A 225,092-nucleotide genomic window follows, 5' to 3' on the forward strand; every position below is an offset into this window, starting at 1 on the left:
CATCAACCTGCAGCAGTACTACGTCGAAGGCTATCTGGCCGAGCGCGCGTTCGAACTGCCGAACCTGGAGATTCGCTGGAAGCACAAGGTGACGGGCGTCGCGCAGTCGGCGGAGCACGCGGCGCTGACCGTCGAGACGCCGGAAGGCATCGAGACGCTGCACGCGCGGTACGTGATCGCGGCCGACGGCTCGCGCAGCCCGATGCGCGCGGCGATGGGCCTCGAGAGCCGCGGCCGCACGTTCAAGGACCGCTTCCTGATCGCCGACGTGAAGATGAAGGCGGAATTCCCGACCGAGCGCTGGTTCTGGTTCGACCCGCCGTTTCATCGCAACCAGTCGGTGCTGCTGCACCGCCAGCCGGACAACGTGTGGCGCATCGACTTCCAGCTCGGCTGGGACGCCGATCCGGTCGCCGAGAAGCAGCCGGAGCGCGTGATTCCGCGCGTGCGTGCGCTGCTCGGGGCCGACGTCGAGTTCGAGCTCGAATGGGTGAGCGTCTATACGTTCCGCTGCCAGCGGATGGATACGTTCCGGCACGGCCGCGTGCTGTTCGCGGGCGATTCCGCGCACGGCGTGTCGCCGTTCGGCGCGCGCGGCGCGAACAGCGGCGTGCAGGACGCGGACAACCTCGCGTGGAAGCTGAAGCTCGTGCTCGACGGCCGCGCGGACGATCGCCTGCTCGACACCTATGCGAGCGAGCGCGAGTTCGCGGCCGACGAGAACATCCGCAATTCGACGCGCTCGACCGACTTCATCACGCCGAAGAGCGCGGTGTCGCGCGTGTTCCGCGACGCGACGCTGAAGCTCGCACGCGACTGCGAATTCGCGCGCAAGCTCGTCAACAGCGGCCGCCTGTCGGTGCCGGCCGTGCTGGCCGATTCGCCGCTGAACACGCCGGACCGCAACGGCGACGCGTTCGCGTGCGCGCTGCGCCCGGGTGCCGCTGCGGCCGATGCGCCGGTGCGCGCGCAGGGGGCGTCGGGCTGGCTGCTGCAGCACCTGGGCGACGGCTTCGCGGGCGTGCTGTTCGGCCTGCCGGCCGACGCAGCCGCGCTCGTGCAGGCGCTCGACGGCCTCGCCCTGCCGGTGCGGCCGGTGCTCATCGTGCCGGCCGGGCATGCGCAACCAGTGGCCGGCGTGGACGTCGTGGAGGACGTCGACGGCTTCGCCGCGCAACGCTACGACGCGCAGCCCGGCACGTTCTACCTGCTGCGTCCCGACCAGCACGTCTGCGCGCGGATGCGCACGCTGGAGCGCCAGGCGATCGCCGACGCCCTGGCGCGCGCGACTTGCGCCCGCTGAACCTCGTATCGACACGACAACGACACCGACACCGGAGACACCCGTCATGCCCCGACTCGACACCCGCCCGCGCCTGGCCGATCCGGACGCGTTCTACGAAGCGCTGATCGACATGCACCGCGACCTGTCGGACGCCGACAGCCAGCTCGTCAACGCGAAGCTGATCCTGCTGCTCGCGAACCATATCGGCGACGCCGACGTGCTGCGCGAAGCGATGGCGCTCGCGCGCCAGGGCGTGACGCCCGCCGTGCATCCGACCGCCGAGGTCGCGCGATGAGCGCGGCGCCGGCCGACGTGCGCGTGCTCGAAGTCGAGCGCGTGATCGACGAGACCCATCGCCCGGGCTTTCACTGGATGCTGCTCGCGCTGTGCGGGCTGTGCCTCGTGATCGACGGCTTCGATGCGCAGGCGATGGGGTATGTCGCGCCCAGCGTGATCGCCGAATGGGGCGTGCCGAAGCAGGCGCTCGGTCCGGTGTTCAGCGCGAGCCTGTTCGGGATGCTGCTCGGCGCGCTCGGGCTGTCGGTGCTCTCCGACCGGATCGGGCGGCGCCCGGTGCTGATCGGCTCGACGCTGTTCTTCGCGGTGACGATGCTCGCGACGCCGTTCGCGGGCTCGATCCCGGTGCTGATGGCGCTGCGCTTCGTCACGGGCCTCGGCCTCGGCTGCATCATGCCGAACGCGATGGCGCTGGTCGGCGAGTTCAGCCCGGCCGCGCATCGCGTGAAGCGGATGATGATCGTGTCGTGCGGCTTCACGCTCGGCGCCGCGATCGGCGGCTTCATCAGCGCCGCGCTGATTCCGGCGCTCGGCTGGCGCTCGGTGTTCTTCGTCGGCGGCGCGGTGCCGCTGGTGCTGACGATCGCGATGCTCACGCGGCTGCCCGAGTCGCTGCAGTTCCTGGTGCTGAAAGGGCGCGACGCGCAGGCACGCGACTGGCTCGCGCGCTTCGCGCCGCAGGCCGGCATCGACGCGCACACGCGTCTGGTCGTGCGCGAGCGCGCGGCGAGCGGCGCGCCGGTCGCCGAGCTGTTCCGTCATGGCCGCCTGCCGGTCACGCTGCTGCTGTGGGCCATAAGCTTCATGAACCTGATCGACCTGTACTTCCTGTCGAACTGGCTGCCGACCGTCATGCGCGACGCGGGCTATTCGCCGGGCACGGCGGTGATCGTCGGCACGGTGCTGCAGACGGGCGGCGTGATCGGCACGCTGTCGCTCGGCTGGTTCATCGAACGCCACGGCTTCGTGCGCGTGCTGTTCGCGTGCTTCGCGTGCGCGGCCGTGTCGGTCGGCCTGATCGGCTCGGTCGCGCATGCGTTGCCGTGGCTGCTGATCGTCGTGTTCGCGGGCGGCTTCTGCGTGGTCGGCGGGCAGCCGGCCGTCAACGCGCTCGCGGGCCAGTATTACCCGACGTCGCTGCGCTCGACCGGCATCGGCTGGAGCCTCGGCATCGGCCGGATCGGCTCGGTGCTCGGGCCGCTCGTCGGCGGACAACTGATTGCGCTCAACTGGACGCACGGCGCGCTGTTCCACGCGGCCGCGGTGCCCGTGCTGTGCTCGGCGCTGTTCGTGCTGGGACTGGCCGGCGTAACGCGGCGCGGCGGTGCGCAGGCGCCGAACGCCGCCATGAATTGATGGAGAAAGGAAACGATGACGCTTGACCTGTCGACACCGGCAACCGCCGGCTACCTGAGCGGATTCGCGAACGAATTCGCGACCGAGGCGCTGCCCGGCGCGCTGCCGCACGGCCGCAATTCGCCGCAGCGCGCGCCTTACGGCTTGTATGCGGAGCAGCTGTCGGGCACCGCGTTTACCGCGCCGCGCGGCCACAACCGACGCTCGTGGCTGTACCGGATCCGGCCGGCGGCCGTGCACCGGCCGTTCGAGCCGTTCACGGGCCCGCAGCGGCTCGTGTCGGAATTCGGCGATTCGGCCGACGTGCCGCCGACGCCCCCGAACCAGCTGCGCTGGGATCCGCTGCCGATGCCGGTCGAGCCGACCGATTTCGTCGAAGGGCTCGTGACGATGGCCGGCAACGGCTCGGCGGCCGCGATGAACGGCTGCGCGATCCACCTGTATGTGGCGAACCGTTCGATGCAGGACCGTTTCTTCTACAGCGCCGACGGCGAACTGCTGATCGTGCCGCAGCAGGGGCGGCTCTTCATCGCGACCGAATTCGGCCGGCTCGACGTCGAGCCGTTCGAGATCGCGGTGATCCCGCGCGGCGTGCGTTTTTCCGTCGCGCTGCCGGATGGCGACGCGCGCGGCTACATCTGCGAGAACTTCGGCGCGCTGCTGCGCCTGCCGGATCTCGGCCCGATCGGCTCGAACGGGCTCGCGAACCCGCGCGATTTCCTGACGCCGCAGGCCGCATACGAGGATCGCGAAGGCGCGTTCGAGCTGGTCGCGAAGCTGAACGGGCGCCTCTGGCGCGCGGACATCGGCCATTCGCCGTTCGACGTCGTCGCGTGGCACGGCAACTACGCGCCGTACAAATACGACCTGCGCCTGTTCAACACGATCGGCTCGATCAGCTTCGACCACCCGGATCCGTCGATCTTCCTCGTGCTGCAATCGCAGAGCGACACGCCGGGCGTCGACGCGATCGACTTCGTGATCTTCCCGCCGCGCTGGCTCGCGGCCGAGGATACGTTCCGCCCGCCGTGGTTCCATCGCAATGTCGCGAGCGAGTTCATGGGGCTCGTGCACGGCGCGTACGACGCGAAGGCCGAGGGCTTCGTGCCGGGCGGCGCGAGCCTGCACAACTGCATGTCGGGTCACGGGCCCGACGCGGACACGTTCGAGAAGGCGTCGGCGAGCGACACGACGAAGCCGCACAAGGTCGACGCGACGATGGCGTTCATGTTCGAAACCCGCACGCTGATCCGTCCGACGCGCTACGCGCTCGACACCGCGCAGCTGCAGGCCGACTACTTCGAATGCTGGCAAGGCATCAGGAAACATTTCAATCCGGAGCAACAATGAGCGAACCCCAAGACTGGCGCGCGACACTCGATCCGGCTCGCAAGAGCTGGGTCGAGACGGCGAACGATCCCGCCTGCGATTTTCCGATCCAGAACCTGCCGTTCGGGATCTTCAGCGATGCGAAGCAGGCGGCGCGCCGCACGGGCGTCGCGCTCGGCGACCAGATCGTCGACCTCGCCGCACTCGCGCGTGCGGGCCTCGTGACGCTGCCGGCCGGCGCCGACGTGTTCGCGGCATCGACGCTCAACCCGTTCATCGCGCTCGGCCGCGATGCATGGCGCAGCGTACGCGTGCAGCTGTCGCAACTGTTCTCGCGCGACGACGCGCGGCTGCGCGATGACGCCGCGCTGCGCGCGCAGGTGCTCGTCGCGCAGCGCGACGCGACGCTGCATCTGCCGGTCGACATTCCCGGCTACACCGATTTCTATTCGTCGAAGGAGCATGCGACCAATGTCGGCTCGATGTTCCGTGATCCGAAGAATGCGCTGATGCCGAACTGGTCGGAGATGCCGATCGGTTACAACGGCCGGGCGTCGTCGGTGGTCGTGAGCGGCACGCCGGTGCGGCGCCCGAGCGGGCAACTGAAGCTGCCCGACGCGGAGCGTCCTGTGTTCGGCGCGTGCCGCAAGCTCGACCTGGAACTCGAGACGGGCTTCATCGTCGGCCGCGGCAACGCGCTCGGCGAACCGATCGCGTGCGAGGACGCCGAAGCGCACATCTTCGGGATGGTGCTGCTCAACGACTGGAGCGCGCGCGACATCCAGCAGTGGGAATACGTGCCGCTCGGCCCGTTCAATTCGAAAGGCTTCGCGACGACGATCTCGCCGTGGATCGTCACGCTCGACGCGCTCGAACCGTTCCGCGTCGCGCAGCCCGAGCAGTCGCCGCAGCCGCTCGCGTATCTGCGCCACGCGGGCAAGCATGCGTTCGACATCGCGCTCGAAGTGACGCTGCGCGCGCAAGGGGCGGCCGAAGCGACGTCGATCTGCCGCACCAACTTCAAGTACATGTACTGGACGATGGCGCAGCAGCTCGCGCATCACACGGTCGCGGGCTGCAACACGCGCGTCGGCGACCTGATGGGTTCGGGGACGATCAGCGGGCCGACGAAGGATTCGTTCGGCAGCCTGCTCGAACTGACGTGGAACGGCAAGGAGCCGCTCGCGCTGAACGGCGGCGGCAGCCGCACGTTCATTGAGGACGGCGACGAGCTCACGCTCGCGGGCTGGTGCCAGGGCGACGGTTATCGCGTCGGGTTCGGCGTGTGTGCGGGCAAGATTCTGCCCGCGCGGAGCGCGTGACACGTTCCGTGTGATCGGCAAGGACAGGGCGGCCCGCATCGCGCGGGCCGTTTTCGTTGGGGCGGCGGCGGGCGGTGCGGATGCGCTCGCACGTACCGGTGTGGACGCTGCGCGACAGCGACAGCATCCGTATCGGCGTCAGACCGCGCGAGGTAATGCCGCGCGTCGCTCCCACAGCGCGGCCGCGACGAACGCGGCGACGCACGCAACGAGCACGCCGACCAGCGCGTTGCTGCCCAGTTGCTCCATCAATGCGCCCGCAACCAACGGGCCGCCGAAGCTCGCGGCGCTCCACGACGCCGACACGAGCGAGCTCGCGGTGACGAGCGCCGCGCCGCGGAAGCGTTCGCCGCACGCGACGAGCGACAGCGTGTAGATGCTGCCGGCTGCCGCGCCGAGCACGAACAGCAGCGGCCAGCACAGCCACGGATTCGCGATCACGAACGGCAGCAGCGGCAGGCCCGCGAGCACGATCCAGCCGGCGCCGAGGTGCACGCGTTCGCGGCCGAGCTTGTCCGCGAGCCAGCCGATCGGGAATTGCATCGCGGTGTCGCCGAACAGCATGATCGACGCGAGCAGCACGGCGGTCGCGCTCGCGACGCCGTGATCCATCGCGTAGAGCGGCAGCAGCGACAGCGCGAGCGTATCGAACAGCGCGAAGAAGCCGGTGCCGATGATCAGTGCGGGCATGCGCGGCAGCACGGCGAGCCAGCTGTCGTGCGCTGCGTGATGCGCATCGTCGCCGGCGAGCGGCGCGCGCCGGATCGTCGCGAGCGTCGGCAGCGCGAGCAGGAACAGCGCGCCGCACAGCGCGAAGCGGATGCTGGTCGCGCCGGCGATCTGGCTGACGAGCACGGGGCCCGCCATCTGGAACAGCGTGAAGTTGGTCGCGTAGATCGCGACCACGCGGCCGCGCGTCGAATCATCGGCGAGCTGGTTGACCCACGCTTCGCCGATCGTGAACAGCAGCATCAGCGCCGCGCCGCACAGCACGCGCAGCACGCCCCACAGGATCAGGTTCGACGTGAACTGCATCAGCACGGTGGCCGCGGCGAGCAGCACGACCGACACGACGATGGCGCGGCGCGCGCCGATGCGCCGCGCGAGCGCGGTGACGAACGGGACGATCGCGAGGCCGCCGAGCGCCTGCGCGGCGGTCAGCATGCCGACGACGTTGGTGCCGTGTCCGGCTTCGGTGAGCGCGAGTGCGGTGAGCGGCAGCGTGGCGCCGGTGCCGAGACCGACCACCGCGACGCTCAGGATCAGCGCGAGGAAATCACGATTGAGAATGGCTTTCATCGGGCGCGATGCTACACCGCGGCCCTTGAAAGGTCCATGAAGGCCATCAGGATCGGGTGGGGTTGCGTGCGCAACGAACGGCGCGGCGCGAGGCCGGGCTGCCGCGCGTCATGCGTGTTCGGCCGGATTCGGCCGGATTCGGCGGCGGGTTCGATCGCAGCGCCGTGGCTGGCTATCGGGGCGGCGCGACACGGTGTCGCGGCCCGTTTACGCGTCGTGCGTTCGGTCAGCGGCCGGGCGGCGTCGCGGCGGGTGTCGAGTCGGAGAGGCCGTCCGCTGCGGAAACGCCGGGCGACGGCGACGATCCGGCGCTTGCCGCACGATCGGCGACCTGCGTGGCCGGCGCGTCCCAGCCGTTTTCGAACAGGCACGCGTCGATCGGCATCCGCGCGGCCCAGCGCTCCTCCTCGAGCATCGGCTTCGCATAGAACGCATCGACATGCCCGATGCACAGCACGGCGATCGGCTTCGCGCCAGCTGGCATGCCGAGCAGCGTGCGCAGCGCGCCGACGTCGAACAGCGACACCCAGCCCATCCCGAGCCCTTCGGCGCGCGCGGCGAGCCACATGTTCTGGATCGCGCACGCGGCGGACGCGAGGTCCATCTCCGGCAGCGTGCGGCGGCCGAACACGTGGCGCTCGCGATCGTCGGTCAGCGCGACGACCAGCAATTCGCCGCATTCGCGCACGCCTTCGACTTTCAGCCGCATGAATTCGTCCTGCCGCTCGCCGAGCGCGTCGGCGGTCGCGCGGCGCTCGGCCTCGACCAGCGAATGGATCTCGGTGCGCAATGCGGCGTCGGTGATGCGGATGAAGCGCCACGGCTGCATGAAGCCGACGCTCGGCGCGTGGTGCGCGGCGCGCAGCAATCGCGCGAGCGTGGCCGGATCGACGGGCGCCGGCGTGAAGTGGCGCATGTCGCGCCGTTCGAAGATCGCGCGGTAGACCGCGGCAATGGCGGAGTCGTCGAAACGCATGGGCGGCAGAAAGCAGGGGAGGTCGGCGCAACGATAGCAGACGCGGCGCGTGCGGCGTTACATCAGTCGAAACAAAATGGCGAATCGTTGACGATCGCGCGCGCCGAACGCGCGATGCCGTGGGTCAGCGCCCGGCCGTGACGACGTTGGTCGGCGTGCCGGCGTGCCATGCCTCGATGTTCAGCAGCGTCGTGTGCGCGATCTCGGCGAGCGCCTCGCGCGTGAAGAACGCCTGGTGCGACGTGACGATCACGTTCGGGAACGTCAGCAGGCGCGCGAGCACGTCGTCCTGCAGCGGCAGGTCGGAATGATCCTCGAAGAAGAGGCCGCTTTCCTCCTCGTACACGTCGAGCCCGAGATGGCCGAGCTGACCGCTCTTGAGCGCGTCGACCAGCGCCTGCGCGTCGACGAGGCCGCCGCGGCCCGTATTGATCAGCATCGCGCCGTGCTTCATCCGCGCGAGCGTCTGGGCGTTGATCAGATGGTGCGTCGACGGCAGCAGCGGGCAGTGCAGGCTGACGATGTCGGCGTGGTGCAGTAGCTCGTCGAGCTCGACGTAGCGCGCGCCGAACGCGATCAGCTCGTCGTCGTACGGCGGCATCGAGTGCGCGAGCACGTGCATCCCGAAACCCATCATGATCTTCGCGAACACGCTGCCGATCAGGCCGGTGCCGATCACGCCGACGGTCTTGCCGTGCAGGTCGAAGCCGAGCAGGCCGTTCAGCGAGAAGTCGCCTTCACGCGTGCGCGCGACCGCGCGCGGCAGCCGGCGGTTGAGCGCGAGGATCAGCGCGACCGCGTGTTCGGCCACCGCATGCGGCGAATAGGCCGGCACGCGCACGACCGCGATGCCGAGCCGCTCGGCGGCGGCCAGGTCGACGTGGTTGAAGCCGGCCGAGCGCAGTGCGATCAGGCGCGTGCCGCCGTCGGCGAGCCGTTCGAGCACGGCTGCGTCGACGGTGTCGTTGACGAACGGACACACGACTTCATAGCCGTGCGCGAGGATCGCGGTTTCCGCGTCGAGATGGGACGGCTGGAAGTGCAGCCGATAGCCGAACTGCCGGTTGGCGGCGGTAAACGATTCGTCGTCGTACTGCCGGCTGCTGAACAGGATCACGCGCACGCTGCACCTCCAAGGGCTGACGCGTGCAGTTTACTGCAGGCCCGTCTGCCGGCCCGTGACGAGATCGACGCGATCGGGCGTGCGCAGGAAGCTGTAGCCGCTTGGCTCGCGGGCCGCCTGCACGCCGAAATGCTCGAGCGCGTGCTCGATGAAGCTGCGCGTGCGGGCCGGCACGTACTGCCGGTTCGGGTAGACGAGCGACAGCTGCGCGTCCGGGTCGTCGATCTGGTAGGCGGGCAACAGCCGCACGAGCGTGCCGGTGGCGAGCGCGTCGGCGACGCACGGCTCGGGCAGCACCACGATGCCGGACCCGGCGACGGCCGCCGCGTGCACGAGCGCCAGCTGGTTGACCGTGCAGGTCGGGCGTACCGTGATCGAATGCGTTGCGCCGTCGTGGCCGACCAGCCGCCACGCGGGCGCATGCTGGTGCGGCGCGAGTGCGACCCAGTCGTGGCCGGGCAGGTCGTCGGGCGCGCGCGGCTCGCCGCGCCGTTCGAGATACGCGGGCGCCGCACAGGCGACGAACGGGGCCGACGGGAGTGCGTGGCCGATCAGCGTCGGGTTGCCGTCGAGCCGGTTGCCGGTCACGATGCCGACGTCGTAGCCCGAATCGAGCACGTCGAGCGGCCCTTCGGCGACGGTGAGCTGCACGCGCAGCTCGGGGTAGCGGTGCCGGAAGCTGCTGACGAGCGGCGTCAGTGCGAGCGGCGACAGCAGGCCCGACGCGACGACCCGCAGCGTGCCGGCCGGCTCGCGCACCGCATGCGCGACGGATGCCTCGAGATGATCGAATTCCTCGAGCAGCGCGCGGCAGCCGTCGAGGTAGCGCAGCCCGGCCTCGGTCAGCGACAGGTTGCGGGTGGTGCGGTGGATCAACCGCGTGTTCAAGTGAGACTCGAGCATCGCTATCGAGCGCGTGACGAGCGCATTGGACACGCCTAGATGGTGCGCCGCGCGGCGGAAGCTCTGCTGCTCGGCGACGCAGACGAACACACGCATGGTCTGAATCTGGTTCATGGCTCGCGAATTTCTGGCCCGGTTGATTGATATCGATTGTGATTTTTCGTTGCACGACCTGGAAAACCGTCGCGCGACACCCGGTTCTCCTTCGTATCGAAAAATCGGTTTTCCATTCTGCAGACGATTGTTCATTATGGAAGCGTTATCCGTCAACCTGCGAGAAAGGTCGGCTTGCGTAAAATCGAAATCACGGGTATCGCTTTAACGAATCGGGGTCGCGGGGGTGCGGCCGGGATAGCCTGTGGCGTATTGAATCGGGGCGCCTCTGATTTGAAATGTTTGTCATTTAAATCAGGGTGTTATGCGTGAACCGTGGTGGCTTGATCCGGTAATAGGTGAAATCGCTCACCAATAGATGCCACGATAATGGATGTTTTTGCGCAGATCGCAGTTTTCGTGGGTCGATTCCACCTGCGCGATTTTTGGCGTGATGACCGGTATTCCGGCCGATACATGCACCATGCTGAAGCCGGGAATCCGGCACTCGTCTCGATATTGCCGGGAAAATCGCGGCGATCGAACCCCAGATGGAACCGTTTCGCATGCGCACGGCAATGCCGCGGCAATATGGAATCCGGTCGTCCAAAGGGTCCGCAGCCGGTGGCCCGGTCCGTCCACCGGGCCACCGGCACGCTGTCCGGCCGCCGGTGCCTCTTGCGCGCGGCCGCGGAACGCGGAATGATCGATCAGTTCGCCATGCCGCGCGGCGGGCGACCTCCGTGCGTTTTCCCTCCTCCACTTTTGCCTGCCATGTCCATCGATTACTCGCCGATTCCCTGTCCCGTCGTCGTGCCGCTCGACGCGATCCTGCCCGAAGAACCGCTGCTGATGATGGGGGCCGGCCCGGTCCCGATCCCGGCCGCCGTCGCGAAGGCGAACACGATCGTGATCAACCACCTCGGCGCGACGATGGCGAAGATCATCGAGCAGGTGAAGGAGATGGCGCGCTACGTGTTCCAGACCCGCACGAAATGGGTGCTTGGCGTCGCCGGCCCCGGCTCGGCCGCGATGGAAATGGCGATCTCGAACCTCGCGTGGCGCGGCACGCGCGTGCTGTCGATCCGCAACGGCTTCTTCAGCGCGCGGATGGCCGAGATGGCGACGCGCGTCGGCGCCGACGTCGCGACGCTCGAAGTGGCCGACCGCGCGGTCGCGAGCCTCGACGAGATCGCGGACGCCATCGCGCGTGAGCGGCCCGAGATCGTCACGATCGTGCAGGGCGAGACGTCGAACACCGTATGGAATCGCGAACTGCGCGAGATCGCGGCACTCGCGAAGGCGGCCGGCGCGCTGGTCGTGGTCGATGCGGTGTGCACGCTGTCGACGATGCCGCTCGAAATGGACGCGTGGGGCATCGACGCGGTGATCACCGGCGGCCAGAAAGGGCTGTCGTCGATCCCCGGCGTGTCGCTGATCGCATTCTCCGACGCCGCGTGGAACCGGATGAAGCAGCGTCCGGAGCCGAACGCGCACTGGTGCCTCGACATGGCGCTCGCGGAGAACTTCTGGCACAACGCGGGCTATCACTACACGGCGCCGGTGTCGGGCGTGCTCGCGCTGCACGAGGCGCTGCGCCTCGTCTGCGCGGAGACGCTCGAAAGCCGCTTCGCGCGCCACCTGCGCTGCTCGCTCGCGCTGCAGGCGGGCGTCGAGGCGATGGGGCTCACGCTCTACGCGCCGAAAGAGTGCCGGCTCAATTCGGTGGTCGGGATCGAGACGCCCGAGGGGCTTACGCCCGGGATGGTGTGCGGCCATATCTCGAAGCAGTACCAGGTCGAGATCTCGGGCTCGTTCGGGCTGCCGATCGTGCGGATCGGGCAGATGGGCGAACAGTGCCGCGAACACAACCTGTTCCGCACGCTGCATGCGTTCGGCCGCACGATGGACGATCTGAAGGTGCCGGTCGACCTGCCGGCCGGCGTGGCCGCGCTCGAGCAGGAACTGTCGCGGCGGGGCGGGTAAGCGGGGGGCGAGGGCGCCCGATGCGCGCGGCGGCGCCGGCCGTCGAAAGGCGCGCGGGCCTCAGCCGCCCTGCATCGCGCGCCGGTACGCGTTCGGCGTCGTGCCGTGCGCGTCGCGAAAGCGATGGCTGAAGTGGCCGGCGTTCGCGTAGCCGCATTCGGCCGCGACCTGCGCGAGCGGCAGCGCCGTCGTGCGCAGCAGCAGGCGCGCCCGCGCGAGCCGCTGCTCGGCCACCCACGCGTGCGGCGCACGGCCGAACGACAGCCGGAACATCCGCGAGAAGTGGTATTCGGACAGCGCGGCGACGTTCGCCAGTTCGCCGAGCGTCAGCGGCTGCGACAGATAGCTGTCGATATAGTCGCGCACGCGGCGGCGCACGGCCGGCGCGAGCCCGCCGCGGAACGGCACGTCGGTGCGCGTCGTGCTCTGGCCGCGCAGCAGCAGGCTCAGCACGTCGTGCGCGGCCTCGTTCGCGCGCAGCCGGCCATCGGCATCGTCCCAGCGCTCCAGCGCGAGCGAACGGAACTGGGCCGCCACGCGCGCATCCTCGAAATAGGTGCGGTCGGCGAGCTTCAGCTCGCGCGGCTCGCGATCGAGTTCGCGGATCGCGCGCTGCGTGAAGTGCTCGGGCAGGAAGTACAGGTGGATGAAGTGCATCTCGCCGCGCACCCACCAGCGCGATTCATGGTCGCCCGGCAGCGCGCACAGCAGGCTCGGCGCGCCGTAGCGCGGCACGCGTTCGCGCTCGGTCCGGTAACCGCCGTCGAGATAGCACGACAACGTGTGGTGGCCGGGCTGTTCGTAGATCGTCTCGCTTTCGTCGGTGATGCGCGTCCATTCGGCGATCGCGAGATGGTCGCCGAGCCACGTGAAGCGCTCGAGCGTCGCGTTCGCCTCGGCCAGCGTGCGGCACACCGACTGCAGGCCGAACGGCATCGCGCCGCCGGCAAGGGCGGTCGAATGGTCGACGGGTGGGGCGTAGAGGGGTGAACTCATGATGCGACGAGTATAAGCGGGCGCGACGCGCGCCGTGCGGCGCCGCCCAAAAGACCGCAATTCCGGACAATCCGCGCGGGCGGGGCGGCGGCATAGTCGGAGCCCGTTCTCTCGTTTCGCGTCGTTGCCGCCATGAATCTGTCGCTTTATTTCGTCACCGTGCTGATCTGGGGCACCACCTGGATCGCGATCAAGTGGCAGCTCGGCGCCGTGCCGCCGCCCGTGTCGATCGCGTGGCGCTTCTGGCTCGCCGCCGCCGTGCTGTTCGCGCTGCTGCGCGTGATGCGCCGGCCGGTGCGTCCGCCGCGCGAAGCGTGGCGCTACCTCGTCGCTCAGGGCTTCGCGCTGTTCTGCGTCAATTTCCTGTGCTTCTACTATTCGGAGCAGGTCGTGCCGAGCGGCCTCGTCGCCGTGATCTTCTCGACCGCGCCGCTGCTGAATTCGATCAACGGCCGGCTGTTCATGGGCCGCCCGCTGCGGCCGTCCGCGATCGCCGGCGCGCTGCTCGGGCTGACCGGCATCGCGTGCCTGTTCTGGCAGCAGATGGCCGGCCACCTCGACGATCACGCGACCTGGACGGGCCTCGCGATCGCATTCGCCGGCACGATGTGCTTCTCGGCCGGCAACCTGCTGTCGAGCCGGATGCAGTCGATGGGCCTGCACCCGCTCGCGACCAACGGCTGGGCGATGCTGATCGGCGCGGCGATCCTCACGGTCGGCAGCGCGGCGGCCGGGCTGCCGTTCACGATCGACCCGAGCCCGCGCTACCTCGGCGCGCTCGTCTATCTGGCCGTGCCCGGCTCGGTGATCGGGTTCACCGCGTACCTGACGCTGGTCGGGCGGATCGGGCCGGAGCGGGCCGCATACTGCACGGTGCTGTTCCCGATCGTCGCGCTGGCCGTGTCGACGGTCTTCGAGGGCTATCAATGGTCGCCGCTCGCGGTGATCGGGCTGCTGCTCGTGCTGGCCGGCAATCTGGTCGCGTTCGATTTGGCGCGGCGATTGTTTCCGAGGACGGCGCGAGCCTGAGCGCATGGCCGCGGGCCGGCTGATCGGGTTGGCGCGGTAGGCTCTGATTTCGCTTCAGGGCTGCGCTGGATCCGCCGGTTGGGTCAGGAGGGGATGAAGGGCACGCAGGCGCATGCGGGGGAAGGCGCTGCTGCGATTCTCGATGTCGAAACGGCCGGTGGCGCAGTGCCGTCGGCGCGGCGACCATGCCTGACCCCGATCGCGCGGAGCCGAACCGCTCGGTGAGGGGCGCCGCCGCGTGCCGGCGTCACCCCAAGCTACCCGCGTATGGCGGGACTTCAATCTATTGCTGCGTTGAACGGCGTGGCCGGTGGCGCGACACGGCTCACGCCGCCGCGCCGCTCCCCGCGACGCGCGCCTGCCGCTGATACAGCACCATCGACAGCGCGACACCCGCCGCCGCGGCCACGGCCGCGAACAGGAACACCTGCGGATAGCCGAACGCGCCCGCGATATAGCCGGCGAGCGGGCCGGTAATGCCGAGCGACAGGTCGAGGAACACCGAGTACGCGGACAGCGCCGCGCCGCGGCTCGCGGGCGGCACGAGCGCGACGGCCTCGACGCCGAGCGCCGGGAAGATCAGCGCGAAGCCGAAGCCGGTCAGCGCGGCGCCGGCGAGCGCGACGTGCGGCACGGGCGCGAGCCACAGCAGCAGGAGACCCGAGCATTCGAACGCGAACGACACGATCGCGACGCGGAAGCCGCCGTAGGTCTTGATCGTGTTCGCGAACAGCAGGCGCGCGCCGATGAACAGCGTGCCGAACACCGTCAGCGACAGCGCGGCGTTGGGCCAGTGGCGCGCCGCGTAGTACAGCGTGACGAAGGTCGCGATCGAGCCGAAACCGGCCGAGCCGAGCGCGAGGCCGAGGCCGTGCGGCAGCACGCGGGTGAATACGCTCGCATACGACATCCGCTCGCCATGCACGAGCGGCACGGCATCGATCAGGCGTGCGAGGTAGAAGCCGATCGCGGCGAGCGCGATCACGAGCACGCCGATCAGCGCCGGGTTCAGCGTATGCGCGATCGCCACGCCGACCGGCGCGCCGAGCGCGAGCGCGCCGTAGGTCGCGATGCCGTTCCACGAGATCACCTTTGCGTTGTGCGCGACGCCGACCCGGCCGATGCCCCACAGGATCGCCCCCGTGCCGCACAGGCTTTCACCGACACCCAGCACGAGCCGGCTCGCGACCAGCAGCACGAGGCTCGCGACCGGCCAGTGGGCCAGCAGCAGCGCGACGAGCAGCAGCACGCCCGACACGCCGCAGCCGATCAGCCCGCGCAGCACCGTTTGCTTCGGCCCGAGCGTATCGGCGAAGCGCCCCGCGAGCGGGCGCGATGCGAGCGTCGCGAAATACTGGACGCTGATCGCACCGCCCGCGACGATCGCGGAAAAGCCGAGATCGTCGTGGACGAAGCCCGGCAGCACGGCGAGCGGCAGGCCGATGGTCAGGTAGCAGATGAACGTGAAGCTGACGACGGACACGATTTGCAGCGTGACGGCGAACCCGCTGCGCGGCGGTGTGGCGGAATCGGTTGACATGGGGTCGGAACGAATGAGCGAAGCGGAGCGGAAGTTGGCGTAAAACGGAATCGGGATTTTCCCATGGAACCGGTTTTCACGCAGGTACCGCTTAGTTAAGCGCAACCCGTTTCGTCGCCGACGGAGGGCCGGCGGACGAGCGCGAGCCGACCCGGAACGCACGCGGGGCAACGCGCGAGCGGGGCCGCCGGGCGGCTTTGTCGCTCATATCGCGGCAGTTATATGGGCCGCATGCGTGATGGGCTATGGGTTGGGAAATTTGATGGTGATAGCGTGCAAACTGTCAGAGAAACGTTGGTCGAGCGCTCCGCGCAGGCCGCCTTGCCCCCCTTGAAGAACGACAGAGACATGAGTGAGCCGATCCGCTTCTACCATCGTCACGCGGTCCGCGAAGTCAGCGGCGCGGACGTCACCCGCACCGTGCTGCAGTACCTGCGCGAGGATGCACACTGCACCGGCACCAAGGAAGGCTGCGCGGAAGGCGATTGCGGCGCGTGCACGGTCGTCGTCGGCGAGCTGACCGACGCGGGTACGGTCGCGTACAAGGCCGTCAACGCGTGCATCCAGTTCCTGCCGACGCTCGACGGCCGCGCGCTGCTGACGGTTGAAGACCTGCGCCAGCCGGACGGTTCGCTGCACCCGGTGCAGCAGGCGATGGTCGATTGCCACGGGTCGCAATGCGGGTTCTGCACGCCCGGTTTCGTGATGTCGATGTGGGCGCTGTACGAGAAGCACGGCCACGAAGGTTGCGGCAGCGCCTGCGCGAAGGCGAAGGACGTGCCGACGCGCACCGAGATCGCCGATGCGTTGACGGGCAACCTGTGCCGCTGCACCGGCTATCGCCCGATCGTCGACGCGGCCGTGCGGATGTTCGACGCGGCCGGCGAAGGTGCGACCGGCGAAGGTGCGGCCGGCGAAGGTGCGACCAGCGAAGGCGCGTCGCAGCCGGTGGCCCCGGTCGACACGGCCGCGCTTGCCCGCACGCTCGCGTCGCTCAAGCGTGACGACACGTTCGACTACACGACGAGCGACGGCGCGCGCTTCGCGGCGCCGCGCACGCTCGACGCGCTGGCCGCGCTGAAGATCGAGCGGCCCGACGCGCGCATTCTCGCCGGCAGCACCGACATCGGCCTGTGGGTCACCAAACAGATGCGCCGGCTCGACGACCTGATCTACGTCGGCCAGATCGCCGAACTGCAGCGCGTCGCGCACGGTGACGACTGGATCGAGATCGGCGCGGGCGTGACGCTCGAGAACGCGTACGCGGCACTCGCCGGCACGTATCCGGAGCTGACCGAGATGTGGAAGCGCTTCGCATCGCTGCCGATCCGCAACGCGGGCACGATGGGCGGCAACGTCGCGAACGGCTCGCCGATCGGCGACTCGATGCCGGGCCTGATCGCGCTCGGTGCGCGCGTCGTACTGCGCGGCGGCGACACGGTGCGCGAGCTGCCGCTCGAGGCGCTCTACACCGGCTATCAGCAGAAGGACATGGCGCCGCACGAATTCGTCGTCAGCCTGAAGGTGCCGACCCGCACCGGCGCGCGCACGAAGCTGCAGTTCCGCACCTACAAGGTGTCGAAGCGGTTCGACTCCGACATCTCGGCCGTGTGCGCGGCGTTCGCGTTCATCGCGGACGGCGACACGATCCGCGAGCCGCGCGTCGCGTTCGGCGGGATGGCCGCGACGCCGAAGCGCGCGACGCACACGGAAGCCGTGCTCGACGGCGCGCAGTGGCACGAAGCCACCGCGCAGGCCGCGATGCAGGCGCTCGAGCGCGACTACCAGCCGCTCTCCGACATGCGCGCGACGAGCACGTATCGCCTCGATACCGCGAAGAACCTGGCGTATCGATTCTGGCTGGAGACGCGCCCGCACGACCCGCTGCCGCCGCAAGCCGTGAGTGTGCGTGAAGTGGCCGCCGAAGCCGGCGCCGACGCCGACGCGCGCGTCTGAAGACGGAGAACACCGAACATGAACCAGCAAGCAGAGCCGTTCCTGAACACCCTCGACCAGCAAGCCGACGCCGCGCAGGTGCACATCTCGCGTCCGCACGAATCCGCCCATCTGCACGTGAGCGGGCGCGCGACCTACACCGACGACATCCCGATCGTCGCCGGCACGCTGCACGCGGCGCTCGGGTTGTCGGCCAAGCCGCACGCGAAGATCGTGTCGATGAACTTCGACGCGGTGCGCGCGACGCCGGGCGTGGTCGCCGTGTTCACGGCCGACGACATCCCGGGCGTCAACGACTGCGGCCCGATCATCCACGACGACCCGGTGCTCGCGAAAGGCATCGTGCAGTTCGTCGGCCAGCCGATGTTCATCGTCGTCGCGACGTCGCATGACATCGCGCGGCTCGCCGCGCGCCGCGCGCAGGTCGACTACGAGGAGCTGCCCGCGATCCTGACCGCGCAGGAGGCGCGCCAGGCCGAAACCTACGTGATCCCGCCGCTGAAGCTCGCGCGCGGTGACGCGGCCGCGCGCCTGGCCGCCGCGCCGCATCGCGAGTCGGGCGAGATGCTGCTCGGCGGCCAGGAGCAGTTCTACCTGGAAGGGCAGATCGCCTACGCGGTGCCGAAGGACGACGACGGGATGCACGTGTACTGTTCGACGCAGCACCCGAGCGAAATGCAGCACCTCGTCGCGCACGTGCTCGGCGTCGCGTCGCACAACGTGCTGGTCGAATGTCGCCGGATGGGCGGCGGCTTCGGCGGCAAGGAATCGCAGTCGGGCCTGTTCGCATGCTGCGCGGCGCTCGCCGCATGGAAGCTGCTGTGCCCGGTGAAGCTGCGCCCTGACCGCGACGACGACATGATGATCACCGGCAAGCGGCACGACTTCCATTACCGCTTCGACGTCGGCTACGACGACGACGGCCGCCTCGACGGCGTCGCGCTCGAGATGACGTCGCGCTGCGGCTTCTCGGCCGACCTGTCGGGCCCGGTGATGACGCGCGCGGTGTGCCACTTCGACAACGCGTACTGGCTCGGCGACGTCGACATCGCCGGCTACTGCGGCAAGACCAACACGCAGTCGAACACCGCGTTCCGCGGCTTCGGCGGCCCGCAGGGCGCGTTCGCGATCGAGTACATCCTCGACGACATCGCGCGCGCGCTCGGCCGCGATCCGCTCGACGTGCGCTACGCGAACCTGTACGGCAAGACCGAACGCAACGTGACGCCTTACGGGCAGACGGTCGAGGACAACGTGCTGCAGGAACTGCTCGGCGAACTCGAGACGACGAGCGACTACCGCGCGCGGCGCGCGGGCGTGCGCGACTTCAACGCCCGCAACACGGTGCTGAAGAAGGGCATCGCGCTCACGCCGGTGAAGTTCGGCATCGCGTTCAACGTCACGCACTTCAACCAGGCCGGCGCGCTCGTGCACATCTATACCGACGGCTCGGTGCTCGTGAACCACGGCGGCACGGAGATGGGGCAGGGGCTCAATACGAAGGTCGCGCAGGTCGTCGCGCACGAGCTCGGCATCCGCTTCGGCCGGATTCGCGTGACGGCGACCGACACGAGCAAGGTCGCGAACACGTCCGCGACGGCCGCGTCGACCGGCTCCGACCTGAACGGCAAGGCCGCGCAGGATGCGGCGCGCCAGCTGCGCGAGCGGCTTGCGGTGTTCGCGGCGAAGCAGTTCGGCGACGGCAAGGTCGATGCGGCCGACGTGAAGTTCGGCAACGACTTCGTGTGGGTCGGCGGCGCGAGCGTGCCGTTCGGCGAGGTGATCGCGAAGGCCTATCTCGCGCGCGTGCAGCTGTGGTCCGACGGCTTCTATGCGACGCCGAAGCTGTACTGGGATCAGTCGAAGCTGCAGGGCCGGCCGTTCTACTACTACTCGTACGGCGCGGCCGTGTCGGAAGTCGTGATCGATACGCTGACGGGCGAGATGCGCACGCTGCGCGTCGATGCACTGCACGACGTCGGCGCGTCGCTGAACCCGGCGCTCGACATCGGCCAGGTCGAAGGCGCGTTCATCCAGGGAATGGGCTGGCTCACGACCGAGGAACTGTGGTGGAACGCGGGCGGCAAGCTGATGACGCACGCGCCGTCCACGTACAAGATCCCGACCGTCAACGACACGCCGCCCGAGTTCAACGTGCGGCTGTTCCAGAACCGCAACGTGGAGGACAGCATCCATCGTTCGAAGGCCGTCGGCGAGCCGCCGCTGCTGCTGCCGTTCTCGGTGTTCTTCGCGGTGCGCGACGCGATTGCCGCGGTCGGCGACTACCGGGTGAATCCGCCGCTCGACGCGCCGGCCACCGGCGAGTCGATCCTGCGTGCGGTGAACGCGGTGCGAGCGGCGAGCGCCGCGCGGGCAGGCTGAGATGGAACGACGCCCATGCCCACTTCGTTCGCTGCTTCCCGAGGAGGCGGTCAGCCTCCTTGGGGCGGCCCGGCGGAGGCTGACATGAACGGACCTGCTCCCTCGCCGCATGCCGCGTCGCATGCATCCGTCGCCGGGTGCGACGGCGCGTGCGGCGCATCACCCGCGCAGACGTTCCCTCAGGGCAGCGGCCGGCGCAACCGCGCGAGCGCCGCGCCGCCGCCGATGCACATCGTGCTGTTCGGCGCGGGGCACGTCGGCCACGCGCTCGTCACGCTGCTCGGCGCGTTGCCGTGCGTCGTCCAGTGGGTCGACACGCGCGACGAGCTGTTCCCGGACGAATGTCCGCCGAACGTGCAGCCGGAGCCGACCGACACGCCGGAGGCCGTCGTCGACGCGGCGCCGCCCGGCACGTACTTCCTGGTGATGACGCACAATCACGCGCTCGACTTCTCGCTCGCCGCGCAGATCATGCGGCGGCGCGACTTCGCGTACTTCGGGATGATCGGCTCGCGCACCAAGCGCGTGAAGTTCGAGCGCCGGCTCGCCGCGCGCGGCGTCGATCCGGCGCGGCTCACGGAGATGGTGTGCCCGATCGGCATCGCGGGCATCGTCGACAAGGCGCCCGGTGCGATCGCGGTGGCCGTTTGCGCGGAACTGCTGCAGGCGCGCTCGGGGACGCCGGTGGCCGACGTGAAGGCGGCCGCGGCCGGCCGCGTGCGCGACGACGCGAGCTGCGCGCGGTAACGACGAGGGCCGCTGCACCCGACGCGTGCGCGCGTTTTTGCCTACACTGCACGGATCGCGCGGCATCGGGCCGCGCGTCTTTCGTGCAGGTTCCATGTCCGATCATCAGGTCTATCTCGACGCGCTCGATGCGAGCCTCGTCGCCATCGAGCGCTGGCTGTCCGGCGCCGATACCGCGCCCGCGGCGCTCGATGCGCTGCTCGCGCCTTTCTCCGCCGATTTCACGATGATCATGACCGACGGTCGCGTGTTCGACCATGACGGCATGCGCGCGCTGTTCGCGAAGCTCAGCGGCGCGAAGCCGGGGCTGCGCATCGCGCTGTCGGACATCCGCGTGCTCGCGGCCGACGCGTCGCATGCGGTGCTCACCTATCTCGAAGCGCAGCAGGCGGCGTCGGGCGAACTGCCCGCGCGCCGCGCGACCGCCGTGTTCGAACGCGACGCGGCAGGCGTCGTGCGCTGGACCCATCTGCAGGAAACCTTCTGCACGGCGTGAGCGGCCGCGTCGCATGCGCGCGCGCGGGCCGCGCCGCGCGGGTCAGCGCTTGCGGCCGCGCGCGGCGGTCAGCTCGTCGGATACGCTCTGCATCAGCGCGCACAGCCACGCGATGTCGGTCGGCCGATCGGGCTGCGGGTGCGTGAGCAGGTAGCTCTTGATGCGCGGGAACGGCACGGGCGGCGTGACGACGACGAGCGGCAACAGCTGCGCATAGTGCGTCGCGAAGCGGCGCGTCGTCGTGAAGATCAGGTCCGACTGCAGCAGCACCTGCGGCACGATCCCGAAGTACGGCAGCGTGGTTACGATCCGCCGCGTGAGGCGCGCGCGTGCGAGGCCGATCTCGATCGCGTTGCGCTTGTCGCCAGTGTACGGCGTCGGCGCGACGTGCGCGGCCGACGCGTACGCTTCGCGCGTGAGCGGCTCGCGTGCGAGCGGATGCGCGTCGCGCATCAGGCACACGATCGTGTCGGAGAACAGGTCCTGCCGCGCGAAGTGCGGGTCGGGCTTCGGCCAGTTGCCGATCACGAGGTCGAGCGCGCCCGATTCGAGCGCCCCCGCGTGGTCGAGCGCGGGATTCAGCGAGTCGATTTCCAGATGCGCATGCGGCGCCGCGTCGCGAAAGCGCTCGATCAGCGTCGGCATGAAGAAATCGTTCAGGTAATCGGGCGCGGCGACGCGAAACGTGCGCCGCGCGGAAGACGGGTCGAAGTCGCCGTGCGGTGTCGCGATGAAGTCGACCTCGCGTAGCGCGCGCGACGCTGCACCGAGCAGCGACGCGCCGTATTCGGTCGGCACCATCCCCGACTTGCCGCGCACGAGTATCGGGTCGTTCAGCGTCTCGCGCAGCTTGCGCAGCGCGGTGCTGATCGCGGGCTGGGTCTGGTTCAGCCGCAGCGCGGCCTGCGTGACGCTGCGCTCGAGCAGCAGCGTGCGCAATACGCGCACGAGCCAGATATCGAGGGAGGCGGTACGGTCGTCGTCTTCCATCGGGGCGGGCTGGTTCGGGGAAGCGTAACCTTACCGCAGCCGCGCGTCGCCGTGCGTGATACCGGCCATCACACGCGGCCCTTCGGCAGCGTGCTGATCCGCTTGACCTCGCGCGACTCGAGCCAGTTCGGCGTGCGCGCGCAGTACAGCACCATCGGCAGGGCATCCTCGCCCCAGAACAGCTGCTGGTTCATCCAGAAGGTCGGGACGCCGAACACGCCGAGCGCGATCGCGTCGTCGGTGTTGCGGCGCAACTGCGCGCTCGTTTCCTCGAATTCGATCAGTTCGTCGCCGTGGCTCACGCCGACGCGTTCGCACAGCGCGGCGAAGCCGTCCGGCGTCGACGGATCGTTGCCGTCGTGCCAGATGAAGCGGAACATTTCCAGCACGGTCGCGATATCGGCGCGCAGCGCGAGCGCGAGGCGCAGCACCTTGTCGGAATCGAACGGATGGGCGGGCGGCATCTTGAAGCGGATGCCGAGCTGTTCGGCGCGAAACAGCGCGTGGCGGTACGTGAACACGCGCTTGGCCGGTACTTCGGCGCTCGGGCGTTGTCCCCAGTGTCGCTGCAGGTCCAGCAGCGACACGGCGACGGGTTCGAACGGCACGTCCGGCCATTTGTCGAGCTGTTCGAGCAGCAGGTAGGAGAACGGCGACACGAAGTCGTAGAACCACGCGGGTTGGGCAGTATCGAGGCCGGTTGTCATGGCGATCTCCAGAGGGTGGGGCGTGCGCGCCTGGCGGCGGCCTTCATGTTGCGCGGTGGCGCGGATGCAGCAATGATCGCGGATCGGCCGCTTACGCGGAACCGGGAGTCGCCCGGGGGGGCGCGCCGGCCGGCGGCGACGCCTCCGCGGTTCGCGCCGTCGCGGGTGGGCCGGCGCCGGGCGTACCCGACGTGCCGGACGTGCCGGATGCGCCCGACGCGGCGTCGTGCTCGTGCGCGGTGAGGCGCTCGCGCACGAAGCCGATGTGCTCGCGCAGCACGTAGAACTGCCCCGCGTACGCGAGCGGCATCTTCATCCGGTTCACGGCTTCCTCGATGTCGTCGAGCTCGTCGAGCAGCTGGACACGCTCCTCGGCCGTATGCTCGCCGAGCGCGCGGCGCTCGAGCGCGATCAGCGCGCCGTACCAGCGGTAGATGCGCGAACGCACGCGCCAGCCGTACAGCGACGGCACCAGCCGCAGCCCGGGAATCAGCACGACGATCAGCGGCACCAGCACGACGAGCATCCGGTCGACCAGACTCGCGACCCAGAACGGCAGCCGCCGGTACAGGAAGGTCTTGCCCGACTTGTAGTAGCGCGCCGCGTCGTCCGACAGCGGGAAGCCGCGCGTGACGGCCGACGGGAATTCGCCCGCGTGCTGCAGGATCGTCGCGTGGCCGTGCACCTCGCGCGCGGCCTCGATCAGCAGGTCGGACAGCGCGGGGTGCAGCGTGTCGCGCGCGACCAGCTCGATCGTCGGCGCGACCGTGTGGATGTCGGCGGGCGGCAGGTTGCGGCCGAGATCGTAGACGCCCATCGGCAGCGTGATCGCGGTCAGGTACGGAAAGCGCCGCGCGTACGCCTCGGCCTGCGTGAACGAGTACACGTGCACGCCCGGCGCGCGGAACAGCTTCGCCATCACCGGGATCTGGGTCGAGTCGCCGGACAGGAACGCGGCGTCGATCTTGCCGTCGAGCAGCGCGGTCGCGGCGTCCTCGCCGGCGGTCGGCAGCAGCTCGGTCGCGCCGCCCGGCACGATGCCGTTCATCTTCAGCAGCGCCAGGCTCAGTTCGCGCGCGCCGCTGCCTTCCGCGCCGAGCGCAAGGCGCTTGCCCTTGAAGTCCGACAGGCGGGCGACGATCGGGCCGCGGTACATGATCGCGAGCGGCACGTAGCCGATGCTGCCGAGCGAGACCAGGTGCTCGTCGCGCTCCTTCGGCCCGATGCCGCTCTGCACGAAGCCGACGTCGACCGGCGCGTTCGGGTTCGACAGCCGCTCGAGGTTCTGCGCCGATCCTTCGGACGACTCGACGTCGAGCGTGACGCCGTTCTTCGCGAGGATCGCCTTGTATTTCTGCGCGGCGTTCCAGTAGGTGCTGCCGGGCGGCCCGGACGAAATCACGAGCGTGGACGGCGGCGCCGGCTGGATCAGCTTGACCGCGAGCCAGACCGCCGTGCCCGCGAGCAGCACGGTGGGGCCGATCGACAGCGCGAGGTCGCGCCACGACACCGCGACGAAGCGGGCGAGGATGCGGCGGGGCGGGCGAGGGCTGGCTGGCTTCATGGCGGCGGCGGATGACACGGGTGTGACGCATCGATGACGGCGGGCTCGGACGCTGCACGCGATGCATGGTCTGGCGGCGATGGTACCCGGTTTCCCCCGACGTGCGCGAATCCTCCGCCGTGTCGCGCGGGCTTGCCCGGCCGGCCACGACGGCCGGCGGTGTGCGGCGGCGCTCGCCCGCGCGTCAAAAGCTTTGCGCTTCGGCGGGCGCTGGATTACATTGTGCGACGCAGCCGCGCCCGATTCGCGCGCGACCCGGCACGCAATGAGACCGGGCGCGTCCGGCCGGCGGCTGCCCGGCCCGGCCGGCCCGCATTCGCGCGCGCCGGTTGCCGGCCCGTGTCGCCTCTCTCGCATCGCCGTGGAAATCATCGGCCGTCCCGCCCGTTCGCGCGCGGGCCGGCTGCCATTGGGGGTATCCGGCCGTACTGTGCACGGCCGTTCAGGAGTTACAAGGAGATAGCATGAAGTCGATCGTGTTGAGAGCGTTGGGTGTTGCGGCCGTGGCGGCCTGTCTGACGGGCAGCGTATACGCGCAGTCCAGCGATACGGCGGCCACCGAAGCGCCGGCCGCGGCAGCGAGCTCGCCGAAGGCGGCGGCCAAGACCGCGAAGAAGGCGAACCGCAAGCTCGGCTACGCGGTGCGCAAGGCAATCACGAAGGCAGGCGGCATCGACGTGGCGAACCTCGTCGTGCGCTCGAAGGGCGGCGCGATCACGCTGGAGGGCACGGTGCCCGACCAGGCACAGATCGACAAGGCGGAAGAGGCAGCGAAGGGTGTGAGCGGCGTGACGTCGGTCTCGAACAAGCTGACGGTTCAGCAGCAATAATGCCGGGCGGGCGGCGCGCGAGTGCCGCCCGCGCCTGCTTTCAGACGGGCCCCGGCATGCCGGGGCCCGTTTGCGCCGCAGCGTGCCCCAGCTGTCGCTGCGCGCCAGCCCGCCGGGAGAGCATCTCCCAGCGGGACTGCCTTCGGGGCGGAATATCAGGAGCGGCCCGGTGTTTTCCCGACAGGCCGCGAGCCGCGCACGACGCAGCGGCGCAGCGATAGCGATATCCATACTGATAGGGGGCGGCAATGACGACGCACGGGTGGGGCACTCGGATTCTTCTCGGCGCGGCGCTGGCCGCGCTCACATTGCTCGGCGGCTGCAACGACGCCGATTCGGGCGAGCGCAACCGATTGCCCGGTTTCGTGTCCGGCAGCGTGCGCACGACCGCCTATGACGGCGCGAGCGACGACCTGCTGACGGCCGGCCTCGGCAAGACGGGCCTCGCCTCCACGGCGCCCGCGTTCGCGAATCCGTCCCGGCCGACGAGCGCCGAGCTGCGCCGGCTCGCGATCTGGTCGAATTACCGCGCGCTCGTCGACATGAGCGCGAACGGCGGCTACGGCCGCTTCTGGGGGCCGAACGTCGACCTCGACGGCAACGCCACGCTCGGCGAAGGCAAGATCCCCGGCACCGAATATCTCGCATATTCCGACGACGGCAGCGGCCGCAAGAACGTGACGCTGCTCGTGCAGGTGCCTGCCAGCTTCGATCCCAAGCAGCCGTGCATCGTCACCGCGACGTCGTCGGGTTCGCGCGGCGTGTACGGCGCGATTTCGGCGGCCGGCGAATGGGGCCTCAAGCGCGGCTGCGCGGTCGCGTACAACGACAAGGGCGGCGGCAACGGCGCGCACGAGCTCGGCTCCGACACGATCACGCTGATCGACGGCACGCTCGCCAACGCGGTGCTCGCCGGCAATGCCAGCCTCTTTACCGCGAACGTGACGAGCGGCGACCTGGCCGCGTTCAACGGCCGCTTCCCGAACCGCTACGCGTTCAAGCACGCGCATTCGCAGCAGAATCCCGAGCAGGACTGGGGGCACGCGACGCTACAGGCGGTCGAATTCGCGTACTGGGCGCTCAACGAGCAGTTCGGGCCGGTGCTCGACAGCTCGCATCACGGCGTGCGCTACCACCCGGGCGACATCACGACGATCGCCGCGTCCGTCAGCAACGGCGGCGGCGCGGCGCTCGCGGCGGCCGAGCAGGACACGCGCCGCTGGATCACGGCGGTCGTGGTCGGCGAGCCGCAGGTCAACGTGCGGATGTCGCCGAACGCGATCGTGCGCGAGGGCGGCCAGCCGGCGCCGTCGTTCGGCCGGCCGCTGGCCGACTACGCGACGCTCGCGAACCTGCTGCAGCCGTGCGCGGCCGCGTCGGCGTCGCTTGCGGGCGAGCCGTACCTGAGCGGGCTGCCGGCCGCCACCACGCAGTCGATCCGCACGCAGCGCTGCGCGACGCTCGCCGCGGCGGGGCTCGTGTCGGGCGCCGATACGCAGAGCCAGGCCGCCGACGCGCTCGCACAGCTGCATGCGGCCGGCTATCTCGCCGATTCCGACCTGCTGCAGGCGTCGATGTGGGATTCGCAGGCGATTCCGGCGATCGCGGTCACCTATGCGAATGCGTACACGCGCTCGCGCGTGACCGACAATCTGTGCAATTTCAGCTTCGCGACCACCAGCGCGCCGACCGGTACGGTCGCGGCGCCCGCCGCGTCGCCGATGCCGGCCATCTTCGGCGTCGGCAACGGCGTGCCGCCGACGGGCGGCATCGACCTCGTGTTCAACACGGGCGCGGGCGTCGATCACCGGCTCGCGACCCCCGACGCCAGTTTCGCGGGCGCGCTGTGCCTGCGCCAGCTGTGGACCAACGGGATGCTCGACATGCCGGCGAACGTCGACGCCGTGCGCGTGAACGCGAACCTGCAGGGCAAGCCCGCGATCATCGTGCAGGGCCGCAGCGACGCGCTCGTGCCGGTGAACCACGCGTCGCGCGCATACGTCGCGCAGAACAGCATCAGCGAAGGCGCCCGTAGCCAGCTCGTGTTCTACGAGGTGACGAACGGGCAGCACTTCGACGCGTTCCTGCCCGTCGCGGGCTTCGATACGCGCTTCGTGCCCGTCCACTACTACAACGTGCAGGCGCTGAACCTGATGTGGCGCCATCTGAAGAACGGCACCGCGCTGCCGCCGTCGCAGGTGATCCGCACGGTGCCGCGCGGCGGCACGCCGGGCGCCGCGCCGGCGCTGACGAGCGCGAACTTGCCGCCGATCGCGACGTCGCCGGGCGCGAACGCAATCACGGCCGGCGCCGGCGCGATCGACGTGCCGCTCTGACGGCATCCGCCGCAGCGCGGTCATGAAGCCGGACGGTCGTCCGGCTTTTTTTCGCGTCTGGAATCGACGACGGCATCCTCGCGAACCGTACCGCGCCGCAGCGCGTGCTGAAGGGGCAGGCGCGTATGCAGCAGCTCACAAGCAGCAGCAATTGGAGCAGCAGGGGCAGTAAGCATCGCGTTGCGGCCCGCGCGGCCCGGTCTTGCGCCGGGCGGCGCGGGTTCGCGTGGCTCCGGATGGACGACAGCCCGATCGGCGCAGGCCGGTCGGGCTGTTTTTTTTGCGGAGAGGGTGCCGACGCGCGAGGCGCCGCAAGCAGCGCGTCCCGCGCGCGGAAACCGCCGGCCGCGTCGTTACGCGAGCACGAGCCGCACGCCGACCGCGACGAGCGTCGCGGCGAGCAGGTTGCGCAGCAGCCGCTCGGGCGCGCGCGCGGACAGCAGGCTGCCGAGCACGATGCCGGGCAGCGAGCCGAGCAGCAGCGACAGCAGCATCGACCAGTCGACCGAGCCGAGCAGCCAGTGGCCCATGCCCGCGACGAGCGTGAGCGGCACCGCATGCGCGATATCGGAACCGACGATGCGGGTGGTCGCGAGCGCCGGGTACAGCAGCAGCAGCACGGTGACGCCGATCGCGCCGGCGCCGACCGACGTCATCGACACGAGCACGCCGAGCACGGCGCCCGTCAGCACGGTCGACCACAGCGTGCGCGCGGGGCTCGGCGCGAGCGGGTTGCGCGCGGCGAGCGCGGTGAGTTGCGGGCGGAAGATCAGCGCGAGCGACGTGAGCAGCAGCGCGATGCCGAGCACCAGCTGGATCACCCGCGCGGTGCCGGGCGAATTCACGCCGTGCGTGTGCAGCACCCACAGCGTGACGGCCGCGGCCGGGACGCTGCCGGCCGCGAGCCGGCCGGTAATGCGCCAGTCGATCGACCCCTTCAGCCCGTGGACGAGCGTGCCGGTCGCCTTGGTCGCGGCCGCGTACAGCAGGTCGGTGCCGACCGCCGTCGCGGGGTGGACGCCGAACAGCAGCACGAGGATCGGCGTCATCAGCGAACCGCCGCCGACGCCCGTCAGGCCGACGAGAATGCCGACGAACAGGCCGGACAGGGAGTACAGCAGATCGATATGGGGGAGCGACATCGGAAGCAGGCGGTTATGCGGCGTTCGGCGGTGGCGCGCGGCTGCGGCGCGCGCATGCAAAGTCCGCCATTGTCGCAAAAGTGGCGCGTTGGTGTACGACTACGTTAAAAATCGGCCGGGAAGGGCCGCCGGGCGGGCCGTTCCCGGTGGATGAAACGTGCGTTTGAACGGGCGCCGGGCCGGACGGGGCGGCGCGCCGGTATCCGCGAGCGGGTGGCCCGGCAGCCTTCTGAGAGTGCTTTGAGAGGCTGAATGGCAGACGTCATTCGCGCGCGCTTCCTGCCGGTTTATGACAGGAGCGACGCGTGGCGGCCGCGCGCGTCGCGCGGCGCCGGAAGTCAGCCGCGCGGCGGCAGTTCGCAGCCATCGGGGCCGCACGCGGCCGCGTCGTCGCCGGCGAATTCGACGATCGCGCCGTCGCGCCACGCCTGCTCGAGCGCCTGCGCGAACACGTCGGCCGGCTGCGCGCCCGACACCGCGTAGCGGCCGCCGAACACGAACAGCGGTACGCCGCGTCCGCCGATCTGCGCGGCCCGCGCGATGTCGGCCTCGACTTCGTCACGGTATGCGTCGCTGCGCAGCACGGCTTCGACGGCCGAGCGCTCGAGCCCGGCTTCGACCGCGAAGTCGATCAGCGCCGCGTGGTCGAACAGCGAGCCATGCTCGCAGAAATAGGCGCGATACAGGCGTTCGGTCAGCGCATGGGCGCGGCCGGTCGCTTCCGCGAGCTTCACGAGCCGGTGAGCATCACGCGTGTCGCCGACGGACGTGCCGGGCAGATCGTAGCGGAGCCCGACGCTCGCGGCCGCGTCGGTCACCTGGCGCAGCATCTGGTCGACCTGCGCGGGCGACATTTGGTACTTGCCCGCGAGCATCGCCTCGACCGGTTCGACCGGCTGGCCCGGCATCAGCCGGTACGCGCGCAGCACGACGTCGACGTGGTCCGCGTGCGCGAACGCCGCGAGCGCCTCGTCGAAGCGGCGCTTGCCGATCCAGCACCACGGGCAGATCAGGTCGGACCAGATCTCGACGGTCAGGGTCGGGAGGGCAGTCGGGGCAGCGGTGGTCGTCATGGGGAAGTAGCGGCGGCAAATAAATGTAACTGTGACTATATCATTTTATGCCGCGACGCTTCGTCATGGCCGGGCGCGGGCGGAACGAGTCCCTTACGCGTCGCCCTGCGTTTCCTTCAGATGCTTCAGGTGCTTGTAGACGGTCGCGCGTCCCATCCCGAGCACGTTCGCGACGTAGTTCGCGGCGCTCTTGCCGCGGAACGCGCCTTCCGCGTGCAGCGCCTCGACGAGTTCGCGCCGGTGCTCGCGCGTGAGGCCGTTCAGGCCGACCTGCCGTTCGCGCAGCCAGCCGTGCAGGAACGTGTTGATGCGCTCCTGCCAGTCGTCGCGGAACAGTTCGTCGGGTTGTGCGACGATGCCCGCACCCTTGATGAACACGTCGAGCGTCGCGCGAACGTCGTCGAACACCGCGATGTTGAAGTTGATGCACATCATCCCGGCCGGGCGGCCTTCGTCGTCGAACAGCACGTTGCTCACGCAGCGCATCCGCCGGCCGTCCCAGTTCAGTTTCTCGTACGGGCCGATCACGCGCTCGCGCGCCGAATGATCGATTTCCTCGAGCGCCGAGTCGTCGCCGACCTCGCGCTTCGACAGGTTGTTCGCGAGGTACAGCACGGTCTGGTCGTGCAGGTCGTGGATCACGACTTCCGCGTACGGGAAGAACAGCGCCGCGATGCCATCGGCGATCGGCGCATAGCGGGTGAGCAGCAGGTCTTTGACGGGGGATTGCTTCTTGCGCATCGGAATCGCCATCTCGGGTGAGCGGGGGCCGGGCGGTGCATCGGCGCGGCGCGCCGGCGTACCGTCGACCGGCATGTCCGTGCGTCCGCGCGCTGCCGCCGCGGCGGTTGCGCCATTGTATCGGCCCCGCGTGCGCGTGCTGCTCATGCGCGCGTCAGATGCGTGTACAGCGCGTGCGCGATCGCGATGTCCTCGAGGCCGAGGCCGATCGAGCGGAAGAACGCGTGACGCGTGCGCGACGGTGCCGCGCAGGTGCCGGCGACGAGCGCGGGCAGGTCGCCGACGATCCGCTCGGGCGTCCAGCCGTGCGCGGCCGCCGCGATCTGCATCTCGCCCGCGCTGGCGGGCGTCGTGTCGCGGTAGTCGCAATACACGTCCATGTCGGGCAGCCACGCGGGCGGGATCTCGTGGGCGCGCGCGACGTTGGTGCTGATCGACGTGACGAGCGCGGGGCGCGTGAGCACGCCGTCCGCGAGCACCGGCGTGCCCGACGACGTGCACAGCATCACGACGTCGGCGTCGCGCACGCATGCTTCGACGCTGGCGGCCGGGCGGGCGCGCGGATCGATCCGCGCAAGCGTCGCCTGCAGCGCCGGGTCGCCGGCGAGCGCGGGCGAATGCACGCTGATCGAGGCCCAGTCGCGCAGGGCCGCGGCGTGGCGCAGATGCGCGAGGCCGACCGCGCCCGTGCCGATCACGGCGAGCCGGCGCGCGTCGCGCGGCGCGAGGCAGTCGACCGCGAGCGCCGTCGTGCCGGCCGTGCGCTCGACCGTCAGCAGCCCCGCGTCGCACCACATCAGCGGCTGGCCGGTACGCATCGACATCAGCGCTGTCCACGCGGTCACGATCGGTTTGCCGCCCGTCACGACGTACGGCGACAGCTTCGCGCCGAACACCTGCTCGTCGGCGAGCGCGCCGAGATACGTGATGAAATCGCCGGCCTGTTCGGGGAACAGCGTGAGGGTTTGCGGCGGCTGCACCGCGCGGGCCGACGCGAGCGACGCGAACATGCGGCGCAGCGTGCCGAGCACGTCGAGCGACGGCAGCGCCGCGCGCACCGCGGCTTCGTCGACGGTGAGCGGCAGGGTCGGGGCGGGTTGCGTCATGGGACTTCTCCGGTCGGGGCCGGACAGGACTGTCTCGATCGAGCGTGTCCGGCAGTGTTCGTGATGGATTAAAAGTCTAATATAGACGAAAATAGTCGGGTGAGTTTTTCTTTGCAGGCCGCGTGCGCAAGGAAAAACATAGATAAATCAAAGGGGTTTTGCGCAAGCGACGGCATGGCGAGGGACGGCGTCAGCACCGCGATTATCGTATCCCCTATAGTCTATAGTAGACTAAGAGTCTATATTTCTGAGTGCGGACCAGCGTGTCGCCGCATGGCGGCCGGCTCATCGCAAACCGATCCGGCGCGGGCAGCGCCCGGCAACGGCGTCGCGCGACCGGTCTTCATCGCCTCAATCCGGAATCGAAGGACATCCGTCATGAACTGGAAGCTTTCCCTCTGCGCCGTCGCGGCGCTCGCGTGCGCGGCCGTCACGGCCCACGCGGAACAGACCACGCTGCGCTTCGGGATCGAAGCCGCCTACCCGCCGTTCGAGAGCAAGTCGCCGGCCGGCCAGCTGCAGGGCTTCGACGTGGACATCGGCAACGCGGTGTGTGCGAAGCTGAACATGAAGTGCGTGTGGGTCGAGAATGCGTTCGACGGGTTGATCCCGGCGCTGCAGGCGCGCAAGTTCGACGCGATCAATTCGGCGATGAACATCACCGCGAAGCGCAAGCAGAGCATCGACTTCACGCCGGCGATCTACGTCGTGCCGATCGTGATGGTCGCGCACCGTGGCTCGCCGCTGCGGCCCGATGCCGCGAGCCTGCGCGGCAAGCACGTCGGCGTGCTGCAGGGCTCGTCGCAGGAGGATTTCCTGAAGGCGCACTGGGCGAATGCGGGCGTGGCCGTCGTGTCCTATCCGGACCAGGACCAGATCTACGCCGATCTCGTCGCCGGGCGTCTCGATGCGGCCGTGCAGGAGGCGCAGACCGCGCAGGACGGCTTCCTCGACAAGCCGGCCGGCCGCGACTACCAGATCGTCGGCGAGCCGCTGAAGGATCCCGCGACGCTCGGCGAAGGCACCGGCTTCGGGATGCGCAAGGGCGACAAGGCGCTGCAGACGAAGATCGTCGGCGCGCTGGACGCACTGAAGAAGGACGGCACGCTGAGCGCGCTGTCGCAGAAGTACTTCAAGCGCGACATCGTCGCGAAGTAAGCCTGGCCGCGCGCCGGCCGCCATGCCGGCGCGCGTCGCACCGAATCTCGACGCAGTACGGGGAAGCATGGATTTCGACGTCATCGTTCTGGGGGCCGGCATCGTCGGCGTGTCGTCGGCGCTGCATCTGCAGGATCGCGGGCTGCGGGTCGCGCTCGTCGACCGGCGCGCGCCCGGCGAGGAAACCAGCCACGGTAATGCCGGGCTGATCGAGCGCTCGTCGGTCGTGCCGTACGCGTTCCCGCGCCGGCTCGGCACGCTGCTGCGCTACGCGCGCAACCGCTCGGTCGATCTCTATTGGGACTACAAGGCGCTGCCCGCGTACGCGGGCTGGCTCGCGCGCTTCTGGCGCGAATCGTCGCCGCAGCGCCTCGCGGCTGCCGCGCGCGACATGCTGCCGCTCGTCGCGGCGAGCGTCGTCGAGCACGACGCGCTGCTCGCGCGCACCGACGCGCAGCCGCTCGTGCATGACGGCGGGTGGCTCGAGGCGTTCCGTTCGCCCGCGCTGTTCGAGGCGGAAACGCGCGCGCAACAGCGGATGGCCGACGCGCACGGGTTGCGGATGAGCGTGCTCGACGCGCGCGCGCTGCGCGAGCGCGAGCCCGGCATCGGCGACGCATTCTGCGGCGCGTTCCACTGGCAGGATCCGAAGACCGTGTCGAGCCCCGGCGGCCTCACGAAAGCGTACGCGCGGCTGTTCGAGCGCGACGGCGGCACGTTCGTGCACGGCGACGCGACGACGCTCGCGCAGGTGCGCGATGGCTGGCAGGTCGATACCGAACACGGGCCGATCTCGGCGCGGTCGGCCGTGGTCGCGCTCGGGCCGTGGTCCGATCACGTGTTTGCGCCGCTCGGCTACCGGATTCCGCTGCGCGCGAAGCGCGGCTATCACATGCATTACCTGCCGACTCGCGCGCCGCTGAGCGTGCCGGTGTGCGATACCGAGGCGGGTTTCGTGGTCGCGCCGATGGAGGGCGGCCGCCTGCGCCTCACGACCGGCGTCGAGATCGCGTTGCGCGACGCGCCGCCGACCGGCGTGCAGCTCGCGCGTGCCGAGCCGCTCGCGCGCGACGCGTTCGGCATCGGCGAGCGGCTCGATCCGGCTCCGTGGCTCGGGATGCGGCCGTGCACGCCCGACATGCGGCCGGTGATCGGACCGGCGCCTCGCCATCGTCATCTGTGGTTCGCGTTCGGGCATTGCCATCACGGGCTCACGCTCGGCCCCGCGAGCGGACGGCTGCTCGCCGAAATGATCACCGGTGCGCCGACCTACATCGATCCCCATCCGTACCGGCCCGCGCGTTTCGGCTGAGCGAGTCGGCGGGTGACGGCCGCCGCGCGTGCGGCCGTTGCAGTGCACAACGCGGCATGACGGCAAGGTCATGCCGCGTTTTTCTTGGGATTCCAGATTGGCTTGGTTGGACGAATGGCGGGCAATCGGCAGGCCGCATGGAATAACCGCCCGCGGCCGTCCGTTTATATACCGAGTCGCGGTGCAATCGGGCAGCGGGATAATGACCATGACGAAGTCGACGCCCGTCCGGCGGTGCCGTGCTGCCATGCCATGCCAAGGAGAACGGGAATGAAAACGATGCTGTTCACCATCGCGCTGACGGCCGCGATCGCGCGGCCCGCGGCCGCCGAGCCGCCGCAGGCCGGCAACGGGAAACTGGTCGACGAAGATCACATGACGCTGTACGTATTCGATCACGACGCGCCGGGCAAGAGCACCTGCAACGGCACCTGCGCGGCCAACTGGCCGCCGGCGCTCGCCGACGCATACGACAAGGCGTCGGGTGCGCTGAGCCTCGTCACGCGCGACGACGGCAAGAAGCAATGGGCGTACAACGGTCGCCCGCTGTATCGCTGGAAAATGGACCACAAGGCTGGTGACGCGGGCGGCGACGGAGTCGGCGGCATGTGGCACGTCGCGCGTCCCTGAAAAACGGACGGGCAGACCGACTGACTGACGACGTGGCGACGCGCGAGGCATCCGGATGAGCTACGAATCGGACCTGCTGGTGTGGCTGCCGCATCTCACGCGCTATGCGCGTGCGCTGACGGGCGAGCGCGCCTGGGCGGACGATCTCGTGCAGGACACGCTCGAGCGCGCGCTGAACCGGCCGCCGCGCGACGGCGGCAACCTGCGCGCGTGGCTGCTCACGCTGCTGCGCCACCGGTTCATCGACCAGTTGCGCGCGCGGCACGAGATCGCGGTCGACGACGCCACCGCGCCATGGCAGACGATGGCCGCGCCTGCCGACGAGATCAGCGGCCTGATGCTGCGCGACGTGCAGCGCGCGCTGTACCGGCTGCCGGTCGAACAGCGCGAGGTGCTGCTGCTGGTCGCGCTGGAGGAATTGAGCTATCGCGACGCCGCACAGGTGCTCGGCGTGCCGGTGGGGACGGTGATGTCGCGGCTGTCGCGGGCGCGTGAACAGATGCGTGCGTTGCTGTCCGGCGAGCCGCCGGCGCACGGCACGGCCGCGTTACGGGTGATCGGGAAGACATGATGGACGACGATCCGCGCAAACCTTCGAACGATCGGGACGACGCTGCATCGGCCCAGCTGCTGTCGGCGCTGCTCGACGGCGAGCTGTCCGGGCAGGAGCGCCGCGAGGTGCTCGAGCGGCTGGAGTCCGATCCGCGGGAAGCCGAGCGCTTCGCGCATTACAGCGCGCAGCGTGACGCGTTGCGCGCGCTGTTCCCGCTGCCGGGCGCCGCATCGGCATTGTTCGTGCAGCGGCGCGCGTCGCGCCGGCGCCTTGCCTATGCGTTCGCGGGGCTGGCGGCCGGGCTGGTGCTCGGCATCGCGCTGCACGTGGGCTGGACGGCGTTCGGCGTCGAACCGGCGTTCGCCGCGCGCGCGGATGTCGCGTATGCGGTGTACGCGGCCGATCGCGAACACCCGGTCGAGATCGATGCCCGCGACCCCACGCGTCTGGCCGGATGGCTGTCCGCGCGTCTCGGTCGGCCCGTGCGGGCGCCGTCGCTCGACGAATACGGCTACGTGCTGCTGGGCGGGCGCCTGCTGCCGGGCGACGCGGGGCCGGCCGCGCAGTTGATGTACCAGCGCGCGGACGGCGCGCGCGTGACGCTGTACATGACGGCCTACGATGCACGGCGCCTCGCGCCGCGGGCGATGTCGGCGGACGGACGCTACACGTATTTCTGGTCGGATCGCGGCATGGGCTACGCGCTGTCCGGCCGCGGCGACGAACGGCGCCTGCGCGAGCTCGCGATCGACGCGTGCGGCGCGCTCGGCGGGCCGACCGACGCATGGAAGGGGTGACGCGCGCGGCATCGGCAAGGAGCAGAAGATGAACGCGAAGACGGCGATGATGGCGACGGTGGTGGCGGTGCTCGCGGCAGGCGCCGGGCTCGCGCGGGCGCAAGGCGACGCCCCGGTGCGCGTGCCGGTCGACGCCGACGGCGTGCAGCGGGTGACGATCGTCGGCGGCAGCTATTTCTTTCGGCCGAACCACGTGATCGTCCGCGCGCATGTGCCGGTCGAGCTGACCGTATCGGCCGAACCGGGCCATGTGCCGCACAGTTTCGAAATCGATGCGCCGCAGGCCGGCATCGCGGTGCACACCGAACTGGCCACGACCCCGCGCACGTTCCGTTTCACGCCGACGCAGCCCGGTCGCTTCGCCTACTATTGCACGCATCGGCTGCTGTTCTTGCGCAGCCATCGCGAACGCGGCATGGAGGGCGTGCTCGACGTCGAGGCGACGCCATGATCGCCGCATTGCTGGCCGCGAGCCTGATAGGAGCGAGCATGACAGCCGACCCGGTGACCGTTGCGCAGGCACATTTCGACCAGGTCCGCTCGTACCGCGCGACGATCCGCTCGTCGGCGCGAAGCGGCGAACGCACCGAATTCCACTATGCGTACCTGAAACCCGGTTTCGTCCGGATGGACTTCGTGTCGCCCCATCGTGGCGCGGTGCTCGCGTACGATCCCGGCGACGGCAAGGTCCGGCTGCGCCCGTTCGGCGAGCATGCGCCGCCCGCGCTGCGGCTGTCGCCGTCCAATCCGCTCGTGCGAGACCGCAGCGGCCATCGCGTCGACCGCTCGGACGTCGGCGAGCTGCTGCGCAACGTGCATGCGCTGCAGCAGGGCGGCGCGACGGTGACGGAAGGCGAGGAGACCGTCAACGGGCGGACCGCGCTGCGCGTGTCGGTGACGGGCGCGCCCGCGCACGCGGTCGATGGCGTGCATCGCTACCGGCTGTGGCTGGACACCGAGGACGGTTTTCCGCTGAAGGTCGTCAGCTTCGCGGACGGTGACGGCGACCCGCTCGAAACGGTGACGCTCGACGACGTCGAGATCGACGTCGCGTTTCCCGCCCGCTTCTTCGCGCCCTGATCCCTCATCCCTGATTCCCGATCCCGACTCGTGCCGGAGGCTGCATGGCGGAATACCGGTTTTCGACGACGTGGCGCGTGGATGCGCCGCTCGCGGCGGTCTGGGACGCGATCTACCAGGTCGACCGCTGGCCCGACTGGTGGAAGAGCGCGGTACGAACCGTCGAGATCGAGCGCGGCGACGCGCGCGGCGTCGGCGCGCTGCAGCGCTACACATGGAAAGGCGCGCTGCCGTACCGGCTGACCTTCGACATGCGCGTGCTGCGCGTCGAGCGGCCGCATGTGCTCGAAGGCCGCGCGAGCGGCGCGATCGAAGGCGACGGCCGCTGGTCGTTCAGCGGCGACGGCACGCGCACCGTCGTGCGCTACGACTGGCACATCCGCACGCGCGAGCGCTGGATGAACTGGCTCGAGCCGCTCGCTCGCCCGCTGTTCATCTGGAATCACGACGTCGTGATGCGCGAAGGGGCCAAAGGGCTCGCGCGCCGGCTCGGCGCGACGGTCCAGACCGACGGCCGGACGTACCAGCCGGTCGCGGGCTGTCCCGACATGTGACGATCCGGCCCCGGACAGGGCCCGGCGGCGCCCGAAGGGGCCTTTTCATGCGATGCCGGACGATCGCGGGAACTCGGTGCTTACCCCGTGTCAAAGCGGTGCGCGGGTCGGGAAATCCCGCACCCGCGTGCTGCCGGAGCGCAGTATTGATGCCTACTTGCTTGTTTCAAAAGGATTTTTCAATTCGATCCCCGTTTTTCCGCCGTTTCGGCCCCCGCGAAAAAACCTCCGGTTTCCCTTCTTGAATTTGTCAAAACCCGTCCATATAATTAGCACTCGCTGCACGAGAGTGCTAACAATTCTCTGCCGGGCGACCCGCCGGGCAGATTCCCTAAGCGTTCTTCAATCTCAGTCAAGAGAGGAGTGAATATGAACCTTCGTCCTTTGCACGATCGAGTGATCGTCAAGCGCCTGGATCAGGAAACCAAGACCGCCTCGGGCATCGTGATCCCCGACGCAGCAGCTGAAAAGCCGGATCAAGGCGAAGTCCTGGCCATCGGCCCGGGCAAGCGCGACGACAAGGGCGCCCCGATCGCACTCGACGTGAAGGTCGGCGATCGCGTCCTGTTCGGCAAGTACGCAGGTCAGACCGTCAAGGTCGACGGCCAGGAACTGCTGGTCATGCGCGAAGAAGACATCATGGCCGTGGTCAACGCGAAGTAAGCGTCCACTGACGGTACATATTCCCAAGAATTCAAGGAGTTAGAAGATGGCAGCTAAAGACGTCGTATTCGGCGATTCCGCCCGTTCGAAGATGGTCGAAGGCGTGAACATTCTCGCCAACGCGGTCAAGGTCACGCTGGGTCCGAAGGGCCGCAACGTGGTGCTCGAGCGCAGCTTCGGCGGCCCGACGGTCACCAAGGACGGTGTGTCGGTCGCGAAGGAAATCGAGCTGAAGGACAAGCTCCAGAACATGGGCGCGCAAATGGTCAAGGAAGTCGCTTCCAAGACCAGCGACAACGCAGGCGACGGCACGACGACGGCAACCGTCCTCGCGCAATCGATCGTTCGCGAAGGCATGAAGTACGTCGCATCGGGCATGAACCCGATGGATCTGAAGCGCGGCATCGACAAGGCAGTCGCAGCGGCCGTCGAAGAGCTGAAGAAGATCAGCAAGCCGTGCACGACGAACAAGGAAATCGCGCAGGTCGGCTCGATCTCGGCGAACAGCGACACGTCGATCGGCGATCGCATCGCTGAAGCGATGGACAAGGTCGGCAAGGAAGGCGTGATCACCGTCGAAGACGGCAAGTCGCTCGCCGACGAACTCGACGTCGTCGAAGGCATGCAGTTCGACCGCGGCTACCTGTCGCCGTACTTCATCAACAACCCGGAAAAGCAAGTCGCCGTCCTCGACAACCCGTTCGTGCTGCTGCACGACAAGAAGGTGTCGAACATCCGTGATCTGCTGCCGGTACTCGAGCAAGTCGCGAAGGCTGGCCGTCCGCTGCTGATCATCGCTGAAGACATCGAAGGCGAAGCGCTCGCAACGCTGGTCGTCAACAACATCCGCGGCATCCTGAAGACCGTCGCGGTCAAGGCACCGGGCTTCGGCGATCGTCGCAAGGCGATGCTGGAAGACATCGCGATCCTGACCGGCGGCCAGGTGATCGCGGAAGAAACCGGCCTGACGCTCGAGAAGGCAACGCTGGCAGAACTGGGCCAGGCGAAGCGCATCGAAGTGGGCAAGGAAAACACGACGATCATCGACGGCGCAGGCGAAGCCGCGAACATCGAAGCACGCGTGAAGCAAGTGCGCGCGCAAATCGAAGAAGCGACGTCGGACTACGACCGTGAAAAGCTGCAAGAGCGCGTGGCCAAGCTGGCCGGCGGCGTGGCAGTGATCAAGGTCGGCGCTGCGACCGAAGTCGAAATGAAGGAAAAGAAGGCACGTGTCGAAGACGCACTGCACGCAACGCGTGCAGCAGTGGAAGAAGGCATCGTGGCAGGCGGCGGCGTTGCGCTGATCCGCGCTCGCACGGCAATCGCAAGCCTGACCGGCGCGAACGCCGACCAGAACGCCGGCATCAAGATCGTGCTGCGCGCGATGGAAGAGCCGCTGCGTCAGATCGTCACGAACGGCGGCGAAGAAGCCAGCGTCGTGGTGGCGGCAGTTGCTGCAGGCCAGGGCAACTACGGCTACAACGCAGCAACGGGCGAGTACGTCGACATGGTTGAAGCCGGCGTCGTCGACCCGACCAAGGTCACGCGCACCGCACTGCAGAACGCAGCTTCGGTTGCTGGCCTGCTGCTGACGACGGACGCAGCTGTCGCAGAACTGCCGAAGGAAGATGCACCGATGCCGGGCGGCATGCCGGGCGGCATGGGCGGCATGGGCATGGACATGTAATCGACTTCGGTCGATGGTGTCCGGAGCGCGCAGCGATGCGCGTTCCAGCCAAAAGAAAAGACCCGCAGCGATGCGGGTCTTCTTTTATGCGCGTCCGTGATTGCGGGCAACCGCAGCTTCGTCGTCTATTTCAACGGCAGATCGGATACCGCGTCGCGCAGTTGATCGGCGCGTCGATTGTTGAGTTCCGCGATGCATGCCAGGCGCCGCATTTCGAGTGCGTTGCCAATCGCGCCGCCGCCTAAGGATGACGCAAATGCGCATTGCGCGTCGCGGTATTCGGCAAATGCGGTATTCGAGGCGGACAGCCTGGCGCCGGTGATGCGAATGTACTTTGAATCCTCATCCCATCTGGCGATGGTTTTCCGCGCTTTTTCTTCGGCCTGCTCCAAGTTGGCCTTGCTATCGCGTTGCTTTCTTTGCAAGCACTCTTTCACGCCGGTGGCGTCATACGAGCATTCGGCGCGAAGTTGTCGCTCACTCGGCGTGCCGTCATTGGAGGCGGCGAAGGCTTGCGTCGATAAGCATGCCGTCGCCGCAAAGATGGCGAGTGCTAGCGTGCGCATGTTACGGCGTCCCCTTTGCGAAGCACGAGCAACACGTAGTCGAGCTTTGTTGTGTAATTCGGATCGCCGCCGCCGTTATAGCGCTGTGCGATCGATGTCCTCGTTGATGCCGTCCTGCCATTTCTCGAAGCCGGTCTTCGATGCTGCTTGAGTCACCATATCGGTTCCTGTCGGTCGAATTTTTCAAACCATTTAGCCGGGCATGCTGCTGGCCTTGGGTTTAATAAAACTAACAGGTTGAGGGGGGGCGATATATGGGACCGGTTCGAATTCCGGGTTCTTTTAGTCCGGCGTGATGATGGGAATTCCAGCGGATGGCACGATGCTGCCGTTGTCGGTGCATCGTTCGCATCCGAGGGGGTGCGCGCACGCGTCGGCGTGAAAAGCCCTAAAAGGAAGTCGCTTTCCAGCTTCGTCCGGTATACCGATGCCGATCGTCGGGGCAAAACGACGTGAGGAAGGGCGGGCAGCATAGACCCGCCCAGCGCTCTCAATGCCGGTGCGACGTTCTCGGCGCCGGATCGGCCTTCACGGCCGGCGGCGTGTCCGCATCGTCGTTGCTGCGGGCCCAGAAGAACCGGTCCGGCAGATACGCGCCCATGCCTGGCCGGAACGCGTCGCGCACGGCCTGGTACAGGTATTCCTGCGCTTCGCGCACCGCTTCGGGCGGCTCCTGGCCGTTCGCGAGCAGTGCCGCGATCGCCGCGCCGAGCGTGTCGGTGATGCCCATCAGCCGGTGCGGCGAACGATCCCACATGTCTTCGCGGAGCTGGCCTTCCTCGCCGTACAGCGTGTTGACGAGCCGGTGCGAGCCTGTTTCCGATGACAGGATGTACTCGCAGCCCTGCGACAGCAGGTGCGACACGGCCGCGTCGAGATTCGGCGCCTCGGCGTCGCCGTCCGGCTGCGCGAGTGCGAGCAGCGTCGCGTGGTCGGCGACCAGCAGCGTCGTCTGCGGCGCGAGCAGGTCGGCGATCGATTCGCGCAGGTCGTCGGCGGCGAGCACGTGCTCGTCGTCGAGCGTGAAGTCCGGTGCGAGCACCAGCGGCACGCCGTCGTAGTCGGCGACCACTTCAGCGATCGCGCTCACGACTTCCGCGCGCGTCGCCGCGCCGATCTTGAACGCGGCGATCGGCATGTCCTCGAGCAGCATGCGCGCCTGGGCGGCGACGACATCCGGATCAAGGCCGGTGACTTCGTCGCAGGCGGCCGAGTCGCGCACGGTATAGCCCGTCAGGACGGACACGCCGTGACAGCCCATGCTCGCCAGAGTCATCAGATCGGCTTGGATGCCGGAGCCGCCGGTGGGATCGGACAGGCCAAAGGTGAGGACGATCGGAGGGGCGTTGCTGGACATGTAAAAAAAGGGCAAGAAAAAAACGGGGAAGCGACGGAATTGCGGACGGCGAGGGAAGTGGGCGGTTTGGCCCGGTGTTGCCCCGGCAGGCCGCACTTTTTAGGCATTATGCGGCGGAAATCCGGCCCGCACGACGGATTTTTTAGCCCAACGCAACGTAGTCGCTGTACTCCAGCGCGATTGCTAGGCAGTCCGGCCCCGACACGGTACCATCATGGCTCCCGAATTTACCGACTTTTCCCCGACGCGGCTTAAGATGGAATACAAGAGCTGGATGTGCCTGATTTGTGGCTGGATTTATGACGAAGAAGCCGGACTGCCCGAAGAGGGCATCGCCCCGGGCACGCGCTGGGAAGACGTCCCCATCAACTGGACGTGCCCCGAATGCGGTGCCCGCAAGGAAGACTTCGAGATGGTCCAGATCTGATCGGACCCTCGGCCCACGGACACACCGCTCGCGGCCTCGCGGTTGCCCGGCGCTTGCGCGCCGCGGGCGGCGCGAGCGACTAGACGATGACAGGCGCGCGTGTCCATGACGTCCGATCCGGCGAACGTTCCCCTCCCTGACGCACTGCCCAACCCGCGTGGCGGGGCCGTGCACGCGGCCGAAGCGTGGCTCGCGGCGGCCGCCGACGCCTTCGAGCGTCGCGACGACGCGGCCGCGCCGCTGTCGGCCGCCGCCGCCGTGCTGGCGGAGGCCGGCTGGCTGCCGGCCGCCCGTTTCGCGGGGCAACTCGCCGCCGCGGCGCCGCTCGCCGCAGCCGAACCGACTTCCGCTGGCTGGCGTATCGCGCTGCGCGATTTCCGCGCGGCGGTCGGGCGCCACAATCTGCGCGAGCTGGCCTGCTCGCCGCTTCTGTTCGACCATTTCCGTGCGCTGCGTGCCCAAGGCGCGGCCGACCTGCACGCGAGCGTGCCGCTCGACGTGCTGGCCCTCGTCGGGCGCGCGATGCCGCCGGCGACGCTGCGGCCGATGTCCGGTGCGTTCGCGAGCCGGGCGCGGGCCCGCTACGAGCAGGCGCTGCTCGGCGTACTGCGCACTGCCAACGGATCGCCGAATGGCACGCCGAACGGATCGCCGGACGCCGCGCTCGACGAGCTCGATGCGATCGTGACCGCGCTGGCCGCCGACGGCCCGTATGACTTCTGGCGGCTCGCCGTAGCGTGCCTGCGCGCGCTGCGCGCCAGCAACGCGCCCGAACTGAAACGCTTCCTCGCACGGACCAACCTGCTGCTTGGCGAGCACGCGCAGGGCAGGCGCCATGCGCCGCCGGCGCTCGTGCGCGAGACGGTCGCGCTGCTATGGCGCGATTTCGCGCTGTTCGGCGCGGCTGCCGAGGACGTCGCGCTCGTCGACGTGCTGCACGACTATGGACTGACCGTGGACTGGCACGTCGCCGGCACGCCCGCGTCCGAGGCGCTGTGGGAAGCCGGCGCCGCGCAGGCCGAGCATGATGCGGTCGCGGTGGCGCCCACCCGCATGCTCGGGGTCGTGACCGTCAACGCGCATGCGTACGAGGATTTCCTGCAGACCGCCGATGCGTCGATGGCCGAACTCGCGCTCGATCCGGCCGCGGCCGATGCCGGGGCCGCGTGGCGCGCATCCGCGGCCGCCTATCGGGTCGGGACGGCCGCGTGCGCGCTCGGGCTCGGCCACGCGGCGCTGCTGGCCGATACGCTCGGACTGGCATGGCGCCGTGCCGCGCACGGCGTGCCGCTCGCCGGCGACGGGCTCGGTGCGCACCGCCGCGCGTCCGACCTGCTGCGCGGCGCGCTGCTGAAGATCGCCGCGGGGGTGGCGCCGCCGGACTTGACCGCGGCGTCCGGCGCGCTCGGCGAGGCGCTCGGCCGGACCTGATGCGCCACGCGGCGCGTACACGTCGGCAGCCCTTGTCGCGCGGGCCGGCAACACGCTGCCGACAGCGCCCGCGCGCGTGTTAGAGTGCCGTGTGATCCGCGTGCGTCGTTGCCAGCGTCGCGCGGCGTTGCTTGTTGATCGCGGCCCGGTCAGGTCGCGGCGTCTTTGCTAAAATTCAAACCATGTCAAAGCCTTCCGATCGCATCAATCTCACCAACCAGTTCCTGATTGCCATGCCCAACATGGCCGATCCGACGTTTTCAGGAACGGTGGTCTATCTTTGCGATCACAGCGAGCGCGGAGCGCTCGGCCTCGTCATCAATCGTCCCACCGACATCGACCTCGAATCGCTGTTCAACCGCATCGACCTGAAGCTCGACATCGAGCCGCTGCTGCACATTCCCGTGTACTTCGGCGGCCCGGTGCAGACCGAGCGCGGCTTCGTGCTGCACGAGCCGGTCGAGGGCGCGAACTACAACTCGTCCATGTCGGTCGAGGGCGGGCTCGAGATGACGACGTCAAAGGACGTGCTCGAGGCGGTCGCGACGGGCACCGGCCCGAAGCGTTTCCTGCTGACGCTCGGCCATGCAGGCTGGGGCGCCGGGCAGCTCGAGGAAGAAATTTCCCGCAACGGCTGGCTGACGGTCGCCGCCGATCCGCGCATCGTGTTCGACACGCCGGCCGAAGAGCGTTTCGAAGCCGCGCTCGGGCTGCTCGGCGTCAGCTCGTCGATGCTGTCCGGCGAAGCAGGGCACGCATGAGTGGCGCGAGTGCGCGCGATGCGACGCTGCTGGGGTTCGACTACGGCGAGAAGCGGATCGGGGTCGCAATCGGCAATGCGCTGACGCGCTCGGCCCGCGCGCTCGTCGTGATTCCCAACCTGAACCGCGAACACCGCTTCAAGGCGGTCGGCGACCTGCTGGCCGAATGGCGGCCCGACGCGCTCGTCGTCGGCCTGCCGATGCATCCGGACGGCACGCCGCACGAGATGACGCAGCAGGCGAAGCGCTTCGGCAACCAGCTGAACGGCCGCTTCGGGCTGCCCGTCACGTGGGTCGACGAACGCTATTCGTCGGTCGAGGCCGAGGCCGGGCTGCGCGAGCGCAACGTGCGCGGGCGCGCCCGCGCCGAGATGCTCGATGCCGAGGCCGCGCGCGTGATCCTTCAACAATATCTCGATCAATTGTCCGACCATGAGCACCATTGACGCCGACGCGCTCTACCGCGTCCTGCTCGAGCAGATTCGCGGCGCATACGGCACGGCCTTCGCCGAGCCGGGCGGCCCGCGGCTCGCCGGCATCTACAGCGGCGGCGCGTGGCTCGCCGAGCGCCTCGCGCGCGATCTCGGCGCGCCGGCGTTCGGCGTCGTGAACGTCGCGCTGCATCGTGACGACTACGCGAAGAAGGGGCTGCACAGCCAGGCCAGTCCGACGTCGCTGCCGTTCGAAGTCGGCGGCGCGCGCATCGTGCTCGTCGACGACGTGCTGTACACCGGCCGCACCGTGCGCGCCGCGCTCAACGAACTGTTCGACTACGGCCGTCCGGCCGCGGTCGAGCTCGCGGTGCTCGCCGATCGCGGCGGCCGCGAGCTGCCGGTCGCCGCGCGCTTCGCGGGCGGCACGCTCGACGTGCCGGCCGATGCGACGCTCGTGCTCGCGCGCGACGAAGCCGCCCAGCTCACGCTGCATATCGAGGCCCACAGCGAGGCGCACGGCGCCTGAGCGCACCGCGAAACCGTATCCCGGGCCGCCGGTTCGCGCCGCGGCCCGTTTGCATAGTTGGAATCACGCACACCATGACCACCGACACCACTGGCCGCACCGGCAATCCCGCCGCGGCCGCGAGCCCCGAGCGGTTCCGCTACGGTTTCCTGAAGGGCAACCCGCAGCTCACGAAAAACGGCGAGCTGAAACACCTGCTGTCGATCGAGGGCCTGCCGCGCTCGATCGTCAATCACATTCTCGATACGGCCGAGCAGTTCGTCAGCGTGACGGACCGCGAGGTGAAGAAGGTGCCGCTGCTGCGCGGCAAGTCGGTGTTCAACCTGTTCTTCGAGAATTCGACGCGCACGCGCACGACCTTCGAGATCGCCGCGACGCGCCTGTCGGCCGATGTCCTCAACCTGAACATCAACGCGTCGTCGACGAGCAAGGGCGAGTCGCTGCTCGACACGATCAACAACCTGTCGGCGATGCATGCCGACCTGTTCGTCGTGCGTCACGCATCGAGCGGCGCGCCGTACCTGATTGCCGAGCACTGCGCGCCGCACGTGCACGTGATCAACGCCGGCGACGGCCGCCATGCGCACCCGACGCAGGGCCTGCTCGACATGTACACGATCCGCCACTACAAGCGCGACTTCACGAAGCTGCGCGTGGCGATCGTTGGCGACATCCTGCATTCGCGCGTCGCGCGTTCCGACATCCACGCGCTCACCACGCTCGGCGTGCCGGAAGTGCGCGCGATCGGCCCGCGCACGCTGCTGCCGGGCGGTCTCGAGCAGATGGGCGTGAAGGTGTTCAACAACCTCGACGAAGGGCTGAAGGGCGTCGACGTGATCATCATGCTGCGCCTGCAGAACGAGCGGATGAGCGGCGCGCTGCTGCCGTCCGCGCAGGAGTACTTCAAGACCTGGGGCCTGACGCCCGAGCGCCTCGCGCTCGCCGCGCCCGACGCGATCGTGATGCACCCGGGGCCGATGAACCGCGGCGTCGAGATCGACTCGCAGGTCGCCGACGGTCCGCAGTCGGTGATCCTCAACCAGGTCACGTTCGGCATCGCCGTGCGGATGGCGGTGATGGGCATCGTCGCCGGCAACAGCGACTGAGCCCGCTTTCGCGCATCCTGATCCAGGCATTCAACGCAATCAACGCATTCACAGACAGCGCATGAAGATTCATATCCAAGGCGGCACGCTGATCGATCCAGTCGCCGGCACCGAGCGGCAGGCCGACGTATTCGTCGCGGACGGCAAGATCGCCGCGCTCGGCACCACGCCGGCCGGTTTCAACGCGGAGAAGACGATCGACGCGTCCGGCCTGATCGTCGCCCCCGGCCTCGTCGACCTGTGCGCGCGGCTGCGCGAGCCCGGCTACGAGCACAAGGCCACGCTCGCGTCCGAGATGGCCGCGGCCGTCGCGGGCGGCGTCACGACCCTCGTGTGCCCGCCGGACACCGACCCCGTGCTCGACGAGCCGGGCCTCGTCGAGATGCTCAAGTTCCGCGCGCGCAACCTGCACCAGGCCAACGTCCATCCGCTCGGCGCGCTCACCGTCGGCCTGAAGGGCGAGGTGATCACCGAGATGGTCGCGCTGACCGAATCGGGCTGCGTCGGCTTCACGCACGCGAACGTGCCGGTGCGCGACACGCAGGTGCTGCTGCGCGCGCTGCAGTACGCGAGCACCTACGGCTACACCACGTGGCTGCGTCCGCTCGACGCGTTCATCGGCCGTGGCGGCGTCGCCGCGAGCGGCGCGCTTGCGTCGCGGCTCGGGCTGTCCGGCGTGCCCGTCGCGGCCGAGACGATCGCGCTGCACACGATCTTCGAACTGATGCGCGTGACCGGCGCGCGCGTGCACCTCGCGCGCTTGTCGTCGGCGGCCGGCCTCGCGCTCGTGCGCGAGGCGAAGGCGGAGGGGCTGCCCGTGACGTGCGACGTCGGTGTGAATCACGTGCACCTGATCGACATCGACATCGGCTACTTCGATTCGCAGTTCCGGCTCGACCCGCCGCTGCGCGGCGAGCGCGACCGCGAAGCAATCCGCGCAGCCCTCGCCGACGGCACGATCGACGCGATCTGCTCCGATCACACGCCGGTCGACGACGACGAGAAGCTGCTGCCGTTCGCCGAAGCGACGCCCGGTGCGACGGGGCTCGAACTGCTGCTGTCGCTCACGGTGAAGTGGGCCGATGAAACGAACACGCCGCTCGCGCAGGCGCTGCGCCGCATCACGGCCGCGCCGGCCGACGTGCTGCAACTCCCGGCCGGCCGCGTGGCCGAAGGCGCCGCGGCCGACCTGTGCGTATTCGATCCGCGCGCGCACTGGCGCGTCGAGCCGCGTGCGCTGAAGAGCCAGGGGCACAACTCGCCGTTCCTCGGCTACGAACTGCCGGCCTGCGTGCGCGCGACGCTCGTGGCGGGGCAGGTCGCGTTCGAGCGCCACTGAACCACGCCGGATCCTCGCCATGACCGCCCTTCGCAAGCTGCGTCTCGTCTTTCACCTGCTGCGCGGCATGACGATCGTCGCGCTGCGCTTTTCGCATGTCACGCCCGCGCGTCGCGCCGAGATGACGCGCCGCTGGTCCATCAAGATGCTGCGCATCTGCGGGATGCGTCTCGTCGTCCACAACGACGGCGCGCGGCTCGACGCGAGCGCGCTCGTGGTCGGCAATCACGTGTCGTGGATCGACATCTATGCGATCAACGCGTGGCGGCCGACGCCGTTCGTGTCGAAGGCCGAGGTGCGGCAGTGGCCGGTCGTCGGCTGGCTCGCGGAGAAGCTCGATACCGTGTTCCTGCAGCGCGAGAAGCGTACCGAGGCGATGCGGATCATGCACGAGATGGCCGAGCGCCTGCGCAACGGCGGGCTGATGTGCGTGTTTCCGGAGGGCACCACGTCGGACGGGCAGGCGCTGCTGCCGTTCCATGCGAACCTGTTCCAGGCCGCGGTGTCGGCCGGCTGCGCGGTGCAGCCGGTCTGCCTGATGTACGAGGACGCGCAGGGGCGGCAGTCGGTCGCGCCGGCCTACACGGGCGAGCTGTCGCTCGGAAAGTCGCTCGACATGGTGTTGCGCGGCGGCCCGCTCGTCGCGCACCTGTACGTGTGCGAGCCGATCGCGCCGGGCGGCGACCGCCGCGCGACCTCCGCGGCGGCGCGCGACGCGATCGCGGCCGCGCTCGAGACGCTGCAGGCGAAGGTCGGCAAGCCGTCGCCCGAGTCGCTGGCGGAACTCGAGCGGCATGCGTATCCGGCAACCGAAGTCGGCGCGGGGGCGGCGGGTGAGGCAGCGGCCGAGGAGCCGGTGCCGGGACGCGAGGGGTGATGTTCTTTTGCCCGCGCGTGTCGCGTGCGGGCTATTCGCCGCCCTGTGTGCGGCACGCTTCGCATTGCACCTGCGTGACCGTGCGCTGTGCCGGGTCGGCAGTCAGCCGCACGGCCGATAGCTGGTTTCCCCACACGCATCCCGAATCGAGCGCGACGACGTTGTCGCGCAGCATCAGGCCGAGTGCCGCCCAGTGGCCGAACACGAGCGTCACGTCTTCGGTGCGGCGGCTCGGCGCGTCGAACCACGGCAGGTAACCGGGCGGCGCGCTGTCGGGGCCGCCGTTGGCCTTGAAGTCCATCGCGCCGTCGGGCGTGCAGAAGCGCAGGCGCGTGAACGCGTTGAACGCGACGCGCATCCGGTCGCGTTTCTTCAGGGACGGACTCCATCGGTTCGGCTCGTTGCCGTACAGGTTTTGTAGCGTTTCGCGCCAGTCCGGCGCGCGCAGCGCGCGCTGCAATTCGTCGGCGAGTTCGAGCGCGAGTGACGTGTCCCATTGCGGCAGCACGCCCGCGTGCACGAGCAGCATCCCGTGTTCGAAATGCGCGAATGGGCGGTGACGGACCCATTCGAGCAGCGCGTCGGCGTCGGGTGCGTCGAGGATTTCGCCGATGGTGTCGCCCGGGCGTTCGGTGCGGATGCCCGCGGAAACCGCGAGCAGGTGGAGGTCGTGGTTGCCGAGCACGACGGTCGCGCGCGGGCCGAGATCCACGAGGGCGCGCAGCGCGGCGAGGGACTCGGGGCCGCGGTTGACGACGTCACCGGCGATCCATAGCGGGGTGTCGGCGGGGGCTGAAAGCTTTTCCAGCAGCGAGTGGAAAGCGGAATGACAGCCTTGGATGTCGCCGATGGCGATGGGGGTGGGCGGCATGAGAGGTGGATATTGCAAGTCTTGACGCTGATTGGAAAATGGCGCGGGCGCCACAATACGCCCGGGCACAACTTTGTTCCATCTTAACAGGTTGATTTAAAACATAATTTCACTCGTGTCGGCGAGTATGGGGTCACTGTTTCAAGTTGTTAGCACCATGGATTTTGAAGCCACTTGCTTCCTATAATTGCCGCTTCCTCGACAAAATTAGCATTTCATGACTTTGACGGTCACGGTGAGAAGTTAGAATGCCCGCCTTGAGCGACGCGCACCTTGACGTTGTCGCTGTTCGAAATGGGGGCGGCTCGTGCTCGAGGCCTGCCGCGGACGACTAAAGGGAGCCTCATGATCCTGGTGACGGGTGGCGCGGGTTTTATCGGCGCAAATTTTGTACTCGACTGGCTGCGTCAATCCGACGAGGCCGTGCTCAATGTCGATAAGCTGACCTACGCTGGCAACCTTCGCACGCTGCAGTCGCTGGACGGGAGCCCGAAACACGTGTTCGTACGCGCCGACATCTGCGATCGCGCTGCGCTCGACGCGCTGTTCGCCGAATACCAGCCCCGCGCTGTCCTGCATTTCGCCGCTGAAAGCCATGTCGATCGCTCGATTCACGGGCCCGCGGAGTTTGTTCAGACCAATGTGGTGGGCACGTTCACGCTGCTCGAAGCCGCACGGACATACTGGAACGGCCTGAACGAAGCGGACAGGTCGGCCTTTCGTTTTCTGCACGTATCGACGGACGAAGTGTTCGGCTCGCTGTCGGCCGCCGATCCGCAGTTCTCGGAAACCACGCCGTACGCGCCCAACAGCCCGTATTCGGCGACCAAGGCGGGCTCCGATCATCTGGTGCGCGCCTATCATCATACGTACGGCTTGCCCACGCTCACCACGAACTGCTCGAACAACTACGGTCCGTACCAGTTTCCCGAGAAGCTCATTCCGCTGATGATTGCCAATGCGCTCGCCGGCAAGGCGCTGCCGGTCTACGGTGACGGGCAGAACGTGCGCGACTGGTTGTACGTCGGCGACCACTGCAGCGCGATTCGTGAAGTGCTCGCGCGCGGCGTGCCCGGCGAGACTTACAACGTCGGCGGGTGGAACGAGAAGAAGAACCTCGAGGTCGTGCATACGCTGTGCGATTTGCTGGATCAGGCACGCCCGAAGGCCGCGGGTTCGTACCGCGACCAGATCACCTATGTGACGGACCGTCCCGGCCATGATCGTCGTTATGCGATCGATGCGCGCAAGCTCGAGCGCGAGCTCGGCTGGAAGCCCGCGGAGACGTTCGAGACCGGTCTGGCGAAGACGGTCGCGTGGTATCTCGACAACCAGGTGTGGGTCGACGAAGTGGCCTCGGGTGAATACCGCAAGTGGGTTGAAACCAACTACGCAGCGCGCGCTTGAGGAGTTCATCGATGGCACGTAAGGGCATCATTCTCGCCGGCGGTTCCGGCACGCGTCTGTATCCGATCACGCATGCGGTCTCGAAGCAGCTGCTGCCGGTCTACGACAAGCCGATGATCTATTACCCGCTCTCGACGCTGATGGTCGCGGGCATTCGCGACGTCCTGATCATCTCGACGCCGCAGGACACGCCGCGCTTCGAAGCCATGCTCGGCGACGGCAGCCAGTGGGGAATGAATATCCAGTACGCCGTGCAGCCTTCGCCGGACGGCCTTGCGCAGGCATTCATCATCGGCAGGGAATTTGTTGGCCGGGATCCGTCGGCGCTGATCCTTGGCGACAACATCTTCTATGGTCACGACCTGGCGAAGCAGCTCGAGCGCGCGGACGCGCAGGATGCGGGCGCGACGGTGTTCGCCTATCACGTGCACGATCCGGAGCGTTACGGCGTCGTCGAATTCGACCAGGACTTCCGTGCGGTGTCGATCGAGGAAAAGCCGGTCAAACCGCGTTCGCACTACGCGGTCACGGGCCTGTACTTCTACGACAATCGCGTGTGCGATATCGCGGCGGACATCAAGCCGTCGCCGCGGGGTGAGCTGGAAATCACCGACGTCAATTCGCGCTATCTCGCTGCGGGCGCGCTGAATGTCGAGATCATGGGGCGCGGCTACGCATGGCTCGACACCGGCACGCATGATTCGCTGATCGAGGCTGCCACTTTCATTGCGACCCTTCAGAAGCGTCAGGGTCTCATGGTCGCTTGCCCCGAGGAGATCGCGTACCGCCGTAACTGGATCGATGCGGAACAGGTACAGAAGCTGGCCGAGCCATTGTCGAAGAACGCCTACGGGCAGTACCTCACGAGTCTTCTCACGAGTCAGGTCGCATGGCAATCCAAGTAACGGCAACGGCGCTGCCCGACGTCAAGCTCATCGAGCCGAAGGTATTCGGGGATGCGCGCGGGTATTTCTACGAAAGCTTCAACGGGCGGGAATTCGCCGAGCATATCGGGCCCGGCATCGAATTCGTGCAGGACAATCACTCGCGTTCGGCGAAGGGCGTGCTGCGCGGGTTGCACTATCAGGTTCAGCATGCGCAGGGGAAGCTCGTGCGGGTGGTGGAAGGCGAGGTATTCGACGTTGCCGTCGACATCCGGCGCAGTTCGCCGGACTTCGGCAAGTGGGTCGGCGTGACGCTGTCGGCGGACAATCATCGCCAGCTCTGGGTGCCGCCCGGCTTCGCGCACGGCTTCGTCGTGTTGTCGGAGGCCGCGCAGTTCCTGTACAAGACGACCGACTACTGGTATCCGGAGCACGAGCGCTGCATCGTGTGGGACGATCCCGAAATCGGGATCGAATGGCCGATCGATGCGGCACCGGTCTTGGCTCCGAAGGACGCGGCGGGCAAGCGTTTGAGCGAGGCGGAAGTCTATGCGTGAGGGTGGTGTGCATCCTGAACCGACGATCCTCGTGACTGGCGTGAACGGCCAGGTCGGGTTCGAATTGCTGCGGTCGCTCCAAGGGCTCGGGCGCGTGGTGCCGTGCGATCGGTCGACGCTGGATCTTTCGGATCTCGATCGAGTGCGCGCGTTCGTGCGGGACCTGAAGCCATCCCTCATCGTGAATCCGGCGGCTTATACGGCGGTGGACAAGGCCGAGAGCGAAGTCGATGCCGCACGGCGCCTGAATGCGGACGTGCCGCGAATCTTCGCCGAGGAGATGGCGCGCACCGGCGGCGCGCTGATTCATTATTCGACCGATTACGTGTTTGATGGCACGAAGGCGGGCGCGTATACGGAAACCGACGCGCCGAATCCCGTGAATGCTTACGGCGCGACCAAGCTTGAGGGTGAGCGGGCCATCGCTGCGACGGGATGCGCACACCTGATTCTGCGCACAAGTTGGGTGTATGGCCGGCGTGGGCGGAATTTCCTGTTGACGATGCTGAAGCTGGGGCGTGAACGTTCGGAATTACGCGTCGTCGCGGATCAGGTCGGCGCGCCGACCTGGGCGAAGACCATTGCCGCGGCAACGGCACATATCGTTGCGCAGAGTACGGCATCGGCCGATGCCGACTGGTTGAAGCAGCGCGCCGGCGTGTACCACTTCACGTCGGCAGGCGCGACGTCGTGGTGCGGTTTTGCCGAAGCGATCTTTGCGGCCGCCTTGGCGCCGCATGCCCCGAAAGTCGTGCCGATCGCTTCGGTCGACTACCCGACGCCGGCGAAGCGGCCTGCGAACTCGAAATTGGCGCTCGACAAGCTGACTGCGACATTCGGTGTGCGCATGCCTGACTGGCGCGATGCGCTGGAACTGTGTCTGTCGGAGTGACGCGCGCGAGCCCGGCACGGTATGGCCGAAGAGCAGGCAAACCCCCGGATGACGATGGTGATGGCCGATCATCGGGGGGGCATAGGCGAGATTTATGTGACCGTTCCGTAACGTCCGACTGGCGTGCGGCTGTCCGGTGAGCAGTCCTGGCTTTCCCGGGCGCCGTCCAGGGCAGCGGGCGTATTCGGCGAGTGAAGTCCGCCGGCTATAATTCTGTTCCGGTCAGATGTGGCATGACAGGCTGGCGACCACGCCAACTGGTTATTGATGTAAGTGGCGAAGACGTTGACTTCGCCAGCGAATATTAAATCTGGAGTGAATGTGATGTTGATCCCCGTCATCCTGTCCGGTGGTGCCGGTACGCGACTTTGGCCTGTTTCCCGCGAAGGGCATCCCAAGCCATTCATGAAGCTCGCTGATGGCGAGAGTTTGCTGCTGAAAACTTACCGCCGTGCAGCTGCAGTGGTCGGGGACGGCGAGGAGTCGCCGCACGGAGAATTGCTCACGGTCACGAACCGTGACTATTACTTCATGAGCAAGGACGAGTTCGTGAGCGCCGGGTTCGGCGAGCAGCGGCCCGGTGTATTCATGCTCGAACCGACTGGCCGCAACACCGCGCCTGCGGTGGCGATGGCGGCGCACCATGTCGCCGACAAGTACGGGCGCGACGCGCTGATGCTGGTGCTGGCAGCCGATCACCTTGTTCAAGACCAGAAAGGCTTCGTGGCTACCGTCGCGAGCGCGGTCGAATTGGCGAATCAGGGCCGGCTCGTCACGTTCGGCATCGTGCCGACGAGTCCGGATACCGGTTTCGGTTATATCGAGGCGGGCGAATCGGTCGGCGCGGGCCGGGCCGCGCTGCGCTTCGTCGAGAAGCCGGATGCAGCGAAGGCGGCCGAGTATCTGGCCGCGGGCAACTACCTGTGGAATTCGGGCATGTTCTGTTTCAAGGCGGGCGTCATTCTCGACGAGATGGCCCGTCATGCACCGGATGTCGCAGCGGCCGCCGAAGCGTGCTGGGTCGCGCTTCAGGAAGCCAACAAGACGTCGACGCAGATGCTCGAGATTCCCGCCGACGCGTTCGAGAAGATGCCCGACATTTCGATCGACTATGCAGTGATGGAGCGCTCGTCGAACGTGGCGGTCGTGCCCTCCAGCTTCGGCTGGAGCGACATCGGCTCGTGGGGGGCGGTGCGTGACCTGGTCGCGCCGGACGAGGACAGCAACCGGGCCATTGGCGATGCGATTTTCGTCGACAGCCGGAACATGTACGTGCAGACGCAGGACCGCGTGGTGGCGTCGGTCGGCGTGGCTGACCTGATGATCATCGACACGCCGGATGCACTGCTGGTTGCGCATCCCGATCGCGCACAGGATGTGAAGCAGGTCGTCGCCCGTTTGAAGAAGCGCAATCACGACGCCTACAAGTTGCATCGCACAGTGAGCCGCCCGTGGGGCACCTACACGGTGCTGGAAGAAGGGCCGCGCTTCAAGATCAAGCGCATCGAAGTAAAGCCGGGCGGCAGCCTGAGCCTGCAGATGCACCACCACCGCAGCGAGCACTGGATCGTCGTCAGCGGGATGGCCAAGGTCGTCAACGGCGATAACGAAATCTTCGTCCGGACCAACGAATCGACCTACATTCCTGCCGGCCACAAGCACCGCCTCGAGAACCCGGGCGTGCTGGACCTCGTGATGATCGAGGTACAGAGCGGCGAATATCTCGGAGAAGACGACATCGTTCGTTTCCAAGATGTATACGGGCGGGCTTGATGCTGGGGATGCTGAGAGCCCTTTGGGCGTATCGCGGCTTCATTCTGGGAAGCGTCAAGCGGGAGTTCCAGTCGAAGTACCGGAATTCCCTGCTTGGCGCGGCATGGACCGTCCTCAATCCGCTGGCGATGATCGTCGTCTACACGGTGATCTTCTCGCGTGTGATGCATACGAGGTTGCCCGGCGTCGACAACAGCTTCGCGTACAGCATTCACCTGTGCGCGGGCATGTTGCCGTGGGGGATGTTCGTGGAAGTCGTCAGTCGCGCGCAGAACTCGTTTATCGAAAACGCGAACCTGATCAAGAAGCTTAGTTTCCCGCGGCTGTGTCTGCCGGTGATTGTGGTCGCCAACTCGCTGGTCAACTTCGCGATCGTGTTCGGGTTGTTCGTTGCGTTCCTGCTGCTGACCGGCAACTTCCCGGGCGTCGCGTTCATCGCCGTCATTCCGTTGCTGACGCTGCTGACGCTGTTTGCGATCGGTCTTGGGATCACGCTCGGCGTGCTCAACGTGTTTTTCCGCGACGTCGGGCAATTCTTCAACATCGTGCTGAATTTCTGGTTCTGGCTGACGCCGATCGTCTATTCGATCGAAATCCTGCCCAAGCCGGTCCAGGCCGGCATGCAGTTCAATCCGATGGCGCCGCTGATCCAGGCGTTCCAGGTCGTGATGATGCAGGGCCAGTGGCCGGACTGGTCGCAACTCTGGTTCATAACGGCACTGGGCGTCGGCTGGTGCCTTCTCGGTTTCAGTCTGTTCCGCAGGCACGCGGGCGAAATGGTGGATGAACTCTGATGGGCACCATTACCGTTAGCAATCTGGGCAAGGCCTACAAGCAGTACCCGACACGCTGGTCGCGTCTGGTCGAATGGTTGGATCCGCGCCGCAAGCAGCATCACACGTTGCACTGGGTGCTGCGGGATGTGAACTTCACGGTGCGCGCCGGCGAGGCGCTGGGCATCATCGGCATCAACGGTGCGGGCAAGAGCACGTTGCTGAAGATGATCGTCGGGACCACGCAGCCGACCGTCGGCAGCGTGACGATGACCGGTCGTGTCGCTGCGCTGCTGGAACTCGGGATGGGGTTTCATCCGGATTTCACCGGTCGCCAGAACGTGATGATGGCCGGGCAACTCCTCGGCTATTCGGTTGATGAACTGCTGGCGCTGATGCCCGAAATCGAGGCATTCGCCGAAATCGGCGAATACATCGACCAGCCGGTACGCGTGTATTCGAGCGGCATGCAGGTGCGCCTCGCGTTCAGCGTCGCAACGGCCCGTCGGCCTGATGTGCTCATCGTCGACGAGGCATTGTCGGTCGGCGATGCATATTTCCAGCACAAGAGCTTCGATCGTATTCGCGAGTTTCGCACGCAAGGCACGACGCTTCTGATCGTCGCGCACGACAAGGCAGCGATCCAGGCCATCTGCGATCACGCAATCCTGCTGAATGCAGGGCGGCTGGAGATGGAAGGCGCGCCCGAGGCGGTCATGGATTACTACAACGCGATGCTGGCCGATCGCAAGGATCACGGAATCCGGCAGGAAACGCTGGCGAGCGGTGCTGTGCAGACCGTGTCCGGAACGGGCGAAGCCGTGATCGAATCGGTCGATCTGTTGGACGAGTCTGGGCAGCTCATCGAGGTCGCCGGTGTCGGCCAGCCGGTCGCGCTGCGCGTCAAGGTCCGCTGTGTCGAAGCGATCCCCGAGCTCGTGGTCGGATACATGATCAAGGATCGTCTTGGTCAGACAGTGTTCGGAACGAATACCTATCACCTGAAGCAGGTGCTGGTCGATCTCGATGCTGGCCAGTCGGTCGAGTTGCACTTCGAATTCACTGCGAACATCGGGGTGGGAAGTTACTCGGTCGCGGTGGCGCTGCACACGGGCGACGCCCATGTCGTGAACAACTATCAGTGGCGTGACCGCGCTTTGGTATTCAACGTCGTCAACAAGAAGATGGAAAATTTCGTCGGCGTGGCATGGCTACCGACGACCGTGAGGAGCTTGCCGTAGTGGACAGTTTTTATCGCGCGTTTGAAGATCAGCACCGCGGTTCGAGGGAACTGATCAAGGGCCGACTGGCGAAATACCTCCCGTTCATCACGCCGCTCGCCGCGCTTTACCCGGGCGGAAAAGTCTTCGACCTGGGGTGCGGTCGCGGTGAGTGGCTGGAACTCATGACTGAGGCGGGTTTCGCCCCGGTCGGGGTGGACCTCGATGCCGATATGCTGGAAGCATGCCGCGAACGCGGCCTGCCGGTATTTCAGGGTGATGCAATCGAATATCTGGCCTCGCTTGATTCGGACAGCCACGTGCTGATCTCGGCTTTTCACGTTGTCGAGCATGTGTCCTTCGAGCAGGTGCGCAGGATCGTCAGCGAAGCGTTGCGCGTATTGAAACCTGGCGGGCTTCTGATTCTCGAGACGCCGAACCCGGAAAATATCGTCGTTGCCGGCTGCAATTTCTATCTGGACCCGAGTCACAAGCAGCCGATTCCTCCCGAGTTACTCAGTTTCGTCGGCGAGTATGCCGGTTTTGCGCGCGTCAAGCGGCTTCGGCTGCAGGAAGCCCCTTCGTTACAGGACGAGGGCGCACGAATTCATCTGCTCGACGTGCTGGGTGGCGTCAGCCCTGACTACGCCATCGTTGCGCAGAAATCATGTAGTGCAGAAGAGGCCGCAGCATTCGACGAAGCATTCAATGCCGACTACGGTCTTGCGCTGGCAGATTTGGCAGCCAGATTCGAGCAAGGGGAAGCGCGCGAGCACGAGCGATCTGCAGATGAGATCCGAAAGACTCACGATGAAATTGGACAGGTCCGTAGCGAATTGCGACTGGTCGTCGATGAATTGAGGCATGCCCGCAGCGAACTGGGGCAAGTCCTCGACGAACTTGGACGAGTTCGGGGCGATCTAGGGCAAGTCCAGGATGCGATCGGGGCGGTCCATGGCGAGCACGGGCGTGTCCGCGACGAAGCGCAGCATACGGCCGAGAAATTGCAGGCGGTCTACGACAGCACGTCATGGCGTATTACTGCCCCGATGCGTAGCGTTGTAACACATGCCCGTGAAGCGAAAGGCGCTTGCAAATCCGGTATGCGTCGCGCGTTGTTTCGCGGCGTTGCATACGCCAATCGCAATCCGGAGCTAAGACGGCTGGCCGTCCGAGTATTGAATAGGATGCCCGGCGTTAAGCAGCGACTCGTCCGGATTATCGTCGGCGCGCCTGCTCAACCGTTGCAGAGGAAGCAGATAGATGATGATGGTTTGACGCCTCGTGCGCGCGAAGCGTTCATGGCATTGAAGTCTGCACTCACGGAAGAAAATGGGAATGCCGAATAATGCGAATCGTTGTTGACATGCAAGGGGCGCAGAGCCCGAACTCGCGCAATCGCGGCGTGGGAGTTTACACCGAGTCCATCGTTAAGGCGATGATTCGGAATCGCGGTGAACATGAAATCATCCTTGCGCTGAACGGAGCCTTCGAGGAATCCGCGCGGATTCTGCGTGAGCAGTTCGAAGCCATCCTGTCGCCGCGCGACATCTACGTCTGGCATGTGGCGGGGCCGGTTGCCTGTGCCGATAAAGCCAATCTGTGGCGTCGCCAGTCAGGTGAACTGACTTATGAGGCATTTCTGACGAGCCTGCGGCCGGATTTTATTTATATCGGGAATTACTTCGAAGGTTTTGGCGACGATTCGATTACCAGCATTCACGCGCTTCAGACGAATGTTCCGGTCGCGGTCACGTTGCATGACCTGATTCCGTACATCTACGCCAAGCCTTATCTGGATAATCCTCGTTTCAAGGATTGGTACTTGGCGAAAGTTGAGGATCTTCGATGTGCTGATCTTTGGCTGGCGAATTCCGAATCGTCGCGCTCGGACGGTATCAAGCATCTGGATCTCTCACCCCAGTGGTCGGTGAACGTGTCCGCCGATGTCGATGCGCGGTTTCGGCCGGAACAGATTGCTCCCGAGCGAGAATCGGCATTGCGGGACAAATACGGGCTGACGAAATCGTTCGTACTGTATACGGGCGGTATTGACCACCGCAAGAACATCGAGGGCCTGATTCGCGCGTTCGCGTTGTTACCGCTTGCGTTGCGGAAGTCGCACCAACTCGCGATCGTTTGTTCGATTCAGCCGGCCAGCCGTGACGCGCTGATGCGTGTGGCCCGGCAGGTCGGCCTAGACGCGGATGATGTCGTATGCACAGGATTCGTGCCGGACGAGGAACTGCTGGCGCTCTACAACCTGTGCCGGTTGTTTGTTTTTCCTTCGTGGTACGAGGGATTCGGTTTGCCGGTACTAGAGGCGATGCGTTGCGGCGCACCCGTTATCGGCGCGAATACGTCAGCCATTCCCGAAGTGATTGGATGGGGCGACGCGCTGTTCGATCCCACGTCCGATGAAGAGATCGCGCGCTATATGCAGCGTGGTTTGACGGACGAGGACTATCGTCAGGCACTGATCGAACGCGGTACGCGTCAGGCCGGGAAATTTTCGTGGGATCAAAGCGGGCGTTGCGCGCTCGACGCAATGGAGCGACGGCTTCAAGCGTGGCGGGACGAACGACGCGAGCCGGATATTCAGTCGCGACGTCCGCGGCTGGCGTATGTGTCGCCGTTGCCGCCGGCTCGCACGGGGATTGCTGACTACAGCGCGGAACTGCTCCCGGAACTGGCACGTTTTTACGATATTGACGTTATCGTCGACCCCAGTGAAGCGGGAAACATGCAGTCCGGGCAGTCCGAGCACGTTTCGGTGAAAACGCCGGCGTGGCTGCGCAAGCATGCGGATTCGTATGATCGGGTGCTCTATCATTTCGGGAACTCGTCGTTTCACCAGTACATGTTTCCATTGCTGGAAGCCGTACCGGGCGTGGTCGTGCTGCACGATTTCTTTCTGTCGGGGATCCTTGCGCACATGGCCATTCACGGGAATCGTCCCGACGGCTGGTCAAGGGCGCTGTACGACGCGCACGGGTATGTCGGCTTGAGGGCCCGCCATCAGAAGGAGGACATGGCGGATGTCGTCTGGGAGTTTCCATGCAGCCTGAGCGTTGTTCAGAAGAGCCTGGGCTTGATCGTTCACTCGGCAAATTCGTTGCAATTGGCCCGGGATTGGTATGGCGGCGATACGATGGATTGGGCCGTGATTCCCCTTATGCGCAAAGCCAACATCGAGTCGAGTCGAGCCGAGGCGCGTGAAGCGTTAGGGTTTGGCGGGAGCGACTACGTGGTTTGTGCGTTTGGGGCGCTAGGGCCTTCCAAACTGAATCATCGTTTGCTGCGTGCGTGGGGGCGTTCGTCCTTGGCGCGTGATCCGGCATGTCATTTGATCTTTGTCGGAGAAAATCAGCCCACTCAGTATGGTGAAGAATTCGTTCGTAGCATTCGGCAAATGGGAGCGGGTGCCAGAGTCCGCATTACGGGTTGGGTCGATGCGTCAACTTTTCGTCGTTATCTGGCTGCAGCCGATGTTGGCGTGCAGTTGAGGACTCTTTCCAGAGGCGAGACTTCAGCAGCAGTCCTGGACTGCATGAATTACGGCACGGCGACGATCGTTAACGCAAACGGAAGCATGGCCGACCTGGACCGCGAGGCGGTGTGGATGCTGCCGGACGAGTTCTCCGACGACCAACTGGTCGAGGCATTGGAGACGTTGCGTTCGGACACTGCGCGCCGGCAGCGGATGGGTGTACGTGCACGGGATATTATCGTGGCCGATCATGCCCCGGACGTCTGTGCCGAGCAGTATCGCAATGCGATCGAACGGTTCTATCTTCGGGCCGAAGCGAATCCTCTCATGTTGTCACGTGCAGTCGCGCGGCGGGCGGGCCAGGCGAGTGACGACCAGTTGCGCGCGTGGGCGCTGACTACCGCGAGGAATTTTGTGCCACGCAACAACAAGCGGCAGTTGCTGGTTGATATTTCCGAACTCGTCCGGGTAGATGCTAGAAGTGGCATCCAGCGTGTGGTACGCAATCTGCTGAAGGAATGGCTGGACTCACCGCCTGATGGCTTCCGGGTCGAACCGGTTTATGCGACGACAACGAATTCATATCGCTATGCGCGTGATTTCACGATGCGGATGATGGGGTTCGAGGACGGTTGGCTGCAGGACGAGCCGATCGATTATGCGCCCGGAGACGTATTCGTCGGCCTTGATCTGCAGCCCCAGGTCGTTCCTGCGCAGCGGGCGTTTTACCGGAGTCTGCAATTGCAGGGTGTCCAGGTCAAGTTTGTCGTCTACGATCTGTTGTGCGTACTACTTCCACAATACTTCATCCCCGGTGCCGCGGACGGGTTTGCGGGCTGGCTCGATGTCGTGGCGGAAAGTGACGGTGCATTGTGCATTTCAAAGGCGGTGGCGACGGATCTGTCGACGTGGCTCGATGCGCACGCCCCGCAGCGGTTGCAGTCGTTTGAAATCGACTGGTTCCATCTAGGCGCGGATATCGAGAATTTCGTGAATTCGTCGGAGATCCCGCACGACGGCCATAAAGTCCTCCAACACCTGCGTGGTGTCCCGACGTTTCTGATGGTCGGCACCATTGAGCCGCGCAAAGGCCATGTCCAGGTCCTGGATGCATTCGAGCGGCTGTGGCGCGAGAATCAGGACGTCAACCTAGTGATCGTGGGGCGGCAGGGGTGGATGGTCGAGGATCTGATCTCAAGGTTGCGGGCACACGCGGAGCAGGGACGCCATCTGTTTTGGCTGGAAGGCGTCTCGGACGGCTATCTGGAAAAAATCTACGATGCGAGTTCGTGCCTGATTGCGGCATCCTATGGTGAAGGCTTTGGTTTGCCGCTGATTGAAGCAGCGCAGCACGGACTGGCGATTATCGCCCGCGATCTGCCGGTGTTTCGTGAAGTAGCCGGCGAGTATGCGTTTTACTTTTCCGCGCGGGACGGAAGCGATTTGGCGACAGAGATCAAGGCATGGCTCGAGCTTCGAGCAGTGCAGCAGGCGCCGTCGTCTCGCGGCATGCCTTTCCTGACTTGGGCGCAGAGTGCCCAACATTTGGCAAAAATTCTCACGCGCAAAGAAGCGTGTTCCTAAAGCAGGTCTATTATGTCTAAGAAAATTTCCATCATCACCGGCATCACCGGACAAGACGGCGCCTATCTTGCGGAGCTGCTGCTCGACAAGGGCTATACGGTCTATGGCACCTACCGTCGCACCAGCTCGGTAAATTTCTGGCGTATCGAAGAGCTGGGTATCGCCAAGCATCCGAACCTGCATCTGGTCGAGTACGACCTGACCGATCTGTCGGCCAGCATCCGTCTGCTGCAGACGACCGGCGCGACGGAAGTCTACAACCTGGCGGCGCAGAGCTTTGTCGGCGTGTCCTTCGACCAGCCGGTCACGACCGCGGAGATCACGGGCATTGGTCCGCTGAACCTGCTCGAGGCGATCCGCATCGTCAACCCGAAGATCCGTTTCTACCAGGCAAGCACGTCCGAAATGTTCGGCAAGGTGCAGGCGATTCCGCAAATCGAATCGACGCCGTTTTATCCGCGCAGCCCGTATGGCGTGGCGAAGTTGTATGCGCACTGGATCACGGTGAACTACCGCGAGAGCTACGATATCTTCGGCTGCAGCGGGATCCTGTTCAATCACGAATCGCCGCTGCGCGGCCGCGAATTCGTCACGCGCAAGATCACCGACTCCGTCGCGAAGATCAAGCTCGGCCAGCTCGACGTGCTCGAGCTGGGCAACATGGATGCGAAGCGCGACTGGGGCTTTGCGAAGGAATATGTCGAAGGCATGTGGCGCATGCTGCAGGCCGATGAGCCGGATACCTATGTGCTGGCCACGAACCGTACCGAAACGGTGCGTGACTTCGTCCGTATGGCGTTCAAGGCGACCGGCGTCGATCTCGAGTTCAAGGGCAGCGACGCGAACGAGATCGCTGTCGACGTCGCAACCGGCAAGACGGTGGTCCGCGTGAATCCGAAGTTCCATCGTCCGGCCGAGGTCGACCTGCTGATCGGTAATCCGGAGAAGGCGAAGCAGAAGCTGGGCTGGGAGCCGAAGACGACGCTCGAGCAGTTGTGCGCCATGATGGTTGAAGCGGATCTGCGACGCAATGAGCGCGGCTTTTCGTTCTGACGCGCCGCGCGCGCTCGTCACAGGGCTCGGCGGATTTACCGGCGACTATCTGGCCCAGTCGCTGAGGGCTGCCGGCTATCGCGTGTTCGGCACGGCGCACGATGCCGAGGCGACCGGCGTCGACACGTATCGGGTGGATTTGTGCGACCGTGCGGAGCTGGCGAAAGTCGTTGCTGACGTGCAGCCGGACGTGGTCGCACATCTCGCCGCGATCGCGTTCGTTGCGCATGGCGACGCCGACGCAATCTATCGCACGAACGTGGTCGGCACGCGTAACCTGCTGGAGGCGCTGGCGACGCACGGGAAGCGGCCGAATGCGGTTCTGCTCGCGAGCAGCGCCAACATCTATGGCAATGCGGCGGTCGAGATAATCGACGAATCGGTCGAACCGAATCCGGCTAACGATTACGCGGTCAGCAAGCTGGCGATGGAATACATGGCGCGCCTGTGGCATGACAAGCTGCCGATCATCGTCGCACGCCCGTTCAACTACACGGGCGTTGGCCAATCATCGCAGTTCCTGCTCCCGAAGATCGTCGGCCATTTCCAGCGCGGGGAGCGCGTGATCGAGCTTGGAAATATCGATGTCGAGCGCGATTTTTCGGACGTGCGCCGTGTGGTGGATGCGTATCGGCGCCTGCTGCAGCTCGCGCCCGCCGGCGGCGTGTTTAACGTCTGCTCCGGTCGGGCGGTGTCGCTGAAGTCGGTGATCGCGACGATGGAGCAGATCGCTGGCTATTCGATCGAGGTCCGTGTCAATCCGGCCTTCGTGCGTGCGAACGAAGTGCGCCGATTGCAGGGCGATGGCTCGCGCCTGCAGGCCGCTGTCGGGCCGCTCGAGGATATTCCGCTGGAAACCACGTTGCGCTGGATGTTTGACGGGGGGCGTGCGTGAAGGTTGGTTTCGGCACGACCGCGCTGGCTCGGCGTAGTGCGTATGGTTCGGTGCGTGAGCATGTTCAGCATATCGAACGCAAGAGGTGCGGCAAAGTATCGCCGCGGCTCGGCTTGCCGGTGCAACGCCGCTCGCCAAACGACCGCATTCGTACCACCGGTGTCTGTGGCGAAGCCGGCGATCACCGGCTTCGCCAAGCCGGGAAATCCTCGTCGTTCGCCGAAGGGTTTGCTTCAAGGAGCACCGCGTGAAGTTGGGGGTGGACATCACCTGGATGGTCGGCAACTACCGCGGCATGGGGCGTTTTGCCCGTCAACTGGTGGCGCCGATCGGCGAGTCGGTGCTGGGCTTTGCGCCAGGCGGCGTGAGCACCGACGAATGGCAGTGCGTCAGCCAAGGGCGCCGTTTCTTCCCGTGGTGGGAGCAGGTCGAGTTGCCGCGATTGTGCCGCGAGCATAAACCGGACTATCTGCTGTGCCCGTACAACACCGGGCCGCTGCGCGCCACCGGCAACACGCCATTGATCGCGGTCATTTACGATCTGATCTACATGCAGCCGTGGAGCGTGCTGCCGCCTGCGAGGTCGCTGTATCAGACCGCCGGGCGCGTGTATCGCCGCCATGTGGTGCCGCGGCTGGCGCGCCGGGCCGACGTCGTGCTGACCATCTCGCGGTTTACGCAACGGGAGCTGGTCGAAACGTTCGGGCTGAACGAGGCGGACGTGCACGTCATCCCGTGCATGATTTCGGACGACTGGTTCGACGCGCCGGTGAGCGCGGCGGCACGTCGGCCGTACCTGTTCACGGTCGCGGGCGAGGTGCCGAGCAAGAACGTCGATCGCCTCCTGCAGGCGTTCGCGATCGCGCGGCCGGCGCTCGGCGATGACGCCACGCTCCGGATCGCCGGGATCAAGTCCGAACATCACGCGCATTTTCTCGGGCGGGCGGCAGCGCTCGGCCTCGCGGGTGCGGTCGAGTTGCTCGGCTATATTTCGCGGGACGAGTTGCGCGAGCAGTATCGGCACGCACATGCGTTCATCTTTGCTTCGTTGTTCGAAGGGTTCGGCATTCCGCTGCTGGAGGCGATGGCGTCGGGCACACCGGTTGCGTGCAGCAATACGACGTCGATGCCCGAGGTCGTCGGCGACTGCGGCCTGCAGTTCGATCCCTTTTCGGTGGACGACATGGCCGAGCAGATTCGCAGGGTATGGAACGACGGCGCGCGATTCGACGTCGCGATCCGCGACGGTGTCGCCCGCGCACGCACCTTTTCGGAGTCGGCGGTGCGTCCGCTGATTCAGGATTTCTGGGCGCGTCTATCATGAACCAGGACAAGAAGAAGCTGCTGGTGCTGACGCCGCGGTTTCCGTATCCGGTGATCGGCGGTGACAAGCTGCGGATCTACCATCTCTGCCGTGTGCTGTCCCGTCGATTCTCGCTGACGCTGCTGAGCATGTGCGAGAGCGGCGACGAAATGCACGCCGCGTTGCCGGACGACGGCGTATTCGATCGGGTCGAACGGGTCTTTCTGTCGCGTCGGCGATCGTACTTGAATACGTTGCTGGCGTTGCCCACGCGCACGCCGCTGCAGGTGGCGTACTACCGGAGTCGCGCGTTTGCGGCGGCGGTGACGCGATTGCTGCCGTCGCACGACGGCGCCTTCGTGCATCTCGTGCGCTGCGCCGAGTATGTCCGCAAGTCTGACAAGCCGCGCGTCCTGGAAATGACCGATGCGATTTCGCTCAACTACAGCCGGGTGAAGCAGTTGCGGCGCGCACGGGGGCTGAAGTCGCGCGTGTTTGGCATCGAGGCGAAGCGCCTGCTCGACTACGAGCGCACGATCGTCGACGATTTCGACCTGTCGGTGCTGGTTTCGCGGACCGATCGCGACTACCTGTTTCCCGGCGAGCCGGACAAGAAGGTGATGGTGTGCTCGAACGGCGTGGACCTGTCGGGCCTGCCGTACACCGCACGGAGCATGGCGAGCCGGATCCTGATTTTCATCGGTGACATGCGTACCGTGCAGAACCAGGACATGTGCCACTATTTCGCGGAAGCCGTGCTGCCGTTGCTGCGCAAGCGTGCCGATTACCGCTTCCGGATCGTCGGGTCCATCGCGCCCGCACTTGCAGAACGATTCCGCGCGTATGACGGCGTCGACGTGACGGGCCGCGTCGAGTCGGTCGCGCAGGCCGCATCCGACGGCGCAATCGGCGTGTGCCCGATGCGCATCGGTGCAGGTGTGCAGAACAAGATTCTCGAATACATGGCGCTCGGGCTGCCCGTGGTCACCACGTCGCTGGGCCACGAGGGCCTGGGCGCGCAAAGCGGGCGCGACCTGCTGATCGCGGATACGCCGGAGGAATTCGTCGATCGGATCGAGCAGCTCGTCGCCGACGAGGCCGGGGCGGTCGAGATGACGGCGCGAGCGCGGGCCTTCGTCGAGCACGAGCACGGTTGGGAGCGGATGCTCGCGCCGCTCGTCGACGAGGTGAGCGCGTTGCTGGCCTGAGCGGCGGCACGTCTGGCGCTCGTGGCCCCCATGGGCGCGGGCCGGGGCCAGGCTTGGTTGCTGCCGATTGGCAAGGTTACAATGTTCGCGCACCGATGCGGCCCCATCGGCATGCCGCCGCCAAAGGCCTTCGGCCGGTATTGCGTGGCGGCGACGCCGCTGTCCCGCAAGCGGAGCGAGCCGGGCCGCACGAAGCCTTCATCTAATACGGAACCCGGACATCGACGTGTCTTTCCATAGGGTTGCATCCGGCAGCACATGCCTCGATGCATCGCCAGATGCCGGCGAGCGGCATGCTTTACGTCTTCGAGATCCCGACGTGTTTGTCTCAATTTCCCTTTCCGTTTCCCCGTGCCGTTCCAGCGTGCATCGGCCCGCGCCGCCTGCCGGCGCGACAGGCAGGTTCGCGCCGTTTCGTCGAACCGTCAGCCGACCCGGTCGGAGGGGGCGATGACCCATCTCGTCATCACCGGCGCGAATGGTTTTGTCGGCCGTGCACTGTGCCGCCGTGCGCTGCAGGACGGTCACACGGTTACCGCACTGGTAAGGCGACCGGGCGGCTGCATCGATGGCGTGCGCGAATGGGTACACGGCACCGCCGATTTCGATCACCTGGATGAAGCGTGGCCGGCCGATCTGGCCGCCGACTGCGTGATCCATCTTGCCGCCCGTGTGCACGTGATGCGCGACGAGTCGCCCGATCCCGATGGGGCGTTCGATGCCACCAACGTCGTCGGCACGCTGCGGCTTGCCCAGGCGGCGCGCAATCACGGCGTACGCCGCATCGTGTTCGCGAGCAGCATCAAGGCGGTCGGGGAGGGCGACGACGGCGCGCCGCTGTCGGAAGCCGTCGAACCCGATCCGCAGGATGCATACGGCCGCTCGAAACTGCATGCGGAACGACAACTCGCGCAGTTCGGCGCGTCGGCAGGGCTCGACGTCGTCGTCGTTCGTCCTCCGCTCGTTTATGGCCCGGCCGTACGCGCCAACTTCCTGCGGATGATGGATGCGGTCGCACGCGGGATACCGCTGCCGTTCGGCGCCGTTTCGGCGCGCCGCAGCATCGTCTATGTCGAAAACCTCGCGGATGCGCTGCTGCGTTGCGCGATCGACCCGCGCGCGGCCGGCGAATGCTTTCATGTTGCCGACGACGACGCACCGTCGGTCACGGGCCTGCTGCGCCTCGTCGGAGACGCGCTCGGCAAGCCGGCGCGGCTGGTCGCGGTGCCGCCGGTGCTGCTGCGCGTGCTCGGCAAGCTGACGGGCCGCAGCGCGGTCATCGAGCGCCTGACCGGCAGCCTGCAACTCGATACCGGCCGGATCGGGCGCGTGCTTGGCTGGCATCCGCCCTATACGACCCGCCAGGGCCTCGCAGCGACCGCCGCATGGTATCGTTCGCGCGATACACAACAATAGTCGACATGCATTTCCCGATCTCCACAGGGCCATACGCGGTCGTGGTGGCGCTGGTCGCCGCCATCGCGACGACGGCCATCCTGCGCACGCTGCTCGCGACCGGCCTCGCATGGCGCCTTGCCACCGACATTCCGAACGATCGTTCGCTCCATACGCTGCCGACGCCGCGCGTCGGTGGATGGGGGATCGTGCCGGTCTGCGTTGTCTTGCTGCTGGCGCTTGCGCCGGCGTTGTGGCTGATTGCTGTCGGCGCGGCGGGGCTGGCGGCGATGTCGCAAATCGACGACCGGCGCGGGCTGCCGGCCCGCGTGCGGTTTTCGGCTCATCTTGTGGCCGTGGTTGCGCTGATCGTCGTCTATCCGGCCGCTGCGCCCTGGTGGCTGCTCGCGGGCGTCGGCTTCGTGATGGTCTGGCTGACGAACCTGTACAACTTCATGGACGGTGCCGACGGCCTCGCGGGCGGTATGGCGCTGTTTGGCTTCGGTGCATACGGGGCTGCGGCGCTGACCGGCCCCAACACGTCACCGGATCTCGCCGTGGCTGGCGCGGCCGTTGCCGGCGCGGCGCTCGGGTTCCTGTTGCTCAATTTCCATCCGGCTCGCCTGTTTCTCGGCGACGCAGGCTCGATTCCGTTGGGATTCCTTGCCGGCGCGCTTGGCTACTGGGGATGGCGTGCCGATGCGTGGCCGATATGGTTTCCGGCACTCGTCTTCGCGCCCTTTATTGCTGATGCATCTGTAACACTTTTGAGGCGCCTGTTACGTGGAGAAAAGTTCTGGCAGGCGCATCGGGAGCATTATTATCAAAGGATGGTCCGTTCGGGCGTAGGTCACCGCCGGACTGCTCTTTATTGGTACCTCATCATGCTCGCAGGCATAATCATCGCCGTGTGGGCAAAAGGCCGCCCTGAACAGCAGCAATGGCTGTTGTTTGTCGCATGGTATGGCGTCCTTGCATGTATCGGGTTGGTGATCGACATGCGTTGGCGCCGGTTTCAGTCGGCCGCCGAAAACAACTCTTGAGGTTTCCTGCCGATGTTGCGATCCAAAGCATCGTGGCTGTCGCTGAGTGCTTTCCTGTTCGACCTGACGGCGGTGGTCGCGTCGTGGTTGTTCGCTTATCTCGTTCGTTTCAACGGTAGCGTTCCGGCTGATTTCCTCGGCGGCGCGGTGACCGCGCTTGTCTGGACGCTGCCGGTCTACGCGCTGATGTTCCATGTGTTCGGCCTGTATCGCGGCCTCTGGGTGTTCGCGAGCCTTCCCGACCTGATGCGGATCTCGAAGGCGGTTGCCGGCGGCAGCGTGATCGTGATGATCGGGGCCGTGATGTTCCAGCCGACACCGATCATCCCGCGCTCGGTGCTGCTCGTCTCACCGCTGATGCTGTTCCTGTTGATGGGCGGCGCCCGCGCGCTGTACCGCGCGACGAAGGAGTTCTACCTGTACGGCGGCCTCGTCGGACAGGGCAAGCCCGTGCTGGTGCTCGGCGCCGGCACGGCTGGCGCCAGCCTCGCGCGCGAGTTGTCGCGTTCGGGCGAATGGCGTCTGGTCGGCCTGCTCGACGACGACGTCACCAAGCATGGGCGCGAGATCTACGGCTACAAGGTGCTCGGCTCGTTCAACGACCTGAAGCACTGGACCGACGCGATCAAGGTCGAATACGCGATCATCGCGATTCCGTCGGCGTCCGTCGAAACGCAGCGCCGCGTCGCGACGCTGTGCGTGCGCGCCGGCATCAAGGCGATGGTGCTGCCATCGCTGACCGCACTGATGCCCGGGCAGGGGTTCCTGTCGCAGGTGCGCAATATCGACCTCGAGGATTTGCTTGGCCGCGATGCGGTGACGATCGACACGCCGCACGTCGAGGCGCTGCTGCGGGGTCGCGTCGTGATGGTGACGGGCGCGGGCGGTTCGATCGGCTCCGAACTGTGCCGCCAGATCCTGCGTTTTGCACCTGCGCAGATCGTCGCGTTCGATCTGTCCGAATACGCGATGTATCGGCTTACCGAGGAGTTGCGGGAACGCTTCCCCGACCAGCCCGTCGTGCCGATCATCGGCGATGCGAAGGATTCGTTGCTGCTCGACCAGGTGATGTCGCGCCATGCGCCGCACATCGTGTTCCATGCGGCCGCATACAAACACGTGCCGTTGATGGAGGAGCACAACGCGTGGCAGGCGCTGCGCAACAACGTGCTCGGCACATATCGGGTCGCGCGTGCCGCGATTCGCCACGATGTTCGCCACTTCGTGCTGATCTCGACCGACAAGGCCGTCAACCCGACCAACGTCATGGGCGCGAGCAAGCGTCTCGCCGAGATGGCGTGCCAGGCGTTGCAGCAAACGAGCGGCGGCACGCAGTTCGAGACCGTGCGGTTCGGCAACGTGCTCGGCAGCGCGGGCAGCGTGATCCCCAAGTTCCAGCAGCAGATCGCGAAGGGCGGCCCGGTGACCGTCACGCATCCCGAGATCACGCGGTTCTTCATGACGATCCCGGAAGCGTCCCAACTGGTGCTGCAGGCGTCGAGCATGGGGCACGGCGGCGAGATCTTCATTCTCGACATGGGCGAGCCCGTCAGGATCGTCGATCTCGCGCGCGACCTCATTCGTCTGTACGGCTTTTCGGAGGGACAGATCCGGATCGAGTTCACGGGGCTGCGACCCGGCGAAAAGCTCTATGAGGAACTGCTCGCGGACGACGAGACGACGACGCGCACGCCGCATCCCAAGCTGCGGATCGCGCGTGCGCGGGAAGTGCCGGATCACTTGCTCGACGAATTGCTGCCGTGGCTGATGCAGAACCGGGTGCTGAGCGACGACGAAGTGCGGCGCGATCTGCGCCGCTGGGTGCCTGAATACCAGACGACGGTCGCTCCCGTGCTGCAGAGCGTGCCGGATGTTCGGGCGGCGTCCAGCAAGTAGACGCACCGCCGCGTGTGTGCGTCGGCTATCCCCAAAAAGCGCCCGTGAGGCGCTTTTTTTATTCCACGCCCCGGATCGGGCCGGTATCGGCTTTGGCACGCGCGTGGCGCCACCGTATCGCTCGGCGCGTGAATCGGCCCCTTCCCGTTCCCCGAATCGATTGGCCGCATTCATTTGACTACCGGCCGAATACTTCCTATGTTTCCCTCAAGATTGCCGTGCGATTGCCGTAAAAGAACGAAAAGCCAAATACGAGCTCTACGGTCCATACCAATCCAATGAAGCAGCATATTGCAAGGGGAATGAGCGCGGCCCTCATGGTGTTCGCGCTTGCAGGGTGCGGCGGGGACGATAGTCCGACGGCCGCTGCTACCAATGTCGCTGCGCAGACGGGTAAAGTGTCCGCACTGCGCGCCACAGGCAACGTGGTGAGCGCGGCGCCAATGAGCGCGACGGCGCCGATCCATGTCGCGCTCGTACTCAAACTGAACGACGAAGCCGCGTTGCATCGTTTCGTGCAGGATGCGCGAACGCCCGGCAGCGCCAGTTTCGGTGCCGTGCTGACCTCCGCGCAGATCGCCGCGCGATACACGCCCTCCGCCGGCCAGGTCGCCACCGTGAAGGCCTATCTGCAAAGTAAGGGCTTCACGAACATCGACGTCGCCGGCAACAACATGATCGTCGAAGCCGATGCGCCGGCCGGTGTGGTCTCCGGCGTGTTCCAGACGACCCTGGTGCCAGTCGCGATGGCGGACGGCACCAGCGCCCATATCAACACCGCCCCGGAGACGATGCCCGATGCCCTCGGCGCGGTCGTTAAATCGGTACTGGGGCTGGATACGGCGACCCGCGTTCATCCGCATTTCGTTCGCGCCTCGCTTTCGGCGGCGGCGCCGCAAGCGAATGCGTCGCCGACAACCGCGGCCGTGACGGTCGCGCATAGTCCGACGGACTTTCCCGGCATCTATTCCGTGGGCAGTACGCCGACGGCCAGCAACATCACCGTGGGCATCATTGCGGAAGGCAATCTGACGCAGCCCGTCATCGACCTGGCCACCTTCGCAAGCAATCATCAGCTGCCTGCCGTACCCGTTTCGGTGATCAATGTCGGTTCGCCAAGCGCCGACACCAGCGCGAACACCGAATGGTCGCTCGATAGCCAGACCATCGTCGGGATGTCCGGCGGCGTCAAGCAACTCAATTTCTATGTCGCGCCATCGTTCGCGTGGAGCAACATGGCGCTCGCGATCAATCGGGCCGTGACCGACAACACCGCGCGCGTCGTGAACATGTCGATCGGCGGTTGCGAGAACTGGGCGCCGACGGCCGCCATCGACACGCTGTTCGAGCTCGCCGTCGCGCAGGGACAGACGTTCGCGGTCAGTTCCGGGGATTCAGGCAGTGTTGCATACGGCTGCAGCGGCACATCGGTGCAATACCCGGCGACTTCCCCCTACGTGGTAGCCGTGGGCGGCACATCGCTTTATACGAACGGGAACGGCAGCTACGCGGGCGAGACCGCGTGGGACGGCAGCGGCGGCGGCATCAGCGGCATCGAGCCGATTCCCTCGTGGCAGTCGAACGTGCCGGCGCTCAAGGGCCGCTTCTTCCGAGGCATGCCGGACATCGCGTTCGACGCCGATCCGTACAGCGGTGCACAGGTCGTCGTCGGTGGGCAACTCGAGATCGTGGGCGGGACGAGCCTGTCCGCGCCGCTGTTTGCCGCGACGTGGGCGCGCATGCTGTCCGGTGGCTGCGCGGCCAGCCTCGGTTTCGCGGCGCCCACGCTGTACAGCGCACAGGCGACGACCCCCTCGATCTTTCGCGATGTCACCAACGGGTCGAACGGTGCATACAGTGCGGGTTCAGGATGGGATTTCGTGACCGGCTGGGGCACGCCGAACGTCAGCGCGCTGCATTCCGCGATATGCGTGCCGACCTCGCCGATCTATGGCGGCGAGGTCGCCGAAGGCACGACGCTCAGGCCGTCGCAAATCGTGTACTCGGCGTCAGGAAGTCATCGACTGGCCATGCAGGATGACGGCAACCTGGTACTGTACAACACGGCCAACGGCGCCGCGGTGTGGAGTTCGCGGACCAACGGAAATGCCGGTGCCTATGGCGTGTTCCAGACCGACGGCAACTTCGTCATCTACAGCGTAAGCGGCAAGCCGTTGTGGTCCTCGTCCACCAACGGCACGACCTTTGACCAGCGTCTCTCCGTGCAGGACGACGGCAACATGGTGATCTACCGGGTATCCGTGCCGGTATTTGCCACGTCGACTTCCGCGGCGGGCCTGCCGAATTCCTCGAGCGGCCCGGCCGTCTGGAACGGCGGCATGACGCTGAGCAGCGGCCAGAGCCTGACTTCAGGCAACGGCGCAAACGTGCTCGTCATGCAGGGCGACGGGAACCTGGTGCTGCTCCGTCAGGGCGTTCCGCAGTGGAGTTCTCGTACCTACAATCACCCTGGTGCGTACGCGGCGATGCAACCGGACGGCAATCTGGTCGTCTACAGCTCCTCGGGCGCTCCGCTCTGGTATTCCGGCACCAGTGGAAATCCGGGCGCGGTCACCTACGTTCAGGACGACGGAAACATCGTGATCTATGCGCGGATACCGAACTGGAGCTCGAATACCGCGGGAAGCTAGCCGTTCGTTGGTCGAGTCGCCGGGGCGCCGTCATTGATTCAGTCGGCAACGGCGACTCGTCCGTCATCGGGGCCACGCGTCGTCGCGTGAACCGGCAACACGCCGGTCATCCACCCCCTCAATGCCCGCGCCTTTCCTTCCTCACGACCATCCACCTGGGCACCTTGAACCTTACGATGCTGAGATAAAGCCACACATAAGTCAGCGCGAACAGCACGACAAAAACGAACAGATGCACGGTATGCCGCCAGAACAGCGTCGCCGGAATCACCGCGACGAGGCACAGCAGCCAGAGATAAGGTGACGTCAGCGAATTCCGCCGCGTCAAATCATGCGCATGCTTGGTGCCGACGGCCCAGCGCATCAGCCGCTTGTACACGAGCATGTGCAGGTGCACGCCATCCGGAATCCCCGGCGACATCCCGCGGATGAACTTCTTCCGATAGATCGAGAAGCAGGTCTCGAAGATCGGATACATGAACAGCAGCACCGGATACCACGCGGACACTTCGCGGTTGCGCATCACCAGCATGATCGCGAGTTCGGCGAGCATGAAGCCTATGAAATATGCGCCGCCGTCGCCGAGGAAGATCAGCCCGGCCGGGAAATTCCACAGGAAGAAGCCGAGCACGGCGCCCATCATGATGATCGACGCGGACATCACGACCGGGTCGTTGACATGAAACGCGACGTACGCAAGCGATGCGAACATCATGAAGCTGACCATCGACGCGAGGCCGTTGAAGCCGTCGATGATGTTGATCGCGTTCGCCAGCGCCGCGACCGCGAGCACGGTGATGAACGCCGAAATGGCGACGTAGTGGAGCAGGAAGTCGAGCGGCGGGACGCTGATGCGCGTGACCGCGATGTTCAGCAGCCAGAACGCCAGCGCGGCGGCGCCCATCGTGCACAGCAGCCGCGCGCGCGGCGACACGCGCTTGGTCAGGTCCTCGACGAGGCCTGACAGGAACGCCGGCAGCCCGCACGCGACGATCCCGAGAATGCTGCCGGAGATCGTCGGGTAGCGTCGGGACAGCACCAGCGCGGCAACGACGACGCCGGCGAGGATCCCGATGCCCCCGACGCGCGGCACCGGCCGCACGTGGAATTTCTGCACGCCGGCCAGGTCGCTGTCGATCGAGAATTTCTCGTGCAGATGCGCATAACGCACGATGAACAACGTGACGAGCAGGGAGACGATGAAGCCGGACGCGAAGCTGAGCATGGGATCGCTCGAAAAATGGACAGCGGATTATACAAAACCGCGCGGGTTCGCCTCCTGCCATTTCCAGTGGTCGGCACACATCTCGTCGATTCCGAGGGTCGCGCGCCAGCCGATGAGGTCGGCCGCGGCCTGCGGATTCGCGTAGCACTCGGCGACGTCGCCCGGGCGGCGCGCGACGAGTTCGTACGGAACCGGGCGGCCCGACGCCTTCTCGAACGCGCGCACGACTTCCAGCACGCTGTAGCCCTGGCCCGTGCCGAGGTTCACGACGAAGCTCGCGTCGCGCGTCGCGAGCGCGTCGAGCGCGGCGATGTGCCCCTTCGCGAGATCGACGACGTGGATGTAGTCGCGCACGCCAGTGCCGTCCGGCGTCGGGTAGTCGGAGCCGAACACGCGCAGCTTCTCGAGCTTGCCGACCGCGACCTGCGCGACATACGGCATCAGGTTGTTCGGGATGCCGGCCGGATCCTCGCCGATCAGCCCGCTCGCATGTGCGCCGACCGGGTTGAAGTAGCGCAGCGTCGCAATGCGCCACGACGGGTCCGAGACCTCGAGATCGCGCAGGACCTGCTCGGCCATCAGCTTCGACTGGCCGTACGGGTTGGTCGCGGACAGCGGGAACGATTCGTCGATCGGCGAGCGCTCGGGCACGCCGTACACGGTCGCCGACGAGCTGAACACGAACTGCCTGACGTTGCGCTCGCGCATTACCTTGAGCACGGTCAGCAAGCCGCCGATGTTGTTCTGGTAGTACTCGAGCGGCTTCGCGACCGATTCGCCGACCGCCTTGAGCGCCGCGAAATGGATCGTGCCGGTGATCGGATGCGCGTCGAACACCTTCGCGAGCGCGGCTTCGTCGCACACGTCGACCTGGTGGAACGCGGGCGTCCTGCCCGTGATCTTCTCGATGCGCCGCACGGACTCGGCCTTGCTGTTGACGAGGTTGTCGACGATCACGACATCGTAGCCGTTGTCGAGCAGCTCGACGGCCGTGTGCGAGCCGATGTAGCCCGCACCGCCGGTAACGAGGATGGTGCCTTTAGCGGTCATGCTGATGCGCTCCTTCAGAGTGTGATGCCGGTCAATGTATGAATGGTCTGCCGGTAACGTTCGACGACCTGCTGCTCGTCGAATTCCTCGGCCACCTTGCGGCGGCCGCGCGCGCCCATCGCGTCGCGTCCGGCGCGCCCGAGTTCGATCATGCGGACCAACTGCTCCGCGAGGCTCGCGCTGTCGCGTACGCGGCACAGGAAGCCGGTTTCCCCGTCGCCGACCACGTCGCGGCAGCCCGGCACGTCGGTCGCGACGATCGGGCGGCCCATCGCGGACGCTTCCATCAGCGTGCGCGGCACGCCTTCGCGGTACGACGGCAGCACGACGCAGTCGGCCGCCGCGATGTGCGGGCGCACGTCGTGCGCCTCGCCGAGATACTCGACGACGCCTTCGCTAACCCATGCGTCGACGTCCGCGCGGCTGATCGCGCTCGGGTTGTCGACACCGAGCGGCCCGAGCAGCTGGAAGCGCGCGTCCGGGTAGCGGGCACGCACCACGCGCGCGGCCTCGACATACTCGCGCACGCCCTTGTCCCACAGCAGCCGGCCGATCAGGATGAACACCGGGCCGAGGCCGCCGGGCAGCGGCACCGGCGCGAACTGGTCGAGATCGACGCCTTCGCCGTGCAGCAGCCGCGCGCGGTCCGGGTGCGCGAGCAGCCGCTCGTCCGTGAAGGTCGCGAGATCGTCGCGGTTCAGGAACCAGACTTCGCGCGGGAAGCGGAACGCGAACCGGTACAGGCGTTTCGCGACGCTCGCCGCGCGGCTTTTCTGGATGAACACGTAGCCGAGGCCCGTGGTGACCGCGATCGACGGCACGCGCGCGAGCCACGCGGCGACCGATCCGTAGATGTTCGGCTTGATCGTGTAATGAAACACGAGCGCGGGCCGCAGCGCGCGGTAATGGCGCACCAGCGCGGCGAGCGTGCCGAGATCCTCGCGCGGGCTCGTGCCTTTCGACGCGACGGCGAGCGCGACGTAGCGGCAGCCCATCTGCTCGAGCAGCGGCACCGTGCGGTCGTGCGGCGCGATCACGACGACCTCGGCGCCGCGCGCGACGAGCGCACGGATCAGTCCGTGGCGGTACGTATAGATCGCCCAGGCCGTGTTGCAGACGAGCGCGATGCGCAGCGAGGAGGTAGCGGACATGAAAATAAAGAAAAAATAAAGCGTCGAAAATGCCGGGCGTGAACAGACCGCGTGAACAGACCCTAAGCGGACGGCCGCGCCGCGAACAGCGTCTGCTTGATCCGCTGCAGCGTACGGTACGGCGTCACGAAATGCAGCAGGTTCTTGGCGAGACCGGCCCAGTCGTACGGGTTCAGCGCGTTGAAGTGACGCAGCAGCAGCGACAGCGTCGAGATCAGCTGGCGGCGGCGCCGGGTCGCGCTGATCCCGCCCTCGTTGAGCTCGTAGTAGAGGCCGAGCTCGGGCAGGTTCGCGCAATCGTAGCGTTGCATTAACCGTAAAAAAAGATCGAGATCCTCGGCCGCACGGTACTTCGCGCGGTAGTTGCCGACTTCGCGCACCGCGTCGATGCGCAGCATCACCGACGGATGCACGAGCGGCGAGCGCAGGAAGCGCGTGCGGCGCAGCATGCGCGGATCGGCTGGCGGCGTCAGCATGAAGCGCGCCTCGCCGGCGCGCGACACGACCTGGGTCCACATGCCGACGCAGGCCACGCGTGGATGGGCGTCGAGATACGCGCGCTGCTTCGCGAGCCGCCGCGGTGCGGCGAGGTCGCCGGCGTCGATGCGGGCCGCATAGCGGAAGCCGCGCGCCGCGAGCGCGTCGATGCCGGCCTCCAGCGCGCGCTCGATGCCGCCGTTTTGCGGCATGCGCAGCACGTCGACCGCGAGGCCGGGCAACTCGGGCGCGACGATCGGCGGCGTGCTGCCGTCGTCGACGATCAGCACGTGCACCGGCGCGTCCTCGCTGAACGACGCCAGGGTGCGGGCGACGTCGTCGTGTCCGTTGTAGGCCGGCATCAGCACGGCCACGTCGTCGAGCGGGAGCGGGCAAGCGGAAGACGTCATGGGCGCAGCCTGAAACGAATGTAATAAAAATTAACGGCGGTGGCGGCGACATAGCCGGCCGCGAGCCCGACGAGCGCCCCGTACAGGCCGAGCCGGGGGATGGCGAACACGTTGACGAGCGCGGCGATCGCGAGCGCGAGCACCCATTTCGCCAGCAACACGAATTTTGCTTGATATTTGAGAACGATAAGATTGCCTATCGCCTCGATGCCGGCCGGCACGGACAGCCAGACGGCCCAGCGGAAGATGTCGACCGACGCCTCGTAGCCGTGGCCGAACACCTTGCCGACGATGAGCGGTGCGGCCGCGTCCAGCACCAGCGCGCCGGCGGTCATCAGGCCGGCGGTCATCGCGGTCAGCCGGACGATGTTGCGGCGCAGCCGCGCGACGTACTGCACGCGGTACACGAACGCGGGCGCGATGGTCTGCGCGAGCATCAGCGCGAGCGTGATCCAGTTCTCGTTGAGCTGCTGGGCCGCCGCGTAGCGGCCGAGGTCGGCGAACGACACGTGACGCTCGAGCATCAGGCGGTCGAGCTTCAGGAACAGGTACATGCAGATCAGGCCGAGCCAGAACACGGTGCCGGCGGTGGCGAAGTGCCTGAACAGCGGTTTGTCGAACGTCCAGCCGAGCGTGCCGCCGTTACGATGGCGGTAGTACAGCACGAGCGCGAAGCCGATTGCGGCGGCCTCCAGCGCCCACAGCCACGCGAAGCGGGCAGGGCCGGCGGCCGCGCGCACCAGCAGCCAGACGAGCAGCGCCTTCGCCAGCGCGGTGACCATGCTGGTCATGAGCTGCGGCTTGCTGTAGGTCATGCTCTGCAGCCACGCGTTGATCACGCCGACGAACGGCTCGCGGAACACCATCGTGACCGCGAGGCCCGCGAGCATCGCGCCGACGAGCGGGTCGAACGCGCCGGCGCCGATCGCGATCCAGGTCGCGACGAGCGCGACGGCGGATACGCCGATGCGCAGCGCGAATGCGCTGCCGAGCACCGCGCCGAGTTGCGCGGGCGGGCGCTGGACGATGGTCGGAACCAGGATTTCGGCGCCGCACACCCAGGTGAGCGGCGCCAGTACGAGGAGAAGCGTATTCGCATACTGCCATTTGCCGAACACGTCCGGCCCGAAATAACGGGCCAGAAGACCGCTGATCGCGATCGCGACGCCGATCTGCGTGAGCCGTTCGAGCCCGAGCCAGACGAGATTCGCGACGGCCTTCGCGACGTCCGGATTGCCGAATCGCTTCAGCATGCGGGGCGGCCGCACGCGCTGGAGGCGGCCGGCAGGGCGCCGGGAGGCGGGAGGTTGGCGGCAGCGGAACGGCTAGGCATTAAAATGGACAGAATGCGCGTCATCAAAACCCGCGATTATAAGTTGGATCGCGGCCGCACCAGCCGCCCGTTCCTTGTCGCGCAAGGCCCGCATGTATGATGCCGGGCACGCGCGAAAGGCGGCCAGATTATTTTCCATGCACGCAACCGAGAGAGAATCGATGATCTCCCAATCCATCTTCAAGGCATATGACATTCGCGGTGTGGTCGGCAAGACGCTCGACGCCGACACGGCGCGCGGGATCGGCCGGGCATTCGGCAGCGAAGTGCGCGCCCAGGGCGGCGACGCGGTCGTCGTCGCGCGCGACGGCCGCCTGTCGGGGCCCGAGCTCGTCGGCGCACTCGCCGATGGCCTGCGTGCGGCCGGTGTCGACGTCGTCGACGTCGGCATGGTGCCCACGCCGGTCGGCTATTTCGCGGCGAGCGTGCCGCTTGCACTGAAGGGCGGCGAACGCCGCGTCGATTCGTGCATCGTCGTCACGGGCAGCCACAACCCGCCCGACTACAACGGCTTCAAGATGGTGCTGCGCGGCGCCGCGATCTACGGCGAGCAGATCCAGGCGCTGTACCGCCGCATCGTCGACGAGCGCTTCGAAACGGGCAGCGGCACGTTCGAGGAGTTCGACGTCGCGGACCAGTACATCGCGCGCATCGTCGGCGACGTGAAGCTCGCGCGCCCGCTGAAGCTCGTCGTCGACGCCGGCAACGGCGTCGCGGGCCCGCTCGCGACGCGCCTGTTCAAGGCGCTCGGCTGCGAACTCGTCGAGCGCTTCACCGACATCGACGGCACGTTCCCGAACCATCACCCCGATCCCGCACACCCGGAAAACCTGCAGGACGTGATCCAGGCGCTGAAGGACACCGACGCCGAACTCGGCTTCGCGTTCGACGGCGACGGCGACCGCCTGGGCGTCGTCACGAAGGATGGCCAGATCATCTACCCGGACCGCCAGCTGATGCTGTTCGCGGAGGAAGTGCTGTCGCGCAACCCGGGCGCGCAGATCATCTACGACGTGAAGTGCACGCGCCATCTCGCGCAGTGGGTGAAGGCGAAGGGCGGCGAGCCGCTGATGTGGAAGACGGGCCATTCGCTCGTGAAGGCGAAGCTGCGCGAGACGGGTGCGCCGCTCGCCGGCGAGATGAGCGGCCACGTGTTCTTCAAGGATCGCTGGTACGGCTTCGACGACGGCCTCTACACGGGCGCGCGCCTGCTGGAGATCCTCGCGAAGACGGCCGATCCGAGCGCGCTGCTGAACGGCTTGCCGGACGCGATGAGCACGCCCGAGCTGCAGCTCTGGCTCGACGAAGGCGAGAACTTCCGCCTGATCGACAAGCTGCAGAAAGAGGCGAAGTTCGACGGTGCGGAGGAAGTCGTGACGATCGACGGCCTGCGCGTCGAGTACCCGGACGGTTTCGGCCTTGCGCGTTCGTCGAACACGACGCCGGTCGTCGTGATGCGGTTCGAATCGGAGACCAAGGAAGGGCTCAAGCGCATTCAGGAGGACTTCCGCCGCGTGCTGACGGCCGCGAAGCCGGACGTCAAGCTGCCGTTCTGAACCCCGGCGGCCTGCGTGCCGTCGCCGGCGCGACGCTCGAACGGGCCGTCGCGCCATCCCCGAAAAGCGGCGCACGCTCACGCGTGCGGCCGCTTTTTGTCTGTCTGACGTCCCGGGCGCGATAAAATCGCGTCTTTATGCCTGTCGCCGGCTATCCGCCGGCGTTTTTTCAGCGTGCAAAAGATCCTGATCGTGCGCGTGTCGTCGCTGGGCGACGTCGTGCACAACATGCCGGTGATCGCCGATATCCGGCGCCGCCATCCCGATGCGCAGATCGACTGGCTCGTCGAGGAGAGCTTCGTCGACCTCGTGCGGCTCGTCGACGGCGTGCGCGACGTGCTGCCGTTCTCGCTGCGCCGCTGGCGCAAGAAGCCGTTCTCGGGCGCGACGTGGCGCGAGATCCGCGCGTTCCGCAAGCGGCTCGTGGCCGAGCAGTACGACCTCGTGATCGACTGCCAGGGTCTGATCAAGACGGCCTGGGTCGCGAGCTGGGCGCGCGGCCCGCTCGCTGGCCTCGGCAATCGCACCGACGGCGCCGGCTACGAATGGCCGGTGCGCTTCTTCTATCGCCAGCGCGTGCCGATCGCGCCGCGCACGCACGTGGTCGAGCGCTCGCGCCAGCTGGTCGCGGCCGCGCTGGGCGATCCGGCGCCGACGCCGGTCGATCCGGTCGATTTCGGCCTCGATACGCGCGCGGCGGCGCTCGCCGTTGCGGCGCTCGGCCTGAACCTGCCGGTGCCGTACGTGGTGTTCGTGCACGCGACCTCGCGTGCCGACAAGCAGTGGCCGGACGCCGCGTGGATCGAGCTCGGCCAGGCGCTCGTGCGGCGCGGCGCGTCGCTCGTGCTGCCGTGGGGCAACGACGCGGAGCGCGCGACCAGCGAGCGGCTCGCGAAGGAGTTCGGCGCGGCGGCGATCGTGCCGCCGAAGCTGTCGCTGCCGGCCGTCGTCGGCCTGATCGACGGCGCGGCCGCCACCGTCGGGGTTGATACAGGTCTGGTTCACATCGCGGCCGCGCTCAAGCGCCCGACGGTCGAACTGTACAATTTCGCAACGGCCTGGCGCACCGGCGGCTACTGGTCGCCGAACGTCGTCAATCTCGGCACGGCGGGGCAGCCGCCGTCGATCGCGCAGGTGAAGGCGGCGCTCGCGGGCTTCGGTCTGCTGTGATGCACGTCACGCCTGTCCTGTCTCTCCTGCCCCTCCTGCCCGTCACGCACGCGAACCGATCATGAGCGAATCCCAGATCATCGAAGTCCCGTCCGCCGACTGGAGCGGACACAACCTGTCGGCGCCCCGCGAGCAGCTGCTGGCCGCGGTCGAGGAAGGCAAGGTGCTGTATTTCCCGCACCTGCGCTTCGCGATCGAAGGCGGCGAGGAAGCGCTGCTCGATCCGTCGCTCGCCGATCCGAAACGCAAGAACATCAGCCTCGCGCCGAACGGCGGCGTGCTCGCCGGCGTGCTCGGCGACAGCGTCACGCAGTCGGCCGTGCGCGCGCTCGTCGCGCGCTTCCAGCAGCAGGCCGGTACGCTCGTCGACGGCCTCTTTCCCGAATACCGCGGCAAGCTGCGCGTCGCGCCGACGAGCCTGCGGCTGATGCAGGTCGAGACGCGCCAGACGTCCTGGCGCAAGGACGACAGCCGGCTGCACGTCGACGCGTTCCCGTCGCGGCCGAACTACGGCGAGCGGATCCTGCGCGTGTTCACCAACGTGAACCCGGCCGGCCAGCCGCGCGTGTGGCGTGTCGGCGAGCCGTTCGAGGACGTCGCGAAGCGCTTCCTGCCGAAGATCCGGCCGCAGTTGCCGGGCTCGGCGTGGTTGCTGAACCTGCTGCACGTGACGAAGTCGCCGCGCAGCGCATACGACCACCTGATGCTCAACCTGCACGACGGAATGAAAGCCGATCTCGATTACCAGAAGACCTGTCCGCAGCAGACGATGCCGTTTCCGCCGGGCAGCGTGTGGATATGTTTCTCGGATCAGACTTCGCACGCTGTGATGTCCGGCCAGTTCATGCTCGAGCAGACCTTCTTCCTGCCGGTCGACGCGATGGTGCGCCGCGAATGCGCGCCGCTGGGGATTCTCGAGCGCCTGACCGGCCGGGCGCTGGTTTGAGCGCGCCCCGCATCCTTCGCGGCGACGGAGCCCGCTCATGCTGAGGGTGATCTATCGCGCGCTGTGGTGGCTCGTCGCGCCGATCGCCGTCATCCGGCTCCTTGTGCGTTCGCGCAAGGAGCGCGGCTACCGCGAGCACGTCGCCGAGCGTTTCGGCCGGGTCGCGGGCCGTTCGCCGGACGATCGCGCGCCGCTGATCTGGGTGCATGCGGTGTCGGTCGGCGAGACACGCGCCGCGCAGCCGCTGATCGACGCGCTGATGCGTACGCGCCCCGACGCGCGCATCCTGCTCACGCACATGACGCCGAGCGGCCGCGCGACCGGCGAGCAGATCTTCGGCGACCGCGTGCTGCGCTGCTACCTGCCGTACGACATGCCGGGCGCGGTGCGACGCTTCCTGCGCGCGTGGCGGCCGACCCTCGGCCTCGTGATGGAAACCGAGGTGTGGCCGACGCTGATCGACGAGTGCCGCCGCGCGGACGTGCCGCTCGTGCTGACCAACGCGCGGATGTCCGCGCGCTCGCATCGGCGCGCGGCGAAGTTCGGCGCGGCGACGCGCGACGTGTTCGGCGGTTTCTCGCGCGTGCTCGCGCAGAGCCCGGCCGACGCGGAGCGGCTGACGTCGCTCGGCGCGCGCAACGTGACGGTGCTGGGCAACCTGAAATTCGACATGACCACGCCGCCGGAGCTGGCCGCGCGCGGCCATGCATGGCGCGACGCGATCGGCACGCGGCCCGTGTGGGTCGCCGCCAGCACGCGCGAGAACGAGGAGGCGCTGGTGCTGCAGGCGTTCGCCGCGATGCGCACGCCGGGCGCGCTGCTGATCCTCGTGCCGCGCCATCCGCAGCGTTTCGGCGAAGTCGAGGCGCTCGTCGGGCGCAGCGGGCTCAAGTGCGTGCGGCGTTCGGTGTGGGGTGCGGACGCGGCGGCACTGGCGGCCGGCCGGCCCGCTGCGGCGGAACCGTTGCCGGCCGACGTGACGGTGTTGCTCGGCGATTCGATGGGTGAGCTCGGCGCGTACTACGCGGCCGCCGATGTCGCGTTCATCGGCGGCAGCCTGCTGCCGCTCGGCGGGCAAAACCTGATCGAGGCGTGCGCGGTCGGCGTGCCGGTGCTGATCGGGCCGCACGTGTTCAACTTCACGCAGGCGACCGCCGATGCGGTCGCGGCCGGCGCGGCGATGCAGGTCGCGGATCCGCTCGATCTCGCGCACGTGCTCGACGCGCTGTTCACCGACAACGCGCGGCGCATCGCGATGGGTGCGGCGGGTGCCGCGTTCGCGGCGCGCCATCGCGGCGCGACCGCGCGCTCGGTCGACGTGCTCGCGGCGTTGCTGCCGCCGGTCGAGCGCGGCAGCGCCGCGATGCCCGGCGCAACCGACGCGTCGGAAGCATCCGACGACTGAGCGGGCGGCGCAAGGCCGCCCCTGGGCAGGCGAGGCGGCAGCGGCCGCCTCGCCGCCGCTCACACCATCAGCAATCCTTTCTTCTCGATGAATGCGACGACGTCCGCGACGCCTTCGAGCGCCTTCAGGTTCGTCATCACGTAAGGCCGCTCGCCGCGCATCCTCTTCGTGTCGGACGCCATCACGTCGAGGTTCGCGCCGACGAGCGGGGCGAGATCGGTCTTGTTGATCACGAGCAGGTCGGACTTCGTGATCCCGGGGCCGCCCTTGCGCGGAATCTTCTCGCCGCCTGCGACGTCGATCACGTAGATCGTCAGGTCCGACAGCTCAGGGCTGAACGTCGCCGCGAGATTGTCGCCGCCCGATTCGATGAACACGATGTCGGCATCGGGAAAGCGCGACAGCATCCGGTCGACGGCCTCGAGATTGATCGACGCATCCTCGCGGATCGCCGTGTGCGGGCAGCCGCCCGTCTCGACGCCCATGATGCGTTCCTCGGGCAGCGCGCCCGCGACCGTCAGCAGGCGCTGGTCTTCCTTCGTATAGATGTCGTTCGTGATCGCGACGAGGTCGTAGCGCTCGCGCATCGCCTTGCACAGCATTTCGAGCAGCGTGGTCTTGCCGGAGCCGACCGGGCCGCCGATGCCGACGCGCAGCGGTGGCAGTTTCTTGGTGCGGCGGGCGGGGGAGAGTGCGGGTGCGTTCATGGCGTGGGTCGGGTTCAGGAGCGGAACAACCGCGAATACTGGGTTTCGTGCCGCGCTGACAGGATGCCGAGCTGCGGCGCGAACGTGTTGACGGCGTCGGGCGGCGTGGCGAGCGCGCGGCGCACGGCCGCGTCGATCGCGTCGCGCAGCGCGACGATGATGCGTTGCCCGGCAAGCTGGCCGAGCGGCACCGCTTTCAGCGCGGCCGATGTCTGGTTCTCGACCCAGCCGAACGCGTACGCGGTGAGCACGGCGTCGGCGCTCGCGTCGTGCGCGGCGGCCGCGTAGGCGAACGCGGTCGGCAGCGCGATCGGCGAAATCGTCGCGAGCGTCGCGCGGCGCGCGGCATCGCCCCATTCGAGCGACGTACAGAGCTGCGCGAGCGACCAGCCCATCTGCTCGGTTTCGCGGCGCAGCTCCGCCGATTCGCGGCTCGCGATGAACCATGCGTTCTCGCGCGCGAGCGCATCGGCGTCGTGCGCGTGCCAGCGTGCGAGCTGGTGCGCGAGGAACGGCAGTTCGCCGTGCGCGAGCACGTCGGTCAGCCCGCTCGCGATCCAGTCGCGCGCGGTGTCGGCGTCGCGGATCAGGTTCGCGTCGAGCGCGGCTTCGAATCCCTGCGAATAGCTGAACGCGCCGATCGGCAGCGCGGGCGACGCGAGATGCAGCAGCGCGACGAGCTCAGTGGTGGTCATGACCGTGGTGGCCGTGCGTGCAGCCCGGACCATGCTGGTGATCGTGATCGTGATCGTGATCGTGCGAGTGCGAGTGGCCATGGTGCTCGCCGAATACCTGCTGCGCGAGCGCGTAATCCTCGGCGAACGTCGCGTCATGTCCGTGCTTGTGGCCGCCGCCGTACGCACCGGCTTCCGGCTGGAACGGCGCGCTCGTGGGTTCGACCTGCGTGCCGAGCCGGCGCAGCATGTCCGCGAGCACCGGATCGGCTTCGAGCTTCAGGTAGCCGTCGCCGATCTCGACCGGCGTGTGACGGTTGCCGAGGTGATACGCGGCGCGCATCAGCGTGAGCGGATCGCCCGCGCGCACGAGCAGCACGGTCTCGGGCGCCGCGGCGATGCGCACGAGCGCGCCGTCGTCGGCGACGAGCACGTCGCCGTCGCTCAGCACGGTGCCGCGCGGCAGCACGACCGCGACGTCCTCGCCGGTATCGAGCGTGGCCGCGAGGCGGCTCTTGCAGCGGGCGTCATAGGTGAGCGTGAGCGTCGGCGCGCGCGCGACGAGCGACGCGGCGAGTTTCACGTTCGGGGCAATGCGTTTGTCGAGGGTGCGCATAAAACGAAAACCGGAAATCAGAACAGGAAATAGCGCTGCGCCATCGGCAGCACCGTCGCCGGTTCGCAGGTGAGCAACTGGCCGTCGGCGATCACGTCGTAGGTTTCGGGATCGACGCTGATCGACGGGCGCCATGCGTTGTGGATCATGTCGGCCTTCGTCACGTTGCGGCAGTTGCGCACCGGTACGATGCGCTTCGCGAGGCCGTAGCGCTCCGCGATGCCCGCATCGGCCGCCATCTGCGACACGAAGGTCAGCGACGTGCGCGCGAGCGCGCCGCCGCGCGTCGCGAACATCTCGCGGTAGTGGACCGGCTGCGGCGTCGGGATCGACGCGTTCGGGTCGCCCATCTGCGCGACCGCGATCATCCCGCCCTTCAGGATCATCGACGGCTTGATCCCGAAGAACGCCGGCTCCCACAGGACGAGGTCGGCCCACTTGCCGGGTTCGATCGACCCGACTTCATGCGCGATCCCGTGCGTGATCGCCGGGTTGATCGTGTACTTCGCGACGTAGCGTTTCGCGCGGAAGTTGTCGTTGCGCGCGCCGTCTTCCGGCAGCGCGCCGCGCTGCACCTTCATCTTGTGCGCGGTCTGCCAGGTGCGGATGATCACTTCGCCGACGCGGCCCATCGCCTGCGAATCGGACGACAGCATCGACAGTGCGCCGAGATCGTGCAGGATGTCCTCGGCCGCGATCGTCTCGCGGCGGATTCGCGATTCGGCGAACGCGAGATCCTCGGCGATCGACGGATCGAGGTGATGGCACACCATCAGCATGTCGAGATGCTCGTCGAGCGTGTTGATCGTGTACGGGCGCGTCGGGTTGGTCGACGACGGCAGCACGTTCGCCTCGCCGCACACCTTCAGGATGTCGGGTGCATGGCCGCCGCCCGCGCCTTCGGTGTGGTACGTGTGGATCGTGCGGCCCTTGAACGCGGCGACCGTCGATTCGACGAAGCCGGCTTCGTTCAGCGTGTCGGTGTGGATCGCGACCTGCGTGTCGGTGTCGTCGGCCACCGACAGGCAGTTGTCGATCGCGGCGGGCGTCGTGCCCCAGTCTTCGTGCAGCTTCAGGCCGATCGCGCCGGCCGCGATCTGCTCGACGAGCGGCTGCGGCAGGCTCGCGTTGCCCTTGCCGAGAAAGCCGAGGTTGATCGGCCAGCCGTCGGCCGCCTGCAGCATCCGCTCCATGTGCCACGGGCCCGGCGTGCAGGTCGTCGCGTTGGTGCCGGTGGCCGGCCCCGTGCCGCCGCCGAGCATCGTCGTGACGCCCGACGCGAGCGCCTCGTCGATCTGCTGCGGGCTGATGAAGTGGATGTGCGTGTCGATGCCGCCCGCGGTGACGATCAGCCCTTCGCCGGCGATCACTTCGGTCGCGGCGCCGATCGCGATCGTCACGCCGGGCTGGATGTCCGGGTTGCCGGCCTTGCCGATCGCGGCGATGCGGCCGTGCTTGATCGCGATGTCGGCCTTCACGATGCCCCAGTGATCGAGGATCACCGCGTTCGTGATGATCGTGTCGGGCACGTCGGCGGCCACGCGCTGCGACTGGCCCATCCCGTCGCGGATCACCTTCCCGCCGCCGAATTTCACTTCCTCGCCGTAGATCGTGTAGTCGCGTTCGATCTCGATCAAGAGTTCGGTATCGGCGAGCCGTACGCGGTCGCCCGTCGTCGGCCCGAACATTTCCGCGTACGCGCGGCGGCTCAAGCGTAATGTCATGGTGCTGTTCCTGAAGAGTGGGGCGCGGCTTACAGCGGCCCCATCACCTTGCCCTGAAAACCGTAGACGGCGCGCTCGCCGGCCAGCTCGACGAGCTCGACGGTGCGCGTCTGGCCCGGCTCGAAGCGCACGGCGGTGCCGGCCGCGATGTTGAGCCGGAAGCCGCGCGCGGCCGCGCGGTCGAACGACAGCGCGTCGTTGGCTTCGAAGAAGTGGTAGTGCGAGCCGACCTGCACCGGCCGGTCGCCGGTGTTCGCGACCACGACCGTCAGCGTCGGGCGGCCTGCGTTCAGTTCGTGCTCGCCGTCGTCGGTGAGGATTTCGCCGGGGATCATGCGGGGGGCCTCGCTCACGGAATCGGGTGGTGGACGGTGACGAGCTTGGTGCCGTCCGGAAAGGTCGCCTCGACCTGGATGTCGGGGATCATCTCCGGCACGCCATCCATCACGTCGTCACGCGTGAGCAGTGTCGTGCCGTAGTGCATCACCTCGGCGACGGTCTTGCCGTCGCGCGCGGCTTCCATCAGCGCGGCGGTGATGAATGCGACCGCCTCCGGATAGTTGAGCTTCAGCCCGCGCGCGCGACGACGCTCGGCCAGCAGCGCCGCCGTGAAGATCAGCAGCTTGTCCTTTTCTCGGGGAGTCAGTTTCATGAAGGCAATCGTTCAGGAAAACGTAATTTTTTATCGGGGCGCGGGGTTCCGGCACAGGCGCGGGCCATCGTAGCACCGCGCGTTTTTTCCGTGCGTCATGTATCCGTCATGTAAGACGCAAGGTGCGTGCCATGCCGATAAAACGTGCGGCGATGCGCGTTCGTGGTGCGCGATGCATAAATGGCGGGCAGCGCGGGCGGCGGCGCTGCGCCGAAACGGTGCACGTCGGGCGCGCGTTCAGGTTTGCCAGAGGCGCAGCGGCCGCGCGTCGACGCCGTGCACGATCGGCCGCAGGTAAAGCCAGCAGTCGGCGAAGTGGCGCTGAAGCGCTTCCATCGAGGTCGACAGCGCGCGCACCAGCACGACGCCGGGCGTCACGCAGGTCGCGCCCGCGCGCAGCGTGTCGTCGAACGGCATCCGCGCGGCGAGCGCTTCGGCCAGTGCCGCGTCGCACGCGGCGCCGGCGGCCCACAGCGTGCCGTACACCGGAAAGCCGGCGAGACCCTGCAACGCGCCGCGCAGCGGATCGCGCGCGTCGAGCAGCGCGTGCTCGGTCCACAGCGGCCGGCCGTCGGCATCGACGAGTGCGGAGCGCGACGCGATGCGGCCGGCCGACCACGTTTCGCCGGCCGCCTGCCTGCCGAGTTGCGTCGCGTCCCAGCCGATCGCGCTCGCGCCCGCGCCGAGCGTCACCGTGAAGTCGAGCGCGGCGTGGGCCGCGTCGAAGAACAGGTTGTTCTGCGGCAGCCAGTCGAGCTTCGCGTGCGCGCCGACCGTGATGCCGATGCGTTGCGTCGCGTCGAGACCGTTCGACTTGTACCACTTGGTCGCGCCGGGCGTCGTCAGCACCGCGTGCGTGCCGTCGCCGAGCGCGATGCCGATGTCGAGCCGGTCGCCGCCCGCGACGCCGCCCGGCGGGTGCACGATGACCGCGTGGCAGATCGCATCGCCTTCCGGATACAGCGGCCGCTGCACGCGCAACGGACCGTCGTGCAGCCGGTGAACGAGCGTCGTGCGCGCGCCGTGCCGTTCGAAGCCGAGTTCGAGGCGACCGCGCCACGATTTGGCGACGGAGGGGCGGGACAGCGAGGCGTGGGAATCAGGGGCGGACATCGGTGCAAGGCAGGGGACGGGCGCGGTGAACGAGGATGCTACCGCAACAATATACGCTTCGGCGCTCGCGTTGCAGGCTGACGCAACGCTGCTCGCAGGCCGTGCCGTTGCGCCGGCGTGGGCCCGGCATGCGCTGCCTGGCGAAGCGCCGGATCGATGCGTCGGATCGGCAACCGGAAGCGATGCCCCTCCGGCGCCCGCTTGCTACACCGCGATCAGCTCGCGCACGCCGTTCGCCTCCATGTCCCGCGCATCGCCGCCCGCGACGACCTCGCCGCGGCTCATCACCCAGTAGTGATCCGCGATCGAGCGCGCGAAGTCGTAGTACTGCTCGACGAGCAGCACGGTCATCTTCGATTCGTCGACGAGCTGGCGCAGCGTGCGCCCGATGTCCTGGATGATCGACGGCTGGATGCCCTCGGTCGGCTCGTCGAGGATCAGCAGCTGCGGTTCGCTCATCAGCGCGCGGCCGATCGCGAGCTGCTGCTGCTGGCCGCCCGACAGGTCGCCGCCGCGCCGCGCGCGCATGTCCTTCAGCACCGGGAACAGCTCGTAGATGCGCTCGGGCACCGACGAGCGCGCCTTGCGGCTTGCCGCGCCGACGAGCAGGTTTTCCTCGACGGTCAGCCGCGGAAAGATGTCGCGGCCCTGCGGCACGTAGGCAAGCCCGGCCGCGACACGTGCATACGGCGGCAACGCGCCGAGCGGCGTGCCGCGCCACGACACGCTGCCACTCTTCGCGGCGACGACGCCCATCAGGCAGCGCAGCAGCGTGCTCTTGCCGACGCCGTTGCGGCCGAGCAGAACGGTGAGCTTGCCGTCTTCGGCGGCGAGGTTCACGTTGCGCAGGATATGGCTGCCGCCGTAGTACTGGTTCAGTGCGTCGATCTTCAGCATCGCATCATCTTCCGAGGTAGGACTCGATCACCGCGTCGTCGCGCTTGACCTGGTCGAGCGTGCCGTGCGCGAGCACCGCGCCGTTGGCCATCACCGTCACGCGGCCCGTGTCGCCCGCGAGCGCCGCGACGAAGTCCATGTCGTGCTCGACCACCATCATCGAGCAGGTGCCGCGCAGCGTGTTCAGCAGCGCGGCGAGTTCCATCGTCTCGTGGTCGGTCATCCCGGCCGCCGGTTCGTCGAGCAGCAGGAGGGCGGGGCGCTGCATCAGCAGCATGCCGATCTCAAGCCGCTGCTTCTGCCCGTGCGACAGCTCGCCGGCCGCGCGATACGCATCGCTTTCCAGGCCGATCAGCGCGAGCGTTTCCTCGATCTTCGCCTGCGCGGTGCGGTCGAGCCGCGCGCGCAGCGACGCGAGCCAGCCCTTGTCGGTCTGCATCGCGAGTTCGAGGTTTTCCCACACCGGATGCTGTTCGAACACGGTCGGCTTCTGGAACTTGCGGCCGATGCCCGCGCGCGCGATTTCCGGCTCGTTCATCCGCGCGAGATCGATCGTCTGGCCGAGAAACACCTTGCCCGCATCGGCGCGCGTCTTGCCGGTGATCACGTCCATCATCGTGGTCTTGCCCGCGCCGTTCGGGCCGATCACGCAGCGCAGCTCACCGGCGTCGATCGCGAGCGACAGCTTGTTCAGCGCGCGAAAGCCGTCGAAGCTCACCTCGATGTCCTCGAGGTAGAGGATCGTGCCGTGCGACGTGTCGATGCCGGGCGGCACCACGCGGCCCATCGATGCGGTGCCGCTGACGGTCAGCAGCTCGTCTTCGGCCGGTGGCGTGAACTGGTAGAGGGCCGTGCCGTTCATCCGCGTTTCCCCTTCGCAAGCAGCGTGTCGACGAGGCCCATGATCCCGCGCGGCAGCAACAGCGGCACCAGCACGAAGATCAGGCCGAGAAAGAACAGCCAGTATTCGGCGAAGTACGCGGTAAAGAAGCTCTTCGCGCCGTTCACCGCGAACGCGCCGACGATCGGCCCGATCAGCGTGCCGCGCCCGCCCACCGCGACCCAGATCGCCATTTCGATCGAGTTGCCGGGCGACATCTCGCCGGGATTGATGATGCCGACCTGCGGCACGTACAGCGCGCCCGCGATGCCGCACAGCACGGCCGACAGCGTCCACACGAACAGCTTGTACGCGAGCGGGCTGTAGCCGAGGAACATCAGCCGCGTCTCGCCGTCGCGCACCGCGGTGACCACGCGCCCGAGCTTGCTCGTGACGATCGCGCGCGCGGCGATGAACGCGAGCACGAGCGTCGCGAAGGTCAGCAGCAACAGCACCGTGCGCGTGCCGGGCGACGTGATCGCAAACCCGGCGATGCGCTTGAAGTCGGTGAAGCCGTTGTTGCCGCCGAAGCCCGTCTCGTTGCGAAAGAACAGCAGCATCGCGGCGAACGTCAGCGCCTGCGTGATGATCGACAGGTACACGCCCTTCACGCGCGAGCGGAACGTGAAGAAGCCGAACACCCACGCGAGCACGGCCGGCACCAGCACGACCAGCGCGAGCGCCCACGCGAGATGCTGCGTGCCGCTCCAGTACCAGGGCAGCTGATGCCAGTCGAGGAACACCATGAAGTCGGGCAGGTCGCTGCCGTACTTGCCGTCGCGGCCGATCTCGCGCATCAGGTACATGCCGATCGCATAGCCGCCGAGCGCGAAGAACAGCCCGTGGCCGAGACTGAGGATGCCGCAGTAGCCCCACACGAGATCGAGCGCGAGCGCGGCGATCGCGTAGCACATCAGCTTGCCGCCCAGCGTCATCGCATACGCGGACAGATGGAACGCGCTCGACTCGGGCGCGACCAGCGCGGCCAGCGGCACGCCGGCGCCGATCGCGATGCACAGCGCGACGAGCGTGAGCCATGCGCGGCGCGACAGCAGCGCGGGGCGCGGCGGCAGGCCGAGCGCGAAGCCTTCCTTCGTGGGCACGGCGGCGGGCTTCGGCGCACCGGCGACCGGGTTCGACAACGAATCGGTGATTGAAGTCATGTCACGCCTCCGCGCTGCGGCCCTTCGGGGCGAACATGCCCTGCGGACGTTTCTGGATGAACAGCACGATCATCACGAGCACCGCGATCTTCGCGAGCACGGCACCCCAGAACGGTTCGATCGCCTTGCTGACGAGACCGAGCCCGAAGCCGCCGAGCACGGTGCCGGCGATCTGGCCGACGCCGCCGAGCACCACCGCCATGAACGAATCGATGATGTAGTTCTGCCCGAGATCGGGGCCCACGTTGCCGATCTGCGACAGCGCGCAGCCGCCGAGGCCTGCGATGCCCGCGCCGAACGCGAACGCATACGCATCGACGCGCGCGGTCTTCACGCCGACGCACGCGGCCATCCGGCGATTCTGCGTGACCGCGCGCACGAACAGGCCGAGCCGCGTCTTCGTCAGCACTGCCCACGCGACGAACACGACCGCGAGCGCGAACGCGAGGATCGCGAGCCGGTTGTACGGCAGGATCAGGTTCTGCATCACGGTCACGCCGCCGCTCATCCACGACGGATTCACGACCTGCACGTTCTGCGCGCCGAACAGCATGCGCGTCGCCTGGATCAGGATCAGGCTCACGCCGAACGTCGCGAGCAGCGTCTCGAGCGGGCGGCCGTACAGATGCCGCAGCACGAGCCGTTCAAGCACGATGCCGACCAGCGCGGCCGCCGCGAACGACACGGGCACCGCGACGAGGGGATACCAGTCGAACGCGGCCGGCGCATGGCGCTGGATCAGCGTCTGCACGACATAGGTTGCGTACGCACCGATCATCAGGAATTCGCCGTGCGCCATGTTGATCACGCCGATGAGCCCGTACGTGATCGCGAGGCCGAGCGCCGCGAGCAGCAGCACGCTGCCGAGCGACAGACCCGCGAACACGGTGCCCACGATCTCGCCGCGGCGCTGCAGCGCGTGCAATGCGTCGAGCCCTTGCTGCGCGGCTGCGCGTACGCGTGCGTCGGGTTCCGTGTAGCTGCCGTCGGCGTTCTTCGCGACGAGCGGGCGCAACTGCTCGATCATGTCGAGATCGCTGCGCGCGGCCACCACCTGCACGGCGTCGAGTCGCTTCGCCGGATCGGCATCGTGCAGCGCGGCGATGGCCCACAGTGCGTCGAGGCGGCGCTTCAATGCCGGGTCGGTTTCCTTTGCGCGTGCGCGCTCGATCATCGGCTTGAGTGCCGGGTCGGGCGACTTCAGCAGCGCGTCGATCGCGTCGCGACGCGCGCCGACGTCGGGCGATGCGAGCGCGAGCCCCGACAGCGCGGCGGCGATCTTCGTGCGCAGCAGGTTGTTCAGCATGACGGGCTGCGCGTCGCCGGCCGGCGTCGCGGCCTGCGTCAGCGCATCGTGTGCGGTGTCGCCGGTCTGGATCAGCAGCCGGCCGTCGCCGGTCGCGAGCGCGTCGCCGGTCGACAGCGCATTGAGCAGCGCGACGGCGCGCGGATCGGCATCGGCGGCGATCCGTTCGATCGCGGAGGTTTTCGCGTCGAAGTCGTCGCCGGCGAGCGCGGCGGTATCGGCGGCCGTCAGGGCGAACGCGGCGCGCGGCAGCGCGCAGGCCAGCGCGGCACAGGCGACGACCGCGACGGCGGCGCGGCGAAAGCGGGTAGGCATCGGGAGATCCTGTGGGGCGTGGAAAAGCGAATGCGTGCGGCGGTGCGCGGGCGCATGCGGTTCGTCACCCCACGCGCGGCGGCATGCCCGCAGCAGCCTGCGAGCGGAGCGCCACGCCGGTGGTGCGCGGCGCTCCGCATCGCATCAGGCGAGCGCCGCGCGCTGCCGCCGCAGGAATGCCGGGATCGAGCTGACGATGTCCGGCTTGCCCTGGTTGCCCGCGATGAACGGGCTCCACGGCTGCGCGCGCACGGCCGTCTTCGTCTTCCACACGACGTTGAATTGCCCGTCGCCGCGAATCTCGCCGATCATCACCGGCTTGTGCAGGTGGTGATTGCCGTCCATCGACAGCGTGAAGCCCGACGGCGCGACAACGCTCTGGCCGATCATCGCGACGCGCACCTTGTCGACGTCGGTGCTCTTCGCCTTCTCGACGGCCTGCTTCCACATGTGGATGCCCACATAGGTCGCCTCCATCGGATCGTTGGTCACGCGCTTCGCGCCGCCCGGCAGGTTGTTCGCCTTCACCCATGCGGCGAACTGGTCCTTGAACTTCGTGTTCGTCGGGTTCTTCACCGACATGAAGTAGTTCCATGCGGCAAGGTGGCCGACGAGCGGCTTCGTGTCGATCCCGCGCAGTTCCTCCTCGCCGACCGAGAACGCGACCACCGGCACGTCGGTCGCCTTGATCCCCTGGTTGCCGAGTTCCTTGTAGAACGGTACGTTCGAATCGCCGTTGATCGTCGAGATCACGGTCGTCTTGCCGCCCTGCGCGAAGGTCTTGATGTTCGCGACGATCGTCTGGTAATCGCTGTGGCCGAACGGCGTGTAGACCTCCTGAATATCGGCGTCCTTCACGCCCTTCGATTTCAGGAACGCACGCAGGATCTTGTTGGTCGTGCGCGGATACACGTAGTCGGTGCCGAGCAGGAAGAAGCGCTTCGCGCCGCCGCCTTCCGCGCCCATCAGGTACTCGACGGCCGGTATCGCCTGCTGGTTCGGCGCGGCGCCCGTATAGAACACGTTGCGCGACATTTCCTCGCCTTCGTACTGCACCGGGTAGTAGAGCAGGCCGTTTAGTTCCTCGAACACCGGCAGCACCGACTTGCGCGACACCGACGTCCAGCAGCCGAACACGCACGCGACCTTGTCCTGAGTGAGCAGCTGGCGCGCCTTCTCCGCGAACAGCGGCCAGTTCGATGCGGGATCGACGACCACCGGCTCGAGCTTGCGGCCCATCACGCCGCCGCTCTTGTTGATGTCGGCGATCGTCATCAGCGCCGTGTCCTTCAGCGACGTTTCGGAGATCGCCATCGTGCCCGACAGCGAATGCAGGATGCCGACCTTGATCGGGCCGGTGCCCGCATCGGCCGCTTGCGCGAACGGACTCTTGCCCGCCAGCGCGAGTGCACCGGCCATCGAACCGAACTTCAGCAGACTGCGACGTTTCATCGGGTTCCCCTTGACGTGTTGGATGTGCGTGCGCCGTGGCGGCGCCGGCATCGTAGTAACGCAAGGCATGTGCCAGTCGCGCGGATGCACGCTGGGCGTGCCTGACCGCCGTGGCTCGAGGGGCGCACGCGGTGCACATGACGCGTCGTGCAGCATGCGCGATCCGTTGCGGTGCAGTCGCGCGGGCGCAAATGGTGCACGACGCGCTCGCCGGCGCACCGAAGTCAACGGAACGAGGGGGAAAGATGGAAGCAGAAACGCAAACGGGCGCGCAACGCGCGCCCGTTCGGGGGAGACCGCTGGGACCGGCGGCAATGGGCCGGTCGGCGTGGCGGCGCGCGATGCGCCGCCGGGAAGGTCGGTAACTCGGCGATAACTCGCCGGTAACTCAGTAACGCGGCACGGACGGATCGACGTCACGCGACCACGCGTCGATGCCGCCCTGCAGGTTGTACAGCTTGGTGAAGCCGCGCGATTCGAGGAACATCGCGACCTGCGCGCTGCGCATGCCGTGGTGGCACACGCAGACGATTTCTGCTTCGTCGTCGAGCTCTTCGCTGCGCGCGGGGATCTGCTGCATCGGGATCGACACGCTGCCGGCGATCTGCGCGGTCGAGATTTCCCACGGTTCGCGCACGTCGAGCACGACCGGCGCGGGACGCGCCGGATCGCGAAGCCATTCCGCGAGCATCGCGGCAGTCAGGATCTGCATGGGGCCGCCGCTCAGAACTTGAAACGCGACGGTTCGATCGCGTTGACGAGGTGGTCGACGTAGGTCTCGAACACGTCGGCGACACGGTACTGCTTGTCGTCGATGCGCGTGATGATCTGCGCCTTCATCACCGGACGGCCGCCGACGAACGCCGACAGGCGGCCGCCGATCTTCAGCTGTTCGAGCATCTGCTGCGGCACGACCGGCAGCCCGCCCGCGACGCAGATCACGTCGTACGGCGCCTTGTCGGGCCAGCCGAGCGAACCGTCGCCGAGCACGACTTCCGCGTTCGTCACGCCGTCGTTGCGCAGGTTGTCGGCCGCGAACTTCGCGATGGCCGGATCGATCTCGACAGCCGTCACGTGCAGCGTGCGATGCGCGAACAGCGCGGCCAGGTAGCCGGAGCCCGCGCCGATCACGAGCACGTTCTCGTGCTTCTTGACCGCCAGTTCCTGCAGCATGCGCGCTTCGACGCGCGGGAACAGCATCTTGCCGCGGCCGCCGGGCAGCGGCAGCTCGAGGTCGGCGAACGCGAGATCGCGATGTTCGGGCGACACGTAGTTTTCACGCTTGACGATCGACAGCAGGCCCAGGACGTCCAGATCCAGTACGTCCCACGGCCGGATCTGTTGTTCGATCATGTTGAAACGCGCGTTTTCGATATTCATGGTGTGGTCACGCAGCCAGGTCGGCCATCAGCGGGGATAGAGAAACTTCGTGATTGTACCAAACGGGGCGCCGGCGAAGCCTTCAGACGGCCTGCAACAGACCTTTACCCCTTGCTCTTCTTGATCTGCGCTTCGAACGCGAGGTCGAGCTTGCTCGCCTTGCGCGGTTTTTGGGGGCCGAACTGGTCGACGAACTTGACGAATTCGTCGAGCGGCAGCGGCTCGCTGCGCTTCTCGGCGGTGCCGCCCGAGCGGTCGACCAGATAGAACAGGCCGCCCGCCATCGCGACGGCCGCGAACTGCGGGTTGCCGGACCGGGTCTTCAGGCGTTCGACCGCGTGGGTCGCTTTGGTGGTGCGCATCGTGCGGGTTCTTGCAGGGGCGTTGAGCCCGTTACTTTAGCAAACCGGCCGCCCGCATGCGGCCGAGCGGCGTCAGACGGTGCGCGAGTAGCGCTGGCGCGGTGTCCGGCCGAGGTAGGCGTCGAACGCCATCGCGATGTTGCGCACGACCATCCGGCCGGCCGGGTGAATCGTCAGGCGGTCGCCGGCGATCGTCAGCAGCCCGTCCTGCTCGAACCCGCGCAGCGCGTCGAGCTCGCGCGCGAAGTGATCGGCAAAGCGGACTCCGTGCGCCGCCTCGATATGCGAGAACGGCAATTCGAGGTTGCACATCAGTTGCGTGATCACGTCGCGGCGCAGCCGGTCGTCGGCCGTGAGCCGCACGCCGCGCGCGATCGGCAGCCGGCCCGCGTCGAGCGCGGCGCCATAGGCCGGCAGATCCTTCGCGTTCTGCGCGTAGACGTCGCCGACCTTGCCGATCGACGACACGCCGAAACCGACCAGGTCCGTATCCGCGCGCGTGCTGTAGCCCTGGAAATTGCGCTGCAGCGTGCCGTTGCGCTGCGCGCGCACGAGTTCGTCGGTTGGCCGCGCGAAGTGATCCATCCCGATGTACACGTAGCCGGCCGACGTCAGCATGTCGATCGCGAGGCCGAGCAGCGCGATGCGCGTTTCGGGCGGCGGCAGCGTCGCGTCGTCGATCTGCCGCTGCATCTTGAAGAGGTGCGGCATGTGCGCGTAGCCGAATACGGACAGGCGGTCCGGCGCGAGTTCGATGATCGTCTCGAGCGTGCGCGCGAACACGGCGACCGTCTGGTGCGGCAGCCCGTAGATCAGGTCGACGCTGACCGAATGGAAGCCCGTCGCGCGCGCGGCGGACATCAGATCGGCCGTCATCGCGAGCGGCTGGACCCGGTTGATCGCCTGCTGCACGATCGGATCGAAATCCTGCACGCCGAGGCTCAGCCGGTTGAAGCCGATGTTGCGCAGGTGCACGAGCCGCGCGGGCGTGACCGTGCGCGGGTCGATCTCGATCGAGAACTCGGCGTCGGCGTCCGGTGCGAGCACGAAATAATCGCGGGTGGTGGCCATCAGTTCGGCCATTTCGGCGTCGGACAGGAAGGTCGGCGTGCCGCCGCCCCAGTGCAGCTGCGTGACCGGGCGCGCGGGATCGAACAGTGTGGCCTGCAGCGCCAGCTCGCGTTTCAGTTGCTCGAGATACGGGCGCGCGCGGCGATGGTTGTTGGTCGCGATCTTGTTGCAGCCGCAATAGAAGCAGGCCGTGTTGCAGAACGGGATATGGAAGTAGAGAGACAGATCGCTCGACGACGCGCCGGGATCGCGCGCGGCACGCAGGTAGTCGGCTGGGTCGAAATCGTCGCGGAACTGCAGCGCGGTAGGGTAGGACGTGTAGCGCGGCCCGTTCGCGCCGTACTTGGCGAGCAAATCGGGACGGAACATCGTGTCGGCAGAACCGGAACTCATGCTGGCCTCGCGCTTTTCAGATGGTTTCGAGTATATAAACGCGTGTTTCGGCTGCATTGCGTAATAACGTCGCAGCCGGCGATGGCACAATGCGCGGTGGGCTGCCGCACGCCGCGTCCGGTTGCCGCACCGTTTTTTTGTTGTTCTTGAGAGAGCCGAGTGTCCGTCGAAATGCCTGTCCGTCCGGCGCCCGCCGATGCCCCGCCGCCGCATGCGTGCCGCGAGGGGTGCGGCGCGTGCTGCATCGCGCCGTCGATTTCGTCCCCGATTCCGGGGATGCCCGACGGCAAGCCGGCCGGCGTGCGCTGCGTGCAGCTCGGCGACGACCTGCGCTGCCGGATCTTCGGCCGGCCCGAGCGTCCCGCGTGCTGTTCCGGGCTGCAGCCGTCCGCCGAGATGTGCGGTGCGTCGCGCGACAACGCGCTCGCGTGGCTGACGCGCCTCGAGGTCGCGACCCAGCCCGCGCCCGGCACCGGCGCTTCTCGTTGACGCATGGTCGTCGTGCACCGGCTCGCGGACGGAACCGGCGGCGCGTGCGCAAGCACTAACTTTGGTCCACGGCCGCGATGCGGCGGCCGAGCCGATGGCACGACTGCCGCTTCGCCCGATACAGGAGATTGTCCAGCATGACCGCATCTTGCACGCCCGGCCGGCGCCGTTTCCTCGCCGTCTGCGCCGGCGCCATCGGCGTGTCGGTATCGCTCGCCGCCTGCGCGTCGACGTTCCCGTTCATCCCCGATCACTACACGTTCTCGCGCGGCGACGTGCAGAAAGCCGTCGCGCGCAAGTTCCCGTACCAGAAGACCGTCGCGCAGGTCGTCGACGTGTCGCTAGCGAATCCGGCCGTCAACCTGCTGCCCGACCAGAACCGCGTCGCCGTGCAGCTCGACGCGCATTTCGCGAGTCCGTTCCTGAGCGAGCCGGTGAGCGGCAAGTTCACCGTGTCGGGGCAGCTGGCGTACGACGCGCCGAGCCGCTCGGTGGTATTGAAGGCGCCGGCCGTCGACAGCCTCGTGCTCGACGGCAACGCGCAGATGTATGCGCAACAGGTCGGCGCGGCCGCCGGCCTGCTCGCGACGCAGGTGCTGACCAACTATCCGATCTACACGTTCAAGCCCGAGCAACTGCAATTTGCCGGAGTGAACTACGAACCCGGTACAATTACGATTCTTACAAACGGCATACGCGTGGCGATCGTCGAAAAGTGACGACGTACCGCGCGCGGCCGGGCGGGCCGCGGCGGTGACGCGGCCCATTCTCTTTCGACTACTTCGGAGTTGGGCCACGGATGGACTGGATCCTGATCTGCAAGGCATTGATCCTCGGCGTCGTCGAGGGGCTGACGGAATTCCTCCCGGTGTCGAGCACCGGCCACCTGATCGTCGCGGGCAGCTTCCTGAATTTCAACGATGCGCACGCGAAAACCTTCGACGTCGTGATCCAGTTCGGCGCGATCCTCGCGGTTTGCTGGGAATACCGGCAACGGATCGTGTCCATCGTGACCGGTCTGCCGAGCCGGCCCGACGCGCAGCGCTTCACACTCAACGTCGTGATCGCGACGATTCCCGCGATCGCGCTCGGCCTGCTGTTCGAGAAGAAGATCAAGGCCGTGCTGTTCTCGCCGGTGCCGGTCGCATTCGCGCTCGTGGTCGGCGGCGCGATCATCCTGTGGGCCGAGGCGCGGCAGCGCGAACGCAGCGAGCCGCCGCGCGTGCAGTCGATCGATGCGCTCACGCCGCTCGACGCGTTGAAGGTCGGCATCGCGCAATGTTTCGCGCTGGTGCCGGGCATGTCGCGCTCGGGCTCGACGATCATCGGCGGGATGCTGTTCGGCCTCGACCGGCGCGTCGCGACCGAATTCTCGTTCTTCCTCGCGATTCCGATCATCTTCGGCGCGACGCTCTATGAAACGGTCAAGGACTGGCAGGCGTTCACCGTCGACTCGCTCGGCCTGTTCGCGCTCGGGCTCGTTGCCGCGTTCGTCAGCGCGTTCGTGTGCGTGCGCTGGCTGCTGCGCTTCGTCGCGACGCACGACTTCACCGTGTTCGCGTGGTACCGGATCGCGTTCGGCCTGTTCGTGCTGCTCGTGGGTTACAGCGGGTGGCTGAACTGGGCGTGATGCCGGTGCGCAGGTGCGGGCGCTTCCAATGAAGAACGGCCCGATCGGCAGATGCCGGTCGGGCCGTTCTTCATTGCGCGGCGCGCAGCGTGCGGTGCGCCGCCGCAGCGGGGATTCAGGCGGCGCGCTTGCGGAACACCAGGTCCCACACGCCGTGGCCGAGCCGCAACCCGCGCCGTTCGAACTTCGTGACGGGGCGGTAGTCGGGACGCGGCGCGTAGTCGGCGGCCGTGTTTTCGAGCGACGGTTCGGCGCCGAGCACTTCCAGCATCTGTTCCGCGTAGTTCTGCCAGTCGGTCGCGCAATGCAGGTACGCGCCGGGCTTCAGGCGCGATGCGAGGTGCGCGACCAGCGGCGGCTGGATCAGCCGGCGCTTGTGGTGGCGCGCCTTGTGCCACGGATCCGGGAAGAAGATGTGCACGCCGTCGAGGCTTTCCGGCGCGAGCATGTGCTCGAGCACTTCGACCGCGTCGTGCTGGATGATGCGGATGTTCGGCAGGTCCTGCTCGCCGATCAGCTTCAGCAGCGCGCCGACGCCCGGCTCGTGCACCTCGACGCCGAGGAAGTCGTCGCCCGGGCGGTGCGCGGCGATTTCCGCGGTCGACGCACCCATCCCGAAGCCGATTTCCAGGATGCGCGGTGCGCTGCGGCCGAACACGGCGTCCCAGTCGGGAATTTCAGGCGTGTACGGGACGACGAAGCGCGGGCCGAGCTCGTCGAGTGCGCGGCGCTGTCCGGTCGACACGCGACCGGCGCGCGTCACGAAGCTGCGGATGCGGCGGTGGTGCAGCGGATTGACTTCGTCGGCGCCGTCGGCGGCTTCGTCGGGGAGGGCGGCGTCGTCCGGCGGCAGGCCGGCTTCGTTCGGATCGTCGTGCATCATCGGTGACAGAGAAAGGCTCGGTTCGGGGCGCGGGCCCGTTACGCGCAGCGGTGCGCCGGATGAACGGGCACATGGTACAAAAAAGCCGCCTTCGACGAGGCGGCTCTTGCGCTGGCTGCCGTGCAGCCGAAAGTGGAGCGGGCGATGGGAATCGAACCCACGTCATCAGCTTGGGAAGCTGAGGTAATGGCCATTATACGACGCCCGCAGAACGGGTGATTGTACAGGGGTTGACCGAAATGTTGCAAGCGGGGCGTTTTGGCCGCCGGCATCAATGCCGGCATGGCTTGGCGTGGAGGCGATGACACCAGGGGGAAAGGTGAATAACGATCCGCCGGAAGCAGTCCATCGATGCAACGCGAAATGGCACCCCCGCAGCGCCCCACCACGCAAGCCGGTGTCGAAATTAGACGAGTCGGTGTCGGAACCATACAAGCCCCGGTGCGGCTTTCGAACTAACGTGACAGACCTCTCATCCGATCGTAAGTCTGGAGCTGACATGTCCGATTTCATCACCGTTTTGCGCGAAACCTGCCCGACCCCGGTCCTTGACGCCACCAAGTGGAAGCGCATCGGCGGCGATCCGCACACCGTGAATCTCAATGCCTACCTGTCCAAGGACGGCAGCAAGATCATGGGCACCTGGATCTGCACGCCGGGCAAGTTCGAGGTGAACTACGAGAAGTGGGAGTACTGCCACTTCCTCGACGGCTACTGCATCATCACGCCGGAAGGCGAGGAAGCGGTGCACCTGAAAGCGGGCGACGTGTTCGTCATCGAGCCCGGCATGAAAGGGACCTGGGAAGTGGTGGAGACGGTGCGCAAGTATTTCGTGTTCGCCTGACGCCCGCATGACGCGTCATTCCTCCGGGATTTCGGCAGGAATGGCGGTCTCGCGGATTCCGGTTCAGGAAACTCGTTCCGGTTCGGGAACAGCTCGCCGAGCGTGGTCGCACGCTCGGCCGGTCCCGCTATCCGGCCGAGCGCGCGGGGCGCCTGGTGCTCCGATACGCGCGCGGCCACATCCCGTACGCGCGCCGAAACTTGTGCCCGAGACGCGACGCGTCGGTAAATCCGCAGCCCGCCGCGATTTCGGAAATGTTCTTTCGCGGCTGCATCAGCATCCATGCGGCCATGCGAATCCGGATTGCCCGGAAGCAGCAGCCGGCCCGCGCTACGCGATGCAATTCGACCACTCCCGGCTGAAGCTTACTTCTCGACGCTCAGCGCCTTTTCGATCGCGGCAATCAATTTGAACGCATCATCGCGGCCGATCAGCAGGCCGCGACTCGTGTACTCGCAGCCAAACGCGTAGAAGCTCGGCAAAAGCGTGATCGCATCGTTCTGTCGATCGAAATCGACTTCGCATTTCGTCAACGGAAAGAACGGAGGGGCTTCGACGGGCGGCTGGTACATGGCGTTCTCCTAGTGCAACTTGCGAGGCGGCAACATGCGCTTTGCGCGCAGGCGCTGTCTTGCGACGACGCTGGCCTTCTCGCGCTTGCCCTCGGTCGTCCGCTTTTCGTAACCGGTGCGACTGCGCAACTCGCGGATCAGACCTGTCTTCTCGATGTCTCGCCGAAAGCGCCGGAGCGCGACATCGACCGGTTCGTTGGGCTTGAGGACGATCGTCGTCATGCAATCCCGTTTTCAAACAATGCGTGAAGGAACGCTGGTCGAGCGAAGTTGTGACGGCACTCGCTATCTCGTCGGATCGCATTCGAAATAGCCGACGCGGATCGACGGTGTGCGCGCGGCAGACAGCATCTGCGACGCCGGGTGATGACGCAACGCCGAACTGATGAGGCCGTTGGGCGGAGCTGCGTCGGATTCGGCGATCTCGTGCAGGGCAATCGAATGATCGCCCGCGCCGATTATCGATTCGTGATCCGAAGTGATATGCGACCGCGCTACCGCCGCGAGATACGTCAGTGGGAGTTGGCGAAGAGCGGCTGCTCGCCGCGATTGCCGTCGATGATTTCCTCCGCGTAGCGAAGGGACGCCCGGCGCGCTTCGCCCGCCGATTCGAACGGCGCGTTGCCGAGCAGCCGGAACGTTTCGCTGCGGGTCACCGTGTCGGCAGTGCCGCGCTGGCAAATCTTCACGGCCGCGTCGAAGCCGCCGTCGTAGTTGTGCGGGTTGCCGTTCTGGGAAGGCACGTGCGGATAAATCAGCGGATAGATTTCGAAGCCACGATAGAGATGCATGCTCATGATGAACTCCTGGTTCGGTCGCGACAAATCGCGTGGACGAACACTTCCGACCGGTATCACCGCTGCGCGGCGCGACGGGTAGGTGAAAAAGGCAGCGACGCGTGCTGATGAACGCACGACGCAGCAAGGAGGAAGATGGCGGGGCGAGCGGCCAGCAACTCGACCACCCGTGCTCGGACAAATTCATCATACGCGCTTCGTGTTGGTTGTCCATCTCATTCACTGCCGGCGCAATGCGATGCGCGGATTCGACGCACGCAACGCGCAACGCGCATCGAGCATGACGGAGCATTCATCGGTATTCCGACGCCGTGCGGCGCGATTCGGGCGATGCCGATGGAGCCGCATGATGCCGCGTCGTCGTGATGATCGCGAGCCTGCAAGACTCCGCGCAAGCACCTATGATGCAGCGATCCGCCAGCGCGCCGGCCGCATCGCGTGCATGGCCCGCGAACGCAGAACGTTTCCTCCGGAACCCGACCATGCGCATCATCGACATTCGCGAGCAAGCGATCCCGGTTTCCCGTTATGCCGACCCGGCGATTCCGTCGGGTGGCCTCACGACGAGCGTCGTCGCGATCGTCACGGATGTCGTGCGCGACGGCCGCCCGGTGACGGGTTACGGCTACGCGTCGGTCGGCCGCTATGCACAGGGCGGGTTGATACGCGAACGGTTCGGGCCGCGGCTGCTGGCCGCCGCGGACACCATCGCCGACGACGCCGCAACGAACCTCGATCCGTTTCGCGCATGGCGCGCGATGATGGCCGGCGAGAAGCCGGGCGGCCACGGCGAACGCTGCGTTGCGGTCGGCGTGCTCGACATGGCGATCTGGGATGCCGCCGCGAAGATCGCCGGCCTGCCGCTCCATCGCTTGCTTGCCGACCGGCTCGCGCGCCACGCGGCGCGTCGAGTGCGCGTGTACGCCGGCGGCGGCTACCGTTATCCGCACGACGATCTCGCGCGCCTGTCGGACGAGATGCGTCGCGTCGCCGATCTCGGCTACACGCATGCGAAGATCAAGATCGGCGGTCCGGATCTCGACAACGACAAAAGACGCGTCGAAGCCGCCGCTGCCTGTCTTGCCGACAGCTCGCATCTCGCGGTCGACGCGATGAACACGTACGACGCGGCGAGCGGCCGCGCCGCCGCCGCGATGCTGGCACCGTTCGGGCTCTGGTGGTTCGAGGATCTCTGCGATCCGCTCGACCTGCCGCTGCATGCTGACCTGACTGCGCAATACACGCCGCCGGTCGCGGCCGGGGAGGCGCTGTTCTCGCTCGCGGAAGCGAAGCTGCTCGAACGCTACGGCGGCCTGCGAGCGGACCGCGACTTCCTCGTGTTCGATCCGGTGCATTGCTACGGCCTGCCGGGCTACCTGCAGATCGTCGATCATTTCGTGTCGAGCGGCTGGCGGCGCGATGCGTTCTGGCCGCACGGCGGTCATCTGTTCTCGCTGCACGTCGTGGCGGCGCTCGGGCTCGGTGGCGCGGAAGTCAATCCGTTCGCGTTCCACCCGTTCAGCGGGTTGCCGGACGGCGAATCGCTCGACGCCGGCTGCGCGGCCGTGCCGCAGGCGCCGGGCATCGGCTTCGAGCTTCATGCCGATGCATATCGCGCGTTTCGCTCGGTAGCGGGCCGCTGAGCGGCTACGCTCGCACGACCGTCACGCCGGCCGCCTCGATCGGTTCGATCAGCGCCGCGTCGGTTTCCTGCTCGACCACGATGGTTTGCGCGAGTGCAAGCTCGCCGATCACGAACTGCGACGCCGCATGCAATTTGGATTGCGAAGCAAGGACGACCGTCTCGGCCGCACGTACGGCGAGTGCGCGCTTGATCGCCGCTTCCTCGAAATCGCCGGTGCTTAGCGCCGCGACCGGATGGACGCCGGTCACGCCCATGAAGTACAGGTCCGCACGGTGCTCCAACGGGCGTAAGATCGCGCGATGCCGGTCCGGCACCGTTCGACGCCACCACCGCTCCATCATGCCGTTTTCCGATTCAGCCGATTTACCCGATTCGTCCGGCCCCGCCGATTCCAGCGCCGCTGGCGCGCAACTGCCGGCGCATCTGGTCGCGTCCGCCGTCGACGCGCTCGCGCGCGCCGATGCGCTGCTGGTGACGGCCGGCGCCGGCATCGGTGTCGACTCGGGGCTGCCCGATTTTCGCGGCACGGACGGTTTCTGGCGCGCGTATCCGGCGCTGCGCCACGAACGTTTCGAGTTCCACGAAATCGCGTCGCCGAACGCGTTCCGCGCGCATCCGCAGCTTGCGTGGGGATTCTATGGGCATCGTCTCGCGCTCTATCGCGAGACGGTGCCGCACGCGGGCTTCGCGATCCTGCGGCGCTGGATGGACGCGATGCCGAACGGCGGCTTCGTGCTGACGAGCAATGTCGACGGCCAGTTCCAGAAGGCGGGTTTCGATCCGGCGCGCATCGCCGAGATCCACGGTTCGATTCATTCGATGCAGTGCCTGCGACCGTGCTCGGACGACACGTGGGACGCCGCGCCGTTCACGCCCGACGTCGACGCAGCCGCGTGCCGATTGATCGGCGAGCTGCCGCGCTGCCCGCGTTGCGGCGGCTTGGCACGGCCGAATATCCTGATGTTCGGCGACGATGGCTGGCTCGGCGAACGCTACGACGCGCAGGAGCGGGCGCTGCAGGACTGGATCGCACGGGCAGGACGGGTGATCGTCGTCGAGATCGGCGCGGGCACCGCGATTCCGACCGTGCGGCTGCTGAGCGAACGCCTCGGCGCCGACGTGATCCGCATCAACGCACGCGAAGCCCATGCGCGCCGCGCGGACGTGATCGGGCTGCAGGGCGGCGCGCTCGCGACGCTGATCGCGCTCGACCGCGCATGGCGCGGCGGCTGAGCGCCGCGCGACGAACCGGCCGGTTGCCGCACGGTTACGGCTGTCCGACGAGCGCCTGGACGAGCGCCGGCGCGATCGGCGAGCCGAGGCCCGTCACATAGTCGTAGCCGCCGGCCGCGTTGCAGACGCTGCCGCAATTGCCATTGGATCCGGTCGTCACGTCGTGATAGTCGCTGCCGTAAGCGCTTTTCCCGACCGTATAGAGCGTGTCGTAGGTGCCGCTCAGCGCGTGTTTGCCGGCGGCCGCGCGCAGCGAATTCGCGATCGCGACGAGCGCCGACCACTGCGGCGCGCCGGCGCTCGTGCCGCCGACCTGGAACCAGCCTGCCTGCCCCTGATAGGTGACCGAGTCGTACACGGCGAACCCGCTGGACGGATTTGCGTCGTAGCTGACGTCGGGCACACCGCGCTTGCCGGCCACCGGAACCGGCCAGCCGGTCTGCCCGGCCGGCTCGGCCTCGATCGTGCTCACGCCGCCACCGCTGCCGCTCCATGCGGCTTCGCCGATGTAGTTGCCGGATGTGTCGGTGGACAACGTCGTGCCGCCCACCGCGACCACGTACGGCGATGACGCCGGGTACTCGGTGCCGGTGCCGCTGTCGCCCGACGACGCGACGAACGTGACGCCCGGCACGTTGAAGTGGCTGTCGAAGCCCGTCTCGGTGTTGAACTCGTTGCCGCCGAAGCTCATCGACACGACCGACGCGCCGCGCTTGACCGCGACGTCGACCGCGGCCAGCAGGTCGTTGAAGCTCGCGGACGCGGCCTCGACCAGCAGGATCCGCGCCTTCGGCGCGATCGCATGCACCCATTCGACGTCGAGCGATATCTCGAGCGACCAGCCCGCGTCCGTCCTGGGCCGTGGGCCGCGCGCGTACACCTTCGTGAAGCAGCCGTTCGCCGTGGTGCAGGGCGGCAGCGAGAACGTGTTGCTGAACACGCCGAGATCGGCCTCGATCTTCGGGTCGTCGTACGCGTCGACGATCGCGACGACCATCCCGTCGCCCTGGTTCGCGAGCGCGTCGAATCCGTAGGCATGCCGTGCGAGCGAGGGCGTGAGCCCGGCTACCGCGGCGGTACTGGCGCGCGGCTTGGTATGGAACGGCGGCCGCGCGTATCCTTTCGGCGCACGGTTGCCTTCGACGTAGGACGGGATGCCGTTACCTTCGGCGAGCGCAACCGTCGACGCGAGCAGCGACGCGCACAGCGCCGGAATCAACATGGAGGACACGCGGATATTGTTCATTTTTCGAATCTCCATGTCGATGGAGTGGGGGGCGAAATGATTTTACGAAATCGGTGAAGCCGATTGCATCGAATATCGTCCGGATGCGGGAATGTCTGATGAGGGAAAGTACGCGGATCGCCCGTAATACGTGGGTTTCGAGCGCGGGCGCGTGGCGGGATCAATTCGCATTTCGATTTTCAAAGGCGAATAAATAATCGATCGGCGTTTGATTGATTTGTAATGGTCTGCGTAATGCGCCGGAAAATATCGATTGCGGCAGCGGCGGGGAAATCATGAAATGCGCGGATACGGTGCGGCCCGACTCCGGTCTGCGGCATTGCCGTCGCGGCGCGATTCCGCATACAGTTCGGCGTGGGCCGCGTTCGCCATGCGGCCTCGTCAGCGAGGAGTTCCCTTGTTCTATTCGATCGTCGCGATCTTCGTCGGCGCCGGGTTCGGCGCAGTGCTGCGCTGGTTCCTGGCCCTTGCGCTCAACGAATTCTTTCCCGCCGTGCCGCTCGGCACGCTCGCAGCGAATTTGATCGGCGGCTACGTGATCGGCGTGGCCGCCGTCGTATTTACCGCGCGCGTCGGGCTGCCGCCCGAGTGGCGGCTGTTCGTGATCACGGGCTTCCTCGGCGGTCTCACCACGTTCTCGACCTATTCGGTCGAAGTGATGACGCACGCGGTGCAGGGCGAATTCGGATGGGCGATCGCGGTGGCTGCCCTACACTTGACTGGATCGTTCACGCTGACGGCGCTCGGCATGTGGACCGCGCGCGCGTGGTTCGCGGCGGCCTGAGCGCGCCGGTACCGGGAGGGTGCGATGGACAGGGTCTTCTTGCGCTTCTATGTGCATGAGCAGCACCGGCTGCACTGGAAGCCGCTATGGGAGTGGTTGCTGGAGGAAGGCAACCGGATGGGCATCGCGGGCGGTTCCGCATTCCGTGCGATGGCCGGCTTCGGCCGGCATCGGGTGCTGCACGAGGACCGCTTTTTCGAGCTGCAGGGGTCGCTTGCGATCGAGGTCGAATTCATCGCCACCGAGGACGAGGCGCAGCAGTTGCTCGAGCGGCTGTCGCGCGAGAAGGTGCGCGTGTGCTACGCGATGATTCCAGCGCGCTTCGGCGTGATCGACACGCTCTCGGCGCCGCCGGCGCAGGGGCCGGCAGCGTAGCGTCGCTCCGTCAGATGCCGAACATCGTCAGCGACACGGCGGCGCGCGTGACGACCATCAGCAGCACCTGCACGATCACGAACAGCAGGATCGGCGACAGGTCGATGCCGCCGAGGTTCGGGATCACGCGGCGCAGCGGGTTCAGGAACGGCGCGGTGAGCTGGTAGAGAATCGGCATGGCCGGCGAGCGCGGATTGAGCCACGACAGCAGCGCCATCAGGATCGTCATCCAGATCACGAGGTTGAGCGCCCATTTCACGACGGTGAGCAGCGCCACCGCGACGAGCGTCGGGATCACCGAGGCCGGATCGAAGCCGGCCATCACGACCATCAGCACCACGTAGACGAGCGCGGTGAGCAGCGCCGCGACGACGCTCGCCCAGTCGATGCCGCGCACGCCCGCGATCACGTGGCGCAGCGGCAGCACGAGCCAGTTGGTCGCCTGCAGCACGGCCTGCGTGACGGGGTTGTACGGCGGCACGCGGACGGCCTGCATCCAGACGCGCAGGATCAGCGCGGCGCCGAACAGCGTGAAGAGGGTATTGAGCAGAAAACGGGCGATCTCGCCGAACATCGTTGGCATCCTTTTTTTACAGTCCAGTAGCGTGCGGCCGCCAACGCCGGATGGCGGCGCATCGGCCGACACCTTATCACGCCTCGTCGTGCGGCGGGGAGGGGTGCCCGGTCGTGCGCGCGAGCGACGTTTCGACGGCCTGCGCGAGCGCCGGCAGCGCGGCCGGCGGCGCGGCGCGCTTCGCCGCGAGCGCGACCGCACGGCGGGTCAGCAGCGCATACAGCGTCGCGTGATCGCCGCCGCGCGCCTCGAGCAGCGCGAGCTGGCGCTCGACGATGCCGGTGTCGCCGCGCGACACCGGGCCCGCGAGGGCGTTCGCGAGGCCCTTGTCGCGTGCGGTCTCGATCGTGCCGGCGAGCATCGGCAGCAGCGCGCGCAGCGCGGCTGCCTCGTCGAAGCCGAGGCTGCGCCATAGCTCGACCGCTTCCGACAGCCCGCACAGCGCGAAGCTCGCCGCGTAATGCGCGGCCGCGTGATAGAGCATCCGGCCGCCGGCCGGAATCGACAGCGGATGGCAGCCGAGTGCGGCAGCAAGCCGCAGCAGCGTCGCGTGCAGCGCGCCGTCGGCTTCGAGCGTGACCGAGCAGCCGTCGATGCGGGCGAGATCGGCGTCCGTGCCGCCGAACAGGTAGAGCGGATGGAAGCCGCCGGTCGCCGCGCCTTGCCGTCTTGCCGGATCGAGCAACTCGACCGCCGATGCGCCGCTGCAGTGGACGAGCGCCTGGCCCGCCGCGCGCGCCGCGTCGAACCGCAGCGCCGCGGCGGTCGACGCGAGATGGTCGTCGGGCACGGTCAGGAAGATCAGGTCGGCGGCGTCGACCACCTGCTGCGGCGTGTCGACCGCACGGCAGCCGTCGATGCGCGCGGCGAGTGCCGCAGCCGATTCCGCCGTGCGGCTCGCGATCGCGACGACCGGAAAGCCGGCCGCCGCGAAACGCCGGGCGACGCAGCGCGCAAGGCGACCGGCGCCGATGAAGCCGAGGTGGGGAGTGTCGGGGAGGGACATGACGGGCCACGAAGCGGAAACGGAGCAGCCGCCAGTATCGCAGGAATGACAGGGCGGGCGCGGATGGCGGCGCCCGACGGGACGATCTGGGCGGCGATGTTCCAGGCGAGCAATCCATCACCGGATGCCGCGCTTTCGCTGCTCGATGACGACCGTTGCATCCGGCCCCGAATCGCCTGTGGGCCGCGTCCCCCTTGAATTGTCGGCGTCTTGTCTCGAATTTGTAATCGTTCATTACGGAAGCGCGCCGGCCGCGCTTACCGCAGCCGGTAAGACTGACCGGCCGGCGCGTCGCGGTTTCACTGGTCGGACGGAATCGCGCGACCGGCATGGGGAGTAGCGGATTCGCACAGCCCGGCCGCGCGCCGGCCGCGCCCGCGTTGAATTGCAATTTGCAACAAATGCGCAATACACGAGAGGCGGGTTTTCGCTACATTGCTTGCATGCGACGTGCATGCCCGCCGTTGCCGTCAGGGGCGCACAAATTACCGCTCCAGCAGGAGAATCGAAGTGAAAAAGCTCATTCCGTTCATCGCCGCCGCCGCGTTGGGCCTGGGTGCCGCAGGCGCCGCACAGGCCCACGTGTCGATCGGGGTCGGCATTGGCGTCCCGGTCGCACCGGCATATCCCGTGTACGCAGCGCCGCCGCCTGTGTATTACGCGCCGCCGCCCCCGCCGGTGTATTACGCGCCGGCGCCTGCATACTATGCACCGCCCCCCGTGGTCGTCGGTGGCTACTACGGTCGTCCGTACTGGCGGCACGGTTATGGTGGCTGGGGTCACCACGGTTACTGGCGTCGTTGATGCAATAGTCCGCGCGGCGGCCTGAACGCTCGCGGCAAAACGGCGCAACGTCCCTCGCGGGGCGTTGCGCCGTTTTTCATTTGACGCGCGGCCAAGGGCGGCCGGCGCGTGCGGTCACACCGCGTGGACGATCAGGTCGCGATAGCCGCCGACGATCACGCTGTACGAGAAATACGCGAACAGCAGTGCCGACGCGACATGGCACGCACGCATCAGCCCCGCGCCCGCGCGCTTGCGGCCCTGGCTCGCGAGCGTGCACATGAAAAGAGTCCATGCGAGGCCGCCGAGGAAAAAGCCGGACAGGAACACCGATGCCGTCGCCGGCGTGGTCGCGCCGGCTTTCGCGATCAGCGCGCCGCCGACCGCCGCGAACCACAGGATCGCGCTCGGCGACGACATCGCGAGCAGCATCCCGCGCACGAAGCTGCGTCGCGCGCTGGCCCGCGGCGGCGGCGTATCGTCGGCATCGCCCGCGTCGGCGCCGCCGGCCGGCGCGAGCGCTTCACGCGCCATCTTCCACGTGAGGAACAGCAGCACCGCGCCGCCGCCGATCCAGACGATCCAGCGCACGACCTCGAACTGCAGCAGCACGGCCATGCCCGCGAGCGCGAGCGCCGCGTAGACGAGATCGCCGACGCACGAGCCGACGCCGAGCCAGAAGCCCGGCCGGAAGCCGTGCGACAGCGTCAGCGACAGCATCGCGACGTTGACGAGGCCGATGTCGAGACACAGCGACAACGACAGGAAGAATCCGTCGGACATCATCGAGGCGGGGGCGAAGCTCATCGTCGTTCTTGCCGGATACGTTCAATGCGCGGACTTAGAGTCCGATCTCTTGCCAGAGGCGATCGACGCGCGCCTTCACCGCCGCGCCCATCTCGATCGGGCGGCCCCATTCGCGGTTCGTCTCGCCGGGCCACTTGTTGGTCGCGTCGAGCCCCATCTTCGAGCCGAGGCCCGCGACGGGCGACGCGAAATCGAGATAGTCGATCGGCGTGCTGTCGACCATCACGGTGTCGCGCACGGGGTCGACGCGCGTCGTGATCGCCCAGATCACCTCGTTCCAGTCGCGGATGTTCACGTCCTCGTCGACGACCACGATGAACTTCGTATACATGAACTGCCGCAGGAAGCTCCACACGCCGAACATCACGCGCTTCGCATGGCCCGCGTAGCTCTTCTTCATCTGGACGATGGCCATCCGGTAGCTGCAGCCTTCCGGCGGAAGGTAGAAGTCGGTGATCTCGGTGAACTGCTTCTGCAGCAGCGGCACGAATACCTCGTTGAGCGCGACGCCGAGCACGGCCGGCTCGTCGGGCGGCTTGCCGGTGTAGGTCGAGTGATAGATCGCGTCGCGGCGCATCGTGATGCGCTCGACGGTGAACACCGGAAACCACTCCTGCTCGTTGTAGTAGCCGGTGTGGTCGCCGTACGGGCCTTCGAGCGCGTGCTCGTACGCGGCGGACGCGTTGCCGGCCGGACGCGGCGGCGCGCCGGCCGGCGCAGGGGCGGGCGTGCCTTCCTGCGGGTGAATGAAGCCTTCGAGGACGATCTCCGCGCGGGCGGGCACCTGCAGCGTGTCGACGCCGGGCGTCAGGCACTTCGCGAGTTCGGTGCGGCTGCCGCGCAGCAGGCCGGCGAACTGGTACTCGGACAGCGAATCGGGCACGGGTGTTACCGCGCCGAGCGTCGTGGCCGGGTCCGCGCCCAGCACGACCGCGACCGGATACGGCTTGCCCGGGTTCTGCAGCGCGAATTCGCGGAAGTCCAGCGCGCCGCCGCGATGCGCGAGCCAGCGCATGATCAGCTTGTTGCGGCCGATCAGCTGCTGACGGTAGATGCCGAGGTTCTGGCGCGGCTTGTTCGGCCCGCGCGTGACGGTGAGGCCCCACGTGACGAGCGGCCCCGCGTCGCCGGGCCAGCAGGTCTGGATCGGCAGCTTGTGCAGATCGACGTCGGCGCCTTCCCAGACGATCTCCTGGCACGGCGGCGACGACACCGATTTCGGCGCCATGTCCCACACGGCCTTCGCGAGCGACAGCAGCTTGCCGGCGTCCTTCAGGCTCTTCGGCGGATCCGGCTCCTTCAGCGCGGACAGCAGCCGCCCGAGGTCGCGCAGCGAGCCGAGCGCGGCGTCGTCGCCCGCATCGACGCCCATCCCGAGCGCGACGCGGCGCGGCGTGCCGAACAGGTTGCCGAGCACCGGGAACGCATTGCCGGGCGCGGCGTTGAACAGCAGCGCCGGGCCGCCGGCGCGCAGCACGCGGTCGCACAGCTCGGTCATTTCGAGCACGGGCGACACGGGTTGCGTGACGCGCCGCAGTTCGCCGAGCGCCTCGAGGCGCTGGATGAAATCGCGTAAGTCTTTGTATTTCATGAAGAAGGTCCGGGCCGCCCGCAAAGCGGGCAGCGGTGGGCGGGCGCAGCGGCCGGCTGCGGCCCCGAATCGATCGCCGATTTTACCCGGGCGGCCGCGCGCACGCCCGGCGGTGAAAAAAGTCGATCGCGCGCGGAGCCCCTACGGCAGGGGGCTCGCGATCTGAAGGGTGATTTAAAATTACTTTTTGTTATGATTTTGAGATTTCATAGTGTTGACGATCTATAAAACCCTGCTAGAATCCGCTCACATTGGCTGCAGGGTAAAAGGCTTCGAGCCGCCAATCACCGATCTTTGACGCAGCGCGTCACCGTCCGCCGATACCTGCACGGCGTATTCGACGGCTTTTGTAGTAGTCCCAGCCAGCGCTACCACACGCTGGTTTTTTGCGTGGGTGCCACCGCGTATGCCCGCCTCGCCCAATGTGCGAAGGTGCCGGCCCTCTTACACCGTGGCCTCGAACGGTACTTATACCGTTTCCCCGATGCTTGCACGTCCCAACCAAGGCGCGCGGCATCGTGATTCCGCGGCACGTATTCTGTCTCGCCATCGAGCTGAGCGAGCCGCACGAGTCATGTTCATGGGAGATGATCTGAATGAACGCTTGGTTATCGTGGCGTCCCAATGAGCAGCATGCGCAGATCGTGCGCGACATGCTGCGTCGCGGGACGCGTGTCAGTCACCATTTATTCAGCGTTGTCGGCTGTTTCGCCGTCGCGATCGCACTGGCCCTATGGCTGCTGCCGACCGTGCGCGGGAACATCGCCGCGAAGCTGATGCCGGTCGTGTCCGCGGCCGTGCAGGCCGGTCCGGCCCGTCTGCTGACCGGTCACCCGCTGCCGAACTTCGCGCCTGCCGGCGCGCAGCCGCAGCAGGAAGACACCCCCGAACCGGATGCGCTCGCCGTCGGTCTCGACGTCGCACCGGAAACCGCCGCGCAGAACGATGCGTCCGATCCGGCCCGCAACGGCCCGTCGCCCGTCGCGCTCGCGAAACTGATCCCGACCCAGCGGGTTCCGGCCGATGCGCGCGACGATCGTGCGCTCGCGTCGAACCGTGAGCAGGCGCTCGTCGCCACCTACCTGTCGCGCCGTTACCGGGTCGCGCAGGAGCCGCTCGGCCAACTCGTCAAGGCTGCGTTCCAGACCGGTCGCGACGTCGGCCTCGATCCGCTGCTGCTGCTGTCCGTGATGGCGATCGAATCGGGCTTCAACCCGTACGCGGAAAGCGGCGTCGGCGCGCAAGGCCTGATGCAGGTCATGTCGAAGGTCCATTCCGACAAGTTCGAATATTTCGGCGGTACCGACACCGCGCTGCAACCGCTCGCCAACCTGCAAGTGGGCGCGCTGGTGCTGAAGGACTGCATCGCCCGCGGCGGCTCGCTCGCGAACGGTCTGCGCATGTACAACGGCTCGACGAACCCGGACGACACCGCCTACGGCTCGAAGGTCATGGCCGAGCGCGCCCGCCTGCGCGACGTCGCGCATGGCCGCAGCGTGCCGCTCAATGCGCCGGCCCAGCCGTCGAAGCCGATCGTGACCGCGTCCGCGACGGCAGCCGCTGGCGGCGCGAAGCGCGTGCACGCGACGCTCGACGCCGCGCAGCCGATCGCCGCGAAGGCTGCCGCCGTGCCGAAGGGCGCGCCGCAGCAGGACGCCGCCAGCGTCGACACCGCGAAGCAGTCGCACGGCGACCACCCGGAACTCGGCGCGTAACGCCGCGCGGCTCCAGCCGGACCCAAGCAAAAAGGCACCCGATCCGGGTGCCTTTTTCTTTTTGCGCGGCCGCAACGGCGCCGCGCGCCGGCCGGGACGGCCGGTCGGACGTCAGTGTTGGCCGAACAGCGTCGCCAGCCGCTCGACGGCTTCTTCGAGGCGTGTGTACGCGGTCGCATAGGACAGCCGGATATAGTCGCGCGGCGCATGGACACCGAAGTCCATGCCCGGCACCAGCACGACGCCCGCGTCGTGCAGCATCGCCTGCGTGAGCGCCGCGCTGTCGCCGGCCGCCGGATGGGCGACGCCGCCACAGTGCGCATACACGTAGAACGCACCGTCCGGCATCACGGGTACCGTGAAGCCGAGCCGTTCGAGCGCTGGCGCGATGAAGTCGCGGCGACGCTTGAATTCGACGCGGCGCGCTTCGTAGATGTCGAGCGCGGCCGGTTCGAAGCACGCGAGCGCCGCGTGTTGCGCAAGCGCGGACGGGCAGATGAACAGGTTCTGCGACAGCTTCTCGAAGGTGCCGACGAGCGACGGTGGCACGACCAGCCAGCCGAGTCGCCAGCCGGTCATGCTGAAGTACTTCGAGAAGCTATTCACGGTGACGACATCGTCGCCGAACGACAGCGCCGACACGGGCGCCGCGTCGTAGCTGAGTCCCTGGTAGATCTCGTCGACGATCGTGAAGCCGCCGCGGGCGCGCACGGCCTCGACGATGCGCTTCAGCTCGTCCGGCTCGAGCGACGTGCCGGTCGGGTTCGACGGCGACGCGAGCAGCACGCCGCGCGTGCGGCTGCCCCAGCGCGTGCGGACGTCGTCCGCGGTGAGCTGGAAGCGGGCTTCCGGGCCGCTCGGCACGAGCACCGGGCGGCCTTCGGCCGCCGCGACGAAGTGACGGTTGCATGGGTACGACGGGTCGGGCATCAACACCTCGTCGTCGCGGCCGACGAGCGCGAGGCAGGCGAGCAGCAGCGCGGCCGACGCGCCGGCCGTCACGACGATCCGCTCGGGGCTGACCGTGAGGCCGTACGCGCGTGCATAGTGCGCGGCGATCGCTTCGCGCAGCGGCGCGATGCCGAGCGCGCTCGTGTACTGCGTGACGCCGCGGCGCAATGCGGCCGCGGCCGCCTCGACGACGGGCTCCGGCGCGGTGAAATCCGGTTCGCCGATGCCCATGTGGATAACATCGCGCCCGGAGGACTCGAGCCGCTGTGCCTCCTTCATCAGTTCCATCACGTAGAAGGGCTGGATCGCGTCGACGCGTGCGGCGAGCGTGACGAGCGAATCGGCGGTGGTATTCATCGGTCGGGCGGGGCGAGCAAGGGGAGGAAGAATGAAAAACGGGCGCTTGCGCGCCCGTGTACAAACGGAATCAGCCGTTGCGGCGCGCCTGCGTTTCGGCGGGGCGCAGCTTCGCGGCGAGCTTGTCGAGCACGCCGTTGACGTACTTGTAGCCGTCCGAGCCGCCGAACGTCTTCGCGAGTTCGACCGCTTCGTTGATGATCACGCGGTACGGCGTTTCGACATGATGCGTGAGCTCGAACGTCGCGATCAGCAGCACGGCGCGCTCGACCGGCGACAACTGGTCGACCGGGCGGTCGAGCGACGGCGTAAGGGCTTCGATGAGCGTCGCATGCTCGCGAATCACGCCGTGCAGGATGGCGTCGAGCAGCTCCTTGTCGGCCTTGTCGTAACCGAGCGCGCCGCGCAGTTGCGCGTCGATCTCGCCGGGGGCCGCGTTCGACAGCAGCCACTGATACAGGCCCTGCGTCGCCAGCTCGCGCGATTGTCGGCGGGCGCTCTTCTTCATGCGCGCTCCTCTTCGTCTTCTTCGTCTTCTTCTTCGTCCTCGTCGTCGCCGAGCTGGTCGAGCGCCATCGTCAGGTTCGCCATCTCGACCGCGACGCGTGCGGCGTCACGACCTTTTTCGGTCATGCGCGCGACGGCCTGCTCGTCGTTTTCGGTCGTCAGGACCGCGTTCGCGATCGGCAGGTTGAAGTCGAGGCCGATGCGGGTGATGCCCGCGCCGCTTTCGTTCGACACGAGTTCGAAGTGGTACGTCTCGCCGCGGATCACCGCGCCGAGCGCGATCAGTGCGTCGAACTGGCCGCTTTCCGCGAGCTTTTGCAGCGCGAGCGGGATTTCCAGCGCGCCGGGCACCGACACGAGCAGCACGTCTTCACCGGAGACGCCGAGGCGCTCGAGTTCTTCGACGCATGCATCGGCCAGGCCGTTGCAGACGGGTTCGTTGAAGCGGGATTGCACGATGCCGATACGCAGGCCGTCGCCTTCGAGATTCGGTTGGTATTGTCCGATTTCCATGATCTGTCCGTGGTGTGGATGAACGGTTATAGGGCGAAAGCGCCGTGGCGGGTTACGCGTGGGACGCCGGGCAGGACTTGGCTTCGCCGCCGGGCATCGGAATGAAGCCCGTGACTTCGAGGCCGTAGCCGGACATGCTGCCCAGCTTGCGCGGATTCGACAGCACCTGCATCTTGCCGACGCCGACGTCGCGCAGGATCTGCGCGCCGATGCCGAACGTCTTGAAATCGACCGGCCGGCGCTTCAGCGCAGCGGCCTTTTCTTCCTCGTCGAACGCCTTGAAGACGTCGATCAGATGTTCCTTCGTGTCGCCGCAGTTGAGCAGCACGATCACGCCGAGGTCGCGTTCCGCGATGTCGCGCATCGCGGCGTCGAGCGTCCACGAGTGCGTCGAGATGCTCGTCTCGAGCAGGTCGAGGACCGACAGCGGCTCGTGCACGCGCACGGGCGTATCGACGTCGGGCGACGGCGTGCCGCGCACCAGCGCGATGTGCGGCGAGCCGGTCGGCTGGTCGCGGTACAGCACCGCGCGGAACGTGCCGTGCGCGGTCTGCATCGTGCGCTCGGCGATCCGCTCGATGATCGATTCGGTGCGGCTGCGGTAGTGGATCAGGTCGGCGATCGTGCCGACCTTCAGGTTGTGCTCCTTCGCGAACTCGAGCAGATCGGGCAGACGCGCCATCGTGCCGTCGTCCTTGATGACCTCGCAGATCACCGCGGCCGGCGTGAGCCCGGCAAGCGCGGTGAAGTCGCAGCCGGCCTCGGTGTGGCCGGCGCGCACCAGCACGCCGCCCGGCTGCGCCATGATCGGGAACACGTGGCCCGGCTGCACGATGTGCTCAGGGCGCACGTCGTGCGCGACCGCCGTGGCGATCGTGTGCGCGCGATCGGCGGCCGAGATGCCGGTCGTCACGCCTTCGGCCGCTTCGATGCTGACCGTGAACGCGGTGCCGTACTGGGTGCCGTTGCGGTAGGTCATCAGCGGCAGGTGCAGCTGCTTGCAGCGTTCCTGCGTCAACGTCAGACAAATCAGGCCGCGGCCGTACTTGGCCATGAAGTTGATCGCTTCCGGCGTGACGAATTCGGCGGCGATCACGAGGTCGCCTTCGTTTTCGCGGTCTTCTTCGTCGACCAGGATCACCATCCGGCCGGCTTTCAACTCCGCGATGATGTCGAGCGTGGAGGCGAGCGTCATAAGGGGGCGAGAAAGAGGAAAGTGCGTATTTTACGCCAGCCGGACCGCGTTTCGGCTGGCACCGGCCGCGCGCGGCCGGCGAGCACGCCGGAAAGCGGCGCGACCGCCCGGCGAGGCGGGCCTGCCGGGGCCGCCGCGGCCCGCCCGAGGACGGGCGGCCGCAGCTCGGCCGGGGCGCGGCCGGGCGTTACGCGTGCTCGTTGCGGCCGCCGAGGTAGTCGAGCTTGCCGAGTTCGACGCCGCCGTGGCGCAGGATGTCGTACGCGGTCGTCACGTGGAAGAAGAAGTTGGGCAGCACGAAGTTCAGCAGGTACGACTGGCCGGTGAACTCGATCGGGCCGGTGCGCATCTTGAGCACGACCTGGCGCGATTCGCTGCCGTCGATCTGCGCGGGCTCGAAGCTCTTCAGATAGTCGATCGTCTTCTGGATGCGGGCATGCAGTTCGTCGAACGTCTGTTCGACGTCGGGATAGCTCGGGATGTCGACGCCGGCGAGCCGCGCGGCGCAGCCCTTGGCCGTGTCGGTCGCGATGTACACCTGGCGGACGAGCGGCAGCATGTCCGGATAGAGGCGCGCGCCGATGAACACCGACGGGTCGATCTGCTTCTCGGCCGCATGCGCCTGCGCCTTGCCGAGGATGTGCTGCAGGTTGGTGAGGCCGCGGATGAGGACGGGCAGCGAAGCCTGGTACATCGAGATGGACATGGGACGACTCCTGGAGGAAAAGGGACAGCCGGTACGCGGCGCACCGTGTGTCGCGGCGCCGAAACCGCTGCCGTTGCATCTTAGCGCGACGCGATGACCCGTGCGCGTCGTTGGCCATCAGGCCAGGTGTCGGGCCGAACCGCCGGCCGCCATTTCATGTCCCGGGGCAGAGCCCCCGCAATCAGTCCTGCTGCACGCCGTGCGATGCCGACAGCATCCGCTCGACATACCGCGCGATCATGTCGATTTCGAGATTGACCTTGTCGCCGGCCTTCACGTTGCGCAGCGTCGTGACCTCGACCGTATGTGGAATCAGGTTGATCGAGAATTCGCAGCCGTCCGCTCGATCGTCGACCGCGTTGACGGTCAGGCTCACGCCGTTGACCGTGATCGAGCCCTTGTATGCGAGATAGCGGCCGAGCTCGCGCGGCGCGACGATCCGCAGCTCGTGCGATTCGCCGACCGGCGCGAACCGCGTCACGGTGCCGAGGCCGTCGACGTGGCCCGACACGATGTGCCCGCCGAGGCGGTCGTGCGCGCGCAGCGCCTTCTCGAGGTTCACTTCGCCGGGTTGCGCGAGGCCGACCGTGCGGTTCAGGCTTTCGCGCGACACGTCGACGTCGAAGCCGGTTTCGGTCTTTTCGATGACGGTCATGCACGCGCCCTGGATCGCGATGCTGTCGCCGAGCGCGACATCGGCCAGGTCGAGCCCACCGGCGTGCACCGTCAGCCGCACGCCCGCGTCGGGCGACGCGCCGAGCGGGTTGATCGATTCGATGCGGCCGACGGCCGCGACAATTCCGGTAAACATCGTGACGGCTCCGTTCAGTGGGTGGCGGCAGGCGGCGCGACGCGCGCGAGAATCCGCAGATCGTCGCCGATCCGCTCGACGCTGTGGAATGCGAGCCGCGTGCGCGCGTCGAGGCTCGCCGGTGCGGCGAGGTCGAACATGCCGGCCGCGTCGCTGCCGAGCAGGCTCGGTGCGAGATAGACGAGCAGCTCGTCGACGCACTGTTCGCGCAGCAGCGAACCGTTCAGCTTGTGGCCGGCCTCGACGTGCAGTTCGTTGACACCGCGCGCGCCGAGCGCCGCCAGCATCGCGGGCAGGTCGACCTTGCCGTGCGCATTCGCGAGCGGCACGATTTCCGCGCCACGCGACTTCAGCACCTTCGCGCGCACTTCGCCGGCCGCATCGAGCCGGCCGCAGAAGATCAGCAGCGGCGCACCCTCGAGCAGGCGCGCATCGAGCGGCAGGTCGAGGCGGCTGTCGACCAGCACGCGCTGCGGCTGGCGCGGCGTGTCGATGCCGCGCACCGTCAGGAGCGGGTTGTCCTCGCGCACCGTGCCGATCCCGGTGAGGATCGCGCATGCGCGCGCGCGCCAGGCGTGGCCGTCGAGGCGCGCGGCCTCGCCGGTGATCCACTGGCTTTCGCCGGACGGCAGCGCGGTGCGTGCGTCGAGCGACGCGGCCGTCTTCATCCGCACCCACGGCCGGCCGCGCGTCATTCGCGACACGAAGCCGATGTTCAGTTCGCCCGCTTCGTTCGCGAGCAGCCCGCAGCGCACGTCGATGCCGGAGTCGCGCAGCATCCCGAGGCCGCGCCCCGATACCTGCGGGTTCGGGTCTTCCATCGCCGCGACGACCTTCGCGACGCGCGCGTCGATCAGCGCGTTCGCGCACGGCGGCGTGCGGCCGAAGTGGCTGCACGGCTCGAGCGTCACGTACACGGTGGAGCCGGCGACGTCATGGCCGCGCGCACGCGCGTCCTTCAGCGCCTGCACCTCCGCGTGGTCCTGGCCGGCCGGCTGCGTGAAGCCTTCGCCGATGACGTTGCCGTCCTTGACGATCACGCAGCCGACGCGCGGGTTCGGCGCGGTCGTGTACATGCCGCGCGCCGCGAGCGTCAGCGCGCGCTGCATGTGGGCGAAATCGGTATCCGAGAACATGCGTGGTTCCGGTCAGGCGGCGAGGGCCGCGAATGCGCGGCGCGCGGCCGCGAGAGTCGCGTCGATCACCGCGTCGTCGTGCGTGCTCGACACGAAGCCGGCCTCGTACGCGGACGGCGCGAAGTACACGCCTTCGTCGAGCATCAGGTGGAAGAAGCGATTGAAGCGCTCGGTGTCGCTCTTCGTGACTTCCGCGAAGCTGGTCGGCACGCGCTCGGCGAAGTACAGGCCGAACATCGCGCCGATCGAGTCGGCCGCGAACGGCACGCCGGCCGCGCGCGCTTCGGCCGCGAGGCCGTCGGCGAGGCGCTTCGTCTGCGCGGTGAGCGCGTCGTAGAAGCCCGGCGCCTGGATCAGCTGCAGCGTCTTCAGGCCGGCCGCTACCGCGATCGGGTTGCCCGACAGCGTGCCGGCCTGGTACACGCCGCCGAGCGGCGCGAGATGGGCCATGATGTCGCGGCGGCCGCCGAACGCGGCGGCCGGCATCCCGCCGCCGATCACCTTGCCGAGGCAGGTGAGGTCCGCCGTGATCCCATAGTGTTGCTGTGCGCCGCCGAGCGCGACGCGGAAACCGCACATCACCTCGTCGAAGATCAGCACGGCGCCGTGTTTCGTGCACAGCGCGCGCAGCGCGTTCAGGAATTCCGGCGTGCCGCGCACGAGGTTCATGTTGCCCGCGACGGGCTCGACGATCACCGCGGCGATTTCATCGCCGAACGCGCCGAACGCTTCTTCCAGCGCGGCGACGTTGTTGTATTCGAGGACGGTCGTGTGCTTCGCGATGTCGGCGGGCACGCCGGCCGACGTCGGGTTGCCGAACGTGAGCAGGCCCGAGCCGGCCTTGACCAGCAGGCTGTCTGCGTGGCCGTGGTAGCAGCCCTCGAACTTGACGATGCGGCTGCGGCCCGTGAAGCCGCGCGCGAGACGCAGCGCGCTCATCGTGGCCTCGGTGCCGCTCGACACCATCCGCACCTGTTCGATCGACGGCACGAGCTTGCAGATTTCCTCGGCGATCTCGATTTCCGCCTCGGTCGGCGCGCCGAACGAGAAGCCGTCGGCGAGCACTTTCTGCACGGCCGACAGCACTTCCGGGTGGACGTGGCCGACGATCATCGGGCCCCACGAGCCGATGTAGTCGATGTACTGCTTGCCGTCGGCATCCCAGAAGTACGGGCCCTGTGCGCGCGACACGAAGCGCGGCGTGCCGCCGACCGAACGGAAGGCGCGCACCGGCGAGTTGACGCCGCCCGGAATGGTCTTCTGGGCGCGTTCGAAGAGGATCTGATTGTTGGACATGAGCGAAACCTGCGAGAGAAGGGTGCGGGGCCTGTGCACGGGCCGCGGCGCCTGGGCGGAACTATCCGTCCGATTGTACCGGAGACGCGCGGGGCGGGCCCGGCGGGCGGTCTGCGGCCTTTCGGCGCGTTGGGGGGGCAGGCGCGAGGTGGGCGCGCGGGAACGGCGAGGACGGCCGAATCCGGTTCCTATCCGCTTATCGCGGCGACTTGCGCTTGCCGGTCAGCTCGGCCCAGCGTTTCTCCAGCGGGCCTTCGACCATGGGCTTGATCGACGTGCCGGAACTCTGCGCATCCCAGGTCTGCACCGAGTACGGATGCACGCGCAGCGCGTCGCGCGGGATCACGACGTCGTGGTGTGCGTCCACCAGCCAGTCATAGACGAAGTCGATGCACAGCCGGTAGCCGCGCCGGGTCGCCGGATCGGGAACCTCGTAAGGCGAGCGCGTCACGTAGCCGGAGCCGAACACGCCCTTCGGCTCCTTCGCGACACGGTGCAGGAACACGCGGTCGCCCGGCAGGATGCCGCGGGCGAAGCCGCAGCCCCACACGTCGTGCACGGCCTCGCCGGCCTTCACGCGCGCGGCGACGTCGGGCAGCTCGGGCCACGGCCATTTCTTGGGGCTCCAGATCAGCAGGAAAGCGGTCATCGGTTCGGTCGTCGGGTCGATTTGGTCAGACGAGAAAAACGGCGAGCAGCAAGCTTAATCGAATCCGCCCGCGCGCTCGCGCGACACCGGCCGTGGGGGCGCTTGCCGGCCATGCGCGCCACACGCGCCGCCGGCACGCGAAAAAGTTGCGCGTACAATCATGGGCCTGAGCGCCGTCCGCGGCGCGGCCTCCCGTCTTCACCGCCACGCGTGCTCCGATGCGCGCGCGGCCTCCATTCCGGATACTCATGTCCCACGTCGTCCGGCGCCGGCCCGATGCCCGGCTGATCCTGTTGCTTGGCGCGCTCGCCGCCTGCGGGCCGATTGCCACCGACATGTACCTGCCGAGCCTGCCGTCGATCGCCGACGGCTTCTCCGTGAGCCCCGGCGCCGCGCAGCGCACGCTGACGAGCTTCATGGCCGGATTCTCGATCGGCATGCTGCTGTACGGTCCGCTGTCCGATACGTGGGGCCGCCGCCCGGTGCTGCTTGGCGGCATCGCGCTGTTCACGCTCGCGAGCATCGGCTGCTTCGTGTCGGGCTCGATCGACATGCTGATCGTCGTGCGCTTCCTGCAGGCGCTCGGCGCGGGCGCCGCGTCGGTGCTCGCCCGCGCGATCGCGCGCGACGCGCACGAGCCGACCGACGCGGCGAAGGTGCTGTCGATGGTCGCGATCGTCACCGCGGTCGGGCCGCTGCTCGCGCCGCTGATCGGCGGGCAGATCCTGCGCTTCGCCGGCTGGCGCGGCGTGTTCGTCGTGCTGGCCGTGTTCGGCGCACTGTGCGCGGCGACCGCGTACCTGCGCGTGCCCGAAACCTGGCCGAAGGAGCGGCGCAAGAGCGCGGCCGTGCTTGCATCGTTCGCGTCGTACGGGCGCATCCTGTCCGATCCGGTCGCATGGGGGCACATGCTGTGCGGCGGGATGGCGTTCGCGGCGATGTTCTCGTACATCACCGCGACGCCGTTCGTGTACATCGAGTATTTCCACGTGTCGCCGCAGCACTACGGGCTGCTGTTCGGGCTGAACGTCATCGGGATCATGATCGGCAACTTCGCGAACACGCGCCTTGTCGGCCGGATCGGCTCGCTGCGCCTCATTGCCGCCGCGTCGCTGGTGAGCTGCATCGCGTCGCTCGCGGTCGCGCTCGTCGCGCTGACGGGGTGGGGCGGGCTGTGGTCGATCGTCGTGTGTCTGTTCTTCGTTGTCGGCGTGGTCGGGATCCTGTCCGCGAACTGCACGACGGACCTGATGCATCGCTACCCGCACAACGCGGGCGCATCGGCGGCCGTGTTCGGTGCGATGCAGCTCGCGCTCGGCGCGCTCGCGAGCGTCGCGATCGGCGCACTCGCGGACGGCACGCCGTTCGCGATGGGCGTGACGATCGGTGTGTCGGGTCTGCTGTGTTTCGCCGGGCGCTACCTCGTGCTGCGCTGGCATGGGCGGCCGGTGAAAGCGGGGGCGTGAGCCGCGTGGCGGAATAGGTGGGCGAGGGGGGCGGCGGATGCGTGAACGCGCCGGAGCCGCGATTTGCTTCTAATCGTCTCGCTGACAGCCCCGTCGCGGGGAACAGCAATTTCGCGGTGTCGCGGGGCGCGTGTGGTCAACGGTGGCCGTGCGTTTGACTCCTCGCGTCAGGGTCACTTGGAACGGTCTGACGAGCGATTGTCAAGTCGGTAGCTGCGCTGTGGGTTGATCACAAACCGCTTGGCCTGCGCATCGAGTTCCTTGCTGTGGTACAGATCCAGGCATTTCAAAAAATCAAACCTCACGCCTTTGATTTCGGATTCGACAATCGGATCTTGTGGCGATAACTTTGTATCTGTTGCATGGCCCGATTGTGCCGCCAACGTCAGTGCCGAAAATATCACGCGCCGGAGCAGCGGATTTTGTCTCATCGCAGACTCTTGAGGTGTGCACAGATCCAACACATCGCCTGAAAAATAAACCGGTCTATTGGGCAAGGTGCAATCAACGCGGCAGACTTTCCAAGCGCTGATTGTTCCACTCTCCATCCAGAATCGCCTGATAGAGCATGCCTAGAGTCAGTGGCACTTTGTCATATTTTTCTCGATGTTTTCTGGAGAAAACCATCCGCGCCACTTCAATCAAGCTAAAGCCCTCTCCTGAGAAGTAGCGATTGAACTCAAAATCTCCAACTTGCACCGGAAATTTATCGAAGAAGCTCTCCATAAACTCGATCGCATCGTCGCCAGTGATATCCAAATCACCCTCGACGGCATGACCTTTTGTGAGAATTTTTTTGGGACTCACACCGGCCTCCCTTCTCACAAAATCCTCAAACTCGTTCCATGTAAACTGACTCATCAGAACACCTTGTCCTCAGGCTTGACAAGCGGGTTATAGCGCGACACGGAACGAATGCTGATCGTCGTGACATTGTTGGCAGCAATGACCCAGCCAACGACAGGAACCGCGCGCCCAACGAAAACCCCAATGTTTCTTACCAGAATGAACTTCAAGCGTTTAACGCTGGCGTTGGTCAGCGTTGGGAGGATCTTCTTCTTCAAATCGTAGTCCAGATACTTGCGACTCAATATCGACGCAACAGAAGTACCCGGCGTGGTACCGAAGGGTTTTGCGCGTGTTGGCATCCAATTTTGACCGGTCGCAATAGCAACCACTGCTGCTACATCGTCAACACCAAGCTCCCTGCATGTCTCATCGATAAAGACAAGAAAAAACAGCTCCATCGGCGTGAGATCTCGATGTGTACCAAAATCATAGGTATTGTTCATTATAGTATTCCTCTCTCAGGCTATCGACGAGGCTGAAACCTCGAAGACAACGATCTCCTGCCTATCGCCCAGGGTGCTGCTGCCCATGCGGCTGAAAAACGTGGTCTATGCATATCCCTCTCGGACCGGGATGGCGGCATCAGCGGAGTGAAGGAAGTTACCGAGCCTGGGCAACTGCTGACAATTTGACTTGTTCGAAAATGGGAGCGTGTACGAACGTATGACGTCACGTGCCGCCATCGATAGAACGCTCATCGGTGATCGCCGGGCCGCTGTGGCGCGGCGCGGTGCCGCTCATGCAAAAACACCCCGAACGCCGGGCCTGAACCCAGCGTTCGGGGTGTCGTGCATCGACGGTGTTGCGCCGAGCGTCAGTCGCGCGCCACGTCCTTCGCCGCCGGCGATGCGCCGTGGCTCAGCCAGTCGAGCACGTCGGCCGTTTCGTCGTCGCTCGCGCGTGCGCGTGCCTGCGCGACCGCCTCGGGCAACTCGCCGTTGGTCGACGCGCGACGGATCGCGACGCCGACCGCGAGGACGTCGATCATCAGCAGATGCAGGATCCGCGAGATCATCGACAACTGCGACTCGCGCATCTCGATGTGGTCGGTCTCGAGCGCGACGGTCGCGCGCTTCGCGAGCGGCGTGTTGCTCGACGTGATCGCGATCACCTTCGCACCGGCCTGCATCGCCACCTCGAGCACGCGCAGCAGCTCGGGCGCGCGGCCCGACTTCGACACCGCGACGATCACGTCGCCCTTGCCGAGCAGCGCGGCCGACGCGGCCTGCATGTACAGGTCGCCGTACGCGATCGTCGGAATCCCGAAGCGGAAGAACTTGTAGTGCGCGTCCTGCGCGACGATGTTCGAATTGCCGAGCCCGTAGAACTCGATGCGGCGCGCGCCGTTCAGTATCTCGATCGCATTCTCGACGTGCTCGAAGTTCAGGTGTTCGCGCAGCTGCAGGATCGCGGACACCGTGTTGTCGAGCACCTTCGCGCCGAAGTCGGTGGCCGTGTCGCCGAGATGCACCTGGCTGTGGCTCATCGGAATCGTGCCGGTGAGGCCGGTCGCGAGCTTCAGCTTGAAGTCCGACAAGCCCTGGCAGCCAAGCGAGCGGCAGAAGCGAATCACCGTCGGCTGGCTCACGTCCGCCTTGCGCGCGATGTCGACAATCGGGTCGTTGATGATCGAGCGCGGATGGTTCAGCGCGAGATCGGCGACGCGGCGCTCCGCCGGCGTCAGCGCGTCGCGCATCTGGCGAATCCGCTCGAACACCGCCGACGACGCGCCGCCCGAACGGTTCGACAACTGCTCCGCGAGAATCGCCGACACGCCGAGGAACGCCGGATATTCGGCGGTGATCAGGTAGGTGGGGATGTTCTGCAGATAGTGCGTGAAACGGCCCTTCGCCTCGAAGCGCGCGCGGAACGACGAGCGGGTGAACAGTTCGCCGAGCTTCAGTGCGACGCCGCCGCCGATATAGACGCCGCCGAGCGCGCCGAGCGTCAGCGCGACGCTGCCCGCGAACGCGCCGAGAATCCCGCAGAAGCATTCGACGGCCTCGAGCGCGAGCGCTTCGCCCGCATGGGCGCGCTCGACGATCTCGACCGTGTCGACGTTCGCTGCGACGCGCTTCTTGTCGCGCGCGGCGAGCGCACGATAGATGATCTCCATGCCGGGGCCCGCGCACACGCGTTCGAACGACACGTGCGGAAACTTCTTGCGCGCGTACTGCAGCACGAGATCCTCGCGCTCGTCCTGCGGCGCGAACGATGCATGGCCGCCTTCGCTGCCAAGCGCGATCCAGCGATCGTCGGCCGGAATCAGGCCGGACACGCCGAGCCCGGTGCCGGGCCCGAGCAGCCCGATCACGCTGTTCTGGCGGCGCGTGCCGCCGCCGATCTGCACGCGCTGCGCATCCGTGAGGCCGGGCAGCGCCATCGCGAGCGCGGTGAAGTCGTTGACGACGAGCAGCGTGTCGAAGCCGAGCGCGCGGCGCGTCGCCTCGATCGAGAAGCTCCAGTCGTGATTGGTCATCGTGACCTGGTCGCCGTCGACCGGGTTCGCGATCGCGATCGCCGCGTGGTTCACGCGGCTGATCTTCACGTCCTTCAGATACTTGCGGATCGCGTCGGTGATCGTTGGATAGTCGGCGCCGGGATAGACGCGGATCTGCGTGATCTCGCCCGGGCCGGTTTCCAGCGCGAAACGCGCGTTGGTGCCGCCGACGTCCGCGAGCAGGCGCGGGCCGTCGGCATGCTGGACCGCGACGACAGCCTTACTTTGCGCACCAGTAGACATCGAGCTTGGTCCCCTTGTCGTTGGCCAGGTGGGAAATCGCGTTCTTCTGCAGCGTGGCGGCCGCGGCGTCGAGCACGTCGCGTTTGCGGCTGCCCGCGATCAACAGGAAGAGCCGGTCGACGCGTTTCAGCGCATCGAGCGAAAAGCTCACGCGCGCATGCGGCGCGGCGCCGGGATGCACGGCGACGAAGCGCTCGGGCGTCGTGATCGCGTGGTCCCATTCGGGCGCGTCCGCGAAGATCGACGCGGTGTGGCCGTCCTCGCCCATGCCGAGCACGGCGACGGTCGGCACGCGGTAGTCGGCGTTCGCGTTCAGCGCGGCGACGTGCGCGTCGAGCGCAGTGCTGGTGTCGACGAGCGGCAGGAAGCGGGCAGGGGCCGCCGCGTGCTGCAGCAGCGTGTCGCGCACGAGGTGCGCGTTGCTGGCCGCGTCGTCCTCCGGCACCCAGCGGTCGTCGACCAGCGTGACGTCGACGCCGGCCCAGTCGAGCGCCGCGTGCGACAGCGTTTGCAGGAACGGGCGCGGGCTCGTGCCGCCGGACACCGCGAGCGTCGGGCGTGCGGGGCCGCCGAGCGCGGCGCGCAGCGCATCGCCCACGGCGCGCGCGAGCGCCTCGCTTTGAGCTTCCTGGGTGTCGAAAGCGTGAATCTCGATCACATCTCCTCCGGACTGCTTTGTCTGTTCAATTCGTATGAATCGTGGGGCACGTTGCCGCGCGCCAAGCGCGCACGGCAACGGTTTGCATCAATTTTCTTCTTCGAGCCAGCAGGTGCCGTGCTGCGCGAGCATCGCGCTCGCCGCGGCCGGCCCCCACGTGCCTGCCGCGTACGGCTTCGGCGGCTTCAGCGAGCGCGCCCATTCGTTCAGGATCGGCTCGACCCAGCGCCACGCGGCTTCCTGCTCGTCGCGGCGCACGAACAGCGCGAGGCGGCCGTTGATCACGTCGAGCAGCAGGCGCTGGTAGGCCTCCATCTGCCCTTCCTTGAAGAACTGGTCGAACGCGAGGTCGAGGTGCACGCTCGCGAGATTCATCCCTTCGCCGGGCTGCTTCGCGAGGCAGTACAGGCGAATCGTCTCGTTCGGCTGCAGCCGGATCACGAGGCGGTTCGCGCCGGCGCGCAGCGCGGTGGGTCCGAGCGCCGAGTGCGGCACCGGACGGAAATTGACGACGATCTCCGCGACGCGATCGGCGAGCCGCTTGCCGGTGCGCAGGAAGAACGGCACGCCGGCCCAGCGCCAGTTCTCGATCTCGACCTTCAATGCGACGAAGGTTTCGGTCTGGCTGTCGGGCTTCACGCCCGGCTCGGTCGCATAGGCCGGCACCTGCGCGCCCTTGATCACGCCCGCATGATACTGGCCGCGTACCGCGACCTTGCCGATGTCGCGCGGATCGATCGCTTTCAGCGCACGCAGCACGCGAAGTTTCTCGTCGCGCACCGAGTCGGAATCCATCGAGTGCGGCGGCTCCATCGCGACGATCGACAGCAGCTGCAGCAGGTGGTTCTGCACCATGTCGCGCAGCGCGCCCGTATTGTCGTAGAAATCGCCGCGCGCCTCGACGCCGAGCTCCTCGGCGATCGTGATCTGGATGCTCTCGACCCATTCGCGGCGCCACAGCGGCTCGAACAGCGCATTGCCGAAGCGCAGCGCGAGCAGGTTCTGTACCGGCTCTTTCCCGAGGTAGTGGTCGATCCGGTAGATCTGGTCTTCCGCGAAGATCTCGCCGACCGCGTCGTTGATCGCGTTCGACGAGCGCAGGTCGTAGCCGAGCGGCTTCTCGAGCACGATGCGCGCGCCTTCGTTCAGGCCGACCGACGCGAGCGCCTTGCAGATCGGCACGAACAGCGACGGCCCCGTCGCGAGATAGAACACGCGGATGCCGGGCAATTGCGCGACCGCGTCGCGCAGCACGGTGTAGTCCTCCGCGCGGCCGAGGTCGAGCTTCACGTATTCGATGCGCTCGAGGAAGGCTTGCCACGCGCTGTCGTCGAACGCCTTGCCGGCCGCCTTCGCCGCATGCGGCTTCACGTGCGTGTCGACCCACTCGAGATAGCCCGCCCGATCCGATTCGTGCCGCGCGACGGCAACGATCCGGCCGCTTTCCGCGAGCATGTTGCCGCGGTGCGCTTCGAACAGCGCGGGCAGGATCTTGCGCATCGACAGGTCGCCGGTGCCGCCGAAAAGTACGAAGGTAAAGCTGGAATCGGTATGCATGTGTCTCCGCCGGTTGGGGTGCTGGGAAGCGATCCGTAGTGCGATAAAAATATTTTTGACACTGAATTGTAGTTTAACTACAATCCGCCGCAAGGGGTAGCACCTGGGTGAAGAAAAAAAGAAGTGCGGTCGATGAACTGCGCGAGCTTCGCCTTCGGGAACGCCTTGTGCCGAATGTTATCGGACATTGACGGTGCGCATCGTCCGCGCGCCGTCGCCCCGGGCTCGCGCCGCGGCATCGCGGCGGGCCAGAAACACAATGAGGAGACACGCCGTTGAATCTCGATTCACGCTTTCTGTAAGAGCCCGGCCGGTCATCGGCCCCGTACGCTGCATGCGTCCCGCGGCTCGATTTCCCCGTCGTTTATCAAGAAGCCGGTTCCCGGTCAGGGAACTTCACGAGTTGATTCAGTCTGGAGGAGATAAGTAATGAAAGTTCGCTCGATCATGGGCGCGCTCTGCGCCGCGGGTCTGATGGCTGGCGCCGTGGCGGCGCAGGCGGCCGAGAACGTAACGGTGCTGCACTGGTGGACCTCGGGCGGCGAGTCGAAGGCCGTCGGCGTGCTGAAGGACGACCTCCAGAAGCAGGGCTACGTGTGGAAGGACTTCGCGGTCGCGGGCGGCGCGGGCGCGGCGGCCATGACCGCGCTGAAGACCAAGGTGATCAGCGGCGACTCCCCGTCGGCCGCGCAGATCAAGGGCCCGCTGATCCAGGACTGGGCCGACCAGGGCGTGCTCGTCAACATCGATTCCGCTGCCGGCGACTGGAAGCAGAACCTGCCGCCGGAAATCGACAAGATCATCAAGTACAAGGGCCATACCGTCGCCGCGCCGTTCTCGGTGCACCGCGTGAACTGGCTCTATATCAACAAGGCGGCGCTCGACAAGGTCGGCGCGAAGGTGCCGACCACCTGGCCTGAGTTCTTCGCGGTGGCCGACAAGCTGAAGGCCGCGGGCATTCAGCCGGTCGCGATGGGCGGCCAGCCGTGGCAGGACCTGACACTGTGGGAAGACGTCGTGCTGTCGCAGGGGCCGGCGTTCTACAAGAAGGCGCTCGTCGATCTCGACCAGCCCACGCTGAATTCGCCGCAGATGGTGTCGGTGTTCGACACGGTGCGCAAGATCCAGGGCTACTTTGACACCGGCCGCAACGGCCGTGACTGGAACCTCGCGACCGCGATGGTGATCAACGGCAAGGCCGGCATGCAGTTCATGGGCGACTGGGCGAAGGGCGAGTTCGAGAACGCGGGCAAGAAGGCCGGCAAGGACTATATCTGCGCACCGGTGCCCGGCACGGCGAATTCGTACACGTTCAACGTCGACTCGTTCGTGTTCTTCCAGCAGAAGGGCCAGAAGGACGCGACGCCGGGCCAGATCGCGCTCGCGAAGACGATCATGACGCCGGCCTTCCAGGAGCAGTTCAGCTTGCTGAAGGGCTCGGTGCCGGTACGCCTCGGCGTGAAGATGGACAAGTTCGACGACTGCGCGAAGAAGTCGTACGCCGACGAGCAGACCGCGATCAAGTCGGGCGGCTTCGTGCCGTCGCTCGCGCACGGGATGGCGCAGGGCGACGCGACGGCCGGCGCGATCACCGACGTCGTCACGAAGTTCATGAACTCGCAGCAGGATTCGAAGAGCGCGGTCGCCGCGCTCGCGAAAGCCGCGAAGGTGAAGTAAGGCGCAACGGGCGCCCGGCCGGAAACGCATCGTCGGCCGGGCGTTTTTGCATGTGCAGCAAACGGGCTCGCCCGCGGGCCCGCGCCGTACCCGGCGCCGGCCCGGCCTGCGCCGCCCTCGTTCCAGGAGTCGAATCAAGTGGCTGCCCCTCTTAGCGGAAACGGATCCGGCGCTGCCGTCGCGCGGCGCACGTCGCCGATGTCGGCCTTCGCCGATCGCTGGATTCCGAAGCTCGTGCTCGCGCCGAGCCTCGCGATCGCCGTCGTGTTCATCTACGGTTTCATCCTGATTACCGGCTATCTGTCGCTGACCAACTCGCGGCTGTTGCCGAACTACGAATTCGACGGCTTCGGCCGTTACTCGGACCTGTTCCAGAACGACGTGTGGTGGACCTCCGCCGCGAACCTCGGCTGGTTCGGGATTCCGTTCATCGCGATCTGCGTCGCGCTCGGGCTGTTCCTCGCGATCCTGCTCGACCAGCGCATCCGCAACGAAGGCGCGCTGCGCGCGATCTTCCTGTACCCGATGGCGCTGTCGTTCATCGTCACGGGCACCGCGTGGCAGTGGATCCTGAACCCGGGCCTCGGCCTGGAGAAGGTGATGCACGACTGGGGCTGGACGAGCTTCTCGTTCGGCTGGCTCGACGATCCGGACAAGGCGATCTTCTGTATCGTGATCGCCGCCGTGTGGCAGTCGACCGGCTTCGTGATGGCGCTGTTCCTCGCAGGGTTGCGCGGCGTCGACGCCGAGATCTTCAAGGCCGCGCAGGTCGACGGCGCGACGCTGCCGACCATCTACCGCAAGATCGTGATCCCGAGCATGCGCCCGGTGTTCTTCTCGGTGCTGCTGATCCTCTGCCACATCACGATCAAGACCTTCGACCTGGTCGTCGCGCTGACGGCCGGCGGCCCCGGCACGTCGTCGTCGCTGCCGGCCATGTTCATGTACACGTTTTCGTTCAACCGCGGCCAGCTGGGCCTGGGCGCGGCGTCGTCGGTGATGATGCTCGCGACCGTGGTCGCGGTGCTGGTGCCGCTGATGTATATGGAATCGAGGAGCACCCGCAATGCAGCCTAAGATGACGATCAGCCGGGCAGTGATCTATGCGGCGCTGATCCTGTTCGCGCTGTATTTCCTGTTCCCGATCTACGTGATGCTGTCGACGTCGTTCAAGGATCTCGACCAGCTGCGCACCGGCAACCTGCTGACCCCGCCGACGCACTGGACCTTCGATCCGTGGGTGAAGGCGTGGAGTGGCGCGTGTACCGGCGTGCGCTGCGACGGGATGAAGCCGTTCTTCCTGAATTCGCTGCAGATGGTGATTCCGGCCGTGCTGATCTCGTCGCTGATCGGCGCGTTCAACGGCTACGTGCTCACGCACTGGCGCTTTCGCGGCGCGGATGCGCTGTTCACGATGATGCTGGTCGGCTGCTTCATTCCGTTCCAGGTGATCCTGCTGCCGATGGCGCGCCTGCAGGGGATGCTCGGCCTCGCGAACACCATTCCGGGCCTGGTGTTCGTGCACGTCGTGTACGGCATCGCGTTCACGACGATGTTCTTCCGCAACTTCTACGTGAGCGTGCCGGCCGAGCTCGTGAAGGCCGCGCGCATCGACGGCGCGGGTTTCTTCACGATCTTCACGAAGATCCTGTTGCCCGTGTCGCTGCCGATCTTCATGGTGTGCCTGATCTGGCAATTCACGCAGATCTGGAACGACTTCCTGTTCGGGATCGTGTTCTCCGGCGTCGACTCGATGCCGATCACGGTTGCGCTGAACAACCTCGTCAACACGTCGACGGGCGTGAAGGAGTACAACGTCGACATGGCGGGCGCGATCATCGCCGCGTTGCCGACGCTGCTCGTCTACGTGGTCGCCGGCCGCTACTTCGTGCGCGGGCTGACGGCGGGCGCGGTGAAGGGGTAAGCGCGGTTTCATCCGATACGACGAACCGGCCGCGCGCGACGCGCGGCGCATCGAAACGAACCCGACGCGGCGCCGCAGTGCGCCGCGCGAGACGAGACAGAGGATTCACAGCATGGCAAGCCTTTCCATCCGTGACGTGTACAAGACCTACCCGAACGGGGTGCCGGTCCTGAAGGGTGTCGACATCGAGATCGAGGACGGACAGTTCCTGATCCTGGTCGGCGGGTCGGGCTGCGGGAAGTCGACGCTGCTCAACATGATCGCCGGCCTCGAGACCGTGACGAGCGGCGAGATCTGCATCGACGGCAAGGTCGTCAACGACCTGTCGCCGAAGGATCGCGACATCGCGATGGTGTTCCAGTCGTACGCGCTGTATCCGTCGATGACGGTGCGCGAGAACATCTCGTTCGGCCTGAACATCCGCAAGGTGCCCAAGAGCGAGCAGCAGCAGATCGTCGAGCGCGTATCGGCGATGCTGCAGATCCAGCACCTGCTCGACCGCAAGCCGGGCCAGCTGTCGGGCGGCCAGCGCCAGCGCGTCGCGATGGGCCGCGCACTGGCGCGCGATCCGTCGTTGTTCCTGTTCGACGAGCCGCTGTCGAACCTCGACGCGAAGCTGCGCATCGAGATGCGCGCCGAAATCAAGCTGCTGCATCAGCGTCTCGGCACGACGATCGTCTACGTGACGCACGACCAGATCGAGGCCATGACGCTCGGCGACCGGATCGCGGTGATGAAGGACGGTGTGGTCCAGCAGTTCGGCGCGCCGCAGGACATCTACGATTCGCCGTCGAACCTGTTCGTCGCGGGCTTCATCGGCGCGCCGCCGATGAACTTCATCAACGGCAAGCTGGTCGAGCAGGGCAGCGGGATCGCGCTCGAGATCGATACGGGCGTCAAGCGCGGCGCGCTCAACCTGCCGTTCGATGGCCAGTTGAAGTCGCACGTCGGCCGTGAGGTGATCCTCGGCCTGCGTCCGGAGCGCATCACCGACGTGCGCCACGCGCACAACGGCGACGCGTCGCACCTGCAGCCGTTCGACGTGCGCGTCGACGTGACCGAGCCGACCGGCCCGGACACGCACGTGTTCGCGCAGGTCAACGGCAAGCGGATCGTGAGCCGCGTGCATCCGGCCGCGAATCCGCAGCCCGACCAGACGCTGTCGCTGCTGTTCGACGTGTCGAAGGCGGTGCTGTTCGATCCGGCATCGGAAGAGCGGATCGCGTGAGGCGGCGCTTGCGCTGAACGAAAGAGAAGGGGCCGTCTGTGACGGTCCCTTTCGTTTTTGCGTGTGGCGATGTGTGGCGACGCGCGGCGTGGCGGCGTCAGTGCGGCAACCGCACGTCGAACTTGAACGTCGCGAGCCGCGCGACGAGGATGAAGCCGGTCGCGAACAGCACGCTGTACACCGAGTCGAACTGCAGCCACGCGAGCAGCAGATAGAACCAGCAGCCGACGAACGCGCAGGTCGCGTACGGCCGCGAATCGCGCAGGATCAGCGGGATGTCGTTGCACAGCACGTCGCGGATGATGCCGCCGACCACGCCGGTAATCACGCCCATCATCACCGCGATGAAGCGCGGCATCTCGGCATCGAGCGCGATCGCGGTGCCCGAGATGCTGAAGATGCCGAGCCCGATCGCGTCGGCCACCAGCAGCAGCCGCTCGGCCGACAGCCGCGACAGCATCCGCAGCACGATCGGCGCGAACAGCGCGAGCACGAAGATCGCGATCACGTAGTCGTCGTGGATGACCCAGTAGAACGGCCGGCGTTCGAGCAGGATGTCGCGCAGCGTGCCGCCGCCGAACGCGGTGGCGAGCGCGACGACGAACGTGCCGACCGAGTCGAGACGGTTCTTGCGCGCCTCGATGAAGCCCGAGATCGCGAAGGCGAGCGTCGCGATCGCTTCCAGTATCGAGATCGCGAGCGTCAGCCTAGGATGCGGCACGCGGCCCCCGATCGGCGGGGGCCGGCAGCGGCTGCAGCAGCACGAGCACCGCGCCCGCGCCGCCGTCGTGGCTGCGCGCCTCGCAGAACGCGATCACTTCCTCCTTCTGCACGAGCCACGCGCGCACCTTGCCTTTCAGCACGGGTTCCTTGCCGATCGAGCCGAGCCCCTTGCCGTGGATCACGCGCAGGCAGCGCAGCCCCTTCTTGCCGGCTTCGCGGAGGAACTCCGCGAGCGCGTCGCGCGCCTCGTCGCGCCGCATCCCGTGCAGGTCGAGCTGCGCCTGCACGATCCACGCGCCGCTGCGCAGCTTGCGCACGACCTCGCGGCTGATGCCGGGGCGGTGGTAGTACAGCGATTCGTCGCTGTCGAGCAGCGTCTCGGGATCGAATTCGTCGGACAGCGTCGCGTTCAGCACGTCTTCCTCGTCGCGCTGCGTCTGCTTCGGCACCGGGTCGGGCGGCGTGCGGCCGGGCTTCGCGCGCGGCGGCGCGTTCAGCGGCTGGATCGCGCCGATTTCGTTGCGGAACAGGTTCGCGTCGGCTTCCGCCTGGCGCGCGACCTTCGCGGTTTCGACGCGGGCGCGCTCGCGGCGGTCGGCTTCGCCTTGCAGCGACTTGCGCAGCGCGCCGAGGCCGGCCAGGCCCTGGCCGCGCAACGCGGCGGCATCGGGCGCGGGCGGGGGCGCGGCGGGCGCCGGGTTCGCGGGACGGGCGGCGATCTGCCGCTTCGCGGGATCGCTCGGATGGGGCTGGTTCTTCGCCATGATTCGGTAACCGGGCAGGCGCGTTCGGACGCGCGGGCACAAAAAAGCCGCTGCACGGCGGCAGCGGCTTTCCGGTCAAGCCTGCTTCGCGGCAGCGGACGCCATTGTAGCGCCCGGCGGCGAAGGCTTGACGCTTACTTCTTGTCGTGCAGGCCTTCGAGGTAGCGCTGTGCGTCGAGCGCGGCCATGCAGCCCGTGCCGGCGCTGGTGATCGCCTGGCGATACACGTTGTCCTGCACGTCGCCGGCGGCGAACACGCCCGGCACGCTGGTCGACGTCGCGTTGCCGTGCAGGCCGCTCTTCGTCAGGATGTAACCGTCCTTCATCTCGAGCTGGCCCTGGAACAGGTCGGTGTTCGGCTTGTGGCCGATCGCGACGAACACGCCCTGCACGTGGAGGTCCTGCGTCGCGCCGGTCTTCACGTTCTTGATGCGCAGCCCCGTGACGCCCGATTCCTCGCCCGTCACTTCGTCGAGCACGTGATCCCACTTGATGTCGACGACGCCTTCCTTTTCCTTCTCCAGCAGGCGGTCGATCAGGATCGGCTCGGCGCGGAACTTGTCGCGGCGGTGAATCACCGTGACCTTCTTCGCGATGCCCGTCAGGTAGAGCGCTTCCTCGACGGCCGTGTTGCCGCCGCCGATCACCGCGACTTCCTGGTTGCGATAGAAGAAGCCGTCGCAGGTCGCGCAGGCCGACACACCCTTGCCCATGAAGGCTTCTTCGGACGGCAGGCCGAGATACTGCGCGGACGCGCCGGTCGCGATGATCAGCGAGTCGCACGTGTATTCGCCCGAATCGCCGATCAGCCGGATCGGCTGTTCGTGCAGTTTCGCGGTGTGGATGTGGTCGAATACGATTTCGGTGTTGAAGCGCTCGGCGTGCTCCTGGAAGCGCGCCATCAGTTCCGGGCCCTGCACGCCCTTTGCGTCCGCCGGCCAGTTTTCGACATCGGTCGTCGTCATCAGCTGGCCGCCCTGCGCAATGCCGGTGACGAGCACCGGGGACAGGTTGGCGCGTGCCGCGTAGACGGCAGCCGTGTAGCCGGCGGGGCCGGAACCGAGAATCAGGACTTTGGCGTGTTTGGGCGTGGACATATGCGAATCCGTAAAAGGCGGCCGCGGCGGGCGGGATAAGGCTCGCCGGACGGTCTGGGTTGACCGGGATGCCGTCATAGATGGGTATCAGACGCGCATTATAAAGGCCCCGTTGCTGCACTGCCGAACGAGAGTTTCAATCGTGGCGATAGCGTTTGCCGGGAGGCGGCGCGCGGCGCGGCTTCACGCACCCGGCCCTCTTATGTAACCGTCATTTACACTTGGCGGCCCGGTGCAGCGTTTACAATGAGCGCGATCGAACGACAGGCGGGCCCGTGGCCCGTCCTCTTTATACGGATTCATGGCAAAAGCTCCTTATTCCGCCCAGGCACAGGCGTTGCCGCACCGGATGTCGAAGCTCCTCACGGAGATCCGCTGGATTCTCCAGGTCGCGCTCTGCGCTTTTCTAGTGATGGCCCTGTTGAGCTACAGCCGGCGCGATCCGAGCTGGACGCACGCGGCCCAGGTGGACCACATCTCGAACTGGGCCGGTCGCGTGGGCGCGTGGACGGCCGACATCATCCTGCTGCTGTTCGGCCTGTCGGCCTACTGGCTGATCGTGCCGCTCGGACGGCGCATCGCGGTCAACTACCGGCGCATCACGCGTCACGAGGCGGTCGTCGACGAACCCGAGCGGCCGATCGGCTGGCTCACCGAGATCTTCGCGTTCGTGCTCGTCGTGCTCGCGTGCGACGGCATCGAGGCGCTGCGGATGTGGTCGCTGAAGGTGCAGTTGCCGCGCGCGCCGGGTGGCGTGATCGGCGAGGCCGTGGCGGGCGCGATGTCGCACGCGTTCGGCTTCACCGGCGGCACGCTGCTGCTCCTGATCGCGCTCGCGATCGGCCTGTCGCTGTATTTCCGCTTTTCGTGGCTGTCGGTCGCCGAGCGCGTCGGCGGTGCGATCCTGTCTGCCGTGAACGTCGCGAAGCTGCGCCGCGAGGCCGAGCGCGACCGCAAGCTCGGCGAGGCCGCGGCCGTGCGCCGCGAAGGCAAGGTCGAGGAGGAGCGCGTGCGCATCGAGGATCACGAGCCCGTGACGATCGTGCCGCCGGTCGTCACGCCGGCGAAGTCCGAGCGGGTCGAGCGCGAGCGCCAGGTGCCGCTCTTCACCGACCTGCCGGGCGATTCGACGCTGCCGCCGGTGTCGCTGCTCGATCCGGCGCCGAAGACGCAGGAAGCGATTTCCGCCGATACGCTCGAATTCACGTCGCGGCTGATCGAGAAGAAGCTGAAGGATTTCGGCGTCGAGGCGAGCGTCGTCGCCGCGTATCCGGGCCCGGTCGTCACGCGCTACGAGATCGAGCCGGCCACCGGCGTGAAGGGCAGCCAGATCGTCAACCTCGCGAAGGATCTCGCGCGTTCGCTGTCGCTCGTGTCGATCCGCGTGGTCGAGACGATCCCCGGCAAGAACTACATGGCGCTCGAGCTGCCGAACCAGCGCCGCCAGACGGTGCACCTGTCCGAGATCATCGGTTCTGAGGTCTATGCGGCCGCATCGTCGGCGCTGACCCTGAGCCTCGGCAAGGACATCGGCGGCAAGCCGGTGTGCGCGGATCTCGCGAAGATGCCGCACCTGCTGGTCGCCGGCACGACCGGTTCGGGCAAGTCGGTCGGCATCAACGCAATGATCCTGTCGCTGCTGTACAAGGCGACCGCCGAGCAGGTGCGCCTGATCCTGATCGATCCGAAGATGCTCGAAATGAGCGTCTACGAAGGCATTCCGCACCTGCTGTGCCCGGTCGTCACCGACATGCGCCAGGCCGGCCATGCGCTGAACTGGACGGTCGCGGAGATGGAGCGCCGCTACAAGCTGATGAGCAAGCTCGGCGTGCGCAACCTCGCCGGCTACAACAACAAGATCGACGATGCGGCGAAGCGCGAGGAAAAGATTCCGAATCCGTTCAGCCTGACGCCGGACGATCCCGAGCCGCTCGGCCGCCTGCCGAACATCGTCGTCGTGATCGACGAGCTCGCCGACCTGATGATGGTCGTCGGCAAGAAGGTCGAGGAGCTGATCGCGCGGATCGCGCAGAAGGCGCGCGCGGCCGGCATTCACCTGATCCTCGCGACGCAGCGTCCGTCCGTCGACGTGATCACCGGCCTGATCAAGGCGAACGTGCCGACGCGGATCGCGTTCCAGGTGTCGTCGAAGATCGACTCGCGCACGATTCTCGACCAGATGGGCGCCGAATCGCTGCTCGGGATGGGCGACATGCTGTACCTGCCGCCGGGCAGCGGGCTGCCCGTGCGCGTGCACGGTGCGTTCGTCGCCGACGACGAAGTGCATCGCGTCGTCGAGAAGCTCAAGGAGCACGGCGAGCCGAACTACGTCGAAGGGCTGCTCGAAGGCGGCACCGCCGACGGCGACGAGGGTTCGGCCGGCGCGGGAACCGGTGAAGGCGGCAGCGAGTCTGATCCGCTGTACGACCAGGCGGTCGAGATCGTCATCAAGAACCGCCGCGCGTCGATTTCGCTCGTGCAGCGCCATCTGCGGATCGGCTATAACCGCGCGGCGCGGCTGCTCGAGCAGATGGAACAGTCGGGGCTCGTGTCGGCGATGTCGTCGAGCGGCAACCGCGAAATTCTTGTGCCGGCGCGCGACGCGGAATGAGTCCGCGGCGCCCGCGGCGCCGGCCACCCACGGAGAAAACCGCAATATGCAGCAACATTCGTTCGCATTGTCCCTTCGTTCGACGCGGCGCTGGCTCGGCGCGGCGCTCGCCGGCGCATCGCTGATGCTCGCGGCGACCAACGCGTTCGCGAGCGGCACCGAGCAGCTGAAGGCCTTCGTGTCGCAGGTGCGTTCGGCGAAGGGCGAATTCACGCAGCAGATCGTCAAGGCGCCGAGCAAGGGCGCGAGCGCCGCGCAGGCCGCGCCGAAGCCGAACGACAATTCGAGCGGCACGTTCGTGTTCTCGCGTCCGGGCAAGTTCATCTGGACGTACCAGAAGCCGTACCAGCAGGTGCTGCAGGCCGACGGCGACAAGCTCTACGTGTACGACCGCGACCTGAACCAGGTCACCGAGCGCAAGCTGAACGGCGCGCTGGGCGCGAGCCCGGCCGCGATCCTGTTCGGCAGCAACGATCTCGACAAGAACTACACGCTGCGCGATGCGGGCGAGAAGGGCGGGATCGACTGGCTCGAGATGCTGCCGAAGGCGCAGGACACGCAGTTCCAGCGGATCGGCATCGGGTTCCGCAACGGCACGCTCGCCGCGATGGAGCTGCACGACGTGTTCGGCAACGTCACGCTGCTCACGTTCACGAACATCCAGACGAATCCGCCGCTGAAGGGCGATACGTTCAAGTTCGTCGTGCCGAAGGGCGCGGACGTGATCAACGGCTGACGGCATCGCACCGTTGTCCCGACACGGGCCTGCCGGCGACGGCAGGCCCGTGTTGTTTGGGGGCGCGGGCACCAGGCGCGGGCACCAGGCGCGGGCACCGGGCGCGGGCACCAGCGCGGGCACCAGGCGTGAGCATTAGGCGCGAGCACCGGCCCCGGCGGCGCAGTCGCACGGCTGTCATAATATTGGGTCCGGCGGCCCGTTCGGCCGCCATTGTCTGATCTGGAGCGAGGGTTCATGTCCGACCTGTTTCAAGTCGAGCCGCGCCGGCCGCTCGCCGAGGCGCTGCGGCCCAAGACGCTCGCCGAGGTGATCGGCCAGACGCATCTGCTGGGCGAAGGCAAGCCGTTGCGGCTCGCGTTCGAATCCGGCAAGCCGCATTCGATGATCCTGTGGGGGCCGCCCGGCGTCGGCAAGACGACGCTCGCGCGTCTCACCGCGCTCGCGTTCGACTGCGAATTCATCGCGCTGTCCGCGGTGCTCGGCGGCGTGAAGGACATTCGCGAGTCGATGGAGCAGGCGAAGGACACGCTGAACCGCACCGGCCGCCACACGATCCTGTTCGTCGACGAAATCCACCGCTTCAACAAGGGGCAGCAGGATGCGTTGCTGCCGTTCGTCGAGTCGGGGCTCGTGACCTTCATCGGCGCGACGACCGAGAATCCGAGCTTCGAAGTCAACTCGGCGCTGCTGTCGCGCGCGCAGGTGTACGTGCTGCAGTCGCTGAACGACGACGAGATGCGTCAGCTGCTCAAGCGTGCGCAGGAAATCGCGCTCGACGGCCTCGCGTTCGACGACAAGGCGGTCGATACGCTCATCGGTTACGCGGACGGCGACGCGCGCCGCTTCCTCAACCTGCTCGAGCAGGCGCAGACGGCTGCTGCTTCCTCCCGAATCACGACCATCGATGCCGATTTCGTCAGCAGCGCGATGACGCTGAACGCGCGGCGCTTCGACAAGGGCGGCGACAATTTCTACGACCAGATCTCGGCGCTGCACAAGTCGGTGCGCGGTTCGAGCCCGGACGGCGCGCTGTACTGGTTCTGTCGGATGATCGACGGCGGCGCGGATCCGAAATATCTCGCGCGACGCATCGTGCGCATGGCGTGGGAAGACATCGGCCTGGCCGACCCGCGCGCGCTGCAGGTGGCGAACGACGCGGCCGAGACCTACGAGCGGCTCGGCTCCCCCGAAGGCGAGCTGGCGCTCGGGCAGGCGGTGATCTATCTCGCATGCGCGGCGAAGAGCAACGCGGGCTACAACGCGTTCAACCAGGCGATGGCGTTCGTCAAGCAGGACAAGTCGCGCGAGGTGCCCGTGCATCTGCGCAATGCGCCGACCAAGCTGATGAAGGAACTCGGCTACGGTCATGCGTATCGCTACGCGCACGACGAGCCGAACGCCTATGCGGCCGGCGAGACCTACCTGCCGGAAGGCATGCGCGAGCCGCGCTGGTACAAGCCGGTGCCGCGCGGGCTCGAAGCGAAGATCGCCGACAAGCTCGCGTGGCTGCGCGAGCTCGACCGCGAGGCCGGCAAGAAGGACTGACCGGCCGCACGCGGTGGCGGGCGCTGCGTCGGGTGCGTCAGCGCTTGCGGCCCGGCTGCTTCTTCCAGTACTCGAACGGCTCCGCATGGCATTCGATGTCGAGTTCGGCGACGCGTGCGTGCAGGCGCTCCTGCGCATCGGCGATCGCGAGGTTGTAGATTGCCGGCGCGATTTCCTCGACGAAGAAGTGCAGCAGCGCGCCCGCCTGGATGTTGCCGATCGGCTCGTCCATGTTTTCTGTGAAATAGCGTTGCAGCGACGCGATCGCGCGGTCGCGGACATCCTTGTCCAGCTCGATGGCCATCGGGTTCCCTCGGGTGATGGTGATGCGAAGGGCGGGTGCGTGACCCGCCGCGTTGCGCCCGGCCGGCGCGGCTGTCGCGCGCTGCGCGGCAGCGCTGCACGACGTGCTTCGCCGGCTGCCGGCGCGCGGGCCGACAATGCGATACTGCCACGTCCGTCGCGCGTTTGCGGCACTGTCCGTCCGGCCAATGCCGTGGCGAGCGCGCGGTGCGTTAGAATTCCCGTCTTACACAACGATTTCCCAAGTCCTCCCATGCTCGACATCCAGTTGCTGCGCAAAGACCTCGACGGCGTCGCGAAGCGCCTCGCCGATCGCGGCTACACCCTCGACATCGCCGCGTTTTCCGCCCTCGAAGCGGAACGCCGCGCGATCCAGACCCGTACCGAAGAGCTCCAGGCGCGTCGCAACAGCCTGTCGAAGCAGATCGGCGCGATGAAGGGGAAGGGCGAGGACACGTCGGCCGTGATGGCCGAAGTCGGCGGCATCGGCGACGAGATGAAGGCGTCGGAGGCCAAGCTCGGCGAGATCCAGACGCGCCTGTCCGACCTGATGCTGGGCATGCCGAACATCGCGCACGAAAGCGTGCCGGTCGGCAAAGACGAAGCCGACAACGTCGAGGTGCGCCGCTGGGGCACGCCGCGCGAGTTCGACTTCGCGGTGAAGGATCACGTCGACGTCGGCACGCCGCTCGGTCTCGATTTCGAAACCGGCGCGAAGCTCGCCGGCGCACGCTTCACGATGCTGCGCGGCTCGATTGCACGCCTGCACCGCGCGCTCGCGCAGTTCATGATCGACACGCACACGCTGCAGCACGGCTACAGCGAGACGTACACGCCGTACATCGTCAATCCCGAGATCCTGTACGGCACGGGCCAGCTGCCGAAGTTCGCGGACGACATGTTCCGCGTCGAGAAGGGCGGCGGCGAGAACACGATCACGCAATACCTGATCTCGACGTCGGAGATTTCGCTGACGAACACCGTGCGCGACTCGATCGTCGAAGGCTCCGCGCTGCCGATCAAGCTGACCGCGCATTCGCCGTGCTTCCGCTCGGAAGCCGGCTCTTACGGCCGCGACACGCGCGGGATGATCCGCCAGCACCAGTTCGACAAGGTCGAGATGGTGCAGGTCGTCGCGCCCGACGCATCGTACGCTGCGCTCGACGAGATGGTCGGCCACGCGGAAGCGATCCTGCAGAAGCTCGGCCTGCCGTACCGCGTGATCACGCTGTGCACGGGCGACATGGGTTTCTCGGCCGCGAAGACGTTCGACCTCGAAGTGTGGCTGCCCGCGCAGAACACCTATCGCGAGATCTCGAGCTGCTCGAACACCGAGGCGTTCCAGGCGCGCCGGATGCAGGCGCGTTTCCGCAATGCGCAGGGCAAGCCGGAACTCGTGCATACGCTGAACGGCTCGGGCCTCGCGGTCGGCCGCACACTCGTCGCGGTGCTCGAGAACTACCAGAACGCGGATGGCTCGGTCACGGTGCCGGAAGCACTGCGTCCGTACATGGGCGGCATGGAGCGTATCGACGCGCCTGCTCAGGTGTCGTAACGCGGCCTTCAAACCCTTCGCAAAAAATTTGCAGAAAGGGCTTGTCAGCGAGGAAACGATCGTCTTATAATCTTTTTCTCGCGGAAACGACCAGCCGTGAGATGTGGCAAGGAAGGAGAGGTGGCAGAGTGGTCGAATGTACCTGACTCGAAATCAGGCGTACGGTTTCCCCGTACCGTGGGTTCGAATCCCACCCTCTCCGCCAAAATACGAAGCCCCGTGATCCGAAAGGATCACGGGGTTTTTCGTTTTGGTCGTTCAGTTTCGTGAGCGTGGCTGTGTCGATGCCGGTGTACGGCCGAGACCGCACGATCGTCGGCGAGATCTCCTTCGCATCGCAGGAGCAGAGCGGTGGCATCCAGCAGGTGAACGTCGCGGTCACGCAGATGGATGAAGCGACGCAGCGCAACGCGGCGCTGGCCGAACAAGCCGCGTGACGAATATCGCCGGCGACCGCGCTGCGCAGCCTGGCATCACGCCGCCGCCGAGTACTGCGCGAGCACGCGAGCGCGGATCGACGGCTTGATGTTCGATTGCGCCATGTTGCCGCCGTAGTGCGCGACGACACGCGGATTCATCACGCGATACCAGAGCGGCGGCACGTACGCGAACAGGATCATCGTCGCGTAGCCGGCCGGCAGTTGCGGCGAGTCGTCGAAGTGGCGCAGCGCCTGGTACGAGCGCGTCGGGTTCGCGTGATGGTCTGCGTGCCGCTGCAGCTGATACAGGAACAGGTTGGTGACGACGTGATTGCTGTTCCACGAATGCTGCGGCGTGCAGCGTTCGTAGCGGCCGCTCGGCAGCTTGCGGCGGCCGAGCCCGTAGTGCTCGACGTAGTTGACGACTTCGAGCAGCGACGCACCGTACATGGCCTGGATCACGAGGAACGGGATCACGACCTTGCCGGCCATCGCGATCGCGATGCCCCACACGACGACGGTCATCGCCCACGCATGCAGGACCTCGTTGCGCCAGGTCCAAGGCGAATGTCCGAGCCGCCCGAGGCGCGTCTTTTCAAGCCGCCAGGCCGAGCGGATGCTGCCCGTCACCGTGCGGGGCAGGAAGGCCCAGAACGATTCGCCGTAGCGCGCGCTCGCCGGATCCTCGGCCGTCGCGACGCGCACGTGATGGCCGCGGTTGTGCTCGACGAAGAAATGCCCGTACGCAACCGGCGCGAGCGTGACTTTCGCGAGCCAGCGCTCGAAGCGGCTGGTCTTGTGCCCGAGTTCGTGCGCGGTGTTGATCGAGATGCCTGTCGCGGTGCCGAGCGACAGCGCGAAGCCGACGTAGTCGTACCACGCGAGCGCATGCGTGCCGACGATCCACACGCACATGAAGAACGCGATGTATTCGACCAGCGTCGCGAGATAGACGATGTAGCGGTAGTAGCGCGCCCGTTCGAGGTACGGGACGACGGCTTCGGGCGGATTGTCGCGATCGTCGCCGATCAGCGTGTCGAGAATCGGAATCACGCCGAACGCGAACAGCGGGCCGAACCACCAGAACACGTGAAGGCCGGTCGACAACGCAAGCTGGGCCGAGAAGATCGGCAGCGTGATCGTCACCGCACCGAGCAGCCACAGATAACGTTTGCCATCCGACCAGCCCGAGGCCGATTCGTCGGTCGTTGCCATTGTCTCCCTCCTTTCGGGGCCGGCTCCTGCGCTTGCGGGCGCGGCGGCCACATGTGCACGTTTATCGTCGTTCGAATCGTCGTTGGTCCGCGACACGGCGCGCGGCGCCGGATCGGTGTCCGGTTGTGCCAGTTATACGACTGCCGCGCACGCTTTCCAAACCTCGGCGCTAGGCATGAAACTCCAAACGGCGGCCCGTGGATGACGCGTGTCGGGAAGGGCCGTCACGAGGGTGATTGAAACAGGCGCACGCAGGCCCGATCCCCCGGGCGGCCCGCGTCTCGTCAGAGGAATGTGTGCGGTGACGCTGCCATGCCTCCGGCGGTGAGCTTCGCAACGAATGTTGCAACGCAATAAGTACGGCTCAACGACGTGAGGTGGCGCAGTCCTTTGCCGTCCACATGTTACGAATGATTACGATGGGGGCGCTCAAATGCAGGACGCGTGCCACATGAATCCCATACATCACAAGGCGATCGGGGCGACACGTCCGACCTTGCGGCTCGCTTGCGATGCATCGCTGCGCATCGCCGCGCCAATGCTGCATTTGCACACCCGCGCGGGCGCGACATCCGTTGCCTTTCGATCCGCGCCGTCATTTGAAAATAACGATTTGACTCATGCCCCGCTTTCGGTTGAAGCTACTAGCTTGCTGTCCGAAGGGGGCTGTGCCTGCATGAGTTCGACCTTGACCGTTCGTCGTATCGCTGCCGACCAGGGCCGCGTGTATCGCGAACTCCGCGCCGCGTCATTGCGTGAGCCCTACGCGCCCGGCGAAGCGCCGGAGGCCGAATTGCTGAACGTCGATGCCGACGCGGCGGCGGCCATCGCCGCGCTGCGCGCCACGTCCGACGAGTCGACGACTTTCCTGCTGTACACCGAAGGCCATCCGGCCGGCATGATCGGCGCGTATTTCGACAATACGCCCGAGCGGCGCGCGTTCGTCAGCGAGCTCTGGGTCGCGCACGCGGTGCGTCATCTGCGCGGCGGCGTGCTGTTGCTGGAAACGGCCACCACGTGGCTGGCCGAACGTGGTGCGCAGGACGTCTATGCATGGATCGCCGATGCGAACCGCAACGCAATCCGTTTCTACGAACGTGCGGGTTTCGGCAACACGGGCGAGCATGCACCAATCGCGCGCATGCCCGGCGCGATGAAGTCGTTGTTCGTGTCGCACTTCAACACACCCTGACGCATGAACGCGCGGGCCGCACGGCGCAATGAAGGCCCGGTCGCCCGTCCCACTGCCCCCCTTCTGGTCGCGCGTTCGCCGCGACCTGGTTTCCCAAAAATGATGGCTGCACGCGTGGACGCCTGTAAAATACGCAAAAATTTTTTGCAGAGTGTCCATGTCGCTTAAAAAATCGCCATTCTTCGAGCTGCGCAGCGGATCGGTCGATACGTTGCTGTTCACCGTGAAGACGACCGATCTCGATGCGTTGCGTACCGAACTGGTCAAGCGCTTCGAAGCGACTCCCGAGTTTTTTGCCGACGATGTCGTCGCGATCGACGTCCGCCGCCTCGCGGACGGCGAACGCGTCGCGCTCGCCGACATCCGCCAGATGCTGAACGACGTGCGGATGCGCCCGGTGGGCGTCGTGGCGCTGGCCACGCAGGGCTGGGCGGGGGAAGCCGGTCTGCCGTTGCTGGAGGCGCGCGATCGCCGCGTGTCGGCCGCGAAGCCGGCCGACGAAGCGGAGCCAGCGCCTGTCGTTGCCGAGGCCGTTGCGGCAGCCGAACCGGCGCCGGAGCCCGCGCCGACGCAGATTTCGGCGGGCGGCCAGACGCTGGTGATCGACCGGCCGCTGCGTTCGGGGCAGCAGATTTACGCGAAAGGGGACCTCGTGGTGCTTGCGCCGGTCAGTCACGGCGCCGAGATCATCGCGGAAGGCAACATCCACATCTACGCGCCGTTGCGCGGCCGCGCACTCGCGGGCGTGCACGGCAATCACGACGCGCGCATTTTCTGCACGTGTCTCGAACCGGAACTGATTTCAATCGCGGGTATCTATCGAACGACCGAGAACCCGTTGCCCGCCGACATACTGGGCAAAGCGGTGCAGATCCGGCTCGAAGAGGAAAAACTGATGATCGAACCGCTGCGCCTGACGTGATTCACGCGGCGCACGCCGGATCGATCGGCTCTCATTGACGAACACAGGGTATTGGGTAAATGGCAAAAATCATCGTGGTGACTTCGGGCAAGGGCGGCGTGGGCAAGACGACGACCAGCGCGAGCTTCGCGTCGGGCCTCGCGCTGCGTGGCCACAAGACGGCCGTGATCGACTTCGACGTTGGCCTGCGCAACCTCGATCTCATCATGGGCTGCGAGCGGCGCGTGGTGTACGACCTCGTCAACGTGATCCAGGGCGAAGCGAACCTGAACCAGGCGCTGATCAAGGACAAGAAGTGCGAGAACCTGTACATCCTGCCGGCGTCGCAGACGCGCGACAAGGATGCGCTCACGCGCGACGGCGTCGAGAAGGTGCTGAACGACCTGGTCGCGATGGACTTCGACTTCATCGTCTGCGATTCGCCGGCCGGGATCGAAGCCGGTGCGCTGCATGCGATGTACTTCGCCGACGAAGCGCTGATCGTCACGAACCCGGAAGTGTCGTCGGTGCGCGACTCTGACCGCATTCTCGGCATCCTGTCGTCGAAGACGAAGCGCGCGACCGAAGGCAAGGATCCGATCAAGGAGCACCTGCTGATCACGCGTTACAGCCCGAAGCGCGTGAGCGAAGGCGAGATGCTGTCGCTCGAGGACATCAGCGAGATCCTGCGCATCAAGCTGATCGGCGTGGTGCCCGAATCGGAAGCCGTGCTGCACGCATCGAACCAGGGTCTGCCGGCCGTGCATATCGACGGCACCGACGTGGCGGAAGCGTACAAGGACGTCGTCGCTCGCTTCCTCGGCGAGGACAAGCCGCTGCGCTTCACCGATTACCAGAAGCCGGGCCTGCTGCAGCGCCTCTTCGGCAGCAAGTAACGGAGGCCGCCCATGTCCATCCTTTCGTTTCTCCTCGGTGAGAAGAAGAAGTCCGCATCGGTCGCGAAGGAGCGCCTGCAGCTCATCATCGCGCACGAGCGGGTCGGCGGTCGGCCGCCGGCCGATTACCTGCCGGCGCTGCAGAAGGAGCTGGTCGCGGTCATCTCGAAGTACGTCCGTATTTCGAACGATGACATCCGCGTGAGCCTCGAGCGCCAGGACGATCTCGAAGTCCTCGAAGTGAAGATCGAGATCCCGCAAGCCTGACTTTTGTCGGCCTCTCTCCGCACGGCGGCGCTTGCCGTCGTGCGCGTCTTACGCCCTGTTGCACTTTCGGGCTCGCCGTAACACGGTGTCTGTCGGCCGTTGGTCGACCTCCCGCATTGAACGAATACGCTCGCGTCATTTGTCACTCAGGAGGTTGTGATGGCTGTCTCTGCTGTTCAAAGTCGTATCGTTTCGCTCGCGCTGTTCGCCGCGGGCCTGTCAGCCGTCGCCGCGCCGCTCGCTGCACGCGCGGACGAGATCCTCGTCGGCGCGCCGGTGTTGGTGCAATCGGGCCGGATGGTCGTCGCCGAACCGGTGGCCGCGCCTGCCGAGGAAGTCGTCGTCGTCGCGCCGAACGCGCCGCCGGCCGTGCGCTACGAGGTCGTGCCCGACGCGCGCGTCGGCTATGTGTGGGAGCGCGGTCACTGGCACTGGGATCATGGTCGCTACGTGTGGATCGGCGGCCACTGGGAAGCCGAGCGTATCGGCATGCACTGGGTGCCGGGCCACTGGAATCAGCGCGGCCCGAACTGGTTCTGGACCCGCGGCCACTGGGCTTGACGGAGCGCGCGCGATGAAACGAACCGTCATTGCCATTGCGCTCGTCGCGATCACGCTCGCCGGCTGTATCGTCGTGCCGGCCCGGCCTGTCTACTATCGGCCGGCGCCGGTGGTGATCTACTGAGTGTCGGTCGAGCCCGGTTGCGCCGGGCCGTTCGCGCCGGATGCCGGCCGGCTGCCGTCATGCGGCGTCGCCGGCGTGTGCGTGGCACCGGTGTCCGTGTCGGTGTCAGCCGCCGCGGTGTCCGGCTCGCGGCCATCCCCTTCGCGCAGCGTGTCGAGCGGATCGGCGGGCGCTGCGGCCGCGTCCTGCGGCTCGGTGACGCCGGTTGCTGCCGCCGGCGCTGCTGCGCGGGCCGGTTCGACGGCGGCCGCGGGCGGCGCGAGATAGCGCTGCGCGAGCGTTTCGTAGAGCGGTGGCGCGAAGAAGCGCGCCATGCGGCTCGACACCAGCGCGGTCGCCATCAGCGAAATCACGAGCGCGTGGCCGTTGATCATCTCCATCACGATCACGAACGACGTGATCGGCGACTGCGTGACGGCCGCGAGGTAGCCGACCATCGCCAGCGCGATCAGCATCGGCAGGCTCATGTGGCTGAACGCGATGTGCAGCAGGTTGCCGAAGCCGGCGCCGATCGACAGCGACGGCGCGAAGATCCCGCCCGGGATGCCCGGCAGGTACGACGCGACCATCGACACCATCTTCAGGAACGGATAGAACACCGACAGTTGTTCATGGCCGTCGAGTAGGCCGCGTGCCTCGGCATAGCCGCTGCCGAACGTCGTCCCGCCCGACACGATGCCGACGACGGCGATCACGAAGCCGCACACCGCCGCGAACGTGATCGGGCGCTCGCGATACAGGCCGAGCAGGCGCGCGGGCAGCCAGCGCCCGGTATTGAGCAGCAGCCAGCTGAAGAGGCCGCCCGCGACGCCGGTCACGAGCGCGGTGACGAGCACGGCGACGGCGAGCATTTTCGGGAAATGCTGGCCGGCGTCGATCGTGCCGAAGTACGTGTAATTGCCGTTCAGGCCCAATGCGACGACACCGGCGAGGATGATCGCGGTGATCAGCACGCCGCTTGCGCGCGCGGAGAAGCTGCGCGTCAGTTCCTCGATCGCGAATACGATCCCGGCGAGCGGCGTATTGAACGCGGCCGACAGGCCGGCCGCCGCACCGGCGAGCACGAGTTGCCGCTCGATTTGCGCGTTCGAGCGCGGGTAGAAGCGCCGGAGGTTGAACATCAGCGCCGCGCCGACCTGCACGGTCGGGCCTTCGCGGCCGATCGTGAAGCCGCCGAGGATCCCCAGGAACGAGATCAGGACCTTGCCGAACAGGATGCGCAGCGTGAGCAGCCGCGCGCCGAACGCACCCGGGCTCGCATGCAGCGTCGCGATGACCTGCGGGATCCCGCTGCCCTCCGCGCCGCGAAAGAAGCGGCGCGTCATCCACACGGATGCCGCGGCGATCGACGGCGTGAGCAGCAGCGGCAGCCATGCGGCGTGCTCGCGCAGCGTGCGGAACGTGTCGTAGCCCCAGTCGATCAGCCGCGCGTACAGCACGGCCGCGAGGCCCACGGCGATCGCGCCGAGCCAGAACACACCGTACTGCCGCCAGATCCGCAGCGAGCGGCGGGTGAGGGCGGGAAACAGGGGGGGAAGGGTGGGGCGTTGCATCGGCGGGGGCCGGGAGGCAAAGGGCACATTATAAAAAGAACCGGATGCCGATCTCGACAAACCTTCACAAAAACGATGCATTTTGTTGCAAATGTAATGTCGGTGTAATGTTTGTACCCGCCAAGCGTCGTTAGCATGGCGCAATGGTCCGATATATCCCACAAAGAACGTGAAACGCATCCTCATCGTGAAAGTGACGTCGCTCGGCGACGTCGTCCAGACGCTGCCCGTCGTCGCGGACCTCCATCGCGCCTTCCCGGGCGTGACGGTCGACTGGGCCGTCGACGAATCCTGCGCGGAAGTCGTGCGCTGGCACCCGGGCGTGACCAATGTGCTTTGCGCGCCGCTGCGGCGGTTCAAGAAGATGCGCAACGGCGGCGACCTGAAGGCGATCTCCGCGTCGATCGGCGCGCTGCGCGCGCATCGCTACGATGCGGTCATCGATCTGCACGGCGTGTACAAGAGCGCGATCATTTCGGTACTCGCGCGCGCCGCGCGCCGCGTCGGCTACCAGACGCAGGATCTCGGTGAGACCGGCGCCCGTTTTGCGTATTCGCACCGCTTCGGCCCCCGGCCGGACTGCGACGCATGGCACGGCATGCGCGTGAGCGCCGGCGAGGCGCTGGGCTATGTGCCCGAAGGCATCGCCACGTACGGGATCGTCCCGCCGCAGGATGCGAGCCTGCCGCCCGCCGTGACCGACGGCACGCCGTTCATGCTGCTGTTTCACGCGACGTCCAATCCGGACAAGAAATGGCCGGCCGACCACTGGGCCGCGCTGGCCACCCGGATGATGGCGCGCGGCGTGCGCGTGCTGTTGCCGTGGGGGTCGCCCGCCGAACATGACGACGCGCGGGACATTGCCGCGCGCGCGCCGGGCGCGATCGTGCTGCCGGCGATGTCGGTGCGCAAACTCGGCGCGGCCCTCGGCCGGGCCGCGCTCGTGGTGGGCGTCGATACCGGCTTCGTGCACATGGCGCACGCGCTGCAGCGGCCGACCGTGATGATTTTCGTCGCGACGTCGCGCCACCATTGCGGGATCGGCGGGGCACCGAATGCGCTGTCGATCGGCGAGCCGGGCGCGCCGCCGTCGGTTGCGCAGGCACTCGATGCGATCGACGCGGTCGCACCGGCCTATGCCGCACGGCCCGCGCAGCTGACGGCCTAGCGCCGGCGATTCGCGTGACCCGGCCGGTTCAGGCGAGCAGCGCTTCGAACGCGACCACCGCGGCGATGGCCGCCAGATTGGCGAGCAGCGCGTCGAACAGCAGTCCGCGCCAGGTTTTCGGCCGGAAGCGCGCGGCGAGCAGCAGCGCGCCACCCAGCGCGAGCGCCAGGATCAGGATGAGGTCGGCGTTGTCGAGGCGGATGTTCATCGCGGCGGCTCCTTCGGGGAGGGATCCCGTGGGCGCGCAACGGCGCCCCCACGGTCGAGTATAGGCAGCGCCGCCCGCCGCACAACCCGGTGCGCCCCGCAGGCTCAGACGAGCGATGCGTCTCGGGTTTCGCGCATCAGCAGCACGCCGATCAGGCTGATTGCCGCCGCGACCGACACGTACCCGCCGACCCACGACAGGCCGCCGTGCGCGGCGAGCAGCTGCGCGATGTACGGCGCGATCGACGCGCCGAGGATCCCGCCGAGGTTGTACGCGACGCCCGCGCCCGTATAGCGGACGTTGGTCGGGAACAGCTCGGGGAGCAGCGCGCCCATCGGCGCGAACGTCACGCCCATCAGAAACAGCTCGAGCGTCAGGAACAGCGCGACGAGCGGCATCGAACCGCTGCCGAGCAGCGGTTCCATCGCGAAGCCGGACAGCAGCGCGGCGATCGCGCCGACGATCAGCACCGGCTTGCGCCCGAAGCGATCCGACGCCCATGCCGACAGCGGCGTCGCGAGCCCCATGAACACCACCGCGAAGCACAGCAGGCCGAGGAAGCTCTGGCGCGGAATATGCAGCGTCGCCACGCCGTACGACAGCGAGAACACCGTCGAGATATAGAACAGCGTGTAGCAGACCACCATCGCGAGCGCGCCGAGCAGCGTCGGCCGCCAGTGTTGCGAGACGAGCGTCGCGACCGGCACGCGCACGCGCTCGTTGCGATCGAGCGTGGCCTGGAACGCCGGCGTCTCGGTGATCTTCAGCCGCACGTAGAGGCCCACCGCGACGAGCACCGCGCTGACGAGAAACGGGATCCGCCAGCCCCAGCTGCGGAATTGTTCGTCGGACAGCGACAGCGCGAGCGCGAAGAACAGCCCGTTCGACATCAGGAAGCCGACCGACGGACCCAGCTGCGGGAACATCCCGAACCAGCCGCGCTTGCCTTGCGGCGCGTGCTCGGTCGCGAGCAGCGCCGCGCCGCCCCATTCGCCGCCGAGGCCGATCCCCTGGCCGAAGCGCAGCACGCACAGCAGCACCGGCGCGAGCGCGCCGATCGTGTCGTAGCCGGGCACGAAGCCGATGGCGGTGGTGGACACGCCCATGACGAGCAGCGACGCGACGAGCGTCGATTTGCGGCCGATGCGGTCGCCGAAGTGGCCGAACAGGAACGAGCCGATCGGCCGTGCGATGAACGCGATGCCGAACGTGACGAATGCGGACAGCGCCTGTGCGGTCGCGGAGCCATGCGGAAAGAACACGGGACCGATGACGAGCGCCGCGGCGGTCGCATACACGTAGAAGTCGTAGAACTCGATCGCGGTGCCGATGAAGCTCGCGAACACGATGCGCCGGTGGCTGACGGCGGCGCCGGCCGAACCGGTTGCGTGTGCAACGGCCGGGGGAGATGCGGACATGGATGTCTCCGATTTGTCGTTGGGGCGATCGGCTGGGCGTGCGCTCGGGCAGGCGGGCGCCTGCCGGAAGAGCCGCCGAGCGGATGATGCGGAAGCGGTGTGGACGCGCGCGCCGTGGCGCGGACGTCGCCCGCCGGTCGACGATGGAGACGGATAGGTCGCCGCCGCCCGGTGCCGGCATGGTCGGCTCGCATGCCGGGTGCGGCGTACGAACGCGCGCGCGGGAGGATGGCCGCGCGATTGCGGAAAATTATAGCCAGCGCCGCGACATAGCGGCAATCAAGGAGCGGCAATCACGGCGGGGCTCAGCCTCAGTCGAGCGACTGCGCCTGCGCCGATGCGGTGCTCTGCAACTGGAAGCGGCCGTCGTCGTTGAACAGCCAGCCTTCCATCATCTCGATCCGGCCGTTGCCGTCCAGCAGTTTCGACGGCGGCACCGGCAGCGGCGCCGAGCGGCGCAGCGACGCGAGCGCGAGCGCTTCCGCTTCGCTGTCGCCGTTGCTGCGATAGACGGATGCGTTGACGAGGCGGCCGCCGCGATCGACGGTGAACGAGACGACGACGAGCGAGCGCAGCATCGCCTGCGGCCCGCGCGACACGGCGGACGGATTGTGCTCGGCGACGCACCGCGCGACTTCCACGCGGTACTGCGCGAGATTCCCGCTGCGCGTGATCGACGGGATGGTCACGACCGAGTGCACCGACGGCGGCGGGGTGATCGTGCAGGCGGCAAGCATCATGGCGGCGACCAGCGCGACAACGCGCGGCCGGGCGACGCGAGGGCGGGGAAGAGGGCACATGGGAGGTGCCGGCATGGGGAAGTGCCGGAGGGTGACGATAAAAAAATGATAGACGCCCGTGCACGACGTGTTATCGGGACAAACGCATAAGGCGCGCGCCGCGACGTAGCGATTCACGGATGACGGGCGAGCGGCGGCCCGTCGGATGCCGCGATGTGACGTGACATGTGACGGTGCGGGCGCGTGCGTTGCGCGTGCCCGCGGGTCGCACGCGGCGGCAGCGATGAATGCGGCGGGGGCCCGGCTCAGTAGCCGTGCGTCACGAGCGACAGAACAGACAGGTCCGGATGCGTGCCGTCGATGATGCTCTTGCCGATGTGCACGGCTTCCTGAACCGCTTCGTCGACGCTCGCGTAGCTTTCCTCGCCGTCCGCGTGGAAGGGCACCGCGTGACCGGGCAGCGCGGGATTCGCGCCAGGATGGCAGACATAGCCGGTGTAGGTGTAACGCGTGTCGCTGCCGGGGGCGAGGCCCGGCACGACGTGGATCTCGAAGCCTTCGTAATCGACGTGGTCCGTCGCTGTCGACAGTTCGGTCATGGCGGTCTCCGTGTGCCGCTCGCACGGGTGGCGCGGGCGGCCTCGAGTCGCGGCGGCGGTCGTGTCGCCGTGCTGATCGAATTCTAGGCGATGGCGGCGCGGCCCGTGAGGCTCGTGCGCATGGCCGGCGGCGACGTCGCGCGTGCGGCCTCGCGCGTTACCGCGCGCAGCGCGCGTCCTTGCGTTGCACTACGAGGATCACCGGATACTTCTGACCATGATCGAGTTCCACCGGCGCGACGACCGTCAGCGTCGCCGGGTCGGAATCGTCGTACACGCTGACCTGCTCGTTGCGGATATACGTCACGCCGGTGCAGTTCGACGCGCGCCCGTCATCCGACACCTTGCACTGGAGCTCGTTTTCCTTCAGGTAGTTGTACGGCGTCGGGCTCGCGAGATATTCGCGCAGGCCGCGCGGCGAGCCGCCGACGCCCTTCACGTACGCGATCGCGCACGACGGCGTTTGCGCGTCGGCGCCGGAGGCGGAATCGGCGGCCGCTGCGTGCGTGCCGACGGTGGCCAGCAGGGCGACGAGCGACGAGGCGATGAAGGGCTTCATGACGTGGGTTTCCCGTTTCGCGGATCGGAGCGCCGGATTGTAACGGCATCCGGCGGCACGCGTCGGCTGGCGGGGCTCCGCGTGCTTCGCGCGGCGGACAAACAAAAACCCCGTCATTCGAGGAATGGACGGGGTTTGGCGAACGCTTGGCGGAAGCGGTGAGATTCGAACTCACGGACAGTTTCCCGTCGCCGGTTTTCAAGACCGGTGCCTTAAACCGCTCGGCCACGCTTCCACACGAGGCGGCATTGTAACCGAAATGCCGCGTCGTTCCGCTTCAGCCGTCGCGCAGGAACAATTCCTGCAGGTCGTTGAGGAAACGCTGGCCGAGCGGCGTCGGCGCGATCTGCGCGAAATCGCGCGTGATCAGCCCGCGCCGCTCCGCTTCCTTGAGTGCCGGCTCGATCGTGCTGATCGGCAGGCCGGTGCGTTCGACGAAGCTATGCACGGGGAAACCCTCGACGAGCCGCAGCGTGTTCAGCATGAACTCGAACGGCAGGTCGCGCGGGCCGACTTCACGTTCTTCCTGCACCGGCGTGCCGGCCGTCGCCTGTTCGATGAAGGTCGCCGGATGCTTGTAGCGCGCCTGCCGCAGGATCCGGTTCGGGAACGACAGCTTCGTGTGCGCGCCCGCGCCGATCCCGAGATAGTCGCCGAAGCGCCAGTAGTTCAGGTTGTGCTTGCACTGATGATTCGGCTTCGCATACGCGGACACTTCGTAGCGTCCGTAACCGGCCTCGGCCGTGCGTTCGTGAATCCACTCCTGCATGTCGGCCGACGCGTCGTCGTCGGGCACCGCGGGTGGAAACTTCGCGAACATCGTGTTCGGCTCGAGCGTCAGGTGATACAGCGACAGATGCGGCGGCGCGAACGACAGCGCGGTCTCGATGTCGGTCCGGCATTCGTCGAGCGTCTGGTTCGGCAGCGCGAACATCAGGTCGAGGTTGAAGTTGTCGAACGTCTTCGCGGCGATCTCGACGGCCGCGCGTGCCTGCGCGGTGTCGTGAATGCGGCCGAGCGCTTTCAGATGGCCTTCGTTGAAGCTCTGGATGCCGACCGACAGGCGGTTCACGCCGCTCGCGCGATACTGCGCGAACTTCGCGGCCTCGAACGTGCCCGGATTCGCCTCGAGCGTGATCTCGGCGTCCGCATCGAGCGGCAGCAGCGCCCGCACGTCGGACAGCAGCCGGTCGAGCCCGCCCGCGGACAGCAGGCTCGGCGTGCCGCCGCCGATGAACACCGTATGCACCTGCCGGCCCCAGACGAGCGGCAGCGCCTGCTCGAGATCGGCACGCAGCGCGTCGAGATATTCGGTTTCCGGAAAGCGCTCGCCTTTCCACTCGTGCGAGTTGAAATCGCAGTACGGGCACTTGCGCACGCACCACGGAAAATGCACGTACAGCGCGAGCGGCGGCAGCGACGTGAGCCGCACCTGCCCGGGCGACGTGAACGTCGCGACGACGCGCGCGCCGGTTTCCGCCGCCTGGCTCATGCGGCCTCCGGCTGCGAATGCGTGACGAAGACGATCATGCGGGTTCCTCTGCGAGCCGCGCGAGCAGCGCCTTCAGCGCGAGCGCGCGATGGCTGTGCGTGTTCTTCACGGCCGGCTCGAGTTCGGCCGCCGTCGCGCCGAGCGACGGCAGGTAGAAATACGGGTCGTAGCCGAATCCGTGCTCGCCGCGCGGCGTGTCGACGATCTCGCCCATCCAGCGACCTTCGGCGAACAGCGGTTCGGGATCGTCCGCGTGGCGCACCAGTGCAAGCACGCAGCAATAGTATGCGCGCCGGTCGCCGACACCGCGCAACTGCTCGACGAGGTACGCATTGTTCGCCGCGTCGCCAGCGTCGCGACCCGCGCGCTGCGCGTAGCGCGCCGAATAGACGCCTGGTGCGCCGCGCAGCGCGCGCACGCACAGGCCGGAATCGTCGGCGATCGCCGGCAGGCCGGTGAGCCGCGACGCATGCCGCGCTTTCGTCAGCGCATTCTCGATGAACGTGCCGAACGGCTCTTCCGCCTCGGGCACGGCCAGCTCGCCCTGCGGCACGATCTCGATGCCGACCGTCGAGAACAGCGCGGTGAATTCGCGCAGCTTGCCCGCGTTGTTCGACGCGAGCACGATGCGCGAGAACGGCGCGAGGGTGCGATCGTCAGACATGGCCGGCGCCCAGCACGTCCTTCTGCAACTGCACGAGCTGGCCGATCCCGCTTTGCGCGAGGTCGAGCAGCGCGTTCATCTCGGCGCGCGAGAACGGCACGCCTTCGGCGGTGCCCTGGACTTCGACGAAGCCGCCGGCGCCCGTCATCACGACGTTCATGTCGGTGTCGCAGCGCGAATCTTCCGCGTAGTCGAGGTCGAGCAACGGCACGCCTTCGTACACGCCGACCGAAATCGCGGCGACGTGATCGGTGATCGGCGAGCGCGCGAGCTTGCCGGCCGCGATCAGCTTCGACACGGCGTCGTGCGCGGCGACGAACGCGCCGGTGATGCTCGCCGTGCGCGTGCCGCCGTCGGCCTGGATCACGTCGCAGTCGATGTGGATCGTGCGCGGGCCCAGCGCCTCGAGATCGAACACCGCGCGCAGCGCGCGTCCGATCAGGCGCTGAATTTCCTGCGTACGGCCGGTCTGCTTGCCGCGGGCGGCTTCACGGTCGCTGCGCGTGTGCGTCGCACGCGGCAGCATCCCGTATTCGGCCGTCAGCCAGCCCTGGCCGCGATCGCGCAGGAATTCGGGCACGCGTTCGGCGACGCTCGCGGTGCAGATCACCTTGGTGTCGCCGAATTCGACCAGGACCGAGCCTTCGGCATGTTTCGTGTAGTGGCGCGTGAGCGCGACCTTGCGCAGTTCGTCGGCGCGACGGCCGCTCGGGCGGGACAGGGAAGACGTCATGGGGGAATCGTGGACGGAAGAGGAAACCCCGATTTTAGCGCCGAACGGCAGCGGCGCCCGGCGGGGTAGGGTGCAAAAATGGGATAATGCGCGCTTCCCGCCCCGCGCCTTGCAATGCGCCGGGCGCCTCGACTTATTCCCGCCCGCAAGGGCACCCAGACGGCGAGACGAACCATGATCTACAGCATGACGGGCTATGCGAGCGCGACGCGCGAACTCGCGACGGCCACCGGCAACGGCGGCACCAGCGTGTCGGTCGAACTGCGCACCGTGAACTCGCGCTTCCTCGACCTGAATTTCCGCATGCCGGACGACGTGCGCGCGTGCGAATCCGCGCTGCGCGAAATGCTGATGAACAAGCTGTCGCGCGGCAAGGTCGACGTGCGCATCAACCTGCAGCGCGGCGAGCAGAGCATCGGCGCGGGCGCGCTGAACCAGTCGGCGCTCGGCCAGCTCGCCGAGCTCGAGCGCTCGGTGCTCGACGCGTTCCCGGGCGTCGGCCGCCTGCGCGCGGGCGAGATCCTGCGCTGGCCCGGCGTGCTCGCCGAGAGCGGCGTGTCGGCGGATGCGATCCGCGAGGCGGTGCTCGCGTGCGGCAAGGAAGCGATCGGCGAACTCGTCGTCGTGCGTTCGCGCGAAGGCGCGCAGCTGGCGACGATGCTGCTGTCGAACGTCACCGAAATGGAAGCGATCGTCGCGCGCATCACGCCGCTCGTGCCGGAGCTGATCGCGAAGCATCAGCAGAAGATCGTCGAGCGGCTGCAGGAAGCGCTCGGCCTCGCGGCGCCCGAAGGCAGCGCGGCGATCGTCACGCGCGAGGAAGCGGCGGAACGCATTCGCCAGGAAGTGACGATGTACGGCATCCGGATCGACATCGCGGAAGAGCTGTCGCGACTCACCGCGCACCTGAACGAAACGCGTCACGTGATCGAGAAGGGCGGCCGCGTCGGCAAGCGTCTCGACTTCATGATGCAGGAACTGAATCGCGAAGCGAACACGCTCGGCTCGAAGGCGGCGGCGAAGGAACTGGCCGACGCATCGATGGCGCTCAAGCTGTTGATCGAGCAGATGCGCGAGCAAGTGCAAAACCTGGAGTAAAGAGATGAAACAACCCTCACTACGTTTGCTGTCCCTCGACGGGGCGGCGAGTGTTATCGGGGCGGCACGGCGGAGGCTGACATGACCGAATTCACCCGCGACGGCCACGCGTCGCATGCGCTGCACGGCGGCGTCTATCCCGGCAACCTGTTCATGGTCATCGCACCGTCGGGCGCCGGCAAGTCGACGCTCGTGAACGCGCTGCTGTCGAAGGACAGCGACATCTGCCTGTCGATTTCGTATACGACCCGCAAGCCGCGCCCGGGCGAGCAGGACGGCCAGCACTACCACTTCACGACCGTCGAGGATTTCCGCGCGCGCCACGCCGCGCACGAATTCCTCGAGAGCGCGGAAGTGCACGGCAACTACTACGGCACGTCGCGCGTCTGGATCGAAGAGCAGATGATGAACGGCCACGACGTGCTGCTCGAGATCGACTGGCAGGGCGCGCAGCAGGTGAAGAAGCAGTTCCGCAACGCGGTCGGCATCTTCATTCTGCCGCCGTCGCTCGATGCGCTCGAGGAGCGCCTGAAGAAGCGCGGGCAGGACGAACCGAACGTGATCACGCGACGCCTGCTCGCCGCGGGCAGCGAGATGGCGCATGCATCCGAGGCGGAATACGTCGTGATCAACGAGAATTTCGATCGTGCGCTGGCCGAGCTCGAATGCATCGTCACGGCAACGCGCCTGCGCTTTGCTTCGCAGTACGCGCGACACACGGAGCTGTTCATCGAGCTCGGCATCCATCTGCCCCACGCGGAATGACGCGAGGGTAGAGGGACATAAGGTAGAATAAGGACTATATTCAGAAGGAATTACCAACATGGCTCGCATTACTGTCGAAGACTGCCTGAAGCAAATCCCCAACCGCTTCGAACTGGCGCTCGCCGCCACCTACCGCGCGCGGCAGCTCGCGCAAGGCCATACGCCGAAGATCGAGAGCCGCGACAAGCCGACCGTCGTCGCGCTGCGCGAGATCGCTTCCGGTCACGTCGGCGTCGAGATGTTGAAGAAGGTGCCGGTGTAACGCGCATCCGGCCCGTTCCAGCCATGTAATCCACGCGCGCAACGACTCGACCTGGAGGCGAATATGAGCACCACCCCATCGTCCGCCTCCGCGGATTCGACCACCGAAGCCACGGCCCGGTCACCTGCGCGCCAGTACATCGACGCGGTCCTCGAACAGTCCTTCCGGCATCTGTTCGGGCCGACCGCCACTCCGGAGCAGCCGCGCAAGCACGGCGTCGTTTCGATCGCGAAACTGACGGCCGCGCTTGCCGAGTATCTCCCTCCGGAAGAAATCAAAGAGGTCAAGGCGGCGTTCCACTTCAGCGACGAAGCCCACCTCGGTCAATATCGCCAGAGCGGCGAACCCTACATCACCCATCCTGTCGCCGTCGCGGAAATCTGCGCCGGCTGGAAGCTCGACGCGCAAGCCGTGATGGCCGCGTTGCTGCACGACGTGATGGAAGACCAGGGCGTGACCAAGAGCGAGCTCGCCGAACGCTTCGGCCCGAAGGTCGCCGAACTGGTCGACGGCCTGTCGAAGCTCGACAAGATGGAGTTCCGCAGCCGCGAGGAAGCGCAGGCGGAAAACTTCCGCAAGATGCTGCTCGCGATGGCGCGCGACGTGCGCGTCATCCTCGTCAAGCTCGCCGACCGTCTGCACAACATGCGCACGCTCGGCGCGGTGCCGATGGAAAAGCGCCGCCGCGTCGCCCGCGAGACGCTCGACATCTATGCGCCGATCGCGCACCGCCTCGGGTTGAACAACACGTATCGCGAGCTGCAGGACATGAGCTTCGCGAATTTCAACCCGCATCGCTACGCGACGCTCGAGAAGGCCGTGAAGGCCGCGCGCGGCAACCGCCGCGAAGTGATCAGCAAGATCCTCGAGTCCGCGCAGCGCGCGATGACCGACGCGAAGATCGACGCCGAGATCACCGGCCGCGAAAAGACGATCTACAGCATCTACCGCAAGATGCGCGACAAGCAGCTGTCGTTCTCGCAGGTGCTCGACGTGTACGGCTTTCGCGTCGTCGTCGATAGCCCGCTCGACTGCTACACGTGCATCGGTGCGCTGCACGCGCTGTACAAGCCCGTGCCCGGCAAGTTCAAGGACTACATCGCGATCCCGAAGATCAACGGCTATCAGTCGCTGCACACGACGCTCGTCGGCCCGTTCGGCGCGCCGATCGAGTTCCAGGTGCGCACGCGCAAGATGCACGAGATCGCCGAGGCCGGCGTGGCCGCGCACTGGCTGTACAAGAACGGCGGCGCCGATCTGAACGACGTGCAGAAGCGCGCGCACCAGTGGCTGAAGTCGCTGCTCGACATTCAGAGCGAAGCCGGCGATTCGAGCGAATTCCTCGAGCACGTGAAGATCGACCTGTTCCCGGATGCGGTCTACGTGTTCACGCCGAAGTCGAAGATCATGGCGCTGCCGCGCGGTGCGACGGCGCTCGATTTCGCGTATTCGATCCACAGCGATCTCGGCAACCAGTGCGTGGCCGTGAAGATCAACAACGAGCTGCTGCCGCTGCGTACCGAGCTGAAGAGCGGCGACATCGTCGAGGTGATCACCGCGCCGTATTCGAAGCCGAACCCCGCTTGGCTCGGTTTCGTGCGCACCGGCAAGGCGCGCTCGGCCATTCGTCACTACCTGAAGACGATGCGCCTGAACGAGTCGGTGCAGCTCGGCGAGCGGCTCGTCGACCAAAGCCTGAAGGGTTACGGGCTGGCGCTGGCCGACGTGGCGCCGGAAGTGTGGGAGAAGCTCGTGCAGTGGACGGGCAACAAGAGCCGCCAGGAAATCTTCGCGGACATCGGCCTCGGCCGCCGCGTCGCCGCGGTGATGGCCAAGCGCATCGAGGTGCTGACGAGCGGCCGCGATGCGGACGACGATCTGCCGAAGTCGGAGCGGCATCCCGCGCACAATGCGCCGCCGGTCGTCATTACGGGCACCGAGGGGATGTCGGTGCAGCTGTCGGCATGCTGCCGGCCGATTCCGGGCGATGCGATCATGGGCTATATCGGCATCGGCCTCGGGATGGCGATTCATACGACCGATTGCCGTGTCGCGCAGCGCATCCATCGCCGCGATCCGGGCCGCTGGATCGACGTCGAGTGGGCGCCGCAGCCGGGCCGCCTGTTCGACGTCGCGGTGAAGGCGCTCGTGAAGAACACGAAGGGCATCTTCGCGCGCGTGGCGGCGGACATCACGTCGGCCGACGCGAACATCGTCCACATCGCCATGGACGAGGATCTGACGCACGAATCGACGGTGCTGCGCTTCGTGATTCAGGTCAGCGATCGCGTGCACCTGGCGAACGTGATGCGGCGCGTGCGGACCAATCCGGATGTAATGCGGATCATGCGCGAGCGCTCGACCGACGACAGCGTGCATGCGCGTCACGACGGCGGCATGCGCATCGAGCGCGAACGACAGGATTACTGACGCGACGCATTGCCTGAGCGGGATACGACGGCGGCCACGGGCCGCCGTTTTCATTGGTGACGCAGGCGAGGTGGCATGGCGTGGTGCGGTGGTGGCCCGGCCCCAGTGTCGAGCGGGAGCGACGATCGCCGCGAAGAAGCGTGGAGGGGAGGGGCAAAGAAAAAGGGCCTTCCCGGAGGAAGGCCCTTCTAAGATGGCGCGGCTGGCAGGATTCGAACCCACGACCCCTTGGTTCGTAGCCAAGTACTCTATCCAACTGAGCTACAGCCGCACGCAAAGCGGTACTACTTCAACTGTCGGAACCTTCTGCGATGGGAAGGCCCCCAAAAAGGTGGCGCGGCTGGCAGGATTCGAACCCACGACCCCTTGGTTCGTAGCCAAGTACTCTATCCAACTGAGCTACAGCCGCACGCAAAAACAAAATACTACTACTTTGAACTGAAAGGGCCTTCGGTTCGGAAGGCCCTCGAAAAGGTGGCGCGGCTGGCAGGATTCGAACCCACGACCCCTTGGTTCGTAGCCAAGTACTCTATCCAACTGAGCTACAGCCGCACGCAGAAGCGGAAGTATAGCAGAGTCGTATAAAAAGGGAAGCCTTCTTCGCAAAATATGTCGCACGATCTTGCGCGGCCGTGTTCGTGTACCCTTGAAGCATCGATCATCCAAGTTTTGAATCCGCATCATGAACAAGGCGTTTGTCAAAGAGTCGGACGGTGACGACGACGATCTCGACCCGAGTCAACCCGCGATTCCGGCGGGCACCAAGAACTACATCACGCCGGCCGGCCACAAGCGGCTCAGGGACGAACTGCTGAACCTGATCGACGTCGAGCGTCCCGAGGTCGTGCGCCTCGTGTCGTGGGCCGCGTCGAACGGCGACCGGTCGGAGAACGGCGACTACATCTACGGCAAGCGGCGGCTGCGCGAGATCGACCGCCGGATCCGCTTCCTGACGAAGCGGCTCGATCTCGCCGAAGTCGTCGACGCGAGCCGGCAGGAGAACGTCGACCAGGTGTTCTTCGGCGCGACGGTCGACTACGCGACGCCGGATGGCGAGGATCACACCATCACGATCGTCGGGATCGACGAGGTCGATCTCGATCACGGTTGCGTCAGCTGGATCTCGCCGGTCGCGCGTGCGCTCATCAAGGCGAAGATCGGCGATACCGTCACGCTGATGACGCCGGCCGGCCCACAGCCGATCGACGTGCTCGACGTTCGCTATCCGGCGCCGGGCAACGCGTGGGCATGAAGCGCCGCATCCGCGTCATGCCGCGCTGAAACGAATAAGCGCCCCGGGCGGGGCGCTTCGTCATGGCGGTCCCGGTCGAACGGCCGGCGGCCATCGTCTCGCTCAGAAGCGGTGGCGCATGCCGGCCGTGACGGCGATCTGCTTGTTCGTCGACGATGCGGCGCCGAGTCCGTTGATGTTCGCGCCGATCGCGAGCCCATTGGCATTGACCCGCTGGTATTCGCTCTGCAGGTACAGGTCGGTGCGCTTCGACAGCGCATAGTCGGCCTGCAGGTTGAACTGATGCCAGCTCGGCGTCTGGCCGTCGAGGCGGCTGTCGGTGTACGTGTACGAGCCGGCGAGCGAGAACGCCGGCGTCAGCGCGTAGCGGCCGTTCACCTCGTAATTGTTGAAGCGCGTGCCGCCGGCGAGCGGGATGCCGGTCGACACGCCGGATTGACCGGCGCTGATCCCGGCCGAATTGGTCAGGCGTGTCTGCGTGAACACGAAGCCGGCCGTCGCGGGCCCGAACGTGTAGTTCAGGCCTGCGCCCCACGTGCGCTGCCGGCTGGCCGCGAAGGTCCAGTCGCCGGCCACCGCGCCGGGGTCGCTGGCCGCGAGCGCCAGCGCGTTGATGTTGTTGTTGAGCTGCAGGTACGCGGCCGCGACGTTGAAGCCCATGTAGCTGTACGACGCGCCGACGCTGTACGCGCGATTGTTCGCGAAACCGGTGGAATTCGAAAAGCCGTACAGCCCGCCGAACTTCAGGCCGCCGTAGTTCGCGCTCTGGTACTTCACCGAGTTGTTGATCCGGAACGAGTTGTTCAGGTTGTCGTTGTCGAACGGGTGCGCGAACTGCGTGCCGCCGTACTGGGTGCCGGTTAGCGACAGCGGGCCGAGGTAGTCGACGACGCTGTCGTACTGGCGGCCGAGCGTGAGCGAGCCGTAGCTGTTGTGCGCGAGCCCGACGAACGCCTGACGACCGAACTCGCGGCCGTTCTGCTTCAGTGAACCGTTGTTGATGCCGAAGCCGTTTTCCAGCGTGAAGATCGCCTTCAATCCGCCGCCGAGATCCTCGGTGCCGCGCAGGCCCCAGCGGCTGCCGTTGATCGAGCCGCTCGTCTCCTGCCACGCGCTGTGACCATGCTGGTTGTTCGTGTAGGTGATGCCGGCATCGATCAGGCCGTACAGCGTGACGCTGCTTTGCGCATGGGCGGCGCTGGCAGCCACGCCCGCCAATGCGGCGACGATCAGGGTCTTTTTCATGATCTGTCTCCAAACAGGATGATGTCGATCGAACCTGCTGTGGGCATCGGCGGCGTCGCGGGTCGGCGACGCCGTGCGCATGGGGCGCGGCACCCTCGTCGGAAAACCATTTGCAGTGTACGGATCGGCCTCGGCACGGAGGAAAGCCGCTTCCTGCAATACTGTATTTTGAATCGCGCAAAAATGGGTGCATGCGCGGAGAGCCGCGTCCAGCAACACTTTGCTGCGGCGCCGCGGGCGGAAATGCTACTCAGGACTGCGTACCAGGCGTTGCGCGATCGCGACAGGCCCTCAGTGGCAGGCGAGGGTAGGCCTAGCGCGATTATTGACACATCGGCAATAGAGGTTTGTGTGGAGCATGGATAATGAAAGGATGTTCTCTCGCTATACTGCGATCTCTGCTTTCCGAAGCAGACTTTTTCGTTGACGGAAAAGATCTCCAAACCTTTGTCGGCGCGACTTCCCAGTCGCGCTTTTTTTTGCCCGGTCTTTCCGATCCCTGCTGGCCTTACTGCATGTACGAGCGTCGCTTGCGCTTGGCAGCCGGCGGCGGATCCTCGGCTTCAGCCTGCGGCGGCGTATAAGTCCAATCTTCCATCACGTAGTGACGAGCGTCCAGCGGCGACGCCAGCAGGTTCTGCCAATGATCGCCGTGCCAGTTCGGATCGAACTCGGTATCGCACGGCGCTTCACGAGGCTCGGCCAGCGCGCGGGACTTGCGGCGTGCGCGTGCGAGCCGGCTCGCGAAGCGCTTGATTCCATCCAGCCACATGACCCTTCTCCTTCCATTGCTTGGCACCAGCATCGCAACGTCCCCCGCTTTTCGCAACCCGAAAAAACCCGAGGATTTTACCGACCCGTTTTTTCTCGGTAGGTTTTTCACTGCATTGATTATTGGGGATCTGATCCCGGTAATATTGACAGGTTTTTGATGCGAATCAATTAATAAAAGAGGATGGTGTACCGATTCCAGTGGTATTGACGTTTTTTTGATAAAGAGCGCGTCAAAAATTTTCTTGACGCAGCGGGATTGTCCAATTTATAAAGTGAGCACTCCGTCCCCGGGCGGAGCGCTGGGGGTGGGTATCGGCGCGCCGTTGCGGGATTTCGGGAGGCGGCTATATCAGTAGCTTTTTTGATCTAAACGAGTGGGGAAGAAAGGTATGGATACCGGTATCGTAAAATGGTTTAACGATGCTAAAGGTTTCGGCTTTATTACGTCAGACAATGGCGGCGAAGATTTGTTTGCGCACTTTTCCGAAATCCGGATGGACGGCTTCAAAACGCTGAAGGAAAACCAGCGCGTTTCCTTTGAGGTGAAACTCGGGCCGAAAGGCAAGCAGGCAGCGAATATCCAGGCGGTCTGACGCGCCACGCACTGTCGATCACGTCCGGCCCCCGCATCGCGGGGGCTTTTTGTTTTTTGGGGCATGAAACCCGGCCGCCGGCGAATCGTTTCCGGTTCGGACTGGTCCTGGACGTGCATGCCGGTGCATACTCACGAAAGCACCGTTTCCCTGCCTTTTCATGTCCGATTCCCGTCCGTCCGATCCCGCCTGCGAGCACCCGCTCGTCTTCGTCGACCTTGAAACCACCGGCGGCTCGACCGCCGAGCACCGCATCACCGAAATCGGCGTGGTCGAAATCGGCCCGCTCGGCGTGTCGACGTGGACGACGCTGGTCAACCCGGGACAGTCGATTCCGCCGTTCATCCAGCAATTGACCGGCATTTCGGACGACATGGTGCGCGACGCGCCGTCGTTCGCGTCGCTCGCGCCCACGCTGTTCGAGCGGCTCGACGGCAAGCTGTTCGTCGCGCACAACGCGAGCTTCGACCGCGGTTTCCTGCGCGCCGAATTCGAACGTGCCGGCATCGCGTTCAATCCGGACGTGCTGTGTACGGTGCGGCTGTCGCGCGCGCTGTTTCCGCGCGAGGCGCGGCACGGACTCGATGCTTTGATCGAGCGGCATGGCCTTGTTCCCGCGGCCCGCCACCGGGCGCTCGCGGATGCCGATCTCCTTTGGCAGTTCTGGCGGCAGTTGCACGAGATCGTGCCGCTCGAGCGTCTGCGCGACCAGATTGCGCGTACGACCCGCCACTTCCGTCTCGCGGGCGGCATGACCGAAGCGTGGCTTGATACCGCGCCCGCCGGATGCGGTGTGTACGCGCTGTTCGGGGAGGGCGACGAAGCCCTTTACGTCGGGCGCAGTGTGCGGGTGCGGCAGCGCTTGCGCGCGTTGCTGACCGGCGAGCGGCGCTCGTCGAAGGAAATGCGGCTCGCGCAGCAGGTGCGGCGAGTCGAATGGCGGGAGACCGGCAACGAGCTGGGCGCGATGCTCGCCGAAGCGCAGTGGATCGCCCGCCTGCGTCCGTCGCACAACCGGCGTCGCGCGGCCGATAAAGCCCGTGCGGGCAATGCGGGCTGGCCGTTCGACGGCGCGGTCGCATTCGAAGCCGGCGACGAGCGCCGCCTGTTTCACGTGATCGACGGGTGGCGCTACCTCGGTGCGGCCGAATCACTCGACGCGGCCATGCGGCTCGCGGCCGACGGCCTGGACGGTGCGTACGAACCCCATACCCATCGCCTGCTGCAGACTCATCTCGCGCGCGGCCTGCAACTGATTCCGCTCGCGGCGCTCACGCCAGCCGACTGAGCGCCGCGTGCCGCGGCGCGCGGTGGCCGCGCGTCGTCAGCCGATCGCGCTGGCGCCGCCGGCCGAGCACACGTGCGACAGCGCGGTGTCGAGCGCTTGCGTGCGGCTCGCGTCGTAGCGGGTGAGCGTCTTCCAGTTCGCGATGCTGCGGGCAAGCCGCGCCTGGCAATCGGGCGCGTCGCGCAGCGGCGCGATCCGCGCGAGGCCGGCCAGCATCTTTTGCGTGAGCTGGTCGAGCGCCGGCCGCGTGCTGGTCGCGAGGTCGGGCGGCGTGCCTTCGGGCGGCCGCGTCGCGCGCCAGGTGGCAAAGAGCGCGTTCTGCACGTCCTTGCTCGCGGCGATCTGATCCTCGAAGAACGTACGCGCGAACGCCGGATCCACGCCCGACTGTGCGGCGCGCTTCTCCACCGATGCGAGCAGTGCGGCTTCGCGCGGCTGGTCCTCGATCGCCTTGTGGTTCGCCCATTTCCAGCGTGCGACGGGTTCGGCAAGCGCGATCCGCTGCGACGCGAGCGCGACGAGGTTGGTGAGCGCGGTGTCGTCGCCGTCGGCGCGCGCGACGGGCGGCGACGAAAAAAGGGCGACGCCGAGTGCGGCGACAGCGACGCTGGCACGAATGGCTTGTTTCATCGGAACGATCGGGAGAGCCGGGCGGGCCGGAGGTGGAAAACCAGAAGGATAGACGAAGACAGTCGCGCGGCGAAACGACGCGACAGAAGAATCAGCGGACGCGCTGACCCGGCACCGTCAGGCCGTTGCAGCCCGGGTGCGAAGCGATCTGCGCCGAAAACGCAGCGATGAACCGCATGATCTTGATCGACACGCGGCGGTTACAGAACCGGACGCAGGTTCACTTCGGCGAGTACAGCTTGTGCTGCTCGTCGAAGAATGCCCGGACGTGGTCGGGCAATTCGGCGAGGAATTCCACGCCGACGGGTTCCGGATCCGGGCTCATCACTTGCTCGGGCGGGGGCATGCGGGTTGGTCTTTCGTCCATGGTCGTTTCTCCAGCAGGTCCAATAATTATCAACCTCGCGCTTGGATTTGTGCCAGCGGCGAATCGTTAGATTTTGTCTCTGTTGTATTAACGGCACATGCGTTGTGGCGCGCCGTGCGATGCCGACTATTGCATCCGGCTCAATCGGCAACCGGCGGGTGCTTGCTATACTTGCGCGCACTTTTTCCTGGACCACGATGAAACGGACGACGCGATGGATCGGCCTCGTATGGCTGGCGCTGGTACTGAATGTACTGTCGCCCGTCATCGGCTACGCGCGTGTCGCGTCGAGCGGTTCCGGCGAGCTCACGCTCGAGCTGTGCAGTGCGGCAGGCGCTCGTCAGGTCACCCTCGCGCAGTCCGGCGACGATCGCGGCGCAGCATCGTTCGACCATGCCGGCGTGCCGCACTGCGTGTACTGTCCCGGCTTCGCGGCGAACGTCGCGCTCGGCACGAGCCTGCCCGCGTTGCCGGGTTTCGTGCGCGCGTTCGCGTACCGGCCGGCCGCCCCGGCCGTTCCCGATTTTCCCCGCAAGGGCATCCGCCTCGCGCAGCCGCGCGGTCCGCCTGAAAACGTCCCGGTCTGATTGACATCGTTCGCGCGCCCCGGTGGCGCGCGTGCCGCCCGCGGCCCGATCCGCGCGCCGCGCCGCGCCGCAGGCGCGCGGCGCGTCGGCTCGCGTCCGGCGGCTCCCGGTCACGTTTTCAGGAATTCATCCATGTCGTTCACCTTCCCCGCGCGGCCGTCGCGCGGTCGGCTCGCGCTCGCGTGCGCGGCCGCTTTTGCGTGGCCTGCCGCACAGGCGGCTGCGATCGATCGCGCATCCGCCGAACCGGTGCCCGGCGGCTCTGGCAACCCGGCCGGCCGTGCCGCACCGGTTGCCGCGGTCGTACCCGCGCCGCCGGGCGACACGCTGACCGAGGTCAGCGTCACCGCCCGGCGGCAACCCGTCGATCCGGATACGCCGGCCGTCGTCGAGTCGATCACGCGCGAGCAGATCGACGCGCACACCAACGTCACGACCGAGGACGCGCTGAAGTACGCGCCCAACCTGATGGTTCGCAAGCGCTACATCGGCGACCGCAACAGCGTGTTCGCCGGCCGCGACTTCAACGAACTGCAGAGTGCGCGCGGGCTCGTGTATGCCGATGGCCTGCTGCTGTCGAACCTGCTCGGCTCGAGCTATGCGTACCCACCGCGCTGGTCGCTGATCGCGCCCGACGATATCGAGCGCGTCGACGTGCTGTATGGCCCCTTTTCCGCGCTGTACCCCGGTAACGCGATCGGCTCGACCGTGCTGCTGACCACGCGGCGGCCCGACAAACTCGAGGCGTCGCTGTCGACGCAGTTCTTCACGCAGCGCTATCACGACGGCTACGGGCTGGCGGACAGCTTCGGCGGCAATCACCAGACCGCGCGGATCGCGAACCGGATCGGCAAATTCTGGTTCTCGCTGTCGCTCGACCGGCTGGAGAACGACGGTCAGGCGATGCAGTATGCAAGCCCCAATTCCGCGTACAACCCGAAGCTCGGCGCCGCGGTGCCGGTCACAGGCGCGGCCACCGACGTCGGACCCAACGGCAAGCCGCGCACGATCGTCGGTGCGCAGAACATCGAGCGGACCGAGCAGCTCAACGAGACGGTCCGGATGGGCTATGCGTTCACGGACCGCGTCGACGCGACGCTGACGCTCGGGCACTGGGAGAACCATTACCGGCAGCACGGCGAAACCTTCCTGCGCGACGCGGCCGGCAATCCCGTCAACGGCGGCAACGTGTCGATCGGCGGCCGGAACATGACCGTCGCGCCGAGCGCGTTCGCGCCGCAGCGCGGCGACCAGGAGAACTGGCTGTACGCGCTCGGCCTGAACGGCCGGCTCGATTCGGGCTGGCGGCTGTCGGGCGTGGTGTCCGCCTACGACGTGTCGCGCGACGTGTTGCGCGCGGCATCGACCGCGCAGGGCGGGGCGGGCACGCTGTTCCAGGGCGACGGCACGGGCTGGCGCACGCTCGACCTGAAGGCCGAGGCGCCGGAAGTGAAGGGCCACACGTTCACGTTCGGCTATCACTACGACAACTATTTCCTGCGCAACGTCACGTACAACACGGCCGACTGGCTGGCCGGGCCGACCACCTCGCTCGCGAGCGTCTATCAGGGCGACACGCGCACGCAGGCGCTGTTCGCGCAGGACGCGTGGCGTTTCGCGCCCGGCTGGCTCGCGACCCTCGGCCTGCGCTACGAGCGCTGGGATGCATACGGCGGCGCGCTCGGCAACGCGGGCGGCACGGTCGGTTACGCGGACCGCGGCGCGAATGCGCTGTCGCCGAAAGTCGCGCTGCAGTGGGACGCGACGGACGTCTGGCGCTTGCGGGTGTCGTTCGCGACGGGCACGCGCTTTCCGACGGTCGGCGAACTGTTCCAGGGCACGATCTCGAACAACGCGATCGTCAACAACAACGCGAGCCTGCGGCCGGAAAAGGCGATCGACTGGGACTTCACGGCCGAGCGCGACGTCGGTGTCGGCGTCGTGCGCGCGAGCGTGTTCCAGAGCGACCTGCGCGATTCGATCTACAGCCAGACGACGGTGTCGGGCGCGTCGACCGTCACCAACATCTCGAACGTCGATCGCGTGCGCGTGCGCGGCGTCGAACTCGGATTCAGCGGCCGCAACGTCGGGCTGCGCGGGCTCGACATCGACGCGAACGTGTCGGCGAGCAATGCGCAGATCCTGGCCGACACCGCGAACCCCGCGTACGTCGGCTCGCGCTTTCCGCGCATCCCGCGCATGCGCGCGAACCTGCTCGCGTCGTACCGCTTCGACGAGCACTGGCTCGCGAGCATCGGCGTCCGGTACTCCGGTCGCCAGTTCAACACGCTGGACAACAGCGACGTGAATCCGGACGTGTACGGCGGCACGAGCACCTTCACGGTCGTCGACCTGAAGGCGCGCTACCGGTTCGACCGTCACTGGACCGCGTCGGTCGGCATCGACAACCTGACGGACCGCCGCTACTACGTGTTCCACCCGTATCCGGGCCGCACTTTCTTTGGAGAACTGAAATGGTCGCTGTGAAATCGTTCGCGGCAGGCTGCGCGCTGTGGCTCGCGGCGCTGTCGCCCGCGGGCGCGCACGACGCCCCGAAAACCGCCGATCCGCATGCCGCACACATGAGCATGCAGGCTGCGCCGGCGCAACAGAAGCAGCCGCTCGCGACCGGCGCCGCGTTCGACGCGCGGCACCGGCTGTGGGTCGCATGGGTCGAAGGCGCGCACGTCGTCGTCGCGCACTCGGACGACGCGGGCCGTACGCTGTCGGCGCCCGTGACCGTCAACGCGATGCCCGAGCCGATCTACACGAGCGCGGAGAATCGGCCGAAGATCGCGACGAGCCCCGACGGCCGTGCGGTGTACGTGTCGTGGTCGATGCCGCTCGATGCACCGTACACCGGCATGGTGCGCTTCTCGCGCTCGCTCGACGGCGGGGCGACCTGGAGCGTGCCCGTCACCGTGCATCGCGACCGCCAGGCGATCACGCACCGCTTCGACATGATGGCTGTCGATCCGGCCGGCAACATCGCGATCGCGTGGATCGACAAGCGCGATCTCGTCGCGGCGAAGGCGGCGGGGCACGCGTACGAGGGCGCGGCCGTGTACTACGCGGTGTCGCGCGACGGCGGCGCGTCGTTCGAGCCCGAGCGCAAGGTGACCGACCATACGTGCGAATGCTGCCGCATCGCGATGGCGATCGATCCGGCCGGACACATCGAAGCCGTGTGGCGCAACGTGTTCCCCGGACAGATCCGCGACCATGCGCTCGCGGTGCTGCCCGTGTCGGCGTCGGAGCCCGTCGTGCCGGTGCGCGCGACGTTCTCGAACTGGCATGTCGAGGCCTGCCCCGAGCACGGGCCGGCGCTTGCGATCACGCCCGACGGTACGCGTCATATCGCGTGGTTCGGCGTCGTCGATGGCCGCGCCGACGTGTTCTACTCGCGCATCGGCGCCGACGGCCAGCCGCGCGGCACGCCGTGGGCATTCGGCGCGAATCCGGCGGCGCCGGCCGAGCAGGCGTCGCATGCGGCGCTCGTCGCGCGTGGTGACGTCGTCTGGCTTGCGTGGAAGGCGTTCGACGGTGAAACGATGCAGATCAAGCTGCGCCGCTCCGACGATCGCGGCGAGCACTGGTCGGCGCCGCGCGTGATCGCGTCGACGTCGGGCGCGAGCGACAATCCGCAACTGCTCGACGATGCGGGGCGCATCTATCTGTCGTGGCGTACGCGTAACGACGGCTACCGGCTGATTCCCGTGGAGGGCGCGCAATGAAACGGCTGATGGTGTTGATCGGCGCCGTGCTCGCGAGCGTGCCGGCGTGGGCCGGCGAGCTTCAGCCGCTACGCGCGGCCGAGGTCGCGAAGTTGTATGCGACGGCGCACGAACGGCCGCTCGCGGTCGAGATCTGGTCGCTCGATTGCGGATACTGCCGCGAGAACGCCGCGCATCTCGTCGCGTGGCAGCGCCGGCATCCGGACGTGCAGCTCGCGATGGTCACGATGGACGCTTATGACGACAACGGCGCCGCGATCGCCCAGGCGCTCGCGCAAATGAACCTGCCGCCGCAGGTCACGCAGTATGCGAACGCGGAGCCGATGCCCGAGCGTCTGCGTGCGGCGCTCGATGCGGGATGGCGGGGAGAAATGCCGCGTACCGTGTGGATCGGTCGCGACGGCGCACGCGAAGCGCGCAGCGGATTGCTGACGACCAACGTGCTCGACGGCTGGTTGCAACACGGCAAGCGCCGCTGAAACGCCAGGCGGCGCGCGGGATGCCGCGCGCCGCTTCGATGCGAAAACGAACGAGCGCGCGCCCCAAGGCGCGCGAGAAGATCGTCAGGCCGCGCGCCTGAACAGCCGGATCACGAACAGAAGGATCACGGCGCCGATGACAGCGACGATCACCGAGCCGATGAATCCGCTGCCGATGCCGATACCGAGCATCGTGGCCAGCCAGCCGCCGATCACCGCGCCGACGATACCGACGATGATGTCGACGATCAGGCCGAAGCCACCGCCCTTGACGAGCAGGCCTGCCAGCCAGCCGGCGATCGCGCCGATGATGAGCCACATAATCAAGCCATGAGTCATGGTGATCCTCTCCTTGTATTGAGTCGAAATGACCGGACGTCGGCTGTTTCGCCGCAGCTGCAGGAAGGCGGCATGCGACCCGCCGCGCCGCCCACGCAATGTAACGCGATAGACGGGTCGGAATCGTTAAGTAATGTTATGCACCCTTAACGGGTTTTTCCAGGGGATTCGTCTGCCTACGGGGCGAGGGGTGCGCAAAACGATGCGCGGTGAAATGAATTCGTAAGGAGTGGCGATATCTGCCCGGCGGTGTGTCCTGCGTTATTGTCCGCAGGCCGGCGCTGGTGCGCCTGTATCGGGCAGGCCATCGCCGGCATCTGCAATGAGGCGGGTGACGGTCGCCGTATCGCCGATCGTCTCGATCGCCAGCAGCGCGAAGCGGGCGAGAAAGAGCGGGGCGTCGGTTTCGCCGATGCGGGTCATCGCGAGGCACAGGTCGGTGTAGAGAATGTCGCGTTCGGTGTCGGTCATGGTCATCATGCGTTCTCCTGAAGATCGGCCGACGTGCGTGGATGAAGCGCACGCTCGAGTGCTGCGCTCAGGTCGGCGGGGCGTGCGTCGTGCCAGCGGCCGAGCACGTGTCCGTCCGGACGCACGAGGTAGACGGTGCCGTCGCGCGCACCGTACAGCTCGAACAGCCGGTCGTCCGAATCGTAGCCGTTGCATCCCGGATGTTGCGGCGCCGCATGCCGCGCGAGCGTCACCAGCGCGAACGGTATGCGGGCGTCGTGCAGGCGTCGCTCGAGTTCGGCGAACGACGGATCGGGTGCGCCGTCGCACGTGAAGCGCAACGCCGTGAAGCATGGGCCGACGAGATCGGTCAGATGGCCGCGGCGTGCGCTGCCGGCGTTGCCGATGTCGCGCGACGCCGGCAGCATCAGCGGACATTCCGCGAGCACCGTGCCGGGCGCCGGTCCGGCCGAAAACGCATCGCGCTCGTCCGCGTTGAGCGGCGACGCCGTGTAGGCGATGGCCGTCGTCTGGCGCGGATTGATCAGCGAACGCAACGCCGGATGCCGCACCGCGAGTGTCAGGACGGCCTTGCGCATCAGATCGAACGCGAACGACGGCGGCGCCATGAACTCGGTGCTCTTGGTGCCGTAGCGCAGGTTCTCGTGCGTCGCGAACACCCGCTCGTCTGAATAGCTGTCGAGCAGCGCGTCCGACGCGAGGTCGCGAATCACGAACGCCAGTTTCCACGCGACATTGTCGGCGTCGTCGATGCCCGAATTCGCGCCGCGCACGCCGAAGATCGGCACGAGGTGCGCGGCGTCGCCGCAGAACAGCACGTGGCCGTGCCGGTAGCGTTCGAGCGTCAGTGCGTTCGCCTTGTAGATCGTGATCCAGATCGGCGACCACGCGCCGCGTTCGCCCATCATGTCCAGCAGGTTCTGCACGCGCGGGATCACGTTCTCGGGCTTCACAGCCGCTTCGGGATCCTCATCGTCGCGCAGCTGGTAGTCGATCCGCCACACGTTGTCGGGCTGCTTGTGGACGAGCACCGTCGAGCCGGGGTTCGACGGCGGGTCGAAATACGCGAGCCGTTCGGTCGGCCGGTCGCTGTCGAGCGCGATGTCGACGATCACGTAGCGGCCTTCGTAGCTTGTGCCCTGAAGCGACAGGCCGAGCGCATCACGCACCGTGCTGCGCCCGCCGTCGCTCGCGACGATCCAGTCGGCGTCGAGTGCGTAGCTGCCGAGCGGCGTTTCGATGTCGACACGCACGCCGTCCGGGTAGCGCGTGACGCTCGCGACCTTCGCCTGCCAGCGAATCTCGATGAGCTCGGGGCGGCGCAGCGCGGCATCGAGCAGGAACTGTTCGATGTGATACTGCGCGAGGTTCACCATCGGCGGCAGCTTCTGGTTCTCGTCCTGCGGCATCGTGAAATGCAGCACTTCGTCGCGACGATGGAAACTGCGCCCGCCGCTCCACGGCAGTCCGACGGGCAGGAAGTCGTCGAGCGCGCCGAGCCGCTCGATGATCTCGAGGCTGCGTCGCGAGATGCAGATCGCGCGGCTGCCGTGACAGACCGAGTCGTCGGCTTCGAGCAGCACGCTGCGGATGCCGTGATTGGCGAGGCCGAGTGCGACGGCGAGGCCCACCGGCCCGCCGCCGACGATCGCGACGCGGTGTCGTTGCGTGTCGACACCGTCGCGGCAGGTCGGCAGGTGCGCCGGATGACGCGCGGCGACGAACGGATATGGCTTGAATTCGATGCCCATCGTTGGCTTCCAGGTTGCAGTGATCGGACGCACGCGCGCGATGACGCGACGCGTGCGGCGGGTCGATGCAGTATGGAAGCCGCGCCGGTCACCGCTGTCCCCATTCCGGGTACGGCGAACGGCTGGCGGCGGGACGGGATTTACCCCGACGTGTTCAGGATCGGCGGGCGCGGTTCAGTGTTGCAGGCACAGCGCAAACAGCTGGCGCTGGCTCGAGATACCGAGACGCCGGTAGGCACGCTTCTGGTAGGTGACGACGCTCGACGCCTTCACGCCGATCGTGTCGCCGATTTCCCGCGCGCTCTGGCCTTCGAGCACACCGCGCAGCACGTCGAGTTCGCGCTTGGACAACGCCGGACAGGCGCCGCGCAGCCGCGCGAGCATCAGTTGCGGGATGCCGATCTGCGTCGAGCCCGCGAGCGCGTAGTGATGTTGCGCCGCCTGCGCGATCAGCGGCGCGAGCGTTTCGATGGCCGCGATCTCGCGCGGCTGGAATGCGCCGCTGCGATGCGCGCGATACAGGTTGATCGACAACCAGGTCGAGTCGTTCGGCTGCATCAGCAGCGCGAGGCGATCGGATACGTCGGGGCCGCGGTAGCAGGCCGCGCGATACGCGTCGTGACCGATCTCGTCGCCGGCCTGCAGATGCAGCAGCACGTCGCGGCGGTGCGGGCCGCGATCGGCGGCCGAGACGATCGTCTGGTTGCCGTCGAGCGCATAGAAATGTCGCGCGTAGGTGTCGGCGACATCGCGCAGGTAGCGGCCGCCGCGATGATCGGCGACCGACACGGTGCGCGGCCGGTTGCCGAACTCGTACGCGAAGATCGTGCACTGCGTGACGGACAGCGCATCGTCGAACAGCTTCAGGATTTCCGCGGCGAACGCGTTCGGCTCGCTGCCGCCGAGCGCGGCGACGAGGCCGGTCGCGCGGCGCACGTCCAGTTGCCCGCTGAGGTTCGGTCGCTCGAGACGCCACGTGCGCATGATGCAGGGAGAGGGCTGAGTGTTCCGCCGATTGTAATCGGCGGTGCGCGGGCTGGGAGTCGGGAGATGCCCGCAAGCGAAAACGATGGGGCGGGCGCACGGTTTCGTGTATCCGAAAACGCGGCTGAAAAAGAGAAAAGGCCTGACAAGCGATGCTTGTCAGGCCTTTATGTCTTGGTGCCGGAGATAGGAGTCGAACCTACGACCTTCGCATTACGAATGCGCTGCTCTACCAACTGAGCTACACCGGCAGCAGAGAAATGAAATTATATGGTCAAATCCGAGATCTTGGCAATAGGTTTTGCGAAATTTTTTCAGCTTGCTGCTGCTGCTTCGCGAAACCATCGATCCGGCGGACTTCCCGCTTTCACTTCACTGCGACGCAGCCTGTCAGGGCCACATCGCGAAGGCGCGATTGTACTGACGTCTTGCCCCTTCGTCCAGAGCTGCGGGGCAAATTTATTTGCCTTCGCCTTCGGCGTGATAGCTGGTCACGCGCTCGACTTCGTTCTTCGAGCCGAGGAAGACCGGCACGCGCTGGTGCAGGCCGGTCGGCTGCACTTCCATGATGCGCTGCGTGCCCGTCGTCGCGGCGCCGCCCGCCTGTTCGACGATGAACGACATCGGGTTCGCTTCATACATCAGGCGCAGCTTGCCCGGGCGATCGGGCGTGCGCTTGTCGGCCGGGTACATGAAGATGCCGCCGCGGTTCAGGATCCGGTGCACGTCGGCCACCATCGATGCGATCCAGCGCATGTTGAAGTTGTCGCCGCGCGGGCCGTCCTTGCCGGCGTTCAGTTCGTCGACATAGCGCTGGACCGGCTCGTACCAGTGGCGCGCGTTCGACGCGTTGATCGCGTATTCGCGCGTATCGGCCGGGATCTGCATGTTGCTTTGCGTGAGCACCCACGAACCGACTTCGCGGTCGAGCGTGAAGCAGTTCACGCCGTTGCCGGTCGTCAGCACGAACACCGTTTGCGGGCCGTACACCGCGTAGCCGGCCGCGACCTGCTCCGTGCCCGGCTGCAGGAACGATTCCTCGGTGGCCTGCTTGCCGTCCGGGCAGCGCAGCACCGAGAAGATCGTGCCGATCGACACGTTGACGTCGATGTTCGACGAGCCATCGAGCGGATCGAACACGAGCAGGTATTCGCCGCGCGGGTAGTTCGCGGGGATCGGGAAGAACGTTTCCATCTCCTCCGACGCCATCGCGGCGAGGTTGCCGCCCCATTCGTTCGCGTCGAGCAGGATCTCGTTCGACAGGATGTCGAGCTTCTTCTGCACTTCGCCCTGCACGTTCTCGCTGCCGGCGGTGCCGAGCGCTTCGCCGAGCGCGCCCTTCGACACGTTGTAGCTGATCGCCTTGCACGCGCGTGCGACGACTTCGATCAGCAGACGCAGGTCGGCGGGGAGGTTGTTGGTCTCACGTTGCTGTTCGATCAGGAACTTCGACAGCGTGGTGCGGCGGGCAATGGACATGACTGACTCCGAAAGGCCAAAGAATCCTTGAATGCCCGCAATTTTACCCGCCGCGCCTTCCGCGCCGCCGGCTTTTTTCGTCCGGTTACATGGCCGGGCGGACGATTCGACCGGGTTCCGGCGTGCGCGGCGCGGCGGACCGGCCCTGCGGCGGCGGGACCGCCGGGCGGTCGAACGCGCTCCCCGGCTCCGACCCCGCGAACCTTCGGCCGATAAAAAAGCCGGCGCCGCAACGGGGCGGCGCCGGCTTTGTCGCGCGGGAGCGCGACGCGAATCGCATGCGTGCCGTTACGCGAGCGCCTTCTCGACGATCTCGCGCACGTCGCGCGATTTCGCGCCGGCCGCGACCTGCTCGAGCGCTTCGCGCATCCGGTCGCGCAGCGCGGGCGTGAAGCGGCGCCACAGTTCGAGCGAGCGGGCGAGGCGCGCGGCGACTTGCGGGTTGATCGCGTCGAGCGCGAGCACCTGCTCGGCCCAGAACGCGTAGCCCGAACCGTCCGCCGCGTGGAATTGCGCCGGGTTCGCCGCGCAGAAGCTGAAGATCAGCGAGCGTGCGCGGTTCGGGTTCTTCAGGTTGAACGCCGGGTGGGCCATCAGCGTGCGGACTTTCGCGAGCGTCGGCTGGGCGGCCGTGCCGCGTTGCGCGGCCTGCATCGCGAACCACTTGTCGATCACGAGCGCTTCCTTCTCGAAGCGACGGTAGAAGTCGTCGAGCGCATGCGTGGCCGCGTCGTTCGCGCCCGAGGCCGCGGCGGACAGCAGCGCGCCGAGCGCGGCCGCGCGATCGGTCATGTTGTTCGCCGCGTCGTACTGCGCGGTCGCGATGCGCACGGCGTCGGCCGGATCCTCGAGTTCGGCGAGATACGCGAGCGCGAGGTTCTTCAGCGCGCGGCGGCCGGACGCTTCGGGCGTCGGCTCGTACGCGCCGGGCGTCTGGTGCTGCTCGTACGCTGCGAGCCACTCGGCGCGCAGCGCGGTCGCGAGCTGGCGGCGCACGAACTGGCGTGCGCGATGCACGGCGGCCGGATCGGCTTCCGCCATCTGGTCGGCGAGATAGGTTTCCGACGGCAGCGTCAGCGCGAGTTCGCGGAACGCGGGCGACAGGTTTTCATCGGTCAGCACGCGGCGGAACGCGGCGACGAAGTTCTCGCCGAGCGTGAGCGGCTGGTTCGCGGCGGCGCGCGCGGCGAGCGTCAGCAGCGCGCGCGTCGCGAGGCGCTGGCCGGCTTCCCAGCGGTTGAACGGGTCGCTGTCGTGCGCGAGCAGGAATGCGAGATCGTCGTCGCTGTAGTCGTACTCGACGATCACCGGCGCCGAGAAATTGCGCAGCAGCGATGGCAGCGGCTGTTCCGGCACGTCGACGAACGTGAAGGTCTGCTCGGTGCCGGTGAACTCGAGCACGCGCGTCTTGCCCGACGCGGCGGCTTCGCCGTCGAGGCGCAGCGGCAGGTCGCGGCCGTCGCGGCCGATCAGGCCGATCGCGAACGGGATCAGCAGCGGCCCCTGTTGCGTGTCGCGCGCCGCCGGCGACGCGTCGCCGTAGCCCTGCGCGAGCGTGACCGTGTAGCGGCGTGCAGCCGCGTCGTACGCGGTACGCACCGACACGCGCGGCGTGCCGGCCTGGCTGTACCAACGCTCGAACTGCGCGAGATCGCGCCCGTTCGCGTCGGCCATCGCGTGACGGAAGTCGTCGCACGTCACGGCGTGACCGTCGTGGCGCTGGAAGTACAGGTCCATCCCCTTGCGGAACCCGTCGCGGCCGAACAGCGTCTGGTACATCCGCACGACTTCCGAGCCTTTCTCGTAGACGGTCATCGTGTAGAAGTTGTTGATCTCGACGTAGCTTTCCGGACGCACCGGATGCGCCATCGGGCCCGCGTCCTCGGCGAACTGCAACTGGCGCAGCACGCGCACGTCCTCGATGCGCTTGACCGCGCGGGCTGCAGATGCGACGTTGTCGCCCGCTGCCATGTCGGCCGAGAACTCCTGATCGCGGAATACCGTCAGGCCTTCCTTCAGGCTCAGCTGGAACCAGTCGCGGCAGGTCACGCGGTTGCCGGTCCAGTTGTGGAAGTACTCGTGGCCGACCACCGACTCGATGTTCGCGAAGTCGGTGTCGGTCGCGGTCTCGGGGTTCGCCAGCACGTACTTCGTGTTGAAGATGTTGAGCCCCTTGTTCTCCATCGCGCCCATGTTGAAGTCGCCGACCGCGACGATCATGAAGCGGTCGAGATCGAGTTCGAGCCCGAAGCGCTTCTCGTCCCAGCGGATCGAGTGGATCAGCGAATCCATCGCGTGACGGGTCTTGTCGAGATCGGCCGGCTCGACCCACACCTGCAGCAGCTTTTCCTTGCCGGAGCCGGACGTGATCTTCTCCTCGATCGCGACGAGCTTGCCCGCGACGAGCGCGAACAGGTAGCTCGGCTTGCGGAACGGATCTTCCCATTTCGCGAAGTGGCGGCCGTCGGGCAGCTCGCCCGAGTCGACCAGGTTGCCGTTCGACAGCAGCACCGGATAGGCGCTCTTGTCGGCGCGCAGCGTGGCGGTGTACGACGCCATCACGTCGGGGCGGTCGAGGAAGTAGGTGATGCGGCGAAAGCCTTCGGCCTCGCACTGCGTGAAGAAGTTGCCGCTCGATACGTACAGGCCGGACAGCGTCGTGTTCTGGTCCGGCGCGCACGCACTCTCGAGCGTGAGCTCGAACGCGTCGGGCACGTTTTCGACGGTCAGCCCGTGTTCGTGCGCACGCACCGCACCGTACGGCGCGCCGTCGAGCTGCGCGCCGAGGAATTCGAGCGCTTCGCCCATCAGCTCCAGATGCGGGGTGGGCGCCGCGTCCGGATTGCGGCGCACGCGCATCGTATTCCTGACGATCGTGCGGGCCGGCGCGAGATCGAATTCGAGTGCGACGGAATCGATGAGGAAGGCCGGCGGCGTGTAGTCGGCGCGGCGGATCACGGTGGAGGAGGCGTTGTCGGACATGGTCGTCGAGATCGGTGGGGTGGGGATCGGACCCGCAGCGCGGACCGGGCGAACCGGGCCATTGTACAAAGGCTTGCGGCCGCGTGCCGCAGCGAACTTTTTACCGGTTCGGGGAGTCCGCGTATTATCGGCATCCCGTGCGGTTCGCGCGGTGCGACGGACGGATGACGGATCGACGAGGATCGACATGAAACGCGAATGGATTCAACGCGGTGCGGGCTGGGCGGCGGTGCTGTGCGTGGCGCTGCTGACGGGCTGCACCAGCTACGTGACAACGCAGGTCACGGCCTTCTCCGACTGGAGCGGCAGCGACGCGACACGCACTTACGCCTTCACGCGCACCGATGCGCAGAAGCACAGCATCGAGCAGTCGACCTACGAGCCGATCGTCGCGAACGAGTTGTCCGCGTACGCATTCCGGCCGGTGCCGGCCGCGCAGGCGCGCTATCTGGTCGGGCTGACCTACGGGGTCGGCAGCGATCTGGTGACGGTGCCGCAGCCGGTCTACTACGACCCGTGGTTCATGGGGCCGGGGCCGTACTGGCGGGGCGGGCCGTGGGGCCCGTGGGGGCCCTGGGGGCCGATGCCGGCCGGTTATGTCGCGCAGACCTACCAGGTGTTCGACTACACGCTCGGCATCCGGATTACCGAGCGTGCGACCGGCAAGGAGGTCTACAACGTGACCGCGCGCACCACCGGCGACAACGGTGCGCTGCTGTATGCGATGCCGTTCCTCGCGCGCAGCGCGCTCGCCGATTTCCCGTTGGCGAACGGCGCGATCCGCACGGTGCGACTGCCGGTCGACAAGCGCGGCGGGCCCGCGGCGCCGGCCGCCAACGAGCGTGCGGTGCCGGCCGTGCCGGCCTCGGGTGCGGGGCTCGCGAAGTAACGCGTTGGCGACACGGGCGCGGCCGCCCGGCCGCGCCAGTTGCCTGCGTGCGTTGTATGCGTCGCATGCGTCAGAACCCGACGCCCAGCAACGCGAGCACGCCCAGCACGACGAACAGCACGGCCGCGATGCCGTGCACCAGCTTCGTCGGCAGCCGGTGCGCGAAACGGTCGCCCAGCAGGATCGCGGGCACGTTCGCGAGCATCATCCCGAAGGTCGTGCCGGCCACCACGCCGATGTAATCCTGGAAGCGCGCGGCGAGCGCGACGGTCGCGATCTGCGTCTTGTCACCCATTTCCGCGAGGAAGAACGCGACGAGCGTCGCGCCGAACACGCCGAGCCGCGAGCGGGTCGCATTGGCTTCGTCGGCATCGAGCTTGTCCGGCACGAGGATCCACAACCCCATCGCGATGAACGAGAACGCAAGCGCCCAGCGCATGATCGACGGCGTGACGAGTATGCCGAGCCACTCGCCGAACGCACCGGCGAAGCCGTGGTTCACGAGCGTCGCGACGAGCACGCCGAGAATGATCGGCACCGGCTTGCGATAACGCGCGGCCAGCACGAGGGACAGCAGTTGGGTCTTGTCGCCGATTTCAGCGAGGGCGACGGCGCCGGTGGAGATCAGGAAGGCTTGAGACACGTATGGGGTTCCACGGGCCGGTGTTGTGCGTGCGAGCGACGATCCACCGCGCGCCGGGCCCTGATGCGGCGCGCAGTGAACCATCGGTCTCGCCAGGCCTCGGTGGCTGCGTCCGCCATGGCCGAATGACCAAGTCTGTTGACGGACGCCTCCGTCACGATGCGCGCCGGGAGCGCGGGACATCGAGCGGAGCGGCTACTCCCCAATGAGGGCCGAATTCTAGCACGGCGCGTGCGGCGGGCGGAGCGAATCCGGCGGCTCCGGGATGCGCCGGAGCGCACGCCGGAGCGAGAGGGGAACCGGAGCGGGCAAACGCGCCTGTTACGCGGCGGCGCGGCGTGCGGCACCGCGCTCGTGCACGAGCCGGCCGGCCGCGTAAGTGCGGTACACGGCGCGGTCGTCGCCGAGCAGCGCGAACGCGAACAGCAGTTCCTCGAGCGAATCCGCGCGCTTCGTGCGGCGCGCGAGCAGCGGCGTGGCCTGCGGGTCGAGCACGATGAAGTCGGCTTCGGTGCGCGGCGCAAGCGTGCCGACCGTATCGGCGAGATCGAGCGCGTGCGCGGCGCCGGCCGTCGCGAGCCAGAACATCCGCGTCGCGCTCAGGTGGTGGCCCGACAGCCGGGCGACCTTGTGCGCCTCGTTCATCGTCTGCAGCATCGAGAACGACGTACCGCCGCCGACGTCGGTCGCGAGCGTGACCGGCACGCCGTATTCGCCGGCCTTGTCGAAGTCGAACAGTCCGCTGCCGAGAAAGAAGTTCGACGTCGGGCAGTGCGCGACGACGGTGCGCGTCTGGGCCATCCGGCGGCGGTCCTCGTCGTCGAGGTGGATGCAGTGGCCGTACACCGCGCGCGGACGCAGCAGCCCGTAGCGATCGTAGATGTCGAGATAGCTGCGGTGGCCGGGGAACAGCTCCGCGACCCATTTCACTTCGTCGACGTTTTCCGCGACGTGGCTCTGCACGAACACGTCCGGATGGCGGCGCGCGAGTTCGCTGCACGCCTCGAGTTGCGCCTCGGTTGACGTCGGCGCGAAGCGCGGCGTGAGCGCGTACAGCTGGCGGCCGTTGCCGTGCCAGCGGCCGATCAGCTCGGCGCTGTCGTCATAGCCCGATTGCGCGGTGTCGCGCAGGAACTCGGGGCAGTTGCGGTCCATCAGCACCTTGCCCGCGATCATCCGCACGTCGCGGGCAGCGCTCGCCGCGAACAGCGCGTCGGCCGACTGCTTGTGCACGGTGCAGTAGACGAGCGCGCTCGTCGTGCCGCAGGCGAGCAGTTCGTCGACGAAGAAGTCGGCGACTTCGCGCGCATGCTCAGGATCGCCAAACTTGCGCTCGGTCGGGAACGTGTACTTGTCGAGCCACGGCAGCAGGCCCGGCGCCGGCGACGCGATCATGTCCGTCTGCGGATAGTGGATGTGCGTGTCGATGAAGCCGGGCACGATCAGCTTGTCGCGCAGGTCGTGGACGATCGCATCGCGCGCGAGCGTCGGGGCGAGCCGCGCATACGGGCCGGCCGCGACGACCTTGCCGTCGTCGACGATCAGCAGGCCGTCGGTCTCGTGGTTCGCGGCCTGGCTCGATTGCGCCGGGTCGCCGTTGAAGGTCAGCAGCTGGGAACGGAAAGCGGTTTGCGTCATGACGAATGGTCCTGCATCAAGGTAAGGCGAACAGAAGAAAACGGTCGGTGCCGCGCGGGCGATGGCATGAAGGGCGCTGCCCGTGCATGCGCGATGCGGCGACGCGAGAACGCGGGCGCGCCGCGGACTGCGCGTGCGCACGCGAGCGTCGTGGCCGCCATCACGCCGTTGCCGGCGGACGGCGCCGCAATCGCGACGGGCGCGGCGGCGAGCGGCATGACCCGCTGCAACGACAGGCTTCGGTGCACGACGACGTGCAAGGCCGTCGCCGCGCGAGCGACAGGCGCGATGCCGGCGTGCAGGTGTCGCGCACGCATGCGGCCGGCGCGGCGCAGGGCCGAACCGGCGGTCGCGAAGCGGATGTCGTCGCGGTGTTTCATCTGTCTAGCGAACCTCGATGCCGGCCGTCACGCGGCCTGCCAGTACGAATCGAGCCGCGCGATCAGTGCATCGCGCGCTGCCGAGTCGACGAACGATGCCTCGAAGCCGTTGCGGATCACGGTATGCACTTCGGCGTCCGTCAGCTGCAGCCCGTCGACCGTCGCGAAGTAGTTGTCGTTGACGTAGCCGCCGAAGTAGGCCGGATCGTCGGAGTTGATCGTCACCGCGACGCCGCGATCGAGTAGCGCCTTCAACGTGTGCTTCGCCATGTCGTCGAACACGCACAGCTTCAGGTTCGACAGCGGGCACACGGTCAGCGCGACGCGCGTGCGCGCGAGGCGTTCGACGAGCGACGCATCCTCGATGCTGCGCACGCCGTGGTCGATCCGGTCGACCTTCAGCACGTCGAGCGCTTCGTGGATGTAGGCGGGCGGGCCTTCCTCGCCCGCATGCGCGACGAGCTTCAGCCCGAGCGCACGGGCCTTCTCGAACACGCGCGCGAACTTCGCCGGCGGATGGCCGAGCTCGGACGAGTCGAGGCCGACGCCGATCAGCCGGTGGCGATAGCGTTCGAACAGCGGCCGCGCGGATTCGAACGTCGCGAGCGCGTCGTCTTCGGACAGGTGGCGCAGGAAACACAGGATCAGCTTGCTCGACAGCCCGCGTGGCTCGGCATCGGCGAGCGCGCGGTCGATGCCGGCCACCACCGTCTCGATCGGCACGCCGCGTTCGGTGTGCGTCTGCGGGTCGAAGAACAGTTCGGTGTGAACGACGTTGTCAGCGAGCGCGCGTTCGCAGTACGCGGTCGTCATGTCGTAGAAATCCTGCTCGGTCAGCAGCACGCTCGCGCCTGCGTAATAGATGTCGAGGAACGACTGCAGGTCGGTGAACGCGTAAGCGGCGCGCAGCGCGTCGATCGACTCGTACGCGAGCTTCACGCCGTTGCGTTGCGCGAGCGCGAAAATCAGTTCCGGCTCGAGCGAGCCTTCGATATGAATGTGCAGTTCCGCTTTCGGCGCGCGGGCAATCTTGTCCTTGAATGTCGGGGTCATGGCGTTGTTCTTGGTCGGTCAGAAGGTAGGGGAAGCCTGCGCGGATGCGTTCGCCTCGACGGCCTGCAGCAACTGCGCGGCCACCGAGATCGCGATCACTTCGGGTGCCTTGTCGATGATGCCTTCGACGCCGATCGGGCAGCGCATCCGCGCGACCTGGGCCGGGTCGATGCCGATCGCCGCCAGCCGATGATCGAACTGCACGCGCTTGGTGCGCGAGCCGGTCATCCCGAAGTACGCGTAGTCGCCGCGCCGCAGGATGCGCTCGGCCAGCACGAAATCGAGTGCATGGTCGTGCGTCATCACGACGAAGTACGCGTGCGGCGGCGCCGTGTCGACGGCGTCGGCCGGGCTCGCAACCGCGTCGATCGCGAGATTGCCGATCCCGGCGAGCGCCTCGGCCGGCGGGAACACCGCAGCGGGCCCGTCGATCCAGCGCACGTGGCACGGCAGCGTCGCCAGCACCTTCACGAGCGCGGTGCCGATGTGTCCGGCGCCGAACAGCATGACGGGGAACGCATACGGCGCGATCGTTTCGGTCATCAGCGATACGCCGCCGGTTTCCCACAGCAGGCAATCGGCGCGCGCGGCGGGCGATTCGGGCTCGCTCAGCAGCGGCGCGCCCGGCGAGGGGCCGAATGATACGCTACGCACGGTCGCGGCGCCGGCCGCGACGCGCTTCGCGAGCGACATGATCCAGCCGAGGTCGCCGACATCGAGCCGCTCGAACGCGAGCACGACCGCGCCGCCGCAGCACTGGCCGAGGCTCGGGCCGAGCGCGAGCCGTTCGAGCCTGCGCGCGTGGGGCACGTGCGCGCCGTCCTTCAGCAGATGCCGCGCGATTTCGATCGCCTTCCATTCCAGATGACCGCCGCCGATCGTATGGCGGGCCGTGTCGCGCGTGACGAGCATCTTGGTGCCGGCCTCGCGCGGCGCGGAGCCGTCGGTATGCGCGACCGTCACGAGCACGGCCGCTTCGCCGTGCGCGAGCAATTGCTGCAGATCGCCGATCCACGCTTCCATCAGCACGCTCCGTTCACGACGACGCGGCACGACGCGCGGCGCGCGCCGGCGGGCGTCGCGGTAACGAGGGCTGACGGGAGCGACGCAGGCCGGCCGCACGATCGATGCGCTGCGGCGGCGGTGCGCCGCAAATGCGCGCGAACGACGCCGCGGGACGGGCGGACGCCATGAGGGTGACGGATGCGGATGGTGTGCGTTGTCATGAGAAATCCAGTCGACATTGCGGATCGGGCGCGCGTTACGCAGGAGGTGAGACCGCCTGGCCTCGCGCACGTAGATCGCCATCCAGTCGCGAAGATAGCACCGCAACGCGGCGGGAACATCACCGGGCGGTGATCCGCGCTATCAGGCAGCGATCATGTCGATCATAGGCCCGCCGCGCGGAATCGGGGGCGTCGGTGCGCGCGCATCGGGCCGAAACGCTTGCGTGGCGGGCATGCGCGTGGATGTCGGGCGACGCGCGTTCGCCCGGAAATCCGGGCCGCGGCGGGGTTAGGTGTTTACGCGCGGCCGGCAAGGCGCGGCCGCGCGGGGCGTCGCCGGCGGAGCCGGGCGAACGCGGGGCGGCTACGCGGCCGCGACCGGTCAGCCTGCCAGCTTGCGGCGATGGCGCCAGAGGCTCGACGCGACGGCGACCAGGATCACGGCGAAGCCGATCAGCGCCCAGCCCGGCAGCAGGATGCCGAAAATCGGCGGGTAGACCGTCTCGCACAGGCCGGCGACCTTGAACATGCCGGGGAACCACTGGGCGGGCGGCAGGCTGTCGACGATCGGCTGCAGCGTGTCGAAGCCGCAGCTGAAGCCCGGATTCATCTGGATCGACAGGTGTCGCGCGGCGGTGCCGACGCCGCCGGCCGCGGCGATCGCGATCAGCAGCTCGAACACCCAGATGACGCGCCAGTTGCGTATCCCGGCCGCCAGGAACGCGAAGATGCCGATCGCCGCGAAGAAGTAGCGCTGGATGATGCACAGCGGGCACGGATCTTCGTTCTTCACATATTGCAGGTACAGCGCGCCGGCCAGCAAGGCGATGCACACCCAGCCGAGCAGCATCAGCAGGCGGCGTTCACGGCGGAGTGCGAGCGTGGAGTCATTCATGTCGGCGGGATTCCTGTCGTTGGTCGGTCCGATAAACAATCGCGCGATTTTAGCGCGAACGATCTGGCACGAAACTGACAGCGCGCGTGCGGCACCCCGCCGCACCCCGTCTACCGTCATTGCGCTTGCGCGGTCACCGGATCGTGTTCAGCACGGCCTCGACCGCCTGGCCGATTGCGAGCAGCGCGTCGTCGCGATGCGGCGCGGCCGCGAGCATCAGGCCGACCGGCGCTGCGTCGCGCGGATGGCACGGCAGCGACAGCGCGCATGCATCGAGGAAGTTGAACGCGCTCGGGTTGCGCAGGATCAGCGCATTGGTGCGCGTGAACGCGGTGTCGTCCGCTTCGAGTTCGGCGATGCGCGGCGGCACGACGGGCACCGTCGGCGCGACGAGTGCATCGAAGCGCGACCAGACCGTGTGTGCCGCTTCGTCCAGCATCGCCTGGCGGGCGGCGAGCAGGTCGAGATAGTCGGCCGCGCTCGCCGGCTCGCCCTTCAGGATGCGCGACAGCACGCGCGGGTCGTACCGGTCGCGGTGCTGCGCGAGCAGCGGGCGATGCCACGCGTACGCCTCGATCGGCGAGAAGCCGAAGCGGTTGATGTCCGGCAGCCGGTCGAGTGCCGAAAAGCGCACTTCCGTGACGATCGCGCCGGCGGCTTCGAGATGCTTCAGCGACGCGTCGAGCGCGGCGGCGACGTCGGCGTCGACGCCGTCCGTCACATAGTTGGTCAGCACGCCGAGCCGCACGCCTTCGAGCGGCCGCGCGGCCGGCACGTGCGGCTCGAGACCCGCGAGCATCCGGTCGACGAGCGCGCAGCAGGCAACCGTCAGGCCGATCGGGCCGAACGAGTCGAGCGTCGTCGACAGCGGCACGCCGCCTTGCGTCGGAATCCGGCTCGCGGTCGGCTTGAAGCCCGTGAGCCCGCACAGCGCGGCCGGAATCCGGATCGAGCCGCCGGTGTCGGTGCCGAGCGCGACGGCCGCCATCCCGTCGGCGACGGACGCCGCCGCGCCGGACGACGAGCCGCCGGCAATGCGCGCGTCGCCCGGTACGTCGCGGTGGTACGGCGAGCGCGGCGTGCCGAAGTGCGGATTCAGGCCGAGCCCGGAGAACGCGAACTCGCTCATGTTGGTGCGGCCGACCAGCACCGCGCCCGCACGCTTGAGCCGCGCGACGGCGACTGCATCGGCCTTCGCGGGCGGCGCGCCGTCGAGCACGCGCGAACCGGCGCGCGTCACCTGGCCCGCGACGTCGAACAGGTCCTTCACCGACACGGGGATGCCCGCGAGCGGCGACAGCACGGTGCCGGCGGCACGCAGCCGATCGTGCGCGTCGGCGGCCGCGCGGGCGTTGTCGGCGTCGACTTCGGTGAAGACGGCCGCGCCCTGGCCCGACGGATCGGCGATCCGTTCGAGCGCGACGTCGACGAGCGCGCGGCTCGTGGTCCGGCCGGCGGCGAGGTCGGCGGCGAGCCGGGCGAGCGGGGGGAAAGGCGTGAAAGTGGTCATGGGCGGCTCAGGGGCGAAGATGTTGGACAAGGGTGGCGCGAAACGAATCGATATGGCGTTCGACGGCCGCGCGTGCGCCGGCGGCGTCGCGCGCGGACAGCCGCTCGAACAGTTCGCGGTGTTCGCGCTGGACGTCGGACAGGTGGTGCGGTTCGGACAGCGTCACGAACCAGAAGCGCAGCGAGCGTTCGTGCAGCGCGCGCAGGATCTCCGCGAGCACCGTATTGCGTGCCGCCGCGGCGATCGCCTGATGAAACGCGCGGTCGAGCTCCATCATGCCTTCGACGTCGTGCGTGTCGACGCACGACTGCCCGTCGTCGAGCAGCGCGGCGATGCGGGCGAGATCGTCGGGCGTCGCATGGCGGGCCGCGAGCTCGACGCAGTGCGCTTCGTTGATGCGCCGCACGTCGATCACCGCGACGATGTCGTCGAGCGACAGCGGTTGCACCAGCAGCCCCTTGCGCGGCATCACGGACAGCAGCCCTTCGAGCACCAGCCGGTGCACGGCCTGATGGACGGGCGTGCGGCCGATGCCGGTGCGTGCGACGAGGTCGGCTTCGTTGAGCGCGGCGCCGGGCTTCAGGCGCATCGTGATGATGTCGCGCTGGATCAGCGCGTACGCGCGCTCGGCGAGGCTGAGCGTCGATGCGGCGGGGCGGTCGGGTAGGGCATCGGGCAGGGCGTTCATGCGGTGGCCGGGTGGAGCACGATCATGGCGCGGGTGATCAGGGAAGGTGGGCAATGCGTGAATATTATTGTGATATATCACTGGTGTCCAGTTCACCCGGGCGACCCTGCGAGCCCGCCAGACGACGTACGCAGACGCGTCCTGCGCCGCATGCGACGACTTGCAACAATATCGACAGGATGTTGCAGGTTTACCGCGCGATCGTGCACTGAAGCATAATGAATCCTCGTCAATCCAAATACGCGCGAGCGACGCACCAGACCATCGTCATGAGCGAAACCACGCCTTCCCCGGCCGGTCTGACCGGCACCCCTTCCGCGTCTTCCCGTTCCCCCCGTTCCGATCCGGCACATGCGCCGGAGGTACCCGCGACGCAGCCCTCCGTCGCGCAGGCTGCCGCGGCCGAGGATGTCGCGGCGGACGGCGCATCGCCGGTCACGGCGGCGTCCGAGCCGGGCGCCGCGGGCACCACGGCCGCTGCCGAACCCGCTGCCGCGCCGCCAAAAGCCGGTGCCGCGCCGCCCGGTTTCGGCGCGCAGCCCGATTTCGACACGCCGCGGCCGCCGCCCGCGAGCGCGCAGAATGCGCCGCCGGCTTACCTGAAGAACAGCGACACGCCATGGTCGGTGTTCGGCCGCATCGTCGCGGCGCGTGCGCGCCGGCTGTTCGACCGGGCCGGCCAGCGGATCACGCAGCGCACGTTGCGCATCGGCGTGTCGGCGCGGATCTTCCATCCGGAGCCGGGTGCGAAGGGGTTGCGCGGCAAGACGCTGCAGTATCTCGAGGAATCGATCGCGCACTGGGTGATGTCGCGCGACGTGCTCGTCTTCATGATTCCGACCGTCGGCCATCAGGGCATGCTGCACCCGAGCAATATCCGCCTGCGCGACTACGCGAAGCATCTCGACGGCCTGTTGCTGCAAGGCGGCGCCGACGTGTCGCCGCAAACCTACGCGGCATCGGATGCGCGCCCCGAATGGCCGGGCGACCGCGTGCGCGACATGTACGAGCTCGAGCTGTTTCACGAGTTCGTCGAGTCCGGCAAGCCGGTGCTCGGCGTGTGCCGCGGCTGCCAGCTGATCAACGTCGCATTCGGCGGCTCGCTGTACCAGGACATCGCGACCGACGTGCCGACCGCGCATCCGCACGTGAGCGAACATTACGACCAGCATCGCCATTCGATCCGCTTTCCCGACTCGTCGACGCTCGCGAGCATGTTTCCCGGGCGCAGCGAAGCGATCGTGAACTCGATCCACCATCAGGCGATCCGCGATCTCGGCCGCGATCTGAACATCGAGGCCGTGTCGGCCGGCGACGGGATCATCGAAGGCATCCGCTACCGGCGCGCGCCGTTCGTCGTCGGCGTGCAATGGCACCCCGAGTTCCATCGCGCGGGCGGCTCCGAACTGCTCGACTGCACGCCGTTGCTCGACGCATTCCTGCGCGCGGCACGCGAAACGCGCCTGTAGCCGGCGCTCGAATCGCGTCGCAGGCAGGCCGGCCGCATCCCGTAAATTCGAGATGCGGCCGTTTCGTTTTGAACGATAATCGCGGCTCCCGATTCGTTCGCCGGAGTCTGACGTTGGTCTTCCGAAAATTTTCCCCCGCACGATGCGCAACGTGGATCGTTGCGATGGCCGCCTGCGTGCACGCGGGCGCAGCATGGTCGGCCGATGCGAGCGCGCCCGCTGCCGGTACGCGTCCCGCGGTGACGAGCCTGAGCGGCGATGGCGCGCCGGCGGCGGGGTCCCCTGCATCCGCGACGGATGCCGCCGCGCAAGGCAACGTGGCCGAACTCACGCAGATGCTGCAAGACGGGCGGATCGTCGAGATGCGCACCACCTACAACGGCAGCTATGGCGCGAGCCTGATGTTCGATCAGCGCGAGATGACGTATTACGTCGCGCTGTTCCAGGACAAGCACCTGTGGCGCGTGATCAAGTCGCAGGAGAAGAGCCGCGCGGAGATGGTGTACGCGAACTTCGTCCAGCAGACGGTGCAGCTCGCGGACGTCGAGATCCGTCGCACCGAACTGCAGGCGCAGAAGACGTTCCTCGAACGCGTGATCGCGCTGCAGGCGAATCGCGCGCAGCAACTGCAGGCCGATCTGAGCGTCGCGCGCAGTCAGCAGGCCGAGGTCGCGCAGCGGCAGCAGTCGGCGCGGCAGCAGACGCAGGCGCTGCAGGTCGAGAAGCGGGCTGCCCAAGTGCAGCTGCGCGATCTGCAGGAGCAGGTGCGGCAACTCGAGAAGCAGACCGAGACGGGGCTCACCGCGCACAAGTGAGGATGCGAAGGACGGACCGAGAGAGACGAGCGAAACCCGGCGAAGCGATCTTCGCCGGGTTTTTTGTTGGGTGAGTGTCAGCGCGCGAACGCGTCAGGTGCGTCGGTCAGGCGGCGATGCGACAGTTGCGACGTCCAGTCGAAACCGGCGGCGGGCGCATGTGCCGAACGGGCGGGCGGCGTGCCGCGCAGCGCGTTGGCCATTGCGATCAGCGTGAGCGGATCGTCGAACGTATCGCGTGCATCCGTTGCACGTGGCACCGGGGCGAGCCGATCGCGGGTGCCGGCGGTATTGCTCAGGACCGGTGGGCGTGCCGCCGTCTTGCGCGGGCCGTTTGTTTGATGGGGCGACGCCGGCAATACGATGCCGGTGCGCCGCACGCCGGACGTTGCCTTCGGGCGCAGCGATGCCGGACGAGCGGCGGCATGCCTCGGGGCCGGTGGTAACGCCGTCGCTTTCGCGACAGGCGCCGACTCCGTGCGCTGAAGCGAAGCGTTCGTCGACGCACCCGGCCGGAGCTGGGCGACCTGCGCGCTTCCGGTCGATGAGGTGGCGTGACCCGGCGCACCGTCGCTTATCCGGATCGCGGGCACCGGTGTGAAATCGGCAGGCGACTCATGCGCGGCGATCAGCCAGCCGATGATGCCGAGCGCACCGATGCTCCAACTGATTGCGAACATCGCACGCCGATCGCGACGGCTGCCTGCGATCGCGCGGCAACGCCGCCCGATAACGGTGGCCGATACGACCGCTGACCCAGCCGAAGCGGACGTCGAAGCGGGCATCGAAGCGGACGCCGATGCGGTTGCAGTCAGAGGCTGCCAGTGGCACGCGCGGTGTGGTCGGTCGACGCTGATGCACGACGTGGTCAGTGTGGCGAGGCAGTATGTGCCGGGCCGAAATCTCCATTCGTGGCCGAACGACGGCATGTGATCGAGCGGTGCGACGCGAGGGCGAGCCAGCGCGCCTTGGACGGGAACGAGGGGCGATGCGGTCATGAGGGCGGTACGCCGTGCGACACAGGCAACCGTGCCGGCCGCGGCGCGGAAATGTCGTCGTCGCAAATCCGACATTGTGGACAGCCGGCGAACGGCGGTCGATCAGATCGATCTGATTTTGGCTGCCGTTTCGGGGCGACTCGTACGAGGCGAGTGTCGCGACGACCATCGCAGGGGCGGCACAACGCAAATGTTGGCTTGGCGTGGCATCATCCGCGAACCATGCCGGTGCGTCGCGCGTCGTCGAGTCCGTGCGGCGCGCCGATGTCGCGCCATCCGAATCGAGAGAGCAACATGTCCACAGCAACACAAGCCATCGCGCAGGAGTCGAAAGTCCGCACCGTGTTCCGGGTCGTCAGCGGCAACTTCCTGGAAATGTACGACTTCATGGTCTACGGGTATTACGCGTCGGCCATCGCGAAAACCTACTTTCCGAGCGGCAACGCGTTCGCGTCGCTGATGCTGTCGCTGTCGGTGTTCGGCGCGGGCTTCCTGATGCGCCCGGTTGGCGCGATCGTGCTCGGCGCGTACATCGACCATCACGGCCGCCGCAAGGGGCTGATCCTGACGCTCGGGCTGATGGCGCTCGGCACGCTGACGGTGGCCGGGGTTCCCGGCTACGCGACGATCGGCGTGCTCGCGCCGGCGCTCGTGCTGCTCGGCCGGTTGCTGCAGGGCTTTTCCGCGGGTGTCGAGCTGGGCGGCGTGTCGGTCTATCTGTCGGAGATCGCGACGAAGGGCCACAAAGGGTTCTATACGTCGTGGCAATCGGGCAGCCAGCAGGTGGCGGTCGTGTTCGCCGCGTTTGTCGGCGTGCTGCTGAACCGCGTGCTGCCGGCCGAGGACATGAGCGCGTGGGGCTGGCGCATCCCGTTCCTGATCGGCTGCCTGATCGTGCCGTTCCTGTTCCTGATCCGTCGTTCGCTGAAGGAAACCGACGAGTTCCTCGCGAAGCGCCACCGTCCGACGATGGGCGAGATCATGCGTTCGATGCTCGAGAACTGGGGTGTCGTGATCGCCGGCATGGGGATGGTGATCATGACGACGGTGTCGTTCTACATGATCACCGCATATACGCCGACGTTCGGCAAGGAAGTGCTGCACCTGTCGTCGCTCGACGCACTCGTCGTGACCGTCTGCGTCGGCCTGTCCAACCTCGTGTGGCTGCCGCTGTCCGGCGCGCTGTCGGATCGCATCGGCCGCCGGCCGGTGCTGATCACGTTCACGGTGCTCACGCTGCTGTCGGCCTATCCGGCCGTGCTGTGGCTCGTGGCCGAACCGTCGTTCCTGCGGCTGCTGGCGGTCGAGCTGTGGCTGTCGTTCCTGTACGGCTCTTACAACGGCGCGATGGTCGTCGCGTTGACTGAAGTGATGCCGGTCGACGTGCGCACCGCCGGCTTCTCGCTCGCGTACAGCCTCGCGACGACGATCGGCGGCTTCACGCCCGCGATCTCGACGTTGCTGATCCATCAGACCGGCAACAAGGCGGCGCCGGGGCTGTGGCTGAGCGTCGCGGCGCTTTGCGGGCTGATCGCGACGCTCGTGCTGTATCGCACACCCGAGTCGCGCAACCAGTACAAGGCGGCCTGACGCCGTCTGCACCGCGCGACGTCCGGTGAAACAAGGGGGCGCGCCGCGCTCCCTTTTCTCATCGGCCTTTGGAATTCACGCGGCGCGCAGCGCGTCGGCGACCGTCGCCGCCACGTCGAGCCATTGTCCCGGTGCGGACTGGCGGGCCAGCCTGGCGTGCGGATACCACGGACAGTCGTCGCCGGTGAACCAGCGCCAGTCGGACGCGAACGGCAGCATGATCCACAGCGGCTTGCCGAGCGCGCCCGCCAGATGCGCGACGGCCGTATCGATCGTGACGACGCCGTCGAGCCGTTCGATCAGCGCGGCCGTGTCGGCGAAGTCGTTCAGCCGCCCGTCGAGGTGATGCACGCGCGGATGCGCGTCGACGCGCGCCCGTTCGTTTTCGTCGAGCGCGGGCTGCAGCACGACCCAGTCGATGTCCGGCAGCGCGAGCAGCGGTGCGAGCGCGTCGAACGGCATCGAGCGGTTTTCCTGCGCCTGACGGCGCCCCGACCACGCGAGGCCGAACTTGCGCTTCGACTGGCCGCCGAGCGAGCCGCGAAAGCGCCGGCGCGCGCTGTCCGGCGCGTCGAGGTAACGCTTGCCCGCGACGATGTCGGACGGCTGCAGACCGAGCAGGAAAGGCAGGCTCATCAGCGTGCACGCGACGTCCGCCGCCGGCGGCTTCGCCGCGCCCTGTGCGACGAGCGTCACGCGCCAGCGCGTGGCCGCCGGCGCGAGCAGTGCGACGAGCTCCGGCTGTACTTCGAGCACGACGCGCGCGCAGCGCGCGCGGACCAGCGGCACGAAGCGGACGAACTGCAGCGTGTCGCCGAAGCCCTGTTCCGCGCGGATCAGCAGCGTGCGCGACGCAATCGGCTCGCCTTGCCAGCGCGGCAGCGTGCCGAGCGGCGTCGCGCCCGGCGTGTCGTGGCGCGTTTCGTACGCGGGCAGGCCGCGCGTGAAGTCGCCCAGCGTCAGCAGCGTGACGGCGCGGTGCAGTTGCGCGAGCTTCAGGTCGGGCGCGACGCGCAGCGCCTGGTCGAACGCGCGCAGCGCCATTTCGTGCGCGCCGAGTGCGTGATGCGCATTGCCGAGGTTCAGCCACGCGAGACTGAACGACGGATCGAGGCCGACCGCGCGTTCGTAGTAGGGCAGCGCTTCGCGCTGGCGCCCGAGCGCGCACAGCGCGTTCGCGAGCCCGAACAGGGCGAGCGGGAACGGCGGGTGCAGCGCGAGTGCGGCTTCGAACGCCGCCGCGGCTTCGTCGTGACGGCCGAGCGCCTCGAACGTGTTGCCGAGATTGAAGTGCGCGGCGACGAAGCGCGGTTGCGCGGCGATCGCCGCCTGGAAGTGCACGATCGCGTCGTCGGCGCGGCCCATCGCGTTCAGCGCCATCGCGAGATTGTTGTGCGCGCCGGCATGTCCGGGCCGCAGCTCGAGCGCGCGATGGAACGCGGCGAGCGCATCGTCGTGACGGCCGAGCGCGTTCAGCGCGTTGCCGAGATTGTTGTGGATCGATGCGTCGTCGGGCGTGAGCCGAAGTGCGCGGCCGAACGCGTCGACGGCATCTTCGTGGCGCTGCAGCGCCGCGTAAGCGTTGCCGAGGTTGTAGTGCGCGAGCGGGAATTCGGGCGCGAGCGTCAGCGCGTTGCGAAACCGCTCGATCGCTTCGTCGAGCCGGCCGAGCGCCTTCAGCGCGTTGCCGAGATTGAGCTGGAGCGCGGCGTCGCCCGGGCGCAATTCGACCGCACGCCCGACGAGATCGGCTGCCTCGGCATGCTGGCCCTGCTGATGCCGCAGCACGCCGAACAGATGCAGCGCGTCGGCGTCGGCGGGATTGGTGCCGAGCGCGGCACGATAGCCGTGCTCGGCCTCGGCGAGGCGGCCCGCGCGGTGCGCGGCATACGCTCGGTCGAATGCGGAATCCATGACGCGAAAACTGGCGGAAAGCGCGTATTTTCCCACACTGCGCGCGGGCGCCCCAGATTGGCCGGTCGGCATATGGCCCCGTCACGCGGAGCGGCGTAGACTTGCAGGATCGCGTGTCATCGAGGCGCTCATGGCTGACACACTGCTCGACATCCCGCCCGTGCTGATCGTCGGCGCAGGCCCGACCGGCCTTGCCGCCGCGATGAGTCTCGCGCGTGCCCGCGTGCCGGTACGCATCATCGACCGGCTCACCACGCCCGCGCCGTATTCGCGTGCGATCGGCATCCAGGCGCGCACGCTCGAAATGCTGGAGCAGCATCGCGCGGTCGAACCGTTTCTCGTGCTGGGGCATCGCGCGCACGCGGCCGCGCTGCATGCGGGCGGCCGGGTGATCGCGCGGCTCGATTTCGATCCGCTGCAAACGCGCTATCCGTACCTGCTGTTTCTCGACCAGAGCATCACCGAGCAACTGCTCGCCGAACACCTGGCCGGCCTCGGCGTGACGGTCGAACGCGGCGTCACGCTCACGGCGTGCGACGCGGGCGGGACATCGCTCGACGTGACGATCCGCGGCGCCGACGGGCGTGAACAATCGTTCGCGCCGTCGTACCTGATCGCCGCCGACGGCGCGCACAGCACGGTGCGTCATCTGCTTGGCCTCGGCTTCGCCGGGCAAGCGTTCGAGCAGACCTTCCTGCTCGCCGATTTCTCGGCGATACCCGACTGGCCGGAAGAAGAGATCCACCTGTTCACGACGCCCGACGGCATCGCGGGGCTGTTCCCGATGGGCGGCGGCCGCTACCGGCTCGTCGCCGACCGGCCGCCGGGCGATGCATCTCCTGACGCACCGCCACCGTCGCTCGCGCAATGCGAGGCGATCGTGCGCGCCCGTGTCGGCGCGTCGATCGCGCCGAGCGACCTCGCGTGGTCGTCGTATTTCCGGCTGCACAGCCGGATGGTCGACCGGCTGCGTCACGGGCGCGTGTTCTTCGCGGGCGACGCCGCGCACGTTCATAGCCCGGCGGGCGCGCAGGGCATGAACACGGGCATGCAGGAAGCGTTCAATCTCGGGTGGAAGCTCGCGCGCGTGCTTGGCGGCGGCACGCCGGAGCGGCTGCTCGACACGTATCACGCGGAGCGCCATCCGATCGAGCGTGACGTATTGCGGCAGACGGGCCTCGTCACGCAGATCGTCGAAGCCGATCACGGCGCGATGAAGCTGCTGCGCGATCACGTCGTGCCGCTGCTGGCGACGTTCGGGCCGGTGCGCGACGCGGTGCGGCGCACCGTCAGCGAGCTTGGCGTGCAATACCGGAAAAGCCCGCTCACGCTCGAGCGCGTGCTCGACGGCGGGCCGCGCGCCGGCGAGCGTGCACCGGACGCGCTCGTGCATGTGGTCGACGGGCCGCTCGGGCGGGCACCCGGCACCGCGCGGCTATACGACCTGCACGACCCGGCGAGCTTCACGCTGCTGCTGCTCGAGGAGCCGGCAGGCGCCGAAGCGGGCGATGCGAACGACGTGCCGCCGATGCCCGCGGATGCGCGGGCGCTCGCGCAGGGGCTGGAACGGATCATGCCGGGCGCGGTGCGGACCTGGCGCGTCGCCGATGCCGAAAGCGACGGCGAGGACGGGCTGGCGCAGGCATACGGCCGTTCGCGGCCGTCGTTCTACCTGCTGCGGCCCGATGGTTACATCGCGGCGCGCGGCCGTACGGCCACCGACGCGAACGCGCTGCTGCGCCACTGCGAAAGCTGGTTCGCGGGCATGTCGCTGCCCGCGTAGCGGGGCGCTCAGGCGGAGACTGCGGCCGGGACGAGCGACGCGCGGTGCGCGGCGATCGCGGCGAGCACGATCGGCGCCGCGCGTTGTGCGGCTTCGCTCGACGGGTCGTCGAGCGCGGTGAGCAACGCACGACGCATCCGCGGTTCCCAGAAGCGCCGGATGTGCTCGGCGATTCCGGTCAGCGCTTCTTCTCGATCGGGCATCGATTCGAAGAAAGCGCCGATCTGGTTGGCCATGTCGATCAGGTGTCCGTTGTCCATCGCGTCCTCACTTGCCCGTCGTCACGGCGGCCGGCGCGGCTGCGCGACGCTCGAGCAGGTCGAGCTGCTCCGAGTTGAAGCGCGCGTATGCACGCTGCCAGTCGGACGGCTGCGCGACCGGCATCACCTGCACGGCCGTGACCTTGTATTCCGGGCAGTTCGTCGCCCAGTCGGAGCTGTCCGTCGTGATCACGTTCGCGCCCGATTCGGGAAAGTGGAACGTCGTGTACACGACGCCCGGCTGCATGCGATCGGACACGAGCGCGCGCAACACCGTCTGGCCCGCCCGCGATTCGATGCCGACCCAGTCGCCGGTCCGGATCCCGCGATCCTCGGCGTCGTGCGGGTGGATCTCGAGGCGGTCCTCTTCGTGCCACTGGACGTTCTCGGTCCGGCGCGTCTGCGCACCGACGTTGTATTGCGACAGGATGCGGCCCGTGGTCAGGATCAGCGGATAGCGCTGCGTGACCTTTTCCGGCGTCGGAATGTACTGCGTGATCACAAAGCGGCCCTTGCCGCGCACGAACGCGTCGATGTGCATCGTCGGCGTGCCGTCCGGTGCCTGTTCGTTGCACGGCCACTGGATACTGCCGAGCGCGTCGAGCTTCGCGTACGACACGCCCGAGAAGGTCGGCGTGAGCCGTGCGATCTCGTCCATGATTTCCGACGGATGCGTGTAATGCATGTCATAGCCGAGCGCCTGCGACAGCAGCAGCGTCACTTCCCAGTCCGCGTAGCCCGCGAGCGGCGGCATCACCTTGCGCACGCGCGAGATGCGGCGTTCCGCGTTCGTGAACGTGCCGTCCTTCTCGAGGAACGTCGAGCCCGGCAGCAGCACGTGCGCGTATTTCGCGGTTTCGTTCAGGAAGATGTCCTGCACGACGACGCATTCCATCGACGACAGCGCGGCGGCGACGTGCTGCGTGTTCGGGTCCGACTGGACGATGTCCTCGCCCTGGCAGTAGAGCCCCTTGAAGCTGCCGTCGAGCGCCGCGTCGAACATGTTCGGGATGCGCAGCCCCGGTTCCGGTTGCAGCGTGGCCGACCATGCCTGTTCGAACAGCGCGCGCACGCTGTCGTCGCCGATGTGGCGGTAGCCTGGCAGTTCATGCGGGAACGAGCCCATGTCGCACGAGCCCTGCACGTTGTTCTGGCCGCGCAGCGGATTGACGCCGACGCCTTCGCGGCCGATGTTGCCGGTCGCCATCGCGAGGTTGGCGATGCCCATCACCGTCGTCGAGCCTTGCGCGTGTTCGGTCACGCCGAGGCCGTAGTAGATCGCGGCGTTGCCGCCGGTCGCATAGAGCCGCGCGGCTTCGCGCACCACTTCGGCCGGCACGCCCGTCGCATCGGCGGTCGCTTCGGGCGAGTTCTCGGCACGCGACACGAAGTCGCGCCATTGCTCGAATGCGCGCGCTTCGCAGCGCTCGGCGACGAACGCGTCGGCGACGAGCCCTTCGGTGACGATCACGTGCGCGAGCGCATTGACGATCGCGACGTTGGTGCCGGGGCGCAGCTGCAGGTGGTGCGCGGCCTTCACGTGCGGGCCGTCGACCACGTCGATGCGGCGCGGATCGATCACGATCAGCTTCGCGCCTTCGCGGATGCGCCGCTTCAGGCGCGAGCCGAACACCGGGTGGCCGTCGGTCGGGTTCGCACCCATCACGACGATCACGTCGGCGTGGTCGACCGACGCGAAGGTCTGCGTGCCGGCCGATTCGCCGAGCGTCGCCTTCAGGCCATAGCCGGTCGGCGAATGGCACACGCGCGCACAGGTGTCGACGTTGTTGTTGCCGAATGCGGCGCGCACGAGCTTCTGCACGAGGTAGGTTTCCTCGTTCGTGCAGCGCGACGACGTGATGCCGCCGATCGAATCGCGGCCGTACTTCTGCTGCAGCTTGCGGAATTGCGTCGCCGCGTAGGTGAGCGCCTCGTCCCAGCTGACTTCGCGCCACGGGTCGGTGATCTTCTCGCGGATCATCGGCTTCGTGATGCGGTCCTTGTGGGTCGCGTAGCCCCACGCGAAGCGCCCCTTCACGCACGCGTGGCCTTCGTTCGCGAGACCGTTCTTGTGCGGCGTCATGCGCACGACCTGCGTGCCCTTCATCTCGGCCTTGAACGAGCAGCCGACGCCGCAGTACGCGCAGGTCGTGACGACCGAGTGCTCGGCCTGCCCGAGCCGGACGACGGATTTTTCCTGCAGCGTGGCGGTCGGGCAGGCGGCGACGCACGCGCCGCACGATACGCATTCCGACGCCATGAACGATTCACTTTCGCCGGCGGCGACGCGCGATTCGAAGCCGCGCGCGGCGATCGTCAGCGCGAACGTGCCTTGGGTTTCCTCGCACGCGCGCACGCAGCGGTTGCAGACGATGCACTTCGACGGATCGTACGTGAAGTACGGATTCGATTCGTCCTTCTGCTCGCGCAGGTGATTCGCGCCGTCGAAGCCGTAGCGCACTTCGCGCAAGCCGACGACGCCCGCCATGTCCTGCAGCTCGCAGTCGCCGTTGGCGGGGCAGGTGAGGCAGTCGAGCGGGTGATCGGAGATGTACAGCTCCATCACGTTGCGGCGCAGCGACTGCAGCCGGTCCGACTGCGTGCGCACCTTCATCCCGGCTTCGGCGGGCGTCGTGCACGATGCCGGATAGCCGCGCCGGCCTTCGATTTCGACGAGGCACAGACGGCACGAGCCGAACGGTTCGAGCGAATCGGTCGCGCAGAGCTTGGGCACGTTGACGCCGGCTTCGATCGCGGCGCGCATCACCGACGTGCCGGCCGGCACCGTCACCGGCTGGCCGTCGATTTCGAGCGTGACGTCGGTGTCGGCATGCCGTTGCGGCGTGCCGTAGTCGGTGTCGTCGAACGGATCGAAGGCGCGCGCCTGGGCGGCGCTCTTGCACGCGCATTGGCCTGAGCCGCAGCCGCCTTGGCGGACGTTGTTCGTGTCGAGGGACATGCAGGGCTCCTTCTGGGTCAGGCCGCAGCCTTGACCGGACCCGACGCGGCTTGCTTGCCGGCGGCGAGCCCGAAATCTTCGGGGAAATGATCGAGCGCGGACAGCACCGGGTACGGTGTCATCCCGCCCATCGCGCACAGCGAGCCGGCGAGCATCGTGTCGCACAGGTCGCGCAGCAGCGTGACCTGTCGCTCCGACGTGTCGCCTTCGCGAATGCGTGCGATCGTCTCGACGCCGCGCGTCGATCCGATCCGGCATGGCGTGCATTTGCCGCACGATTCGATCGCGCAGAACTTCATCGCGTATTCGGCGAGCTCCGCGAGATTCGACGTGTCGTCGTGCAGCACGATGCCGCCGTGGCCGACGACCGCGCCGATGGCCGTATAGGCCTCGTAGTCGAGCGGCACGTCCCACTGGTGTTCGGGCAGATAGGTGCCGAGCGGGCCGCCGACCTGGGCGGCGCGCGCGGGCCGGCCGCTCGCCGTGCCGCCGCCGTAGTCGAACAGCAGCTCGCGCAGCGTGACGCCGAACGCGAGCTCGACGAGTCCGCCGTGGCGGATGTTGCCCGCGAGCTGGAACGGCAGCGTGCCGCGCGAGCGGCCCATCCCGTAGTCGCGATAGAACGCGGCGCCGCGCGCGAAGATCACCGGCGCGGTCGCGAGCGTGATCACGTTGTTGATCACGGTCGGCTGGCCGAACAGGCCGGAGAGCGCCGGCAGCGGCGGCTTCGCGCGCACGACGCCGCGCTTGCCTTCGAGCGATTCGAGCAGCGCCGTTTCCTCGCCGCACACGTACGAACCGGCGCCCTTCGCGACGTGCAGGTCGAACGCATGCGCGGAGCCGAGCACGCGTTCGCCGAGCCAGCCGGCTTCACGGGCGCGCACGATCGCGGTTTCGAGTGCCGCGATCGCGTGCGGATATTCGCTGCGCACGTAGATGTAGCCGAGCGTCGCGCCCGTCGCGATACCCGCGATGATCATCCCTTCAATCAGACAGTACGGATCGCTTTCCATGATCAGGCGATCGGAGAACGTGCCCGAATCGCCTTCGTCCGCGTTGCAGACGATGTACTTCTGCGTCGCGCTGGCCTGCCGGACCGTGCGCCACTTGATGCCGGCCGGGAAGGCCGCGCCGCCGCGGCCGCGCAGCCCCGATTCGATCAGCGTCTCGCACGCGGCGTCGCCGTCGAGCGCGAGTGCGTTCTTCAGGCCGGCGAGGCCGTCGTGCTTCAGGTAGTCGTCGATCGACAGCGGATCGGTCAGGCCGATGCGCGCGAACGTGAGGCGCTGCTGGCGCGCGAGATAGGGCAGGGCATCGACTAGGCCGACGCCGCTCGGATGCGCGCCGCCGTCGAGCCAGTTCGCGTCGAACAGCGCCGGCACGTCGGCGGCCGACAGGTTCGCGTAGCCGACGCGTCCGGCGGCCGTGCCGACCTCGACGAGCGGCTCGAGCCACAGCAAGCCGCGCGAACCGTTGCGGACCAGTTCGATCGCGACGCCGCGCCGCTCGGCCTCCGCGACGATCGCGGCGGCAAGCGCGTCGGCGCCGAGCGCCAGTGCGGACGAATCGCGCGGAACGTAGATGCGGGTCGTCATGCGGCCTCCGGGGTGTGGGCGGCCGCGTCGGCGAGCAGCGCGTCGAACTTCTCGGGCGTGACCTTCGCGTGCAGCACCCCATTGACCGTCATCGACGGTGATTGTGCGCACAGCCCGAGGCAGTAGACCGATTCGAGCGCGACGTCGCCCGGCGCGTGCGCAGCGGCGCCATCGCCGTGCGCGGCGTCGAACCGGCAACCCGTGCGCGCTTCCGCGTGCGCGGCCAGCGTTTCGCAGCCCATGCTGCGGCACGCCTCGGCGCGGCACATCTGGATCGTCACGCGTGCGGGCGGCGCGGTGCGGAAGTGGTGATAGTAGGTGAGCACGCCGTGCACTTCCGCGCGCGACAGGTTCAGTGCCTTCGCGAGCGGCGCAACGCAGCCGGCCGGCACGTAGCCGGCGTCGCCCTGGATCGCGTGCAGGATCGCGACGAGCGAGCGGCCGGCGCGCGCATGGCGCTCGACGAGCACGTCGGGCGCAGGGGAATTCGGGGACATCGGTTATGCTCCTCCAAAGTCTCATATGCGCTGGGAATGCATATAGTGCGCAGCAGGACTTCGTACTGATTGATTTTCCCCAACGATAAGCGGAAGATTTCGCAGTCGCAATAGGAAATCGGAGTGCATAATTGATTCGAATTGAATGCGACGCGTATCTGACCGTACGCGACACGGAGGGCCGCACCGCGAGCCTGTCGGACGTCGCGCCTTTGCTCGAGCTCGTGGCCGAGACGGGCAGCATCGCGCAGGCCGCGCAGGCGAAAGGGCTGTCGTATCGGCACGCGTGGGGCCTGCTGCGCGCGCTGGAGTCGTGCGTTGGCGGCGAGCTGATCGAAACCGCGCGCGGCAAGGGATCGACGCTGTCGGAGCTGGGGCGGGCGGTCGTCGACGCGCAGCGCCTCGCGCGCAGCCGTCTCGACGGGAACCTGCGCACGCTGGCGGCCGAGGTGGCGAGCGACCTGAACCGGCGGCTCGCGCAACGCGATGGCGCCGTGCGCATCCATGCATCGCACGGCTACGCGGTCGCAGCGCTCGTTTCCGCGCTCGTCGATGCGCAGGCTGCCGTCGACATCAAGTATCGCGAGAGTGTCGAGGCCGTGCAGGCGCTCGCGCGCGGCGAATGCGAGCTGGCCGGGTTCCATCTGCCGCGCGGCGCGTTTCGCGAGCAGTGCGCGCAGATCTACCGGCCGTGGCTCGACGACACGCGTCACGTGCTGATTCATCTGACCCGTCGCCAGCAGGGGCTGTTCGTGCCGCGCGGCAACCCGAAGCAGATCCGCGGGCTCGCCGATCTCGCGCGCAACGACATCCGCTTCGTGAACCGGCAGCCGGGGTCGGGCACGCGCATGCTGCTCGATCTCGCGTTGCGCGCGATCGGCATCGATCCGGAGCGTATCGACGGCTATGCGTCGGCCGAACTCACGCATTCGGCGATCGCCGCGTTCGTCGCGAGCGGGATGGCCGATCTGGGCTTCGGCGTCGAGCCGGCCGCCCATCATTTCGGGCTCGATTTCATCCCGGTCGTCGACGAGGACTATTACTTCGCGTGCGAACGCGCGCGGCTCGATTCGCATCCGCTCGCCGGCGTGCTGGCCTTGCTGCGCGATGCGCGCTTCGTCGAGCGCGTCGCGCATCTCGACGGCTACGATCCGGCCGCATGCGGGACGCTGACCGGCATCGCGGCGGGGCTCGCCGGCACGGCCGAAGCCGGTGGGCCGGACGGCAACGCACGGTAACGGCAAGCGTGCGAAGCGCGCTGCAACAGCGGGGGATTTGCGCTACGCTTGCCGCTTGATCAACGTTCCAACAAGCACGCCGTTCAGGCGTCATCCCGCCATGAAATTTTCCGTTCCCCTTGCCGCGGCAGCGTTGACCGCGGGGCTTCTAGTCGCTGTTTCGCCGTTTGCGTTCGCGCAGAATTCTCCCGGCGTGCCCGGCGGGATCCTGAGCGAGCAGTTCCGCCTGGCCGAGCATCCGCAGATGCCGTTCGCGGCGTCAGCGCCGTCGCAGAAATACCAGAACGGCAAGAAGTCGGCGTTGCGCCGCAAGGGCGATCTGGGTGACCCGAACGGCTGTAACCTGAAGTGCCCGCTCGACACCCAGTAAGGCCGCGCCGGCGCGCGGCATCGCAGCCGCCGCGAACGCGTTGCCGATAACCGCACGAGATCGGGCGGTTGTCCCCGGGCCCCGCGGAGCTTGCTGCTTCGCGGGGCCCTGTTTTTTGCGGCACGTACGTTGTGTTCGAGCCTGAGCCTCCGGCGCCGGAGCGGCCGAATGTCGAATTCAGAAATCTAGGGTTAACCCTGAATCCAGGAAGGATGTCTTCCTGAAACCTGCCTTATTCTTAAGCACGCGCCTACATAAACTTCGATCTGTCAGCGATGAACGGGTGTTCACCGCGAAATCAGACAAATCTGGAGGTAGGTCATCATGAAGTCGCTCGTTCAAGCCGTTGTCGTTGCTGCCGCTCTCGTCGCCCCGGTCGTGTCGTTCGCGCAGCCCGGCTCGGCGCTCACCCGCGCACAGGTTCGCGCCGAACTGGTTCAGCTCCAGCAGGCCGGTTACAACACCGCCCGCGGCGAAGATCCGCACTATCCGGAAGCCATCCAGGCAGCCACGGCGCGCGTCGCCGAGCAGCAACGCAGCGCGCTTGCCCAGGCGCAAGGCGCCGATGCCAGCGGCTATGGCGCACAAGCGCAGGGCGCATCGGCATCGGGCTCGCGTGCGATCGGCGTGCGCCCGGCCAGTGCCGAAGAAATGAAGTCGCTGTATCGCGGCAGCTAAGCGTCGCGTCGCCCGGTGATGCCGCGCGGCCGGCGGAACGACACGTCGCCGCCTCGTCGCGGTGCCCGGCGGTACCGAGCATCCGTTACCTCCTGCCGTCGGCATACCGGTGGCATTCCGCCTGGCCCGTCCGGGCTGGGCGCTTTTTCGGTAAGGCGCGCGACGTACGGTTTCGCCGGCAACAAAAAACCCCGCAGACTTGCGTCGTGCGGGGTTTGTGCGTCAAGCGCGGAATTTGGTGGAGGCGGCGGGAATCGAACCCGCGTCCAGAAGCGCTCCACGACTAGTTCTACATGTTTAGTTCAGTCATTTGATTTAACCGCAGCGACGCGGACGAACACGCTGCACTACGGCGATTCGCTAGATTTTCGACCCTGGCGTCGCGACGCCGACAGGGCTTAACTGACGTAAATGACCTCTGGCGGTATTGCTACCGGTCTTGCGACACTAGCCCGTCAGTGAACTAGGCAGAGGACGGCGGCCGTTAGGCTGCCAGTGCGAACGTATCGTCGTTTGCAGTTACGATTTTCCCATTGATTAACGAGGTGACGGGTCCTCGACATGCCCTAGCCGCTTCACAACCCCTGTCGAAACCAGGTCGCCCCCGCGGATCAGATCGATCATTATAGCCCAACATCGCGCAGCAGTTCGCGTAGTTCCTGCGTCGAGCCGACGAGATGCTGCGCCTGCCAGTCGGCCGGCGCAGCGCCGTCGCCGCAATAACCATAGGCGGCCGCGACCGTCGCCATGCCTGCCGCGCTGCCGGCCTGGATGTCGCGAAGATCGTCGCCGACGTAGACGATGCGTTCCGGCGCGAGCGTCATTTGTTCGGCCGCATGCAGCAGCGGGGCCGGATGCGGTTTCGAGTGCGGCGTTGTGTCGCCCCCGACGATGCAGGCCGCGCGCGGCGCCAGCCCGAGCAGGTCGGCGAGCGGTGCGGTGAGGCGCATCACCTTGTTCGTGACGATGCCCCAGCGCACGCCGCGTGAATCGAGTTCGTCGAGCACGTCGCCGATGCCGGGGAACAGCGTCGTGTGCACGCAGATGTCCGTCGCGTAATTGGCCAGGAACTCGTCGCGCATCGCGTCGTAGCCGGGCGATTGGGGGGCGATGCCGAACGCGCCGCCGAGCAGGCCGCGCGCACCGGCCGATGCCAGCGGGCGCAGTACATCGAGCGGTGTTTCGGGCAGGCCGCGCACGCGCTGCATCTTGTTGACCGCAGCGGCGAGATCGGGCGCCGTGTCGGCGAGCGTGCCATCGAGGTCGAACAGCACCGCAGCGCAGTGCAGCAGGCGCGGCTCGTCGAGCGCGGCCCGCCCGGTCGAAAGGGGAGTCGTCATGCCGGTTGGAAGGTCACGCGCCGCGGCGGCACGCGACGAGGTAGTTGATGTCGGTGTCGTTCGACAGCGCGAAGCGCTTGCCGATCGGGTGATAGGTAATGCCCTTGATCTCCACGATGTGCAGATCGGTGCCGCGCACGAAGCTCGCCAGTTCCGACGGCCGGATGAAGCGCGCGTAGTCGTGGGTGCCCTTAGGCAGCATTCGTGCGATGTATTCCGCGCCGATCACCGCAAACAGGTACGACTTCAGGTTGCGGTTCAGTGTCGAGAAGAACACCCAGCCGCCCGGTTTGACGAGCGTGGCGCACGCAGAGACGATGCCGGCCGGCGACGGCACGTGCTCGAGCATCTCCATGCACGTGACGACGTCGTAGGTGCCCGGCTCGCGTTCGGCGAGCGCTTCGGCGGCGATCGCCTCGTAGTCGACCGTGACACCGCTTTCCAGGCTGTGCAGATCCGCGACGCCGAGCGCCTCGGTCGACAGGTCGATGCCTTTGACCTGCGCGCCGAGCCCGGCCATCGATTCGGACAGGATGCCGCCGCCGCAACCGATATCGAGCGCGCGCTTGCCGGCCAGGTGCGCATGCGCATCGATCCAGCCGAGCCGGACCGGGTTCAGCTCGTGCAAGGGCTTGAATTCGGCATTCGGATCCCACCACCGATGGGCGAGGTCGCTGAATTTCTGGAGTTCGTGCGGATCGGCGTTGGTCATGTCGGCAAACGGGCTACGGGAGGAGGGCGGTGCAACGGTGCGTCAGCCCCGAGTATATAAGATGCGGGCGAGCGGCGAAGCGACGAGCGCGTGGACGGGCGGCAACGAAAAAGCCCCGCCGGAGCGGGGCTTTGAAGCAGTCGAAAACCGTGGCTTACTGCGCCGGAACGGTCGTCTTCTGGACTTCTTGCGTACCGACCACTTCCACTTCCACGCGGCGATCCGGTGCGAGGCAGGCGATCAGTTGCTTGCGGTTCTTCTGGTTGCAGCCCGTCGTGACCGGGTTGCGCTTGCCCTTGCCTTCCGTGTAGATCTTGTTGGCCGGGACACCCTTGCTGACCAGGTACGACTTGACTGCTTGCGCACGGCGCAGCGACAGACGGTCGTTGTACTTGTCCGAACCGATGCGGTCCGTGTAGCCCGTTGCGACGACCACTTCCGTGTTCATGCCCTGGATCTTCGAAGCCAGTTCGTCCAGCTTTTGCTTGCCCAGCGGCTTGAGCGTTGCCTTGTCGAAGTCGAACAGTGCGTCGGCCTGGTACGTGATCTTCTGGCTCGAGATGGCCGGAGCGACCGGAGCGACCGGCGGCTGCGGTGCCTGGGCGACCAGTGCGCCATCGCACTTTGCGTTGGCGGTGGCCGGCGTCCAGAACGCGTCACGCCAGCAGAGCTCGTTCGTGCCGTTCATCCACACCCATTCGCCCGTGCCGTTCACCCAGTTGTCGTTGACGGCTTGACGCGACGCCGGCACCGACTGTGCCGAAGCGGATGCAGCCATAACTGCGGTAGCTGCAATGAACGCGAGCTTTGAAAGTTTATTCATATTTCTCCTCTCGAAATTGAGATTACCGCAGGTTTACTGCGAGCCTGTTGACGGTGACAAGTCATACATTGCTCGAAGTATAACATTGGTGCGGCACAAAAAACGTGGCACCGCTCTGTGTAGACTTCGAGCAGCGTCTAACTTTCAGTGCGTTGGCATTTTGCCATATCGTTCCCTTCCTACGAAAAAAAATCCTCCCCACCCCAAGATCGCCTCAACGTTTGTGGTGCATGCGCAACACCGACCTGCCGTAACTTTTAGGGATTGTCAAGAGCGTGTCGGCGAAATTGCGCGAAAGGCTGCATATGTTTACTCGCGTGCGCGCCATTGATTCATGCCGCCGCGCAGGGCAGTGAAGGGGCGCGATTAAGACGGGGACGGGGTGGCCCGCCCGTGACGACGTTTCTTGCTGTTTACATATAGAGGGGGTGGCGAACTGGCGGCCGATGGGTGCATGTTAGAATCTCGCGTTGCGTTGCGCATGCAGCGCCCACGCGAAAGGCGGTCGCCGTCTTCGCTCCGAAACGATACGGATACATGGATCAATTCGCCAAAGAGACCCTGCCCACCTCCCTCGAGGAGGAAATGCGCCGTTCGTATCTCGATTACGCGATGAGCGTGATCGTCGGACGTGCCCTTCCGGATGTCCGCGATGGCCTGAAGCCCGTGCACCGGCGCGTACTGTTCGCGATGCACGAACTGAACAACGACTGGAACCGCGCGTACAAGAAATCGGCGCGTATCGTCGGTGACGTGATCGGTAAGTATCACCCGCACGGCGATACCGCGGTGTACGACACGATCGTCCGGATGGCGCAGGACTTCTCGCTGCGCTACATGCTGATCGACGGGCAGGGCAACTTCGGCTCGATCGACGGCGACAATGCCGCGGCGATGCGTTACACCGAAATTCGCATGGCGAAGATCGGTCACGAACTGCTCGCCGACATCGACAAGGAAACGGTCGACTTCGAGCCGAACTACGACGGCAACGAGATGCAGCCGGCGGTCCTGCCGTCGCGCATTCCGAACCTGCTGATCAACGGTTCGTCGGGCATCGCGGTCGGCATGGCGACCAACATCCCGCCGCACAACCTGAACGAAGTCGTCGACGCTTGTCAGCACCTGCTGAACAATTCCGAAGCGACGATCGACGAGCTCATCGAGATCATCCCGGCCCCGGACTTCCCGACGGCCGGCATCATCTACGGCGTCGCCGGCGTACGCGACGGCTATCGCACCGGCCGCGGCCGCGTCGTGATGCGCGCCACCACGCACTTCGAGGAGATCGACCGCGGCCAGCGAATGGCGATCATCGTCGACGAGCTGCCGTACCAGGTGAACAAGCGCTCGCTGCTCGAGCGCATCGCCGAGCTCGTCAACGAGAAGAAGCTCGAGGGCATCTCCGACATCCGCGACGAGTCCGACAAGAGCGGCATGCGCGTCGTGATCGAGCTCAAGCGCGGCGAAGTGCCGGAAGTCGTGCTGAACAACCTGTACAAGGCGACGCAGCTGCAGGACACGTTCGGCATGAACATGGTCGCGCTGGTCGACGGCCAGCCGAAGCTGCTGAACCTGAAGGAAATCCTGCAGTGCTTCCTGTCGCACCGGCGCGAAGTGCTGACGCGCCGCACGATCTACGAACTGCGCAAGGCCCGCGAGCGCGGCCACGTGCTCGAAGGTCTCGCGGTCGCGCTCGCGAACATCGACGAGTTCATCGCGATCATCAAGGCCGCGCCGACGCCGCCGATCGCGAAGCAGGAGCTGATGGCGAAGCCGTGGGATTCGTCGCTCGTGCGCGAGATGCTCACGCGTGCCGAGACCGAGAACGCGTCGGCGGGCGGCCGCTCCGCGTATCGTCCGGAAGGCCTGAACCCCGCGTTCGGGATGCAGACCGACGGGCTGTACCGTCTGTCCGACACGCAGGCGCAGGAAATCCTGCAGATGCGTCTGCAACGCCTGACCGGTCTCGAGCAGGACAAGATCATCGGCGAGTACCGCGAAGTAATGGCGCAGATCGCCGACCTGCTGGACATCCTCGCGCGCCCTGAGCGGATCACGACGATGATCGGCGACGAGCTGACGTCGGTGAAGGCCGAATTCGGCGACGCCCGCCGCTCGCGCATCGAGCTGAACGCGACCGAGCTGAATACGGAAGACCTGATCACGCCGCAGGACATGGTCGTCACGATGTCGCACGCGGGCTACGTGAAGTCGCAGCCGCTGTCCGAGTATCGCGCGCAGAAGCGCGGCGGTCGCGGCAAGCAGGCGACGCAGATGAAGGAAGACGACTGGATCGAGACGCTGTTCATCGCGAACACGCACGATTACATCCTGTGCTTCTCGAACCGCGGCCGCGTGTACTGGGTCAAGGTCTATGAAGTGCCGCAGGGCTCGCGCAACTCGCGCGGCCGCCCGATCGTCAACATGTTCCCGCTGCAGGACGGCGAGAAGATCAACGTCGTGCTGCCGGTCAAGGAATTCTCGGCCGACAAGTTCGTGTTCATGGCGACGTCGCTCGGCACCGTGAAGAAGACGCCGCTCGAGGCATTCAGCCGCCCGATGAAGAAGGGCATCATCGCGGTCGGCCTCGACGAGGGCGACTACCTGATCGGCGCGTCGATCACCGACGGCGCGCACGACGTGATGCTGTTCTCCGACTCGGGCAAGGCCGTGCGCTTCGACGAGAACGACGTGCGCCCGATGGGGCGCGAGGCGCGCGGCGTGCGCGGCATGCAGCTCGAAGACGGCCAGCAGGTCATCGCGCTGCTGGTCGCCGGCAGCGAGGAGCAGACCGTGCTCACCGCGACCGAGAACGGCTACGGCAAGCGCACGCCGATCGCCGAGTACACGCGTCACGGCCGCGGCACGAAGGGGATGATCGCGATCCAGACGTCCGAGCGCAACGGCAAGGTCGTGGCCGCGACGCTCGTCGACGCCGAGGATCAGATCATGCTGATCACGACCGCCGGCGTGTTGATTCGTACCCGCGTTTCCGAGATACGCGAGATGGGGCGCGCTACGCAAGGTGTTACACTCATCAGTCTCGATGAGGGTACCAAGCTCTCCGGCCTGCAGCAGGTCGCGGAAGCCGAAGAGGGCGAAGGCGAGGCCGACGAGGCGTCGGACGGCGAAGCCTGAATAACGGATGAGACTCGAGCCGCCGCGGGCGCCACGCGCCGCGGTCGGCGAGCAACCATTCATATTTCCAAAAGGGAGTGATGATGCAAAAGCAATTCAAGCAACTGGTTCTGCTGGCTGCACTGGTGCCGACGTTCGCGATGGCGCAAGCGCTGTCGAATTCCGCACCGGCTGCGACCGCGGCAGCTGCGCCGATCGACGCCGACAAGAAGGCTGCGATCAAGGATCTGCTCGACGCGATCGACGCGCCGAAGCTCGTCTCGGCTATCGGCAACAGCGCCGAAATGCAGGCAAAGCAGCTCGTGCCGGCGATCCTGTCGGACGCGCTGTCGGAAAACAAGTCGCTGAACGACAAGCAGAAGCAGGCGGCCGTGCCGTCGCTGCAGAAGAACGCGGTGCCGAAGTTGGTTGACGGCGCAGGCAAGGTGTTCGGCACGCAGCAGTTCCAGAGCGATGCGATGTCGGCTCAGTACGACGCTTACGCGAAGTACTACAGCACGTCGGAGATCAAGGATCTGACGACGTTCTACAAGAGCCCGACGGGCCGCAAGTTCATCCAGGTTCAGGATCAGGTCGGTCGCGACGTGGTCAACGGCCTGATGCAGAAGTACATGCCGCAAGCGATCCAGGCGACGCGCGCGCAGGCTGACAAGGAAGTCGCGGCAGTCAAGCCGGGCAAGTAAGCCGTCCGGGCACGCCGCCCGGCCATTCGGCCGGGTTTGGCGGGAGCCTGATGACAGTGCGATAATGGCCGTTTGCGCGCGAGCGCAAGCGGCCATTCCTTTTCTGGCGCGGTTCTTTCTGCCGGCGGCAAGCCGGTCGCGTCCCTCCCGAGGTTTTCACGATGCGCGTCTTTAATTTCTCCGCCGGTCCTGCGGCGCTGCCCGAGGAAGTGCTGCGGCAGGCCGCCGACGAAATGCTCGACTGGCACGGCAGCGGCATGAGCGTGATGGAGATGAGCCATCGCGGCAAGGAATTCATGTCGATCCACGAGGCGGCGCTGGCTGACCTGCGCGAGCTGCTCGATGTGCCGGCCAGCCACCGGATCCTGTTCCTGCAGGGTGGCGGCATTGCCGAGAACGCGATCGTGCCGATGAACCTGCTCGGTTCGCGCAAGACCGCCGACTTCGTCGTGACGGGCTCGTGGTCGCAGAAGTCGTTCAACGAGGCGAAGAAATACGGCACGCCGCATCTGGCCGCATCGGGCAAGACGGCGGACGGTTTCACCCGCGCGCCCACCCGCGCCGAGTGGCAACTGTCGGACGATCCGGCGTACGTGCATCTGTGCACGAACGAGACGATCGACGGCGTCGAGACGTTCGAAATCCCCGATCTCGGCGACGTCCCCCTCGTCGCGGACGTGTCGTCGCACATCCTGTCGCGCCCGATGGACATCGCGAAGTACGGCGTACTGTTCGGCGGCGCGCAGAAGAACATCGGGATGGCCGGCGTGACGGTCGTGATCGTTCGCGAGGATCTGCTCGATCGCGCGCTGTCGATCTGCCCGTCCGCATTCGAATGGAAGACCGTCGCCGCGAACAACTCGCTGTACAACACGCCGCCCACCTATGCGATCTACATCGCGGGCCTCGTGTTCCAGTGGCTGAAGCGGCAGGGCGGCCTCGAGGCGATCGAGGCCCGCAATATCGAGAAGGCGAAGCTGCTCTACGACACGATCGATGCGAGCGGCTTCTACCTGAACAAGGTCGAGCCGGCGGTGCGTTCGCGCATGAACGTACCCTTTTTCCTGGCCGACGAAACGCGCAATGAAGACTTCCTTGCCGGCGCAAAGGCGCGCGGGCTGCTGCAGCTGAAGGGCCACAAGTCCGTCGGCGGCATGCGGGCGTCGATCTACAACGCGGTGCCGCTCGAGGGCGTGAAGGCGCTCGTCGAGTTCATGAAGGACTTCGAACAGCGCGGCGCCTGAGCGCGACGCTGTTCAAACAGCACGGCAACTACGCATGGACGACGAACTGAATTCCCGCCTGAAACCGCTGCGTGACCGCATCGACGCGATCGACGCGCAGCTGATCGCGCTCCTCAATCAGCGCGCCGCGGTGGCGCTCGAGGTAGGCGAGGTCAAGAAGCATTTCAACGCGCCTGTGTTTCGGCCGGAGCGCGAGCTGCAGGTGATCGCGCGCCTGCAGGACATGAGCGCGGGGCCGCTCGCGGGCGAGCACATCAGCGCCATCTGGCGCGAGATCATGGCCGCGAGCCGCGCGCTCGAGCAGACGATCCACGTCGCATTCCTCGGGCCGGTCGGCACGTACAGCGAACAGGCGATGTTCGAGTATTTCGGCCAGTCGATCGAAGGGCTGCCGTGTCCGTCGATCGACGAGGTGTTCCGCTCGGTCGAGGCAGGTGCGGCTGCATTCGGCATCGCGCCCGTCGAGAATTCGACCGAAGGCGCGGTGTCGCGCACCCTCGATCTGCTGCTGCAAACCCAATTGCTGATCAGCGGCGAGCTCGCGCTGCCGATCCATCACAACCTGCTCACGCAGAGCGGCACGCTCGACGGCGTCACGCGCGTCTGCGCGCATGCGCAGGCGCTCGCGCAATGCCAGCAGTGGCTTGCCGCGAACGCGCCGCAGCTCGAGCGGCAAGCGGTGTCGAGCAACGCGGAGGCCGCGCGTCTCGCGGCGGCCGACCCGAGCGTCGCGGCCATCGCGGGCGATCGCGCGGCCGCGCACTACGGGCTGCAGATCGCGTTCTCGCTGATCCAGGACGATCCGCACAATCGCACGCGCTTCGTGATCATCGGCAAGGAGCCGGCCGGGCAGAGCGGTCACGACCAGACGTCGCTGATCGTGTCGGTGAAGAACGAGCCGGGCGCGGTGTTCAAGCTGCTCGAACCGCTCGCGCGGCACGGCGTGTCGATGACGCGCTTCGAGTCGCGTCCGGCGCGCGTCGGCACGTGGGAGTATTACTTCTACATCGACATCGAAGGGCACCGGGATGAAGCGGCGGTGGCTGCCGCGCTCGCGGAGCTCGGCCAGAAGGCCGCGTTCCTGAAGATACTCGGTTCGTATCCGCGCGCGCGCTGACGCGCGGCGGCCCGTCACCCGCACCGCGCGGGCGGCGGGTGCAGCGGGCAGGGCAGGCCGGGTGGCACTGCCGAAGGCGGGCTCGGGCGGTATCCGGTGCAGGGCGCGCCGGGTGCGGGCCCGTTGCCCGGGATCTGGACTTCCGTGCGCGGGGCGTCGTTCCGCGCGCGTCACTTGGCTCTTGTCGTGTCAGGCTTTGCATTCAACAAACTGGTCATTTTCGGCGTCGGCCTGATCGGCGGATCGCTGGCGCGCGCACTGCGCGAGCGCGCGCCGGGCGGCGCGGGTGAAGTCGTCGGCGTCGGCCGGTCGCGTGCGTCGGTCGAACGCGCGCTGGCACTGGGCGTGATCGATCGCGCGGCGGCGCTCGACGACGATGCGCAACTGCGCGACGCACTGGCCGGCGCCGATCTCGTGCTGCTGGCCGCCCCCGTCGCGCAAACGGGCCCGTTGCTCGCGCGCATCGCGCCGTGGCTCGACGCCGCGACGATCGTCACCGACGCGGGCAGCACGAAGTCCGATGTCGTCGCGGCCGCGCGCGCAGCGCTCGGTGCGCGGATCGCGCAGTTCGTGCCGGGGCATCCGATCGCCGGGCGCGAGTCGAGCGGCGTCGAAGCTGCGCTGCCCGATCTGTACGTCGGCCGCAACGTCGTGCTGTGCCCGCTGCCGGAGAACGCGCCCGCCTCGGTCGCTCGGATCGACGCGATGTGGCGGACGACCGGCGCCGACGTGCGCACGATGAGTACCGAGCAGCACGATCGCGTGTTCGCGTCGATCAGTCATCTGCCGCACGTGCTGTCGTTCGCGCTCGTCGAGCAGATTCTCGGCGAGGCGGATGCCGAACTGAAATTCTCGTATGCGGCGGGCGGCTTTCGCGACTTCACGCGGATCGCGGCGTCGAGCCCGGAAATGTGGCGCGACGTGTGCGTCGCGAATCGCGCGGCGCTGCTCGACGAGCTCGACGGCTACACGCGCGTGCTCGCACGGCTGCGTGCTGCGATCGACGCCGGCGACGGCGCGGCGCTCGAAGCCGTGTTCACGCGCTCGCGCGCCGCACGCAAGGCGTGGCAGGAGCGCGGCGCGCAGCCCGCTGCCGAACCGGTCAAGAAATAACAGGACGATTCCCATGGACTATCTCGATCTCGGCCCGTATTCCAGCGCTTCGGGCACCGTGCGCCTGCCCGGCTCGAAGAGCATCTCGAACCGCGTGCTGCTGCTCGCGGCGCTTGCCGAAGGCGACACGACGATCACCAACCTGCTGGATTCCGACGACACGCGCGTGATGCTCGATGCGCTCGGCAAGCTCGGCGTGAAGCTCGCGCGCGACGGCGACACCTGTGTCGTCACCGGCACCCGCGGCGCGTTCACCGCGAAGACGGCCGACCTGTTTCTCGGCAATGCGGGCACGGCGGTGCGACCGTTGACGGCGGCGCTCGCGATCAACGGCGGCGACTATCGCGTGCACGGCGTGCCGCGCATGCACGAGCGGCCGATCGGCGACCTCGTCGACGGCCTGCGCCAGATCGGCGCGCAGATCGACTACGAGCAGAACGAAGGCTTTCCGCCGCTGCGGATCAAGCCCGGGACGATCTCGGTCGACGCGCCGATCCGCGTGCGCGGCGATGTATCGAGCCAGTTCCTCACCGCGCTGCTGATGACGCTGCCGCTCGTGAAGGCGAAGGATGGCAGGACCGTCGTCGAAATCGATGGCGAGCTGATCTCGAAGCCGTACATCGATATCACGATCCGGCTGATGGAGCGTTTCGGCGTGACCGTCGAGCGCGACGGCTGGCAGCGCTTCGTCGTGCCGGCCGGCGTCCGCTACCGGTCGCCGGGACGCATCATGGTCGAGGGCGATGCGTCGTCGGCCTCGTACTTCCTCGCGGCCGGCGCGCTCGGCGGCGGTCCGCTGCGCGTCGAGGGCGTGGGGCGCGCAAGCATCCAGGGCGACGTCGGCTTCGCCAATGCGCTGATGCAGATGGGGGCGAACGTGTCGATGGGCGACGACTGGATCGAGGTGCGCGGCATCGGCCACGACCACGGCAAGCTCGACCCGATCGACATGGACTTCAACCTCATTCCCGACGCGGCGATGACCATCGCGGTCGCGGCGCTGTTCGCGAGCGGCACGAGCACGCTGCGCAATATCGCGAGCTGGCGCGTGAAGGAAACCGACCGCATCGCGGCGATGGCGACCGAGCTGCGCAAGGTCGGCGCGATCGTCGAGGAAGGTGCCGACTATCTGGTCGTCACGCCGCCGCAACGGCTCACGCCGAATGCCGCGATCGACACGTACGACGATCACCGCATGGCGATGTGCTTCTCGCTCGTCAGCCTGGGCGGCGTGCCCGTGCGGATCAACGATCCGAAGTGCGTCGGCAAGACGTTCCCCGACTATTTCGACCGCTTCGCCGCGCTCGCCAAAGCCTGACCGACTCACCCGATGAAATCGACCCGACCCTTCCACCCGACCCCCGTCATCACGATCGACGGCCCGACTGCTTCCGGCAAGGGGACCGTCGCGGCGCTTCTCGCCGCGCATCTCGGCTTCCACCTGCTCGACAGCGGCGCGCTGTACCGTCTCGCGGCGCTCGCGAGCGTGCGCTACGGCATCGCGGCGGAGGACATCGATGCCCTTGTGAAGCTGATCGACGATCTTCACATCACGTTCCGCGAGGGCTGCGCGCAGCTCGACGGCGTCGACGTGTCGAACGACATCCGCGCCGAAGCGGTCGGCAACCGCGCGTCGGCGATTGCCGTGCACGGGCCGGTGCGTTCCGCGCTCGTCGCGCGCCAGCGCGCGTTCCGCAAGACGCCGGGCCTCGTCGCCGACGGGCGCGACATGGGCACCGTGATCTTCCCGGACGCCGTGCTGAAGGTGTTCCTGACGGCCAGCGCCGAGGCGCGCGCGGCCAGACGGCATAAGCAATTGATGCAAAAAGGTTTTTCTGCTAATATAGATGACTTGCTCCGGGATCTCCGTGAACGTGACGCGCGCGACAGCAATCGCGCAGCGGCGCCACTGAAGCCCGCGGCAGATGCCAGGCTGCTCGATACGTCGGCGCTTTCGGTCGATGAAGCTGTCGACCAGGTGCTGCAGTGGTACCGGGCGCTTGGCCAGCCCGCCTGAAAAGGCGGGTGTTGTAGGTGCTTCGCGCTGTAGCGCGAAGCGTGTTTCGAACCCTTAACCCCGTGTGGAATTCGATCTGGCCCTTTCAGCCTGCCATTTCGGCCGGCGTGGCGCACAGCGATCCATGCACAATCAGATTTTTATGTCCGACCTGCAAACCTCCACCCCGAATACCGAATCCTTTGCGGCTCTGTTCGAAGAGTCGCTGACCCGTCAAGACATGCGCGCCGGCGAAGTGATTTCCGCCGAAGTCGTGCGCGTCGACCACAACTTCGTGGTCGTCAATGCAGGCCTGAAGTCCGAGGCTTACATTCCGATCGAGGAATTCCTGAACGATCAGGGCGAGGTTGAGGTGCAGTCGGGCGATTTCGTGTCCGTCGCGATCGACGCACTCGAAAACGGCTATGGCGACACGATCCTGTCGCGCGACAAGGCGAAGCGCCTTGCATCGTGGCTGTCGCTGGAAAAGGCCCTCGACAACAACGAACTCGTCACCGGCACGATCACCGGCAAGGTGAAGGGCGGCATGACCGTGATGGTCAACGGCATCCGCGCGTTCCTGCCGGGTTCGCTGGTCGACACGCGTCCGGTCAAGGACACGACCCCGTACGAAGGCAAGACGCTCGAGTTCCGCGTGATCAAGCTCGATCGCAAGCGTAACAACGTCGTGCTGTCGCGTCGTGCAGTGATCGAAGCAACCCAGGGCGAAGAGCGCGCGAAGCTGCTCGAGACGCTGAAGGAAGGCGCGATCGTCAACGGCGTGGTCAAGAACATCACCGACTACGGCGCGTTCGTCGACCTCGGCGGCATCGACGGCCTGCTGCACATCACCGACATCGCATGGCGTCGTGTGCGTCACCCGAGCGAAGTCCTGTCGGTTGGCCAGGAAGTCACCGCGAAGATCCTCAAGTTCGACCAAGAGAAGAACCGCGTCTCGCTGGGCATCAAGCAACTGGGCGACGATCCGTGGGAAGGCATCTCGCGCCGTTACCCGTCGGGCACGCGCCTGTTCGGCAAGGTCACGAACATCACCGACTACGGCGCATTCGTCGAAGTGGAATCGGGCATCGAAGGCCTCGTCCACGTGTCGGAAATGGACTGGACCAACAAGAACGTTGCTCCGTCGAAGGTTGTCCAGCTGGGCGACGAAGTCGAAGTCATGGTCCTCGAGATCGACGAAGACCGTCGTCGTATCAGCCTCGGCATGAAGCAGTGCAAGCCGAATCCGTGGGATGACTTCAGCCGCAACTTCAAGAAGGGCGACAAGATCACGGGCGCAATCAAGTCGATCACCGACTTCGGCGTGTTCATCGGTCTGCCGGGCGGCATCGACGGCCTGGTCCACCTGTCGGACCTGTCGTGGAGCGAAGCCGGCGAAGAAGCCGTTCGCAAGTACAAGAAGGGCGACGAAGTCGAAGCAATCGTGCTCGGTATCGACGTCGAGAAGGAGCGTATTTCGCTCGGCATCAAGCAGCTCGAAGGCGACCCGTTCAGCAACTACGTTGCAATGAACGACAAGGGCTCGATCGTCGACGGCGTGGTGAAGACGGTCGATGCGAAGGGCGCTGTCATCACGCTGACGGGCGACATCGAAGGCTACCTGCGCGCATCGGAAATCTCGCAGGATCGCGTCGAAGACGCACGCAACGTGCTGAAGGAAGGCGACAAGGTTAACGCGATGGTGATCAACATCGATCGCAAGTCGCGTGGCATCAACCTGTCGATCAAGGCGAAGGATTCGGCTGAACAACAGGAAGCGATCCGCGGCCTGCAGTCCGACTCGAGCGCTGCCGCGACCGGTACGACCAACCTCGGCGCGCTGCTGAAGGCGAAGCTCGACGGCCAGAACCAGTAAGCCTCACGAGGTCTGCTGAAGTATGACCAAATCCGAGTTGGTCGCGCAGCTGGCACTGCGATTTCCGCAACTTGTCCTCAAGGATGCGGATTTCGCGGTGAAAACGATGCTCGATGCGATGTCCGACGCCCTGTCGAAAGGGCATCGCATCGAAATTCGGGGTTTCGGCAGCTTCGGCCTCAACCGTCGCCCGGCGCGCGTCGGGCGCAACCCGAAGTCGGGGGAGAAAGTGCAGGTGCCCGAGAAGTTCGTGCCTCACTTCAAGCCCGGCAAGGAATTGCGCGAACGCGTCGACGGCCGCGCCGGCGAGCCGCTGAAAGCTGATGATCCGGACGACGAGCGTTGAGCGTCGTTCGGCTTGCCCGGAACCTGTCCGGCGAAGGCTGAAGAAAAAAGCGCCCCTAGCGGGCGCTTTTTTCGTTTTCGGCGGCCGCGTGGCAACGCGCATCCGCAGGATGTGCGGTGACGCGGAAACGCTTCCTTTACAATACGGGTCGATTCGGCGTCGCGAAGGGGAGTCGCGCGTCACGGCAAACCTCAACAAAGAGAGGGCTACATGAAGTTTATCGTCTGGCTGATCCGGGTATTGGTGTTCGTGCTGCTGCTGGTGCTCGCACTGGCCAATACGCAAACCGCGACGCTGAATTTCCTTGCCGGCTACGCATGGCAAGCGCCGCTGATCCTGATCGGCCTCGCGTTCTTCGTCGTGGGTCTGCTGGCCGGCCTGCTGTCCGCGCTGCCGGCGATCTTCCGTCTGCGCCTCGAGAACGGGCGCCTGAAGCGCGACCTGCGCGCGGTGCGCGAAACCCCGGTCGTCGTCGATCAGCCGCCGATGCCGCCCGTCATTTAATACGGACGCCGCGCGAATCTCGCGCGGTTTTCGTCTCTGCTTCGATATTTCGCATGGATCTGGATTTCTGGTGGTTGCTCGCAATTCCGGTGGCGTTCGCGCTCGGCTGGGCGGCGTCACGCTATGACCTGAAGAACCTCCTGTCGGAGAGCGCCAACCTGCCGCGCTCGTATTTCCGCGGCCTGAACTTTCTGTTGAACGAACAACCGGACAAGGCGATCGACGCGTTCATCGAGGTCGCGAAGCTCGACCCGGAGACGGTCGAACTGCACTTCGCGCTCGGCAACCTGTTTCGCCGCCGCGGCGAAACGGACCGGGCGATCCGCGTGCACCAGAATCTGCTGAGTCGCACGGACCTGCCGGTGAACGAGCGCGACCACGCGCTGTATGAACTCGGCCAGGATTTTCTGAAAGCCGGCCTGCTAGATCGTGCCGAAGAGGCCTTCCACCGGCTCGCCGACGGCGACTACGCGCTGGGTGCGCAGCGCGCGCTGCTGACGATCTACGAGATCGAGAAGGACTGGAACAAGTCGATCGATACCGCGAAGCGGATCGAGTCGATGAGCGACAAGCCGCTCGCCATCGAAATCGCGCAGTTCCACTGCGAACTCGCGCAGGACGCGCTGCAGCGCAAGAGCGCCGCGGCAGCGGCCGAACAGCTGAAGCTCGCGCTTGCCGCGAACCCGCAGAACGTGCGCGCGACGATATTGTCGGGCGACGCCGCGGCGGCGGCGGCCGATCACGCGGCCGCGATCGAGCACTGGAAGCGCGTCGAAGCGCAGAATCCGGCTTATCTGCCGCTCGTCGCCGACAAGCTGATGAAGGCCTATGTCGCGCTCGGCCAGCCGGTCGAGGGCGCCGAGCTGCTGATGGGCTATGTCGAGCGCTATCCGTCGAACGACCTGCTCGAAATCGCGTATCAGCACATCGCCGGGTTGCGCGGCCAGGAGGCCGCGCATACGCTCGCACGCACGCAGATGGAGAAGTCGCCGAACCTGTCCGGCATGCTGCACCTGCTCGACGCGCAGATCGCAGCGGCCGACGAGCCGCGCCGTAAGGAACTTGAAATGATGCGCGCGCTGATCAAGCAGCGCACCAAAAATCTGCCACGCTATACGTGCCAGAATTGCGGTTTCCGGGCACGGCTCTTCTACTGGCAGTGCCCCGGTTG

At 67.0% G+C, this 225,092-nt stretch carries 210 protein-coding genes, 7 tRNA genes, 1 other RNA gene, 2 pseudogenes and 1 riboswitch (2 of these 221 only partly in view); of the genes and pseudogenes, 109 read left to right on the top strand and 111 right to left on the bottom strand.

Annotated features, from left to right (window positions below):
* The 5 genes in view from FFI87_RS03865 to fahA are tightly spaced (at most 46 nt apart) and all read left to right on the top strand, a layout consistent with a single transcriptional unit that may run on beyond the window.
* Positions 1-1,303, top strand: partial view of an FAD-dependent oxidoreductase gene (locus FFI87_RS03865; protein WP_138848187.1) — the 3' portion only. It extends 374 nt beyond the left edge of the window; only the last 1,303 of its 1,677 coding nucleotides appear in the window; its start codon lies off the left edge, out of view; it ends in the stop codon at positions 1,301-1,303.
* A gap of 46 nt (positions 1,304-1,349) precedes the next feature.
* A complete protein-coding gene (locus tag FFI87_RS03870) occupies positions 1,350-1,580 on the top strand; it encodes a DUF2783 domain-containing protein (RefSeq protein WP_012363189.1) in 231 nt (76 codons plus the stop codon).
* Complete coding sequence (locus FFI87_RS03875; protein ID WP_138848186.1) at positions 1,577-2,938, top strand: MFS transporter; 1,362 nt, start codon at positions 1,577-1,579, stop codon at positions 2,936-2,938. Before FFI87_RS03870 ends, FFI87_RS03875 begins: the two co-directional genes overlap by 4 nt.
* A 15-nt stretch (positions 2,939-2,953) precedes the next feature.
* The gene (gene hmgA / locus FFI87_RS03880) at positions 2,954-4,288 is read left to right on the top strand and encodes a homogentisate 1,2-dioxygenase (protein ID WP_138848185.1); all 1,335 of its coding nucleotides are present in this window, start codon (positions 2,954-2,956) and stop codon (positions 4,286-4,288) included.
* The gene (gene fahA, locus FFI87_RS03885) at positions 4,285-5,589 is read left to right on the top strand and encodes a fumarylacetoacetase (protein WP_138848184.1); all 1,305 of its coding nucleotides are present in this window, start codon (positions 4,285-4,287) and stop codon (positions 5,587-5,589) included. The genes hmgA and fahA overlap by 4 nt, the downstream gene beginning before the upstream one ends.
* 138 nt (positions 5,590-5,727) lie before the next feature.
* On the opposite strand, the gene FFI87_RS03890 is transcribed toward fahA, so the two are convergent.
* From FFI87_RS03890 to FFI87_RS03905, 4 genes are all read right to left on the bottom strand, one after another.
* Entirely contained in the window at positions 5,728-6,888 is a 1,161-nt protein-coding gene (locus FFI87_RS03890; protein ID WP_012363193.1) for an MFS transporter, read from the bottom strand.
* Between the two features lie 226 nt (positions 6,889-7,114).
* Positions 7,115-7,864 (bottom strand): 5,6-dimethylbenzimidazole synthase, encoded by a 750-nt coding sequence (gene bluB, locus FFI87_RS03895; RefSeq protein ID WP_138848183.1) that lies wholly within the window; start codon positions 7,862-7,864, stop codon positions 7,115-7,117.
* A gap of 124 nt (positions 7,865-7,988) precedes the next feature.
* A complete protein-coding gene (locus tag FFI87_RS03900; RefSeq protein WP_126227232.1) occupies positions 7,989-8,987 on the bottom strand; it encodes a 2-hydroxyacid dehydrogenase in 999 nt (332 codons plus the stop codon).
* A 30-nt stretch (positions 8,988-9,017) separates the two neighbouring features.
* Positions 9,018-10,004 (bottom strand): LysR family transcriptional regulator, encoded by a 987-nt coding sequence (locus FFI87_RS03905; protein WP_138848182.1) that lies wholly within the window; start codon positions 10,002-10,004, stop codon positions 9,018-9,020.
* Positions 10,005-10,757: 753 nt separating this feature from the next.
* Here FFI87_RS03905 and FFI87_RS03910 point away from each other — a divergent pair.
* A complete protein-coding gene (locus FFI87_RS03910; protein WP_012363197.1) occupies positions 10,758-11,969 on the top strand; it encodes a pyridoxal-phosphate-dependent aminotransferase family protein in 1,212 nt (403 codons plus the stop codon).
* A gap of 60 nt (positions 11,970-12,029) precedes the next feature.
* On the opposite strand, the gene FFI87_RS03915 is transcribed toward FFI87_RS03910, so the two are convergent.
* Positions 12,030-12,965, bottom strand: coding sequence for a helix-turn-helix domain-containing protein (locus FFI87_RS03915; RefSeq protein ID WP_034176762.1), 936 nt, complete (start codon positions 12,963-12,965; stop codon positions 12,030-12,032).
* 132 nt (positions 12,966-13,097) lie between these two features.
* Between FFI87_RS03915 and FFI87_RS03920 the strand changes: the two genes are divergently transcribed.
* Positions 13,098-13,994: a DMT family transporter gene (locus FFI87_RS03920; protein ID WP_138848181.1), complete on the top strand. Its 897-nt coding sequence runs from the start codon at positions 13,098-13,100 to the stop codon at positions 13,992-13,994.
* A gap of 325 nt (positions 13,995-14,319) precedes the next feature.
* Here FFI87_RS03920 and FFI87_RS03925 read toward each other — a convergent pair whose 3' ends face one another.
* Positions 14,320-15,534: an MFS transporter gene (locus FFI87_RS03925; protein WP_012363199.1), complete on the bottom strand. Its 1,215-nt coding sequence runs from the start codon at positions 15,532-15,534 to the stop codon at positions 14,320-14,322.
* 348 nt (positions 15,535-15,882) lie between these two features.
* Here FFI87_RS03925 and xdhA point away from each other — a divergent pair, with 348 nt between their 5' ends.
* From xdhA to FFI87_RS03945, 4 genes are all read left to right on the top strand, one after another.
* Positions 15,883-17,490, top strand: coding sequence for a xanthine dehydrogenase small subunit (gene xdhA / locus FFI87_RS03930; RefSeq protein ID WP_138848180.1), 1,608 nt, complete (start codon positions 15,883-15,885; stop codon positions 17,488-17,490).
* An 18-nt stretch (positions 17,491-17,508) separates the two neighbouring features.
* Positions 17,509-19,872, top strand: coding sequence for a xanthine dehydrogenase molybdopterin binding subunit (gene xdhB / locus FFI87_RS03935; protein WP_138848179.1), 2,364 nt, complete (start codon positions 17,509-17,511; stop codon positions 19,870-19,872).
* Between the two features lie 84 nt (positions 19,873-19,956).
* Positions 19,957-20,619 (top strand): xanthine dehydrogenase accessory protein XdhC, encoded by a 663-nt coding sequence (gene xdhC, locus FFI87_RS03940; protein WP_012363202.1) that lies wholly within the window; start codon positions 19,957-19,959, stop codon positions 20,617-20,619.
* Positions 20,620-20,713: 94 nt separating this feature from the next.
* Positions 20,714-21,115, top strand: a complete 402-nt coding sequence (locus tag FFI87_RS03945; protein WP_138848178.1) for a polyketide cyclase — start codon at positions 20,714-20,716, stop codon at positions 21,113-21,115.
* 42 nt (positions 21,116-21,157) lie between these two features.
* Here FFI87_RS03945 and FFI87_RS03950 read toward each other — a convergent pair whose 3' ends face one another.
* The 3 genes from FFI87_RS03950 to FFI87_RS03960 form a co-directional block, all read right to left on the bottom strand.
* Positions 21,158-22,105, bottom strand: coding sequence for a LysR family transcriptional regulator (locus FFI87_RS03950; RefSeq protein WP_006752403.1), 948 nt, complete (start codon positions 22,103-22,105; stop codon positions 21,158-21,160).
* A gap of 68 nt (positions 22,106-22,173) precedes the next feature.
* Positions 22,174-22,812 (bottom strand): 2-hydroxychromene-2-carboxylate isomerase, encoded by a 639-nt coding sequence (locus FFI87_RS03955; RefSeq protein WP_006752404.1) that lies wholly within the window; start codon positions 22,810-22,812, stop codon positions 22,174-22,176.
* 91 nt (positions 22,813-22,903) lie between these two features.
* Positions 22,904-24,376 (bottom strand): TAXI family TRAP transporter solute-binding subunit, encoded by a 1,473-nt coding sequence (locus FFI87_RS03960; RefSeq protein ID WP_138848177.1) that lies wholly within the window; start codon positions 24,374-24,376, stop codon positions 22,904-22,906.
* A gap of 464 nt (positions 24,377-24,840) precedes the next feature.
* Here FFI87_RS03960 and FFI87_RS03965 point away from each other — a divergent pair, with 464 nt between their 5' ends.
* Both FFI87_RS03965 and FFI87_RS03970 read left to right on the top strand, forming a co-directional pair.
* Complete coding sequence (locus tag FFI87_RS03965) at positions 24,841-25,206, top strand: BON domain-containing protein (RefSeq protein ID WP_006759602.1); 366 nt, start codon at positions 24,841-24,843, stop codon at positions 25,204-25,206.
* Between the two features lie 248 nt (positions 25,207-25,454).
* The gene (locus FFI87_RS03970) at positions 25,455-27,542 is read left to right on the top strand and encodes a D-(-)-3-hydroxybutyrate oligomer hydrolase (RefSeq protein ID WP_012363205.1); all 2,088 of its coding nucleotides are present in this window, start codon (positions 25,455-25,457) and stop codon (positions 27,540-27,542) included.
* 353 nt (positions 27,543-27,895) lie between these two features.
* Here the strand turns inward: FFI87_RS03970 and FFI87_RS03975 are convergent, their stop codons facing one another.
* The 4 genes from FFI87_RS03975 to FFI87_RS03990 all read right to left on the bottom strand — a co-directional run bounded on the left by FFI87_RS03975 (position 27,896) and on the right by FFI87_RS03990 (position 31,604).
* The gene (locus tag FFI87_RS03975) at positions 27,896-28,684 is read right to left on the bottom strand and encodes a sulfite exporter TauE/SafE family protein (protein WP_138848176.1); all 789 of its coding nucleotides are present in this window, start codon (positions 28,682-28,684) and stop codon (positions 27,896-27,898) included.
* Positions 28,685-29,022: 338 nt separating this feature from the next.
* Entirely contained in the window at positions 29,023-29,757 is a 735-nt protein-coding gene (locus FFI87_RS03980; RefSeq protein WP_138848175.1) for a DsbA family oxidoreductase, read from the bottom strand.
* A gap of 93 nt (positions 29,758-29,850) precedes the next feature.
* A complete protein-coding gene (locus FFI87_RS03985; protein WP_006759597.1) occupies positions 29,851-30,645 on the bottom strand; it encodes a transcriptional regulator in 795 nt (264 codons plus the stop codon).
* On the bottom strand, positions 30,642-31,604 hold the full coding sequence (locus tag FFI87_RS03990) for an ornithine cyclodeaminase family protein (protein WP_012363208.1): 963 nt from the start codon (positions 31,602-31,604) through the stop codon (positions 30,642-30,644). The genes FFI87_RS03985 and FFI87_RS03990 overlap by 4 nt, the downstream gene beginning before the upstream one ends.
* A 378-nt stretch (positions 31,605-31,982) precedes the next feature.
* On the opposite strand from FFI87_RS03990, the gene FFI87_RS03995 reads away from it, so the two are divergent.
* From FFI87_RS03995 to groL, 10 genes are all read left to right on the top strand, one after another.
* Complete coding sequence (locus FFI87_RS03995) at positions 31,983-32,762, top strand: ABC transporter substrate-binding protein (protein WP_012363209.1); 780 nt, start codon at positions 31,983-31,985, stop codon at positions 32,760-32,762.
* A 67-nt stretch (positions 32,763-32,829) separates the two neighbouring features.
* Positions 32,830-34,074 (top strand): NAD(P)/FAD-dependent oxidoreductase, encoded by a 1,245-nt coding sequence (locus tag FFI87_RS04000; RefSeq protein ID WP_138848174.1) that lies wholly within the window; start codon positions 32,830-32,832, stop codon positions 34,072-34,074.
* A gap of 270 nt (positions 34,075-34,344) precedes the next feature.
* The gene (locus tag FFI87_RS04005; protein WP_012363211.1) at positions 34,345-34,704 is read left to right on the top strand and encodes a hypothetical protein; all 360 of its coding nucleotides are present in this window, start codon (positions 34,345-34,347) and stop codon (positions 34,702-34,704) included.
* A 55-nt stretch (positions 34,705-34,759) separates the two neighbouring features.
* A complete protein-coding gene (locus tag FFI87_RS04010; RefSeq protein WP_138848173.1) occupies positions 34,760-35,275 on the top strand; it encodes a sigma-70 family RNA polymerase sigma factor in 516 nt (171 codons plus the stop codon).
* On the top strand, positions 35,275-36,054 hold the full coding sequence (locus FFI87_RS04015; protein WP_012363213.1) for an anti-sigma factor family protein: 780 nt from the start codon (positions 35,275-35,277) through the stop codon (positions 36,052-36,054). The genes FFI87_RS04010 and FFI87_RS04015 overlap by 1 nt, the downstream gene beginning before the upstream one ends.
* 28 nt (positions 36,055-36,082) lie before the next feature.
* The gene (locus FFI87_RS04020) at positions 36,083-36,505 is read left to right on the top strand and encodes a quinol oxidase (protein WP_138848172.1); all 423 of its coding nucleotides are present in this window, start codon (positions 36,083-36,085) and stop codon (positions 36,503-36,505) included.
* Positions 36,502-37,134, top strand: coding sequence for a LolA family protein (locus FFI87_RS04025; protein ID WP_138848171.1), 633 nt, complete (start codon positions 36,502-36,504; stop codon positions 37,132-37,134). The genes FFI87_RS04020 and FFI87_RS04025 overlap by 4 nt, the downstream gene beginning before the upstream one ends.
* Before the next feature lie 44 nt (positions 37,135-37,178).
* Positions 37,179-37,688 (top strand): SRPBCC family protein, encoded by a 510-nt coding sequence (locus tag FFI87_RS04030; protein WP_138848170.1) that lies wholly within the window; start codon positions 37,179-37,181, stop codon positions 37,686-37,688.
* 369 nt (positions 37,689-38,057) lie between these two features.
* Positions 38,058-38,351 (top strand): co-chaperone GroES, encoded by a 294-nt coding sequence (gene groES / locus FFI87_RS04035; RefSeq protein WP_004186661.1) that lies wholly within the window; start codon positions 38,058-38,060, stop codon positions 38,349-38,351.
* A gap of 46 nt (positions 38,352-38,397) precedes the next feature.
* Entirely contained in the window at positions 38,398-40,038 is a 1,641-nt protein-coding gene (gene groL, locus FFI87_RS04040; protein ID WP_006753915.1) for a chaperonin GroEL, read from the top strand.
* A 125-nt stretch (positions 40,039-40,163) separates the two neighbouring features.
* Here the strand turns inward: groL and FFI87_RS04045 are convergent, their stop codons facing one another.
* Positions 40,164-40,604 (bottom strand): lysozyme inhibitor LprI family protein, encoded by a 441-nt coding sequence (locus FFI87_RS04045; RefSeq protein ID WP_138848169.1) that lies wholly within the window; start codon positions 40,602-40,604, stop codon positions 40,164-40,166.
* Between the two features lie 490 nt (positions 40,605-41,094).
* Positions 41,095-41,961 (bottom strand): hydroxymethylpyrimidine/phosphomethylpyrimidine kinase, encoded by an 867-nt coding sequence (locus tag FFI87_RS04055; RefSeq protein WP_012363217.1) that lies wholly within the window; start codon positions 41,959-41,961, stop codon positions 41,095-41,097.
* 256 nt (positions 41,962-42,217) lie between these two features.
* On the opposite strand from FFI87_RS04055, the gene FFI87_RS04060 reads away from it, so the two are divergent.
* From FFI87_RS04060 to FFI87_RS04095, 8 genes are all read left to right on the top strand, one after another.
* Positions 42,218-42,388: a rubredoxin gene (locus FFI87_RS04060; RefSeq protein ID WP_004186709.1), complete on the top strand. Its 171-nt coding sequence runs from the start codon at positions 42,218-42,220 to the stop codon at positions 42,386-42,388.
* 105 nt (positions 42,389-42,493) lie between these two features.
* A complete protein-coding gene (locus FFI87_RS04065) occupies positions 42,494-43,819 on the top strand; it encodes a hypothetical protein (protein ID WP_138848168.1) in 1,326 nt (441 codons plus the stop codon).
* Positions 43,820-44,001: 182 nt separating this feature from the next.
* Positions 44,002-44,580 (top strand): YqgE/AlgH family protein, encoded by a 579-nt coding sequence (locus tag FFI87_RS04070; protein ID WP_006751106.1) that lies wholly within the window; start codon positions 44,002-44,004, stop codon positions 44,578-44,580.
* The gene (ruvX, locus tag FFI87_RS04075) at positions 44,577-45,026 is read left to right on the top strand and encodes a Holliday junction resolvase RuvX (protein WP_011656118.1); all 450 of its coding nucleotides are present in this window, start codon (positions 44,577-44,579) and stop codon (positions 45,024-45,026) included. Before FFI87_RS04070 ends, ruvX begins: the two co-directional genes overlap by 4 nt.
* Complete coding sequence (gene pyrR, locus FFI87_RS04080) at positions 45,013-45,540, top strand: bifunctional pyr operon transcriptional regulator/uracil phosphoribosyltransferase PyrR (protein ID WP_138848167.1); 528 nt, start codon at positions 45,013-45,015, stop codon at positions 45,538-45,540. Before ruvX ends, pyrR begins: the two co-directional genes overlap by 14 nt.
* 74 nt (positions 45,541-45,614) lie before the next feature.
* Positions 45,615-46,646: an aspartate carbamoyltransferase catalytic subunit gene (locus tag FFI87_RS04085; protein ID WP_006751103.1), complete on the top strand. Its 1,032-nt coding sequence runs from the start codon at positions 45,615-45,617 to the stop codon at positions 46,644-46,646.
* 61 nt (positions 46,647-46,707) lie between these two features.
* Positions 46,708-47,985 (top strand): dihydroorotase, encoded by a 1,278-nt coding sequence (locus FFI87_RS04090; protein WP_012363220.1) that lies wholly within the window; start codon positions 46,708-46,710, stop codon positions 47,983-47,985.
* A 19-nt stretch (positions 47,986-48,004) separates the two neighbouring features.
* The gene (locus FFI87_RS04095; RefSeq protein WP_138848166.1) at positions 48,005-48,862 is read left to right on the top strand and encodes a lysophospholipid acyltransferase family protein; all 858 of its coding nucleotides are present in this window, start codon (positions 48,005-48,007) and stop codon (positions 48,860-48,862) included.
* A 31-nt stretch (positions 48,863-48,893) separates the two neighbouring features.
* Here the strand turns inward: FFI87_RS04095 and FFI87_RS04100 are convergent, their stop codons facing one another.
* Positions 48,894-49,733 (bottom strand): symmetrical bis(5'-nucleosyl)-tetraphosphatase, encoded by an 840-nt coding sequence (locus FFI87_RS04100; RefSeq protein ID WP_138848165.1) that lies wholly within the window; start codon positions 49,731-49,733, stop codon positions 48,894-48,896.
* A gap of 345 nt (positions 49,734-50,078) precedes the next feature.
* On the opposite strand from FFI87_RS04100, the gene rfbB reads away from it, so the two are divergent.
* The 17 genes from rfbB (at position 50,079) to FFI87_RS04185 (ending at position 73,757) form a co-directional block, all read left to right on the top strand.
* On the top strand, positions 50,079-51,140 hold the full coding sequence (gene rfbB / locus FFI87_RS04105; protein WP_012363223.1) for a dTDP-glucose 4,6-dehydratase: 1,062 nt from the start codon (positions 50,079-50,081) through the stop codon (positions 51,138-51,140).
* An 11-nt stretch (positions 51,141-51,151) separates the two neighbouring features.
* Positions 51,152-52,045 (top strand): glucose-1-phosphate thymidylyltransferase RfbA, encoded by an 894-nt coding sequence (rfbA, locus tag FFI87_RS04110; RefSeq protein WP_138848164.1) that lies wholly within the window; start codon positions 51,152-51,154, stop codon positions 52,043-52,045.
* Complete coding sequence (gene rfbC, locus FFI87_RS04115) at positions 52,030-52,581, top strand: dTDP-4-dehydrorhamnose 3,5-epimerase (protein ID WP_138848163.1); 552 nt, start codon at positions 52,030-52,032, stop codon at positions 52,579-52,581. The genes rfbA and rfbC overlap by 16 nt, the downstream gene beginning before the upstream one ends.
* The gene (gene rfbD, locus FFI87_RS04120; RefSeq protein ID WP_012363225.1) at positions 52,574-53,473 is read left to right on the top strand and encodes a dTDP-4-dehydrorhamnose reductase; all 900 of its coding nucleotides are present in this window, start codon (positions 52,574-52,576) and stop codon (positions 53,471-53,473) included. Before rfbC ends, rfbD begins: the two co-directional genes overlap by 8 nt.
* A 324-nt stretch (positions 53,474-53,797) precedes the next feature.
* The gene (locus tag FFI87_RS04125; protein ID WP_012363226.1) at positions 53,798-55,246 is read left to right on the top strand and encodes a mannose-1-phosphate guanylyltransferase/mannose-6-phosphate isomerase; all 1,449 of its coding nucleotides are present in this window, start codon (positions 53,798-53,800) and stop codon (positions 55,244-55,246) included.
* A complete protein-coding gene (locus tag FFI87_RS04130) occupies positions 55,246-56,040 on the top strand; it encodes an ABC transporter permease (RefSeq protein ID WP_012363227.1) in 795 nt (264 codons plus the stop codon). Before FFI87_RS04125 ends, FFI87_RS04130 begins: the two co-directional genes overlap by 1 nt.
* Complete coding sequence (locus tag FFI87_RS04135) at positions 56,040-57,260, top strand: ABC transporter ATP-binding protein (protein ID WP_012363228.1); 1,221 nt, start codon at positions 56,040-56,042, stop codon at positions 57,258-57,260. Before FFI87_RS04130 ends, FFI87_RS04135 begins: the two co-directional genes overlap by 1 nt.
* Positions 57,227-58,588 carry a class I SAM-dependent methyltransferase gene (locus FFI87_RS04140; protein WP_261378537.1) on the top strand — a complete coding sequence of 454 codons (1,362 nt, stop codon included), beginning with the start codon at positions 57,227-57,229 and terminating at the stop codon, positions 58,586-58,588. The genes FFI87_RS04135 and FFI87_RS04140 overlap by 34 nt, the downstream gene beginning before the upstream one ends.
* On the top strand, positions 58,588-62,313 hold the full coding sequence (locus FFI87_RS04145) for a glycosyltransferase (protein WP_012363230.1): 3,726 nt from the start codon (positions 58,588-58,590) through the stop codon (positions 62,311-62,313). Before FFI87_RS04140 ends, FFI87_RS04145 begins: the two co-directional genes overlap by 1 nt.
* Before the next feature lie 12 nt (positions 62,314-62,325).
* The gene (gene gmd / locus FFI87_RS04150) at positions 62,326-63,366 is read left to right on the top strand and encodes a GDP-mannose 4,6-dehydratase (RefSeq protein WP_138848162.1); all 1,041 of its coding nucleotides are present in this window, start codon (positions 62,326-62,328) and stop codon (positions 63,364-63,366) included.
* Positions 63,344-64,261 carry an NAD-dependent epimerase/dehydratase family protein gene (locus FFI87_RS04155; protein WP_138848161.1) on the top strand — a complete coding sequence of 306 codons (918 nt, stop codon included), beginning with the start codon at positions 63,344-63,346 and terminating at the stop codon, positions 64,259-64,261. The genes gmd and FFI87_RS04155 overlap by 23 nt, the downstream gene beginning before the upstream one ends.
* Positions 64,262-64,346: 85 nt before the next feature.
* A complete protein-coding gene (locus tag FFI87_RS04160; protein WP_261378538.1) occupies positions 64,347-65,585 on the top strand; it encodes a glycosyltransferase family 4 protein in 1,239 nt (412 codons plus the stop codon).
* On the top strand, positions 65,582-66,772 hold the full coding sequence (locus tag FFI87_RS04165) for a glycosyltransferase (protein WP_138848160.1): 1,191 nt from the start codon (positions 65,582-65,584) through the stop codon (positions 66,770-66,772). Before FFI87_RS04160 ends, FFI87_RS04165 begins: the two co-directional genes overlap by 4 nt.
* A 450-nt stretch (positions 66,773-67,222) precedes the next feature.
* A complete protein-coding gene (locus tag FFI87_RS04170; RefSeq protein ID WP_138848159.1) occupies positions 67,223-68,188 on the top strand; it encodes a UDP-glucose 4-epimerase family protein in 966 nt (321 codons plus the stop codon).
* A gap of 5 nt (positions 68,189-68,193) precedes the next feature.
* Positions 68,194-69,210, top strand: a complete 1,017-nt coding sequence (locus FFI87_RS04175; protein WP_012363236.1) for an MraY family glycosyltransferase — start codon at positions 68,194-68,196, stop codon at positions 69,208-69,210.
* Positions 69,211-69,222: 12 nt separating this feature from the next.
* Entirely contained in the window at positions 69,223-71,106 is a 1,884-nt protein-coding gene (locus tag FFI87_RS04180) for a polysaccharide biosynthesis protein (RefSeq protein ID WP_138848158.1), read from the top strand.
* Between the two features lie 302 nt (positions 71,107-71,408).
* The gene (locus FFI87_RS04185) at positions 71,409-73,757 is read left to right on the top strand and encodes a protease pro-enzyme activation domain-containing protein (protein ID WP_261378539.1); all 2,349 of its coding nucleotides are present in this window, start codon (positions 71,409-71,411) and stop codon (positions 73,755-73,757) included.
* A gap of 118 nt (positions 73,758-73,875) precedes the next feature.
* Here FFI87_RS04185 and FFI87_RS04190 read toward each other — a convergent pair whose 3' ends face one another.
* The 5 genes from FFI87_RS04190 to FFI87_RS04210 all read right to left on the bottom strand — a co-directional run bounded on the left by FFI87_RS04190 (position 73,876) and on the right by FFI87_RS04210 (position 79,323).
* Positions 73,876-74,982 carry an MraY family glycosyltransferase gene (locus FFI87_RS04190; protein WP_012363239.1) on the bottom strand — a complete coding sequence of 369 codons (1,107 nt, stop codon included), beginning with the start codon at positions 74,980-74,982 and terminating at the stop codon, positions 73,876-73,878.
* A gap of 27 nt (positions 74,983-75,009) precedes the next feature.
* Positions 75,010-76,032, bottom strand: coding sequence for a UDP-glucose 4-epimerase GalE (gene galE, locus FFI87_RS04195; protein WP_012363240.1), 1,023 nt, complete (start codon positions 76,030-76,032; stop codon positions 75,010-75,012).
* 14 nt (positions 76,033-76,046) lie between these two features.
* Complete coding sequence (locus tag FFI87_RS04200; protein ID WP_012363241.1) at positions 76,047-77,183, bottom strand: glycosyltransferase family 4 protein; 1,137 nt, start codon at positions 77,181-77,183, stop codon at positions 76,047-76,049.
* Between the two features lie 62 nt (positions 77,184-77,245).
* Complete coding sequence (locus FFI87_RS04205; protein WP_012363242.1) at positions 77,246-78,070, bottom strand: glycosyltransferase; 825 nt, start codon at positions 78,068-78,070, stop codon at positions 77,246-77,248.
* Positions 78,067-79,323: a hypothetical protein gene (locus FFI87_RS04210; protein ID WP_138848156.1), complete on the bottom strand. Its 1,257-nt coding sequence runs from the start codon at positions 79,321-79,323 to the stop codon at positions 78,067-78,069. Before FFI87_RS04210 ends, FFI87_RS04205 begins: the two co-directional genes overlap by 4 nt.
* 241 nt (positions 79,324-79,564) lie before the next feature.
* On the opposite strand from FFI87_RS04210, the gene FFI87_RS04215 reads away from it, so the two are divergent.
* The 4 genes from FFI87_RS04215 to waaA all read left to right on the top strand — a co-directional run bounded on the left by FFI87_RS04215 (position 79,565) and on the right by waaA (position 84,480).
* Entirely contained in the window at positions 79,565-80,959 is a 1,395-nt protein-coding gene (locus FFI87_RS04215) for a phosphomannomutase/phosphoglucomutase (RefSeq protein WP_012363244.1), read from the top strand.
* Positions 80,960-81,133: 174 nt separating this feature from the next.
* A complete protein-coding gene (waaC, locus tag FFI87_RS04220) occupies positions 81,134-82,129 on the top strand; it encodes a lipopolysaccharide heptosyltransferase I (RefSeq protein ID WP_138848155.1) in 996 nt (331 codons plus the stop codon).
* 61 nt (positions 82,130-82,190) lie between these two features.
* Positions 82,191-83,075 (top strand): Kdo hydroxylase family protein, encoded by an 885-nt coding sequence (locus tag FFI87_RS04225; RefSeq protein ID WP_011656152.1) that lies wholly within the window; start codon positions 82,191-82,193, stop codon positions 83,073-83,075.
* A gap of 37 nt (positions 83,076-83,112) precedes the next feature.
* Positions 83,113-84,480, top strand: a complete 1,368-nt coding sequence (waaA, locus tag FFI87_RS04230; RefSeq protein WP_138848154.1) for a lipid IV(A) 3-deoxy-D-manno-octulosonic acid transferase — start codon at positions 83,113-83,115, stop codon at positions 84,478-84,480.
* A gap of 59 nt (positions 84,481-84,539) precedes the next feature.
* Here the strand turns inward: waaA and ureG are convergent, their stop codons facing one another.
* The 16 genes from ureG to hemN form a co-directional block, all read right to left on the bottom strand.
* Positions 84,540-85,187 carry an urease accessory protein UreG gene (gene ureG, locus FFI87_RS04235; protein ID WP_138848153.1) on the bottom strand — a complete coding sequence of 216 codons (648 nt, stop codon included), beginning with the start codon at positions 85,185-85,187 and terminating at the stop codon, positions 84,540-84,542.
* Positions 85,188-85,201: 14 nt separating this feature from the next.
* A complete protein-coding gene (locus tag FFI87_RS04240) occupies positions 85,202-85,882 on the bottom strand; it encodes an urease accessory protein UreF (protein WP_138848505.1) in 681 nt (226 codons plus the stop codon).
* Positions 85,869-86,477 (bottom strand): urease accessory protein UreE, encoded by a 609-nt coding sequence (ureE, locus tag FFI87_RS04245; RefSeq protein ID WP_138848152.1) that lies wholly within the window; start codon positions 86,475-86,477, stop codon positions 85,869-85,871. Before ureE ends, FFI87_RS04240 begins: the two co-directional genes overlap by 14 nt.
* Before the next feature lie 17 nt (positions 86,478-86,494).
* A complete protein-coding gene (gene ureC, locus FFI87_RS04250; RefSeq protein ID WP_138848151.1) occupies positions 86,495-88,201 on the bottom strand; it encodes an urease subunit alpha in 1,707 nt (568 codons plus the stop codon).
* A gap of 29 nt (positions 88,202-88,230) precedes the next feature.
* Positions 88,231-88,536 carry an urease subunit beta gene (locus tag FFI87_RS04255; protein WP_012363251.1) on the bottom strand — a complete coding sequence of 102 codons (306 nt, stop codon included), beginning with the start codon at positions 88,534-88,536 and terminating at the stop codon, positions 88,231-88,233.
* Between the two features lie 14 nt (positions 88,537-88,550).
* The gene (gene ureA, locus FFI87_RS04260) at positions 88,551-88,853 is read right to left on the bottom strand and encodes an urease subunit gamma (protein ID WP_006406310.1); all 303 of its coding nucleotides are present in this window, start codon (positions 88,851-88,853) and stop codon (positions 88,551-88,553) included.
* A 237-nt stretch (positions 88,854-89,090) separates the two neighbouring features.
* Positions 89,091-89,966 (bottom strand): urease accessory protein UreD, encoded by an 876-nt coding sequence (locus tag FFI87_RS04265; RefSeq protein ID WP_138848150.1) that lies wholly within the window; start codon positions 89,964-89,966, stop codon positions 89,091-89,093.
* Positions 89,967-90,170: 204 nt separating this feature from the next.
* On the bottom strand, positions 90,171-90,863 hold the full coding sequence (gene urtE / locus FFI87_RS04270) for an urea ABC transporter ATP-binding subunit UrtE (RefSeq protein ID WP_012363253.1): 693 nt from the start codon (positions 90,861-90,863) through the stop codon (positions 90,171-90,173).
* Positions 90,864-90,867: 4 nt separating this feature from the next.
* A complete protein-coding gene (urtD, locus tag FFI87_RS04275; protein WP_006752106.1) occupies positions 90,868-91,725 on the bottom strand; it encodes an urea ABC transporter ATP-binding protein UrtD in 858 nt (285 codons plus the stop codon).
* A complete protein-coding gene (gene urtC / locus FFI87_RS04280; protein WP_138848149.1) occupies positions 91,722-92,906 on the bottom strand; it encodes an urea ABC transporter permease subunit UrtC in 1,185 nt (394 codons plus the stop codon). Before urtC ends, urtD begins: the two co-directional genes overlap by 4 nt.
* Position 92,907: 1 nt before the next feature.
* Positions 92,908-94,527, bottom strand: a complete 1,620-nt coding sequence (gene urtB, locus FFI87_RS04285; RefSeq protein WP_138848148.1) for an urea ABC transporter permease subunit UrtB — start codon at positions 94,525-94,527, stop codon at positions 92,908-92,910.
* Between the two features lie 144 nt (positions 94,528-94,671).
* A complete protein-coding gene (gene urtA / locus FFI87_RS04290) occupies positions 94,672-95,979 on the bottom strand; it encodes an urea ABC transporter substrate-binding protein (RefSeq protein ID WP_012363256.1) in 1,308 nt (435 codons plus the stop codon).
* A gap of 388 nt (positions 95,980-96,367) precedes the next feature.
* Entirely contained in the window at positions 96,368-96,691 is a 324-nt protein-coding gene (locus tag FFI87_RS04295) for a rhodanese-like domain-containing protein (protein WP_006752102.1), read from the bottom strand.
* Between the two features lie 11 nt (positions 96,692-96,702).
* Complete coding sequence (locus FFI87_RS04300) at positions 96,703-97,359, bottom strand: protein-L-isoaspartate O-methyltransferase family protein (RefSeq protein ID WP_011656163.1); 657 nt, start codon at positions 97,357-97,359, stop codon at positions 96,703-96,705.
* Positions 97,360-97,463: 104 nt separating this feature from the next.
* Positions 97,464-97,721: a hypothetical protein gene (locus FFI87_RS04305; RefSeq protein ID WP_006752100.1), complete on the bottom strand. Its 258-nt coding sequence runs from the start codon at positions 97,719-97,721 to the stop codon at positions 97,464-97,466.
* Between the two features lie 72 nt (positions 97,722-97,793).
* Complete coding sequence (hemN, locus tag FFI87_RS04310; RefSeq protein WP_138848147.1) at positions 97,794-99,185, bottom strand: oxygen-independent coproporphyrinogen III oxidase; 1,392 nt, start codon at positions 99,183-99,185, stop codon at positions 97,794-97,796.
* A 171-nt stretch (positions 99,186-99,356) separates the two neighbouring features.
* On the opposite strand from hemN, the gene FFI87_RS04315 reads away from it, so the two are divergent.
* From FFI87_RS04315 to FFI87_RS04325, 3 genes are all read left to right on the top strand, one after another.
* Positions 99,357-99,674: a YkgJ family cysteine cluster protein gene (locus FFI87_RS04315; protein WP_138848146.1), complete on the top strand. Its 318-nt coding sequence runs from the start codon at positions 99,357-99,359 to the stop codon at positions 99,672-99,674.
* A 137-nt stretch (positions 99,675-99,811) separates the two neighbouring features.
* Complete coding sequence (locus FFI87_RS04320; protein WP_138848145.1) at positions 99,812-100,393, top strand: DUF1439 domain-containing protein; 582 nt, start codon at positions 99,812-99,814, stop codon at positions 100,391-100,393.
* Between the two features lie 80 nt (positions 100,394-100,473).
* Positions 100,474-101,304 carry an undecaprenyl-diphosphate phosphatase gene (locus FFI87_RS04325; RefSeq protein WP_006752096.1) on the top strand — a complete coding sequence of 277 codons (831 nt, stop codon included), beginning with the start codon at positions 100,474-100,476 and terminating at the stop codon, positions 101,302-101,304.
* A 115-nt stretch (positions 101,305-101,419) separates the two neighbouring features.
* On the opposite strand, the gene trmB is transcribed toward FFI87_RS04325, so the two are convergent.
* Positions 101,420-102,187, bottom strand: coding sequence for a tRNA (guanosine(46)-N7)-methyltransferase TrmB (gene trmB, locus FFI87_RS04330; protein ID WP_138848144.1), 768 nt, complete (start codon positions 102,185-102,187; stop codon positions 101,420-101,422).
* A gap of 133 nt (positions 102,188-102,320) precedes the next feature.
* Positions 102,321-102,395, bottom strand: a tRNA-Gly gene (locus FFI87_RS04335).
* A 291-nt stretch (positions 102,396-102,686) separates the two neighbouring features.
* Here FFI87_RS04335 and FFI87_RS04340 point away from each other — a divergent pair.
* A complete protein-coding gene (locus FFI87_RS04340) occupies positions 102,687-103,031 on the top strand; it encodes a cupin domain-containing protein (RefSeq protein ID WP_006752094.1) in 345 nt (114 codons plus the stop codon).
* A 127-nt stretch (positions 103,032-103,158) separates the two neighbouring features.
* On the opposite strand, the gene FFI87_RS04345 is transcribed toward FFI87_RS04340, so the two are convergent.
* The 4 genes from FFI87_RS04345 to FFI87_RS04360 form a co-directional block, all read right to left on the bottom strand.
* On the bottom strand, positions 103,159-103,323 hold the full coding sequence (locus FFI87_RS04345) for a helix-turn-helix domain-containing protein (RefSeq protein WP_315852885.1): 165 nt from the start codon (positions 103,321-103,323) through the stop codon (positions 103,159-103,161).
* A gap of 73 nt (positions 103,324-103,396) precedes the next feature.
* Positions 103,397-103,603 (bottom strand): hypothetical protein, encoded by a 207-nt coding sequence (locus FFI87_RS04350; protein ID WP_006752092.1) that lies wholly within the window; start codon positions 103,601-103,603, stop codon positions 103,397-103,399.
* A 9-nt stretch (positions 103,604-103,612) separates the two neighbouring features.
* Positions 103,613-103,825, bottom strand: a complete 213-nt coding sequence (rpsU, locus tag FFI87_RS04355) for a 30S ribosomal protein S21 (protein WP_138848143.1) — start codon at positions 103,823-103,825, stop codon at positions 103,613-103,615.
* A 290-nt stretch (positions 103,826-104,115) separates the two neighbouring features.
* The gene (locus tag FFI87_RS04360; protein ID WP_011656171.1) at positions 104,116-104,400 is read right to left on the bottom strand and encodes a hypothetical protein; all 285 of its coding nucleotides are present in this window, start codon (positions 104,398-104,400) and stop codon (positions 104,116-104,118) included.
* A 482-nt stretch (positions 104,401-104,882) separates the two neighbouring features.
* On the opposite strand from FFI87_RS04360, the gene FFI87_RS04365 reads away from it, so the two are divergent.
* Positions 104,883-106,043 (top strand): enolase C-terminal domain-like protein, encoded by a 1,161-nt coding sequence (locus FFI87_RS04365; protein WP_138848142.1) that lies wholly within the window; start codon positions 104,883-104,885, stop codon positions 106,041-106,043.
* A gap of 4 nt (positions 106,044-106,047) precedes the next feature.
* On the opposite strand, the pseudogene FFI87_RS04370 reads toward FFI87_RS04365, so the two are convergent.
* A pseudogene (locus FFI87_RS04370) lies at positions 106,048-106,314 on the bottom strand (DeoR family transcriptional regulator); the annotation flags it as partial.
* 70 nt (positions 106,315-106,384) lie between these two features.
* Here FFI87_RS04370 and FFI87_RS04375 point away from each other — a divergent pair.
* Positions 106,385-107,278 carry an SIR2 family NAD-dependent protein deacylase gene (locus tag FFI87_RS04375; protein ID WP_138848141.1) on the top strand — a complete coding sequence of 298 codons (894 nt, stop codon included), beginning with the start codon at positions 106,385-106,387 and terminating at the stop codon, positions 107,276-107,278.
* A 34-nt stretch (positions 107,279-107,312) separates the two neighbouring features.
* Here FFI87_RS04375 and FFI87_RS04380 read toward each other — a convergent pair whose 3' ends face one another.
* Positions 107,313-108,524 carry a S53 family peptidase gene (locus tag FFI87_RS04380; RefSeq protein WP_138848140.1) on the bottom strand — a complete coding sequence of 404 codons (1,212 nt, stop codon included), beginning with the start codon at positions 108,522-108,524 and terminating at the stop codon, positions 107,313-107,315.
* A 397-nt stretch (positions 108,525-108,921) separates the two neighbouring features.
* Between FFI87_RS04380 and crcB the strand changes: the two genes are divergently transcribed.
* Together crcB and FFI87_RS04390 are read left to right on the top strand one after the other, a co-directional pair.
* The gene (crcB, locus tag FFI87_RS04385) at positions 108,922-109,308 is read left to right on the top strand and encodes a fluoride efflux transporter CrcB (RefSeq protein ID WP_012363265.1); all 387 of its coding nucleotides are present in this window, start codon (positions 108,922-108,924) and stop codon (positions 109,306-109,308) included.
* A gap of 24 nt (positions 109,309-109,332) precedes the next feature.
* A complete protein-coding gene (locus tag FFI87_RS04390) occupies positions 109,333-109,683 on the top strand; it encodes a DUF190 domain-containing protein (protein ID WP_011656179.1) in 351 nt (116 codons plus the stop codon).
* Positions 109,684-109,693: 10 nt separating this feature from the next.
* On the opposite strand, the gene FFI87_RS04395 is transcribed toward FFI87_RS04390, so the two are convergent.
* Both FFI87_RS04395 and FFI87_RS04400 read right to left on the bottom strand, forming a co-directional pair.
* Positions 109,694-110,257 (bottom strand): YggT family protein, encoded by a 564-nt coding sequence (locus tag FFI87_RS04395; RefSeq protein WP_011656180.1) that lies wholly within the window; start codon positions 110,255-110,257, stop codon positions 109,694-109,696.
* Positions 110,258-110,333: 76 nt separating this feature from the next.
* The gene (locus FFI87_RS04400) at positions 110,334-111,263 is read right to left on the bottom strand and encodes a Rossmann-like and DUF2520 domain-containing protein (RefSeq protein ID WP_138848139.1); all 930 of its coding nucleotides are present in this window, start codon (positions 111,261-111,263) and stop codon (positions 110,334-110,336) included.
* A gap of 510 nt (positions 111,264-111,773) precedes the next feature.
* Here FFI87_RS04400 and FFI87_RS04410 point away from each other — a divergent pair.
* On the top strand, positions 111,774-112,067 hold the full coding sequence (locus FFI87_RS04410) for a hypothetical protein (RefSeq protein ID WP_041489767.1): 294 nt from the start codon (positions 111,774-111,776) through the stop codon (positions 112,065-112,067).
* A 114-nt stretch (positions 112,068-112,181) separates the two neighbouring features.
* Here FFI87_RS04410 and FFI87_RS04415 read toward each other — a convergent pair whose 3' ends face one another.
* Both FFI87_RS04415 and FFI87_RS04420 read right to left on the bottom strand, forming a co-directional pair.
* Complete coding sequence (locus tag FFI87_RS04415) at positions 112,182-112,853, bottom strand: LysE family translocator (protein ID WP_041489907.1); 672 nt, start codon at positions 112,851-112,853, stop codon at positions 112,182-112,184.
* Positions 112,854-112,887: 34 nt separating this feature from the next.
* Positions 112,888-114,444: a UbiD family decarboxylase gene (locus FFI87_RS04420; RefSeq protein ID WP_138848137.1), complete on the bottom strand. Its 1,557-nt coding sequence runs from the start codon at positions 114,442-114,444 to the stop codon at positions 112,888-112,890.
* 596 nt (positions 114,445-115,040) lie between these two features.
* Between FFI87_RS04420 and FFI87_RS04425 the strand changes: the two genes are divergently transcribed.
* On the top strand, positions 115,041-116,159 hold the full coding sequence (locus FFI87_RS04425) for a transglycosylase SLT domain-containing protein (RefSeq protein ID WP_011656185.1): 1,119 nt from the start codon (positions 115,041-115,043) through the stop codon (positions 116,157-116,159).
* A 111-nt stretch (positions 116,160-116,270) separates the two neighbouring features.
* On the opposite strand, the gene FFI87_RS04430 is transcribed toward FFI87_RS04425, so the two are convergent.
* The 9 genes from FFI87_RS04430 to FFI87_RS04470 all read right to left on the bottom strand — a co-directional run bounded on the left by FFI87_RS04430 (position 116,271) and on the right by FFI87_RS04470 (position 124,280).
* Complete coding sequence (locus tag FFI87_RS04430; protein ID WP_138848136.1) at positions 116,271-117,467, bottom strand: pyridoxal phosphate-dependent aminotransferase; 1,197 nt, start codon at positions 117,465-117,467, stop codon at positions 116,271-116,273.
* A 70-nt stretch (positions 117,468-117,537) separates the two neighbouring features.
* Positions 117,538-117,975, bottom strand: coding sequence for a transcription antitermination factor NusB (gene nusB, locus FFI87_RS04435; RefSeq protein WP_006754954.1), 438 nt, complete (start codon positions 117,973-117,975; stop codon positions 117,538-117,540).
* A complete protein-coding gene (gene ribH, locus FFI87_RS04440) occupies positions 117,972-118,487 on the bottom strand; it encodes a 6,7-dimethyl-8-ribityllumazine synthase (RefSeq protein WP_006754953.1) in 516 nt (171 codons plus the stop codon). The genes nusB and ribH overlap by 4 nt, the downstream gene beginning before the upstream one ends.
* A 52-nt stretch (positions 118,488-118,539) precedes the next feature.
* Entirely contained in the window at positions 118,540-119,682 is a 1,143-nt protein-coding gene (gene ribBA / locus FFI87_RS04445; RefSeq protein ID WP_138848135.1) for a bifunctional 3,4-dihydroxy-2-butanone-4-phosphate synthase/GTP cyclohydrolase II, read from the bottom strand.
* Positions 119,683-119,869: 187 nt separating this feature from the next.
* Entirely contained in the window at positions 119,870-120,388 is a 519-nt protein-coding gene (locus FFI87_RS04450) for a DUF1993 family protein (RefSeq protein ID WP_012363273.1), read from the bottom strand.
* A gap of 181 nt (positions 120,389-120,569) precedes the next feature.
* On the bottom strand, positions 120,570-121,199 hold the full coding sequence (locus tag FFI87_RS04455; protein ID WP_012363274.1) for a riboflavin synthase: 630 nt from the start codon (positions 121,197-121,199) through the stop codon (positions 120,570-120,572).
* 14 nt (positions 121,200-121,213) lie between these two features.
* Entirely contained in the window at positions 121,214-122,335 is a 1,122-nt protein-coding gene (ribD, locus tag FFI87_RS04460; protein ID WP_012363275.1) for a bifunctional diaminohydroxyphosphoribosylaminopyrimidine deaminase/5-amino-6-(5-phosphoribosylamino)uracil reductase RibD, read from the bottom strand.
* Positions 122,336-122,347: 12 nt separating this feature from the next.
* Positions 122,348-123,631 carry a glutamate-1-semialdehyde 2,1-aminomutase gene (gene hemL / locus FFI87_RS04465; RefSeq protein WP_012363276.1) on the bottom strand — a complete coding sequence of 428 codons (1,284 nt, stop codon included), beginning with the start codon at positions 123,629-123,631 and terminating at the stop codon, positions 122,348-122,350.
* Positions 123,632-123,827: 196 nt separating this feature from the next.
* Complete coding sequence (locus tag FFI87_RS04470) at positions 123,828-124,280, bottom strand: hypothetical protein (RefSeq protein WP_006755084.1); 453 nt, start codon at positions 124,278-124,280, stop codon at positions 123,828-123,830.
* 248 nt (positions 124,281-124,528) lie between these two features.
* Here FFI87_RS04470 and FFI87_RS04480 point away from each other — a divergent pair, with 248 nt between their 5' ends.
* Positions 124,529-125,746, top strand: a complete 1,218-nt coding sequence (locus tag FFI87_RS04480; RefSeq protein WP_138848134.1) for a Bcr/CflA family multidrug efflux MFS transporter — start codon at positions 124,529-124,531, stop codon at positions 125,744-125,746.
* A gap of 173 nt (positions 125,747-125,919) precedes the next feature.
* Here FFI87_RS04480 and FFI87_RS04485 read toward each other — a convergent pair whose 3' ends face one another.
* The 6 genes from FFI87_RS04485 to zwf all read right to left on the bottom strand — a co-directional run bounded on the left by FFI87_RS04485 (position 125,920) and on the right by zwf (position 131,553).
* Entirely contained in the window at positions 125,920-126,177 is a 258-nt protein-coding gene (locus FFI87_RS04485; protein WP_105787372.1) for a T6SS amidase immunity protein Tai4 family protein, read from the bottom strand.
* A 73-nt stretch (positions 126,178-126,250) separates the two neighbouring features.
* Positions 126,251-126,607, bottom strand: coding sequence for a DUF1493 family protein (locus tag FFI87_RS04490; RefSeq protein WP_138848133.1), 357 nt, complete (start codon positions 126,605-126,607; stop codon positions 126,251-126,253).
* The gene (locus FFI87_RS04495) at positions 126,607-127,038 is read right to left on the bottom strand and encodes an STM2901 family protein (RefSeq protein ID WP_138848132.1); all 432 of its coding nucleotides are present in this window, start codon (positions 127,036-127,038) and stop codon (positions 126,607-126,609) included. Before FFI87_RS04495 ends, FFI87_RS04490 begins: the two co-directional genes overlap by 1 nt.
* A 371-nt stretch (positions 127,039-127,409) precedes the next feature.
* Positions 127,410-129,338, bottom strand: coding sequence for a bifunctional transcriptional regulator/glucokinase (locus FFI87_RS04500; RefSeq protein ID WP_105831589.1), 1,929 nt, complete (start codon positions 129,336-129,338; stop codon positions 127,410-127,412).
* Positions 129,316-129,996, bottom strand: coding sequence for a 6-phosphogluconolactonase (pgl, locus tag FFI87_RS04505; protein ID WP_012363281.1), 681 nt, complete (start codon positions 129,994-129,996; stop codon positions 129,316-129,318). The genes FFI87_RS04500 and pgl overlap by 23 nt, the downstream gene beginning before the upstream one ends.
* An 87-nt stretch (positions 129,997-130,083) precedes the next feature.
* Positions 130,084-131,553 (bottom strand): glucose-6-phosphate dehydrogenase, encoded by a 1,470-nt coding sequence (gene zwf / locus FFI87_RS04510; RefSeq protein ID WP_012363282.1) that lies wholly within the window; start codon positions 131,551-131,553, stop codon positions 130,084-130,086.
* A 429-nt stretch (positions 131,554-131,982) separates the two neighbouring features.
* Here zwf and FFI87_RS04515 point away from each other — a divergent pair, with 429 nt between their 5' ends.
* From FFI87_RS04515 to FFI87_RS04530, 4 genes are all read left to right on the top strand, one after another.
* Positions 131,983-133,230, top strand: a complete 1,248-nt coding sequence (locus tag FFI87_RS04515; protein ID WP_138848131.1) for an ABC transporter substrate-binding protein — start codon at positions 131,983-131,985, stop codon at positions 133,228-133,230.
* 138 nt (positions 133,231-133,368) lie between these two features.
* Positions 133,369-134,307: a carbohydrate ABC transporter permease gene (locus FFI87_RS04520; RefSeq protein WP_011656200.1), complete on the top strand. Its 939-nt coding sequence runs from the start codon at positions 133,369-133,371 to the stop codon at positions 134,305-134,307.
* Positions 134,297-135,154: a carbohydrate ABC transporter permease gene (locus FFI87_RS04525; RefSeq protein WP_006750821.1), complete on the top strand. Its 858-nt coding sequence runs from the start codon at positions 134,297-134,299 to the stop codon at positions 135,152-135,154. The genes FFI87_RS04520 and FFI87_RS04525 overlap by 11 nt, the downstream gene beginning before the upstream one ends.
* 112 nt (positions 135,155-135,266) lie before the next feature.
* Positions 135,267-136,382, top strand: a complete 1,116-nt coding sequence (locus FFI87_RS04530) for an ABC transporter ATP-binding protein (protein ID WP_006750822.1) — start codon at positions 135,267-135,269, stop codon at positions 136,380-136,382.
* A 97-nt stretch (positions 136,383-136,479) separates the two neighbouring features.
* Here FFI87_RS04530 and FFI87_RS04535 read toward each other — a convergent pair whose 3' ends face one another.
* The 3 genes from FFI87_RS04535 to trxB form a co-directional block, all read right to left on the bottom strand.
* Entirely contained in the window at positions 136,480-137,103 is a 624-nt protein-coding gene (locus FFI87_RS04535; protein WP_006750823.1) for a trimeric intracellular cation channel family protein, read from the bottom strand.
* Complete coding sequence (locus tag FFI87_RS04540; RefSeq protein ID WP_012363285.1) at positions 137,090-137,869, bottom strand: Smr/MutS family protein; 780 nt, start codon at positions 137,867-137,869, stop codon at positions 137,090-137,092. Before FFI87_RS04540 ends, FFI87_RS04535 begins: the two co-directional genes overlap by 14 nt.
* 134 nt (positions 137,870-138,003) lie before the next feature.
* Entirely contained in the window at positions 138,004-138,966 is a 963-nt protein-coding gene (gene trxB, locus FFI87_RS04545; RefSeq protein WP_012363286.1) for a thioredoxin-disulfide reductase, read from the bottom strand.
* Between the two features lie 301 nt (positions 138,967-139,267).
* On the opposite strand from trxB, the gene FFI87_RS04550 reads away from it, so the two are divergent.
* From FFI87_RS04550 to FFI87_RS04560, 3 genes are all read left to right on the top strand, one after another.
* On the top strand, positions 139,268-141,577 hold the full coding sequence (locus tag FFI87_RS04550; RefSeq protein ID WP_126227313.1) for a DNA translocase FtsK: 2,310 nt from the start codon (positions 139,268-139,270) through the stop codon (positions 141,575-141,577).
* A gap of 46 nt (positions 141,578-141,623) precedes the next feature.
* A complete protein-coding gene (gene lolA, locus FFI87_RS04555) occupies positions 141,624-142,313 on the top strand; it encodes an outer membrane lipoprotein chaperone LolA (RefSeq protein ID WP_138848130.1) in 690 nt (229 codons plus the stop codon).
* Positions 142,314-142,550: 237 nt separating this feature from the next.
* Positions 142,551-143,861, top strand: a complete 1,311-nt coding sequence (locus tag FFI87_RS04560; RefSeq protein WP_012363288.1) for a replication-associated recombination protein A — start codon at positions 142,551-142,553, stop codon at positions 143,859-143,861.
* Between the two features lie 37 nt (positions 143,862-143,898).
* On the opposite strand, the gene FFI87_RS04565 is transcribed toward FFI87_RS04560, so the two are convergent.
* Positions 143,899-144,165: a DUF2164 domain-containing protein gene (locus FFI87_RS04565; RefSeq protein ID WP_006750829.1), complete on the bottom strand. Its 267-nt coding sequence runs from the start codon at positions 144,163-144,165 to the stop codon at positions 143,899-143,901.
* 252 nt (positions 144,166-144,417) lie between these two features.
* On the opposite strand from FFI87_RS04565, the gene serS reads away from it, so the two are divergent.
* The 3 genes and pseudogenes from serS to FFI87_RS04580 form a co-directional block, all read left to right on the top strand.
* On the top strand, positions 144,418-145,719 hold the full coding sequence (gene serS / locus FFI87_RS04570; protein ID WP_138848129.1) for a serine--tRNA ligase: 1,302 nt from the start codon (positions 144,418-144,420) through the stop codon (positions 145,717-145,719).
* 114 nt (positions 145,720-145,833) lie between these two features.
* Positions 145,834-145,924 (top strand) — tRNA-Ser (locus FFI87_RS04575).
* 94 nt (positions 145,925-146,018) lie between these two features.
* A pseudogene (locus FFI87_RS04580) lies at positions 146,019-146,153 on the top strand (methyl-accepting chemotaxis sensory transducer); the annotation flags it as partial.
* A 39-nt stretch (positions 146,154-146,192) separates the two neighbouring features.
* Here the strand turns inward: FFI87_RS04580 and FFI87_RS04585 are convergent.
* Positions 146,193-147,353 carry an alkane 1-monooxygenase gene (locus FFI87_RS04585; RefSeq protein WP_138848128.1) on the bottom strand — a complete coding sequence of 387 codons (1,161 nt, stop codon included), beginning with the start codon at positions 147,351-147,353 and terminating at the stop codon, positions 146,193-146,195.
* A 676-nt stretch (positions 147,354-148,029) separates the two neighbouring features.
* Between FFI87_RS04585 and FFI87_RS04590 the strand changes: the two genes are divergently transcribed.
* The 5 genes from FFI87_RS04590 (at position 148,030) to FFI87_RS04610 (ending at position 151,170) form a co-directional block, all read left to right on the top strand.
* The gene (locus tag FFI87_RS04590) at positions 148,030-148,545 is read left to right on the top strand and encodes a GNAT family N-acetyltransferase (RefSeq protein WP_012363292.1); all 516 of its coding nucleotides are present in this window, start codon (positions 148,030-148,032) and stop codon (positions 148,543-148,545) included.
* A gap of 157 nt (positions 148,546-148,702) precedes the next feature.
* On the top strand, positions 148,703-149,467 hold the full coding sequence (gene minC / locus FFI87_RS04595; protein ID WP_105831597.1) for a septum site-determining protein MinC: 765 nt from the start codon (positions 148,703-148,705) through the stop codon (positions 149,465-149,467).
* Between the two features lie 59 nt (positions 149,468-149,526).
* Positions 149,527-150,342: a septum site-determining protein MinD gene (gene minD, locus FFI87_RS04600; protein ID WP_006750835.1), complete on the top strand. Its 816-nt coding sequence runs from the start codon at positions 149,527-149,529 to the stop codon at positions 150,340-150,342.
* Positions 150,343-150,354: 12 nt separating this feature from the next.
* Positions 150,355-150,609, top strand: a complete 255-nt coding sequence (gene minE, locus FFI87_RS04605) for a cell division topological specificity factor MinE (protein WP_006750836.1) — start codon at positions 150,355-150,357, stop codon at positions 150,607-150,609.
* A gap of 159 nt (positions 150,610-150,768) precedes the next feature.
* Positions 150,769-151,170 carry a YXWGXW repeat-containing protein gene (locus FFI87_RS04610; RefSeq protein WP_138848127.1) on the top strand — a complete coding sequence of 134 codons (402 nt, stop codon included), beginning with the start codon at positions 150,769-150,771 and terminating at the stop codon, positions 151,168-151,170.
* A 117-nt stretch (positions 151,171-151,287) separates the two neighbouring features.
* Here the strand turns inward: FFI87_RS04610 and FFI87_RS04615 are convergent, their stop codons facing one another.
* Entirely contained in the window at positions 151,288-152,847 is a 1,560-nt protein-coding gene (locus tag FFI87_RS04615) for a chloride channel protein (RefSeq protein ID WP_138848126.1), read from the bottom strand.
* A 169-nt stretch (positions 152,848-153,016) separates the two neighbouring features.
* Between FFI87_RS04615 and waaC (FFI87_RS04620) the strand changes: the two genes are divergently transcribed.
* The gene (gene waaC, locus FFI87_RS04620; RefSeq protein ID WP_138848125.1) at positions 153,017-154,015 is read left to right on the top strand and encodes a lipopolysaccharide heptosyltransferase I; all 999 of its coding nucleotides are present in this window, start codon (positions 153,017-153,019) and stop codon (positions 154,013-154,015) included.
* A gap of 28 nt (positions 154,016-154,043) precedes the next feature.
* On the opposite strand, the gene FFI87_RS04625 is transcribed toward waaC (FFI87_RS04620), so the two are convergent.
* The 9 genes from FFI87_RS04625 to rph form a co-directional block, all read right to left on the bottom strand.
* Positions 154,044-154,223: a hypothetical protein gene (locus tag FFI87_RS04625; protein WP_105830982.1), complete on the bottom strand. Its 180-nt coding sequence runs from the start codon at positions 154,221-154,223 to the stop codon at positions 154,044-154,046.
* A gap of 104 nt (positions 154,224-154,327) precedes the next feature.
* Positions 154,328-155,641, bottom strand: coding sequence for an MFS transporter (locus FFI87_RS04630; protein ID WP_138848124.1), 1,314 nt, complete (start codon positions 155,639-155,641; stop codon positions 154,328-154,330).
* 311 nt (positions 155,642-155,952) lie between these two features.
* Positions 155,953-156,441, bottom strand: a complete 489-nt coding sequence (locus FFI87_RS04640) for a TonB family protein (RefSeq protein ID WP_138848503.1) — start codon at positions 156,439-156,441, stop codon at positions 155,953-155,955.
* Between the two features lie 245 nt (positions 156,442-156,686).
* Entirely contained in the window at positions 156,687-156,980 is a 294-nt protein-coding gene (locus FFI87_RS04645) for a hypothetical protein (RefSeq protein ID WP_138848123.1), read from the bottom strand.
* 157 nt (positions 156,981-157,137) lie between these two features.
* On the bottom strand, positions 157,138-157,539 hold the full coding sequence (locus FFI87_RS04650) for a hypothetical protein (RefSeq protein ID WP_012363301.1): 402 nt from the start codon (positions 157,537-157,539) through the stop codon (positions 157,138-157,140).
* 147 nt (positions 157,540-157,686) lie between these two features.
* Positions 157,687-157,774 (bottom strand) — tRNA-Ser (locus FFI87_RS04655).
* Positions 157,775-157,816: 42 nt separating this feature from the next.
* Positions 157,817-159,031 carry a radical SAM family heme chaperone HemW gene (hemW, locus tag FFI87_RS04660; protein WP_138848122.1) on the bottom strand — a complete coding sequence of 405 codons (1,215 nt, stop codon included), beginning with the start codon at positions 159,029-159,031 and terminating at the stop codon, positions 157,817-157,819.
* A gap of 34 nt (positions 159,032-159,065) precedes the next feature.
* Positions 159,066-159,695, bottom strand: coding sequence for an RdgB/HAM1 family non-canonical purine NTP pyrophosphatase (gene rdgB / locus FFI87_RS04665; RefSeq protein WP_138848121.1), 630 nt, complete (start codon positions 159,693-159,695; stop codon positions 159,066-159,068).
* A complete protein-coding gene (rph, locus tag FFI87_RS04670) occupies positions 159,688-160,428 on the bottom strand; it encodes a ribonuclease PH (RefSeq protein WP_006756186.1) in 741 nt (246 codons plus the stop codon). Before rph ends, rdgB begins: the two co-directional genes overlap by 8 nt.
* A 174-nt stretch (positions 160,429-160,602) precedes the next feature.
* Here rph and FFI87_RS04675 point away from each other — a divergent pair, with 174 nt between their 5' ends.
* The 4 genes from FFI87_RS04675 to FFI87_RS04690 all read left to right on the top strand — a co-directional run bounded on the left by FFI87_RS04675 (position 160,603) and on the right by FFI87_RS04690 (position 164,983).
* On the top strand, positions 160,603-161,526 hold the full coding sequence (locus FFI87_RS04675) for a YicC/YloC family endoribonuclease (protein ID WP_011656223.1): 924 nt from the start codon (positions 160,603-160,605) through the stop codon (positions 161,524-161,526).
* Between the two features lie 81 nt (positions 161,527-161,607).
* Positions 161,608-162,291, top strand: coding sequence for a guanylate kinase (gene gmk, locus FFI87_RS04680; RefSeq protein ID WP_006750850.1), 684 nt, complete (start codon positions 161,608-161,610; stop codon positions 162,289-162,291).
* Between the two features lie 58 nt (positions 162,292-162,349).
* Positions 162,350-162,553: a DNA-directed RNA polymerase subunit omega gene (rpoZ, locus tag FFI87_RS04685; protein ID WP_006756189.1), complete on the top strand. Its 204-nt coding sequence runs from the start codon at positions 162,350-162,352 to the stop codon at positions 162,551-162,553.
* 63 nt (positions 162,554-162,616) lie between these two features.
* Positions 162,617-164,983 (top strand): RelA/SpoT family protein, encoded by a 2,367-nt coding sequence (locus FFI87_RS04690; protein ID WP_126227327.1) that lies wholly within the window; start codon positions 162,617-162,619, stop codon positions 164,981-164,983.
* A gap of 194 nt (positions 164,984-165,177) precedes the next feature.
* Here the strand turns inward: FFI87_RS04690 and FFI87_RS04695 are convergent.
* From FFI87_RS04695 to FFI87_RS04705, 3 genes are all read right to left on the bottom strand, one after another.
* Positions 165,178-165,254: transfer RNA gene (locus FFI87_RS04695), tRNA-Arg, on the bottom strand.
* Between the two features lie 61 nt (positions 165,255-165,315).
* Positions 165,316-165,392 (bottom strand) — tRNA-Arg (locus tag FFI87_RS04700).
* Between the two features lie 66 nt (positions 165,393-165,458).
* A tRNA-Arg gene (locus FFI87_RS04705) sits at positions 165,459-165,535 on the bottom strand.
* A 130-nt stretch (positions 165,536-165,665) separates the two neighbouring features.
* On the opposite strand from FFI87_RS04705, the gene greB reads away from it, so the two are divergent.
* Positions 165,666-166,235: a transcription elongation factor GreB gene (gene greB, locus FFI87_RS04710; protein ID WP_138848120.1), complete on the top strand. Its 570-nt coding sequence runs from the start codon at positions 165,666-165,668 to the stop codon at positions 166,233-166,235.
* 102 nt (positions 166,236-166,337) lie between these two features.
* Here the strand turns inward: greB and FFI87_RS04715 are convergent, their stop codons facing one another.
* Both FFI87_RS04715 and FFI87_RS04720 read right to left on the bottom strand, forming a co-directional pair.
* On the bottom strand, positions 166,338-167,480 hold the full coding sequence (locus tag FFI87_RS04715) for a porin (RefSeq protein WP_138848119.1): 1,143 nt from the start codon (positions 167,478-167,480) through the stop codon (positions 166,338-166,340).
* 508 nt (positions 167,481-167,988) lie between these two features.
* Entirely contained in the window at positions 167,989-168,252 is a 264-nt protein-coding gene (locus tag FFI87_RS04720) for a hypothetical protein (RefSeq protein WP_012363306.1), read from the bottom strand.
* 391 nt (positions 168,253-168,643) lie between these two features.
* On the opposite strand from FFI87_RS04720, the gene FFI87_RS04725 reads away from it, so the two are divergent.
* On the top strand, positions 168,644-168,847 hold the full coding sequence (locus FFI87_RS04725; protein WP_006750857.1) for a cold-shock protein: 204 nt from the start codon (positions 168,644-168,646) through the stop codon (positions 168,845-168,847).
* 160 nt (positions 168,848-169,007) lie between these two features.
* Positions 169,008-170,135: an exonuclease domain-containing protein gene (locus tag FFI87_RS04730; RefSeq protein WP_138848118.1), complete on the top strand. Its 1,128-nt coding sequence runs from the start codon at positions 169,008-169,010 to the stop codon at positions 170,133-170,135.
* A 36-nt stretch (positions 170,136-170,171) separates the two neighbouring features.
* Here FFI87_RS04730 and FFI87_RS04735 read toward each other — a convergent pair whose 3' ends face one another.
* Together FFI87_RS04735 and FFI87_RS34415 are read right to left on the bottom strand one after the other, a co-directional pair.
* Positions 170,172-170,765: a chorismate mutase gene (locus FFI87_RS04735; protein WP_138848117.1), complete on the bottom strand. Its 594-nt coding sequence runs from the start codon at positions 170,763-170,765 to the stop codon at positions 170,172-170,174.
* Positions 170,766-170,985: 220 nt separating this feature from the next.
* Positions 170,986-171,132 carry a hypothetical protein gene (locus tag FFI87_RS34415; protein WP_006756195.1) on the bottom strand — a complete coding sequence of 49 codons (147 nt, stop codon included), beginning with the start codon at positions 171,130-171,132 and terminating at the stop codon, positions 170,986-170,988.
* Positions 171,133-171,329: 197 nt separating this feature from the next.
* Here FFI87_RS34415 and FFI87_RS04740 point away from each other — a divergent pair, with 197 nt between their 5' ends.
* From FFI87_RS04740 to FFI87_RS04755, 4 genes are all read left to right on the top strand, one after another.
* Positions 171,330-171,719, top strand: coding sequence for a DUF2946 domain-containing protein (locus FFI87_RS04740; protein WP_138848116.1), 390 nt, complete (start codon positions 171,330-171,332; stop codon positions 171,717-171,719).
* Positions 171,720-171,851: 132 nt separating this feature from the next.
* On the top strand, positions 171,852-174,206 hold the full coding sequence (locus tag FFI87_RS04745) for a TonB-dependent receptor (RefSeq protein WP_138848115.1): 2,355 nt from the start codon (positions 171,852-171,854) through the stop codon (positions 174,204-174,206).
* A complete protein-coding gene (locus FFI87_RS04750; protein ID WP_138848114.1) occupies positions 174,194-175,453 on the top strand; it encodes a sialidase family protein in 1,260 nt (419 codons plus the stop codon). Before FFI87_RS04745 ends, FFI87_RS04750 begins: the two co-directional genes overlap by 13 nt.
* The gene (locus FFI87_RS04755; RefSeq protein WP_138848113.1) at positions 175,450-175,932 is read left to right on the top strand and encodes a TlpA family protein disulfide reductase; all 483 of its coding nucleotides are present in this window, start codon (positions 175,450-175,452) and stop codon (positions 175,930-175,932) included. The genes FFI87_RS04750 and FFI87_RS04755 overlap by 4 nt, the downstream gene beginning before the upstream one ends.
* Positions 175,933-176,016: 84 nt before the next feature.
* Here FFI87_RS04755 and FFI87_RS04760 read toward each other — a convergent pair whose 3' ends face one another.
* The 7 genes from FFI87_RS04760 to pepN form a co-directional block, all read right to left on the bottom strand.
* Positions 176,017-176,271 carry a GlsB/YeaQ/YmgE family stress response membrane protein gene (locus tag FFI87_RS04760; protein WP_011656234.1) on the bottom strand — a complete coding sequence of 85 codons (255 nt, stop codon included), beginning with the start codon at positions 176,269-176,271 and terminating at the stop codon, positions 176,017-176,019.
* Positions 176,272-176,532: 261 nt separating this feature from the next.
* Positions 176,533-176,751 carry a hypothetical protein gene (locus FFI87_RS04765; RefSeq protein WP_138848112.1) on the bottom strand — a complete coding sequence of 73 codons (219 nt, stop codon included), beginning with the start codon at positions 176,749-176,751 and terminating at the stop codon, positions 176,533-176,535.
* Positions 176,748-178,493 carry an FAD-dependent oxidoreductase gene (locus FFI87_RS04770; protein ID WP_138848111.1) on the bottom strand — a complete coding sequence of 582 codons (1,746 nt, stop codon included), beginning with the start codon at positions 178,491-178,493 and terminating at the stop codon, positions 176,748-176,750. The genes FFI87_RS04765 and FFI87_RS04770 overlap by 4 nt, the downstream gene beginning before the upstream one ends.
* Positions 178,494-178,667: 174 nt before the next feature.
* Entirely contained in the window at positions 178,668-179,477 is an 810-nt protein-coding gene (locus FFI87_RS04775) for a helix-turn-helix transcriptional regulator (RefSeq protein ID WP_138848110.1), read from the bottom strand.
* Between the two features lie 175 nt (positions 179,478-179,652).
* A tRNA-Thr gene (locus tag FFI87_RS04780) sits at positions 179,653-179,728 on the bottom strand.
* Between the two features lie 208 nt (positions 179,729-179,936).
* On the bottom strand, positions 179,937-180,956 hold the full coding sequence (locus FFI87_RS04785) for a class 1 fructose-bisphosphatase (protein WP_012363316.1): 1,020 nt from the start codon (positions 180,954-180,956) through the stop codon (positions 179,937-179,939).
* A 288-nt stretch (positions 180,957-181,244) separates the two neighbouring features.
* On the bottom strand, positions 181,245-183,938 hold the full coding sequence (gene pepN, locus FFI87_RS04790; RefSeq protein ID WP_138848109.1) for an aminopeptidase N: 2,694 nt from the start codon (positions 183,936-183,938) through the stop codon (positions 181,245-181,247).
* A gap of 187 nt (positions 183,939-184,125) precedes the next feature.
* On the opposite strand from pepN, the gene FFI87_RS04795 reads away from it, so the two are divergent.
* Positions 184,126-184,827 (top strand): DUF4136 domain-containing protein, encoded by a 702-nt coding sequence (locus FFI87_RS04795; protein ID WP_138848108.1) that lies wholly within the window; start codon positions 184,126-184,128, stop codon positions 184,825-184,827.
* A 70-nt stretch (positions 184,828-184,897) separates the two neighbouring features.
* Here the strand turns inward: FFI87_RS04795 and FFI87_RS04800 are convergent, their stop codons facing one another.
* The 8 genes from FFI87_RS04800 to FFI87_RS04840 form a co-directional block, all read right to left on the bottom strand.
* Complete coding sequence (locus tag FFI87_RS04800; protein ID WP_041489770.1) at positions 184,898-185,470, bottom strand: TMEM165/GDT1 family protein; 573 nt, start codon at positions 185,468-185,470, stop codon at positions 184,898-184,900.
* Positions 185,471-185,548: 78 nt separating this feature from the next.
* Positions 185,549-185,686: riboswitch (yybP-ykoY riboswitch) on the bottom strand.
* Positions 185,687-185,791: 105 nt separating this feature from the next.
* Entirely contained in the window at positions 185,792-187,108 is a 1,317-nt protein-coding gene (gene guaD, locus FFI87_RS04810) for a guanine deaminase (protein WP_138848107.1), read from the bottom strand.
* Positions 187,105-187,488, bottom strand: a complete 384-nt coding sequence (locus FFI87_RS04815; protein WP_138848106.1) for a hypothetical protein — start codon at positions 187,486-187,488, stop codon at positions 187,105-187,107. Before FFI87_RS04815 ends, guaD begins: the two co-directional genes overlap by 4 nt.
* A gap of 27 nt (positions 187,489-187,515) precedes the next feature.
* Positions 187,516-188,541 carry an adenosine deaminase gene (locus tag FFI87_RS04820; RefSeq protein WP_138848105.1) on the bottom strand — a complete coding sequence of 342 codons (1,026 nt, stop codon included), beginning with the start codon at positions 188,539-188,541 and terminating at the stop codon, positions 187,516-187,518.
* Between the two features lie 18 nt (positions 188,542-188,559).
* The gene (gene xdhC / locus FFI87_RS04825) at positions 188,560-189,564 is read right to left on the bottom strand and encodes a xanthine dehydrogenase accessory protein XdhC (protein WP_138848104.1); all 1,005 of its coding nucleotides are present in this window, start codon (positions 189,562-189,564) and stop codon (positions 188,560-188,562) included.
* A gap of 585 nt (positions 189,565-190,149) precedes the next feature.
* Positions 190,150-190,662: a disulfide bond formation protein B gene (locus FFI87_RS04830; protein ID WP_011656245.1), complete on the bottom strand. Its 513-nt coding sequence runs from the start codon at positions 190,660-190,662 to the stop codon at positions 190,150-190,152.
* 133 nt (positions 190,663-190,795) lie between these two features.
* On the bottom strand, positions 190,796-192,172 hold the full coding sequence (locus FFI87_RS04835) for an amidase (protein WP_138848103.1): 1,377 nt from the start codon (positions 192,170-192,172) through the stop codon (positions 190,796-190,798).
* 7 nt (positions 192,173-192,179) lie between these two features.
* On the bottom strand, positions 192,180-192,860 hold the full coding sequence (locus FFI87_RS04840) for a GntR family transcriptional regulator (RefSeq protein ID WP_138848102.1): 681 nt from the start codon (positions 192,858-192,860) through the stop codon (positions 192,180-192,182).
* 269 nt (positions 192,861-193,129) lie between these two features.
* Between FFI87_RS04840 and FFI87_RS04850 the strand changes: the two genes are divergently transcribed.
* Both FFI87_RS04850 and FFI87_RS04855 read left to right on the top strand, forming a co-directional pair.
* The gene (locus FFI87_RS04850) at positions 193,130-194,329 is read left to right on the top strand and encodes a gamma-glutamyl-gamma-aminobutyrate hydrolase family protein (protein ID WP_138848100.1); all 1,200 of its coding nucleotides are present in this window, start codon (positions 193,130-193,132) and stop codon (positions 194,327-194,329) included.
* Positions 194,330-194,493: 164 nt separating this feature from the next.
* The gene (locus FFI87_RS04855; protein ID WP_012363328.1) at positions 194,494-195,144 is read left to right on the top strand and encodes a DUF2968 domain-containing protein; all 651 of its coding nucleotides are present in this window, start codon (positions 194,494-194,496) and stop codon (positions 195,142-195,144) included.
* Between the two features lie 77 nt (positions 195,145-195,221).
* Here the strand turns inward: FFI87_RS04855 and FFI87_RS04860 are convergent, their stop codons facing one another.
* Entirely contained in the window at positions 195,222-196,217 is a 996-nt protein-coding gene (locus FFI87_RS04860; RefSeq protein ID WP_138848099.1) for a hypothetical protein, read from the bottom strand.
* Positions 196,218-196,436: 219 nt separating this feature from the next.
* On the opposite strand from FFI87_RS04860, the gene FFI87_RS04865 reads away from it, so the two are divergent.
* Complete coding sequence (locus FFI87_RS04865; RefSeq protein WP_138848098.1) at positions 196,437-197,732, top strand: MFS transporter; 1,296 nt, start codon at positions 196,437-196,439, stop codon at positions 197,730-197,732.
* A 75-nt stretch (positions 197,733-197,807) separates the two neighbouring features.
* Here FFI87_RS04865 and FFI87_RS04870 read toward each other — a convergent pair whose 3' ends face one another.
* The gene (locus FFI87_RS04870; protein ID WP_409995106.1) at positions 197,808-199,646 is read right to left on the bottom strand and encodes a tetratricopeptide repeat protein; all 1,839 of its coding nucleotides are present in this window, start codon (positions 199,644-199,646) and stop codon (positions 197,808-197,810) included.
* A 130-nt stretch (positions 199,647-199,776) separates the two neighbouring features.
* Between FFI87_RS04870 and FFI87_RS04875 the strand changes: the two genes are divergently transcribed.
* Entirely contained in the window at positions 199,777-201,429 is a 1,653-nt protein-coding gene (locus FFI87_RS04875) for an FAD-dependent monooxygenase (protein ID WP_138848096.1), read from the top strand.
* Positions 201,430-201,437: 8 nt separating this feature from the next.
* Here the strand turns inward: FFI87_RS04875 and FFI87_RS04880 are convergent, their stop codons facing one another.
* The 4 genes from FFI87_RS04880 to FFI87_RS04895 are packed head-to-tail and all read right to left on the bottom strand — an operon-like array spanning position 201,438 to position 206,740.
* On the bottom strand, positions 201,438-201,689 hold the full coding sequence (locus tag FFI87_RS04880; protein ID WP_138848095.1) for a formate dehydrogenase subunit delta: 252 nt from the start codon (positions 201,687-201,689) through the stop codon (positions 201,438-201,440).
* Between the two features lie 7 nt (positions 201,690-201,696).
* Positions 201,697-204,648: a formate dehydrogenase subunit alpha gene (gene fdhF / locus FFI87_RS04885; RefSeq protein ID WP_138848094.1), complete on the bottom strand. Its 2,952-nt coding sequence runs from the start codon at positions 204,646-204,648 to the stop codon at positions 201,697-201,699.
* A gap of 17 nt (positions 204,649-204,665) precedes the next feature.
* Positions 204,666-206,243 carry a formate dehydrogenase beta subunit gene (locus FFI87_RS04890; RefSeq protein ID WP_138848093.1) on the bottom strand — a complete coding sequence of 526 codons (1,578 nt, stop codon included), beginning with the start codon at positions 206,241-206,243 and terminating at the stop codon, positions 204,666-204,668.
* Positions 206,240-206,740, bottom strand: coding sequence for an NAD(P)H-dependent oxidoreductase subunit E (locus FFI87_RS04895; protein WP_138848092.1), 501 nt, complete (start codon positions 206,738-206,740; stop codon positions 206,240-206,242). The genes FFI87_RS04890 and FFI87_RS04895 overlap by 4 nt, the downstream gene beginning before the upstream one ends.
* 131 nt (positions 206,741-206,871) lie before the next feature.
* Here FFI87_RS04895 and FFI87_RS04900 point away from each other — a divergent pair, with 131 nt between their 5' ends.
* The 3 genes from FFI87_RS04900 to FFI87_RS04910 all read left to right on the top strand — a co-directional run bounded on the left by FFI87_RS04900 (position 206,872) and on the right by FFI87_RS04910 (position 209,026).
* Entirely contained in the window at positions 206,872-207,978 is a 1,107-nt protein-coding gene (locus tag FFI87_RS04900) for a substrate-binding domain-containing protein (RefSeq protein WP_138848091.1), read from the top strand.
* Positions 207,979-208,078: 100 nt separating this feature from the next.
* Positions 208,079-208,348, top strand: coding sequence for a hypothetical protein (locus tag FFI87_RS04905; RefSeq protein ID WP_012363336.1), 270 nt, complete (start codon positions 208,079-208,081; stop codon positions 208,346-208,348).
* 324 nt (positions 208,349-208,672) lie between these two features.
* Positions 208,673-209,026 carry a DUF4148 domain-containing protein gene (locus FFI87_RS04910; RefSeq protein ID WP_011656259.1) on the top strand — a complete coding sequence of 118 codons (354 nt, stop codon included), beginning with the start codon at positions 208,673-208,675 and terminating at the stop codon, positions 209,024-209,026.
* A gap of 236 nt (positions 209,027-209,262) precedes the next feature.
* On the opposite strand, the gene ssrA is transcribed toward FFI87_RS04910, so the two are convergent.
* From ssrA to ompA, 4 genes are all read right to left on the bottom strand, one after another.
* Positions 209,263-209,632: a transfer-messenger RNA gene (gene ssrA / locus FFI87_RS04915) on the bottom strand.
* A 17-nt stretch (positions 209,633-209,649) separates the two neighbouring features.
* On the bottom strand, positions 209,650-210,366 hold the full coding sequence (gene gph, locus FFI87_RS04920; RefSeq protein WP_012363341.1) for a phosphoglycolate phosphatase: 717 nt from the start codon (positions 210,364-210,366) through the stop codon (positions 209,650-209,652).
* A gap of 13 nt (positions 210,367-210,379) precedes the next feature.
* Complete coding sequence (ubiG, locus tag FFI87_RS04925; RefSeq protein ID WP_011656273.1) at positions 210,380-211,078, bottom strand: bifunctional 2-polyprenyl-6-hydroxyphenol methylase/3-demethylubiquinol 3-O-methyltransferase UbiG; 699 nt, start codon at positions 211,076-211,078, stop codon at positions 210,380-210,382.
* Between the two features lie 154 nt (positions 211,079-211,232).
* The gene (gene ompA / locus FFI87_RS04930; RefSeq protein ID WP_006750761.1) at positions 211,233-211,901 is read right to left on the bottom strand and encodes an outer membrane protein OmpA; all 669 of its coding nucleotides are present in this window, start codon (positions 211,899-211,901) and stop codon (positions 211,233-211,235) included.
* Positions 211,902-212,438: 537 nt separating this feature from the next.
* Here ompA and gyrA point away from each other — a divergent pair.
* From gyrA to lapB, 11 genes are all read left to right on the top strand, one after another.
* Positions 212,439-215,042, top strand: a complete 2,604-nt coding sequence (gyrA, locus tag FFI87_RS04935) for a DNA gyrase subunit A (RefSeq protein WP_012363342.1) — start codon at positions 212,439-212,441, stop codon at positions 215,040-215,042.
* Positions 215,043-215,125: 83 nt separating this feature from the next.
* Positions 215,126-215,725, top strand: coding sequence for a DUF2059 domain-containing protein (locus tag FFI87_RS04940; protein WP_006750759.1), 600 nt, complete (start codon positions 215,126-215,128; stop codon positions 215,723-215,725).
* A 161-nt stretch (positions 215,726-215,886) separates the two neighbouring features.
* The gene (gene serC, locus FFI87_RS04945) at positions 215,887-216,969 is read left to right on the top strand and encodes a 3-phosphoserine/phosphohydroxythreonine transaminase (protein ID WP_138848090.1); all 1,083 of its coding nucleotides are present in this window, start codon (positions 215,887-215,889) and stop codon (positions 216,967-216,969) included.
* A gap of 34 nt (positions 216,970-217,003) precedes the next feature.
* Entirely contained in the window at positions 217,004-218,086 is a 1,083-nt protein-coding gene (pheA, locus tag FFI87_RS04950; protein WP_011656277.1) for a prephenate dehydratase, read from the top strand.
* 186 nt (positions 218,087-218,272) lie between these two features.
* The gene (locus tag FFI87_RS04955; protein WP_138848089.1) at positions 218,273-219,199 is read left to right on the top strand and encodes a prephenate dehydrogenase/arogenate dehydrogenase family protein; all 927 of its coding nucleotides are present in this window, start codon (positions 218,273-218,275) and stop codon (positions 219,197-219,199) included.
* 13 nt (positions 219,200-219,212) lie between these two features.
* Complete coding sequence (aroA, locus tag FFI87_RS04960; RefSeq protein ID WP_105833411.1) at positions 219,213-220,517, top strand: 3-phosphoshikimate 1-carboxyvinyltransferase; 1,305 nt, start codon at positions 219,213-219,215, stop codon at positions 220,515-220,517.
* Positions 220,518-220,529: 12 nt separating this feature from the next.
* The gene (gene cmk, locus FFI87_RS04965) at positions 220,530-221,216 is read left to right on the top strand and encodes a (d)CMP kinase (RefSeq protein ID WP_012363346.1); all 687 of its coding nucleotides are present in this window, start codon (positions 220,530-220,532) and stop codon (positions 221,214-221,216) included.
* A gap of 142 nt (positions 221,217-221,358) precedes the next feature.
* Complete coding sequence (rpsA, locus tag FFI87_RS04970; protein ID WP_034183438.1) at positions 221,359-223,071, top strand: 30S ribosomal protein S1; 1,713 nt, start codon at positions 221,359-221,361, stop codon at positions 223,069-223,071.
* Between the two features lie 22 nt (positions 223,072-223,093).
* Positions 223,094-223,417: an integration host factor subunit beta gene (locus tag FFI87_RS04975; RefSeq protein ID WP_006750752.1), complete on the top strand. Its 324-nt coding sequence runs from the start codon at positions 223,094-223,096 to the stop codon at positions 223,415-223,417.
* A 210-nt stretch (positions 223,418-223,627) separates the two neighbouring features.
* Positions 223,628-223,921, top strand: coding sequence for a lipopolysaccharide assembly protein LapA domain-containing protein (locus FFI87_RS04980; RefSeq protein WP_006750751.1), 294 nt, complete (start codon positions 223,628-223,630; stop codon positions 223,919-223,921).
* A 53-nt stretch (positions 223,922-223,974) separates the two neighbouring features.
* Positions 223,975-225,092, top strand: the 5' portion of a protein-coding gene (gene lapB, locus FFI87_RS04985; RefSeq protein ID WP_138848088.1) for a lipopolysaccharide assembly protein LapB. 55 nt of this gene lie beyond the right edge of the window; 1,118 of the gene's 1,173 nt are visible here — the first part of the coding sequence; it begins with the start codon at positions 223,975-223,977; its stop codon lies beyond the right edge, outside the window.

This window comes from Burkholderia sp. KBS0801, from assembly GCF_005937855.2.
Taxonomy (GTDB): Bacteria; Pseudomonadota; Gammaproteobacteria; order Burkholderiales; family Burkholderiaceae; genus Burkholderia; species Burkholderia ambifaria.

Excerpts from the sequence above, each read along its gene's own strand:
- FFI87_RS03870 (WP_012363189.1), top strand. The coding sequence starts at position 1,350 with ATGCCCCGACTCGACACCCGCCCGCGCCTGGCCGATCCGGACGCGTTC.
- FFI87_RS03875 (WP_138848186.1), top strand. The coding sequence starts at position 1,577 with ATGAGCGCGGCGCCGGCCGACGTGCGCGTGCTCGAAGTCGAGCGCGTG.
- hmgA (WP_138848185.1), top strand. The coding sequence starts at position 2,954 with ATGACGCTTGACCTGTCGACACCGGCAACCGCCGGCTACCTGAGCGGA.
- fahA (WP_138848184.1), top strand. The coding sequence starts at position 4,285 with ATGAGCGAACCCCAAGACTGGCGCGCGACACTCGATCCGGCTCGCAAG.
- FFI87_RS03890 (WP_012363193.1), bottom strand. The coding sequence starts at position 6,888 with ATGAAAGCCATTCTCAATCGTGATTTCCTCGCGCTGATCCTGAGCGTC.
- bluB (WP_138848183.1), bottom strand. The coding sequence starts at position 7,864 with ATGCGTTTCGACGACTCCGCCATTGCCGCGGTCTACCGCGCGATCTTC.
- FFI87_RS03905 (WP_138848182.1), bottom strand. The coding sequence starts at position 10,004 with ATGAACCAGATTCAGACCATGCGTGTGTTCGTCTGCGTCGCCGAGCAG.
- FFI87_RS03910 (WP_012363197.1), top strand. The coding sequence starts at position 10,758 with ATGTCCATCGATTACTCGCCGATTCCCTGTCCCGTCGTCGTGCCGCTC.
- FFI87_RS03915 (WP_034176762.1), bottom strand. The coding sequence starts at position 12,965 with ATGAGTTCACCCCTCTACGCCCCACCCGTCGACCATTCGACCGCCCTT.
- FFI87_RS03920 (WP_138848181.1), top strand. The coding sequence starts at position 13,098 with ATGAATCTGTCGCTTTATTTCGTCACCGTGCTGATCTGGGGCACCACC.
- FFI87_RS03925 (WP_012363199.1), bottom strand. The coding sequence starts at position 15,534 with ATGTCAACCGATTCCGCCACACCGCCGCGCAGCGGGTTCGCCGTCACG.
- xdhA (WP_138848180.1), top strand. The coding sequence starts at position 15,883 with ATGAGTGAGCCGATCCGCTTCTACCATCGTCACGCGGTCCGCGAAGTC.
- xdhB (WP_138848179.1), top strand. The coding sequence starts at position 17,509 with ATGAACCAGCAAGCAGAGCCGTTCCTGAACACCCTCGACCAGCAAGCC.
- xdhC (WP_012363202.1), top strand. The coding sequence starts at position 19,957 with ATGAACGGACCTGCTCCCTCGCCGCATGCCGCGTCGCATGCATCCGTC.
- FFI87_RS03945 (WP_138848178.1), top strand. The coding sequence starts at position 20,714 with ATGTCCGATCATCAGGTCTATCTCGACGCGCTCGATGCGAGCCTCGTC.
- FFI87_RS03950 (WP_006752403.1), bottom strand. The coding sequence starts at position 22,105 with ATGGAAGACGACGACCGTACCGCCTCCCTCGATATCTGGCTCGTGCGC.
- FFI87_RS03955 (WP_006752404.1), bottom strand. The coding sequence starts at position 22,812 with ATGACAACCGGCCTCGATACTGCCCAACCCGCGTGGTTCTACGACTTC.
- FFI87_RS03960 (WP_138848177.1), bottom strand. The coding sequence starts at position 24,376 with ATGAAGCCAGCCAGCCCTCGCCCGCCCCGCCGCATCCTCGCCCGCTTC.
- FFI87_RS03965 (WP_006759602.1), top strand. The coding sequence starts at position 24,841 with ATGAAGTCGATCGTGTTGAGAGCGTTGGGTGTTGCGGCCGTGGCGGCC.
- FFI87_RS03970 (WP_012363205.1), top strand. The coding sequence starts at position 25,455 with ATGACGACGCACGGGTGGGGCACTCGGATTCTTCTCGGCGCGGCGCTG.
- FFI87_RS03975 (WP_138848176.1), bottom strand. The coding sequence starts at position 28,684 with ATGTCGCTCCCCCATATCGATCTGCTGTACTCCCTGTCCGGCCTGTTC.
- FFI87_RS03980 (WP_138848175.1), bottom strand. The coding sequence starts at position 29,757 with ATGACGACCACCGCTGCCCCGACTGCCCTCCCGACCCTGACCGTCGAG.
- FFI87_RS03985 (WP_006759597.1), bottom strand. The coding sequence starts at position 30,645 with ATGAGCAGCACGCGCACGCGGGGCCGATACAATGGCGCAACCGCCGCG.
- FFI87_RS03990 (WP_012363208.1), bottom strand. The coding sequence starts at position 31,604 with ATGACGCAACCCGCCCCGACCCTGCCGCTCACCGTCGACGAAGCCGCG.
- FFI87_RS03995 (WP_012363209.1), top strand. The coding sequence starts at position 31,983 with ATGAACTGGAAGCTTTCCCTCTGCGCCGTCGCGGCGCTCGCGTGCGCG.
- FFI87_RS04000 (WP_138848174.1), top strand. The coding sequence starts at position 32,830 with ATGGATTTCGACGTCATCGTTCTGGGGGCCGGCATCGTCGGCGTGTCG.
- FFI87_RS04005 (WP_012363211.1), top strand. The coding sequence starts at position 34,345 with ATGAAAACGATGCTGTTCACCATCGCGCTGACGGCCGCGATCGCGCGG.
- FFI87_RS04010 (WP_138848173.1), top strand. The coding sequence starts at position 34,760 with ATGAGCTACGAATCGGACCTGCTGGTGTGGCTGCCGCATCTCACGCGC.
- FFI87_RS04015 (WP_012363213.1), top strand. The coding sequence starts at position 35,275 with ATGGACGACGATCCGCGCAAACCTTCGAACGATCGGGACGACGCTGCA.
- FFI87_RS04020 (WP_138848172.1), top strand. The coding sequence starts at position 36,083 with ATGAACGCGAAGACGGCGATGATGGCGACGGTGGTGGCGGTGCTCGCG.
- FFI87_RS04025 (WP_138848171.1), top strand. The coding sequence starts at position 36,502 with ATGATCGCCGCATTGCTGGCCGCGAGCCTGATAGGAGCGAGCATGACA.
- FFI87_RS04030 (WP_138848170.1), top strand. The coding sequence starts at position 37,179 with ATGGCGGAATACCGGTTTTCGACGACGTGGCGCGTGGATGCGCCGCTC.
- groES (WP_004186661.1), top strand. The coding sequence starts at position 38,058 with ATGAACCTTCGTCCTTTGCACGATCGAGTGATCGTCAAGCGCCTGGAT.
- groL (WP_006753915.1), top strand. The coding sequence starts at position 38,398 with ATGGCAGCTAAAGACGTCGTATTCGGCGATTCCGCCCGTTCGAAGATG.
- FFI87_RS04045 (WP_138848169.1), bottom strand. The coding sequence starts at position 40,604 with ATGCGCACGCTAGCACTCGCCATCTTTGCGGCGACGGCATGCTTATCG.
- FFI87_RS04055 (WP_012363217.1), bottom strand. The coding sequence starts at position 41,961 with ATGTCCAGCAACGCCCCTCCGATCGTCCTCACCTTTGGCCTGTCCGAT.
- FFI87_RS04060 (WP_004186709.1), top strand. The coding sequence starts at position 42,218 with ATGGAATACAAGAGCTGGATGTGCCTGATTTGTGGCTGGATTTATGAC.
- FFI87_RS04065 (WP_138848168.1), top strand. The coding sequence starts at position 42,494 with ATGACGTCCGATCCGGCGAACGTTCCCCTCCCTGACGCACTGCCCAAC.
- FFI87_RS04070 (WP_006751106.1), top strand. The coding sequence starts at position 44,002 with ATGTCAAAGCCTTCCGATCGCATCAATCTCACCAACCAGTTCCTGATT.
- ruvX (WP_011656118.1), top strand. The coding sequence starts at position 44,577 with ATGAGTGGCGCGAGTGCGCGCGATGCGACGCTGCTGGGGTTCGACTAC.
- pyrR (WP_138848167.1), top strand. The coding sequence starts at position 45,013 with ATGAGCACCATTGACGCCGACGCGCTCTACCGCGTCCTGCTCGAGCAG.
- FFI87_RS04085 (WP_006751103.1), top strand. The coding sequence starts at position 45,615 with ATGACCACCGACACCACTGGCCGCACCGGCAATCCCGCCGCGGCCGCG.
- FFI87_RS04090 (WP_012363220.1), top strand. The coding sequence starts at position 46,708 with ATGAAGATTCATATCCAAGGCGGCACGCTGATCGATCCAGTCGCCGGC.
- FFI87_RS04095 (WP_138848166.1), top strand. The coding sequence starts at position 48,005 with ATGACCGCCCTTCGCAAGCTGCGTCTCGTCTTTCACCTGCTGCGCGGC.
- FFI87_RS04100 (WP_138848165.1), bottom strand. The coding sequence starts at position 49,733 with ATGCCGCCCACCCCCATCGCCATCGGCGACATCCAAGGCTGTCATTCC.
- rfbB (WP_012363223.1), top strand. The coding sequence starts at position 50,079 with ATGATCCTGGTGACGGGTGGCGCGGGTTTTATCGGCGCAAATTTTGTA.
- rfbA (WP_138848164.1), top strand. The coding sequence starts at position 51,152 with ATGGCACGTAAGGGCATCATTCTCGCCGGCGGTTCCGGCACGCGTCTG.
- rfbC (WP_138848163.1), top strand. The coding sequence starts at position 52,030 with ATGGCAATCCAAGTAACGGCAACGGCGCTGCCCGACGTCAAGCTCATC.
- rfbD (WP_012363225.1), top strand. The coding sequence starts at position 52,574 with ATGCGTGAGGGTGGTGTGCATCCTGAACCGACGATCCTCGTGACTGGC.
- FFI87_RS04125 (WP_012363226.1), top strand. The coding sequence starts at position 53,798 with ATGTTGATCCCCGTCATCCTGTCCGGTGGTGCCGGTACGCGACTTTGG.
- FFI87_RS04130 (WP_012363227.1), top strand. The coding sequence starts at position 55,246 with ATGCTGGGGATGCTGAGAGCCCTTTGGGCGTATCGCGGCTTCATTCTG.
- FFI87_RS04135 (WP_012363228.1), top strand. The coding sequence starts at position 56,040 with ATGGGCACCATTACCGTTAGCAATCTGGGCAAGGCCTACAAGCAGTAC.
- FFI87_RS04140 (WP_261378537.1), top strand. The coding sequence starts at position 57,227 with ATGGCTACCGACGACCGTGAGGAGCTTGCCGTAGTGGACAGTTTTTAT.
- FFI87_RS04145 (WP_012363230.1), top strand. The coding sequence starts at position 58,588 with ATGCGAATCGTTGTTGACATGCAAGGGGCGCAGAGCCCGAACTCGCGC.
- gmd (WP_138848162.1), top strand. The coding sequence starts at position 62,326 with ATGTCTAAGAAAATTTCCATCATCACCGGCATCACCGGACAAGACGGC.
- FFI87_RS04155 (WP_138848161.1), top strand. The coding sequence starts at position 63,344 with ATGAGCGCGGCTTTTCGTTCTGACGCGCCGCGCGCGCTCGTCACAGGG.
- FFI87_RS04165 (WP_138848160.1), top strand. The coding sequence starts at position 65,582 with ATGAACCAGGACAAGAAGAAGCTGCTGGTGCTGACGCCGCGGTTTCCG.
- FFI87_RS04170 (WP_138848159.1), top strand. The coding sequence starts at position 67,223 with ATGACCCATCTCGTCATCACCGGCGCGAATGGTTTTGTCGGCCGTGCA.
- FFI87_RS04175 (WP_012363236.1), top strand. The coding sequence starts at position 68,194 with ATGCATTTCCCGATCTCCACAGGGCCATACGCGGTCGTGGTGGCGCTG.
- FFI87_RS04180 (WP_138848158.1), top strand. The coding sequence starts at position 69,223 with ATGTTGCGATCCAAAGCATCGTGGCTGTCGCTGAGTGCTTTCCTGTTC.
- FFI87_RS04185 (WP_261378539.1), top strand. The coding sequence starts at position 71,409 with ATGAGCGCGGCCCTCATGGTGTTCGCGCTTGCAGGGTGCGGCGGGGAC.
- FFI87_RS04190 (WP_012363239.1), bottom strand. The coding sequence starts at position 74,982 with ATGCTCAGCTTCGCGTCCGGCTTCATCGTCTCCCTGCTCGTCACGTTG.
- galE (WP_012363240.1), bottom strand. The coding sequence starts at position 76,032 with ATGACCGCTAAAGGCACCATCCTCGTTACCGGCGGTGCGGGCTACATC.
- FFI87_RS04200 (WP_012363241.1), bottom strand. The coding sequence starts at position 77,183 with ATGTCCGCTACCTCCTCGCTGCGCATCGCGCTCGTCTGCAACACGGCC.
- FFI87_RS04205 (WP_012363242.1), bottom strand. The coding sequence starts at position 78,070 with ATGACGTCTTCCGCTTGCCCGCTCCCGCTCGACGACGTGGCCGTGCTG.
- FFI87_RS04210 (WP_138848156.1), bottom strand. The coding sequence starts at position 79,323 with ATGCTGAAGCGATTCGGCAATCCGGACGTCGCGAAGGCCGTCGCGAAT.
- FFI87_RS04215 (WP_012363244.1), top strand. The coding sequence starts at position 79,565 with ATGATCTCCCAATCCATCTTCAAGGCATATGACATTCGCGGTGTGGTC.
- FFI87_RS04225 (WP_011656152.1), top strand. The coding sequence starts at position 82,191 with ATGAGCGAATCCCAGATCATCGAAGTCCCGTCCGCCGACTGGAGCGGA.
- waaA (WP_138848154.1), top strand. The coding sequence starts at position 83,113 with ATGCTGAGGGTGATCTATCGCGCGCTGTGGTGGCTCGTCGCGCCGATC.
- ureG (WP_138848153.1), bottom strand. The coding sequence starts at position 85,187 with ATGAACGCACCCGCACTCTCCCCCGCCCGCCGCACCAAGAAACTGCCA.
- FFI87_RS04240 (WP_138848505.1), bottom strand. The coding sequence starts at position 85,882 with ATGACCACCACTGAGCTCGTCGCGCTGCTGCATCTCGCGTCGCCCGCG.
- ureE (WP_138848152.1), bottom strand. The coding sequence starts at position 86,477 with ATGCGCACCCTCGACAAACGCATTGCCCCGAACGTGAAACTCGCCGCG.
- ureC (WP_138848151.1), bottom strand. The coding sequence starts at position 88,201 with ATGACATTACGCTTGAGCCGCCGCGCGTACGCGGAAATGTTCGGGCCG.
- FFI87_RS04255 (WP_012363251.1), bottom strand. The coding sequence starts at position 88,536 with ATGATCCCCGGCGAAATCCTCACCGACGACGGCGAGCACGAACTGAAC.
- ureA (WP_006406310.1), bottom strand. The coding sequence starts at position 88,853 with ATGAAACTGACTCCCCGAGAAAAGGACAAGCTGCTGATCTTCACGGCG.
- FFI87_RS04265 (WP_138848150.1), bottom strand. The coding sequence starts at position 89,966 with ATGTCCGCCCCTGATTCCCACGCCTCGCTGTCCCGCCCCTCCGTCGCC.
- urtE (WP_012363253.1), bottom strand. The coding sequence starts at position 90,863 with ATGCTGAAGATCGACGCACTGAACCAGTACTACGGCGGCAGCCATATC.
- urtD (WP_006752106.1), bottom strand. The coding sequence starts at position 91,725 with ATGAACGGCACGGCCCTCTACCAGTTCACGCCACCGGCCGAAGACGAG.
- urtC (WP_138848149.1), bottom strand. The coding sequence starts at position 92,906 with ATGACTTCAATCACCGATTCGTTGTCGAACCCGGTCGCCGGTGCGCCG.
- urtB (WP_138848148.1), bottom strand. The coding sequence starts at position 94,527 with ATGCCTACCCGCTTTCGCCGCGCCGCCGTCGCGGTCGTCGCCTGTGCC.
- urtA (WP_012363256.1), bottom strand. The coding sequence starts at position 95,979 with ATGAAACGTCGCAGTCTGCTGAAGTTCGGTTCGATGGCCGGTGCACTC.
- FFI87_RS04295 (WP_006752102.1), bottom strand. The coding sequence starts at position 96,691 with ATGCAGATCCTGACTGCCGCGATGCTCGCGGAATGGCTTCGCGATCCG.
- FFI87_RS04300 (WP_011656163.1), bottom strand. The coding sequence starts at position 97,359 with ATGAATATCGAAAACGCGCGTTTCAACATGATCGAACAACAGATCCGG.
- FFI87_RS04305 (WP_006752100.1), bottom strand. The coding sequence starts at position 97,721 with ATGCGCACCACCAAAGCGACCCACGCGGTCGAACGCCTGAAGACCCGG.
- hemN (WP_138848147.1), bottom strand. The coding sequence starts at position 99,185 with ATGAGTTCCGGTTCTGCCGACACGATGTTCCGTCCCGATTTGCTCGCC.
- FFI87_RS04315 (WP_138848146.1), top strand. The coding sequence starts at position 99,357 with ATGCCTGTCCGTCCGGCGCCCGCCGATGCCCCGCCGCCGCATGCGTGC.
- FFI87_RS04320 (WP_138848145.1), top strand. The coding sequence starts at position 99,812 with ATGACCGCATCTTGCACGCCCGGCCGGCGCCGTTTCCTCGCCGTCTGC.
- FFI87_RS04325 (WP_006752096.1), top strand. The coding sequence starts at position 100,474 with ATGGACTGGATCCTGATCTGCAAGGCATTGATCCTCGGCGTCGTCGAG.
- trmB (WP_138848144.1), bottom strand. The coding sequence starts at position 102,187 with ATGATGCACGACGATCCGAACGAAGCCGGCCTGCCGCCGGACGACGCC.
- FFI87_RS04340 (WP_006752094.1), top strand. The coding sequence starts at position 102,687 with ATGTCCGATTTCATCACCGTTTTGCGCGAAACCTGCCCGACCCCGGTC.
- FFI87_RS04345 (WP_315852885.1), bottom strand. The coding sequence starts at position 103,323 with ATGGCCGCATGGATGCTGATGCAGCCGCGAAAGAACATTTCCGAAATC.
- FFI87_RS04350 (WP_006752092.1), bottom strand. The coding sequence starts at position 103,603 with ATGTACCAGCCGCCCGTCGAAGCCCCTCCGTTCTTTCCGTTGACGAAA.
- rpsU (WP_138848143.1), bottom strand. The coding sequence starts at position 103,825 with ATGACGACGATCGTCCTCAAGCCCAACGAACCGGTCGATGTCGCGCTC.
- FFI87_RS04360 (WP_011656171.1), bottom strand. The coding sequence starts at position 104,400 with ATGAGCATGCATCTCTATCGTGGCTTCGAAATCTATCCGCTGATTTAT.
- FFI87_RS04365 (WP_138848142.1), top strand. The coding sequence starts at position 104,883 with ATGCGCATCATCGACATTCGCGAGCAAGCGATCCCGGTTTCCCGTTAT.
- FFI87_RS04375 (WP_138848141.1), top strand. The coding sequence starts at position 106,385 with ATGCCGTTTTCCGATTCAGCCGATTTACCCGATTCGTCCGGCCCCGCC.
- FFI87_RS04380 (WP_138848140.1), bottom strand. The coding sequence starts at position 108,524 with ATGAACAATATCCGCGTGTCCTCCATGTTGATTCCGGCGCTGTGCGCG.
- FFI87_RS04390 (WP_011656179.1), top strand. The coding sequence starts at position 109,333 with ATGGACAGGGTCTTCTTGCGCTTCTATGTGCATGAGCAGCACCGGCTG.
- FFI87_RS04395 (WP_011656180.1), bottom strand. The coding sequence starts at position 110,257 with ATGTTCGGCGAGATCGCCCGTTTTCTGCTCAATACCCTCTTCACGCTG.
- FFI87_RS04400 (WP_138848139.1), bottom strand. The coding sequence starts at position 111,263 with ATGTCCCTCCCCGACACTCCCCACCTCGGCTTCATCGGCGCCGGTCGC.
- FFI87_RS04415 (WP_041489907.1), bottom strand. The coding sequence starts at position 112,853 with ATGAGCTTCGCCCCCGCCTCGATGATGTCCGACGGATTCTTCCTGTCG.
- FFI87_RS04420 (WP_138848137.1), bottom strand. The coding sequence starts at position 114,444 with ATGAAATACAAAGACTTACGCGATTTCATCCAGCGCCTCGAGGCGCTC.
- FFI87_RS04425 (WP_011656185.1), top strand. The coding sequence starts at position 115,041 with ATGAACGCTTGGTTATCGTGGCGTCCCAATGAGCAGCATGCGCAGATC.
- FFI87_RS04430 (WP_138848136.1), bottom strand. The coding sequence starts at position 117,467 with ATGAATACCACCGCCGATTCGCTCGTCACGCTCGCCGCACGCGTCGAC.
- nusB (WP_006754954.1), bottom strand. The coding sequence starts at position 117,975 with ATGAAGAAGAGCGCCCGCCGACAATCGCGCGAGCTGGCGACGCAGGGC.
- ribH (WP_006754953.1), bottom strand. The coding sequence starts at position 118,487 with ATGGAAATCGGACAATACCAACCGAATCTCGAAGGCGACGGCCTGCGT.
- ribBA (WP_138848135.1), bottom strand. The coding sequence starts at position 119,682 with ATGACGCTCGCCTCCACGCTCGACATCATCGCGGAGTTGAAAGCCGGC.
- FFI87_RS04450 (WP_012363273.1), bottom strand. The coding sequence starts at position 120,388 with ATGTCCATCTCGATGTACCAGGCTTCGCTGCCCGTCCTCATCCGCGGC.
- FFI87_RS04455 (WP_012363274.1), bottom strand. The coding sequence starts at position 121,199 with ATGTTTACCGGAATTGTCGCGGCCGTCGGCCGCATCGAATCGATCAAC.
- ribD (WP_012363275.1), bottom strand. The coding sequence starts at position 122,335 with ATGTTCTCGGATACCGATTTCGCCCACATGCAGCGCGCGCTGACGCTC.
- hemL (WP_012363276.1), bottom strand. The coding sequence starts at position 123,631 with ATGTCCAACAATCAGATCCTCTTCGAACGCGCCCAGAAGACCATTCCG.
- FFI87_RS04470 (WP_006755084.1), bottom strand. The coding sequence starts at position 124,280 with ATGACCGCTTTCCTGCTGATCTGGAGCCCCAAGAAATGGCCGTGGCCC.
- FFI87_RS04480 (WP_138848134.1), top strand. The coding sequence starts at position 124,529 with ATGTCCCACGTCGTCCGGCGCCGGCCCGATGCCCGGCTGATCCTGTTG.
- FFI87_RS04485 (WP_105787372.1), bottom strand. The coding sequence starts at position 126,177 with ATGAGACAAAATCCGCTGCTCCGGCGCGTGATATTTTCGGCACTGACG.
- FFI87_RS04490 (WP_138848133.1), bottom strand. The coding sequence starts at position 126,607 with ATGAGTCAGTTTACATGGAACGAGTTTGAGGATTTTGTGAGAAGGGAG.
- FFI87_RS04495 (WP_138848132.1), bottom strand. The coding sequence starts at position 127,038 with ATGAACAATACCTATGATTTTGGTACACATCGAGATCTCACGCCGATG.
- FFI87_RS04500 (WP_105831589.1), bottom strand. The coding sequence starts at position 129,338 with ATGTCTACTGGTGCGCAAAGTAAGGCTGTCGTCGCGGTCCAGCATGCC.
- zwf (WP_012363282.1), bottom strand. The coding sequence starts at position 131,553 with ATGCATACCGATTCCAGCTTTACCTTCGTACTTTTCGGCGGCACCGGC.
- FFI87_RS04515 (WP_138848131.1), top strand. The coding sequence starts at position 131,983 with ATGAAAGTTCGCTCGATCATGGGCGCGCTCTGCGCCGCGGGTCTGATG.
- FFI87_RS04525 (WP_006750821.1), top strand. The coding sequence starts at position 134,297 with ATGCAGCCTAAGATGACGATCAGCCGGGCAGTGATCTATGCGGCGCTG.
- FFI87_RS04530 (WP_006750822.1), top strand. The coding sequence starts at position 135,267 with ATGGCAAGCCTTTCCATCCGTGACGTGTACAAGACCTACCCGAACGGG.
- FFI87_RS04540 (WP_012363285.1), bottom strand. The coding sequence starts at position 137,869 with ATGGCGAAGAACCAGCCCCATCCGAGCGATCCCGCGAAGCGGCAGATC.
- trxB (WP_012363286.1), bottom strand. The coding sequence starts at position 138,966 with ATGTCCACGCCCAAACACGCCAAAGTCCTGATTCTCGGTTCCGGCCCC.
- FFI87_RS04550 (WP_126227313.1), top strand. The coding sequence starts at position 139,268 with ATGGCAAAAGCTCCTTATTCCGCCCAGGCACAGGCGTTGCCGCACCGG.
- lolA (WP_138848130.1), top strand. The coding sequence starts at position 141,624 with ATGCAGCAACATTCGTTCGCATTGTCCCTTCGTTCGACGCGGCGCTGG.
- FFI87_RS04560 (WP_012363288.1), top strand. The coding sequence starts at position 142,551 with ATGTCCGACCTGTTTCAAGTCGAGCCGCGCCGGCCGCTCGCCGAGGCG.
- FFI87_RS04565 (WP_006750829.1), bottom strand. The coding sequence starts at position 144,165 with ATGGCCATCGAGCTGGACAAGGATGTCCGCGACCGCGCGATCGCGTCG.
- serS (WP_138848129.1), top strand. The coding sequence starts at position 144,418 with ATGCTCGACATCCAGTTGCTGCGCAAAGACCTCGACGGCGTCGCGAAG.
- FFI87_RS04585 (WP_138848128.1), bottom strand. The coding sequence starts at position 147,353 with ATGGCAACGACCGACGAATCGGCCTCGGGCTGGTCGGATGGCAAACGT.
- FFI87_RS04590 (WP_012363292.1), top strand. The coding sequence starts at position 148,030 with ATGAGTTCGACCTTGACCGTTCGTCGTATCGCTGCCGACCAGGGCCGC.
- minC (WP_105831597.1), top strand. The coding sequence starts at position 148,703 with ATGTCGCTTAAAAAATCGCCATTCTTCGAGCTGCGCAGCGGATCGGTC.
- minD (WP_006750835.1), top strand. The coding sequence starts at position 149,527 with ATGGCAAAAATCATCGTGGTGACTTCGGGCAAGGGCGGCGTGGGCAAG.
- minE (WP_006750836.1), top strand. The coding sequence starts at position 150,355 with ATGTCCATCCTTTCGTTTCTCCTCGGTGAGAAGAAGAAGTCCGCATCG.
- FFI87_RS04610 (WP_138848127.1), top strand. The coding sequence starts at position 150,769 with ATGGCTGTCTCTGCTGTTCAAAGTCGTATCGTTTCGCTCGCGCTGTTC.
- FFI87_RS04615 (WP_138848126.1), bottom strand. The coding sequence starts at position 152,847 with ATGCAACGCCCCACCCTTCCCCCCCTGTTTCCCGCCCTCACCCGCCGC.
- FFI87_RS04625 (WP_105830982.1), bottom strand. The coding sequence starts at position 154,223 with ATGAACATCCGCCTCGACAACGCCGACCTCATCCTGATCCTGGCGCTC.
- FFI87_RS04630 (WP_138848124.1), bottom strand. The coding sequence starts at position 155,641 with ATGTCCGCATCTCCCCCGGCCGTTGCACACGCAACCGGTTCGGCCGGC.
- FFI87_RS04640 (WP_138848503.1), bottom strand. The coding sequence starts at position 156,441 with ATGTGCCCTCTTCCCCGCCCTCGCGTCGCCCGGCCGCGCGTTGTCGCG.
- FFI87_RS04645 (WP_138848123.1), bottom strand. The coding sequence starts at position 156,980 with ATGACCGAACTGTCGACAGCGACGGACCACGTCGATTACGAAGGCTTC.
- FFI87_RS04650 (WP_012363301.1), bottom strand. The coding sequence starts at position 157,539 with ATGAAGCCCTTCATCGCCTCGTCGCTCGTCGCCCTGCTGGCCACCGTC.
- hemW (WP_138848122.1), bottom strand. The coding sequence starts at position 159,031 with ATGAGCCAGGCGGCGGAAACCGGCGCGCGCGTCGTCGCGACGTTCACG.
- rdgB (WP_138848121.1), bottom strand. The coding sequence starts at position 159,695 with ATGTCTGACGATCGCACCCTCGCGCCGTTCTCGCGCATCGTGCTCGCG.
- rph (WP_006756186.1), bottom strand. The coding sequence starts at position 160,428 with ATGACGTCTTCCCTGTCCCGCCCGAGCGGCCGTCGCGCCGACGAACTG.
- FFI87_RS04675 (WP_011656223.1), top strand. The coding sequence starts at position 160,603 with ATGATCTACAGCATGACGGGCTATGCGAGCGCGACGCGCGAACTCGCG.
- gmk (WP_006750850.1), top strand. The coding sequence starts at position 161,608 with ATGACCGAATTCACCCGCGACGGCCACGCGTCGCATGCGCTGCACGGC.
- rpoZ (WP_006756189.1), top strand. The coding sequence starts at position 162,350 with ATGGCTCGCATTACTGTCGAAGACTGCCTGAAGCAAATCCCCAACCGC.
- FFI87_RS04690 (WP_126227327.1), top strand. The coding sequence starts at position 162,617 with ATGAGCACCACCCCATCGTCCGCCTCCGCGGATTCGACCACCGAAGCC.
- greB (WP_138848120.1), top strand. The coding sequence starts at position 165,666 with ATGAACAAGGCGTTTGTCAAAGAGTCGGACGGTGACGACGACGATCTC.
- FFI87_RS04715 (WP_138848119.1), bottom strand. The coding sequence starts at position 167,480 with ATGAAAAAGACCCTGATCGTCGCCGCATTGGCGGGCGTGGCTGCCAGC.
- FFI87_RS04720 (WP_012363306.1), bottom strand. The coding sequence starts at position 168,252 with ATGTGGCTGGATGGAATCAAGCGCTTCGCGAGCCGGCTCGCACGCGCA.
- FFI87_RS04725 (WP_006750857.1), top strand. The coding sequence starts at position 168,644 with ATGGATACCGGTATCGTAAAATGGTTTAACGATGCTAAAGGTTTCGGC.
- FFI87_RS04730 (WP_138848118.1), top strand. The coding sequence starts at position 169,008 with ATGTCCGATTCCCGTCCGTCCGATCCCGCCTGCGAGCACCCGCTCGTC.
- FFI87_RS04735 (WP_138848117.1), bottom strand. The coding sequence starts at position 170,765 with ATGAAACAAGCCATTCGTGCCAGCGTCGCTGTCGCCGCACTCGGCGTC.
- FFI87_RS34415 (WP_006756195.1), bottom strand. The coding sequence starts at position 171,132 with ATGGACGAAAGACCAACCCGCATGCCCCCGCCCGAGCAAGTGATGAGC.
- FFI87_RS04740 (WP_138848116.1), top strand. The coding sequence starts at position 171,330 with ATGAAACGGACGACGCGATGGATCGGCCTCGTATGGCTGGCGCTGGTA.
- FFI87_RS04745 (WP_138848115.1), top strand. The coding sequence starts at position 171,852 with ATGTCGTTCACCTTCCCCGCGCGGCCGTCGCGCGGTCGGCTCGCGCTC.
- FFI87_RS04750 (WP_138848114.1), top strand. The coding sequence starts at position 174,194 with ATGGTCGCTGTGAAATCGTTCGCGGCAGGCTGCGCGCTGTGGCTCGCG.
- FFI87_RS04755 (WP_138848113.1), top strand. The coding sequence starts at position 175,450 with ATGAAACGGCTGATGGTGTTGATCGGCGCCGTGCTCGCGAGCGTGCCG.
- FFI87_RS04760 (WP_011656234.1), bottom strand. The coding sequence starts at position 176,271 with ATGACTCATGGCTTGATTATGTGGCTCATCATCGGCGCGATCGCCGGC.
- FFI87_RS04765 (WP_138848112.1), bottom strand. The coding sequence starts at position 176,751 with ATGATGACCATGACCGACACCGAACGCGACATTCTCTACACCGACCTG.
- FFI87_RS04770 (WP_138848111.1), bottom strand. The coding sequence starts at position 178,493 with ATGGGCATCGAATTCAAGCCATATCCGTTCGTCGCCGCGCGTCATCCG.
- FFI87_RS04775 (WP_138848110.1), bottom strand. The coding sequence starts at position 179,477 with ATGCGCACGTGGCGTCTCGAGCGACCGAACCTCAGCGGGCAACTGGAC.
- FFI87_RS04785 (WP_012363316.1), bottom strand. The coding sequence starts at position 180,956 with ATGTCCATTGCCCGCCGCACCACGCTGTCGAAGTTCCTGATCGAACAG.
- pepN (WP_138848109.1), bottom strand. The coding sequence starts at position 183,938 with ATGTCCGACAACGCCTCCTCCACCGTGATCCGCCGCGCCGACTACACG.
- FFI87_RS04795 (WP_138848108.1), top strand. The coding sequence starts at position 184,126 with ATGAAACGCGAATGGATTCAACGCGGTGCGGGCTGGGCGGCGGTGCTG.
- guaD (WP_138848107.1), bottom strand. The coding sequence starts at position 187,108 with ATGACGCAAACCGCTTTCCGTTCCCAGCTGCTGACCTTCAACGGCGAC.
- FFI87_RS04815 (WP_138848106.1), bottom strand. The coding sequence starts at position 187,488 with ATGAAACACCGCGACGACATCCGCTTCGCGACCGCCGGTTCGGCCCTG.
- FFI87_RS04820 (WP_138848105.1), bottom strand. The coding sequence starts at position 188,541 with ATGACCCCGACATTCAAGGACAAGATTGCCCGCGCGCCGAAAGCGGAA.
- xdhC (WP_138848104.1), bottom strand. The coding sequence starts at position 189,564 with ATGGAAGCGTGGATCGGCGATCTGCAGCAATTGCTCGCGCACGGCGAA.
- FFI87_RS04830 (WP_011656245.1), bottom strand. The coding sequence starts at position 190,662 with ATGAATGACTCCACGCTCGCACTCCGCCGTGAACGCCGCCTGCTGATG.
- FFI87_RS04835 (WP_138848103.1), bottom strand. The coding sequence starts at position 192,172 with ATGACCACTTTCACGCCTTTCCCCCCGCTCGCCCGGCTCGCCGCCGAC.
- FFI87_RS04840 (WP_138848102.1), bottom strand. The coding sequence starts at position 192,860 with ATGAACGCCCTGCCCGATGCCCTACCCGACCGCCCCGCCGCATCGACG.
- FFI87_RS04850 (WP_138848100.1), top strand. The coding sequence starts at position 193,130 with ATGAGCGAAACCACGCCTTCCCCGGCCGGTCTGACCGGCACCCCTTCC.
- FFI87_RS04855 (WP_012363328.1), top strand. The coding sequence starts at position 194,494 with ATGGCCGCCTGCGTGCACGCGGGCGCAGCATGGTCGGCCGATGCGAGC.
- FFI87_RS04860 (WP_138848099.1), bottom strand. The coding sequence starts at position 196,217 with ATGTCGGATTTGCGACGACGACATTTCCGCGCCGCGGCCGGCACGGTT.
- FFI87_RS04865 (WP_138848098.1), top strand. The coding sequence starts at position 196,437 with ATGTCCACAGCAACACAAGCCATCGCGCAGGAGTCGAAAGTCCGCACC.
- FFI87_RS04870 (WP_409995106.1), bottom strand. The coding sequence starts at position 199,646 with ATGGATTCCGCATTCGACCGAGCGTATGCCGCGCACCGCGCGGGCCGC.
- FFI87_RS04875 (WP_138848096.1), top strand. The coding sequence starts at position 199,777 with ATGGCTGACACACTGCTCGACATCCCGCCCGTGCTGATCGTCGGCGCA.
- FFI87_RS04880 (WP_138848095.1), bottom strand. The coding sequence starts at position 201,689 with ATGGACAACGGACACCTGATCGACATGGCCAACCAGATCGGCGCTTTC.
- fdhF (WP_138848094.1), bottom strand. The coding sequence starts at position 204,648 with ATGTCCCTCGACACGAACAACGTCCGCCAAGGCGGCTGCGGCTCAGGC.
- FFI87_RS04890 (WP_138848093.1), bottom strand. The coding sequence starts at position 206,243 with ATGACGACCCGCATCTACGTTCCGCGCGATTCGTCCGCACTGGCGCTC.
- FFI87_RS04895 (WP_138848092.1), bottom strand. The coding sequence starts at position 206,740 with ATGTCCCCGAATTCCCCTGCGCCCGACGTGCTCGTCGAGCGCCATGCG.
- FFI87_RS04905 (WP_012363336.1), top strand. The coding sequence starts at position 208,079 with ATGAAATTTTCCGTTCCCCTTGCCGCGGCAGCGTTGACCGCGGGGCTT.
- FFI87_RS04910 (WP_011656259.1), top strand. The coding sequence starts at position 208,673 with ATGAAGTCGCTCGTTCAAGCCGTTGTCGTTGCTGCCGCTCTCGTCGCC.
- gph (WP_012363341.1), bottom strand. The coding sequence starts at position 210,366 with ATGACGACTCCCCTTTCGACCGGGCGGGCCGCGCTCGACGAGCCGCGC.
- ubiG (WP_011656273.1), bottom strand. The coding sequence starts at position 211,078 with ATGACCAACGCCGATCCGCACGAACTCCAGAAATTCAGCGACCTCGCC.
- ompA (WP_006750761.1), bottom strand. The coding sequence starts at position 211,901 with ATGAATAAACTTTCAAAGCTCGCGTTCATTGCAGCTACCGCAGTTATG.
- gyrA (WP_012363342.1), top strand. The coding sequence starts at position 212,439 with ATGGATCAATTCGCCAAAGAGACCCTGCCCACCTCCCTCGAGGAGGAA.
- FFI87_RS04940 (WP_006750759.1), top strand. The coding sequence starts at position 215,126 with ATGCAAAAGCAATTCAAGCAACTGGTTCTGCTGGCTGCACTGGTGCCG.
- serC (WP_138848090.1), top strand. The coding sequence starts at position 215,887 with ATGCGCGTCTTTAATTTCTCCGCCGGTCCTGCGGCGCTGCCCGAGGAA.
- pheA (WP_011656277.1), top strand. The coding sequence starts at position 217,004 with ATGGACGACGAACTGAATTCCCGCCTGAAACCGCTGCGTGACCGCATC.
- aroA (WP_105833411.1), top strand. The coding sequence starts at position 219,213 with ATGGACTATCTCGATCTCGGCCCGTATTCCAGCGCTTCGGGCACCGTG.
- cmk (WP_012363346.1), top strand. The coding sequence starts at position 220,530 with ATGAAATCGACCCGACCCTTCCACCCGACCCCCGTCATCACGATCGAC.
- rpsA (WP_034183438.1), top strand. The coding sequence starts at position 221,359 with ATGTCCGACCTGCAAACCTCCACCCCGAATACCGAATCCTTTGCGGCT.
- FFI87_RS04975 (WP_006750752.1), top strand. The coding sequence starts at position 223,094 with ATGACCAAATCCGAGTTGGTCGCGCAGCTGGCACTGCGATTTCCGCAA.
- FFI87_RS04980 (WP_006750751.1), top strand. The coding sequence starts at position 223,628 with ATGAAGTTTATCGTCTGGCTGATCCGGGTATTGGTGTTCGTGCTGCTG.